Source organism: Opitutus sp. GAS368 (assembly GCF_900104925.1).
Classification (GTDB): domain Bacteria; phylum Verrucomicrobiota; class Verrucomicrobiia; order Opitutales; family Opitutaceae; genus Lacunisphaera.
This window is the reverse complement of the sequence record NZ_LT629735.1, coordinates 2,561,736-2,792,421: the sequence shown is the minus strand read 5'-3', so window position 1 is coordinate 2,792,421 and position 230,686 is coordinate 2,561,736. Positions and strand designations below refer to the sequence as shown.

Genomic DNA, 230,686 nt, shown 5'->3' with positions numbered 1-230,686 from the left:
CCGGTCCGGCCCGGTCTGGAACTGGTCGCCCACCTTGATATCGTCCACGGGCAGCCGCGCCTTGGGCACCTTTTGCACCAGCTCGGCCTCACGCACGCCGTAGGCGCGCTCCGGCGGCACCACGACGGTGCGCGTCTCGCCGGCAGTCATTGCCCGCAACGGCTCCTCCAGGCCCTCGATGATCTGGCCCGCGCCCTCCAGGAACGGCATCGGCTCGCCGCCACGGGAGGTATCGAGCACCCGGCCGCCCGCATCGCGCAGGGTGTAATGAAAGGTGAGCAGGCGGGGAGCGACCATTGGCCGCAAGTGACAAGTGACAGGTGACAAGTGACAAGTCCAAACACCGCAAGCGACTTCGATGCATGCACCTCGCGAGCTCTTGATACCTGTTACTTCCCCACTTTCCCGCCGATCAGGTCTCTTCGCGCAGGACGGCGAGCGGCGGATGATTGCTCACTCCGCGGTTGGCGAGCCAGCCCGTAATGATGGTCAGCGCCGTCACCGCCGCCACCGCGCCGGCCAGCAGGGGCAACGGTGGCACCGGGGAGACCTTGAAGAGAAACCTGGCCAGCAGGCCGTTCGCGGCCACCGCCAGCCCGCCGCCGGTCGCGGCGGCCAGCAGGCCGAGCACGGCGTATTCCGCCAACATGATCTGCCGCAGCTGGGTGCGCTGCGCCCCGAGGGTCCGCAGCAACACCGCCTCGCGCACCCGCTGGTGCCGGCCCATCAGCACCGCGCTGACGAGCACCACGAGGCCCGTGATGACTGTGAAACTGGCGAGGAACGAGATCGCCCACGCGATCTTCGTGAAAATCCCGTCGAGCAAACGCAGCACGAAGCCCAGGTCGATCGCCGACACGTTCGCCAGCTCCTTCGCCACCGCGCGCTGCAGGCGCGCCGTGTCCTCGGGACTGCTGGCCTTGGCCGCCGCGGCGAACGTCGCCGGGGCGCTGTCCAGCGGGCCCTGCGGGAACACGAAGAAGAAATTCGTCTGCATGCGCCGCCACTCGACCTGTCGGATGCTGCCGATGACCGCCTTGACCGTCACGCCCTGCACATTAAAGTCCAGTTCGTCGCCGAGCTTCAGCTGCAGGTCCTTCGCGATGCCCTGCTCGACGGAAACGGGCACGCGCGCCGGGCCGTCGGCCGGCACCTGCCCGACGAAGCTGCCTTCGAGCAACTTCTCGGCGTCGTCGAGCGCGGTGCGATAGGTCGAGCGGTATTCGCGGCGCAGCGCCCAATTCGGGAGGCTGCTGGTCTTGTCCGCGGCGATTTCCTCCGCCGTGCGGCCCTTCAGGGCGCTCAGCCGCATCGTGATGATGGGCGAGGTTTTCGTCAGCGGCACGCCCTCGCGCTTGGCGATCGCCACCAGCTGGTCGATCTGGTCGGCCTGCACGTCGAAGAACATCAGGTTCGGCCGGTCCCCGCTGCCCATGCCCTGCAGCTGCTCCAGCAGGCCCGCCCGCACGAGCAGGAGCGTGAGCAGCATGAAGGTGCCGAGGCCGAGCGACATCATGAGCAGCAGCGTCCGGTTGTTGGGCCGGTGCACATTGGCGACCCCCTGCCGCCAGGTATAGGGCAGCCAGCCGGTCCGCAGCCGCCGCGCCAGCCAGATGAGGCCGTGCGCCGCACCGGCGAGGACGGCAAAGCTCACCCCCATCGCCGCGCTGAAGGCGAGTCCGGCCTGCCAGTAACCGGTCTGCAGCGTGGCAAAGCCGAACACCGAACAACCGATCGCCACATAAATCAGCCAGCGCAGCGGGTCGGGGCGACTGTCATCCTCATACCCCGAGCGCAGCACGTGCAACGGCGACACGCGCCGCACCTCGAGCAACGGCAGCAGCGTGAACAACGCGCTCACCCCCACCCCGGCACTCACGCCCTTCAGGACCGCCGACCAGGAAATGGCGAACTCCAGATGGTAGGGCAGGAATTTCTGCAGCAGGAACGGCAGCACGAATTGCAGGCTCAGGCCCAGCCCCGTCCCGAGCGCACTGCCGACCAGGCCCAACCCGAGGCCCTGCACGAGGTAGATCGAGAAACTCGTCCGGGCGCTCGTGCCGAGGCAGCGCAGGATCGCCACGGTCGCCAGCCGCTGGCGGATGAACACGTGCATGGCGCTCGCCACGCCGACCGCGCCGAGGAACAGCGCGAGGAAACCCACGAGGCTCGTGAACGAAAAGACGTTCTGCAACGCGTCGCCGATCTGCTCCTTGCGTTCCTCCGCCGTGGCAAAATTCAGGCGTTCCCCGCGCAGGTCTGCGCGGAGCTTCTTTTCCAGCTCCTTCGCGTCGGTCGCCGGCGGGAGCTTCAGGTAGACGGTGTGTTGCGAGAAACTGCCCTTGCGGAGCAGGTTCGTGGCCTCCAGCGCCGCCTTGGACACCTGCACCCGCGGGGCGAACATCGAGGCGAACGGCGACTGGCCCGGGTATTTCTTCAGTGCACCGACCACCGTGAAGGTGATGCCGCCGAGCTTGATCTCCCCGCCGACCGCGGCCCCGGCCTGGGCCAGGGCCGTCTCCTCGACAATGGCGCTGTGGCCGTCGGCCAGCAGCGCAAAGGCATCCGCGGGCGCCGTCTCCACCTCGCCGTAGAATGGAAACCCGCCTTCCACTGCGGTCAGCTGGACGAGCCGGGGCGAGCCGTTGCCAAAAGTCGCCATGGTGGTGGTGGCGACGCCGGTCGCCAGCTCCCCGCCGGCGGCGCGGAACCGGGCGAGCGCCTTGGCGGAAAAATCCTGCCGAGCCGTGGCCGACAGGTCGGCCCCGAGCAGGCCCTTGGCCTGCGAGTCCACCGCGGCGCGCAGGCTGTCGCCGAGCGAGCTGATGCCGATGAGCGCCGCCACCCCGAGCACGATGGACAGGGAATAAAGCAGCAGGCGGCGCCGGCTCGCCCGCGTGTCCCGCCAGGCCATCTGGAGGATGAAATTCATGCGACAGGATTGCCCACGAAACACACGAAAAGACACGAAGGGCTTTTCATAGCACCATTCGCTCCCATTCCAACTTCGGGTGGTGGCCAAAGTTGATCAACAGACCAAGTCGAAGACCGGTGGCGTTCAGATAATTCAACAGCTGCGCCCGATGTTCGTCGGCCAGTTTCTCAACCGCCTTCAGTTCGACTATGATTTTGTCGTAACAAACAAAATCTGCGACGTAAGACTGGCGGAGGGCATGCCCTTTGTAGCTAAGAGCCAGTGGCCGCTGCGCCGCATAGGCGATCTGTTGTAACCCGAACTCCAGTTCCAGACATTCCTGGAATACCGCTTCCAAAAAACCACTGCCCTTGTCTTTATAAACCTCAAACCCGGCTCCAATTATTCTATAACATTCTTCAGCATAGATCAGGTCTTTCATCTTCGTGTCCTTTCGTGTGTTTCGTGGGCCCTGATTGGTTTTGTCCGTGGTGACACAAGTTAAGTCTTTTCGTCGGAGATCACCGCCCCGCTGCGCAGGCGCATGATGCGCTGGGTCCGGCCGGCCAGCTCGAGGTCATGCGTCACCAGCACCAGCGTCGTGCCGCGCTCGCGGTTGAGGCCGAAGATCAGGTCCACCATCGCGTGCGCCGTGTCGCCGTCGAGGTTGCCGGTCGGCTCGTCGCAGAAGAGGATGCGCGGGCGGTTGATGAAGGCCCGGGCCAGCGCCACGCGCTGCTGCTCGCCGCCGGAAAGCTTCACCGGATAGTGGTCCAGCCGCGCACCCAGACCCACCCGCACCAGCAGGGCCCGCGCCTCGGCCTCGCCGCCGGCCTCGCCGCGCAGCTCGAGCGGCACCAGCACGTTCTCGAGCGCGGTCAGGGTCGGGATGAGCTGGAAATTCTGGAACACGAAACCGACGCACTCGTTGCGGACGCGCGCCCGGCCGTCCTCGTCCAGCCCCCCGATCTCGCGGCCATCGAGGTGCACGCGTCCGCCCGAGGGCTGGTCGAGACCCGCACACAGGCCCAGCAGCGTGGTCTTGCCGCTGCCCGACGGGCCGACAATGGCGCAGCTGCCCCCGGTCGTGAGCTCGAACGACACTTCATGAAGGACCGTCAGCGGGCCGGCCGCGGTCGCGTAGGTCTTGGTCAGGCGCTCGACTTTTAGGATAGTTTGGGCACTCATGAATCCTGCAAATGGGCCTGAACAAGAGTGAATTTCCCCCAAAGGGCAAAAGCCAAACATGGCGGGCGGTCTTTCTTGCCCTGGGGCTGGTCGCGGGCCTGGGGGCGGCGGAAACCAAGACCGTGGTATTTTTTGGCGACAGCCTGACGGCCGGCCTCGGACTGGAATCGCCCGACGAGGCCTTTCCCGCCCTGATCCAGCAGCGCTTGAAGGCAACCGGGCAGTCGTGGCGGGTCGTCAACGCCGGCCTGAGTGGTGAGACGACCGCGGGCGGCCTGCGCCGCTTGGACTGGATTTTGAAGCAGCCGGTGGACATCTTCGTGCTCGAGCTCGGCGGCAACGACGGGCTGCGCGGCATATCCCCGGAATCCTCGCGGGCCAACCTCCAGGCCATGATCACACGCATCCGGGAGCGCCAGCCAAACGTAAAGCTGGTCCTGGCGGGAATGCAGATGCCTGCGAACATGGGTCCTGACTACACCCGCCAGTTCGCCGCCATGTATCCCGATCTCGCCCGCGAGAACCACCTCACCCTCATTCCTTTTCTACTGGAAGGCATCGGCGGCGTGGCCAGCCTGAATCAGGCCGATGGCATCCATCCGACCGCCGCCGGCCACAAAATCGTCGCCGATACCGTCTGGCGCGCCTTGCAGCCGCTGCTATGAACCGAGGCGATCATGTATCAGAATGTAGGGTCGGCGCTTGTCGCCGGACCATGTATTCGCCCGCAGAACGGTCCGCCGACAAGCGGCGACCCTACATTTCAATCCATCAGATCCGTTACGCTATTATCGGATTCATTCTCCTGACCGGCGAAGCCTTCGCCCAAGACCGTGCTCCTGCCGCGAGCTGGCTCGACAATCTGGCGGTGACCGCGACCGGCGCGGCGAACTGGGTGGAAAATCTCAGCCGCACCTCGTTTGCTCCGACGCGCAAGAATGCCGCCACCTACGAACTCGACCTCAGCGCCACCCGGCACCAGCAGCTCGCGCCCGACTGGCTGTTGCACGGCGGCGCCGATGCCAGCTTCTTCACCGCCCCCGACTACGATCTCACTAATAACCTCAAACTCGGTCCGCGGCTGGGGCTGCAGCGCAAGTTCGGTCTCGGCCCGCTCGCGCCCGTGCTCCAGCTCGACACTGCGTTCAGCTACAAGGCGGCGCGGCTGGACGCGGACCGCGGTTGGAGCGCCGAGGCCAGCCTGCGCCTGGCCAAGCGTTTCACGCCCTCGCTCAAGGCCGGCCTCACCGGCCAATGGCTCAAGCATGACGCCCGCAGCGCGACCTTCGATCTCGATCAATACTCCTACTCGGTCGATGCCACGTGGGATATCACCGAGCACTGGAGCCTCAGCGGGAGCGCCGGCCGGCTGAGCGGGAACATCGTCGCCAACGCCGCCTGGTCCGTGTGGGGCCAGGCCATTTACGGCGGCTTTGGGCCGGTGGTGTCGACTTACTACAACTCCCGTCCCTGGGAAGTCACCAACCTCTACGGCAGCGGCTGGGTCTCCTACAACGTGGAGGCGGATGTCGATCTCTGGTCGCTGGCGACCACCTATGCGATTTCCGACCACACGACGGCCGAGTTCCGCTACAGCAGCGCGTTTGTCGTCAATAAAATCGGCATCCGCTACCCGACGGAATCTTGGGGACTTGGCGTGGTTCATCGGTTCTAATCCGCCCATGAGTCTCCGGCTCCTTTTTGCCCTGTCTGCCCTCGCCGTCGCACCGCTGGCCCTGGCCGCTCCGGCGGAGCTCGCGGTGACCGTCAAGGGAACCAAAGGCGAGCCGGTGGCCGATGCCGTCGTATCGTTGATCCCGCTGGACGGCGCGGCGATCCCCCCGCCCGTGACCGCCGGCGAAATCGCCCAGCAGGACCAGGAATTTTCGACCTTCGTGACCGTCGTGCAGGCGGGCGCCAAGATCGTCTTCCCCAACCGCGACAAGGTGCAGCACCATGTCTACTCCCTGTCCAAGGCCAAGAAATTCGAGCTGCCGCTCTACAATCCCGGCCAGGCCGAATCGATCGTCTTCGAGACCGCCGGCCTGGTGACGCTCGGCTGCAACATCCACGACTGGATGCTCGCTTACATCGTCGTGGTGCCGACGCCCTGGTTCGCGAAAACCAATGCCCTGGGCCTGGCCACCGTGGCCGCCCCCGCCGGCCGCTACCGCCTTGAGCTCTGGCATCCGCGTCTCGCCGGCAGCGTCACACAGGAGCTCACCCTGGCCGAGGCGGATGCCACCAAGCGCGAGTTCACGCTGACCCTGAAACCCGACCGCCGCATCCGGCGCGCCGGCGTCACCAAGTCGGGCGGCTACTGATCCCGTGGCTTTCCGCGTCTTCCGCTTCCGCAGCTTCAGCCGGCAGTTGATGCTGCTTCTGGCCGGGTTGATCGCCGTGGTGCAGGTCGCCGTCTACCTGCTCGTGACGCGCGCCAACGAGAGCAACGCCCGCAAGCACATCGAGCAGAACCTGCAGATCGGCGCGAATATCTTCCGGCAAAACCTGAGCGAGCGCATCGATTACCTCGCCGGCAGCGCCAAGATCATGAGCGGCGACTATGCCATCAAACCGCTGCTGATGCAGAGCTCGGTCGACAAGAGCACGCTGCGCTCGGTCCTGCTCAGCTACATCGACCGGGTTAAGGCGCCGGTCATCACCATCTTTTCCCCCGAAGGCGACCTGCTGGCCGGGACCGATGAGGTGCTGGGCACGGAGAACGTCGGGCCCTTCCGCTACCTCATCCGCCAGGCCACCACCGGCGACATGGAGCAGGCCAGCGGTTACTCCTACCTCGGCGGCAAACTGCACGTGCTGGTCGTCGTGCCCCTCTACGCACCCTACCCCAATGTCGGCGCTTGGTTCGGCCTCGCCTACCCGATCGACACCGCCTTCGCCAACGCCATCAAGAAAACAACCCTGCTGGACGTGACCTTCACCTCCAATCCCGACGAGCCGAACCCGCGGGTGCTGTCCACCACGCTCAATCGCGCCATGGCGGAGGCCATCGCCCGGCACGCCACGACCAAGCAGGAGGCCGCCGCCGACAGCGAGATGCTCACCCTGGGCGGCGAGCCCTATGTCACGCTGTTCCAGTCCTGGGATCTGCTCGGCGAAGCCCCTGTTCGTATCGCGTTGCAACGTTCGTTGAACGCCGAGCTGGCCCCGGCCCGCGAACTCGAGAACATCGTGCTGCTCATCTCGCTGGCCGCGCTGGCCGCCGCCACCATCGCCGCGCTGTGGATCGCCCGCGGCGTCAGCCAGCCGCTCCAGCAGCTGGCCGGCCACACCAAGCTGGTCGCCGCCGGCGACTACACCCGGCGCATCGAGCTCCCGCGCGAGGACGAGATCGGCCAGCTGGCCACGGCCTTCAACCACATGACCGCCGGTCTCGCCGAGCGCGACAAGGTGCGCGACCTGCTCGGCAAGGTCGTGTCCCCCGAGATCGCCGCCCAGCTCCTCCAGTCGGACCTCCAACTCGGCGGCGAGGAACGCGAGGTCACCATCCTGTTTTGCGACCTGCGCGACTTCACCACCCTGAGCGAGAAACTGCCGCCCACGGACGTGCTGGCCCTGCTCAACCGCTACCTCGACCGCATGAGCACGATCATCGAACAGCACGGCGGCGTGATCGACAAATACATCGGCGATGCGATCATGGCTCTCTTCGGCGCACCCGTGGCCACGCCTGAGGCGCCCGAGCGGGCGATCGCCGCCGCGCGTGACATGGCCCGGGCCCTGGACCTCCTCAATTGCGAGCTGGACGCGGAAGGCAAGCCCACCCTCGCCTTCGGCATCGGCATCAACACCGCGCGCGTCGTCGCCGGCAACATGGGCTCCAAGACCCGCCTCAACTACACGGTCCTTGGCGACGGCGTGAACCTCGCCTCCCGGTTGGAGGGCCTGACCAAGGACCCGGCTTACGCCACCCCGATCATCGTCAGCGAAGCCACCCTCGCCGCCATGAAGGTGCGGCTGCCGGCCCGCGAACTCGGCGAGGTCAAGGTGAAGGGCAAGGCCCAGGCCGTGAAAATCTTCGCCCTGTCGGCCAAGGGCGAATCGATGCCGCCTTACGGGACTGCTTAATGTAGGATCGGCGCTTGTCGCCGGATCTCCTCTGCGGCTTCCCAATCTGGTCCGCCGACCAGCGGCGACCCTGCATCAAGACCACGCCGCTTCCGAAGCTTCCTGCAACTGCGCCCGGACGTCAGCCGGGATCGGCTGGGCCACCATCCCGCTCCCGGCGTCGCCGGTCACGCACACCGCCGTCACCTCGCCGGTGGCGCACAGCGCCCCGTCCTTCCGAAACTGGAAGACATAGGTCACGGAGCGCGTGGTGAGCTTCTTCACGAAGAGCTTCACGACCACGGTGTCGTTGAAGCGCAGCGGGGCCCGGTAGGCGCAGCTGACATTCACCCGCGGCCAGCCGACCACCTTGCCCGGCACAAAGGAGATCAGCGGCAGGCCCAGTGAGCGGTAGAAGGCGGTCTCGCAGGTTTCCATCCAGCGGAAGAAATTGGCGAAGTGCATGATGCCGGCCATGTCGGTTTCATGAAACTCGACCTGGCGGGTAAGGCTGAACTCGGAGGGCATGGGTAAATGCTCCCTGAAACCACCCCGCCGTGGCAACGCCGTTCAACCGTGACTTGAACCAGGGCAGCGGGCTGTCAGGCTGCGGCCCATGAAACTCCTATCCCGACTTCTCGCCGTGGGCGCGCTGCTCAGCGCCGTCCAGATGTTCGCCGCCGATACCTTCGAGGGCAAGGTCAGCCTCGCGATCACCGCCGACCAGGGCCGCGCCATGAACCTGGACTACTCGCTCAAGGGCCAGAAGATCCGCATGGATATGAACGCCGAGGGCCATGAGGTCGCGACGATCATGGACCTGGGCAAGATGGAGATGCTCATGCTCATGGCGGAGCAGCACATGTATATGGTCATGCCGATGAAGAAACCCATCGAGCAGGCCCTGGAGAAGCAGGGCGCGGGCTCCGCGGACGTCGAGGTCACCGGCAAAACCGAGACCATCCTCGGCTACAAGTGCAACCAGATCCTCGTGAAGGACAAGGGCGCGGTCACCGAGGTGTGGGCCGCGGAAGGCCTCGGCGCCTTCATGGGCCTCGGCGGCGGTGGCGGCGGTATGTTTGGCGGTGGCCGGCGCGGTGGCGGCGCCAATGCCGCCAAGTGGGAGGAGGCCCTCAAGGGCAAGGGCGGCTTTCCGCTGCGGGTGATCTCGCGCGACGCCGCGGGCAAACAGACCTTCAAGATGGAGGCCACCAAGATCGAACCCGGCTCCCTGGGCGATTCGCTATTCAGCCCGCCCGCCGGCTATCAGAAATTCTCGATGCCGGACATGGGCGGCATGTTCAAGCCGGGCGGAGAGTAAGCGTGGCTTGGTGTAGGAGCCTGTTTACAGGCGAGTGTTCCGCATCGCTTGCAAGCAAGCTCCTACAAAATACGGCGGTCATAGACCGCCGCTACAGATTCTCCGCCAAACAAAAGCCGGGCTTTCGCCCGGCTTTTTGTTGTGTTCGTAGTCCTGAAAGAAACTCAGTTGCCGATCTTCTGCAGTTCGGCGGCGGTCCAGTAGCCGCTGCGGCTGGCGGTGTCGGCGCGGACCTTGGCGACGGTCTCGGGCTGCACCTCGGGGGCCTTGTTGCCCCAGGAGGAGCGCACATAGGAAAGCGCGTTGGCAATCTGCTCGTCCTTCAAGGCCGCCCCGAGCGGGGCCATGACGTTGTTGAATTCCTTGCCCTCGACCGTGATCGGGCCGTTGAGGCCGTGGAGCACGATGCGGATGACGCGTTCCTCGTTGCCCTGGGCCCACTCGGAGCCCGCCAGCGGCGGATACTGGCCGGGAACCCCGAGGCCGTTGGCCTGGTGGCAGGTGATGCAGGTGGCGTCGAAGACCTTCTTGCCCAGCTGGGCGCGGGTGAGCGGAACGATCTTGACGGCACCCGGCTTCTCGCGGCTGGCGTGCTCGCTGTAGACGAGCGGGTCGAAGCGGAGCGAATAGTGCGCGAGGTAGATCGAGCCGAAGAAAATGGCCGAGCACATCAGGCCGAGCAGCACGAGCGGCAGCTTGGAATAACCGTCGGTCTTCTCGGGCTTGGTCGTCTGCAGCCGGGCGTGGACCTGCTGGATGCTCTCGTCGCTGGCGCCGGCCTGCTCCGCGCGGAAATTGGAATCGTTCGCGCTCATCTTAGTGGCCGCCCTCCTTGGCGGGTTCATTCCGGCTGCGCTCGGTGGGATAGTCGTAGGTGTCCTTCAAGCTTTGCAGATAGGCCACCAGCGCGACGGCGCGCGACGTGGGCACCACTTCGAGGCCGGGGCCGGGCGAGAACTTGGACGGCAGCGCCAGGGCGTGGGCCGAGGGCTGGCGGCCGGCCAACGGGTGGACGTCGAACAGGAAGGTGTGGGCCGGCATGTTGGTGCCGGCGGCGACCGATTGCGGGGCGTAGAGCAGCTTGTAGAACCACTCGGCGTATTCCTGGGGCGTGGCGTCACCGAGCCGGGCGCCCACATTGCGGAGGTCGGGCCCGAGGCGGTTCTGGCCGATCAGGACGGTGGCGTCGCGGATGTAGTCGCGGGCGTAGCTGCCGCGCTCGCCCCACTTGCGGCCGCCCTCATTGAGATCGTTGCCGAAACCGTGCTGGCGGACCTGCTGGGTGTGGCAGGTGACGCAACCGAGGTCCTGGTAAACGAGGAGGCCCTGGTGGGCCAGACCGGACATCGCCGCCGGATGCAGCGAGTCATCCGCCGGGTCCTTGAACTGGCCGAGGCCGCCGATCTGCCGGTGGGCGGTCAGCAACAGGCCGGTCCAGGAAAGCGCGAGGGTGGCGAAGACGCCGAGGAAAAGGGCCAGTCCGTTTTTCATGCGTGGCCCTCCTTGGCGAGCCCCAGCTCGGGCGGAGGGCGGAACGTGGCGGCCGCGGTGCCCTGCGAATTGAGCGGGCACGCGATCCAGATGAAGTTGAGGAGGAAGGCCACGTGGCCGAGGAGCAACAGGCCCAGCACACCGGTGCGGAAGGCGAACCAGAAGGACATGGCCTTCGTGATCTCGGCAAACGGCACGGCGGCGTCATTGAGCAGCCGGCCCTGGTGCCAGCCGGCGTAGGTCATGCCCACGACCATCAGAATCACGCCGAGCGCGGTGGCGCCGAGGTGCAGCTTGATCAGCGCGGCGGAGCGCCACTCCTTGCCCGTCAGGCGCGGCAGGAGGAAATACGCGGCGCCGAACATCGCGGTGGAGAAGCAGGCGTAGAAGGTCAGCCAGTCGCGCAGGCCGTCCAGCAGGGTGAACTGGACCACCGCGGCGAAGTCGCGCATCGAGAGCGCGAGGTTCATGACCGCGGCGAGCACGAAGCTCACGATGCTGATCAGGATAAAGCGGAGCGTCAGGCTGGCCCGGGCGGCCGCGAAGCGGCCGGACACCGTGCCGAAGAGGTTGATCGCCACGATGACCACGCCGACGACGACCAGCATGTTGGCGACGATGCCCAAGGTCGGGATCCACACCGGCACCGGCGCGCCGATCAGGCGGCTGCCGCCGGCGAAAGCCGAGGTGATGGACAACCACCAGAAGGCCAGCGAGGCCAGGTAGTAGTTGGAGACGGGCTTGCCGAGGATCTTGGGCAGGAAGTAATACGCGGCGGCCAGGGCCATCGGCACGAACCAGAGGTTGTAGAGGCCGTGGGCATACCAGGCATTGACGACGGGCTGGAGCACGCCGCGCACGGGGGCCTGGAAGAGCATCACCTGCGCGATGGCGTAGAGCCAGGGGAACCAGAACGCTGCGCCGAAGAGATACCACTGCGAGGCGTAGACGTTCTCGGTGTTGCGGATGCTGAAGGTGGTGACCGCCCAGACTCCGACGAGCGCGTAGGCCGCGAGCAGGAGGAAACAGACGAAGCGCGGCATCTCGAGCAGCTCGAAGGAGGTCGAGTAGCCGCCAAGGATGCCCAGCACGCCGAGGGTGACGCCGAGGTTCCAGAACTTGGCGGCGATGAAAAGCCAGCCGCCGTGGCGGAGGGTGGTCGCGGACAGGCGGGCCATCAGCCAGAGGCCGAAGGCAAAGGCGGCGTTCATGCCCCAGCCGTAGACCAGGGCGTTCTGCGCGGCGGGCGCGAGCCGGCCGTGGGTGAACCACGCACAGTCGGCCAGGAAGCCCGGCTGATACAGCTGCATGTTCGCGGCCAGCTGCAGCACGCCGCCGAGAATGAGCCAGACCATGGCCGAGGCGAGGAAGACCAGCACCGGCCACTTGGCGGAAGCATCGATCTCGATCTGCTCGGTGCGGTTGTTAGCGGGAGGATTCATCACAAGGCTTACTTCTGGGCGTGGTCACGGACGGTGAGTTCGATGGCGCGCTCGATGGGCAGGCGGACGGTGCCAGCCTTCTGGTCGATCCAGGCGTAGCCCGTGGCGGCGGTGTGCTCCGCCTCCAGCTTGTCGGTGAGCAGCTTCTTGCGCTCGGCCGGGGTCTTGACGCCCTCGACCTTGTCCACGGCGTAGGCGTGCGGGGCGTAGACCTTGCGCGCCAGCCAGCCGAACAGGGCGAAGCAGAGCAGCACGATGACCGTGGTGAACACCGGCGTGCGGTGCGGGAAGGAGAAATTGGAGGAATCGCTCATGGCTTAGTGGGCCGAGGCGGCGCCCGGCTCCGGGGCGGTGGCGTCGTGATGCGTGAGGGACTCGACGATGCGCGGGTCGCGGATCGGGATGAGCTTCGCCGTGGGCAGGCTCCGCAGGTAGGACCAGACGCAGACGCCGCCGACGCCGATGACGGAGGTCAGCACCCACAGCAGGTTGATCGAGAGGAACGGCAGCGGCTCGTCGTGCGCATCCTTCAGGGCGGGCAGCACGTTGTAGCAGAGGTCCACCAGAATGATGAAAGCGACCCAGCCGCTGATGATGGCCGCCGGCTTGCGGTTGGACTTGAAGGGATAATACAGCCACGCCAGGAACGGCACGAAGAAGTGGCCGAACAGGATCAGCATGCCGACATACCACCAGTCGCCGGACTCGCGGATGTTATACCAGAAGGTCTCCTCGGGGACGTTGGCGTTCCAGATCAGGAAGTATTGGGAGAAGGTGACGTAGCCCCAGAACACCACGAAGGCGAAGGCCAGCGCGACGAGCGCGTGGAAGTGGCCGGTGTTGAAGATGCCCTTGTAGTCGCCGCGGGCGTAGAGCCAGCAGGTGATGAACACGGCGAAGGCCAGGCCGCCGCGCACGCAGTTGGCGAAGAACCACACGCCATACATCGTCGAGAACCAGTGATACTCGAGGCTCTTCATCCAGTAGATGGCGGCGAAGGTCAGCGAGAGCGCGGTCAGCACGATGCCGCCGGCCGCGGTGCGCCGGTTCATGAAGGTCCACTTGGCGTCGCCGTCCTGGTCCTGGCTGAACGAGGCCTTGCGCAGGAGCCAGGCGAGCCCGGTCCAGACGGCGAAGAAGCCGAGCGTCATGCCCGTGAACATGTTCAGGTTCAGGAAGCCTGCCTTCTTCAGGTAAAGCGGGTCGGCGCCGACGGTGTGACCGCCGTGGATCGTGTGGCCCAGGTCCATCCACGGCCAGACGAGGCCGGGCTTCACCCACGCGCTGATGAGCAGCGGCAGAAACAGGACGAAGAGCCACTTGAAGGCGGAGATGCCGTGCTCGTATTGGCGGCGGATGACCGTGGACCAGCCGGCGTCGGTCAGGTGATGGATCAGGATCAGGAGCAGCATGCCCACCGAGATGGCGACCCAGTAGGCGACGCCGACGAGGTAGGACAGCGCCACGTGCTGGGCCGGGGAGACGAACAGGCCGAGCGCGGTGACGGCCAGGCCGGCGAGGCCGGCGCCGAGGAATTTGTTCGCCAGGGAGGCGGTGGAAGCGGGGGCGCTCATGTTATTTCAGCCCTCCGCGTTGCTCGAGGGGGACATCATTGATGGAGCCGTGCGCGGCGCGCTGGAGGGCGCGCACATAGGCGACCACGGCCCAGCGGTCGTCGGGCGCCAGCTTGTCGGCGTAGGACATCATCGTGTTCTTGCCGTGGGTGATGGTGTTGAAGATCTCGCCCTCGGGCATGTTGCGGATGCGGTCGTCGTGATAGCTGGGCGTCGTCAGCATGCCGTAGGACTTGGTGATGCCGTTGCCGTCGCCGAGCTGGCCGTGGCAGGGGGCGCAGTAGATCATGAAGCGGCCCTGGCCGCGGAGGACGAAGTCGCGCGTGACCTCGATCCCGGCGGGGAAACCGCGACCGAAGGTGCCGTCCGGCAGCTTGCCGTCATAGTGGAAATCGTCGGCGCGAAGGAAGGCCGGGTCGTCAAAATGAACCCTGCCGTCCTTGTCGTGTTTTTCGATGACATCGCGGCCAAAGGGCACGGTGCCGGCGGGAATCGGGCGGTCGGCGCGGCCGTCGGCGAAGAACTTGGACTCGGCCTGCGGCTTGTATTTGGCCTGGTGGTCCATGTCGGGGAAAACCTCGATCGGCGGCTCCGTCGAGCGCATGCCCCGGAAGCCCATGACGGACAGCAGGAGGACGACCACGAAGGCGAGAGTGTAGTAGGCGTAGCGCATCTTATGATTCCAGCTCCGCGATGTCCTTGCCGCCGGCCTTCACGAGCAGGTCACGGGTGGCCGTGGTGTTGAATTTCGGGTCGTTCGCCTCGATCACGATGTAGAAGCGGTCGTCCATGGCGCGGACGAACTGCGGCGCCTTCATCACCGGGTGGTAATGCATGGGCAGCTTGTTCAGGAAGAACATGCCGAAGATGGTCGCGAAGGCGGTGAAGAGGATGGTGAGTTCGTAGGAGATCGGGAAGGCGAACATCGGGCTGAACAGGGGCTTGCCGCCGACGATCAGCGGGTATTCATAGGCGCCGGTCCACCAGATGAGCGACATGCCGGTGCAGAAGCCGGTGATGCCGCCGGCGAGGGAGAAGCGCGGCACCTTGGAGCGGGGCATGCCCATGGCGGCGTCGAGGCCGTGGATGGGGAACGGCGTGAGCGCGTCCCACTGCGAATAGCCGGCGTCCCGCACCTGCTCGCAGGCATGGTAGAGCTCCGGCGTGGTGTCGAAGGCGGCGATGATGCCGTAGTTCTTGTTCATGGCGGCGCCTCAGTGTTTCGACGATCCGTGGGGATCGGCCGCGGGGATGACCATCTTGATTTCCGACATCGGCATGATGGGCACGAAGCGGATGAACAGCAGGAACAGGAAGGAGAACACGCCGAAGGTGCCGAAGAACGTGAAGATCTCGACGATGGACGGCGAATAGTAGCCCCAGCTCGACGGCAGGAAGTCGCGGGCCAGCGAGGTGACGATGATCACGAAGCGCTCGAACCACATGCCGACGTTGACGAAGATGCAGAGGATCCAGACCAGGGTGGTGTTCTCGCGGACGGACTTGAACCAGAAGAACTGCGGGGTGACCACGTTGCAGGTGATCATGATCCAGTAGGCCCAGGCGTAGTGGCCGAACGCGCGGTTGACGAACGCGAAGCCCTCATACGGGTTCGCGCCATACCACGCGATGAAGAACTCCATCGAGTAGGCGTAGCCCACCATGGTGCCCGTCGCCAGGGTGATCTTGCACATGCAGTCGATGTGATACTGCGTGATCACGTCCTCGAGGCGGTAGATGGCCCGCAGCGGCAGCATGAGCGTGAGCACCATGCCGAAGCCGGAGAAGATGGCGCCCGCGACGAAATACGGCGGGAAGATGGTCGTATGCCAGCCGGGAATCAGCGAGACGGCGAAGTCGAACGACACGATGGTGTGCACGGAGAGCACCAGCGGGGTCGCGATGCCGGCCAGGATGAGGTAGGCCATCTCGTAGTTGCTCCACGCGCGGTTGGAACCGCGCCAGCCCATGGCGAAAAAGCCGTAGATGCGCGCCTTGAAAACGTTGCCGGCGCGGGTAAAGCGGTCGCGCATCGTGCCGAGGTCGGGGATGAGGCCGATATACCAGAAGAGCACGGACACGGTGCCGTAGGTCGAGACCGCGAACACGTCCCACTCCAGCGGCGAGCGGAAGTTCTGCCAGATGCCGTTCGCGTTCGGGAACGGGAACAGGTAGCCTGGCAGCACGGCGAACCAGATGCGGCCGACGTGGAAGACCGGGAAGATCGCGGCGCAGACGACCGCGAAGATCGTCATGGCCTCGGCCGGGCGGTTGATGGACGTGCGCCACTTCTGGCGCAGCAGGCAGAGGATGGCCGAGATGAGCGTGCCGGCGTGGCCGATGCCGATCCAGAACACGAAGTTGACGATGTCCCACGCCCAGTTGACCGGGGTGCGGTGACCCCAGACGCCGACCCCGGTGGCGACCAGGTAGGTCAGACCGGCGACGGTGAACGAGGCGACGAAGGCGGCGACGCCCAGGCACCACCACCACCAGACGGGGGGTTTGCCCTCGACGATGCCGCAGATCTTCTCGGTGATCCAGTGGAAGTCGCGGTGGTGCTCCACCAGCTCGCGGCGCGGAACGAGCGCGGGCTTGACCTCGGCCAGGATCGCCGGGGCGGGTTGATCGGAAGCGGGCGCGCCCATTAGCCGTGCCCTCCGTTCTTGGCCTCGTGCTTCTCAGCTTCGTGGCCCTCGCCGTGCACGGCCCCGTGGGTGCCGCCGTGGCCGTTCTTCGTGTTATACTCGACCCGGCTGAGCGGGAGCGCGGAGTAATCGGGCATGTGCGGGTTCGGATTGCGGAGCTTGCCGAGATAGGTCGTGCGCGGGCGGATGTTCAGATAACCGAGGACGGCGTAGGTCCGGTCCTGCAGCTTGGCGCGCGAGACGGCGCTGTGCTCGTCCTTGATGTTGCCGAAGACAATGGCCTCGACCGGGCACACCTGCTGGCAGGCGGTCTTGATCGTGCCGTCCGGGATCTCGATGTCGCCGCTGGCGCCGGCCTTCCGCTTCTGGGCGATCTTGGCCTGCTGCACGCGCTGGACGCAATAGGTGCACTTTTCCATGACGCCGCGCATGCGCACGGTCACGTCGGGATTCTTCACCATCTTGACCAGCTCCGGCATGTCGCTCTGGTGGCCGAGCGGGCCCATGTAGAGGGCGTCGGTGGCGCGCTTGTTGTAGTCGAAGAAATTGAACCGGCGCACCTTGTAGGGACAGTTGTTCGCGCAGTAGCGGGTGCCGATGCAGCGGTTGTAGGCCATGACGTTGATGCCCTCCTCGTCGTGGACGGTGGCGTTGACCGGACACACGGTCTCGCAGGGCGCGAGTTCGCAATGCTGGCAGGTCATGGGCTGCATCGAGACCTGGGGGTCCTCGGGAAGCCGCTTGTTGCCTTCGGCCCCGAAGGCCTCCGCGTCGATGTGGCCATCGGAGTAGTAGCGGTCGAGGCGGATCCAGTGCATCTCGCGGCCGCGCAGCACCTGGTCCTTGCCGACGATCGGGATGTTGTTCTCCGCCTGGCAGGCCACGACGCAGGCGTTGCAGCCGATGCAGGTGTTGAGATCGATCGACATGCCCCACTGGTGGGTGCCGGTCAGGTCGGGCGTCTCGTAGAGGGAATTGCCGCGCGGGGTCTCGGTGGCCCGGGCGATGGCGAGCCTCTGGCGTTCCTCGGCCGGGAGCTTGGCGAACTGCTCCGGCGTGTAGTCGCCGTAGATGGCGGGCGAGTGCCCCTCCATACCGATGCCGGCGACGAAAGCGGGGTTCTCCTTGAACTCGTCGAGGTTGGCCTCGCGAACGATGTCGCGGCCCTCCATCGACCAGTGTTCCTGCATGTTGGCCAGCAGCATGCGCTCGCCGGTGTCGCGGAGCGTGGCGCCGGTGGCAAAGGCCAGGGCGTCGCTGGTGCGCAACACGTAGGCGCTGAAGCCGGTGTTCGTGCCGATGTGGCCGGAAGCCTTGCGGCCGTAGCCGAGCGGGAGGACGACCGTGTAGTTCGACAGGCCGGGCTGGATGTGCACCGGGCCCCGGATCGTGCGGCCGTTCAGGGTGAGCTCGAAAATGCGGGCGTTTTCCTTGCCCTGGTAGAACTCGGCTTCCTCCTTGCGCGCGACCTGCAGGAGGCTGCCGGCCGGCACGATGCCGAGCTCACTGGCGAGGCGCGGGCTGACGAGGATGGCGTTGTCCCACGAGATCTTCGTCATGGGATCCGGACATTCCTGCAGCCAGCCGTTGTTGGCGAAGCGCCCGTCGTCCATCTTGTGGTCGGTGACGAAGCGGACCTCGAGATTGTCTTTCGACAGGGCGGCAAAGGCGGGGAGCTTGGCGAACGCGGCGCCGGAGCGCTGCACGTCGAAGGCGACGGGAACGACCGGGTAGGCCGAACCCTCGACCAGGCCGTCGTGCAGGAATTTCTCAAAGGCCTTCTGGTCGCCGCCGCGAGTGGCGTGGACCTGCTCGTAGGCCTCGGGCTTGGCTTCGCCGGCGAGGCGGGCGAGCAGCTCGACCTCCATCAGGCCGTTGAAGAGCGGCATGATCATCGGCTGCACCGGCACGATGGTGCCGTCGGCCGTGCGGGCGTCGCCCCACGACTCGAGGTAGTGCGTCGCGGCGAGGTGCGTGCCGGCGAGCGCGGAGGTCTCGTCGTTATAATAACCGAAGCGGATGACGTCCGGCACGGATTTCAGCAGCGCGCCAAAATCGAGGTCGGCGGGCGCGTTGTAGGCCGGGTTGCCGTTGAGGATGAAGAGGGTCTTGACCGAGCCGGCCTTGATGGCCGTGGCGAGCGCCGAGATGGTCGAGGCCGCGGCGGGCTCGATCTCCACGAAATCGATCGTCTGGCCGAGGTTGCCGAGCTTGGCGTTCATCGCGTAGGCGATGACGTGCACCGCCACCGGCTGGTCGGCGCCGGCGACGACGAGCGACTCGCCGCGATGCTCCATGAGATCCTTGGCGCACTGCTCGACCCAGTCGGCGTTGACCTCGAGGCCCTTGGTCAGCGGCTCGAGCATGTTCGACTCCAGCACCTTGCCGCCGATGGCGGCGGCCAGGGCGAGGATGTGGTTGCTCGCGAGGCGCAGGCGGTGGTCCGCCATGCTGCCGGTGAGGGAGAAGCTGCTCTCCGCCACATAGAGGCGGTTCATCGGGTCGGTCGGCTTCGTGACGCGGCGGCCCTTGGCGAACTCGCGGGCGTAGTAGAGCGAACCGGACTCGGCGTGGAAAAAATCGGCGTCGAGCGAGAGGATGCGCCTGGCCTTGGCGAAGCGGTAGAGCGGCTTGACGCTCTTGCCGAACGCGACCTGCGCGGCGGCGACCGGCGGCTCGTCCTGCACGGGCTCGTATTCGGCCCAGATGGCCTTCGGGAACTGTGCCTTCAGCTTCGCCACGAGGCGGGCGCGCGTCGGCGAGGCGGACTCGTCGGCGAGGAACGCCAGGCCCTCGCCGCTGCCGGCGTAGGCCTTGTTGATGCTGGCGAGCAGGTCGTTGACCTGGGTCGGGGAAAGCGTGTCGCCCTTCTTCGTGTGCGCCGTGGCGCGCTCCGGGTCGTAGAGGTCGAGCACCGAGGCCTGCGCGAGGAGCGAGCTGGCGCCGCCATGCGGCAGGTAGCTCGGGTTGCCCTCGAGCTTGGTCGGGCGGCCCTGGTGGGTCTCGGCCAGCAGCGGGAGGGCCGACTTGCGCAGCGGCATCGCGGTGGCGAAATAAAGCGGGAGGCCCGGGACGGTGTATTCGACGGACTTGCCGTAGGGCAGGATGTGCGCCTCGGGGCGGCGGCAGCCGGCGAGGCCGAGGCCGCCGAGCGCGAACGACGCCGCCATCAGCTTCATGAACTGTCGGCGGTCGACCCCCTCGATGGAGGACGCGCCCTCGGGGAATTCGCGGGCCAGGTGCTCCTTGAAGCCGGGCGTCTCGGCCAGCTCGTCGAGGCTGCGCCAGTATTTCGGGCCGGTCGGGGCGGGGCCGGCGGGGGCGGAATGATCAAATTTGCGTTTCATCAGCGGTGGCAGCCGGAGCAGCTCGTCGGCGGTTTAACCTTCCAGTCGTGGACGAACTTCTGGGCGTCCGCCAGTTTGCCCTGAGCGGCGAGCGTTTGGGAATCGAGATTGAAGACATCCTGCGGGTTGCGGATGCGCCCGGCGGGATTGCGGTGGCAGTCGAGGCACCAGCTCATGCTGTGCGACTTGTCCTGGTGGACGACCCGCATCTCGTTGATCTTGCCGTGGCACTCGACGCAGCTGACGCCGCGGTTCACGTGGACCGAGTGGTTGAAATAGACGTAGTCGGGGTTCTGGTGGATCCGGACCCACGGCACGGGCTCGCCGGTCGCATAACTCTGCCGCACGACCTCGAGCAGCGGGCTCGTGGTCTTGATGATGCTGTGGCAGTTCATGCAGGTCTGCGCGGCCGGGAGGCTCGAGGTGGCCGATTTCTCGACGGCCGCGTGGCAGTAGCGGCAGTCGATGCCGAGCTGGCCTGCATGCAGGCTGTGCTCAAACGGGACGGGCTGGACCGGCTGGTAGCCGACGCGCAGGTAGGCCGGCGTGGCGTAATAGGTGATGCCGGCCGCCGCGACGCCGCCAAGGACGCCCAAGAAAATGATGATCTGCAGCGGCAGGGCGTTGGCGGATTTCGGAAAAATCTTCGACATGACGGAAGCCGGTTAGCAGCTGCCTTCCTTGCGCGGCACGGCGCGGATTTCGGGGCGCAGGGCCACGGATGCGGGTTTGGCGGCCATGGCCATGGCGGACCGCGTCAAAAACGCCGGAACCAGACCGGCGGCGGCGACCAAGCCCCCCAGTTTGGCCAAGAATGATTTACGCGAACAAGGCGAACTCACGGTGTGTGTGCGGTTCAAAATCCCCTGTAGGAGAAGAAGCCCTTTCTCCAATGTAAAACAAAATTTCCACCCAACCCGCCCGTCAGGCGCTTATTAGCCACGTCGACGTCGGAAATTTTCCCGCTAATTGCGCAAACTCCATGGCTTGGGATTCGGAGACGGAGGGCGAAGTGGGAGGAGGCAAGTGGTAAAGGCCAAGGGCGAAGCGCCGGGACACGATTTGCCCGGGCTCTTAGCCGCGCCCTTGGTGCCATCCTTCTTTGCCTTCACCGTTTTGCGCTTAGCTGCTGGCGTATGTCCTCAGGTTTCAGGTCTCAGATTTCCTTCTGCCTTCTTCATTCTCCCTTCCCCTTTCTCCCACCTCTGGTCAACCAAAGCGCTTCCAACAGAATTTCATCAATTCAAGCTGCAGCTCCTCCACCGTATGCCGGTCGGTTTGCATGCGCAATTCCGGCCGGACCGGTTTCTCGAAAATCGAATCCACACCGGTAAAGAATGGAACCATTCCTGCCGCAGATCGCTGGTAAAGGCCCTTCGGATCGCGCCGGCGGCAGACTTCCAATGGCGCATCGACCCAGATCATATCGAGCCGGTCTACGCCGATAATGCTTCTGACGAGCCGGCGCAGGTTCTCCCGGGGCGTGATGAATGCCGCCAGGACCACCTGACCCTGCTCCTTCGCGAGCTTGGCCAGTTCCGCCGCGCGCCGGATGTTCTCGGCGCGGGCGTCGTCCGAAAATCCCAGGTCGTGGCACAAACCCGCCCGCAGTTCGTCGCCATCGAGCAGGAGAACGGTTCTTCCCTCCGCGCGCAACCCCTCCGCCAGGCCCGTGGCCAGCGTGGTCTTGCCGGCGCCGCTCAGGCCGAAAAACCAGAACACATGGCCCCGCCCTGTCCGTTCAACCGATGAATTCGCTGTCGCTGGGGATGCAGGAGCCGGGGTGGTTTTCATCCGACAAACCGCAGGGCGACCTTGCGCCGGGCCGTGAACTGATCATGGCACTCGGAGTAGATTCCCGCATCGATCTCGTTCCAGGCCAGGATGCGGGCCCGCACTTCCGGCCCGAGGGCATAACCGGTGTGCTCGCGCGCCGGATTGATATTGTCCCGCCTGACCGGTTGCCGCGGCAGGCCGAATTCCTGGCAATAGCGTTCCATGGCTTCCTCATAATACTCCGTGATGCCGATGAAGGCGAAATCCGCCGGCTGCTTGCGGCCCATGAACACCGCCATCTCGTTCCTGGCCTCGGGCAATTCCGCAAATTCGAGCAAGCCGAGCCCCTGCTCGTGAATCATCCGGCTGACGTAGTTCCGCGGGTCGGGATCGCGCAGCCGGTGGTAATAGGATGAAACCACCCGCTCGACGGGATTGCGCACCCAGGTGATCAGGTTGGCCGAGGGAAAGCGCTCCGCCAGCTCGTGCGCCACGAAGTGCCCGTGGACGCAGGTGGCACTCTTCGGGATTTCGGGGAGAACCCGGCCCCAAGCATCGGTGATATCCCAATAGCTGAGAACAAAGCCCGGACCATAGAATTCCTTGAGCATGTTCCGGAAGCTGACGCCTCCGGTCTTTGGAATGTGAACGCTGAGCAGCATATAACGTATATTTTTATACTATATATGATCAATGCATCGGCCCATGCATCCACCACAATCATTTTGAGTTGAATAGATTGCAGACCGCTTGCAACCCGGCAAGTCCCAATCGGGACATTGTTCCTCGCCAACATGGGACCGATAAGAGGAACTGATTCGCTCCCGTTCATCGCGGGAAAAATCCAGTGTGCCCTATTTTAAACCAACGATTTGGCCATATCACGCCGGAACCGCCCACACTGTCATTCGATTTCTCCCCCGCATGCAGCGGGGCAGTTTAGCAAAATTCCCCGTCGCGCATCGGCTTGATCTCGTCGCAGCGGTTCGCGATGTCGGGATTGTGCGTCACCAGCACCACGGCCTGGCCGTTTTCCTTGGCCAGCCGGGTCAGCAGGTCGAACACGAGGCCGGAATTCTTGACGTCCAGGTTGCCGGTCGGCTCGTCGGCCAGGATGATGGCCGGCTGGTTGGCCAGCGCGCGGGCGACGGCCACGCGCTGCTGCTCGCCACCCGAGAGCTGCGTCGCCAGCCGGTGACCCTTCTCCCCCAGCCCGACGTCCTGCAGGAGGGACTGCGCCCGCTCGATCATCTGCTCCTCCGGAAGGCGGCCGAGTTTGCGCATGGGCATCATCACGTTGTCCAGCGCGGAAAATTCCTGCATCAGGAAGTGGAACTGGAAGACGAAGCCGATGTGCTCGCAGCGCGCGGCCGTGCGCTCGAGATCGCTGCTGTTGGACATGAGCTGGTCACGGATCCAGATGGAGCCGCCGTCCGGCTGGTCCAGCAGGCCGAGAAGATAGAGCGTCGTGCTTTTGCCGCAGCCGGATGGGCCGACGATGGCCGTCACGTGGCCGCGGCGGGCCTCGAAGGAGACCCCGCGCAGGACGTGCACCCGTCCCTCCCCCTGTCCCAGGTAGCGGTGGAGATTCTCGCAGCGCAGGGCGATCTCGGAGCCGGTCTTGATCGGGGCGCTCATTGGGAAGTGCCGCGGATGATGTCGCCCGGCTCCAGGCGGGCGGCCCGGCGGGCGGGAATGACGGCGGCGGTCATCACGACCACGGCGGCGGTTACGGTGGCCACCACGTAATGCCAGATATTCCAGGAGACCTGGAAGCTGTCGGCCGAAAAGATACCGCGGATCTTGATCGGATATTTCGAGACGCCATAGGTCACGGCGGCGCCCAGCCCCCAGCCGCCAACGGTGCCGATCACCAACACGATCGCGCCAAGCCAGATGAAGATCCGTGAAATATCGCTCCGGGTGTAGCCCATGGAACGGAGGATCGCGATCTCCTTGGTCTTCTCGATGACGATCATCGCGAGGGTGTTGAACATGCCCAGGCCGGAAATGAGAATGATGGTTGAGACGGTCAGGGCCGCCGAGATCTGCAGCGCCTTGAAGGCCGAGAGCCAGCTCTCCTCCCGCTCCTGCCAGCTCTTGGAGCTGTGCCGGAGCACTTCCTCCATTTGCACCGCATCCTGCGGGGCCCGGTCGCGGTCAAACAGCGCCACCTGGATGAAGGAGGCCCCGCTGGTTTTTTTCAGCAGTGAGCGCGCCTCGCCAAGGTGCAGGTAGATGCGCACCCGGTCGATGTCGCTGACGCCGGTCGAATAGATGGCCGACACCCGGTAACGGCGTTGCTCGGTGCCGGCCTGCAGGATCAGGGAGTCGCCCACCACGACCTGCAGGCGGTCCGCCAGCACCTTCCCCATGATGATGCCCTGCGGGCTGCTGCGAAAATCGTCCAGGCTGCCGCTGCCCCGCAACACCTGCGCGGCCAGGTCGGAGACGGCGAGGTGGTCGTCGAGCTTGATGCCGTAGATCTTGGCGGAGTCATTCTTGAAGGAGCTGTCGGCGATGACCGAGCCCTCGACCACGATGGAGACGCCGGCGACGTTGCGGAACTCGCGCAGGGCCTTGGTCAGGAGCTCCGGATCCTCCACGCCCTCGATGTATTTGCGCGCCGCGCGGTCGGCCCCGACCTCGAACTTGCTGCCGCCGATGTCGTGGCCGGCCGCGGCCATCGCGAAGATCGTGTCCTGCATCTTGTCCTCGATGCGGATGGCGCCGTTGGTGCCCAGGATCGTCCGGATGAAGAACTGCTCGAACCCGCTGGTCTGCGCCTGGGTGACGATGAAGAAGCCCACGCCAAAGATGATGCCGGCCAGGCTCATGAGCATGGAGCGCTTGCGGGCCGTCAGGAAGCGGAGGGCGATGCGGAGATTGTTGGACACGGCGCGCTGGCCCGGCGGTTAGTTCGACAGAACCTGGGTGCGCACGCGTTCGCCCTCGCGGAAACGATCCTGCTGCTCGACCACCACCAATTCGCCCGCGGCCAGGCCGCTGAGAATCTCGACCGAGTTGAGGCCCTCGTAGCCCTTCGTGATCTTGCGGCGCTCGAGCTGGCCGCCGGCGACCACATAGATGTAATCCCCGACCAGCGCGCGACGCGGGATGGTCACCGCGTTGGCGCGCTCCGCGATGATGATGCTCACCTCGCCGGTCAGGCCGGGCAGCAGCACGCGGCCCTCCGGCAGGGCGATGTCGAGGAAGAGGGTATAGCGCTGGGTGGCCGCGTCGGCGGACGGCAGGATCTTGGAAATCTTCGCGTTGTATTGGTCGGCCCCGAAGGTGAGGAAGCGCACGGAGGCCTTCTGCCCGAGCTTGATGGCCGCGAAATTCTCTTCGCTGATCTTCGCCTCGACGGTGCGGCCGACGGCGATGATGGTGGCGATGGGCGAGTTGCTTCCGATCAGGTCGCCCACGCGCGTGGTGACGCTCGTGACCACGCCGTCCGAGGGGGCGATCACGGTCATTTTGGCCTTTTCCCGCTCCTTGGCGCGGAGGCTGTTCTCCCAATTCTCCAGCGCCAGGCGGTTGTTCACCTCGTCGAGCTCCATTTTCTGCTCGAGCTGCTGGTGGAGCCGGCGCTGCTTCTCGAACTCGGCGGCCGGATAGGCGCCGGCCTTCGTCTGGCGCTCCAGGTTGTCGAGGGTGTCCTTGGAATTGAGCACCTCGGGCCGGAGGGTCGAGCCGAGTTCCACCTTCCGCTTGGCCGCGGTGATCTCGTTCTTGATGCGCTCGATGTCCAGGTCGACGTCGCCGGTGTCAATCTGGACCAGGGTGTCGTTCTTGTAGACCCGCTTGCCCACATCCAGCGAACTCGCGCTGACGCGGCCGCCCACCTCGCTCTTGAGCTCGATGGCGAACTCGGCCTTCACCTCGACGGTGCCGGGCACGGTGCGCACCGCGATGGCCGTGACCGCCGGCGCAACCAGCGCCACCGGGCGCAGGGTGTAGGAAACGCCATACGCGATGCCGGCCACCACGACGGCCGCCACCGCCAGCCGGAGGAACCAGTTCGGAGATGCTGATTTGACCTGGCTCATTTGTTCGCCGCGACGTTCGCCACCACCGGATCGGCCATGACCGTGCCGAGGAAGTCGCCGATCCGGTAAAGATAATCACTGCGCCCGTTGTATGCGTTGATCTGGGCATCCATCAGGGCGATCCGAGCCCAGCTCACATCGTCCTCGGAGCAGACACCCCGGGCAAACTCATCTTGCTTGGTCTTGAGATTGCCCTCGCTTGCGACCATCGCGCGGTCGGTGATGACCATGCTGCGGGCCGAAAAATTGAGCTGCTTGACCTGCGTCTGGGCCTGCTGGGCCAGCCGCTCGGTCAGGTCCTTGTAATCGTTTTCCATCTGCCGCTTCCGGGCGATCTCGGAGCGCACGGCGGCCTGCGAGGAGAAGCCGTCAAAGATCGTCCAGCTGGCGGAGACGCCGCCAAAGAGCGAGTTGACCCGGTATTTCTGCGCCACGTTGAGGGTATAGCTCTGCTGGTCCTGGCTGGCCCCCAGCACCGCGTTGAATTTGGGCTTTAGCCGGGTGGTCTGGTTTAAATAATTCAGTTTTTCATTTTCCAGCTGCTTGCGCATGATAACCGCCTCCATCGTGGGCGGTTCCTTCTGGCCAAGATAGTCCGCCAGCTGGCGGTCGTAGACGGCCGCCTCGTAGGCGGCCACCGGGATCGTATCTGGAATCGCATCGTCCAGGAGCGGCTGGCCGGACAGCCGGGCGAATGAGACCTTCGCCATCTCGAAGTCGAATTGCGCCCGTTCGCTGGCGATCTGCGCCTGTTCCGCCGCCAGCCGGATCGGAAAGATCTGAAACTCGGAAATCACCTTCTGGGCCAGGCGGGTCTCTTCTTTCTGCAGCTGGTCCTTGGTGTATTCCTGGTAGGCCACCGCCCGCTTCACGGAAAGTTTCTGCACGATCAGCCGCATGTAGTCCCCGCGCAGGGTCTGGGCCAAGGCGCGGTAGCCGTCCTGAAATTGCCCCTTGGCGATGCTCGCCTGGATCTCACCCATCTTGGCGTTATTACGACGCTCGCCCCAATAGAACACGGGCTGGTTGACGGAGAGATTGTAGGCGATCTTGATGACATTCAGGGGCCCGGTAAGATCGGCCCGGGTGTCGCGGGAGTCGTAGTAGCTGGCCCAGCCGCCGACGCTGGGCAGCACGTTGGCCCGGGCCTGGATCCGGTTGTTCTCGGCGATCTCGAGATCCAGCACCCGGTTGAGCATGCGCGGGGATTGCTGCACCGCCGCCGCCAGGATCGGCTCCAGTTGCGGGATGATTTTCTCCGGCAGAACGGGTCCGCCCGCCGCGGTCTCTCCAGCCAGGATTTCACCGGCCAGCAGCGGCAGCACGAGGAACAATCTGAGGGTTTTCATAGTGAGGTGCAGAATGGACAGGGCGCCGCAAAGGCAGTGCCTTGGCAATCAGGAAATTTGTCGCCTGCCCTCTGAATTCGATGGTGGATTGACCCTGCCGGCCTGTCATGTCGGGTCCGGGCGGATGGGCCATGGCGGGGACCGGCCGGCTCCCGACCACGCCGGTGTTTTTTCTTTTCTCGCGCTCCCGCTCCCACCCTATAACTGCTTTTGCATCAATCGATGCTTCGCCGCCTCCTGCCCTTTGCCGCCGACCTCTGGACGCACCGCGAGCTGCTCTGGCAGTTCACGCTGCGCAACGTGGAATTGCGCCACAAGGGCAGCCATCTCGGGCTCATCTGGTCGATCCTCAACCCGCTGCTAATGCTGGGCCTCTACGTGCTCGTCTTCGGCTTCATCTTCGGCGGGAAATATGGTGTAAGCCCCAACGAGACCCGTCTGGATTACGCCCTGGGCATCTTCCTCGGCTTGACGCTGTTTCATTTCGTCGCAGAGGTGCTGGGCGTCTCCTCCAGCATCATCGTGGGCAACCCCAATTTCGTGAAGAAGGTGGTGTTTCCTCTCGAGATTCTGCCTGCGGCGAACGTCGGCGGGGCGCTGTTCCACTTGCTGATCAGCCTCGGGCTCGCGTTGCTGAGTCTGCTGCTCTTTGGCCATGGCATCCCCGCGGGCATCCTGTGGCTCCCGGTCATTATTTTTCCGCTCGTCCTGTTAGGACTGGGGCTAGCATGGCTGATCTCGGCCTTGGGGGTGTTCTTCCGTGACATCGGCCAGGTTATGCAATTCCTCTCCACGGCGCTGATGTGGGCGAGCGCCGTGTTCTTCACGGCCCAGAAATACCCGACCGCCTGGACCTACCTGCGCTTCAATCCACTGCTGCTCGCCATCGACCTCACCCGCGACGCCGCGCTCTGGGCGCGCCCCCTCAATTACCACCACCTCGGTTATCTCTACCTGACCGGGTTCGCTGCCTGTTACCTTGGCCATCTCGCTTTCAAGCGGATAAAACCGGCTTTCGCCGATGTTCTCTGACAGATCAACCCCAATCCACGGATGCTATCTTCTGGACTTTCGAGCTCTCCTGGGGAAGCAATGCCACTCTGGCCAAGCCGCTCATTCAATCCCTCCACTTGAGGCTTCACGACGCTACAACATGTAGCCGCTTCCGGTGCAGTTAAATGCTTTGTGCGCCACAAGGTAGAGGTTGCCAGCCTGCATCGCAGCGCCAACCTTTCCTCCTTGCAAATGAACGACCTCGCCTGCGCCACCCCTTGACGCCACAATACCTGTTTCCCGAAACACTTACGGAATGAATCGTTTGACCGGCTCTGTGTTTCTCGTTTTTGAAATTACGAACGCCCCCCAAACTGCAGGGATAATCCATTGAACGACATGACCCCACAACCAGTCATTTCCGTTCAAGGCGTCAGCAAAATATACCAAATCTGGGAGTCGCCCGGCGCACGCCTGATGGCGCCTTTGCTTGAAACTCTGGCCACTATTTTTCCTGGAAAGGCCAGACAGTGGTTACAAAAGATAGCAGCTGGTTACTATCGCGACTTCTGGGCCCTCAAGGACATTTCCTTTGCAGTCAAGAAAGGTGAAAGTGTCGGCATCATCGGCCGTAATGGATCGGGCAAGTCCACGCTGCTGCAAATCATATCCGGAACCCTCCAACCAACCTCAGGAACGGTGCAAGTAAACGGAAGAGTCGCGGCCTTGTTGGAACTCGGAAGTGGCTTTAATCCGGAATTTACTGGGAGAGAAAACGTCATGCTGAATGGCGCGATCCTCGGATTTTCCAGAACTCAAATGGAAGCGAAGTTTGCTGAGATCGCAACATTTGCCGATATTGGAGATTTCATCGATCAGCCCGTCAAGATCTACTCAAGTGGCATGATGCTTCGTCTTGCCTTTGCCGTCCAGACTGCGGTTGAACCTGACGTATTGATCATCGATGAAGCCTTGTCGGTTGGCGATGCTCCATTTCAAGCCAAATGTTTTGCGCGCATCCGCCTGCTGCAAAGCACAGGATGCTCGATCCTTATCGTCTCCCACGACCCCGGCACCGTTCAAACCTTTTGCCAGCAAGCTGTCTGGCTGGCCCACGGCATTGCCCAGTCCCAAGGTGCCGCCCAAGAGGTATGCGGAGCTTACAATCGCGACTGCGCCCGAGCCATGGGGATGGACCACGCGGAGCCGCTAAAGACCAGCCAGGTTGCTCCAAAGCTCATGACCGCTGATCAATCTGTCTGGTTGACGGAAGACCGTGCCGAGTTCGATAAGAATGCGCGTATCAAGCGAAGCGGTAACGGCCGCGTGCAACTGCTGAATTTTTTCTTCGTCGGAGAAACCGGCAAACGCACGACTGTCATGCGCTGGGACGAGGAACTAACCGCTGTCTATGTCCTAGGCAGCGCAGGAGGCTACTCCGGATTCTTCCGCCTCGGCCTAACTTGCGTAACTCTCCATGGCGTGGAACTGCTTTCGTTCTCAGACCGCACCCATCAGTATCGCTTAGACCTGCCCGCTGGCGGCAGTCAAATTGTCACGATGCCGGTGCGCCTGCCCTTGAGGGCAGGACAGTATTCAATCTATTCGGGTGTCTTCTTATTTCCGGATGAGGCCCTATTCCCCAATGGCACGCTCGATTTCACGCGGGCCATTGTGGCCGATAGCATTTCCTACAGCGCGTTCATCACCATCTTGCCGCAGTTCAATCTCGGCATCTATGGGCCCGTTCATATCGATACGGATATAATCATGCAACAGAGCTGAACGCTGGATGCGACGCGGACCGCGGCACCCCGATTTCCGCGAACAATCCTTAACAAGGCTGAGTAGTACGAGCGACCACTGCGCGGCCAAGGGCATCAACCCTTCGAGCAAAGAAGAAATATGCTAGCGCAAAGATCAGGATATTGCATGCCCAGGTTATAGCAGCCCTCCAAATATCCCGGGGACACTATCTTGTTCTTTATCACAGCATCCAACTGGAAGTTGGCGAGCGCCTTGAAGAAGATCCCAGAACGCACCACAATCTTAAGCCCGGCCTCCCTGGCATCGCGTTCCAAAGTATCAAACGAATAGGTCACGCGGTGCCCGTGCCTGCCTTCCGATTCGGTCACGGCGGCATTGTGGGATACCACAGCCATTTTTGCCGCGATCTGCCGGGAAGCCGCATGGGCATTGGGACAGACAAGAAACAGCTGGCCGGTATCGGCGAGCCACTCGTCATTCACCCGCCGGAGAACGGCCACCGGGTCATCCACGTGCTCAAGCACGTGCGTCATGAAGACTGCGTCGTATTTCCGCTCCAAGGCAACCTGCTCGAAGGTGCCATGGATGAATTTGGCCCGGCGCCCGACTTTTTTCTTTGCCACCGCAATGGCCGCGGCCGAAGCCTCCACGCAGTCCACCCTTTTGAAGCGGGCCAGCAGGCGTTCGGTGAACAGCCCTTGATAGCTGCCCAGTTCGAGCGCGTTCCCTTGGCGCAAGTGCGGCTCAAACGTCCGCATCATGTAATGATGCATGACCTCGAGATCAAAATCATACGCGTATTTGTGGGTCCGCGTATTCTTGAGTTCGGAATTATAGTTTCTTTTCACGCAGAGATAAGACCATGCTCGCCGGTTCGTCCTCGCCATCAGCTAAGACAACGAAGCCAAATTTGGAATAAAACTTTTGGGCGGCAAGATTTTGAGGACTCACTTCGAGGCGGATACTGCCGCAGTGGCGCAACCGGGCATCGGCAATCAACCTGGCCAGGAGGCTGGTCCCAATCCCGCGTCCGGTCAGGCTGGGATCCACGCTGACGTTACTCACAAATATTTCCGGCTCATTGCCGGCCCCGAAATAGGCGGCCACCAAGCCGATCAGCCTTTCGTCCTGCCAGGCTTCATACCTGGTGGCGAGCTGATGCAGCTTGCTGGCGTAGTGATCGAGGTCCACACGATCGCTGAGACGGGGAACGTAGGCTTCATCGCAGGCTATTAGATGCCCCTTGATCAGGGCGTCGCCCGACTCGTTGATGGTATATCTGATCATTCCAATACGGCCAAGCCAAAGCCAGTTTTGCCAAATGCATTGCCATTGTACAGCAAGTGAACCTGTCCGTTTAGCTCAAACAGGTGCGGGTAGCACATCATTTCTGAATCCCAGCCGGACGCAGATCGTTCCAGCCCCAAGGATTGGTCGTCCCGGCTCCAATTGTATCCGTCGGCCGAAACCGCATAGCCAAGCCTGTATCCGTTTTCCCGGTTGTGCCGGAAGTCAAAGGACGCGCGGTAACAAAACACCATGTGGAACAGACCATCCCGGAAAATCACCGTGGGCAGGGCCTGCGCTTCCGTCTCCCCGAGCCGGTCGCTGACGATCGGCTCGCCCTCGGTGGGTTTTATCCAGTACTTCAGGTCATGGGAGATCGCATGACCAATCTTATAGGTCCGTTCAGGCGCGGGGTGCCCGGGACGACGGTGCCATGCAACCCCAAAGATATACCACATATGATAGTGGTCGCGGCCTGCGCAAACGAAAGGGTCGCCGACCAGGAAAGGCTCCTTGGGTGAACTCGCTAGCACGGGGCCATCGCCGAGGCGCACGAAGGTTTCGCCGCCGTCCTCGCTCATGGACAGGCCGATGGCCGTCTCGACGGGCACTGATTTTCGCCGGCTCCAACCTGAAATGAAGCCATAGAGCGAGGTCCGATCACGGAAGACATGAAACGGAAAAATGCCATGTTCATCGTAGGCACCAACAACCCCGCGGCGGATAATCGGCCGGTCGCTAGGGCGCAATATCGCTGAGAACTGGCGGTCGAACTCCACGAAAGCCACGTGGCTGATATATTTCATGGTTCCGGCATCAATCGTCCGGGTAGAATAATAGATCCTCACGCGGTCAGCCAAGACCAGGGCCTGGGGCGACTGGGCGTAAAGCAATGGCCCGGCCGGATGACTGTGAGCCGGGTCGAATATCCTGCCGAGTTTTCGCCACTTCATCAAAGCGAGCCGTCCTCCAAAACGGCGAAGCCGAAGCCCTCGCGCCCAACCTGATTTCCCAGATAGAGCATATAAATACTGTCGTTCAATTCGAACACGTGCGGGTAACTCACCATTTCCGAATCCCATCCATCCGCCGAGACGCCAATCCCCGCGTTCTCATCGCAGCGAACCCAGTTCAACGCGTCCGCCGATTTCGCGTAGCCTATGCGATACCCCTTCTCTTTGCCCCGGTAGTCGACACTGTAGCGGTAACAGAAGAACATGTGCCACAGACCGTCTTTGAAGAAAACGTCGGGGCTCGCCTGGGCCTCGTCTTCTTCGAGCACATTGGTGATCAAATCCCGGTTTTCCCGCCGCCAGGTCACGCCATCGGACGAACGCGCCATACGTATTTTATAAACAGGCTCCATCCGATCATTGTGTTTGAGCCATTTCCGGCCGGCAATGTACCATAAGAACCACTCATTGTGATACCTTCTGATCTTTGGACCACTTAGAATGAAAGGCTCGTGCAACGATGGGCCGAGCACGGGGCCGCGATCTAATTTGGTAAAGGTGACTCCATTGTCCCGGCTGACTGCCTTGCCGATGGCGACATCAAAGGGGACCGACTCGCAGCGGGTCCAACCGCCATAATAGGCATGGAATTCATGATCCACCCTGATGACCGAAACCGGATAAGTCCCGAATTCGTCAAACTCGCCGACTCCGCCCAGTGGCATGATGGGGGTTTCCGCCAGACCGATGATCCTGGTAAGGTCCTGTCGGTCGAAATCCACGTAGGCAGTATAGCTGACGTAGCTGCCGTCGGCCTCAGGACTTGGTCTGCAAGAGAAATACACGCGGAGGCGATCCTCCATGAGGACGGTGGACGGCGCCTGGGCAAAGGCATGCATCCACGGGCGACCGAGATGGTCCTGCGGCTTGAAGATCCGGCCTAGTTTTCTCCAGATGGCCATGTTAGCCGTCTCTATTGTCATCGTCCTTGCTGCTGATCAATTCGTGCTTTTTCACCTCGTTGGCCACCGTCTCCCGGGAAAGGAACATGAGCACATCAATAATGGAGAGGCGCGGTGCGAATGGCTCTTGGAACTGCGAATAAGTCGCTATGTTTGGGCTGAGGAACACCAAGTCTATGCCATTTTTCCTGAACTCCGGTCCAGAATACAGCTCTTCTCCTCCCATCGAGTTGATATAGGTTGTAGCCTTTAAGTCCTTGCAGAGAGAGATCACCCGGTCCTGCCCATGCTTCGCGGGATGGCTCTCCACCTCGGAGGATATGACTATCTTCGTCGCGATGTTGAGATAATCGCAAACCGCCCTGATCGACTCGTTCAAGTAGCGGAAGAGATTCTTCTCGTCCTGGGCCAGGCATTTTTTGGCGAGGCTGAACCCTTCCTTGAAATGCGGCGCCCTCGAATAAGCCGCTTCCAGCTGTCGCAACACGGACTGGCCGTCGTAGTCCGGCACGATTCTTTTTTCGTTAATCGTGGCGGAATCAGAGCCCTTGACCAAAGGAACGGTGAAAACCTCCGCCTTTCCGTTCAGGAGAAACCTGTTTCTGTTAATCCATCCTTTTTTCGTGTACTTCACCTCGTCGTATAAAACAAAAACATCAACAGAAGATATGAGCTGAAAGTAGCCGATGTACGGAAGGATGTACGGCTGCATAATTGCAATTCTCATAACTGGTATGGTGATCTGCGTCAGTGATTCGAAGGTTACAGCTACACTGCAAAGCGTTTTGACTAAATGTGTGGTTCGTCTCTGTAACTGCAAGGGATGTGTTAATCTACCGCAAAAGGCCTCATACAGGTCCTCGATGATTTCGCGGGAACCCTAGTTGATGCCAGGCAATCGGGCGAGGGAGGAGAAAGTGGTCGTTGAGTTCTCGATGACGCCGTTCCCGGAGGAACGGCAGGCGACCTGAAGCCATGCCCCAAAGCCGGACAAGCAAGCTGGAGTTCGTGGAGGGTAATCATACCCACCGGGGCGACTTCGGGAAGCCGGTGATTCTGCTTATCCGCCTTCTTCGCAATCCGCGCCCTCCGCGCGCTTGATCTCCTTGCCTTCCAGGCCAATCTAAATCCAGATTTGCCTCGATGTGCCTTCGCCAAAAACTGATCCTGGTTCCCGAACGGTGCTAAAACCATAACCACCATGAACGAGACCCTTGGCGGTGGAATTATGGTAACCCGCAGCATGCTACCGCCGTTAGAGGAGTATGTAGACTACCTGAAGCTGATTTGGCAGAGTCACCATCTAACCAACAGTGGCCCCCTTTCTCTTGAACTTGAAAAGCGGCTTAAGGAATTTCTGGGCTGCGATGAACTTTCGTTCGTAAGCAATGGAACCATTGCGCTCCAACTTGCCCTAAAAGCCCTCGACGTTCGCGGCGAGGTTATCACCAGCCCGTTCAGTTATGTAGCGACGACCAGCGCCATATTGTGGGAAAATTGTTCGCCCGTCTTCGTCGATGTCCGACCCCAAGACCTCACCATCGATCCCAAGCAAATTGCCGCCGCGATCACTCCGCGTACCTCGGCTATCCTGGCGACCCATGTCTACGGCTTCCCTTGCGAGCTGGAGGCGATCGCCAGGCTCGCCCGCCAGTACAAACTAAAGGTGATTTACGATGCGGCGCACACTTTCGGCTGTCGCGTGGATGGCCGCCACCTTGCGACGTACGGTGACATCAGCTGCCTGAGTTTCCACGCGACCAAAGTCTTCCACACTGCTGAGGGCGGAGCCGTGGTGATCAATGGCGATCCCCCGGTGGCCGAGCGCGTCCGGTTGATGCGCAGCTTCGGCCACAGTTCCGACGACCACCGTTGCGTGGGCATCAATGGAAAGAACTCTGAACTTCACGCCGCTATGGGCCTGTGCAATCTGCCGCGGGTACCCGCGGCCCTGGCCATGCGCCAGCGACTTCACGCCCACTATGTTCAACTGCTCGCCGGGTCGGCCGTTAAGGTCCTGCATTCGGCCCATCCGAACCTGGATTATAATTACGCCTATTTTCCAGTTTTGCTGCCAGACGGAGCCGCCGTGGCCCGAACCCTTGCCATCCTTGCCGCGAAGAACATTCACCCACGCAGGTATTTTTTTCCTTCAATCAACCAGATACCGTACATCCAGGGTGGAGCCTGTCCCGTCTCGGAGAGGGCCGCCCAGTCGGTTTTGTGCCTGCCCCTTTCAGACCTGGTTAGCGCGGAGGTCCAGGAAACCGTCGCGACCGCAATTCTCCAGGCGACCCGATACTGAGCCAGACGCGAACCGGAAAGCTCGTATACGGGCGCGCAATTTCCCTTTGCCCCGGACGTTCGCCCACATGCAAGCTCCATTGCCAATTTGGTGTCGCCACTCAATCTGAACCATATGACCCCCACCGTAAGTGTTTGCATCGTTACCTACCAGCACGCCGCATTCATCAAGCAGGCCATCGAGGGCGCATTGGCTCAAAGGGCGGATTTCCCCTTTGAAGTACTTATCGGAGAAGATGGCTCGACTGATGGCACCCGCGAAATCTGTCTTGAATACGCCCGGCGTCAGCCCAACCGGATCCGGGTTTCCTTGCGCGACCGGACCGAAGTCTTATCCGGCGGCAGCCCGGCATATATCGCGCGCAACTTCCTCATGACTCTGCGCGAGGCCCACGGCGATTTCATCGCCCTCTGCGAGGGCGATGACTATTGGACCGATCCAACCAAACTTCAGCGACAGGTCGACTACCTCCGTGCCAATCCTGACTGCGTTGGTTGCTTCCATGACGCCAAGCTCGTGGATGCAAAGGGACAAACTTTGCTCGAAAGCTATTTCCAGTCAGAACAAGAAGAATTCACACAACGCGATGCACTGGAATCTTTGCTCAGCCGTGAACCGACTTGTTCACTTGTTTTCCGCCGCACGGCCCTTGCCGAGCCCTTGCCTGAATGGTTTGTGAGCCTGCCCTGCGATCTCTACCTTGACATCCTCCTGACCAACCACGGTTCCCTCGGTTTCGTCCGGCGCAACATGGGCGCGTATCGGAAACATGTCGGTGGCATCTGGAGCGGGCAGAGGGAGGCCCCCCAGCTTATTGAGCTCATCATTCGCTATAAAGCGCTTCTGGCCGTCACTGCTTTCGAGAAGTATAAGGGTTTACTCCTTCAAAAAATCGCTGAATTCCAAGCCGCACTCTTTACCCGCAAAGACGCGGCGGCGGAGATCGGGCGTCTCGAGAAGATCGTCCAAGAGCAAACTCAAGCCGGCAAGTCCACGGAGGTGGAGTGCGCCAGGCTCACCGTCGAAGCCAAGGACGCACAGAAGCACATCGACGACTTGCTGCTTCAACTCAAGAACCTGGCCGCCACCTCAATCGAGCAGGCCAACCATATTGCCATCTTGGAAAAGGAACGCGACCGGCTTGACGCCCTATCGACCACCCGGGCCCAGGACTGTGAGCATTACCTAAAGACCATCGGCGAACAGACGGCCTACATCAAGGCCCTGGAAGCTCAGCGTGCGTTGACTACCCGGAAGTGACCTGTTCGGTTCCGCCTGCCCTCTCTGCCCATGGCCCACGAGTACCACGACCTCATTGTATCGGCGATCGAGATCAATCCGCACCATGGCGTAGGTATTCTGCTGCAGCGTCTCTTTCCCGACTCCACCAATTTGGTTACCTTGCGTTCCTTCAGTGTCTATGGAGGTGAGGAATCTTTCGGCATCGGTCATCACGAACTGAGATCAGTAAATCTCACCGTGGCTGAAACCGAGGTCCGGTTGAAAGCAATCCTGGCTCGCTATCGTATCCGGCGGATTCTGTGTGTCCCGTATTACCGGGAGGACTTCATCCATGGGCTGCTGGCGCACAAATTGACCCAGGCGCCGATCTGCACCTACCTCATGGATGATCAGAATGTCTTTTCCTCCCATGTTCCCGATCATTGGGTGGAGAGCCTGCTGCGCGTCTCGGATCTTTGCCTGGGCATATCCCCGGAAATGTGCGCCGCCTATCAGCACAAGTATGATTATGCGTTCCATCTCCTGCCTCCGCTGGTGGAACGCAGCGAGCCCTTGGTCCCCTGCTACTGGCCGCCAGATGCCTCCGCCCCCCTGAAGGTGGCCATGATCGGGAATGTGTGGACCGCCAACCGGTTTGAGCAGTTGCGCACGCTCCTTCGCACGGCAGACCTGCACGTTGATTGGTATGGCAACGGATCCGCCGCCAGTTGGCTGCCGGGTACGCCGGAGGATTGGGAAGCAGACAATATCCATTGCCTGGGCCATCTGCCGGAGGATGACCTGATCGCCTCGCTGGCGTCCTATCCCTGCATCCTCGTGCCCTCGGGCAGTCTCGACCAAGACGATGACAACCTGTCCTTCTCCCGGCTGAGCCTACCCTCCCGTTTGATCTTTCTCCACGCCCGTACCGATACTCCGGTGCTGCTGCTCGGGAGCGGGGATTCCGCGGCCGGCCACTTTATCCTGAATCTCGGCACCGGGCTGTGCTCCGCTTATCAAGCCCAGGACCTGCGTCGTCAACTGGCCCGACTCCAGGACCGGACCGAACACCTCAAGCTTCGCCAGGCCATTCGCCACTGGGCACCTCATCTTATCCTGCCCAATGGCGGCCAGTGGCTGTGGGAATCATTGGCCCGGCGTTTGCCCCTGCCAGCAACATTTGATGCGGCGTTCCAACGCAAAGCAGACGATACGGCCTGGCTGAGGAGCGTGCCTCCTGCCCAACCCAAACCGGACCGACCTGTGCCAGCCGCGTATGAGCGCCTGAGCGATGATGCCATGAAGGCGTTCGCATTTCTCCGCAGCACGCACCTGCCTTTGTTGGGCCCCAAAGGAGCGGCCCAACCGATTGCCGACGATGTGGAAATTACCCAATTTCTGGAGATGTTGACGGGGTATCTCCTGAAAAAACTGCTGCCCAGCGGCGGTGACTTGCTGGTGTTGGGTTCCCACATTCCGGGTTGGGTCAGTGAGTTGCCCGCCAATACCGCCGGCTGGCGTATTCGGGATATCGCAGAATGGCAGCAAAAGGGTTTCGCGCCCGAAGCCAGCCACTTGGTAAGTTTAACCGGCAACGAATCCTTTCCCCGGCCCGTGGCCAATTTCGATGCGATCATCAGCACGACCTGGCTGCATCAGGTAATGACGCCTGAAGCCCTGGCCCCTCTTTCCAGCTACCTGACCCGCCACACAAAGACGGGCGGATTCAATCTTCATGCCGTCACGGCAGTGCTTAATCCTGGTTATTTTTGGACGTACCCCGCCCATGCTCATCTCCGCGCCCATTGGGGCCTGAAGGACTGGCCAGGGATGGATGAAATCCTCACCGCCCCGGACCTTTTTTGCATGAACGAAGAAACCTATGCCAGATGCTGGCAGCCCAACACGGGGAAAACCTACCAGGACTTCGGCAAACCGCTTGGCCTGTTCATATTTTGGCGGAAGCCAGTGGCTTGACGCCCAACTGGCCAAGCTTTGCCTTGTGTCGGGGAACGGGGTGCGAATACAAATGATTTCCTGATTTCGCACACCCACCATGCCCGGCCTTAAGACCCCTGTTCTCTTCCTCGTTTTCAACCGGCCCACTGAGACCGCCCGGGTGTTCGCGGCCATCCGGGAACAGCGACCGCACAGGTTATATGTGGCCGCGGACGGGGCCCGGCCTGACCGACCAGGAGAGTTTAAGCTGGTGCAGGAAACTCGGGCTATCCTGTCCCAAGTGGATTGGCCCTGTGAATTGAAGACTCTGTTCCGCGACTCCAATCTGGGCTGCGGCCTAGCGGTCAGCGGCGCGATTTCATGGTTCTTCGAACAGGTCGAGGAAGGAATCATCCTGGAGGACGATTGCCTCCCCCATCCGGACTTCTTCCCCTACTGCGAGACCCTGCTCGAACGGTATCGCCATGAACCCCGGATCGCAACGATCGCCGGCACCCACTTTCTCCCCGCGACGCTGCCGCATGAGCACAGCCATTATGTCTCAAAATATTTCCAGATGTGGGGCTGGGCGACCTGGCGGCGCACTTGGGAGCTTTATGATTTCGATCTGAGCAAGCTCAGCCCCGAAGGCTGCAGCGAGCTGTTGCCAGCAATCCATCCGATTTCCGTCGAGTGCAAATACTGGATCCAGATTTACAACGCCCTCAAAGCCGGCGCAATCGATACGTGGGATTTCCAGATGTTTTTCAGTTCCTGGCGCACCGGGGCCAACCACATCATGTCTGGGCGCAATCTGATATCAAATATTGGTTATGGCCCAGAGGCGACCCATACCAACTTCGCCAGCTCAATGGCGGAACTCCCCACTCAACCTCTCACTGTGGGTCCTGAATCCGTAGCTCTGACGCCCGACCCCATCGTGGATAACCTCATTTTCTATCTACGTTTCATGGAATCGCTGACCCACACTTACTGGTTGGAGCAGGTGATTTCACCGGACCAACAATTGGGCGCCGTGCGCAATGAGTTGGCGAAGCGGAACCGCCTCTTCCGTCAGCTCGAGCTCGAGTTAAACGAAAAACGCCGCCAGTTGCTCTCCGCCACCCAAGCCCTGGTCCAACAGCACGCCACTAGCAACCAGATGTCTTGAATCATCCCATATGAATATTAATGCCGCCAGTCCGCGTTACCCCCAAATCAAAGCCGATGTTGACAGGGTTGAAGGTTTTCTGGCCGACACCAGTATCGCCGTCTGGGACTCCCTGTTGGAATATCAAAAGACCCGCTATATTACCGGTCACTTGGGAGAAATTGGCGTCTACAAAGGCAAGTCGGCCACGATATTGGCCCACCACCAGTGCTCGGGTGAGGAGCTCTGGCTGGTTGATTTCTCCAATTTCATTGATGAAGCCAAGATCAACCTCGCATCGATCACGCCGAACGAGATTCGCTACATTAAACAAAAATCCGTCGAGTTGTTTCGCAGCCCCGATTTGGCGACCCACCGACGCACATTCCGTTGGTTTCACATCGACGGGGAACACACTGGGCAGGCTGTCGCCACCGATCTCGCCATCGCCCACGAGCTGCTCGCGGATGATGGCATCATCTGCATCGATGATTTCCTCAATCCCGCCTATCCTCAGATCTCAGCGGCCACTTTCGCCTTTCTGCAAGCCCACAGGTTTGAACTTACTCTCTTTGCCTGCGGCTACAACAAGGGTTATATGGTCCGTCCGACTTATGCCCGGCATTATCTCCAGATGATCCGTGATACCTTGGCGAAGGAGCTACGGGCGCGTGGGCTGGATAACTTTACCCTCTGGAAAACATCACCGGGCGCGGATTTTGACTGCTGGGGAATCCACTTCCGCTACGGCGACCGGGATTACCGCGGCTTGGATTCCAATCCCAATGAATTCTGTTGATCCATCATCCACTCTTATACCGATGCATTCCCAATGGCCCTCGCCTGAAAATATCGCCGGCTTCAGTTATTCCAGACTGAGCCACTTCACCCTTTTCAACGATCTGCCGTTCAAATCTTACAATGTCGGCGATCCCAATCCCACCATCTGCGACCTGAAGGTATACCAGGATTACCTCACTTACTGCTTCATCCGGCGCAACGTGCGGCCCGGAGCCCGGATCCTTGAGGTGGGCGGGGGCGACAGTCGCATCCTGAAATTCTTCTCAAGTGAGTATGAATGCTGGAACGCCGACAAATGCGAGGGTCTGGGCAACGGTCCGACCAAGTTCACCTCCCCACACTATCGGATAGTCTACGATTATGTGGGTTCGTTCAATAAGGAGCTTCCTGATGACTATTTTGATTTCGTCTTCTCCATTTCCGCCCTGGAGCACACGCCTGAAGATCAGGCGATCAGGGTGAATGTGCTCAAGGACATGAACCGGGTGCTCAAGCCGGGCGGTTTCTCGTTCCACTGTTTTGACGCCATCCTGCGCCCGGCCGGCGCATCCTGGGTCAACGGGTTGATCCCATACATATATGCCAATGCTCCCTTGCTAACGAAGTTTGTGCCTCTCTCCGAAATCGATACCGACGCCGACACCTATGTCATGTCGCAGCACGCCTATGATGCAAATTGGAAGCCGATTACCAAGGACGACTATTCCATCTTCGGTCGACCCTTTTCGTTAAACCTGAGCTGGCGCAACAGCTAGGTGATTATCGCCCAGAGATCCAGTTATCCCGTCATGGCGTCCAGCAATCCACCGCGCTCACCGAGGACCGCAATCGCCCTGCTGCTGCTGGGCGGCCTGGTCTATGCCGGGCTCTATCTCCATTCGGCGAAGTTCGGCCTATATGAGGATGACTTTTGGCTGCCGCTGGAAGCAATCCTGACGCCGCCCGGCGGCATCATCTCCCGCGGCTGGTATTATCTCGTGCACCCGATCCAGGGCCGGCCGCTGCTGGCTTTGACTTACACACTCATAGCCGGCGCCAATGCCATCGGAGGATTATGGGGCGTGCACCTCGGCGCGTACTTGATCAAATTTGGCTGTGCTGCCGTCGCCTTTTCGATCCTGCGTCGGTTTGTCAGTGAATTCGCTGCGCTTTTGGGCGCCGCGCTGTTTATCCTAGAACCTTCCCATACGGCGGGCCAGCTCGTCATCCATTCTTATGGCGTGTTTCTCGCCTGCTTCTTCGCTCTTGGCGCCCTGCGCCTTTATCAGGCGCGGCACCCTTGGTGGGCAATGGCGGCCGCCGCGATTTCCATGCTCATGGTGGAAAGCTTCATTATTTACTATATCGTCGCCCCCCTGCTGCGCATCGAGCGCACGCGTGCCTGGGTGCGGCGCGCCATCATCCATGCAATGGGAGTCGCGCTCCTCATTCTGGCGGTTCTCTTGGGGCGGTGGTTCGCGGGAGAGCAACGCGTGGTGCAGTATGCCGGCTCACCCCGGGAAACTTTCCGCTTGGTTTCTGAAACGATCGTGAATGGGACCAAGACGCATGCCACGAACCTCTGGGTCAATGCCTCGTCGTCGGTCGCGGAATTATTTCACCAGTCTCCGGTGTTCGCGATTACCCTATTTTTCACCGCGCTGGTCTTCACGCGTGCTGCTTTGCTTTATTTTTCATCCCCTCGCCAGAGCGACCTCGAGGATTCAGACCTGCGTCTTGGCCTGTTTCTCTTCTGCTTGGTCGCCGTGCCGGCCGCCTATGCCACGGCTTTCAAGTATCATCCGGCCACTTGGACCGGCGGGCGGTTGTCATGGATCCATTTTCTCGGCGCGTTTCCCGTCGCGGCCGTGTGCGCCCTGCTCATCGATGCCGGTGTCCGGACCAATCGCGCCGTCCGGCTGATTTCCGTTGCGGGCTGCGCGTTGGTGAGCGTGGCCGTGGGGACCTTCCAGTTGCGCATTCAGAACATATATGTCCAGTGCTGGGCAAACCAGCGGCAGATGTTTGGCGAAGCGCTGAGCGGAACCCCCGACCTGGGTCCGCGCTCGCTTATTGTCGTGAACCTGCACGGTGCCCCGGCGACAACCGCCGTCATGAGCAGCTCATGGGCCGATACCCTGGTGTTGGATCAAGTTTTCCGCTGGCCACCCGATTGGTCCGGCCCGGCAAATTTCTTCGCCAGCAACGAACCCGATACACTCACCCTCGCCGCCTCACGTATGGTTAAAACCGGGGAGGAATGGAAGTTCTCATTGCGGCCCTGGCTTGGACCGGAGGGGCAATACGTCGCAGTCGATCCCAAGCGCATTGCCTACTTCGAATATCATGACGGACACTTTCTTCGCCAGGCTCGGACCTGGATGGTCCAGGGTGTCCCGCTTTCCCTGTCCCTCGCCCCCGCTGACTCCGTTATTTCCTCCCTCCGGCCGGACGGACCGTTAGCGGCCATATTACTCGGAACGCACTAATCCGCAGACGGCAGAGTCATGCTGTTGCAGCTTGCAAGAAACTTATCGTCGACCTCTACTGCCTAGAATTACATGACCGCTCGAATCTCGCTCTGTATCGTGGGCTATGGCTACTGGGGCCCGAAGCTAGTGCGCAATTTTCTCGGTCTCAAGGAATGCCGGAATATCGTGGTGTGCGATAGCATGGAAACCCGTCGCTTCCAAGCGGTAGCAGACTTTCCGAGCGTGCAGGTCACGGCAGATTTTGCCTCGGTCCTCGCCAACCCTGCCATCGCCGCCGTGGTGATCGCGACGCCCGTAACGACTCATTTTCCGCTGGCCAAAGCCGCGCTACTCGCCGGCAAACATGTGTTGGTTGAAAAGCCTCTCGCCACCACCGCAGAGCATGCAGAAGAACTTGTGGCTCTGGCCGCCCGCCAGGGGCTTTCGTTGATGGTTGATCACACGTTTGTCTACCACTCGGTCGTCGCCCGGATCAAGACGCTGCTCGACGAGAGCCATCTGGGCAAATTGCGCTATATCGATTCGACGCGCATCAATCTCGGTCTTTTCCAGCATGATGTGAACGTCATCTGGGATCTTGCGGTGCACGATGTTTCCATTGTGCATCACCTCGTGCCCGAACGACCGGTTTCGGTGCAGGCGATCGGTGCGTCGCACGTCGCCAATGGCCTGGAAAATATCGGCTTCCTCGTGTTGCGTTATGCCTCGGGTCTCATCGTGCACTCTAACTGCAGCTGGATCTCGCCGGTCAAGATTCGTCATATGTTGTTTGGCGGCGACAAACGCATGATTCTCTACAACGATCTCGATACCGAGGAGCCGATAAAAATCTACGACTCCGGATTTGAAGCCCGTTCCGACGACGAGCGCAGCCAGCTGCTGTTCGATTACCGCGTCGGCGACATCCATTCGCCCAAGATCGTTATCGCAGAGGCCTTGCAGTCGATGGCGCGTGATTTTGTCCGCTCGATTCACGCCCAGCGGCCCGCCATTTCGAACGGCGCATTTGGCCTGGAAATCGTGAAGGTGCTCGCCGCCGCCGAGCGGTCCATCCGCAGTAATGGCACGGAAATTCGTCTCGCATGAAAGTTCTCAATGAGCAAAGCCCGAGCCGCAGCCTCGTAAATGTGGAGGCCGGGGAGAACGTCCGCATCTTTAATTTCGTTAATGCCTACGGATGCAGCATTGGTGACAACACCAAGGTCGGATCCTTCGTCGAGATCCAGAAAGGCGCGAAGATCGGCCGGAACTGCAAGATCTCCAGTCACTCGTTCATCTGCGAGGGGGTGATCATTGAGGATGGAGTCTTCGTGGGCCACAATGTCACCTTCATCAATGATCGCTATCCGCGCGCAGTAAATGCGGACGGCTCGCAGCAGACTGAAGTCGATTGGACCGTTTCGCCTACGCTCGTTCGGCGCGGTGCTTCCATTGGCAGCTCGGCCACGATCCTGTGCGGTGTCACCGTCGGCGAAGGTGCCTTGGTTGGCGCGGGCAGTGTCGTCACGCGTGACGTGCCGCCCGGCGCGGTTGTCGCCGGAAATCCCGCCAACATTTTAAAGAAATCTTCCCCCCGATGAACCTCCGCGTCCCTTATTTCGATCTCACGGCCCAGACTCGCACGATCCGCCCCGAGCTCGACGTCGCCATCGGTCGCAATCTCGACCGCGGCAGCTTCTGCCTTGGCCCGGACGTGGTCGATTTCGAGCAGAGCTTTGCCCGGTATTGCGATTCCGCGCACGCCGTCGGCTTCAATAGCGGCACTTCAGCGCTGCATATTGCGCTCTTGCTCCTCAATGTCGGGCCAGGCGATGAGGTCATTACGACGCCAATGAGCTTTGTCGCCACCTGCTGGGCCATCACCTATGCCGGGGCCAAGCCGGTGTTTGTCGACGTCGACGATGCAACTTGTAACCTCGATCCGGCTCGGATCGAAGCGGCAATTACGCCCCGCACCAAGGCGGTCATGCCGGTCCATCTGTACGGACAGCCATTCGACTTGGGTGCGATTTCGGAAATCTGTGCCCGTCGTAATCTTGCGCTGGTGGAAGATGCCGCGCAGGCGCATGGCGCCACCTATGCCGGGCGGAAGGTCGGCAGCTTCGGGGCTGTAGCCGGGTTTAGTTTTTACCCCGGAAAGAATCTCGGGGCGTGCGGCGAGGCCGGAGCTCTAGTCACCCGCGACCCCGCATTGGCCGCGCGCGCCCGCGCGCTGCGCGAACATGGGTCGACGGTGCGGTATTACCATGATGAGATCGGTTTTAATTATCGCATGGAAGGCATTCAGGGCGCGGTGCTCGGCGTAAAGCTCAAGCATCTGGACGCCTGGACTGCGCGGCGGCGCGAGATTGCCGCACGTTACACCCAACTGCTGACAGGCACGCCGCTCAAGCTGCCGCGAGTGGTGCCGCGCGGCGAAGGGGTGTTCCACCTCTATGTTGTCCGGCACCCGCGGCGCGACGAACTGAAGAAATTCATGGAGGCGAATGGCGTTGGCACTGCGTTGCACTATCCCCTCCCGATCCATCTGCAAAAATGTTACGCGAGCCTCGGCTACCAGGCTGGGGATTTCCCCTTGGCCGAGGCCATTGGCCGCGACTGCCTCAGTCTCCCCATCTATCCCGAGATGACCGATGAGCAGGTCGATATTGCAGCCGGTGTGATCAGTCGGTTTTTCCAGTGAGCCATGACCATCGCATTTCCAATTCTAACCCAGGTCCAAAGGTCTGCCATTTCAGATGAAAATTGAAGGAATGCATATTCTCGTGACCGGTGGGGCCGGCCTGATCGGCTCACATACGATCGACCAGCTCCTGCTCCAGCGACCAGCCAAGATCACCATCGTGGATAACCTCACCCGCGGCCGGCTCGAGAACCTCTCCGCGGCGCTGCCGACCGGGAAGGTCGATCTGGTGCAGGGCGACGTTCGGGACGAGGCGCTGCTGGGCCGGCTGATGCCAGACGTCGACCTGGTATTCCACCTGGCGGCCATCCGGATTACCCACTGCGCCGCGGAACCGCGACTCGCGCATGACGTTCTCGGCACCGGCACTTTCAACGTCTTGGAGGCCGCGGTGAAAGCGGGCGTCAAGAAGGTAGTCGCCGCCTCAAGCGCATCCGTCTATGGTCTGGCCCAGCATTTCCCGACCCCGGAAACGGACAACCCCTACGACAACCGCACCCTCTACGGGGCGCTCAAGGTCTACAACGAAGGCCTGCTCCGCAGCTATCATGCGATGCATGGGCTCGATTATGTCGCCCTGCGCTACTTCAATGTCTACGGATCACGCATGGATATCCATGGGGCCTACACGGAAGTGCTCATCCGCTGGATGGACCGACTCATCGCGGGTCAGCCCCCCCTGATCCATGGCGACGGTGAACAGACCATGGACTTCATCTACGTCGAAGACATCGCCCGGGCCAACGTCCTCGCCATGCTCTCTTCCGCCACTGATACGGTGCTCAATATTGCCAGTGGCACCGAGACCAGCCTCAACCAGCTCGCCGCTGCTCTCGGTCAGGTCATGGGCAATCCACTGGCTCCCACCTACGGACCAGCCCGCGCTGTCAACCCGGTATCGCGCCGGCTCGCCGCCACCGTCGCCGCCCGTGAGCAAATCAACTTTACCGCAGAGATTCCCCTCCATGAAGGCCTGCGACGGCTTGCCGCGTGGTGGGCCGAGGAAAAGCGCAAATCGGTATGATTCCGATCATCAAGCCCGTTGTCGGCCAGGAAGAGGCGGACGCCGCCGCCCGCGTCATTCTTTCGGGATGGCTCACGCAAGGTCCGGAAGTCGCCGCATTTGAGGGCGAGCTTGCATCGTTCACCGGCGCAAAGCATGCTTGTGCTGTCTCGAATTGCACGACCGCCTTGCACCTTGCCCTTCGCGCCTGCGGCGTGGGGCCGGGCGACGACGTGCTCACGGTGAGTCACTCTTTTATCGCGACCGCCAACGCGGTTCGTTATCTCGGCGCCCGGCCGGTCTTCATCGATATTGACCCGCAAACCTATAATTTAGACCCGGAACTTTTGCCGCGCGTCATCACCCCGCGGACCAAGGCCATCCTTTGCGTGCATCAGATGGGCCTGCCTTGCCCTCTCCCGGCCATCGTGGCCTTCGCCCGTGAGCGGGGCTTGCCAGTCGTTGAGGATGCCGCGTGCGCGATCGGCAGCGAGGTTGCCCGTGACGGGGTCTGGGAGCGCATCGGCCGTCCCTATGGCGATGTGGCCGTCTTCTCCTTTCACCCTCGTAAACTGGTCATGACCGGCGACGGGGGAATGATCACGACGAACCACTCCGAGTGGGACCGGAAGTTCCGCCTGTGGCGTCAGCACAGCATGAGCGTCCCCGACACGGTGCGGCACCATTCCGCGAGCATCGTGTTCGAGAACTACACCGAACTCGGCTTCAACTACCGCTTGACGGATGTGCAAGCCGCGATCGGACGCGTTCAGCTTCGGCGTTTGCCGGCAATCGTCGCGCGCCGGCGGGAGCTGGCCGGCCATTACCTCAAACAGCTGGCTTCCATCCCGAGACTTGGTCTGCCCCATGAGCCGCCTTGGGCCCGGACCAATTGGCAGAGCTTCTGCGTCCGGCTACCCGACGGGATCGACCAGGTGGGCGTGATGCAGCAGATGCTGGATGCCGGGATCGCCACACGTCGGGGAATCATGTGCAGCCATCGCGAGCCGGCCTACCAGATTGAGCCGTGGGACGCCGGCGTCGGCCTTGGCCAGAGCGAACGCGCCACCGACCGGTGCATTTTATTGCCGCTCTACCATCAAATGACGGAAGCCGACCTGAACTTGGTCATCAACCGGCTGGCCGCCGTGCTTTCGGCGTAAAGCCCACCCCGCGATGAAATGGGACGCCACCCGCGGCCTGCCGCCCAACCCTTATAACGCGCAAGCCTGGATTACCGGCGAACCGCGGATCGGTCAGGGCACCTGGATTGGAGCGTTCACGCTCATCGATGGGAGCGGCGGACTGACGATCGGGTCGGGTTGCGACATCAGTTGCGGCGCCCAGATACTTACGCACTCGACGGTAAAGCGCTGCGTCACTGCGCGCAGGCATGCGACCATCGAGCACTGTGCCTCGGAAATCGGCGACTGCGTCTTTATCGGAGCCAACGCCGTGATCCTCATGGGCGCGAAGATCGGTCATCATTCGATTGTGGCGGCGGGTGCCATTGTGCTCGAGCATATGGAGGTGCCGCCCTACTCGTTGGTGGCCGGAGTGCCGGCACGGGTCGTTCGCTCCATCGAGAATGAGGCGCAGCACTGGGCTGCCGAATCCTCGCCGCCATGAAAATCTCCATCATCACTCCCGCTTACAACGAGGACCCGAACCTTCCCTTGCTTTACCAGCGCATCCTCGCGCTGGATTGGAAGGACCAGCAGCTCGACTGGGAATGGCTGGTGGTCGACGACCACTCGCATGACGGGACGGACGCGTATTTGCAGCACCTGGCGGAGATAAATCCTCGGGTGCATCACATCCGTTTTGCGCGAAATTTTGGCAGTCATGCCGCGTGCGCCGCCGGGCTGGAACTCTGCACGGGCAATGCCGCCGTTGTTCTCGCGGCCGACCTGCAGGACCCGCCCGAAACCATCTTCCCGCTCGTCAACGAATGGCGCGCGGGCAGCAAAGTCGTCTGGGCGGTGCGGGCGGACCGGCCCGGCGAATCACTGCTCTCCCTTGCCTTTGCCCGGATCTACTATGAGCTCATGCGCCGATACACTTCGGCCAAGCTTCCCCCTTCGGGCGCGGATTTCCTGCTCATGGATCGCCTGGTGATCGACGCGCTGAAGGCCGCCCCGGAAAAAAACACTTCGCTCTTCGCCCTCATTCAATGGATGGGCTTCGACCAGGCGCACATCGCTTATACCAAGGCCCAGCGCCATGGTGGGGTTTCTAAATGGAATTTCAAGACGCGCCTCAAGCTGGCAATCGATTCATTTGTCGGGTTCTCCTATGTTCCAATCCGCGCCACCATTGTGCTCGGGCTCTCGCTGGCGTTTCTCGGCTTTCTTTACGCGTTGTTCCTGATCGTCCGGCGATTTGGATTTGCCAATCCAGTCGAGGGCTGGACGTCTCTGATTTGCGTGGTGCTCATCACCTCGGGCATTCAGCTCCTCATGCTGGGCACGATGGGCGAATATTTGTGGCGGTGTCTCGATCAGACGCGCCCACGGCCGCGTTTCATCATCGAAAGCATAGACGGCCATGCTCCCGGATTGCCTCGATGATTTGTGAGCGGAAAATCCTCACACCTCATCATCGGCGCCGGCTTGGTCGGCCTGGCAACAGCATATCGCCTGTTACAACGGTTCCCGCAGGCCATCGTCACCGTGCTGGAAAAGGATCCACGCGTCGCCTCGCAGCAGTCCACACACAACAGCGGCGTGCTTCACGCCGGCCTTTACTACAAGCCAGGCTCCGAAAAGGCCCGCCTCAGCGTGGACGGCTTGCGGCAGATGGTCGAATTTTGCCGTGAACATGGTGTGCCGCATGAAATCTGCGGCAAAATCGTGGTGGCGACCAAACAGGCCGAACTACCCCACCTGGCCGACCTCGAAAATCGCGGACGGCTCAATGGCCTTGTGGGGCTCCGCCGCCTGGGACCAGAGCAGATCAGGGAACAGGAACCGCATGCGGCCGGCATCGCCGCGCTTCATGTGCCCCAGGAGGGCATCGTGGATTACCGTGCGGCCGCCGATCGGCTGGCCTTGGAGGTCCAGCGCCTCGGGGGGCGGATTGAAGTGGGCGCCCCGGTAATTGGTCTCAGCCGCCGCCAGGGAGAGTGGATCGTGAGAACGCCCTCCGGGGAGCATGCGAGCGCTTTCGTCGTAAATTGCGGCGGCCTGCACTCCGACCGTTTGGTGAAACTCGCGGGAGGAAGCCCGACCGTCCAGATCGTGCCGTTCCGGGGAGAGTATTTTGAATTGAAGCCGGAGCGCCGGCATCTCGTGCGAAATCTTATCTATCCCGTGCCGAATCCGACCTTCCCTTTTCTCGGTGTACATTTCACACGGATGATCGGGGGCGGCGTTGAAGCAGGCCCCAACGCCGTGCTGGCCTTCGCGCGGGAAGGCTATCGCAAGACCGATTTCAACTTTGCCGATTTCGTGGAAGCCGCCCTGTTCCCGGGCCTGTGGCGATTCATTGCCAATTATCCTTCCATCGCGGGCTATGAGTTTTATCGCTCGCTAAGCAAAGCGGCATTTTGTCGGTCTTTGCAACGACTCGTGCCCGAAATTACCGTTGCCGACCTACAGGCCGGCGGCGCGGGGGTGCGGGCTCAGGCGATGACGCGCGCCGGCCGGTTGGTCGACGACTTCCATTTCGAAACCGGGCCTGGCATTCTCCACGTCGTGAATGCACCCTCGCCCGCCGCCACCGCATCACTTGCCCTCGGGGCGAGAATTGCCGCCTTGGTGCCCCCTCCTGTGCTACAGCATTGAAGCCCGCTTCAATGTCTGATGCTGCTACCTTCCGATGACCAAATCCGCCGCTGAATTGAGCACCCTGTTGCCAGAGGCGGAAAAACGCGCAGCCGCGGCGGTCAGGCTGGCGATCGAAAACGGGCCATGGCGCGAAAGCGCGGGATTCTCCTCCCCTTGGCCGTTAAGCGTGAACCCGCAGGCTAGACTGCCCTAGACGAACAACCGCGTCGCCTCCCTCGAGAAACTCCGGCAGAATCACCGACAAGAATTTTCCTCCATGATCGAAATTTGCCTGTGCACGCACAATCCCCGCCGCGACGTGCTTGACGTGGTCCTGCGTAGTATCGCGGCACAAATCGTCCCCGAGGGTGGGGTTTTATTCCTCCTAGTCGACAACGCCTCGTCACCCGCGGTGCCCGAGACCGTGCTCGCGCCTTTGCGTAGTCGCGGCATCAGCAGCCGCCTCGTGCGGGAATCCCGGCCGGGCATTTTCCACGCACGCAACCGGGCCATGCGTGAATCCACACAACCGCTGATTCTCTGGGTCGACGACGACACCGAGTTCCCCCCCGACCACGTGTCGAAATGTCTGACCATCGCTCGTCAACATCCCGAGATTGGCTGCTTCGGCGGCAAACTGCGCCTTGGTCCCCAGTGCCGGTTCCCCGCCTGGACCGTCTCCCTTCACCCCTGGCTGGCCGTCGTTGATCGCGGGGAACAACCGATTACCAACAAGACCGATCAATGGGGCCACTGGGAACCTCCGACGGCCGGCGCGGTTGTGCGTCGCGAGGTGATCGCGTGCTACCTCGAGTTTGTGGACAAGCTGCCACCGGCATACAGCATTGGACAGGTTGGAAGCAGAAATCTGATGCGCGGAGAAGATTCCCTCCTGATGCGTATGGCCCACCGCGCAGGTTTCGCCTGCTCCTACCAGCCGAGCCTATGGGGCATTCATCACCTCGACAACCGCCGCTTCCGACTTCGCTTTCTCTTTCGCCTGTTATACGGCTACGGTCGTTCCTATGTCCGTTTGGAACGCGTCTTCGGCAATGAGCTGCCGCCGCTTACCCCCAAAAATGCCTGGGCATATTTCTGGGCCACGCAACCATACCAAAGGCATCCGGATTGGCGTATCATTCTTGTGATGAAGGCCTGGAACCTCGGCTATATTGTCGAAAGAACCGTTCGATTAAATGAAGCCTCCGTTCGTCAGCAGCAGCATCCCGCATTATAAGCCTCTTGCGCCCGGGCCGCTGGAGGTCACATCGCCACGACATGTCCTGACCGGAATTTCCATCGCCTCGGATCGATCGCTTACGTGGCGCAACCGGCCAGAATTGCTCGAGACTCGCCTCCCGTTGCGGGAGTCGAGAAAATCCCCGGCCACGTGAATCTTTACAATATGCCAAAGCTAGCCGTTTAATATCCAGATGTCAGTACCTGATAGCCTGCCGGTTCCCTATCTCTCCGTCGTCGCGGCTTCGCGCAATGATGATCACGGCGGCGACCCGCTGATTCGCACACAGATTTTCATCAATACCTTCGCCCGGCAATGCGAGAAATACCAGTTGCCGGCCGAGCTGATCTTGGTCAATTGGAATCCGGTGCCCAGCCGGCCCGGGTGGTGAATCCGTATCCTTGCGGCTGGTCCGGCTGACTGGGTTCCGGACCGCGTCGCTTCCCCCCTTTCCTGATGCGCCACTACTGCACCGTCCTGACCGCCGGGCACCTGCCCCGGGGCCTCGCCCTGCACCGGTCGCTGGTGACCCACGACGCGGATTTCAATCTCACCGTGCTTGCCTTGGACGAAGTCACAGTGACCACCTTGGAAAGCCGAAGCCCGGACCGAATGACGGTGCTGCCGGGCGCGGAACTGATTGCGCGGTATCCGGCGCTTGCCGCCGCGCAAGCCGACCGCACCCCGGAAGAGTTCGCTCTCACCTGCAAGGCCTGGCTGCTCCGGCATACCTTACCGCAGATCCCCGCCGGCGGGTTGCTCACCTATATCGACGCGGGCATGTATTTCTTCAGCTCGCCCCAGCCCATCTACGACGAGATCGGTGCCGCTTCCGTCGCGATCACTCCATTCCGCTATCCCGCCGTCCTCACCCACCTGGAGCGTTGCGGCAAATTCAATGCCGGCTGGGTTTCCCTGCGGCATGACGACACCGGCCTGGCCTGCGCCGCGACCTGGGCGGAACAGTGCGCCGCCTGGTGCTTCACCTTTCGGGAAGCCGGCCGCTATGCGGAACAAAAATACCTGGATGCCTGGCCCACCCAGTTTCCCGGCACCGTCAGTATCAGCCATCCCGGCGTCAACGCCGCCCCTTGGAACATCCAGGACTGCGTGATTGCCGCGACCCCGCTAGGACTGCGGATCAACCAGGCGCCGCTGATCTGCTATCATTTTCACGGCCTGGTGCATTTGGACCGTCAACTCTACGATCCCGGCCTGCACCGGTATGGCGTCACCCCGACGCGCGAACTGCGCGAGCAAATCTACCACCCTTACCTGCGGCTGCTCGCCGGCAACGACACCGCGAACGCGCCCGAGATTGTCCCGCCGGCCGCCGCCGACGACCCGCGTTGCGGCGCGGTGATCCCCCAGCTGCTGGATCGCGTGCGCACCGCCGAGGAGAATCGCGGCGCCTCCCTGGTGGCCCTGGAGAAAACCCGCGACGCAGCGCGCCAGTTCATCGAGGACGAGCACGCCGCCAAGGTCGAACGCGAACGCTACACGCGGGAAGTCGAGCTGGAGCGCGACCAGCAGCGGCAGTCCTTTTTCGACACGCGACAAAAACTGCTGGCCTTTCACGATGACCTGGTGCGCAACATCGCCTACATCAAAACGCTTCACGCGGAGGCGGACATGTTCAAGCAGGCCGCCATAGACCGCGAAGCCTACATCGCCAACCTCAACGAACAACTGGCCCGGCGGGAAACCGGCGGCGGCGGACCGGATCTCGGGGAGTTCGGCCGGGCCCTCGAGCCACACTCCCGCGATCTCCGCCGCATCCTGGTGCTCAAATACCACCCGCGCCTGCTGCCGGCCATCCTCTGGTGGTCCACCTGGGGAATCAGTGTGGAAGTACTGGCGAGCCCCCCCGAGCTGGCCGGTCCGCCGCGCGGCAACGTGCAGTTCTGGGCCGAATCGATGTGGGAGTGGCTGGGCGGACTCAACACGCTGTTCAATGAACAGGGTTATCTGCTCGCCAACCCGGACATCGACGCCGCCATCGGCCGGGGCGAGGTGCCGAGCGGCTGGGATCATTACCAGCGGTTCGGCCAGCGCGAGGGCCGGGCCACCGGCACGCCGCATTTCCGCGCGGGGCTCGCCGATGCCGATGCCCTCGCGTTCGACAGCGCAGATGCCGGGCCGCTCCTGCCCTGCCTGATCGGTCGCCTCCAGCCGCCACACCGGCTGTTTGTGAGCAGCTGCTTCAACCCCGCCACCCTCTGGCTGCCGCCCGAGACGGCCCGCACCATCGTGCTGGGCGACCTGTTGTGCTGTGCCCGGCCGCCCCGGACCTGGGTCGGGCCGCGGCTTCCGGCCGCCCTGCCGGTGGCGCACCGGCCGCCGCTCACGGCGGAGCAGATCTATCCGGCCACCCCGGCCCAGCAGGCCGTGTGGCCAAAAATTTCCGTGGTCACCACCAGTTTCAACCAAGGGGCCTATCTCGAGGAAACGATCCGTTCCGTGCTGGACCAGAATTATCCCAACCTGGAATACCTCGTCGTCGACGGCGGCTCGACCGACGGGTCCCTGGAAATCCTCCAGCGCTACTCCGATCGCCTGGCCTGGTGGGTGAGCGAAAAGGACCAGGGCCAGTCCCATGCCCTCAACAAGGGCTTCGCCAAAAGCACCGGTCGCATCCTGGCCTGGTTGAACAGCGACGACCGGCTCGCCCCGGGCAGTCTTTTCACGGTGGCGCAGCAATTCCTCCTGCATGCCACCGACCTGGTGGCCGGCCGCTGCGCCCGGGTGGCCGATCGGGCGCCGCAGCCTCGCCACGTCCATCGCAGCGTCCTGACCTTCGGCCAGATCCAGCCCCTGCCGCTCGCCGAGCTGCTCGACCTTGACCGCTGCTGGCTGCAAGGCTGGTTCTTCCACCAGCCGGAGGTTTTCTTCAGTCGCGATATCTTCGATCGCGCCGGGGGCCGCCTGCGCGAGGACCTCTACTACAGCATGGACTACGACCTCTGGGTGCGCATGGCCAGGGCCGGCGCGAAAATCCTGCCGCTGCCGGAAATCCTCGCGCTCTTCCGCGAGCATGCGAAACAGAAAACCGGCGGCCCCGACGTGCCCTATCTGCCCGAACTGCGCGCGGTCAACGCCGCCCACCGGGCTTCAACCTGAGGCGCCGCCCATGACTCCCGCATCCGCTTCCTTCCCCGCCTGGATCGCCAGCCTTCACAAGTGGCATGGCTGGTTGCAGCTCTCCGCCGAGCGGGCCTACATGCACGCGGAGGAGGAATACAACAGCCACTATGGCGTGGCCGCCGTCGAGCTGCGCGAGGGTGAAGGCTTCTGCAATCTGCTGCAAACCCACCGGGTGGACACCAGCGGCCCGGCGCTGGAAATCGGCTGCGGCACGGGTTACCTTTCGTATGGCCTGGCCCGGCATTATCCCGGCCCCGACTACCTGATCACGGATCCGTCGCCCACCTTCCTGCGGCTGACCCAGGGCCTGTTCGGCCCGGATTTCGCCGGCACCACCCGCCGGCACTACGCCGTGTTCAATGCCGATGACATCGCGCTCCTGCCCGCCGGGATGTTCTCGGTCATCGCGCTGCGGTCCACCCTGCACCACATCCTGAAGGTGGAGGATTTCATCGGCGCCTGCGCGCGAGCGCTTCGAACCGGCGGGGCCCTGGTCATGGGCTCCGAGCCGTGCGCCACCGGGTTCCTGCTCATGGCTGCCGTCGCCCAGTCCATCCCCAGTGCGCTGAAGGCGGCCGGCATCGAGATGCGCCCGGAGTGGACCTTCAAGCTCAACGATTTCACCAGCACCGTGCAGTTCTGCTGCAACCGGGACATCGACAAGACCCATGGCGAGGACAAGCACTTCTTCGACCCGATGGAGCTGGCCAAGCTGGGTGACGCCCACGGCTTGAAACTCGAATTCCTGCCCACGGGCTCCTTTCAGGATTTCGCCCCGCCCTATGGCTGCGCTTTTCACTGCTTCAGCAGTTTTTTCCTGATGTATATGCAATTCTGCATGCGCTTCGGCGACGAATTCATGGCGCAGATCCGCGAGCACCTGAAACCGCAGCTCAAGTTCATCGACGACTGCCACCGCAGCCACGCCGGCCCGGCGGTCAGCAGCATTTTCCTCCTGCAGAAACCCCGCGACCCGGTCCGTTGATGTCGCCGGCTGCGGTCCCGCCCCGCCCACGCTTTTTTGCTGGCCTGTCCCGGCACAACATCTTCCCTTGCCCTTGATGTTCGCCTCCTGCCGGGCCCGCCCCAGCGCGCTACCCATGCGACAATTTTCCCTCCTTTTTGACACCCACGACTTGATCCGGGGCCTTGCGCCGCACCGGTTCGTCCAAGCATGTCCATGAACGAACGTCCCCCCTATCTCTCTGTGGTCGCCGCTTCGCGGAATGATGACCACGGGGGCGATCCACTGAGCCGCACCCAGATCTTCATCAATAACTTTGCGCGCCAGTGTGAGAAACACCACCTGCCGGCCGAACTGATCCTGGTCGATTGGAATCCGGTCCCCGGCCGCCCCGGCTTGGCCGGCGTCCTGCAATTGCCCCCGGAGGCGACCTTCTGCCGGGCCCGCGTGATCACCGTCCCGGCCGTCCTGCACGCGCGATTCAAATACGCCGACCGGCTGCAGTTCTTCCAGATGATCGCCAAAAACGCCGGCATCCGGCGCGCGGCCGGCCAGTTCATCCTGGCGACGAACATCGACATCATCTTTTCCGACGAACTGATTCGCCATCTCAGCCGGCAGCAGCTCGACCCACGCAAAATACTCCGGGTGGACCGCTATGACATCCACGGCGGTCTCTCCGGCAAATTGCCGCTGGACGAAACCTTGGAATACGCTTGGAACCATCCCGTCCGCAGCTACCGCCGGCTCGGTCCCAAGGCGCTGGTGGAACATCTTTACGGAGAGGAGATGTTCAAACGCCACTGTCAGCCCGATCCCGAAGTCTGCCGGAAGATCAAGGGGATCAAGGTGGTCGCAGAAAACGGCGCCTGGTCGGTGCGCCCCAAAAAGGACAGTGGCCTGGAGGACCTGCACACCTACGCCTGCGGCGATTTTATGCTGCTCTCCCGCGAGGGCTGGGAGGCCATCGCCGGCTACGCCGAATTCGAGGCCTTCGCCTTCAATATTGACTCTTTTGGCCTGCTTGCCGCGCACCATGCTGGCTTCGAGGAAGTCGCCCTGTTGCCGCCCTGCGTGTGCTTCCACATCGAGCACAGCCTCGGCTCCGGCTGGACCCCGGAAGGGGAGGGAAAACTCTTCGCGCGGCTCGAGGAGAACAAAATCCTAAACCCCGACTGGGAGGTCCTGCACCCTTTGGTGGAGGCCATGAGGCAAGGGGAACTGCCGACTAAAGTAAATGGTTCGTCTTGGGGGTTGGCCGATTTTGATCTTCCCGAACAGCCGCTGCTGACCGGAAAAATCGTCCCGGGCCCCCTGCATCCCGTTCCTTACCAAGCCCCGGCGGACAGACCGGTCAGCGCCCTGCGGCCCGAGTTCGACCTGGATCTGCTCACCCTGTGGCACAAGCACCTTGCCGGGCGCTTGCACGAACAGCTCGCGGATTCCAAGGTCGCGTTGGCTCAGACCGTCGGTTTCCTCCAGCAAGTGGAAAAGGATTCCGCCGAACGCCTCGCGTCCATCGAGATTTATCAGGACAAGCTGAAAACCGCCTACGTGGATCTGGATCGTAACGTCACCTATTTGAAAAAACTCGAGGCCGAGATCGCGGCGCACGTCCGGGTCGCGAGCGAGCGGGACGCCCTGATCGCTGGCCTGAACCAACAGCTGGCCCGCCAGACGGTCACCGCCGCGCAATTCAACCACGAGGAGATCCGGGCGGCGCTGGACCCCTACGGCCGCCACCTGCGCAAACTGATCGTGACCAAATATCACCAGCACCTTCTGCCCCATATCCTCTGGCTTTCGGCCATGGGCACCACGGTGGACGTCTTCGACTGTCCGCCGGAGCTGGCTCTGGCCGCCCACGGCCCGGTGCACTTCCGGAAGGAAACCCTGTGGGAATGGCTCGGCCGGATCAACAGCCTGTTCAATGAAAAGGCCTACCTGCTGGCCAATCCGGATGTCAGTGACGCCGTCGCGCAGGGCCTGCTGCCCGGCGCCTGGGACCATTACCTGTTGTTCGGGGAGCGCGAGTGGCGCAAGTCCGGCATCAAGACTTACCGCACCGGCCTCGCGGAGGTCGACGCCATCGCTTTCGATAGCTCGGACGCCGCCGAGGTGCTGCCCTGCCTCGCCGGGCGCCTGCAACCGCACCACAAGCTGCTCATCGGCAGTTACGATCCGGCGGCCACCTGGCTCCCGCCCGACAACGCCCGGGTCACCGTGCTCGGCGACACCCTCATCTGCTTTCGGCCTCCGCAGGACTGGCTGGGACCGCGCGTGCCCGTCAACTCCGCCGCCTTCAGCTGGCCGCTCGTCCGGGCCCAGGATGTCTACCCCCCCCGGCCGGCGCAGGCGGCCGAGTGGCCGACCATCAGCGTGATCACCGTGAGCTACAACCAAGCCGCGTATCTCGAGGAGACCATCCGCTCCGTCTTGGACCAAAATTATCCCAACCTGGAATACATCGTTGTCGACGGCGGCTCGACCGACGGCTCGGTCCAGATCATCAAAAAATATGCGAGCCGCTTGAAATGGTGGGTCAGCGAAAAGGACCGCGGGCAGTCGCATGCCCTGAACAAGGGTTTTGCGCAAGCGACCGGCCGCATCCTCACCTGGCTGAACAGTGACGACCGGCTGGCTCCCGCCAGCCTGTTCACGGTCGGCCAGACCTTTCTCCTGCACGGCACGGACATGGTCGCCGGCCGGTGTGCGCGCGTCGCGGACCAGGCGATCGAGCCCCACCACATTCACCGCAGCACGATCCCGTTTGGCCGCATCGACCGCCTGCGCCTCGATCATCTGCTCGACTTGGAAGGCTGCTGGCAGAAGGGCTGGTTCTTCCACCAGCCGGAGGTCTTCTTCACCCGGGAAATTTTCGACCGGGCCGGCGGCCGGATGGACGAGGAACTCTACTACAGCATGGACTACGACCTGTGGGTACGCCTCGCCAAGGCGGGCGCGAAGATTTTCGCGCTGCCCGAAATCCTCGCCATTTTCCGCGAGCACGCCCAACAGAAAACCGGCGGCGCCCTCCTGCCCTTCCTGCCCGAACTGCGAAAGGTGAATGCCGCCCACCGGGCCTGACGCGATGAAATCCCCGCCCGACAAACGCCGCGCCTTGGAACTGCCGCAACGCGTTCTGTTTCTCAACGACGTAGGTTTTCAATATGGCGCGGGCGTGGCGCAGGCCCGCCAGGTTGAAACCCTGCTGGCCCTCGGCATCGAGGTCGGCGTCTTCGCGTGGGCGACCGGCAACATCGACCTCAAGGATGTCGCCACCCGGCCCATCGACCCGGACCTTTGGCGCGGCATCCGCGAAATCAACGCGCTGGAAGGCGGGAAAAAACTGTCCGATGCCAGCGTGATCGCCGGGATCCTCATGGAGGTGGCCCGCTTCAATCCCGCGATCATCATCATCGGCAATCTCCACGCGGCGAACTGGCCCTTCAGCCTGCTGCCCGCCCTGCGCGAAATCGGGTGCCGCGTGATCGCCTTCCTGCACGACGCCTATCTCTACACGGGCCGCTGCGCTTATCCGGGCGGCTGCGAACTCTACCTGACCGGCTGCAACGCGACCTGCCCTACCGCCGACCAGTATCCCAAGCTCGAGCCGGCCCGCATCGCCGGGGCCTGGCAAATCCGGCGGGACATCTTCGGCGGCCCGAACGGCGTCGAGGTGGTCGCCAACAGCGATTGGAGCAACCGGATGTTCCGGACGGCGCTGCCCGCCTGCCGCTCGGTGGAAACCATCCACTTGGGCGCCGACGAGTTGGTGTTCAAGCCGGGCGACAAGGCGGTTGCGCGCAAGATTCTCGGCCTGCCCGGCGACAAGCCGGTCGTGCTCTCCGCGGCCGTCAATTTCCAAGAACCCCGGAAGGGCGGCCGCCAGTTGCGCGAAATCGCCGCGGCGCTGCAGAACACCTGCACTTTCGCCGCCTTCGGGCACAACGCCCACGAGGTTCCCGGCCTCATCGGTCTGGGCTACCATCTGCAGGCGGACAAGATCGCGATGATTTATCAAGCCGCGGATATTTTTCTCGGCACCGCCACCGAGGAGGCCTTTGGCCAGACTCTCATGGAGGCGCAGCTCTGCGGCCTGCCGGTGGTTGCGTTCAAAACCGGTGGCGTCGATGAAATCGTGCGCCATGAAATCACCGGGTTGCTCGTGAGCAACGGCAACGCCGCGGAAGCGGTGGCTGCCATCCAACAGTTGCTGGGCGACGCCCTGTTTCTGGCCAACGCCTCGGCTTGGGCGCGGCAATATGCCGTCAGCCGCTTTTCCCAGTGGGCACATGAGCTGGGCTGGCATCATTTTCTCGTCGGCCTTGGGAAGACCGGCACCGGGTTTGTTCCGCCCCGCCATGTCTATCCGCTGAATGACCGCGGTGACAATGCCGCGCACTTCCCCTCCTGGCCGGTCCCCTCGGCGGCCGGGGTTTTCATCAACGTCGAGCACCGGGAAATCTACGAAAAAACCAAGCACCTCCCCGGATGGCAGTCGCCCGGCGACGCGTTCAAACTATATGAAATGGGCTACCATGCGGGCGATGTGATCCTGGAAATTGGCACCTACGGCGGCCGGTCCGCCACGGCGGAACTGCGCGGGGCCCTCGCCAATCCCGCCCGCACGGCCCGCCCGCAGTTTTACGGCATCGACATCGAGGCCAGCTCCATCGCCCGCACCCGCGGCACCCTGGCCGATGAATGCCTCAGCGACTATTGCCACCTCTTCCATGGCACGCTCCAGGATTTCGTGCAGCGCTGGGACATTGCCCCCACCATGGTGTTTCTGGACGGCGACCACAGCTACGAGGGCGTCATGGCCGATCTGGCAACCCTCAGCCGCTATCTCCGGCCCGGCACGCCGGTGCTGGTCCATGATTTTCTGAACCCCGACAATGCGACCGGCGCGATCGGCGTCCGCCGGGCCGTGGAGGAATGGGCCCGGGTCACCGGCAGCCGGTTCACGGGTTGCTTTGGCGACGCCGCCCTCTATTTAACGGCGGCGGATTCCGCGCCCCGGACATGACCCTACTGATTATCCATTTCGTGCTGCTGGCTTGGATCTCCCGCGCCATGGCCCAAAAACTGGTATCCGGCTGGCTCGACCGCATGCTGGCGGGGGCCATGCTTTTCTGGGGCAATATCGTACTCACCAGCCTCGCGCTGTCGCTCTTGGAAAAATTGGGCGAACCCAACTGGTTTTTCCGCACCTCGCTCCTTTTCGGCCTCCTCCTGCTATGGCTGGCCCGCAGGCTGCCGGCCGCCCCGCCCGTGCTGGCCGCCACCCTGGCGAAGCCGAGCCGGCTCCTGCTCTGTTTTGTGTTCGGCAGCCTGGGCCTGATGCTGCTGGCGAACCTCCGGATGGCGTCGGCCAATCCGCCCAACAACTACGACTCGCTCGCCTATCACCTGCCCCGGGTGATGTATTACCTCGGCCAGAATTCCCTCGCGCACTTCGAGACCGCGGACATCCGGCAGGTTTATTTTCCGTTCAACTACAACCTGCTCCAGTTGTTTTGCTTCATCTACGGTCCGCCGTGGGTGACGATCAACTTCATCAACGTCTTTTCATGGGTGATCGCGGGCGGCGCGGTCTACCGGCTCGCGCGCCTCTGCGGCTGCAGCACCGGTGGCTCGCTGGTCGGGATGTGGCTGGCCCTCACGGCCACCGGCGTGCTCGCCCAGGCCACCGCGACGACCCTCGACCTCACCACCGCCGCCGCGTTGCTCAGCGCCTTGGTCTTCGCCCTGCGCTGGCGGCAATCCGCGGCGCCGGCGGACGCCGTGCTGGGCGGCCTGGCCGCCGGCCTTGCGGCAGGCGCGAAGCTGACGGTGGTGTTCTTCGGCCCCGCCGTGGTGGTGTTGCTCCTCACCTTTTGGTATCAGCATCGGCGCGAGCAGCAGGCCCGGGCCTTTTCCGGCGGGGTGCGCGCGTGGAGTGTGCCCGCGATGCTCGCGATCGTTCTCAGCGTGCCGTTCATCCTCTATAATCTTTCCGCCACCGGCCATTGGATGACCAACCTCCTGGACTTCACGCTTAACAAACCGTTCAGCCTGGCCGGTGCCTGGCAGACCGGGAAGGCCTATCTGTTTCAGTTGTGCTGCGAACCCTTCGGCCGCTTTTCCTATGACCTGGAGTTCGTCGCCAGGTTGAACGGCTGGTTCGAACGCACTTTTTTTTCCGGCTGGAACAAAGCGTTTGCCTACTCCGATTTCTACGTCATTCCCCCGGACCTGAACGAGGACCACGTCTGGTATGGCTTCGCCGGCCCCCTGTTTCTCGCGTGCGCGGTGCTTTGTCTCTGGCGCGACCGCCGGCTGCGCGGCCCGCTGGCCTGGCTGGCGCTGCTCGGGCTCGGCTGGTTCGCGACGTATTTCGCGATGAACAAGTGGTCGCTCTACATCCAACGCTACTTCCTTCCCGCGCTGACGCTGCTGGCGCCCTGCGCCGCCGCGGTGTGGGACGGCGGCGGCTCGCGCATTCTTCACGGGATTAAGCGCGCGGTGTTTTTCCTGGTCATGGCCACCGCCCTCTGGTTCTCGGTCATCTATCTCAACGAAAACCGCAACCGGCCGTTCTGGCTCCCGTCCACCGAATACACCCCGCCGGTCATCCTCCCGGATGTGCCGCCGATGCTGCGCGACCGCCTCGCCGAACAGCCGCGCGTCAACGTCATCACGGACGGCACGAACGAGCGGGCCTTCCTCCTGATGAACCTGGGCCACAACCAGCGGTTCACCTCGAACCAGCCGGTCGACCCCGCCAGATACAACATTTTTTCCTTCTGGGGATTCACCCGCAATAACATCTACAGCAACATCGCGCATATCGCCTCCCACGCCGTCGTCGCTGTGCCGGACAAGAAGACCGCCGGCGTGGAATTCCTCGGCACCATCGGGAAAGGCGTCAACGCCTTTGATTACGCCGGCCTCATGCCGCACGCCAATGAGACGAAGGCCAGTCCAGCCAACGCCAACATCGTCGTCCTCGTGCGCTACGGCGCGGGGGAACCCGAACGCTTCCGGCATTGCAGCCTGCGGGTCAACGGCCTCAATCCACGCGACGACGCCCGCGTCGAGATCAATGCCGAGATGGAGGACGGCACCACTGTGCCGCTCATGGCGCAGGACCATTCGGGCGAGGTCAAATTCGGCCTGTCCAAGCCGTTCAAGCGCCTCGCCATCCAGGTGTTCGATCGCGCCACCGGCCGCAAGATCGGCTACGGCGACCTGCCCTACACGATCAAGCCCTCCGAGGTGGAGACCGAGCCGGCGTTCAATGCCACCACCCTATTCCGTTCGGAGTTGATTTCCATGAAGCCGGTGCGAAACCTTTCGATCAACGGTTTGGCGGACCTCGAAGGCCCCTACGTCCGGTGGGACCTGCCGCTGTTCCGCTGGGCCAGGCAGCCCACGGTGCGGATCGAAATTCCCGCCAATCCCCGCCTCCGGCGCCTCCGGCTCACCTTTGACGCGCGCCTGCAGGTGCGCGACGAAGGCCGTCTCAGCGTGCTCCACAACGGGCGGCTGGTGCAGGATTTCCTCCTCCGCGGTCGCACCGAATGGCAGCACGCCGTGCTCGAGTTTGCGGCGGACGCCGGCGAAAATGTCATCGAACTCCGCGACGCGCCGGACAACGAGACGCCCGACTGGCTCGGCTATCTCGAACAAAACCCCGACGTCAAGGACGCTGTGGTCGCCAGCGGCCAGCCGCTGGAGGCGGGTGCGCGCGAGCACTACGAAAAACACGGCGCGGCCGAACACCGCCGCCTGCCGATGAAATCCAATCCCCGCGAGGTTCCCGACTGGCTCGGCTATCTCGAGCAAAATCCCGACGTCAAAGCGTTCGTCGTGGGGCGAGGCCAGCCCCTGGAGGAAGGCGCGCGCGCGCACTATGAAGCCTACGGCCGGAACGAACACCGGACGCTGCCCCGCAAACCGGCGCCCGCCGCGATCACTCCGCCCGAGTCCGAGTATTTTGTTTACCGCCACCTGCAGGTGGAGGGACTAAGCAACCAATGAATCCCGCCGCCCATCCCGCCGCCGCCGCTGCGCCCCGCGCACGCAACGCCTACCTCGACACCCTTCGGGGGGCCGCGATCTTCGGGGTCGTGTGCATTCATTTTGGCGGCAGTTTCGTCACCGTGGAGAACGCTTGGACGCCTTCCTTCTACCTCGGGCTGGTGGTCGGACAGTTGTTCAACTTCGCGGTGCCGGTGTTCATTTTTATCTCGGGCGTGCTGGCGGGCTTCAGTTCGGCGCGACCCTCGGTGGGAGCCTACTACCGCAGCCGCCTGGTCCGCATCGGGCTGCCCTACCTCGCCGCCAGCGTCGCCTCGTTTTTCCTGCTCAACCACTATGTAACCTGGCAGGCCCTGCCCGGTTTCAACGCCAAGCTGGGTTGGCTGGCACAGCGGCTGTGCTATCTCGGCGTGGAACCCACCCTGTATTTCATCCCGCTGATCCTCCAGCTGTATCTCCTGCAACCGTTCCTGGCGGCACTGCCTCGCTGGATTGAGCGTGCGACCGGCGGGACCGTCAAACTGGAGCCGGCCATCCTGGGCCTGGCGCTGCTGTTCCTCGCGCTGCATGTCGTCCTCGGAGTGCTGTGCTATCGCGGCATCCTGAGCTATTATTATTGGTGCCGGCCCTGCGCGCTGTTCTGGCTGTGCTATTTCTTCAGCGGCCTGCACTTCAAGGCGCTCATCTCCTTTTTCTCGCGCCGGACCCTCCTGGTCCTGGCCGGCGCCGCCACGCTGGTGGCGCTCGGCGCGCTGGTCGCGGATTTCCGTTACCTGACCGATCGCAGCGCGGTGGGCGCCCACTTCGAATTGAACAACATGGACTGGGCCTACGCGCGCCCCCCGCTCCTGGTCTACGACCTCGCGATGGTGGCCATGCTGTCGGTGGGCATCGCGCTCGGCTGGAGCTGCCGCGCCAGCATCGTTTCGTTCCTCGGGCCCTACACCCTCGAGATTTATCTCTGGCATATTCTGTTGCTCTACGAAGGCGCGTGGCGGCACGCTGAGGCCCTCGAATCTTGCCGCCAGATGCCCGAAGTCATCCTGCTCATCGCCGCCTTCGCCTGCCTGCTGCTCGCCGGCGCCAAATACGGATGGACCGCCGGGGTGGCCCTCGTCCGGCAATATCGCCTCGTCTTGGTCCGCAACCCGTGGTGAAAACCCGTCCCCCCACCGCTGTCATGGAAATCGCGATCATCCTCCCCGCCTACAATGAGGCCAAAACCATCGGCTCGACGCTGCGCGATTTCCACCGCGCCCTGCCGGCGGCGCTGCTGTGTGTCGTGGACAACAATTCCACCGACGGCACGGCCGAGGCGGCGCGGGCGACGGCCGCCGCCCTGCCGTCCTGCCGGTTCCTCCTGCTCGCGGAAAAACGCCAGGGCAAGGCCTTCGCCATGCGCCGCGCCTTCACCCTCATCGAGGCCGACGCGTATGTGATGAGCGACGCCGACTCGACCTACAGCGCCAGCGACCTCGCCCCGCTTCTCGCGCCGGTGCTGGCCGACGAAGCCGACATGGTCGTGGGCGACCGCCACGCCCAGGGCCATTATCGCCGCGAGAACAAGCGCCCCCTGCATAACTTCGGCAACAGCCTGGTGAAGGCGCTCATCAACCGGCTGTTTGGCGTGACGCTTCACGACATCCTTTCCGGCTACCGCGTGTTTTCCCGGACGTTTGTGAAGTCCTTCCCCGTCCTCACCGCCGGCTTCGAGCTGGAAACGGAGATCACGCTGCACGCCGTCGACAAACGCTTCCGCATCGTCGAGCTGCCGATTTCCTACCAGGACCGGCCGGCCGGGAATTTTTCCAAGCTCTCCACGTTCCGCGACGGACGGAAGGTGCTCACCGCGCTCTTTTCCATCCTGCGCTACAACCGCCCGCTCCTCTTCTTCGGCGGCATCGCGGGCGTCTTCGCCGCCTTCGGCCTCGCGATCGGCTCGCTGCCGGTGGTGGAGTATTACCACACCGGTTTGATCCTGCACATTCCCTCCGCCATCCTCGCCTCCGGCCTGATGGTCTGCGCGGTCACCACCTCGGCCATCGCCCTCATCCTCGACAGCGTCGCGCACATGCAGCGGCACGATTCCGAGCTCCGCCTTATCGAGTTGGAAGCGGCGCGGCGCCGCCGGCCCTGAACGCACCATGCTGGAGCAGCTCAAGCCGACCCCAGCGGAAATCGAGGCGCTGGCGCTGGCCGAAACGGACCCGCACCGGCAGTCCCGCTTCGCCCCCGTGCGGCGGGGATTCCTCGGCAACCTGCTCCTCATCGCCTTCGCCGCCGGCGCGGGCTTCGTCCACGCCCTGTTCGCCACGCTTTGGCGGCAAACCTTCCGTTCGTCCCCCGATGACGCCCGATGATGTGTTGCTTGTCGGCTCCGGGCCGGCCGGGGCGATGGCTGCGGCCGAACTCGTGGCGCGGGGCGTGCGCGTCACGCTCGTGGACTATGGCGACGACGATCCCGCGATGCGCGCCCGCGTGCCCGACGCACCGTTCAGCCAGCTTCACGCCGGGGATCCGGCGCAGCGCGGTTACCTGCTCGGGGACAACCTCGAGGGCGTGCCGCGCACCGGTGTCCGCGTCGGCGCGCAGCTGACCCCGCCGCGCCAGTTCGCCAGCCGCGCCGCCGAAAGCCTGCTGCCTGTGCACAGCCCGGATTTTCATCCCATGCAATCGCTCGCGCTCGGTGGCCTCGGCGCAGCGTGGGGCACCGCGTGCTTCACCTATACCGCCGCGGAGTGCGCGCGCATCGGCCTCGATCCCGCCGCGCTTGCAACCCAGTATGCCCGCGTCGTCGCCGAGGCGGGCATCAGCGGACCGCCGCGCGCCGACTGGTGGGAGGAGGTGTCCGGCCACCAGCCGCCGCTCGAACTCGACACCAACGGCGCCAGCATCCTCGCCGGCTACGAACGCCATGCCGCAGACTGGCAACGCAGGGGCTTCGTGCTGGGCCGCGTGCCGCTGGCGATCAATTCCCGGCCGCACGGCGACCGCGGCGCCAATCCCTATTTCGATACGGACTTCTACGGCGACGTGCGGCGCTCCGCCTACCGGCCGCGCTACACGGTCGAACGGCTGCAACGGGAGCCGAATTTCCGCTACGAACGGGGATGCCTCGCGCTCAGTTTCCAGGAGGACGCCGACGGCGTCGCGCTCACTTGCGCGCGCGACGGCGGACGCGTGACCTTCCGCGGGCGGCGGTTGTTGCTCTGTGCGGGGGCGATCAACTCGGCGCGACTCGCCCTCGCATCGCTGCCGCTGGAGGCGCGCGTCACCACCATCCTGTCCAGCGCCTATGTCTACTACCCGACCCTGAACCTGCGCATGCTGGGCCGCGCAGCCGCCGACCGCCGCCACAGCATGGCGCAGCTCACGGCGCTCTTCGGCGACCTCGCGCAGCCGGAGCGCACCTGCAGCCTGCAGATGTATTCCTATCGCTCCCTGCTGCTCTTCAAGCTGGTCAAGGAAATCCCCCTTGCCCCGTGGGCCGGGCTGCTCGTGTCGCGCGCCATCGTGGACGCGCTTGCGGTCTTCGGAGTCTTTTTTCCCGACGACGCCGGCCCGGCCAAAACCATGCGGCTCGGCGCCAGCACCACCTCGGCCGCCCCCGATCTCCACATCGCCTATGCGCGTCCCGCCGCGCAACAGGCGCTCCAGGCCGGCCTCGAGGCCCGGCTGCGGCGTTGCTTCTGGCGGCTGGGTTGCGTGCCGCTCACGCGGGTGGATCCCGGCCAGGCCGCGAGCATCCACTATGCCGGCACCATCCCGCAGCGGAATCCGGTCAACCCGCGCTTCCATTCGCAGCCTGACGGCCGGCTCGGCGACAGCCGGCGCGTGTTTGTGGGCGATAGCTCCACTTGGAACTGGCTGCCCTGCAAAGGGCCGACCTTCACCGCCATGGCTGGCGCGCGGGTGGTCGCCGGCCACGTGGTGGCCAGCCTGGGGGCGGGCAAGTGAAACTGCGTGTCGCCATCACCGGAGCCAACGGGATGCTCGGCGCCGCCCTCGCCCGCCGCCTGCTCGCCGCAGGCGCGGGTGTGCAGGCGCTCGCCCGCCGCGCGCCGAACCTGGCGGGGGCGGAATGGAAGACCTACGACCTGGCCGGACCCGGGACCGCCAACTTGGAAAATATCGACGTCGTGGTGCACGCCGCCTTCGCCCAGGGCGCGGCCGGGCCGGCGCTCCAGGAACTGAATCGCTCCGCCGCGCAGCGGCTGCTCGCCGCCGCCCGGAAGCAGGGTGCGCATTTTATTTTCATTTCCTCCATGTCGGCGCACGCCGACGCCGCCTCCTCCTATGGCCGCGCCAAGTGGGCGATCGAACAAATGCTCGACCCGGCCGGGGACACGATCGTGCGGCCCGGCTTGATCGTCGGTCCCGGCGGCACCTACGCGCGGATGCTCGCCGCGCTGCGACGCGCGCCGGTCGTGCCGGTGTTCTACGGCGGCACGCAGCCCGTGCAACCCGCCGGCCTGGATGACGTGGTCCGGGGACTCGAGCGCCTCGCGACCGGACGCCTCGCCGGCGTTTTCAATCTCGGCGCGCCCGAGCCCATCACGGTCCGCGAACTCTATGCGCGGATGCTGGCCGCCACCGGCTTGCGCCGGGCCATTGTGCCGCTCCCGGGCGATTTCACCGTGGCGCTGCTGCGCGTGGGCGAACGCCTGGGCCTGCATCTGCCCGTGACGGTCGAGAATCTCCTTGGCCAGAAATGCCTGCGCGCCTTCGATACGTCCGCCTCGTTCATCCGGCTCGGCCTGACGCCCGCGCCGCTGGATGACCTGAACTGGAGCATCCCCTCGCCGCCTCCATGAGTTTTCTCCACGAACCACGCCTTGACGGCATCGCCGTCGGATCCCCGGAGTTTTTCCAGATCCAAAACGAGCTGATCGCGACCCGGCCCGCGCTCCGGCATTGTTATGACGTGTGGTATCGCACCCTGCTGGATGATCCCGCGGTGCGGGATGCGCCGCCGGACGCCCGGTTCCTGGAACTCGGCAGCGGCGGCAGCCGGCTCAAGGAGTTCGATCCGCGCATCATCACTTCCGATGTGTCCCCCGGCATAGCGGAAATGGTGGTGGATGCGCGCGAACTCCCGTTTCCCGACGCCAGCCTGCACGCGATCTTCCTGACGCACGTGTTCCACCACATCCCCGACGTCAGCCGGTTCCTGCGCGAGGCCCAGCGCGTGCTCGTGCCCGGCGGGGTGATCGGCATGATCGAGGTCGCGGCGACGCCGTTCGCGCGGTTTTTCTTCAACCACTTTCACCCCGAGCCGTTTTCCCCGGAACTCGACTGGAACTTCGCCCAGAGCCACTCGATGATGGATTCAAACCAGGCGCTGAGCTGGATCGTCTTCGAGCGCGACCATGCTCGCTTCCAACGCGAGCATTCCGGCCTGATGCTCGAGGAAAAGCGCTGGCTCCCATGGCTGCCCTATCTCCTGAGCGGCGGTGTCACGCGCCGTGACGTGCTGCCCCGGGCCATCGTACCCGCCATCATAAGCACCGATCGGATCCTGCGCGGCCTCTATCCACTCTTTGCCCTGCATTGGTTTATTCGGTTGCGCAAAGCCGCCAGTCACTAGGAATGGCTGGTCCTGAGCGCATCCGGTTGGATTCATGGACCTCTTTCTCCTCCATTCTCTCATCCTGATCTGGACATCGATCGGGGCTGCGCGGTGTCTGACTCCGCGCGTGCCGGAACAACTCTTGGCGGCCGCTCTGCTGGCTTGGGGCAACATTGTCGCCACCAGCCTGTTTCTCTCCATGCTTCACTGGTTGGGCGAGCCTGTATGGTTTTTCAGCACCTCGTCACTTCTCGCCGTGGTGACCTGTCTGGTGTCGATGTTGCTCGCGCCGGAGGGCCAAGCCGATTTCTCTTCGCCAGAAACCAGACCCCATCGCTGGCTGCTTGGCGCCTTCATCCTGACAACCGGACCGCTGGCTTTCGCCAGTCTGGCGGTGGCTTACACTTATGAGCCCAACAATTCCGACTCCCTCATCTATCATCTGCCCCGGGCCATGTATTATCTCGGCCAGGGCAATCTGGCCCATTTTACCGCGGCTGATCCCCGGCAAATCTATCTGCCTTTCAACTACAATCTGCTCCAGCTCTTCGGGTTGATTTACGGCGCCCCGCTGCAGTGCCTCAACTTTTTCAATATCGCCGCATGGGTTGTCAGTGGCATCGCCGCTTACCGCCTCTGCCGCCTGGGAACCTTCGGAGCCGACGCTTCCTTGATTGCCTGCTGGCTGGTGCTCACAGCCACCCCGGTGCTTGCCCAGGCCGCCACCACCACGCCCGACCTGCCGGTCGGCGCCGCCATGCTTTGCGCCCTCGTCTTTGCCTTGCGCTGGAAGCAAACCAGGCAAATGCGCTATGCCACCCTGACGGGCCTTGCGGTAGGCTTGTCAGCGGGCAGCGACCTGGGTGCCCTGCTTTTTTTGCTCACCGCCGGACTGCTTCTGTCGGCTTGGCTATATTGGCGCTGGCGGACCAACGAGGGCGACGGTCTCCGGGCTTGGATCATTCCGGCCTCGCTGGCTTGCGCCTTTACCCTTCCTTTCGTTCTCATCAATCTGGTCGAGAAAGGTGACGCGGTAAGGCAGATTCTTGATTATGCGTTTCCCGGGCAAAAAGCGGAGTCGGCCCCCGGCAATTCGCTCGGATTCATGCAGTTCCTGCGCCCCCACCCACCCCTCCTCGTTCTGAACGAAGACAGTGTGGGATTCGGCCTTGCTGGCCTGCTGTTTCTCCTTGGTGCGGCCTTCTGCCTGATAACTTACCGGAAACTCAGCGCGGGCGCCACATGGTCAGTATGCTTGGGCCTCGGCTGGATCGCCGCCAGCCTTCTCCTGCCGACAGGGTTTTCTTCCGATCCGCGGAATTTCGTGCCCGCCCTGGCGCTGCTGAGTCCGGGGGTTGCCGGGGTCATTGACGCCGGCCGCGAGCGGCGGACCGTCGCACGGTATGCCTGTTATTTGGCACTGCTTCTGGTTGCGCTCGTGGCGGGCTGGTCCGGCGGGATTTATCTACTCAGGAACACCAGCCGGCCGCTTGACCCATTGCTGCATGCCGCCTTCGTGCCGCCCGGTTTGCCCAGTCTGCCCTTGCTACTGGAATACCACTTGTCCCGCCAAACCCGGATCAACATCGACACGGATGGCGCCAACGAGCGCATCTTCCCGCTCATGACCCTGAGGCGGGACCAGCGGTTTACCTCCCGAAGCGAAGGCGATCCCGACGCCTACCGTATTCTGTCCCGCTCGTCCCAATCGCGCAACTCGGACTACCAAAATCTCTCGCGGCTTTCCATCTACACCTTGGTGCCCATTCCGACCAAGCGAACGGCCGGGGTGGAATTTCTCGCGACCATCGGAAGAGACGCGTCGACCCGTGATTATTTCGGCATCGAGCCCCATGCCGGCCGCACCGCCCCGGTCGACAGCAATCGGTTTCTGTTGATCACGCTCTCGGCCGCGCCCCGGCAACCGGAAGACCCGGCGCAAACGCATATCATGCTGGAGGGGCTGAATCCCGAGGATCAGGCGCGCCTTGTGGTCGTCCAAGAAAACGATGACGGCACCACCGTTCCCCTGGCTGCTTTCACCGCCGATGACGAAACCACCATTGCGACCACCCGGCCATTTCATCGCCTGGTATTTAGAGCACTGGATGAGAAATCAGGAGCGGAAATCGGCGTCGGCGCCATCCCCTACCTGCCGCAAATGTCCGCGGCCTACAAACCGATTGACTTCAGCCGGCCTTCCAACGGCCGCTCGATTTTTGTGACTGAAATGGTGCTGTCCCGGGATACAAAGGTGATCGCGGGGGAGGGGCTGCTGCCCACCGAAGGGCCCTTCCCCCAATGGGACCTTCCCTATATCCGCTGGGCGAGACGGCCCTCCATTTCGCTTACCATCCCCCCCACACCCGAATTGGCCGTCTTGCAGTTGTCATTCAGCCTCCGCCTGCATGTGCGGGCCAAAGCCGCCGTGGAAGTGCTTTTCAATGGCGAACCCGTGCAACACTACCGGATCGAGGACCGGACCACCTGGCTGGACCAGACTTTGAAACTGATTCCGCGCAAGGGGGAAAATATCGTGGAGTTCAGGGATGTATCTCTCAAGAATGAACCGGACTGGCTGGACTATCTCAAACGCTACCCGGATGTGATGAAACACCTCGTCACCCATAACATCCCGCTGGAACAAGGCGCCCGGGAGCACTATGAAATGCACGGCCGGGCCGAGGGACGGACATTGCAAACGATGGAAATGCCCGCGCTGGCCCCCGACTCCTACTATTTCGTGTTTCGCAATATCCGACTGGAGGGATTCAGGTCCCCATGAACCGATCGTCACGCGACCCGACCGAGGACAACTTTGCGGCGGAAGCAGGTTCCGGCCGCCATCAGGATTTATCCTCTCCGACCGGGCCGGGCAGGTCGTTCCGCGTTTCCCAATTTAACCTGCACCGTCTGATTGTTGTTTCACTGGCTCTGGTCTCCCTGATTCTCGCCGGGGTTTGGATGACCGTTATTTCCCGGACTGATCCGTGGTATCGCAACACGGATATGAACGCCCACAACATGGTCGACGCCCTGTCGATCAATTCGAATGTGTCGCCCCATGGCATCGACCAGCCCGGCCTGCCGTTGAAATACCTCCTGGCCCTCGACTACCGCGTCAGGCATTATGCCGGGCTGCTGCCGGTATGGAATCTCAAGAAGTTTGGCGCGAGCGAGGATCCCTTGCAGGAGATACCAGCCTTGATCCGCGTTGGCCGGGTCCACAGCCGCGTGCTGGTTTTCCTCGTCATCCTTTCCGCCGCGTGGCTGACCGGCTCGGTTGCCCGCAATCTCGAATCCCCCTGTCTGACCGTGATTTTATTGTGCGGGAGCGCCGGGCTGCTTTTCCACGGTCTGCTCACGCGGCCCGAACTTCTCTGTGTGGGATTTGGCAATGTGCTCGCGCTGGCCTGCGTGTGGCGGGCCACCGCCACACCCCATCAAACCAGGAAGTATTTCTGGCTTTTTCTGTCTGGATTGTTTGTTGGACTGGCCGCCCTGACCAAATTGCCCGGCATGTGCTACCTCGCTGTCTGTTACGGATGGTGCTGGCTGGCTGCCCTGACTCCCGGCACTGGTGTGCCGCCATCCGTTCCGCGCTCCGGCCAAACGGATTTTTGGTGGGGTCTGTTGCCCGCCGCCAGCGGAGCGTCCGTCCTCTTGCTGCTGCTCCAGGTTGCGAAATACCATGCGGAACTCGACCCGGTTGTGATTCTCCGGCTGCGAATCGCGGCCGTCCTTGTAGCTGTCCTGCCCTCGCTGACGCTTTGGACCCGTCGCCATCGTCTCTGGTCGTTTCTCCTCGAGCGAAGTCGCGAACTGGCCTTGCTGGGAGCCGGCGCGCTGGTGGCGCTTTCCATCAGCTATTTGTCGCTGCGGACGGTAATGACGGAATCGAGTGCCGCGGATTACCTCGCGGGCGTCCTGCACGTCCTGGTCAATCCCCGCCCTCTTATGCACGATTTACTGGCCAGCAAGCCGGACGTGTCCCGGGAATTCCTGCAGTTTTTCAAGGAAACTCCCGCCCTTTTCATCAGTGCCACGGTGGCGGCCCTCGCAGTATGTTCGTTGCGCTCGGTTCCACTGCGAATCAAGGCGTTCATTTTGCTCCTGCTGGCCACCGGACTGGGCATGACCTTGCTGATGAGTGAGCGGTATTTCACCGCCCAATATAGCATCTTTCCCCAAGTGCCGTTGTTATTGGTGTGGTCGCTCAGCCTTTCCGCGTTTTTTGCCGCATGGCGGCGGGAACCGCTCCGGTCGGAAGACACCCATTGGGCGCTCCCGGTTTCTTTCACCGCAATCTTTGTCCTGATGCTGACCGGTTATTTCCGCCTGCAACCCAAATACACCATGTATCAGAGTGATGCCGGCCTACCGGTGAACGGGCTCACGTTGACTTTCCTTTTTGATCATGATGTCCACACCGAGGCGTATTTAAAAATAATGAAGGACCATTACCGCGACCGGGAAAACTTCGCCAAGGTGCTTGACCAATACCTCGCCGACCCGGCCAACCGTTACTGATTTCCCGTTGGCGACAGTCCGGCCAACCCACGTCTCTCCCAACGACATGACACTCCAGCCTAAAACAATAGATGCACGCCTGGCTCTCACACTGGCGTGTATGGTGGTCATTGCGACCTATGTAATGATGATCGATTTGAAAGGCATCAGCACGGATGAGGGAATCCGCCTGGCCATCATCAACGGCGGACGGCCGTTCACTCTGGACACTCCGGCGACTCCTCCCACCTGGGCGATGGTGCTCGATACCGGCAACCCCTATGCCTACCAGCCGCTCTACTATCTGATGCAGAACACCCTCATGCGGGTGGCCCAAACGCATGATGTGCTCTTTTTCCGGCTGGTTAACATCTTCTTTCTTTGGGTTTCGCTGCAAGGGCTGATCGCGCTTTCGCAGGGCTGGCGGCTGGTTTCCCGGCTATTCTTGATCGGCATTTTTTCGTTCAACGCCTACTTGTTCATGCATGTCCTGCAAATCCGGGAATACATCGTCGGTGTGGCCTTCTATGTCTGGTCGACCTGGCTGGTGCTGCGCCTGGACACAAGGTCTCTCGGGCGCGCCTGGGCGGATGTGGCTTGGTTCGCCGCGTATGGTGTGCTGTTGAGCGCCGGGTTTTATCTGCAAAGCTGGGTTGTATTTCCGGCCATCGGGCAGTTTTTGTTCCTGACCTTCCGGCGCAGGGCTGCCCCGCTTCGCTATCTTTCTCACTTGGCACTCAGTTATATTATCGTGCTGATCGCCACTTGGCCCTATCTGGAGTCGCACCGGCAGCGAGCCGATGTCGGTCGCTGGGGACAGGAAGGGACCCGACTGTGGCCCCAGCTCTCCGATGGTTTTCACCTTGTGTTGTCAGGGCACATGACGGGCCGGGACGGCTTCACTGAGTTTCTCTTCTGGTTCTGGCCGGCAGTCATCGCAGGTGCGACCGCGCTGCTTTTCAGCAGAAAATTCGACCTCGTCGCAACCGTGGTGCCCGAGGAGTTCAAACGTCGGGGGCTCCTGATGGCCCTGTGCATCGGGATTTCGCTGGCATTTCAGGTCGGATATTTCTTCAAAGTGGAAAATCTCTCCGTCTGGCCCCGCTACTTCGTCATCCATTATTTCTTTGTCACCTTTCTGACCGCCCTGGGGTTCAAGTATCTGGACGATCTCCGCTGCGCCGGGACCGGGTCAAACTGGACTCGCAGGGGGCTGACGACCGCCGTTGGCACGATTGCCGTGGTGGCGGTGGCCTCGGCGATTTTTCAGACCCACAGCTACCACCAGGACCCCACGTTCGATACCGGATTCTCGCGTTCCTCGAACTGGCGCACACTGTGCGCCGAGCTGTCGAGTGTGATCAAACCGGGCGATATGGTGATCGCCCACGATTTCGTCATCCGCTCGACACTTAGCTTCACCCGGCCGATCCCAAACCCGTTCATCGTGCTGCCCGAACTGGAAACCACGGCCACCACGGCCGTCAACCGCCTGGTGTATCTGGAGTCGGTTTCAGTCATGGCGCAACGGCCCGACCTCGCCGCCCGCATGAGTTCCCTCGGTTTCACACACATGGAGGAGATCAGGATTCCGGCCAGCGACGGAAAGAACGTCCTGCCCGACTGGCGGGTCTTGGCTTTCAGCCACTGATAGCAAGTCGGGCAGCCTGCCGCGTTCGTCTCCCTTCACTGCGCCGGGAGGCAAATTCTACTCGACGCAAAAGGCAAAAAGCGGCTGCCTTCAGTCTCGTTTTTCATTTGCCAAATCCGTCCGACCACCGATGCCCTCTCCAGAAACCGTAAGTTCCGAAAGGGCATGCCGCCGCCGGGACGCCTGGCTGGTCGAACCGTTCCTGCCATGAAAGTCATTGGCGCACTCCCACTCGCACAGCACAACACGGAAATTCAGCGCAATCAAAAGGCTTGGGCGCGCAAACCCATGCTCCGGAAGGTTTATCATGATTTCTACGGACGGATCGCCAGCCGGATAGATCCCACGATCCCCGGTCCCGTGGTTGAACTCGGCTCCGGCATGGGGCGCATCAAGGATGTCATCCCGCAGTGCATGACTACCGACCTCTTCCCCAATCCGTGGCTGGATCGACAGGAAAACTGCTACCAATTGAGCTTTGCCGACGGCTCAGTTTCTCACCTCATCCTATTCGATGTGTGGCATCACCTGCGCTACCCCGGCACCGCCCTGCGGGAATTCCGGCGCGCGCTGGCGCCCGGCGGCCGGCTCATCTTGTTTGAACCTGCGGCCAGCTGGGTCGGACGGTTTGTCTATCACTTCTTCCATCATGAACCGGTCGCAGTGCGCGACCCGATCACATGGGAGGCTCCCGAGGGCTTCTCGGCCGCCGACGCGGACTACTATGCCGCCCAAGGCTCCGCCACCCGCCTGTTCTGGTGGGGAGAGGGTCGCGCCCGCCTTAACGGCTGGCACCTGCGCGAGGTGCGCCCGCTCGCTTCGTTCGACTACTTTGCCTCCGGTGGGTTTTCCGGCCCGCAGCTCGGCGGCCGCTTCCTGCACGGGCTCGTGCGTTCCCTGGATTTTCTCACCGCGCCCTTCCCGCGCATTTTCGCCGCCCGGTTGCTCATTGTCCTCGAAAAGGAGAACCTCTGACATGCCCGCCTCCTCCGCCCTCACCCGGCAGCACCTGGAAAAGATCCGGGGCTTCTTCAACGCCGCGCCGCCCGCGGTCAGCGAGGACGGCCGTTACTACCGCATGTGGCTGGCGCATTACTACAATCTTCTCATCCCGGCCGGCGCCTCGGTGCTGGAAATCGGCTGCGGCTCAGGCGAACTGCTCCGGGGACTGCGCGCCGGCCGCAAAGTCGGCGTCGACCTTTCCACCACCCAGGTCGCCGCGGCCCGCGCGCGCGTGCCCGATGCGGAGTTCCATGTGTCGGCCGGCGAGGACCTGGCGCTCACGGAGAAATTCGACTGCATCATCATCTCCGACACGCTGAACCTCGCGGCGGACGTGCAGCTGCTGCTCGAGCAGCTGCACCGGGTCACGCACGCCGACACCCGGCTCATCATCAATTACTACTCGGCGCTCTGGCGCCCGCTGTTCGCGTTCGCATCGCTCACCGGCCTGCGGGCCCCGCAGCCGCAATACAGCTGGCTGAGCCCGGCGGACGCCCGCAACCTGCTCCAGCTCGCCGACTGGAGCCCGCTGACGATCCAGCCACGCCTGCTGATGCCGGTGCGTTGCCTCGGCCTGGAACATCCCGTCAACCGCTGGCTGGCGCCGGTCTTAAGCTGGTTCTGCCTCACGAATTTTTGCGTGGCCCGGCCCGCACGACCCCGCGCTGCGCCGCCGCGCACGGTCTCGGTCATCATCCCCGCCCGCAACGAGGCCGGCAACATCGAGGCCGCCGTCCGGCGCACGCCTGACATGGGCGCCGGCACCGAACTGATTTTTGTCGAGGGCCACTCCAAGGACGACACCTGGGCTGAGATCCAGCGCGTGCAGCACGAATTTCCACAGCGGAAAATCAAGATCATGCAGCAGACCGGCAAGGGCAAGGGCGACGCCGTGCGGATGGGCTTTGCCGCCGCGACCGGCGACATCCTCATGATCCTCGATGCCGACCTCACCATGCCGCCGGAGGAACTGCCGAAATTCTACGACGTGCTCGCGAGCGGCCGGGCCGAGTTCGCCAACGGCGTGCGGCTCGTCTACCCGATGGACGAGGAGGCCATGCAGTTCCTGAACCTCTGCGCGAACAAGGCCTTCGGGATCATCTTCACCTGGCTGCTCGGCCAGCCGGTGAAGGACACGCTCTGCGGCACCAAGGTGCTCAGCCGCGCCCACTACGAGCGGATTGCCGCCAACCGCGCCTACTTCGGGGACTTCGACCCCTTCGGGGACTTCGACCTGCTCTTCGGCGCCGCCAAGCTGAACCTCAAGATCGCCGATGTGCCCATCCGCTACAAGGAGCGCACCTACGGCACCACTAACATCCAGCGCTGGAGCCACGGCTGGCTGTTGCTGCGCATGGTGCTCTTCGCCGCCCGCAAGCTGAAGTTCGTCTGAGCGCCGCGGCCACTGTGTCTCTCCAGGCCTACATCGATCAGCCCGCCGACTGGGACCACCCGTCACGCTGCGTGATCATCCGCGGCTGGTGCTTTGCGGACGATGCGCGCGCGGTTACGGGCGTCCGTCTGCGCACCACCGACCGGACGCTGCATGGCGTCGTCGGGCTGCCGCGGCCCGACGTGAAAGCCGCCCTGCCGGCCGCGCCCGATGACCACACCGGCTTTGAGATCCGCGGCACCCTGCCCGCGGGCCGCCAAGAGCTGCGCATCGAGGTGCAGCTGGCAAACAACACTTGGATGCCGATCATGGAACGCACCGTGCACATCAAGCGCCAGCTGCTGCCGCTCTGGCTCGGCGGCGGGGAGTGGACGGAGCTGATGTTCTTCCAAATGCCGGCGCACATGGCCTACCCGCCCCGCGCGATCCGGCCCGAGACGTTTCCCGCTCCCGGCCCGGTTGCCGCTCGCCCCAGGTTCTCCCTCGTCACACCCTCCTACCAGCAGGCCCGCTACCTCGAGCAGACCATGCGCAGCGTCCTCGACGAGCAGCCGGGCGTGAGTTGCCAGTATGTCGTGCTGGACGGCGGATCGACCGACGGCAGCGCCGAACTCATCCGCCAACAGGCCCCGCGCCTCCACGCCTGGGCCAGCCAGCGCGACGCCGGCCAGGCCGACGCCATCGCCAAGGGTTTCGCCCGCACCAGCGGCGGGCCGGGCGACGTGATGGCGTGGATCAATTCCGACGACTATTACATGCCGGGCGCGCTGGCCTTCGTCGCCGACTATTTTGCCCGGCATCCCGAGGTGGACGTGCTCTATGGCCACCGCATCGTGGTCGACGAGGAGTCGCGGGAAATCGCCCGCTGGTTCCTGCCCGCCCACGACGACGAGGTGCTCCGGCTGAACGACTTTGTGCCGCAGGAAACCCTGTTCTGGCGGCGCCGGGTCTGGGACCGGGCCGGCGGGCTGGACACCTCCTTCCATTTCGCGATCGACTGGGACCTGCTGCTGCGCTTCTCGGCCGCCGGGGCGAAGATCGTGCGCGTGCCGTATTTCCTGGCCTGCTTCCGCTCCCATGTCGCGCAGAAGACCGCCGCCTTCATGCACAGCACCGGCCAGAGCGAGATCACCCGCCTGCGCGAGCGCACCCACGGCCGCCGCTTTCCCGCCAGCGAAATCGAGAACCATCCCCGCCTCATGCGCTACCTGCGCAAAAGCGCGTTCATCGAATTCGCGTGGAAACTCGGTTTCCGGCTGGATTGACCGGTGGTGTCCTAATTTGAATCCCCCTCTAAACCAATCCCGTTTGCCAGTTACCCCAGGTCGGGGAAGATAGGTTAATAAACTTCAAATAGCCAAGGTGCCGGGCAGACGGTCGGTCCCGGGGTGCTGACTGGCTGGCTGCCGGCTCAACCTGGTCTCCCTTCGAACTGCCTTCGTGCTGCCTTACTAGGTCCTTACTTCATCCTTGCGCTATCTTGGCGCTGTCCTTGTGCTGTCCTTTGGAGTTAGCGGTAAAGCTCATTCCTACTGGCGGCCGGAGCAAACCATCGCGCGCCAGCGCGGGGATTGTTTGGCGATCAGTCAATCCAAGCCTCGGCTTCGACTCGTCGCTTGCCACCCGGTTCCATCATTTTAGCAACACGCCTTAAGGAACTGGGCCGATTTTCCAGATTGGGGCATGACCGCCTGACCCCGGGGCGCACCAAGGGTTGATTTTATCGGCCCGCTCCGTGATGAATAGGGCCGATGCTGCTCTCGATCATCGTCCCCGTCTATAAGGAGGAGAAAAACATCCTGGAATTCCTGCGGCGCGTGCAGGCCATCCTCGCCCCGATCACCGGCGACTATGAGATCATTTTCTCGATGGACCCGTCCCCCGATCGCACCGAGGGGGTCATCCGGGAGCACCGGGCCGGCGACGAACGCATCAAGCTCCTGAAGTTTTCCCGCCGCGTGGGCCAGCCCATGGCCACGCTGGCCGGCCTCGAATACTCCCGCGGCGAGGCCGTCATTGTCATGGACGTCGACCTGCAGGATCCTCCTGAGCTGATCCAAGAGATGATGGCGCAGTGGCGCGCCGGCTTCGACATCGTGCTGCCGCAGCGCCGGCAGCGCACTGGCGAGCCCTGGATCAAGCAGCTTGTCTCCGCCGTCGGCTACAAGGTCATCAACAAGATCGCCGACGTGTCGATCCCGCCCAACACCGGCGATTTCCGCCTGATGTCGCGCCGCGTGGTCGGCGAGCTGGTCAAGCTCAAGGAGTCGCACGGCTTCCTGCGCGGCATGGTGGCGGTGGTCGGCTTCCGGCAGACCCTGCTCCCCTTCGACCGGCCGCCGCGACACGCCGGCGAGACCCACTACAATCGCTTCCTCGGTTCGCTGCGCATCGGCTTCAACGGCATCTTCTGTTTCTCCACCTACGCGCTGCAGCTCAGCACCATGCTGGGCTTCGCGATCGCCGGCTTCTCCTTCTTGTTGATGGGCATCTACCTTTTCTACAAATTAATGGGGTGGACGATCCTCTGGGGCAATCCGACCCTGGTCATCCTCATCTCCTTCCTCGGCGGTATCCAGCTTATCAGCGTGGGCATCCTCGGCGAATACATCGGGCGGATCTACGAGGAGGTGCGCGGGCGCCCCCGGTTCATCGTCGACCAGTCCGTCGGTTTCGAGCCGCGCCACTGACCCCCACCATGCCGACCGCCAAGTGGCCGAAAATCCTGCCGCCGCTCACGCCCGAGCAGCAGGCGCGCAACAACCAGTTCATGAAGCTCTGGCACGAGGAACTCGCGGGCCGCTCCCGCTACGGACTCGTCGAACGCTTCAACCACACCTGGCCCGTGCGGCATTCGCCCGCCGGCTTCCGCACCACGCTCGAGATCGGCGCCGGCCTCGGCGAGCACCTCGACTACGAAAAACTGACCCCGGAGCAGGAACGGGCTTACTACTGCAACGAATACCGCGAGAACATGGCCGCGGACATCCGCCGGCGCCACCCCGCCGTCCAGACCGTCGTCGGCGACTGCCAGCGGCGCATGGATTTCGCCGACGGCTTCTTCGACCGCATCCTCGCCATCCACGTGCTCGAACACCTGCCCGACCTGCCCGCCTGCCTGCACGAGCTGCACCGGCTCGTGAACAAGGAGACCGGCCGACTGCTTATCGTCATCCCCACCGAGGGCAGTCCGGCCTACGGCCTGGCGCGCCGCCTCTCCGCCCAGCGCGTCTGGTATCGACATTTCACCGCCCCTTACGTCGAGTTCTACGGCCGTGAACATATCAACCTCGTGCCCGAGATCCTGGCGGAACTGCACCCTTTCTTCACCATCGAGCGCCGCGCCCATTTTCCCCTGCCCTTCCTGCCCTTCGTCTTCTGCAATCTCGTTATCGGCTACGTCCTGAAGCCGCGCGCGCAACGCCTCCCCGGCTGATTCCCTCCATGCAACACGCTTTTGTCACCGGCGCCGCCGGCTTCATCGGCTCCTCCCTCGTCGACCGTCTCCTGGCGGACGGCGTCACGGTCACCGGCTGGGACAATTTCTCGACCGGCCAGGAACGCTTCCTGGCGGCTACGCGCCAGCACCCGCGCTTCCGGCTCGTGCGCGGCGACAACCTCGACCTGCCCGCGCTGACCGCCGCGATGGCGGGCGCCGACTTCGTCTTCCACCTCGCCGCCAACGCCGACATCAAGGACGGCTGGGCCCATCCCAAGAAGGATCTCGAGCAGAACACCGTCGCCACCTTCAACGTCCTCGAGGCCCTGCGCGCCCATGGCGTCCGCCGCATCGCGTTCTCCTCGACCGGCTCCACCTACGGCGAAGCCACGCTGATCCCGACGCCCGAGGATGCGCCGTTCCCGGTGCAGACCTCCCTCTACGCCGCCAGCAAGGTCGCCGGCGAGACCCTCCTCTCCGCCTACGCCGAGGGCGGCCAGCTGGACGAGGCCTATATCTTCCGCTTCGTCTCCATCCTCGGCGAACGCTACACCCACGGCCACGTCTTTGATTTCTACCGGCAGCTGGTCGAACATCCCGACCGGCTCCGCATCCTCGGCGACGGGCAGCAGCGCAAGAGCTATCTCTACGTGCAGGACTGCATCGATGCCCTGCTCCATGTGACCCGCGCCCGCACCGCGCGCGACGCGAAGCACCGCACGCAGGTCTACAACCTCGGCACGGCGGAATACGTGCGCGTCAACGACAGCGTGGGCCACATCTGCGCCGCACTCGGCCTGAAGCCGAAGCTCGAATACACCGGCGGCGACCGCGGCTGGATCGGCGACAGTCCGTTCATCTTTCTCGACACGAAGAAAATCCTGGCGACCGGCTGGAAGCCCAGGCTCACGATCGAGCAGGGCATCGTGCGGACCTTGCGCTGGCTCGAGGCCAACCGCTGGGTCTACACCGCCCGCCCCTGATGATGACCGCCCCGCGCAACACCCTCCCGATCCGGATGTGGCTGCTCGCCGGCGTGCTGATGCTGGCCGAGTTTCTGCTGTTCGACCGCATGGCCTCCCGGGATCACGCGTCGCTCTACCCGCGCTGGAACGACCAGATCCAGTATCTCACCGAATCCTACTACGCCTATGATCACATGCAGGCCCACGGCTTGGCCGCCGGCCTGAAGTTTGCCTGGGACACGCCCGCCGTGCAGGGCAAGCTGCACAATACCTGCGCCGTGCTGATCTTCTGGGTCGCGGGTTCCGCTTCCCGGAGCGCCGCGCTCAGCCTGAACCTGCTCGTCTTCCTCGCCTGGCAGGCCGCGCTGCTGTTCACCATTCCGCGGGTGACGGGCTCACGGGTTCTTGCGTGGATGGGCTTCGGCCTGGTGTTGTGCGCGGCGCGGTCCTGGTCCGGGGAGGCCGGCTCGGCGGTCGATTTCCGGCTCGACCATGGGGCGATGTGCCTGTTCGGCGTGACCTCTTGCGTCGCCCTGCTGACCGACGGCTTTCGTTCGAAAGGCTGGTCGCTCGCCCTGGGGGTGGCCGTGGGCGCGACCCTGTTGGAGCGATTCCTTGCCGGTGCCTATTTCGCCCCGATTTTCGTTCTCCTCGTCATCTGGCTGCTTTGCACCAAGGACCGCTGGCCCCGTCTGCTCAATTTGTTGCTGGCGGGCGGAGTGGCCGCCGCGCTGGCGCTCCCCGTCTTCTGGGTCAACCGGGAGGGCATCCTGGGCTATTATTGGGTTGGTCATGTGACCGGCGCCGAGAGTGCCGCCCGGTTGCTGGGTTTCGATCTGGGGCAGTCGGCGAAATTTGTCATCGGGCACCTGGGTGACCTGTATCTCGGCGCTTGGTTTGGCTGGACGGTGGCGGGCCTCACCGGCCTGCTGCTATTGCTCCTCGCGTGCCACCCGCGGAAACCGGCCGCCGGTTTCGCCCCCGGCATCTTTTTTTTCGGTCTGGTCTTCCTGCTCGTGCCCGCGGTGATCCTCACCCTTCACCAGCAAAAATCGGAGGCGGTCCTCGGGGTCCTCGTGCCGGGCGTGGTGCTGCTGGTTCTGTGGCTCTGGCAGGTCTTGTGGAGCCGGATTGAGTTTTGCCCCGACCCGGCCTGGCGCCGCTGGTTGCCGGCCTTGCCCGCTCTCGCCGCCCTTTCGGCCGGCGGCAGCTACTTCGTCCTCCACGAGCTCCAGCCGTCCTACTCCCCGGAATTCCGGCAGAGCGCCGTCCGCGTCAGCCAGATATCCGATTATATTTATGCCAGGGTCCGCGCGGGGAACCTCGCCGCGCCGAGTGTCGGCGTGGATCAGATCGTCGACTTCATTGACGGGCGGATCCTCCGGCTGGTCTGCTACGAACGGCACAAAGTCTGGATTCCTTTCGGCGTTCACCTGCCCGACAGCATCCTCGCCGGGCCGGACGAAGCGGTGTTCTTCAAACTGCAGGCGACCGACTTCATGATCCTCACCGACCAGATGCCCGGCCACGGTCACTGGCCCTACGATCAGCAGATGTGGCGCCTCTATCCGCAGCTCAAGGCTTGGTGCGACGGGCACCTGCGGCTGGTTGAAACCTTCTCGGTATTCGGACGTGATATGTCGCTTTACCAGCGAAAGGATCTTCCTTGAGACTGGCGCCCGCGCATTCATGAAACTCACTGTCCTCGGCCTCTGGCACCTCGGCTCGGTCACGGCCGCCTGCGTGGCGCGGCATCGCCGTGTGACCGGCCTCGACTTCGACGAGGCCGTCGTGGCCGGACTGCGCGCCGGCCGCGCGCCGCTGCACGAGCCGGGACTGGAAGCGCTGCTCGCTGCCGGGCTGGCTGGCGGCAATCTCGCGTTTTCCACCGATGCCGGCTCCGCCGCCTCCGCCGACGTGCTCTGGGTTTGCTACGATACGCCGGTTGACGCCGATGATCGCTCCGACCTCGATTGGGTGCACACCCGCCTCGCCCGTGTGCTGCCGGGATTGCGGCCTGGCACCGTCGTGCTCATCTCCTCCCAACTACCCGTCGGCACCTGCGCGCAGCTGGCGAAAAAATACCCGGCGCTGCATTTCGCCTGCTCGCCGGAGAATCTGCGGCTCGGCAAGGCCATCGAGGCCTTCGAGAAACCCGCGCGCATCATCGTCGGCGCCTCCGCGCCGGCCCGGCCGGTGCTGGAGCAGCTGCTCGCCCCGCTCGGCGCCCCGCTGGTGTGGATGCGCCCCGAGTCGGCCGAGATGGTGAAGCATGCGCTCAATTCCTTCCTCGCCCTCTCCGTCGCCTACATCAACGAGATCGCCGCCTTGTCCGAGAACGTCGGCGCCGACGCCCAGGAGGTCGCCGCCGGCCTGAAGAGCGAACCGCGCATCGGCCCGCGCGCCTACCTCAGCCCCGGCGGCCCGTTCGCCGGCGGTACCCTCGCCCGGGATGTCGTGACACTGACCAGACTCGGCGAGGCAAAGCACCTCCCGCTTGCACTCATCCCCGCCATCAAGGAGAGCAACGATCGGCACCGCGACTGGGCCTTCCGCAAGCTCCAACCCGTCCTCGCCGGCGTGAAGCTGCCCGTCGTCGCCGTGCTCGGCCTGGCCTACACGCCCAACACCAGCACGCTCCGCCGCAGCTCGGCCGTTGAGCTCTGCCGCCAGCTGCTCGCTGCGGGCGTCACGGTCCGGGCCTTTGACCCGCTCATCCGCACGACCGACGCGGACCACCGCGACTTGCCGCTGGCTGCCTCGGCGGCCGACGCCCTGCGCGGCGCGCACGCCGCTGTCATCTGCACCGAGTGGCCCGAGTTCCGCGACCTCCCCTGGCCCGCCCTGCTGGGCGCGATGGCCCGGCCGGTGGTCGTCGATGCCAACCGCCTGGTGGAAAAAGCGGTGGCTCCCGTCGCCGGCGCTGTCTACCTCACTGTCGGACGCCCATGAAACTTTCCGGACACAACACCCTCATCACCGGCGGCAGCCAGGGCTTTGGCCGCCATATCGTCGAAGCCTTCCTCGCCGAGGGCGCCAATGTGGCCTTCTGCGCCCGCACCGCCCAGGACGTCGCCCAGGCCCAGGCGGCGCTCGCACCGAGCCTCAAGCCCGGCCAACAGCTCGTCGGCCTCGCCTGCGATGTCGCCGATCCCGCGAGTGTCGCGGCGCTCTTTGCCCGCGCCACGCAGCTCGGGCCGCTCCACGCGGTCGTCAACAACGCCGGCATCTACGGCCCCATCGGACCGACCGAGGAGGTCACCCTCGCTGACTGGACGCAGGCCTGGCAGATCAACGTCACCGGCACGCTGCTGGTCTGCCAGCACGCCATCCGCGCGATGAAGCCGCACGGCATCGGCAAGATCATCAATATTTCCGGGGGCGGCGCCACCAACCCCATGCCGCGTTTCGTCGCCTACGCCGCCACCAAGGCCGCCGTCGTCCGCCTGACCGAGACGCTCGCCGAGGAATGCCGCGCCAACCGTATCGACGTGAACGCCGTCGCGCCCGGCGCGCTGCGCACGCGACTGACCCAGCAGGTCCTCGCCGCCGGCCCGGACAAGGCCGGGGCCGACTTCTACGCCAAGAACAAGAAGTGGTCCGACGAAGGCGCGGCCGACCCGAAGCTCGGCGCGGGACTCTGCGTCTGGCTGGCCAGCGCGGAAAGCGACGGCATCACCGGCAAGCTCATCAGCGCCCAGTGGGACCCGTGGAAGGACCCGGCCAAATTCCGCGCCCTGGCCACGGGCGACGTCTACACGCTCCGCCGGATCGTGCCCGAGGACCGCGTCAAGAAACCCACGCCCTGATGGCTGCCCCGCTGCAGTTCGCCATCGCCGGGTGCGGCCTCATCGGCCGCAAGCGCGCCGCGGCCCTTGCGCCCGGCCAACTGCGCCATGCCTGCGATCTCGACGCCGCCCGCGCCGCCGAGCTGGCCCAGACCCACGCCGGCGCGATGGCCACGACGGATTTCAAGCAGGTCCTGGCCGACCCCGCCGTCCACGCCGTCATCATCGCCACCCTCAACGGTTCGCTCGCGCCGCTCACTCTGGCGGCGGTGCGCGCTGGTAAGCACGTGCTCGTGGAGAAACCCGGCGCCCTCAACGCCGCGCAGCTGCGCACCGTGCAGGCCGCCGCCGAGTCGGCCGGCGTCAGGGTGCGCCTCGGCTACAACCACCGCTTTCATCCGGCGCTGCAGAAGGCCCGCGAGCTCTTCGAGTCCCGCGTCCTCGGTCCGATGATGTTCCTGCGCGGCCGCTACGGCCACGGCGGTCGCACGGGCTACGACCGCGAGTGGCGCGCCGACCCCAAGCTCTCCGGCGGCGGCGAACTCATCGACCAAGGCGTGCATCTGATCGACCTCGCCGGCTGGTTCCTGGGCGACTTCCCGAGCGTCGCCGGCCACGCCGCGACCTATTTCTGGGACATGAAGGTGGATGACAACGCCTTCCTCTCGCTGCGCACGGCCGGCGGCCAGACCGCGTGGCTGCACGTGAGTTGCACCGAGTGGAAGAATCTCTTCTCCCTCGAGCTCTATGGCCGCGACGCCAAGATTTCCATCGACGGCCTCGGCGGCAGCTACGGGCCGGAGAAATGCACTTACTACAAGATGCTGCCGCAGATGGGCCCGCCGGAAACGACCGTGTGGGACTATCCGGCCGGCGACAATTCCTGGCAGCTCGAGCTCGCCGCCTTCGAGGCGGACATCCGCACCGGCCGCGCGCCCAATCCCGGCTTGCGCGAAGGCATCCGCACCCTCGAAATCGTCGAGCACATCTACCGCTCAAGCGGCTACCCCGTCGCCGACGCGCCGCTTTCCCCATGATCATCACCCGTTCCCCCCTGCGCATCTCCCTCGGCGGCGGCGGCACCGACCTGCCCTCCTATTACCGCGAGCACGGTGGCTTTCTCGTGGCGGGGGCGCTCGACAAATACGTCTACCTCACCCTGCACCGCACCTTCGTGCCCGACCTGATCGTAAAGTATTCCAAGCTGGAGCGCGTCCCCACTGCCGCGCAGCTGGAACACCCGATCATCCGCGAAGCCTTCGCGCTGCTCGGCATGGACGGCCGCTCGCTCGAGCTGACGTCGATGGCCGACATTCCGGGCGGCACCGGGCTCGGCTCGTCGGGCAGCTTCACCACCGCGCTGCTGAAGGTTCTCCACGCGGCCAACAAGCACCTGATCTCCCCCGCCGAGCTCGCGGAGCAGGCCTGCCACATCGAGATCGACAAACTCGGCGAGCCCATCGGCAAGCAGGACCAGTATATCGCCGCGATCGGCGGCATCACGGCCTTCACCTTCCACCAGGACGGCCGCGTCGAATACCGGCCCGTCAAGATCACCGAGGAGACGCTCTTCAACCTCGAGGACAACCTGCTGCTCTTCTTCACGGGCTACTCGCGCTCCGCCTCGGCGATTCTCAAGGACCAGAACGACAAGTCGAAGCAGAACAACCAGGCGATGCTCGACCACCTGCATTTCACCAAGGATCTCGGCCATCAGTCCCTCGCCGCGCTCGAAAGCAGCAACCTCGACGAGTTCGCCCGGCTCATGGACGTCCACTGGCAGCGCAAGAAATCGCGCAGCACCGGCATGAGCAACGCCCGCATCAACGAGTGGTATGACTACGCTAGGGCGCACGGCGCCCTCGGCGGGAAGCTGATCGGCGCCGGCGGCGGCGGCTTTCTCATGTTCTACGCCGCGGACAAGACCAGGCTCCGGCACGCCATGCGCGAGAAGGGCCTGCAGGAGGTCCGTTTCCGCTTCGACTTCGAGGGCACAAAAGTGGTGACCCAGAACTGACCGCCGTTGACCGGCAGGTGGCATGATCTTCAATACCTACTGGTTCTTCTGCTTCAGCGCCGCGTTCTTTCCCGTCTATTGGCTTCTCCGCCACCCGTTGGCGCGCCGGGCCTGGCTGCTGGCCGGTTGCGCGTTCTTTCACCTGCACTTCGCCGGTCCCGCCGGCGTGCTGCCGATCGTGGTACTCGGCCTGGTCACCTACCTGGCGGCCCTCACGCGGCTTCGCGCGGCTTGCGTGGCGGCGATCGTGCTGTGCGTGGCGGCCCTGTGTTTCTATAAATATGCCCTGTTTTTCAGCCAGGGGCTGCTGGGCCGGATCAGTCCCGTGGCGGCGGAGCATTTTGAACGCCAGGCTCGGGCTTGGCTGCCGGCGGCGGCCCCGCTGGCCATCAGCTTCTTTGCCTTCGAGTTCGTGCACTACCTCGTGGAGGTATTCCGCGGCAAACCGCCGATCCGGCGGCCCGACGACTTCGCGCTCTTTGCGATCCATTTTCCCTCGCTCGTCGCCGGCCCCATCAAGCGCTTCCAGGAATACCTTCCGAGCCTCCACGCCGGCCTCGCCGGGGTCAATGTGGACGACGTGGCCGCGGGCGCCCGGCGCCTGGCCCTGGGCCTGGTGAAGAAGATCATCCTCGCGGACAACCTCACGCTGGTGATCAATTTCTACGGCGACAACTTCGCCGCGCTGCCGCTCGGCCGGGCCTGGCTCCTGCTCGCCGCGATCACCGCGCGCATCCTGCTCGATTTCAGCGGCTATACCGACATGGCGATCGGCCTGTCGCGGATGCTCGGGGTGCGCCTGCCCGAGAATTTCCAGTATCCCTACCTAGCCACGAGCCTGGGGGATTTCTGGCAGCGCTGGCACATGTCCCTGACCTCGTGGATCCGCGACTACGTCTACATTCCGCTCGGGGGCAATCGGCACGGGCTGGCCCGCCAGCTTCTGAACGGCCTGGTGGTCTTCGCCCTTTGCGGACTATGGCACGGAGCCGCCTGGCATTTCGTGCTGTGGGGCCTCTGGCATGGCCTCGGGCTCGCGGTGAGCCTGTCCTACTCCCGCGTGCTCGGCGCGACGGGCCGGTGGCTGGCCGGCGGGTTTGCCCGCCTGCCGGTGCTGGGCTGGGCGCTCACCCTGCTCCACGTCGCACTGGGCTGGCTGCTCTTCTTCTACGAACCTTTGCCTGCCCTGCGGATGGCGGCCAAACTCTTCGCCTTGGATCAATCATGAACTCCCCGCGTCGCTCCAGCTGGATCCTGCTAGCCGGAATCCTCCTCGGATTCCTCGGCGCGACTTGGCAGGGACACCTGGCCGCCGGCTACAGCAAGCCCGACAACTTCAAACGCTTTCACCAGCGGATCAGCCCGGACACCATTTATTTTCCACCCTATGCGATGCTGGAAACCCTCGCTCTCGCGCGCTGGCAACCCGGCAAGACGCTGGTCATCATCGGGGGCAATTCCATCCTGAACGGCGTGGGCCAGCCGGCGGACGAGTTGTGGAGCACGCGGCTGCAGGAATTGCTGGGCGACTCCTACGTGGTGGTGAACCTGGCGTTTCGGGGCGCCGCACCCACCCAAGGCGCCGCCCTCGTGGCCGAGTCCCTGCTGCGCCGTGGCCTGCCGGTCCTCTACGTGGCGAACACCAACCCAGCGGCCGCCGCGGGCCGCGCACCCGGCGGCGCCAGCGGCTACTTCTATTGGCAGGCCCTCGAGCAGGACCGGCTCGCGTCCTTCGTCGCGCGGGACCAGGGCATACGCCTCTGGCTGGGTGCGCTGTCGCCCGCGGAAAAACAGCAGCAGGCGGAGGAACACCTCGGCGCCCGGCTGGAACCGTGGTTCCGGCACCAATCATTGTGGCACCATGTGGGCTACCGTCACTTCTTCACGGTCTGGAACTTCGTCCTGGCCGGCGACTCCTGGCAGCCGCGAGCCAGCTTCCCCGACAACGAGCCGCACGCCCAGCCGCCCGACCTGCGCTTCCGGCAGTTCCTACCCGAGGAAATGGCCATCGTGCGCAGCTTCTCGGCCTCCTTGGCCGTGCCGGATGCGGCGGGTGGCTGGCTCCTGGAGGCCGGCAACCGGCAACGACTGGCCGATGACATCGAAGCCTCGTTCCTCCCCGCGCTACGGCCGCGCTCCCTCATTCTGCTCAGCCAGAATGCTCCCTACTACCGGGCCCGGTTGACCCCCGCCGAACAGGCGCGCGATGCCTGCGTCTATGCCGCCTGCGCCCAAATCTGGCGCGATCATGGCATCGCCTGCGACATCGTCGGCATCGATTTCGCGCCGGAGGACTTCATTGATCGCGCCCATCTTTCCGGCGACGGCGGGCAAAAAGTCGCCCAAATCGTCGCCCGCCGGATCACCGAAATCAACCACCCCTGACCATGCTGACCCGTCTGCTCGACCGGCTTCCCTTCGCGCCTCAGCTGCGCCTGCTCGGCCATTTTTTGCTCGGGCTCGCCATCGGCGTGTTGTTGCACTACCTGCTCTACCGGATTTCCCTGCCCGTGCAGCCCTTCATCTACGTCGCTTTCTGAAAACCCCAGACCCAGACCTCCCCGTCGCCATCCTCGCGGGCGGCCTCGCCACCCGGCTCCGGCCCGTCACGGAGAAAATCCCCAAGCTGCTCGTCGAGGTCGCGGGCGAGCCGTTCTTCTCCCACCAGCTGCGCCTGCTCAAAAAGTCCGGCCTCACGCATGTCGTGCTCTGTGTCGGCCATCTCGGCGAGATGATTGCCGACCGTTACGGCGACGGCGCGAAATGGGGCGTGCAGATCGACTACTCGTTCGACGGCCCGAACCTCCTCGGCACCGGCGGCGCGCTCATCCGCGCCCTGCCCAAACTCGGCGACGCCTTCTACGTCCTCTACGGCGATTCCTACCTGCCCATCGATTACCGGGACGTCGGGCGCGCCTTTCTGGTGTCCGGCAAGCTCGGCCTGATGACCGTGTTCGAGAACCGAGAGGCCTACGACGCCAGCAACGTGTGGTTCGAGGACGGCCGTATCAGGCTTTACTCGAAGAAGGAGAAGCCCCTGCAGATGCGGCACATCGACTATGGCCTAGGCCTGTTCCGCGCCGCCGCCTTCGCCGGCTGCCCGCGCAACACTGTCGTTGACCTGACTGCGGTGCAGGCCGATCTCTGCGCCCGGGGCGAACTGGCGGGCTACGAGGTGAAGGAGCGTTTCTACGAGATCGGCTCGCCCGCCGGCCTGAACGAACTCGACCAACTCCTCCGAAAACGTTCTGCTGGCGCCTAATCCCCATGTCCTACGCCGCCCAACACCTCAAGGAAACCGCCGAGATTGTCGCGAAGCTCAACCCCGCCGACTGCGAGAAGTGCGTCGCCGAGCTGCGTGCCACGCGCGAACGCGGCGGCCGGCTCTTCATCCTCGGCGTCGGCGGCAGCGCGGCCAACGCATCGCATGCGGTGAACGATTTCCGGAAGATCGCCGGGCTCGAGTGCTACGCCCCGACTGACAACGTCTCCGAGCTCACCGCCCGCACCAACGACGAGGGCTGGGCCAGCGTGTTCGTCGAGTGGCTGCGCGGCTCGCGGCTCACGTTGAAGGACACGCTCCTCATCCTCTCCGTCGGCGGCGGCAACCTCGAGAAGAACGTCTCGCCCAACCTCGTCCTGGCGCTCCAGTTCGCCAAGCAGGTCGGCGCCCGCGTCATCGGCATCGTCGGCAAGGACGGCGGCTACACCGCCACGGTCGCCGACGCCTGCGTCATCGTGCCGACCGTTAACCCGAACAACGTCACACCGCACTCCGAGGCCTTCCAGGCTGTCGTCTGGCACCTCTTCGTCTCCCACCCGGACCTCAAGGTGAATCAGACGAAATGGGAGAGCACGCGCTGAGCCGCGTTCCGCCATGACGAAGCGGCGTGCCGTGTTTCTGGACCGCGACGGAACGCTGAACGCGCCGCTCGTGCGCGAAGGCCGGCCCTACCCGCCCGCGACGGTGGTGGAGTTCCAGTTGCTGCCCGGCGTCGCGGAAGGCTGCAGGCAACTCCACGCCGCCGGCTATGTGCTCGTCGTCGCCACCAACCAGCCTGATGTCGGCCGCGGGACGCAGCCTCAGGCGGTGGTCGAGGCCATGCACGCCCACCTGCGGCAGCTCATCCCAGAGATCGCCCGCATCGAGGTTTGCTACGCCCCCGGCCGGGGCGTGGGGCACCCGGATGACCGGCGCCGCAAGCCCGAGCCGGGCATGCTCACCGACGCCGCGCAGGCGCTTGGCCTTGACCTCGCCGGCAGCTGGATGATCGGCGACCGCTGGCGCGACGTCGACTGCGGCGCCCGCGCCGCTTGCCGCACCGTCTTCATCGACCGGGGTTACGACGAGCCGCTGCGACAAAAGCCCGACTTTACGGCCCGCACCTTCACCGAGGCGGCCGGCATTGTTCTTGCCCAGTCCAAGGCGATTAGCTGACTGGCTGCATGCTGACCCTGAATACTCTCAAGATCCACATCTACGCCGACGGAGCGGACAAGGCCGGGATTCTCGACCTCTACGCCAAGCCCTATATCAAGGGCCTGACCACCAATCCGACCCTGATGAAAAAGGCGGGCATCACCGACTACGAGGCCTTTGCCAGGGACATCCTGCAGACCGTCACGGCCAAGCCGATCTCGCTCGAGGTTTTCGCCGACGATTTCCCGGAGATGAAGCGCCAGGCGTTGAAAATCACCGGCTGGGGCAAGAACGTCTATGTCAAGATCCCCATCACCAACACCCGCGCCGAGTCGGCCATCCCGCTCATCCGGGAGCTGGCCGCCCAGGGTGTGCAGCTCAACATCACCGCCATCCTCACCCTGGAGCAGGTGCGGGCTGTCGCGGCGGCGTTGAATCCCCAGGTGCCGTCCGTCGTTTCGATTTTCGCCGGCCGCATCGCCGACACCGGCGTCGATCCGATGCCGATCATGCGCGAAAGCCGGCAGATCCTCGCCGGCCAGCCCAAGGCCGAGCTGCTGTGGGCCAGCGTGCGCGAGGTGCTGAACATCGTGCAGGCCGAGCAGAGCGGCTGCCACATCGTCACCGTGCAGCACGACATCCTCGCCAAGGCCGCCAAGCTTCTCGGCCTGGACCTCGCCGCGCTGTCGCTCGACACCGTGAAGATGTTCGCCAACGACGCCGCCTCCGCCGGCTACCGGCTCTGAGCCGCGACCCGAAATAGGCTTCACTTCCCGAGGCCCCGCGGGTTGAGTGCAGCACCCATGACGCCCGCCCCTTCGGAGACGGCTGAACTTATCATCCGGCTGCGCCAGCAACTCATCCTGGCCCAGGTGCGCATCATGGAATTGGAGGATGAGCACGACCGCCTTGCGCCACGCCTGGCCGAAATCGAGGGCCTGCTGGCGGCCGCCCAGAGACTCGCTGATGGCAAGATCGGCGAGGCCGCACACCTCGGCGGAGTCCTCGCCGACACCCAGGCCCATGCCGCGGGCCTGCAGCAGCAGCTGGCCGGCGCCGGCACCGATCTCTCCACCGCCCGCGCCCGGCTGGCCCAGGCCGAAACCGCTGTGGCTGCAGCCGAAAAGGCGCTGGACGAACTCCGCACCGAAATCGCCGCGATGAAATCCTCCCGCCGCTGGCGCTGGACCGCCTGGCTGGGCTGAACACGGCCGAATGATGAACGCGTCCACGCTCATCGGCGAAATCGAGTCGCCCCGTCCGTTGCGCGCCGCGGGCGGGCGGCTGTCGGTCGTCGGCTGGTGCGTCGCCCGCGGCGAATCGTTCCCGCCGCCGGTCCGTCTTGTCGCCGGCCCCGCCGTCATCCCCCTGGGCGGGCGCCACGAGCGCGCCGACGTCGCGACCCTTCTGCCCGGCGAAAAAGCCGCCGGCCGCGCCGGCTTCACCCTGGAGGGCAGTCTTCCCGCGGGGATCCACCTGGGCCGCTTCGAGGCGCAACTGCCCGATGGCCGCTGGCGGGTTTTTAAGGAGCTCACCATCGCCGCCGAGGCCGCTCCCTTTGTCGTCGTCCTAGACGAGCCGATCAGCGAGGGCACGCTCCGCGACCGTGTGAAGGTCGGTGGCTGGGCCCTCGATCCCGTTCAGCCGGTCGCCGAACTTTCCCTGCACTACGGTCACCGCCGGATCGCCTGCGTCATCGGCCGGACGCGCACCGATGTGCCGGCGGCTTTCCCCGAGGTGGCGCACGCCGGCCGCGCCGGGTTCATGAGCGAGGACTTCCTCGTCGCCGGCCACGGTCCGGTCCGCGCGCGGGCGCTGCTGGCGGACGGCCGCGCGGTCGTCGCCGCGACCAAGGTCAGTTTCAGCGTGGCCACGGATGAAAACCATGAGCCGGAACTGGATCTCACGGCGGCCCGCATCGGCTTGGAGCACACCCGCGCGCCCCGCGCGGCCGATCCGGCCGTTCGCGTCGCACACCCACTCAACGTCCTCTTCATCCTGCCCGGCAGTTTTGCCTCCAACAACGCACTCCATGTCGCCGCGCTGGCCAACGAGCTTGCGGCCGCCGGTCACGCGTGCGCCGTGGCGGTCGCCCACGACAAGGCGACGTTGCAGCACCTCGACCGGCCGGCGTTCCGCGGCCTCACCCATGCCGACGCGCGGAACGACCCGGACTTTCCCGACCGACGCGGTCCCGACATCATCCATGCCTGGACCACCCGCGAGAATGTCCGCCTGCTGGCCGAGCAGCTCCGCTCGCGCCATGCCTCGCGCCTGATCGTCCATCTGGAGGACAACGAACAGCAGGTCCTCGCCCTGTCGCTCGGCCGTTCGGTGGCGGAGATTGCGCAACTGGACGACGCCGAGCTCGCCCGGCTGGTGCCCGCCGATCTTTCTCACCCGCGGCTCAGCCGTGGCTTCCTCGCCAAGTGCGACGCCGTCACGGTCATCCTGGACCGCCTCCGCGAGTTCGTGCCGCCGGGCAAGTCCTGTCTCACGCTCCCGCCGGCGGCGGACGGGCGTCATTACTACCCGCGGCCAGTGCCGGCCGCCTTCCGCGCCGCCCTGCGACTCGCCCCGGACACCACCGTGCTGTTCTATCACGGCAATGTCCATGCGTCGAACGCCGCCGAGATGCGCGAGCTCTACGCCGCCGTGCTTGAGCTCAACCGCACCGGCACACCCGTCACCCTCATCCGCACCGGCCTGGATCGCGTGGACTTCCTCGGCGGCCTCGCCACCGCCGTCGCCCCGCACGTGCTCGCGCTCGGCCAGGTCACGCACCACCACCACCTGCCGCCGCTGATGGCGCTGGCCGATGTCTTCGTGCAGCCGGGCGGGCCCGATGCGTTCAACGATTACCGTTTCCCCTCCAAGCTGCCGGAATTTTTCTCGCTCGGCCGGCCGGTTGTGCTGCCGCGCACCAACCTCGGCATCGCGCTGCGGCACGGCGTCGACGCCTGGGTGCTCGACCGGGCCGATGCGGCCGGCATCGCCGGCGCCGTGCGCGTGCTGCGGGCCGACCCGGCGCTGCGCGAAAAACTCGGCCAGGGTGCCGCGGCCTACGCCACGGCGCACTTCAGCTGGCGACGCAGCGCGGAGGCGCTTGCCAAGTTCTACCGCACGCTGGCAGTTTCGTAGCCCATGTCCCGCGCCACCCCATCGCCCTTGCGCCTGGCTGTGACCGGCGGCCGCGGCCGGCTGGCCGCCCTGCTCGCCGACTATCTGCGCGTGCACGAGGTGACGCTGTTTTCGCGCGGTGGCGGCGCCGGTTTCCAGGATCTGGCCGGGCTCGAGGCCGCCCTTCCCGGCCACCAGGCCCTGTTGCACCTCGCCTGGAGCACGCTGCCGGCCACATCGGAGCAAGGCGGCGGCCCGGAATGGCAGGACGACCTGCCGGCCCTGGAAAAAATCCTAGGCGCCATCGCCGCGCTGCCGGAGAAATCGCGGCCGCACTTTGTGTTCTTCTCCACCGGCGGCGCCGTCTACGGCAACGCCCCAGGCCGGCCCAATCTCGAGACCGACGTCTGCCGGCCCATCGGCCAATACGGCCGGGCCAAGCGCGCCGCCGAGGAGATCATCGAGCGCCATGCCGCGCAGCACGGGCTCTCCTGCACCATCCTGCGCATCTCCAATCCCTACGGTTACCCGGTGCCGAAAAGCCGGCTGCAAGGCATCATCCCGCACGCCCTGCGGTGTGCCGCGGAAGGCCAGCCGCTCACGCTCTGGGGTGACGGCCACGCGCAAAAGGATTTTCTCTATTACACCGATTTCCTCTCCGCCGTGGAGTCGGTCGTCGCCCGGCGCCTGACCGGCACGTTCAACCTCAGCGCCGGGGAATCGCATACGGTGCGCGAGGTGATCGCGCTGGTGGAAAAGCACACCGGCCGAAAAATCACGCTGAATTTCCAGCCCGCGCCCGCCTGGGACGTGCGGGACAGCCGGCTGGACAACCGCCGGCTGACCGCCGCCGCCGGCTGGCGGCCGCTGGTCTCGCTGGACGAGGGCGTCCGGCGCGCGGCGGCCGGTTACTCCGGGCATTGATTCACCATGGCTGATCCCGCCCCCACCGCGCCCGCCAAGCCGCTCGTCTGGCTCTTCGCATTCATGCTGGTGCTGACGCTCTGGCTCACCACCCGGGGCTGGCACAACAGCATCCTCGACCGGCACGAGTTCCGCCAGCTCCAGACCGCGACCTCGACCTACTGGCTCAAAACCGGGGGCTACAAGCTCGACTACGAGCTGCCGCTGTTTGGCCCGCCCTGGTCCATCCCGATGGAGTTTCCCGTCTACCAGTGGATCGTCGCCACGCTGTGCAACACGCTCAGCACGCCGCTGGAGGAGACCGCGCGCGGCGTCAGCGTGTTCTTCCTCTTCGCGCTGCTGCCGGCCGTCTACGGCCTGGCCGGGTTTTTCGGCCTGGCGCCGTCGCGCCGGCTGCTCGTCGCCGCCGCCGTCCTGGCCTCTCCGACCTACCTCTTCTACTCGCGCACCTTCATGATCGAGACCACCGCGCTGTGTTTCTCGACGTGGTTCCTCTATGCCCTCGGCCGCGCGGTGCGCGACAACTGCCTCCGGTGCGCCGTGGGGGCGACGGTCTTCGCCGTGCTGGCCGCGCTGGCCAAGGCGACGACCTTCCTCGTCTTCCTGCCGCCGGCCGCGGTGTTCGCGTTCTGGCTGTGGCGGCCCCGCTGGCAGACGCGGACGCAACCCGGCGCCCGGCCCTGGCTCGGCGCCGTGCTGGCCGCGGTGCCCGTGCTGGCCGCGGTCGGCATCGCCGAGTGGTGGGTGAAGCGCTCCGACCACATCAAGCACTCGAACCCCTTCTCGGGCTTCCTGGCCTCGACGGAGCTGGTGAAATGGAACTGGGGCACGTGGGCGCAGCGCACCTCCGCGGAATTCTGGGCCGTGGCCTGGGAGAACATCCGCACCTGCGTGCTCGGCGAGGTGCCGCTGGCGGTGATGCTGCTGGCCTTCGCCCTGGTCGAGGCTCCGGCCCGGCGCACGGCCGCCTGGTGCGCGGCCTTCTTCCTCGGCGGGATGCTGCTCTTCTCGAACCTGTTTTTCTACCACGACTATTACTACAGCGCCAACGCCCTGTTTCTCCTGCTCGCCGGCGGCTTCCTGCTCGCCGGGGTCTGGGACAACGCCCGCCTGCCCCTCGCCGCGCGCGGCCTCGTGGTGGCGCTGTTCTTCGGCGGCCAGCTGCTGACGTATTACCGCGGCTACGCCGGACACCTGCGCCACCCGCCGCCGCCGCCGCCGGGCATCGCCACCATCATCCGCGAGAGTGTCCCGCCCGAGGGCGTGGTGCTCATCTACGGCTGGGACTGGAACTCGGAGATCCCCTACTACGCCCAGCGCCGCGCCATCTCCGTGCCCGGCGGCCGCGAGGAGGAATTCAAGGTGCTCGGCGACATCCTCCAGAAACTCCCGCCGCGCAAGATCGCGGCCATGCTCATACGCCACGACCCGCGCCGGGTCAACCGCCTCGAGTTCGTCCATGTGCGCACCACCCGCTTCAACCTCGCCGCGGCGCCCTTCGCAACCAGCGAGGAGGGCGAACTCTACCTGCCGGAGGACGCCATTCCCGCCGCGGCCGCCCGGCTGCAGGGCCGAACGTTCGAGGGCGTGACGCTCAACACCCAACCGCCGGCCGATCCCAATGCGGGCAAACTGCAGCCCAACGACCTCACCGGCCTCGACTTCCCGATGACGAGCCCGCGGCCCGCCGGCGCCCGCAGCATGTTCGGCATCGCGATCGGCGAGGTCGGCCTCGGCCGCAAGGTCATCCTCGCGCACCCCGAGTCCGAGATCAGCTTCACCCCTCCGCCCGGCGCCACCCGCATCACCGCGGAGGCCGGCATCAACGCCGCCGCCTACGCGCCCGACGCCACCGCGGTGACCGACGGCGTCAGCATCACAATCTTCGAGCTCCGCGCCGACGGCCTGCGCCGCGTATTGTATAAACGCGACCTCGACCCCGTCAGGGTGCCGGGCGACCGCGGCCCGCAGGCCATCATGATCGACGGCGCCGGCCCCTTCACCGGCAGCGTGGTCTTCAAGATTTCCCCCGGCGAGAAGAACAACTTCGTCAACGACTGGGCCTATTGGGGCCGCATCGAGATCCGCTAGGAATTCCCCCCGCTGCCGCCGCGTCAGGAACAGGCTTTACTGCCGGCGGGCCCGACCGCTTAATTCCGGCCCTTTGATGAGCAGCCCGGCCGCGCCCAAGTTCCACCTCGACAGTCCCGCCTCGTGGCGGCCGGAGGTGGCTGGCATCGAAGTGGTCGGCTGGCTTTACCCCGGCGAAACCGAGCGCTGCGTGGACATCCGCGCGCGGGTCGACCAGCGCGCCTACCTGGGCCTCTACGGCCTCGAACGGCCGGATACCCAGCAGGTCTTCGGCGGCACGCTGGCCGCGCGCCGCACGGGCTTTATCCAGCGCGTGCAGGTGTGGCGCGGCGCCCGGGAACTCGCGCTCGACTGGCACGACGGCACGCAGTGGCGCGAGTTCTTCCGTACCCCGCTCGACACCTCCGCCCTGCCCGCCGACGCCGTGAAGCCGCCGCGCCTCCTGCGCGCGGCGCTGGTCTACCAGACGCTCCATTACCTCTACCGCCATTTCCACCGCGCCTCCTGGGGCGAACTCTGCCGCGAGACCGACGCCGTGCTGCGCGACGTCCTCACGCCGACGAGCGACGTCGTCATTGGCGACCGCTTCATCGGGCACATCGAGAACCCCGGCCACTGGATCAACGCCGGCTACGACAAATTCCGCATCACGGGCTGGATCTTCGGCGTCGGCCGGCATATCTCCCAGCTCAGCGCCACCACGGGCGTGCTGACCGAGAACCGCCTCGTCTACCCGAAGGACCGGCCCGACGTCGCCGCCCACCGCACCGACCACGCCAATGCGCTCAAGTCGGGCTATTACGGCCTGGTCGATATCCGCAAGGACGCGCCGAATCCCGCCAACCTGAAGATCTTCGCCGAGACCGGCGACGGCACGCGCCCCCTCGCCTTTGCCCGCCGCATGTATCTCGATCGGCGCGACGAGCATTCCGGCCCGATCCCGGTCTACCGGACCGCGCTGTTTGTGAAGGTCGTCCTCGCCTTCCTGCGGGGCGTCCCGCTGGGGCGCTACAGGTTCGACAGCTGGGCGCAGTCGCACGCCGAGATCAAGCGTCTGCAGGACCACCTCGCCGCCACCCTCAGCCGCGGCGAGCCAAGGAAGCCCGCCGCCGAACTCGTGCGCCGGCGCGACCAGGATCCCTATACCCGCTGGTGCTGGCACAACCGCCTGACCCCGCGCCTCCGCGCCGTGCTGGCGCAGGACGCGGCCGCGCTGGTGCAATCCAGCGGGCCGCTGATCAGCGTCGTCGTGCCGGCTTACAACACACCGGAAGAATATCTCCGCGAACTGCTCGGCTGCCTGCAACAGCAGCTCTACCCGCGCTGGGAACTCTGCATCGCCGACGACGCCTCGCCGCAACCGCACGTGCGCCGCATCCTCGAGGAGGCCGCCCGGGCCGATGTTCGCATCAAGCCCGTCTTCCGGACCGAAAACGGGCACATCGCCCGGGCCACCAATTCCGCGCTGGAGGTCGCAACGGGGGACTTCGTCGCCCTGCTCGACCACGACGACCTGCTGCCGCCCGACGCGCTGCTGCACGTGGCCCAAGCCATCGCCCGCCACCCGACCGCGGGTTACCTCTACACCGACGAGGACAAGATCGACGACACCGGCCGCCGCTTCGACCCGCAGTTTAAGGGCGGCTGGAGCCCGGAGATGGCACTCACCCACAATTACACGCACCATCTCACGGTCATCCGCCGCGCCGTCGTCCAAAAAGCCGGCGGGCTGCGCCCCGAGTTCAACGGCGCGCAGGACATCGACCTCTTCCTCCGTTGCTGGGAGCTGATCGACGCGAAGGACGTGCTGCACGTGCCCTTCATCGGCTACCACTGGCGCGCCCACGCCGAGAGCACCGCCACCCGCGGCGACCAGAAGGGCTACCTGTTCGAGGCGGCCCGCAAGGGCATCGCCGAGGCCGTCGCCCGCCGCGGCCTGCGCGCAGAGCCGGTGCTGCCGGAGTTCGCGAAAAACTACGCGCTCTGCCTTCACCAGCTGAAGTGGAGCCCGGACATCCTGCGCGAGAATCCCGTCACTGTCGTCATTCCGACGAGGAACCGCGCCGACCTGCTCCGCACCTGCCTTGATTCGCTCGCCCGCACCACGCCGAAGGCATCCGTGCAGGTCGTCGTCGTGGACGACAACTCCACCGACGCCGACGCACTCGCCTATTTCGCCTCGCTCCCGGCGCGCACCGATCTCCGCATCGAGGTGATCCGGGCGCCGGCCACGACGGAGGGCTTCAACTACTCGCGCCTCGTCAACCTTGGCAGCGCGCGCGCCGACACCCCGCTCCTCCTCCACCTCAACAACGACGTCGAGGCGCTGGCGCCCGGCTGGCTCGAGGATCTGGCCGGCTGGCTCTCGGTGCCCGGCGTCGGTGTCGCGGGGGCCAAGCTGCTCTACCCCGACGGCACGCTCAATCACGCCGGCATCGGCCTGAGCCGCGGCGACGGCCTCGCCCACGTGCTGTTCGAGAAGGAACCGGCGGACGACCTCGGCTACCTCTTCCTGCCGCACGCCGCGCGCAACGTCGCGGCCGTCACCGGCGCCTGCCTGCTGACGCGCACCGACCTCTACCGCCGGCTCAACGGTTTCGACGAGGCGAAGCTCCCGGTCGCCTACAACGACGTGGACTACTGCCTGCGCGCCGCCGCGGCCGGCGGTCGCACCGTGTGGTCGCCGCAGGCCGTGCTGCGCCACGTCGGCAGCGCGTCGCGCGGCAACACCTACGCCGAGCGCGAACACGTCGAGTATATCGCCCGCCACGGCCACGACCGCGATCCGTTCATCAGCGAGGGGCTCGATTTCCCGCCGCGCAACCTGCCGCTCAATCCCTGGCACGACCGCTACGCGCAGACGGCGCGGCCGTTCCGTGCCACCTTCGTCACGCACAACCTCAACTTCGAAGGCGCGCCGATTTTCATCTTCGAGCTCGCCCGCTACCTCGCCGAGCAGCCGGGCGTGCAGGTCACGGTCGCCTCGCCGCAGGACGGGCCGTTGCGGAAACGCTTCGAGCAAGCCGGCCTCAAGGTCGAGATCTGGGACGTCTCCCCGCTCCTCGGCGCCAAGGACCCGGCCGGCTTCGCCACCGCGCTCAAGTCGTTCGCCGCCGCGCGGCCCTGGGACGGCACCGACGTGTTCGTCTGCAACACCATGCTGACGTTCTGGGCCGTGCACCTCGCCGCCCACCTCGGCAAAACCTCCGCGCTCTACATCCACGAGAGCAACGGCGTGAAGCGCTTCTTCCAGCCGCTGCTGCCGGCCCCGCTGTACGAGACCGTCGAGGAGGCCTTCCGCCTGGCCACGCGCGTCGTGTTCACGGCCAAGGCCACACGCGTCATCCATGAGGAGCTGAACATCAACGACAACTTCCGCACCCTGGCCAGCTGGGTGGACTTCGGCCGCATCGAGCAGTTCACCGCCACCCACGACAAGCGCGCCTTGCGCCTCCAGCACGGCCTCGACCCCGACGCCGTGCTCGTCGTCAACATCGGCTCCGTGTGCGAACGCAAGGGCCAGCACATTTACATCCGCGGCATCGACCTGCTTGCGAAGGAGCTGCCGGCCTTGTTCCCGGAAAAGAAAATCCAGTGGGTCATGGTCGGCGCGCGCGACGGCCTCTACATGGAAACCTTGCGCGAGGACATCCAGCTGATGGACCTGCACGACGTGAAGATCTTCGCCGAGACGCCCGACATCTACGATTTCTACCGGCTGGCGGATATCCTCGTGTGCACAAGCTTCGAAGAGTCCTTCCCGCGCGTGCTGCTCGAGGCGATGGTGTTCGGCACGCGCATCGTCAGCACGGACGTGAACGGCATCCCCGAGATGGTGACCAACACCGACGAAGCGCACCTCGTGCCCGCGGGCGACCCGTTCAAGCTCGCTGCGGCGCTCAAAATGGCGCTCGCCGACCACTTCGCCGGCAATCAGAAGATGCTCTCGATGGCCTACGCCCGTGCCGCCCGCAACTACCACCAGGCCCGCGCCCTGCCCGCCCACCTGCAGGCCGTCCGCGAGGCGTGGCTCGGCTGAGCATCATGCAGCGGAATCCCTTCTCTTCCTGTAGGAGCCTGCTTGCAGGCGATTCAGGATCTTCGTTGCGGGACAACCACTTTGATCGCCTGCAAGCAGGCTTCTACATCCAAAAGTGATGCACGAGACCGCCTTCAGCTTCAGCCACCTCGAGTCCCCCGCGCCCGGTGCGGCGCTGCCGCCCGGTGCGCATGTGCTCCGCGGCTGGGTCTGGCCCAAGCCCGGCGGACATTTTGCCAATGTCCGCGCCCGCGTCGCCGGCCGCGTGTTCGCCGGCATCCACGGCCGGCCGCGCGCCGACCTCGCCGCGCATTTCCAGACCGGCCGGCGCCCGGCGCTCGCGGAATTCTCCATCCCGGTCGAGTTGCCACCGGGCACCATCGAGGGGACGCTCGAGGCGCTGGAGATCGAGGGACGTTGGACGGTGTTCCAGGCCTTCACCTATCACGTCGCCGGGCGCACCGCCCCCGCCGTCGAGCCGCCGCCGCCGCGCCCGCTGCGCTGGCATGACTTCGGCCGCGGCCTGGACTTCCTGCTGCGCGCGCGTCGCACCCGGCCCGAAACATCTTGGGTGAAGCTGGCGGTGGAACTCGCCGCTGACCTGCCCGTCGGCCAGGACCAGCTTTACCCGCCCGACCCCTTCATCGGCCACGCCGACGAACCGGCGCTCGTGAATCGCAGCCGGTTCGGCTTGCTGCCGGTGGTGGGCTACCTCTTCCACAAGACCGAGCCGATCAAGCGGCTCTGGGGCACGGCCGACCTGCAGGCGCTGCAACCGCTCACGCTCGGCCGCGCGACCGCCAATATCGTCCCGCACTTTCCCCAATATCCGGCGGCCGGCACCTCGGGTTACGAAGGTTATGTGGACGTGCCGCCCCAGCTGCCCAATCCCGTGACCCTGCGGCTCTATGCGGAGATGGGCGACGGTTCGCTGCACCTCGTGCAAGTCCGCACCACCCGGCGGCACGACGCCGAGGAGGAAAAGCATCCTTATCCTCCGCTAACGGCGGAGGATTTTACCGCGGCGCTCACCGCCTGGCAGAGCGCGCTGCGCGTGCGCGGCTTCAGCGTGACGCAGGATGCGGAGCTGAAAACCGAGATCGAGCGCCTTCGCGCCGTCGCCACGCGCCCGGCGGCCACGCCGCGGACCCCGCCGCCCGCGCTGGTTCCCGCCCGATCAATGCAGCCGCTCAAGCGCGTCATCCTCGCCAGTCACAACCTCAACCTCGAGGGCGCCCCGCTCTTCCTGCTCGACCTCGCGTGCCATCTCGCGACCGATGGCGCCGCGCTGACGGTGGTGAGCGCGGCCGACGGCCCGTTGCGCGAACGCTTCGCCGCGTGCGGCGCGAAGATCGTGATCGTCGACGCCGGTCCGGTGTTCCGCGCCGGCAGCGCGACCGCCGCCGAGGCCGCGATCGCCGCGATCGGCCGCGTCTTCGATTTCACTGCGGCCGACCTGGTCATCACGAACACTTTCACGACGTTCTGGGCCGTGCAGGCCGCGAAAGCCGCGGGCCAGCGCGTCCTGTCTTACATCCACGAGAGCACCAGCCCCGCCGCCTTCTACGGCGGCAGCGTGCATCCCGCGGTCGTGGCCCTCGCGGACGAGGCTCTCGCGCTGGCCGATGCCGTCAGCTTCACCAGCGATGCGACACGGCGCTACCACGCCGGCCCCGGCCGGCCGGTAAAGACGGCCGTGCTCACTCCCGGGTGGGTCGATGTTCGTGCCATCGACGCCTGGCGCGCGGCGCATCCGCGCGAGGCATTGCAGGCCTCCTTTGGGCTCAAGCCCGGCGAACTGCTCGTCACCAACGTCGGCACCGTCTGCGACCGCAAGGCCCAGGTCAGTTTCGCGCGCTCCGTCGACCTCTTCAACCGCCGCCACCCCGACCTTGCCGCCCGCACGAAGTTCGTCCTGCTGGGCGGACGCCAGGCGCCGTTTGACGACTTCCTGCGCGAGATCCTCGCGAATCTCGCCCTGCCGAACCTTGTGGTGCACCCGGAATCGCCCGACTTCCTTGGCTATTACGCCGCGGCCGACCTGACCGCCTGCTCCAGCTATGAGGAATCCTCCCCGCGCGTCGTGTTCGAGGCGATGGCCTGCGGCACGCCGCTGCTGGCGTCGGACATCCCCGGCATCAGTGAGATCGCCCGCGACGGCGTCGAGGCAACTCTCGTCCCGCCCGGGCACACCACGGCCTGGGCGGATGCACTGGCAAAGTTGCTGGGCAATCCTGCGATCGGCCGCGAGCTGGCGGTGCACGCCCGCGCCCGCATCGAGTCGCACTTTGCCGCCGATCTCGTGCTGCCCCGGCACACCGCACTCGCCTGCGCCGTGGCCGCCGGCCAACCTGTGTCATGAGCGAAGCGGCCGGCTGGCAGTTCGACGTGGAGGTCCACCCCGCCGGCTGGCGTTTTCCCGCCGGGCCCTCGTGGCTGGCCGGCTGGATCTTCGCTGGCGAGAACCGCTTTGTCACTGACCTGCGCGCGTGGATCGACGGCCGGCCGTTTCTCGGCCTGCACGGCCTGCCCAAGCCGGGCCTCGACCTGAAATTCCTGGGCCGCCAGGGCCCGCCGTATTCCGGCTGGGTGATACAGGTCACCCCGCACCGCGGCGCGGCGCTGTTGCGCCTCGAGGCGCGCGACCCGGCCGGCCTCTGGACCGAGTTCTTCCGCGTCGCGATCTCCGTCGCCCCCGACGCACCCGAGTGCCCGCCGCCCCCGGCGCTGAGCTCCCGCCTCGCCGGCCTCGTGCCACCCCTGCTCCGGTTGCACGCGCAAAGGCCGCTGGCGCCGCTGGCCGGGCTGGCCGACGAGGTCGTATCCGCCGCGCTCGCCGTGCCGCTGAATTCGCTGCCCAACCCGCCTTTCCACGGCGCGCTCGAGGAGCCGCGCGACACCGGCTGGCTGCGCTACGGCCGTCTGTCCGTCACCGGCTGGCTCGCGCACCGCACGGCGAAGATCAGGCGCGTCACCGCCTTGGCCGACGCCGTGCAGGAATCCGCGCTGCTGCACGGCCTGGCCCGCGCCGACATCGGCAATGTGTTCGCCGACCTGCCCGGCCGCGAACATTCGCAATTCGTCGGCCACGTGGACCTGCCGGCCAACCAGGGCGCGCCGGCCCTGCTCAAGGTCTTTGCCGAGTTGGACAACGGCGAAAAGCACCTCGCCTTCGCCCAGCGGTTCGCTCCGCGCGTCATCGCCGGCGCCGACGCACCGCTGCCACCGCTTTCCCGGCGCACCTTTGCCCGGACGCTCTGGGCCCTGCGCGGCTCCGCCCGGCGCCACGGCCTGCCGCTCGGACCCGGCGCGGCGCTGCTGGCCGCCGCGAAAACCGCCTGGCACACCTACGAGGCCGAGGCACCCGCCCGGGTGCGGCACCATCGACCGCCCGCAGTGGTCGCCGCCGGCCCGGCGGACAATTCGCCGCTACGCGTGTTGGTCGCGACGCACAACCTCAACTTCGAGGGCGCACCTTGGTTCATCTTCGAGCTCGCCCGCCACCTGACCGCCCAGCCGGGGGTCAGCGTGTGTGTGCTCTCGCCACAGGAGGGCCCGATGCGCCGCGTGTTCGAGGCCGCCGGCATGCCCGTCGAGGTCGTCGACGTCTCGCCGGCGCTCGCCTCCGCCTCGCCCGCGGAATTCACAGCCTCCCTGCACGCGGCGGTGAAGACGGACTGGAGCCAGATCGACCTGCTCGTCGCGAACACCATGGTTTCATTCTGGGCCGTGCATCTCGCGACGGTCGTGCAAAAGCCCTCGCTGCTCTACGTGCACGAGAGCTCGGCCATCCGGCGCTTCTTCGAGCCGGTCATGGCGCCCGCGTTGTTTCCGCTCGTGGAGGAGGCGTTCCGTGCCGCGACACGCGTCGTGTTCACGGCCGACTCGTCGCGCACGGTGTTCGACTACCTCGACCACGACCATTTCCGCCTACTGCCTAGCTGGGTGGACGTGGCGCGGATCGATGCCTTTGCCGCCGCGCACGAAAAGGCCGCGTTGCGCCGCAAGCACGGGCTCGACCCGGCCGCGGTGCTGCTGATCAACATCGGCTCCATCTGCGAGCGCAAGGGCCAGCACATCTACCTGCGCGCCGCCGAGCTGCTGCGCGAGGAACTGCGCCACACTTATCCGGGGAAGAGGATCAAATGGGTCATGGTCGGCGCGCGCCCGGGCCTCTACCTCGACTCGCTCCGGCAGGAGGCGGAGCTGCACGGTCTCGACAACGTCGTGTTCCTGCCGGAGACGGGCGAGATCCACGACTTCTACCGTCTGGCCGATGTATTCGTCTGCACCAGCTTTGAGGAATCCTTCCCACGCGTGCTGCTCGAGTCGGCGGCCTTCCGCCTTCCGATCGTCAGCACCAACGTGAACGGCATCGCCGAGATGCTCGCGCCGGACGAGGCTTGGCTGGTGCCGCCCGGCGACCGCTACCAGCTGGCCGAGGCGGTGAAGGCGGCGCTCGCGGCGCATTTCACCGGCGACACCGGCCGCGTCGAACGGGCGCGCGCCACCATCGTGCGTCGCTTCCACGAGGCCAATTCGCTGCCCCTGCATCTCGCGCTGGCCCGCGAGGCCGCCCGCCGCTGAACGGCGTCGCCGGGCTTGCGCCCCGCCCGCCCCTCCGCCTTAGTTCAACGCTCCAACCGTGAACGAAAACGACGCCTATATCTTTGATGTCGAGGAGCCCCGCGAGTGGGTGTTCAACGGTGAACCCGTCTGGATCAGCGGCTGGTTTGTGTCGAAGACCGGCGCCGTTTTCTCCGACGTGCGCGCCGTCATCGACGGCCTCCCGCACCTCGGCATCCTCGGCATGCCACGCCCCGAGATCGAGGCGCGCCACCGCGGCTCGGCGGGCCGGCCGCACGCCGGCTTCCTGCTCCGCGTCTCACCCCCGGCCTCCGCCCGCACGCTGCGCATCGAGCTGCTCGACGCCGGGTATCATTGGGTCGAGATCTGGCGCACCTCCCTCAAGGTGTCGCGCGGCGGTCCCGCCGGCGGCCGCTACGATCCACGGCTCCTGCCCGACCATTTGCACCGCCTGCTGCAGGCGCGCCGCGCCGACCCGGCCGCCGACCCCGCCCCGCTCGCCGACCAGCTCGTCCTCGAGGGCGCCGCGGTCCCGCTCGACACGCTGCCCAACCCGCCCTTCTTCGGCGCGCTCGAGAAACCCGAGCTCGTCGGCGGCACACAATACGGCAAGATCCGCGTGGAGGGCTGGATCATCCACCAGGAACAGCGCATCGTCCGCCTGACCGGCAGCACCCACCCGCTCGCCGAAAACGAGTTCGCCTACGGGGACCTGGAACGCAAGGAAGCCGCCGCGCTGTTTCCCCGGCACCCGCACGCCGCGCGCTCGCAGTATTTCGGCATGCTGGACATTGACGAGAACGCGCCCGGCCCGGCGATCATCAAGCTCTTCGCCGAACTGGAGGACGGCACCCGGCACCTCGTGTTCGCGCGTCGCTTCCATCCCCGCGCCTGCCAGGTCTGGGAACGGCCGCTGCCGGCGTTCGACCGCCGCGAGTTCCTGCAATGCGTGCTGGCCCTGCGGGGTGCCGCCGGCCGGCTGGGCATCCAGCTCGGCGCGCCCGGGACGCAGTGGCGCGCCCTCAAGGCCGCCTACGCCCTCTACCGCCGCGAAGCGCCGGCCGTCATTCCGCCTGATGTCTCCCGGCAGGACCCCTACGCCGCGTGGCAGGCCGCGGGCCGGCTGACCCCGCGCCTCCGCGAGGCACTGGCCGCCGCCACCCGGAAGCTTGGCGCGGACGGCCCGAAGTTTTCCATCCTGGTCGACACCCGCGGCTGCACATCCGGCCAGCTCGCCGCGCTCGCGGCTTCGCTGTCGGCCCAGATTTACCCACAGTGGGAAGCCTGGTTCGTCGGCGAAGCGCCCCCGGATGGCGGCGACGCCCGCTGCCGTTTCGAAAAAAGCTCCGGCCCGAAGGCCTTCGTGCGCGCGCTCAACGCCGCGGCCCACCAGTCCGGCGGCACCCTGCTCACGCTGCTGCCCGGCCATTCGCGGCTGGCGCCCGACGCCCTGCTGGAAATCGCCGAGCGGTTCGCCGCGACGCCCGTGCTCGAGCTCGAGCTCGCCTACACCGACGAGGACCGGATGGACGACGCCGGCCGGCGCACCGACCCCGATTTCAAGCCGGAGTGGAGTCCCGCGCTCGCGCTGTCCGGGCTTTTCCCCGGCCACCTGAGCGTGGTCCGCCGCGCCCGTTTCCTTGAACTCGGCTCGTTCCGCGAGGACTTTGCCGCCGTGCCATGGCTCGACCTGCTGCTGCGCATCGGCGACCGACTTGATCCGGCGCACGTGGCGCACATCCCGCTGGTCTGCCACCACGCCTGGGCCGGCGCCCCGCGCGAACTCGACCCCGCCGACCCGTCCTATGAACAGGCCCGGCGCACCCTCGCCGACGCCGCCACGCGCCGCGGCTGGGCCGCCCAGCCCTTCCTGCCGGAGTGCGGCCACCAGCGCCGCGCGCGCTTCCACCAGCTGCGCTGGAGCCCGGCCCTGCTCGCGCAGCTGCCGGTGACCATCGTCATCCCCACCCGCGACCGCCTCCACCTGCTGCAGGAATGCGTGGAACGGCTGGAGGAAACGGTGGACTGGAGCCATGTGAAGCTCGTCATCGTGGACGACCATTCGCGCGACCCCGACGCCCTGCGCTACCTAGCGCAGATCCAGAAGCGCTCCGACCTGCGCTGCGCGGTGGTGCGGCTGCCCGACGCAGCCGCGCCGTTCAACTATTCCCGGCTCGTCAACGCCGCGCTGCCGCACCTCGACACGCCGCTGGTCCTGCACCTCAACAACGACGTCAACGCCCTCGAGCGCGGCTGGTTGGAGGAGATGGCAGGCTGGTTCACGCAGCCCGACGTGGGCGTGGTCGGTGCCAAGCTCATCTACCCTGACCGCACGCTCAACCACACCGGCATCGTCATCGGCCCGCACGGCGGGCTCGCCGACACGCCTTTCGCCCGGGTCGACGAGCGCAGCGTCGGTCTCGCCTGGCACGCGGCCGCCCGCGAGGTGTCGGCCGTCACGGGCGCCTGCCTGCTGACGCGCACCGAACTCTACCGCCGGCTCGGCGGCTTCGACGAAAACGACTTCGGCGTGGCCTACAACGACGTGGACTACTGCCTGCGCGCGCGCGCCGCCGGCGCGCGCGTCATCTACACGCCGCAGGCGAAGCTCATGCACTGGGGCAGCGCGACGCGCGGCGTGACCTTCGACGAGGCCGAGCATATCGCGTTCGTGCGGCGTTTCCCGGCGTATCGCGACCCGTATTTCAGCCCGCACTGGCGGCTGGACGGCGCGCACGTGCGCAGCCGCGACGGCGGCCCCGACCGCACCCGGCGCGCCGGCCCGCCCCGGCTGCTGCTGCTCACGCACAACCTCAACCTCGAGGGCGCCCCGCTCTTCCTCCTCGAATACGCCACGCACCTGGCCCGCACGGCCGGGAGCCGGCTCGAGGTGCTTGCGGCCCAGGACGGGCCGTTGCGCGCACCGTTCGAGGCGCTCGGCGCGCACGTCGCCATCGCCGACACCGGCCCGCTGCTGCACGCCGCGGATGACGACGCCTTCTCGCGCCAGCTCGCCGAGCTGTCCGGCCGCGTGGACTGGGACCAGGTCGACCTGGTCGTCTGCAACACGCTCTTCAGTTTCTGGGGCGTCCACCTCGCGCGCAGCGCCGACCGGCCCTCCCTGCTCTACATCCACGAGAGTTCCTCGGTGTTCCGCGCCTTCGAGACCCGGCTCGCGCTCGACCTGCATCACCTGGTGCACGACGCCCTGCGCACCGCGACCCGTGCGCTCTTCCTCTGCGCGGCGACCCGCGCCTACTACGCCGACGACGACCGCGGCAACTTCCGGATCGTGCCGAGCTGGATCCGGCTGGGCGACATCGACGAATTCCGCCGCACCCACGAACGCGCGGCGCTGCGCTGCCAGCACGGGTTTCGCGACGACGAGGTCGTGATCGCGAACATCGGCACGGTGTGCGAGCGCAAGGGCCAGCACATCTTCCTCCGCGCCGCCGACCATTTCAACCGCGAGCAACGCGGCGGCCCGCCCGTGCGCTTCCTCCTGGTCGGCGCCCGGCCGGGCATCTACCTCGACCTGCTCCAACGCGACATCGCCCGGCTCGGCCTGACGAACCTCACGCTCGTGCCGGAGACGCGGGAGGTCTTCGACTTCTTTGTCGCGGCGGACATGTTCGTCTGCACGAGCTACGAGGAGTCCTTCCCCCGCGTCGTGATGGAGGCGATGGCGTTCCGCACGCCGATCGTGAGCACCGACGTGCACGGCATCGCCGACATGATCGGCCAGCGCCAGGACGGCTACCTGGTGAAGCCCGGCGACGTCGCGGGCCTGGCCCTCATGATGCGGACCTGCCTCGCGAAGGAACGCAGCGGCAAGTCCCTCGCGCCGGCGGCCTACTCGAAGGCGCTGCGCCTCTACGATGCCACGCACGTGCTGCCGTGGCACGAACGTCTGGCCCGCGAGGCAGTGCTCGCCCACGAGTGACCTTCGCGTGAAGCCCGGGCGGATCATCTTCGCGGCCGTCCTGATCGCCACCACCTGGTTCCTCCGCGGACCGGGCCTGGACAAGAAGATCTGGAACGTGGACGAGGCGGTGACGTTCACCATGGCCCAGCAGATCCTCGCGGGCGACGTCCCCTACCGCGACGCGGTCGACCAGCGCAATCCGCTGGCACCCTACGTGCAGGCCGCGGTGTTTGCCGCCGCCGGCGACTGGAACTTGCGCGCCCAGCACCTCGTGCTCGCGGTGATGATCGGCCTCACGGCCGTCCTGCTCTGGCAGACCGCCCGGCGGCTGGGCGACGAAACCACGGGCGTGGCCGGGGCGCTGTGGTTCACCGTGCTGGCCCTCATGCTGCCCTCGGTGCGCGACACGATGCCCGCGCACACGGCCTGGTATCTGGTCTTTTTCTCCACCGCCGGATTCTGGGCGCTGGCCGCGGCCTGGGCTTCCGGGCGGCGGACGTGGGCCGCCGCCGCGGGCGCGGCCTTCGGCCTCTCGTTCCTCGCCAAGCAGCCCGGCGTGCTGGACTTCGGCGTGGCGCTCGTGCTGGGGGCGCTGGCCGCGTGGGCCCGGCCCGACCGCCGGAAGGAACTCGCCGGCCTGGGGCTCGCGCTGCTGGCGGGATTCGCCGCGCCGGTGTTCGCCACCGGCATTTATTTCGCCGCCAAGGGCGCGTGGGCCGACCTGGTTTACTACACCTGGACCTACAACAATACGCTGTATGTCCCGGAGATTTCCTGGCTGGAACGCTGGCAGACCATGCGGGTGCCGTTCGCTCTCGCTTGGGAATACCATCCCGCTGTCGTCGTGATCGGGGGGCTGGCTGCCATCGGGCTGCTGGTGCGCGCCCCGCGCCGCCTTTTCCGCCGGCCCGCGGAATTCGACCTGACGGGCTGGCTGATCCTTGGCTGGTGCGCCTCCGGACTGATTTCCACGACCCTGAGCGGTCGCGGCTTCACGCATTACTCCATCCAGCTGATCCCCGGCCTGAGTCTGGCCTGCGGGTGGGTGACCGCGCAGGCCTGGACCGCGGGACGCAACTGGGCCGGAACCCAATCGTTCCGGCGCGCGCTCGCGCTGGCCGTCGGCGCCGGGCTGGTCGTGTGGCTGCTCCGTCCCGTGCCCGCGCGTCTCCACGCCTTCGATCTGCCCGAGCCGGGCTCGGAAGCCATCGCCCGCCTCGTCCGCCGGCACACCGCCCCGACGGACCGGATTTTCGTCTGGGGCTACACGCCCGAGGTCTACGCCATCAGCGAACGGCTGCCGGCGACGCGGTTTCTCTACAACACCTTCGTCACCGGCCTGATCCCGTGGACCAATCTCGACCCGCTCAAGAACACGGATTACGCCATCGTGCCCGGTGCGCGGGGCAAATTCATCGCGGACTGGAAATCCCATCCGCCCGCGCTCGTCGCCGACGGGCGGTCGCAACGGGGGTTCATGAAATATCCGCTGGATAAACAGTCCTGGCTGTGGCCGTTGATCGAGCAGGATTACGCGGAGGTCGCGACGGATGAGACCGCGCCGCTCGGATTCTGGCTGTTCCGCCGGCTCGAGCCCGTCATGTCCCGCCCGCGGCCCGCGGCCCTGCCGACGGGAAATGCCGTGCAGGTCCGGGTGGACAAGGTGCAGGCAGGCCAGACGGCCCGGGTGGCGGTGCAGGCGCCGCCGGATGCCGTCGCGCTCGAACTGTATCTGGACGGCAGGCTTTACCGCCGCCTGGGCTGCCCGCCCGGCGCACCGGCGGCCGTCGTCTTTTTCATCCCTGCCGCCGACTGGTCGGGCGCGATGCACGCAGTGCAGGTGGTCGCGGTCGGTCCGCAGGCCACGTTGCTCGCCAGCACGGAATACGAGCTCAAGGCGACAGCGCCGAGCACGGTCATTGGCGGCCCGCCGCTCGACTTCGAGGGCCGGACCATCGTGGCGCTCGAGTCGAGCACCATCACCGGCGGGCCCCAGTTGCCCAAGAAAGACGCGCCCACGCACTGGGACGCGCACGCGCCGTCGCGCGTGGTTTATCCCTGGCTCCCGGGCATGAACTCCCTGGCCTTCGCCTATGGGATCGAGGAAGCGGCCCTCGCGCGGGAACCCCCCAACCACACGGACGGCGTGGAGGTGGTCGTGCAAACCGAGGACGCGGCCGGGCGCCTTACCCAAATCTATCGCTTCCATTTTGACCGAGAGATCGCCCGCCGTGCCGGCGGCCAGACGGTCGGTTACACCCCGCTGCCCAAGGGCGGACCGGGGCGGCTCATCCTGCTGATGACGCCGGGCCCGGCTTTCGACCCCGCCTACGACTGGAGCTACTGGCTCTGGATCCGGGCCGCCCGTTCGCCCATCACGCTGCTGGCCGGGGACCATCCGCGGTATCCCGTCCGGCTCGAGTCGCCCGCCGAGCCACGGCAGACCGAGTTCAACGGCAAGTTCATCACCGTGACCGAGGCCCCGGCCGCCATCGATTTCGCCACGTCCCCCGATCTCGATGAATTGTCCGGCGGTTTCGGGCTGCTCGACACCTCGTGGCTTGGCCAGGAAATGACGACGCCGGTTGATTTCGTCATTTCCGTGGTGAAGCCCGACGGCCGCGAGACGAAGGTGCTCGAGCGGACGCTGGATCCCGCCCACAAGCCCGACGACCGCGGCACCCAGCCGTTTCAATTCCGCCTGCCCCAGCCGCTGGCCGGCATGCTGCGCTTTTCCGCCCGGACCAAAGCCGGTGCGACCAACGTCCACGCCTTTTGGAGCGGATTGCACGTGACGCTGTTGCGCACAGCGCTGCAGACTCCCGACGGCCAAATCCCTGCCGATCCGGCCAGCGAGGGCCGCTTCGGTTTCCTCAACAGCGTGGAGGACGGCCGGAACTGCCTCGTGGCCCACGCCCCTGCCAGCCTGGTCTACCCGTGGCACGATGGCATGAACCGGCTGACCGGCGAATACGGCCTGATCAGCGCCGCCTACACCAAAAACGAGACGGAGGGCGTCGTGTTTGTCGTGGAAGTCCAGGAAGCGAACGGCACGCACCGGGAGCTTTTCCGGCGGCACCTCGCGCCCATGAGCCGGAAGGCGGACCAGGGCGCGCAGTCGCTGTCCGTCGCGATCCCCGCGGTGCCGGGCGGCCGGCTGATCCTGCGCACCCTGCCGCCTCAGCCGGACCACCTGAATGCGGCATGGAGTTATTGGCGCGATCTGCGGGTGGCGCCGTAATTCCGGGTGCCGCACCGGTGGATGGCGGGTTTGGCCGTCTGGTTTGTCCAGTGGTTATACCACCGTGCGCCGAGCCCCGTCTTCCCCACCCTTGCGCCCTTCCCCGCCAAGGTGCGGCACATCCTTGGCGGCACGGCATTTCGCCCGGCCAGTGCACACTTGCTTCCCGTGCATGCTCCCTGCAAACAACCGGTGCACCACGCAGTTACCGCAACGAGCATGACCCTCCCATCCACCCGCTTCAGTCCGGCCCGGCTGGCTTTTCTCGGCACTTTCCTGGTCGCACTGCTTTTCGCCGTTTATACCCGGCACGCGTGGGAGGACTACTACATCACCTTCCGCTCCAGCAAGAACCTGGCGACCGGTCATGGCCTCGTCTTCAACGTCGGCGACAAGCTCCACACCTTCACCTCGCCGCTCGGGGTGCTGCTGCCGGCCGTCTCCTACCTGCTGACCTTCAACAGCTCCGACGAGGGCGCCCTGTGGATTTTCCGGCTGATGTCCGCCGCCGCCCTAGGAGGCGCCGCCGGCCTGCTCATGCTGACCGCCCGGCGCCTGAACTACGGGTTGCCGGCCGGTTTCTTCCTTGTCGCCTGCCTGGCCCTCGATGCCAAGACGGTCGATTTCACCATCAACGGCATGGAGACGGGGTTCATGGTGCTGTTCCTGGCCTATGTCCTCTGGGCCCACCTGAGTCCCGGTCCGCGGCAGTGGCGCCACCTCGGCGCCGCCTGGGCGGGGCTCATGTGGACGCGGCCGGACAGCTTTGTCTACATCGGGCTCGTGGCCGCCGGCTTCTGGCTCTTCAACGACGCCCGGCAAAGCGGCACGACGCGGACGAAGCTGCTCGGGCTGTTCCTCAAGGCCGGCCTGCTGACGACGGCCCTCTACCTGCCGTGGCTGCTGTTCGCCCAGCTTTATTACGGCACGGCCGTGCCGCACACCATCACCGCGAAGAGCGGCATCGGCGACCCGCGCACGCTGGCCGGCCTGCTCCAGACGGCCCTGCAGCTGCCGTTCAATGCCTGGGCTGACACCGCGTCGCTCAAGGGCACCTTCCTGCCCGCCTATTACATGATCGGTGGCTGGCCCGATTTGCCCGCGCAGCTCGCCGGCGCGGTCGCGCTGGTTTGCGCGCTGCTCTGGCTTGTGCCGTTCTTGCGCGTCGAGACGCGCGTCGCCTCCTTCGCGTTCTTCTGGGCACACGCCTACCTCAGCTACTGCCCGTATTTCCCGTTCCCGTGGTATCTGCCGGCCCCGGCCCTGCTCGCGATCTTCACGCTCGGCAGCCTGCTGGCGCAGGCGCTGCAGGCCGCCGCCCAATGGCAGGTCGCGGAACCCGGCACAGACCGGCCGCGCCGGCTCGCCGCTTTCGCCCTCACCGTCGCGGCGTTGCTCGCCGTCGGCACGGGCTGGATTACTTGGCAGGCCGCCCGGCAGCTGGCCGCCCAGCAGCAATACGTCGAGAACGGCAACCGCCGTAAGATCGGCGAGTGGCTGCACGCTAACGCCAAGCCGGGCGACACCGTCTTCATGGAGCCGCTCGGCTACATCGGTTATTTCTCCGGACTGAAGACCTACGATTTTCCCGGCATGTCCTCGCGCGAGATGGTCAAGGCCCGGAAGGAGGTCGGCAACGACTGGGCCGCCCTCATCGACCACCTCCAGCCCAAGTGGCTCGTCCTGCGCCCGAACGAGATCAACCGGCTCAACAGCATCGCCCCCAACCTGCTGGCGAGCTACTATACGCCCGCGCAGGAATTCTCGGTGGCCGACGAGATCGGTTCGCTCGACGTCCTGGGCCGCCGCTACCTGGAGCACGACGCCCGCTTCACCGTCTTCCGCCTGGTCCGGCTCAGCCGTTTCAAGACGGAGCTTGTCGATATCACCAGCCGCTTCGAGGTCTCGCACCAGGTGCTGGACGGCGTGGGGGTCACCATGGTGCATGCTCCCGGCCAGATGGTCGTCAAGGTACCGCCCAAGGCGACCACCGTGAAGGTTGCCTACGGTTTTCCCGCCGCGGCCTACGCCGGCGAACCCGGCGACCGGACCGACGGCGCCACCTTCCAGATCGAATGGGAGGGCGACAGCCGGAAGGTGCTGCTGCTCGACATGACGCTCGACCCCGCCGCCAACCCCGCGCACCGCGGCCTCCAGCACTTCGAGGGCGCGCTGCCCGCGACCGAAGACACCAAGGCCCGCCTGATCTTCCGCACGCTGCCCGGCGCCACGATGACGAAGGACTGGACCTGCTGGAGCCTGCCGGAGTTTCCCTAAACCGCGATGATGACCCCCACCCGCATCCAACCTTGGCTGCCCTGGATGGTGGCGGTGGTCCTGGCCGCGGGTGTCTTCGCGCTACGCTGGCCGACTTTTGACTTCAAGGTCTGGAACGTCGACGAGGCCATCCACGCGGCGGTCGCGCGGACGCTGCTCGACGGCGGCGTGCTCTACCGCGATGCGGTCGACCAGCGCACGCCGCTCACCTACTACGCCGTCGCCGGGCTTTTTCGCATCGCGGGCGAGAACAACGTCCGGGCGATGCACGCGCTCGCGGCGGCGCTCATCGCCGCCACGGCGTTCGGGCTTTTTCTGCTCGGCCGTGCCTGGCGCGGCCCCGGCGCCGGCCTGTGGGCCGCGCTGCTCTTCGCTGTCCTTTCCAGCGCGCTGTTTTTCCCCGGGGACGCCTACGCGCTGGATACGGAATGGTTTGTCGCCGCGTTCACCACGTGGGCCGCGTGGTGCTTCTGGCGCGGCTCGCCTGCGGCCGCCGGCGGCCTGTTGGGCCTGGCCTTCCTCTCCAAGCAGCCGGCGTTGCTCGATCTCGGCGCCCCGCTGGCGGTGCTGGGCTACGGGGCGCTGCGCGAACGGATGCGATGGTCGCGTCCGGCCGCGCTGCTCGCCGGTTTCGCCGCGCCCGTCCTGCTGACCGTGCTTTATTTCGCGGCGCGCGGTGCCCTGGTCGACCTGTATTTCTACACCTGGCGCTACAACCTGCAGTATTACGGCCCGGAGATCGGCACCTCCGACCGCGTGCTATCCGCATTGAAGCCCTTCGCGCTGCTGGGCGCGCACTACCCGCTGGTGCTGGCGGCGCTGCTGGGCGCGGCGGGGTTCGCGCTTTTCCGCGTGCTGCAGCGGCGGCCCGAGCCCGCGGAACAGGCGGACAACCCGCGGCTGCTCTACCTGCTGGCCTGGGCCGCAACCTCGCTCGCCGGCGCCGCGTCGGGCGGCCGCGGTTACGACCATTACTTCATCCAGTTCCTGCCGGCCGTGTGCCTGGCGGCGGCCCTCGGCCTCGACGGGATCGGACAGTGGGCGCGGGCACACCGGGCGAAGCGCTGGCTGCTGCCCGCCGCGCTCGTCCTGTTTGCGCTGGTGCTCGCGCAGCTCGGCCGCGGGGTGATCTCGTTCCGCGCACAGGCGTCCCAACCGGTCGATCCCTCGATCCGGGTCGCAGAGTTCATCAAGAACCGCACGTCTGCAGACGAGCACATCTTCGTCTGGGGCTACCATCCCGACATCTACCTGTTTGCCGACCGCAAGCCGGCGTCGCGCTTTGTCTATGCCTCCTTCCTGAGCGGGCTCATCCCGTGGACCAACACGGCGCCGGACCGGGACACGGCCTACGCCATCGTGCCGGGCGCCCGTGAGACCCTGCTGCGCGAGCTCGCGGCGGTGCAGCCGGCGTTCATCGTGGATTGCAGCGCCGGCCCCAACCGTTCCTGGCAGAAATATCCGCTCGAGACTTTCCCCGCCCTGCGCGATTTCATCGCCGTCCGCTACCGCGTGGTGGAGGCGGGGCAGTTTGTGCCGCAGGGCTTCCGCCTTTATCAGCTCCGGCGGCCGGACGAGCCGCGTGAGACCGCGCCTGCGGCGCCGGATCTGCCGCCGGCCGTGCGCGCCACCCTGGCCATCGGGACGATCAGCCAGCCGCTGCCGCCCGTGCAGGCCAGCGCCGCCAATGGGGCCGGTTTCAGCATGGTCGATGGCCGGGCGGAATATTTCGCCCACGCCCCCTCCCGCCTCGTCTACCAGGTCCCGGCGGGCGTCACGAAGCTGCGTGGGGGGTTCGGCCTCCGGCCCGGCGCCTATGCCGCGACGAACCCGGCCCCCACTGACGGTGCCGAGTTCATCATCCGCTGGCGCCCCGCCGGCGGGAGCGAGCAGACCCTGCTCCGCCGGCTGCTGCGTCCGCGCGAGGCGGCGGCGGACCGGCCCGTGCAATCCTTCCGGGTGGACCTGCCCGGCGGCGCCGGCGGCGAACTCCTGCTGCTGATCGAGCCCGGTCCCGCCGGCAACCCCGCCAGCGACTGGACCTTTTGGACGGATTTGCTGTTGGAAACCGCCCCGTGATGACCTAACCACTGCGCCCCATCGCCAACCCATGACTGCATTGGAAAACACCCCATCCACGGCCTCGATCCGTCAAAAGGTGGAACGGGCCTTGCTGTTCCTCCTCCTGGTCACGATCATCTTCACGTTCCCCAACCGCCCGGGCTTCGACCTCGACGCTTCCTGGCGTATGGCGCTGGGCAAGTTCTTCCTCGAAAACCTGCAGTTCGGCCGGGATATCGTTTTCACCTACGGTCCGCTGGGCTTCCTCATGGGCAAGACCTACTCCGGGCTGCTTTTCTGGCCCCTGCTCGCCTGGCAGCTGTTCGCCGCCTGCGTCATCGCCCTCCTCCTCCAATATTGGGGTCAGCGTCTGGCCGCGGGCTGGCCCCGTTTCTTTTTCTACGCCTTTTTTCTGCTGTATGGCGTCACCTACGAGGATGCCATTCATATGCTGGTGATCGCCCTGATCGGCTTTGAACTGCTGCGGCGCATCGACCGGCCGTGGCACTGGAGTTCGAGCCTGATGCTGCTCATGCTGGCCACGCAGAGCGTGGCAAAATTCACCAACCTGATGCTGGCCGCCATCATGGTGGGAACCGTCGCCGGCTTGGCCCTCTGGCAGCGCCAGCGCGGCACGGCGGTCCGGTTGCTCGCGTGGTTTGGCGGTGGCTTTCTGGCCGGATGGGTTCTCTGCGGACAGAATCCGCTGAACCTGCCCGTCTATCTCGTAAATTCATGGTATGTCAGCCAAGGCTACCAGGAAGCAATGGGGATCGACACTCCCGACGCCCCCCTCTGGAAGGCGTTGGTCGTGTCCGGCATGCTGACGGCTTACATGCTGCTCAACCTCATCACGCAAAAAAACCGCCCGCGCAGTCTGGCGGGCAGCGTGATGCTGGGTGCGTTCATCTTCCTCAATTGGAAGCACGGTTTTGTGCGCTCGGACGGGCACATGGTGGGGTTTTTCTATTGCGCCCTGCTGCCCATCGTCGCCTTTCCCGTGCTGCTGGAAGACGCGGTCCCGTTCGGGCGGCTGAAACGCTGGGCGCTTGCCGCGGCCGGCGGGCTGTGCCTTCTCGGCATCCGGGATGCGATTCCGCCTCTGGTGGATTCAGCCCTGACCATTTTCCAAAACAAAATCTGGGGTAATGTCGATTTTGCGTCACGCCTTGCGACCCTGCGCAAGGACTATGACGATGCGCTGGGCCAGGAATTGCAGATGTATGGCATGCCCCGCATTCAGGCCGTCGTGGGCCAGCGATCCCTTGATGTCCTCGGCTACAATCAGGCTGTCGCGATCTACAACAAGTTCAACTACCGGCCGCGGCCGGTGTTCCAGAGTTATTCCGCCTACACGCCCGAACTGGCCCGGCTGAACCTCGATTACTACAATTCCGACCGCGCTCCGGATTTCGTGATGATCAAGATCAACTCCATTGATCAAAGGCTGCCCGCGATGGACGACTCCGCCCTCCTTTATCTGCTCACGCAGCGCTACAAATACGTGCTCTCGGAAAAATCTTTCCAGTTGTGGGAAAAAACCGCCGGGCCGATTGACGCCGCCGCGCAGCCCCAACTGCTGGAACGCAAAAACCTCTCGGTGGACGAGACATGGTCCCTCGAGAGTTACAACCCCCGGCCGCTTTGGGTGAAAATCGACCTCCACCCCTCCCTGCTCGGACGGGTGCGCACCTTCTTCTACAAACCCCCGATGCTGCGCCTCACGATTCAGGACTCTGCGGGCAAGACCGAAGCCTACCTGATGCCGGCGCCGATCGGTCGCGCGGGCTTTATCATCAGCCCGGTCATCGATGACATGATGGCCTTCGCCCGCTTCGCCAGCGGCAAATCCGAACGGCTATCCAGCCAGATCACGATCACGCTGGCCCCGGAGGACCGGAAATATTTCTCCCGGACCGCCCATGTCGAGCTATACGGCCTCAAGTCTTCCACCGCCGGCCAAAACTTCTTCAAGAATATCACGAAGGAACTCTTCTACATGTTCAAAACCACCCCCGTGGATTTTCAGGCCAGCAGCAAGCCCTCCAACGAGCAAATCAATGGCGAGCAGGTGATGGTTCTGCACACCCCGAGCGAGATGACTTTCGACGTCCCCCGGGGAATGACCGAGGCCAGCGGCCGGTTCGGCTTCCTCGCCGGGGCTTACACCCGCGGTGGCAGAACCGATGGGGCGGATTTTCTGATCGTGTGGTCCGATGGAAAAGAATCCGTGGAAGTCTTTCACCGATACCTTGATCCTTTGCGTAAGTTTGAGGATCGCGGCCTGATCTCATTCCATGTGGACCTGAGGAAATTCAAGGGGGGCCGGCTGTATTTCCGCACCCTGCCCGGCCCTTACAATGACCTGGGCTGGGACTGGACGGCCTGGACGGACATCGAGATCAAATAACTCCGGCGTCGAACCGCCGTCGCTCAACCACCGCATGGCTGCCCGGACCAAATTGCCGTCGTGGTGCTGGGCCCTCGGCGCCGCCGGGCTGGTCCTGGCGGCCCGGCTGCACGAGATCCACCTGCACACGGGCGACGTGCCGACCAACGACCAGTGGAAGATCGAGGCGACCGACATCCTCGCCCCGTGGCTCGACGGCACCCTGCGGCCGGCCGCCTTCTTCGCACCGCATTTCGAGCACGTCCCCGTCTGGACGCGCCTGCTTGCCTGGCTCGAGGTGGTATGCACAGGCCGCTGGGATCCGTTTCTCCAGACAACGGTCAACGCGCTGTGCTACGCGGGTTTCATCGCGCTGGTCGCGCAGTGGATCGCCCGCCACCTGCGTCCGGCCGCGGCTTGCGCCATCATCGCGCTGCTGGTCTTCAACGCCTGCCTGGCGCATGATTGGGAAAACATCACCTGGGGATTCCAGTCCCAGTTCCCCCTCGCCCTGATCTGCCTGTTCCTCCACGTCCAGGGTTCCCTGGGGCAGCCGTCCGGCAGCCGCGGCTGGTGGGCGGCGCAAGCCGCCGGACTGGCCGGGCTCTTCACGCTGGCCAGCATGTGGATCGCGCCTCTGGCCGTCGTGCTGGTATTACTGTGGACGGACCCGCGCGGCCCCCGACGCCGGCTGCTGCCGCTGGTCACCGCCGGCCTCGGGCTGGCCCTGATTGTCCTCATCCGCGCCCGCGCCGCACCCGGCCACATGCTGGACCTCACCGCCCGCACGCCCTGGCAGTTCCTCTTCGCGCTGCTGGACCAGCTCGGCTGGCCCGCCGGCTGGCCGGGCGCCCTCGCGCTGCTCAACCTGCCGCTGCTGGTGCTCGCGCTGCAGCTGCGCGACCGCCGGGAGACAACGGCCTTCGACCGCACCGTGCTGGCGCTCGGACTGTGGGCGGCCGGGCAGGCCCTGGCACTGGCCGTCGCCCGCAGCGCCGACTATTACGGCTATGTCTCCCGCTATGGCGAACTGCTCGGCGTGCAGGTGCTCGCGAATTCACTGGCGCTTGCACGGCTGGTGCCCGCCCTGCCGCGCTGGCGGTGGCCCGGCGGGCTCTTTGCCGCCGCGTGGGTCGCCGCCGTCGTGGCCGGCGTGTGGTCGCTTTCGACCGGCGGCCACGCCCGGCATTTCCACGAGCGCTCCGCCACCTACGCGAATCTCCGTCGCGACGCCGTGCAGGCCTACCTGGCACGGGGTGACCGCACGCTACTCGACGAGCCCGGCACCCGTGCAATCTTTTTTCAGCCGGTGGAACAGATCACCACGCTGCTCGACCGGCCGGGCTTCCGTGCTCTGCTGCCGCACTCCGTGTGGCCAGAAAATCCGCCCGACCGGGCCGGTGCCGCCGTGCGCTTCCTGCAGGCGCAGCCCTGGCTGATCGCAGCCCCCGCCGCACTGCTTCTGATCGCCGGCCTGGGCCTGCAATTACGTGAGCGCTCATCGCCGCCGGTGCCGCCGTCCTTCACGCTCCAGCCGGAACCGTTGCTGCCGTGGCTGGCGGGGCCCGTCGCCGTGGCCGCCGGCGCCCTGGTCTTCTGCTGGCCGGACCCGCTCACGCTGGACCAGGACGAGCGCTGGCGCCGCTTCTTCAACCCGCCCGGCAGCGTCGGCCCGCTTGAGCTGCACATCGTGAGCAGCTCGCAGCCGCTACCGGATGAGCACTTGTTCGGCGCGGTGCCGCTGTCGCCGCCCGCCGTGCGTTTCCAATTCAGCGGCACGAATCCGGGCACCACGGCCTTCACCTGCACGGCCTGGAGCAAGCCTTTCCCGGTCGCGTCGCCCTGGTTCATCGTGCCCTACACCGGCTGGCCCGTCGCGCATGGCAACGGCCTGCGCCTCCGCATCGAGGAACCGGACGGCCGGTTCATCACCGAGGTCGCCTGTCCGGGCCCGAACACGACGGAGATCGGCTATTGGGCGGCGGACGTCCGGCCCTACGCCGGCAAGCGGACGCGGCTCGTCCTCTACGACGGCCGCACCGACACCGACGCGTGGGTCGGGGCCGCCCCGCCCATCGCCGCCGCCTATCCCTCGGTCGCGGACCGGATGCGCGCCGCCTTTCCCTGGGAGCAGACCGCCCATGTACACCACGCCCTGGCCCGCCTAGCCGGCGTGTCCCTCGCCCTGCTGGCCGGCTGGCTGGCTGTGGGCCGGCCCAAGCCCGAAACCGGCCCGGCAGACTGATCGGGCGCGGTTGCATTTTCCGATGGCGGGTTTATGCGGTTGGCTTGTCCCATGGGTAGACAACCACATGCCGGATAACACCCCAAAATCCTCCGACTTTGCCAGCCTCTACCGGGGCACGATCGGGCCCTTGCGGCGCTACCTGGCGCGCCTGCTGGGCAACCCCAGCGACGCCCAGGATGTGGCGCACGACGCCTACCTCCGCGTCTACCCCAAGGTGCAGGACCGGTCCGCGCTCAAGCCCGAGGCCGTGCTCTACACCACCGCCCGCCGCCTTGCCATCAACCGGCTGAAGCGCCGGCAGATTTCCCCCGTCGCCACCAACAATGACCAGGTGGACGCCGCCACCACCGCCATTCCCGGCGTGGTCCAACAGGTCGTGGCCCGGCAGGAGCTGGCACAACTCGAGCAGGCCATCGCGCAGCTGCCCGAGGGTTGCCGCACCGTCCTTTTGCTCCGCAAGATCGAACTTCTCTCCCACCAGGAAATCGCCGACCGCCTCGATATCGCCGTCAGCACCGTGGAAAAACAACACGCCCGCGCCCTCCGGCTGCTGCGGGCGAGTCTCGCCCGCCAACCCGCCGCCGGTCCCTCCCTCACCTCGGAGGCCCGCCCATGAAACCCGCCCACCACCCTTCCGCCCTCGCCGAGGAACAGGCCTCGCTGTGGGCCGCCCGCCTCGACGGCTCGGCCCTCTCGGCCGCCGACCGCACCGCGCTCGACACCTGGCTCGCCACCGATCCCGTGCACCGCGCGCTGCTCTCCTCCTATTGCCAGTTTTCCGCCGACCTCGAACAGCAGTTGCCGTTGCTTGCAGGAATCAGGGACGAGTTGGCGGAATCCCAAACCGTCGCAAAGACCGAACGGGCGCTTCCCTGGTTGTCCCGGCCATTATGGGCCGGGGCGGCGCTAATGGCGGCCGCGGTCCTTGCGGCGGTTTTTCTGTGGCCGGCCCGGCCACAGAACCAATTCCAGAACCTGGCCACCCCCATCGCGCAGCGCCAGAGCGTCACCCTGATCGACGGCACCCGCGTCGAGCTCAACGCCCAGACCGCGCTCGTCGTGGAGCTGGGCGGCGAGGCGCGCCGCGTGCGCCTCGCCGCCGGCGAGGCCTTCTTCCATGTCAGCAAGGATCCCGCGCGACCCTTCTACGTCGAAACCCCGGCCGGCTCGGTCCGCGTGACCGGCACGCAATTCAACGTCCGCACCGATTCGCATTCCGCGCTCGAGGTCACCGTGCTCGAGGGTTCCGTGCAGGTCCGTCCCGGCGGCGGCACCCCGCGGGCGCTGGCGGCCGGCGACCAGCTCGTGCGCACGGCGGACCAGGTGGCCGTGATCCCGCTTTCGGCCGGCCAGCTCAACAACGCTCTCGCCTGGCGTCAGGGCCTGACGGTCTTCGCCGGCACGCCGCTGCGCGAAGCGCTCGGCCGTTTCGCCCGCTACCACGGGCGCAGCCTCAACGCCTCCGACGCCGCCGCCTCACACCACGTGGGCGGCACCTACAGCCTCGACGACCTGGACGGTTTCCTCGCGGGCCTGGAGGACACCATGTCCCTGCGGGTCACTCGCGGGCTCGACGGTTCCATCCAGGTGGATGTCCCCGACTCCTCCGCCCGCCCGTGATTTTCCGCCGCGCCCTGCCTCCCGGCCTGCTCCTCTTTGCCGGCGGCCTGCTCGCAGTCACGGCCCGGGCAACGCCAATGGAGTTCAACCTGCCCGCCCAGCCCGCGCCGGAGGCCCTGATCGCCTTCTCGCAACAGGCGCACGTCGAGGTACTCTTCTCCTACGACGACCTGCGCCCCGTGACCGCCGGGGCTGTTGTCGGCGTCTACGAGCCCGAGGCCGCGCTGACCCGCCTGCTGGAAAACACCGGTTTCGCCGCCCGCCGCAAGCTTCCCGGCAAATTCATCGTCATCGCCGCGGCCCGGCCGACCGGCACCATCCGCGGCCGGCTGCTCACGGCCGCCGGCTCGCCCGCCGCGGGCGTCACCGTCGCCATCTCCGGCACGCGCCTTTCCACCCGGTCGGATGCGTCGGGTGAATTCACCCTCGCGGGTGTGCCGCCGGGCCGGCACGAGCTCTTCGTCGCCGGCGAGGGCTACCAGCCGGTGCAGCTGCAAGACGTGGAGATCGAGGCGAGCCAGTTGTCGTGGCTGCCCGCCCAGCACCTGCAACCCGCCCGCGAACTCGAGCGCCTCGAGCCCTACATCGTGCAGGGACGCTCCGTCCGGATGCGGCCGCTGGACGACAGCGCGGCGCTCCTCGGCCCGCGCCGGGCCACCGGCAACCTCGACCTGCCGCGCACGGAAAACGACGCCCTGCCCTACGCGCTCTACACCCGCGAACAGATCACCCGCAGCGGCGTCGTCGCGCTCAACGAGTTCCTGCAACGGGTGATTCTCGAGGGCGACGCCGCCACGCAGCCGCCGGAGCAGAGCGGCTCGTTCAATTTTGCGGACAGTCTCGCCGGCAGCGCCAATCTCCGGCTCCGCGGCTACGACGAAAACGAGACCGTGATCCTGATCAACGGCCGGCGCCTGCCCGAGATCCAAACGAGTGTCACGCCGACGCTGCCGCCCGACGTGAACTTTGTCCCGCTCAGCCTCATCCAGCAGGTGGAGGTGCTGCCCGCGTCCGCGTCCGCCCTCTACAGCGGCAATCCCGTCGGCGGCGTCATCAACATCGTGCTGCGGCCCGACGTGACCGCGACCGAGATCACCACCACCTACACGAACGCCCTGCGCGGCTTCGACGCCCCCCAGTCCTCCGTCTCGTTCCAGCACGGCCAGTCGCTGCTCGACGGCCGGTTGCGGGTGCGCGTCAACGCGGTCTACACCACCGCCGTGCCGCCGACGGAGGCCGAGCTCGGCTTCCGCCGCGCCCATGCGGCGACGCTGCCCGTGCCGGCCGATCCCATTTTCCGGGCGACGCCCAACGTGCGCAGCACGGATGGCTCGCCCCTCTTCGGCGGCGGTTCCGCCAGCTTCACCTCGGTCGCCCCGGGCGCCGATGGCACGGCCGGCCTCGCGGCCTTCAGCGACCGGGCCGGACTCCGCAGTTTGGATTTCTACGATTCGCCCGGAGGCCTGTCGGCGTCGCCAACCAGCCTGGACTCCCCCTACGGCCGGCGGCAGCGCCGCACGGTCTACTTCGGCTCGGTCAGTTACGATCCGGTGGGCTGGCTGCAGCTCGGGGTGGATGTCACGCATTCCACCACCGTCATGAACCGCGGCCTCGACGTCCTTTCCGCCGAACTCACGCTGCCCGCCGCGGCCCCGCGCAACCCCTTCGGCCGGGATGTGCTCGTCGCGTTGAACGACACCGCGCCGCTCCTCGGCAATGATTACAGCGAGGCCCGCATCGAGTTCACCTCGGGCGTGGCCGGGTTGCTGCTGCGGCTGCCTTCCGACTGGCGGGTCTCGCTCGACGGCCAGTATGCGCGCAACGTGGTGAAATATCGCGGGCTCGCCGGCGCCGACTCCGCCCGGTGGCAGGAGCTCGTCGACGGGGGGCGCTACAACCCGCTGCGCGACACCCAGGTGTCCGGTCCGCCCCAGGAGTTCTATGACCGCGTGCTCATCTACCGCGGCGGCAAGGACCGTTTCGTCACGCTCGGCGATTACGACACCTTCGACGCCGCGTTCCGTGTCTCCAACCAGTCGCTCCGGCTGCCCACCGGTCGCGCGTCCGTCATCGCCGGCCTGGACTACCGCCTGCTCCGGCTGGCCGATTACCGCGAGGACGACGTCTACGCCGATGGCACCCCGGCCACCGACCCGACGGTGAAGACGGGTCGCACGCTCGCGCGCTACAGCGTGTTCGGCGAGCTCCAAGCCCCGTTGCTGCCCGCCCGCTGGCTGCCGCCTTGGCTGCATGCGCTCGAGGCCGATCTCGCGGTGCGCCACATCGCCTCCTCCCAGGCCAATGAAGTCAACACCGCGCCGACCCTCGGCCTGAAGGCCGATTTTGCCGGCGGCCTGACCTTCCGGGCCAGCCTCACGACCTCGAACCGCTTTCCGACGCCGCAGCTGAGCAAGACCGTGACCGCGCCGGCGGGCCCGGGCGGCGGGGTGAACCTGCAGGATGTCTACGACCCGTTGCGGAACGAGACCTACGCCATGCGGGTGGACGAGGCGGTCGACACCAGCCTGCCGCCCGAGGACGCGATCACGCAGACGGCCGGGCTCATCTTCACGCGCGGGGTTGAACACCGTTTCCGCGCCTCGCTCGACTTTGTCGACACGCGCAAGACCAATGAGATTCTCGCCCTCGACACGCCGGTGAAGGTGCTCAACGTCGAGGCGCTGTTCCCCGACCATGTCGTGCGCGCGTCCCCCGCGCCCGGCGACCCGCACAGCGTGGGCCGGGTGACCCGGCTGATCACCGGCAGCGTGAACGCCTCGTGGCGCCATTCGCAAAACTGGAACGCCGCGCTGGACTATGCCTGGACCGGCTGCCTCGGCGGCACGCTGGAGCTGCGCGGCCGGCTGTTCTACTACCAACGCTATGAACGGCAGATCTTCGCCAACTCGCCGGTGGTGGACCAGGTGAACCATCCCGACGGTACCACCCCGCTCCTGCGCTACCGGGCGAACTTCGGCGCCGGCTGGTCGAACCGCCGCTTCGGCTTCGGACTCGACGGGCAGTATTTCCACTCGCGCATCCTGCCGCTGCTGGAGCAGGCGGCGCAGGGCAGCGACCACATCAAGCCCTACTGGCAGCTCGATGCCTATGCCCAGGTTGACCTCAGCCGCTGGTTCCCGTGGAAGGGCGAGCATCGCGGACTGCGGGCCCAGGTGCGGGTCAACAATCTCTCCGGCTTCGACTACCCGAAATACGCCAACGAAGGCTCGGGCGCCGGCGTGCAGCCCTACGGCGACTGGCGCGGCCGCGTCTACTCTCTCTCGCTGACAGCGACATTCTGAGCGCGCGGAATCTTTCCCGGCGGATGGCGGATCCGCCGGGGTGGGTTGTCATTCCTGGCAACTTGCCATGACTGCCACACTCCGCTTGCTTTCCCTCGCCGCGCTGTGCGGTTGGTTGCTTTCGCCCGCCCATGCCCAGACCGCCGTGTGGATCGGCCAGGGCAATCTCGCCACGTTCGGCGACAACTGGATCATCGCGGCGAACTGGGACACCGGCGTGGTGCCCGACGGTCCGGCGGCCATCGCGGTCATCAACCAGGCGACGCCCGCCGTCCGGAATTTCCCGGACGGTCCCTATGTCAACGCCAGCGGGCTACCCGTGGCCTCGGTGCCCGGCGGCGCCCTCGCCGTCGTGACCGGACCCATCACCCTCGACACACTCCGCTTCGATCTGAACCGCCCCGATTTTCCCCCATATACCGCGGCCGTTTACGTCGGCAACCCAGGCTCGGGCGCAACCGGCTCCCTCCGGCTCGAGGGCGCAGGCTGGGACATCCGCATACCAGCCGCGGGTGGGATCCTGCCACAACTGAACGTCACTCCCGGCAGCAGCCTGACTTTCGCCAATCGCGCCAGCGTAAGCCAAACCGGCGTGAACGGGCCCGACATTTATTTCTCAGATTCCAGCGCCACACCGGCCAACCCCGCGCGGCTCGTTGTGCAGGACGACGCAGTCCTCGCCAGCACAGGCACTCGCGCGTCGCGGGTGCTCAGCCGGGGCGCAACAGATATCGTGTTCCAGGACCGCGCCCGGGCCGGTAATACGGTTTTCGTGCTGGGCGCACAGACTACCGTGGGATTTCACAACACGGCCAGCGCCGGCTCGGCGCAATTCAACCTCGGCGCCGACAACCTGCTGCTTTTCGACGGCGACAGTTCCGCCGGCTCGAGCAACATCTACTTCAACGGCAGCGGTAACGCCCCCAACTCCGCCATCGTCCGCTTCGCCGGTCGCAGCACCGCCGGCCAGAGCTTGATCATCGGTGTCAACGGCACCGGCGCCGTCGAGTTCGCCGATCAGGCCACCGGCGGATCAGTCTCTATCGGGGCCCGGCGGATCGACATCACCGGCGCCGCCACCGAGACCGGCTCCACGGGCCGGCTGCGCGCCACCACTTCCACGCTCGCCCCCGTCACGGTCGTCGCGAACGACACCCGCACTGTCTCCGTGGGCACGGTCAGCGTCCAGGACGTCCTGCTCGGTTCCAACACCCTCGAGGTCACCGGCGGCTTCATCTCCAATATCCGCGACACCGGCGGAGCGTATCTTTCCGCCGCCGGCGAAAATCTGGCGGGCGGCGGCCTCCTCAAGACCGGCGCCGGCGGCCTTACTCTCCTCGCCCCCTACGGTGATCCGACGAACGGCTTCCAACCTTCCTTCAACGTGTTCTCCGGTCAGACTATCGTGCGCGGCGGCACGCTCTACCTCTACAACCGCCTCGGCAGCGTCACGGTGGAAACCGGCGGCAGCTTATACGGCAGTGGCCTCGTGGTCGGGCGGCTCCTGAACCAGGGCCGGGTCTCCTCCGCGGCGTCCGTCATCGGCGATTTCGTACAGGTGGCCGGCGCCGTCTACCAGCTGGACAGCTACGCCATCTCCTTCAGCCCCATCATCTACGGCCTGAGCGTGACCGGCAACGCCAGCTTGGCCGGCCGGCTGGCCATCGCGGTCCATCCCAATCTCTTCGCCGGCTGGCAGCCCGGCATCTTCGACGCCACGATCCTCCGGGCCGGCTCGATTACCGGCCGTTTCGACACGTTCGACACCTCCGGCAATCCGGCGCGAATCCGCGCCACGGCCAGCTACGGTCCGACCACGGTGCAGGTGCGTTTGGAAATGCTGCCCTTCGCCGCGCTCGCCGTCACGCCCGCCGGTACCGCCTTCGGCGCCTACCTTGATCGCGTCTTCGTGCCCCTTTCGTTTTTCCCCAACAACTACAACTGGACCGGCAGCGCACTGACTTTCGCCACCGACCCGGTCAAAGTCGCCCAGACGATGACCGACCTCTCGCCCGACCGTTATGGCGTCGTGTTCGACCAGGCTGTCGCCGCCGCGCAAGCCCGCCGTTCCGCGCTCGACCGCGTCACCGGCGGCAACCAAGCCCTCCCCGCCGGGACCCCCGGCCGGTTCTTCGCCGAGGGCGCGCAACGCCGGCTCGATTTCGCCGCGATCGACGGACTGCCCGCCGCCCACAGCTCGACCAACGGCTGGCTGGCCGGCGGCGCGGGCCGCTGGGGCGACTGGACCGCGGGCGGCTACCTCGCCGCGGAACACAGCGACCTGGAGGATGAAGCCGGCACCGCCGCGAAGATCCGCAACGACGAGCTCGGCTTCTTCGCGCGGTTCGACCACGGTCCCTGGTTCGTGCACGCGGGCGCCGGCCGCGTGGCCAGCCGCCATGACTTGCGCCGCTTCGTGCACTTCACCGCCACCTCCGCCGTCGACGTGACCCACACCGCCGCGGCCAATGGCGACCGCACCGACTTTTCGCTGACTGCCGGGCGCACCTGGCGCGGCCGCGCCGGGAGCCTGAGCCCCTTTGTTGGCTTCCTCGCCAGCCGTTGGCGGATGGATGACTTCACCGAGACCACCAACCGCACCTTCCCGTATGACTCGCTGGCCATCAAAGGCTGGGCGCAAAACTCCCGCCGCGCCCGCGCCGGCTTCGAGGCGGCCGGCCGCACCCTCGGCGGCCGGTTGCAGCCCCGGCTCACCGTGGCCTGGTGGCATGAATTCGCGGAGGACCGCTCCATCCCCACGAGCCTCGTCGGCGCCCCCGCCGGTTATCTCGCGCCCGGCCGGCCGGCCGAGACCGACTTCGTTCAGGCGAACCTGGAGCTCGACTATCATCTCGGCCGCGGCTCGATCCTCTATTTCAGCGGCGGCGGCGGCCGCGGCTCGAAGACCTCGCTCATCTCCGACTTCTCCGCCGGCTTCCAGTGGTCGCTCTAGCTTTGGATTTTTGTAGGTCGGGAAAAATTCATCTCGCCAGAATCGGCTGGAAATGGGCTCGCCCGCCAGTATGGCTAGCCCTTCCCTTTTCCTTATGGCCAAGACGATTCTAGTCACCGGTTCCTCGGGCCTCATCGGCTCGGAGGTCTGCGTTTATTTCGCCTCCCTCGGCTACACCGTCCACGGCGTCGACAACAACCAGCGCGCCGTCTTCTTCGGGCCGCAGGGTGACACCCGCTGGAACCAGCAGCGCCTCGCCGCGGAGCTGAAGGGCTTCGTCCACCATGAGCTCGACATCCGCGACCGCGCCGGCGTCCTCGCGCTGGTCAAGTCGGTGAAGCCGTCGGTTCTCGTCCACACCGCCGCCCAGCCCTCGCACGACCGCGCCGCGGCGATCCCGTTCGATGACTTCGACACCAACGCCGTCGGCACGCTGAACTTCCTCGAAGCCGCGCGGCAGGTCTGCCCGGAATCGCCCTTCGTGCACATGAGCACAAACAAGGTCTACGGCGACGCCCCGAACGCCATCAAGCTGGTCGAGCAAGCCACACGCTGGGACTACGCGGATCCGGCGTATGCGCACGGCATCCCAGAAACGTTCACCATCGACCAGTCGAAGCACTCGCTGTTTGGCGCGTCGAAGGTCGCCGCCGACGTGATGGTGCAGGAATATGGCCGCTACTTCAACCTGCCGACATGCGCGCTGCGCGGCGGCTGCCTCACCGGCCCGAACCACAGCGGCGTCGAGCTGCACGGCTTTCTCTCCTACCTCGTGAAGTGCAACCTTGAGGGAAAGGAATACCGCGTCTTTGGCTACAAGGGGAAGCAGGTCCGCGACAACATCCACTCGCTCGACGTCGCGCGCTTCATGGCGGCCTTCGTCGATGCGCCGCGTGCGGGCGAGGTCTACAACCTCGGCGGCGGCAAGGCCAACAGCACGTCCATTCTCGAAGCCTTCAAGCTCACCGAGAAATTCACCGGCAAGGCGCAGGTGCACACCTACGTCGAGCAGAACCGCGCCGGCGACCACATCTGCTATTACTCCGACCTGCGGAAGATGCGCACCCATTATCCGAAATGGGACATCACGCAGTCGCTGGAGGAGACCATCCGCCAAATCGTCGAAGCCTGGCGCCGGCGGCCGGCCTCCGCCTGAGTTCAACATTCCGGCAGCTTACCGCGGCACGTAGATGATGGCGAACCTGGTCGGCGGGGTCCGCCATTTCTCCCAAGTATCGCTCCACTGGATCGCGTTGCCCTTGAAGTCCACGTCGCCCGCCTTGCCCCCTCGGAAGGCAACCCGGGCCCGGATCAGGGTTTTCACGCCCTTGGCGCCCACCGAAAAACTGACGGACCGGGACAGTTCGGCCCCCGACTTCTCCGCATAGCAGAATTGCGTCCAGGTCTTGCCCTCGTCGGTGGAATAGTCGGCATGCAGGAAGCCGATCTGCTCCCCGTCGGCGGCATCGGTGCTGGCGATGACGGTAATCGTGACGTTGCTACCGGCCGCCGCCTCGGCCGGGGCGGCGATGCGCACCACCCGGTTGACGGCGTAGGCGGGAACTGTCGCGGCGAGCAGGACGAAAAGGAGGATGCGGGGGAGAATATTTTTCATGGTTTGTCGCCCCCAATAAACTTCGGCCGCCACGCCATGTTCAACAAAGAAATACCCTCACCCCGGGGGCATTTCCCACTTCACCTGCCTGCCCGGGTCTGCTTCCTTGGGCGGCATGTTTATCCGTCTTGGTGCTCCAGATGAAATCATGGATTGACTGGCGGGCGACCGCGCTGGCCCTGGTCCTGGCGGTGGCCGCCGCCCTGCCGTTCATGACCACGAGCGTCGTCCGGCGTGACTACTACCTGTTTAACATCACGCTGACCTCCACCTCACCGGGCACGACCCAGTTGTTCTGGGACCTGGGCCGCGGTTACGGGGAGAACGATTCCTCCCGCCAGCCGCTGAAGATCGAGCCCAAGCCGGTCGTCTACCGCTACATGATGCCGATGGGCGACATCCAGGCCCTCCGTTTCGATCCCATCGACGGCGTGGGCACCTTCACTCTTTCGCACGCCGAGATCGTCAACTACCGCGGCAAGGTGGTGCGCTCCTTCAGCCCGGCCGACTTCAAGGCCTTCAACCAGATCGCCCGCCTGGAAGTCCACGGCGACACTGTCCTCGTGCAGACCACGCCCGACGCCCGCGACCCCATCCTGACGCTGACGTTGCACACGCCGCTTCACCTCCCGAGCAACCCGTATATCTGGTTCAAGCTGGGCCTGCCGGTCGCGGTGCCGGTGTTCCTCCTTGGCCTCCTCCTCGGCATCCCCGCCGTGGCGACCCGCCTGACGCACCTGGTGGCTCCGCTGGGCACGTGGCTCCGCGACCGCCCGCGCACCGCCATCGCCCTGACGGCCGTGGTCGCGGTCGCCGTGCAATGCCACCCCGTCCTGTTCCAGGGACGCAGCTTCGCCTCGCCCAATAACGGCGGACTCATGCTCTACGGCGGGCTGCCCACCCTGCCCGGCTCGGACGAATACATGTTCACCAACACGATGAGCTCCGACACCGGCGCGCTGCTCTTCCAGCATCTCTACTATCCGATGGCGCAGCGCGAAGCCCTGCTGGGCCACGGAGAACTGCCGCTGTGGAACCGCTGGTCGCTCGCCGGCGAGCCGCTGCTCGGCCAGGGCCAGTCAATGTTCGGCGATCCCTTCAATTTCCTCACCATCTTCGCCGACGGCGCCGCCTGGGCCTGGGACCTCCGCTTCCTCATCGCGCACTGGCTGCTCGCGGCCGGTCTCGGCGGCATCGTCTGGCTGCTGACACGCCACCTGGTTCCGTCGCTCGTGGTGACGATCGCCGGCGCCTTCGTCGCCTTCTTCACCTTCCGACTTGTCCATCCGGCCAACTTCAGCGTGTGCTACTCGCCGTGCATCCTCTGGGCGTGGGCCGGGCTGCTGGCGGCCGACACGCGCCGCCGCGAGGCGGGCTGGCTGCTGGCGCTCGTGACGGGCAACTGGCTCGTCATGACCAGCGGCACGATGAAGGAGGCCTACATGCTGATCGCCTGCCTCAATTTCGCGGGCGTGCTCCTGCTGTTCCTGCGACCCGAGACGGCGGGCCGCCGCGCGCGGCTTCTCACGCTGGCCACGGTGGCGGGGATCGGCTTCGCCCTGCTGGCCGCCCCGGGCTGGATGGCGTTCCTCGTGGCGTGGAAGCACTCGGTCACCGGCTACGACTCGCCGGGCGCCGTGACGCTGCCCCTCGCCCAGTTCGTCGGCTTCTTCGACGACATGTTCTACCGCCAGACGGTCGTGGACGAGATCATCGTCGCGCCGGCGCTCAACTTTGTGTTCCTGCTGGGGGCCCTGTGGTGGGTGGTGAGCCCGCGGCTGTGGCGGCGTGACCGCACCGGCCTCGCGCTGCTGCTCGCGGCCGTGCCGCCCCTGGCGTTCGCCTTCGGCCTGGTGCCGGTCGCGGTGGTCAAAAGGATCCCGTTCGTCGGCAACATCATTCACACCGGCAACACCTTCTCCTGCGTGCTCATGATCGTCGTCGCGGTGCTCGCGGGGTGCGGACTGCGCGATGCGCTGGAGCGTCGCCGGGAAACCGGCTGGGGCCGCCACCTCGCGTGGGTTTTTGCCGGGCTGGCCGCCTTGCTGGCGGTCTATTTCGCGGCCACGCGCGGCGGCGCCAAGAGTCCTTTTTTCACCGGTTATGCGACGGCGCTGGTGCTGGCCGCGGCGGCGCTGCCGCTTGCCCTCCGCTGGGCGGCACGGACGTCGCGACCCGGCGTGTTGTGGGTGGCGCTCGTGCTCGGCGGGCCGCTGTTGCTCTGGCGGCATTGCCAGTTCGGCGACACCTTCTTCAACGCCTACGCCTTTGTTCCCGGGCTGCGCACCGACCTCCACGGGGCGTCGGCGGGCGCGCAATTCCTCGACGCGCAGCGTAAGGAGCCCGGCCGCGTCGTCGGTTGGGGCAACACCCTCTTCCCTTCCTACAACACCGCGCTGCACTGGGAGAGCCTCTACGGCGTGGATGCCGTCCGAAATCCTTTCTACCAGGAACTCGCGATCGAGTTCGGCATGCGGCGCGTCTGGGTCTGGGACTGGTTCACCAAGGCCGAGGAGGCGCCGGACCTGTTGCCGGGGCATGATCTGATGAACGTCACGCACTACGTCGCCGACCACGCGGACCCGGCGCAGACGTTCGCCGGGGTGAAGCTGCTCAAGCAGCTCGACCTCGACGTCTACGCCAGTCCGACGGCGTGGCCGCGCGCGTTCTTCACCGACCGGCTCGGTTCCTACGCCACTCCGAAGGAATTCGCCGCGCAGGTCCGCGCCGGCGACCGCCGGCCTTTCGCCGCCACGCAGGTTGGCCAGACCGACGCGCCGAAGCTGCCGGCGGACCTCGCCAGTCGCACCGTGCGCGCCGCCACCGGTTATCGCCTGACGAGCAACAACACCTCGTTTGTCATCGATGCGCCCGCGCCCGGTATCGCCGTGCTGACCGAGGCTTATTATGTGGAAGACTTCCAAGTCACGGTGGACGGCAAACCCGCGCGTTACTTCCGCGTCAACCATAGCTTCAAGGGGGTAGCCATCGAGTCTCCCGGCCGGCACGAGATCACCTTCGCCTACTGGCCGCAGCATTTCACGCTGGCGCTCTGGCTGGGCGCCGCGGGCTTCCTCCTGTTGCTCTCGGGCTTTGTCTGGCTTTGGCGGAGCGCGCCGGTCACTAATTCCGGCCAGGCCCCCGCATGAGTCCCCCCCGCCCACCCGTCTTCGCCCCGCTGCCCGCGCACCCGAAGCTTTCCGTCGTCGTTCCGGTTTACAACGAGCGCGCCACGCTGAAGATCGCGCTTGATGCGCTCACCGCCAAGCGCATCGCCGGCTGGGAGCTCGAGATCATCATCATCGAGAGCAACTCGACCGACGGTTCGCGCGACATCGTGCTTGGCTACCAGGGCCATGCCGGCGTCAAAATCCTCCTCGAAGACCGGCCGCGCGGCAAGGGCCGCGCCGTCCGTACCGGGCTGGCGCAGGTGACCGGCGACGTGGTGCTGATCCAGGACGCCGACCTCGAATACGACCTCGCCGACTACGAGAAACTGCTGGTGCCGTTCACCGCCAACACACACACCTTCGTGCTGGGTTCGCGCCACGGCGACAGCCTGTTCATCCGCAAGTTCGACGAGCAGGCGCTGCACGCCTTCGTGCTGAACGCCGGCCACTGGTTCTTCACCGCGCTGCTCGACGTGTCGCTCGGTCTGACGCTGCGCGACCCGTTCACCATGTATAAGGTGTTCCGCCGCGAGTGCCTCGCGGGCCTCACCTTCCAGAGCAATCGCTTCGACTTCGACTGGGAGCTGCTCATCAAGCTCGTGCGCAAGGGCTACAAGCCGGTCGAGATCCCGGTCAAGTACACCTCGCGCTCCTTCAAGGAAGGCAAAAAGGTCTCCATGTTCCGCGACCCCCCGATGTGGATCTGGGCCTGGTTGAAATACCGCTTCCAGCGCCTTTGAGCGCGGCGAGGATCCTTCCCCACCCCATGTTGAAATCCCTTTTCCAGTGGCTGGATCTCCACCCGGGCAGCTACTGGATCCTGGTGGGAGCCGCCAGCATCATGCTGGTCGCGTGGCTGGGGTGCATAATCGGACGCGAGGCCCCGGGACCGGCGGATCCGACGTCACGGGCAACCTGGCGTGATGCCCTCGTGCTGTTCCTTTTCCTGCTCGCGTGGCGCTGGCCGTTTTTGCTCGTCGCCTATGAATACAACCCCGACGAAAGCCAGCTGATCGCCGGCGCTATGACGCTCGCGCACGACCCGGTATTCTGGCGGTCCGTGGATGGCGGCAGCTCGGGTCCGCTCAACTATTACCTGCTGGTGCCCTGGCACTGGGTCGGCGCGCCGCTGGATTATTTCACCGCGCGGCTGACCTGCGTTCTGCTGACCTGGGGCGCCTTGTTCGTCTGTCTCCGGGCCCTTGCGCGGGTCTTCGGGCGCACCGCCGCCTGGCTCGGCCTCCTGCCCGCGGCTACTTTTTTCGCCACGGTCACCCATCCCGAGCTGACCAACCTCTCGACGGAAAACCTGCCCCTGCTCCTGATCGCCGTGGTTTTTGGTCTGCTGGCCGGCCGCTTGCCCGCGGACCGGTTCCGGCTTTGGGCCGCCTGCTTCGTCGCCGGGGCCTTGCCCTGGACCAAATTGCAGTCCGCCCCCATCGGCCTTGCACTCATCAGCTGGGCTTGGGGGCAGGAGCTGAGCGAGCCCAGAGTCGCCACGTCGCTCCGCTGGCGCCGGTCGGCGGAGGTTTTGCTGGCGGCCGCCCTGCCCACCCTGCTCATCGCCGGCCTGGCCGCGGCCACCGGGCAGCTCGAGGCCGCGTGGCGGAGATACGTTCTGCAAAACATCCTCTACGTCGGCACCGGCGAGGTCGCACCCGTCGGCGAGGCCCTGCGCGCCCTGTGGCGCAATGCCCAGGACGACGGCCGCTTCCCCCTGCTCCTCGGCACCACCGGGGTTGGACTGCTGGCTGCCACCGCGTATTTTCTCTGGCGCCGGGTGCGCCTCTCCGCGCTGCTGGTGGCCGGGGGCGCCATCACGCTGGCGGCCTTCGTGGCGATCATCGCCCCCCGCCGCGAATACCTGCATTACGTCCTGCTGCTGCCGGTTCCCCTCGCCCTCTGGTTCGGCGCGGGGCTGGGCGGCTGGTGGCGGCAATTACCGGCCGGGCGCCCCCGCCTGGCGCTGGCCGGGGTGTTTCTGGCGGTGGGGCTGCTGCCTTTGGTCACGCGCAGCCTGCAATCGGGTCCGGCGCCCGTCTATGGCGGCTTTGTCCATCATTGGCGGTATCCCCGCTCCAGCGCCGCCATGGTGCTGCACGCGCTGGCCGGGCGCGACGACACCCTCGGCATCTGGGGCTGGGCCTGCCACCTTCATGTGGAAAGCGGCCTGCCCCAAGCCACGCGCGACGGCACCACCCTCTGGTCGATCCAGGACAATCCGCAACAAGCCTATCACCGGGCCGCCTATCTTGCCGACCTGCAGCGCAGCGCTCCCGCCGTGTTTGTGGACGCCGTCGGCCAGGGGGCCTTCATTTTCCTGGACCGGGCCCAGCAAGCGCACGAGAGCTGGCCGGCGCTGGCCGACTATATCCGCCAAAACTACACCCTCGTCGTCGACCTGATCGATGCGCGCATCTATGCCCGCAACGGACTCGCCAGCCTGCGCGATCTGAACTCCACGCGCCTGTGGCAGCTGGTCGGCCAGGGGCGGCCGTCGGCAAAATCAGCGCTATCCCCGCCGAGCAGCACGCTGGACAAGCTGCAACAGAGGGTCATCGGCGGACGCAAGGTCGTCATGCTCCTGCCTCCGGCGCAGGTGGAATGGCCGCTCGACGGCGAGGTCCGCGAGGTCTCGCTCGAGTTCGGCTTCGACCCCGAAGCCTACGAGCGGGGCCGGAGCAACGGGGCGGAACTTATCCTCGAGATCATCAGCCCCGAATCCACCCACCCGGTTTTCCAGCGCTTCCTCGATCCCGCCCGCCAGCCCGGAGACCGCGGCCTGCAAAGCGCCCGGGTGACGCTGCCGCCCTTCACCCCGGGCTCCATCCTGGTGCTCCAGACGGACCCGGGGCCATATGGGGACACCGCCTGGGACTGGGTGTATCTCGCGAGTCTCCGGCTCCACCGCGAGTCCGACCCCGGGCCCAAGTAGGCCGGCGGCGGTTTTCCCGCTTCACCTGACGGAATCCGTCTGTTTCCCTCAACCCATGCGCATCCTGATCACCGGCATCTGCGGTTTTGTCGGCAGCACCCTCGCCCGGTCGCTGCACGCCGCCGGCCACGCGGTCGCCGGTTTCGACAATTTCATCCGCCCCGGCAGCGAGTCCAACCGCGCGCCGCTGGAACGGCTCGGCATCAAGGTCCTCACCGCCGACCTGCGCGACGCCCCCGCCATGGACGCGCTGCCGGCCGCCGACTTCGTGGTCGATGCCGCCGCCAACCCGAGCGTGCTGGCCGGCGTGGACGGCAAGACGAGTTCGCGCGAACTCGTGGACCACAACCTCACCGGCACGATCAACGTGCTCGAATACTGCAAGGCGCACAAAGCAGGCTTCATCCTGCTTTCCACCAGCCGGGTCTACTCGATCGCGCCACTGACCGCCTTGCCAGTCGTCGTGAAGAACGACGCGCTGGCGCCGGACGCCGCCAAATCCCTGCCGGCCGGGCTGACGGTCGCGGGCCTAGCCGAGGATTTCACCACGACCGCGCCCATCTCGCTCTACGGCGCCACCAAGCTGGCCTCCGAGGCCATGGCGCTGGAATACGGCGAGACGTTCGGCTTCCCCGTCTTCATCAACCGCTGTGGCGTGCTGGCGGGCGCCGGGCAGTTCGGCCGGGCCGACCAGGGCATCTTCGCCTACTGGATCAACGCCTGGCGGCGGCGGCGCCCGCTCAAGTATCTCGGCTTCGGCGGACACGGCCACCAGGTGCGCGACTGCCTGCACCCGCGCGACCTCGTGCCGGTACTGGAAAAGCAGTTCCTGGCGCCCAAGCTCGCCGTGGGTGACCGGCTCGCGAATTTCTCCGGCGGCGCGACCTCGGCCATGTCACTGAAGCAGCTTAGCGACTGGTGCGCCGGCCGCTTCGGCCCGCACACCGTGGTGCAGGACGGCACGCCGCGGCCTTTCGACATTCCGTGGATTGTGCTCGACCCGACCAAGGCGAAGACCATCTGGGGCTGGAAACCCGCCATGCCCACCCCGGCGATTCTCGAGGAAATCGCGGTCCATGCGGAACAGAACGCCGCCTGGCTGGAACTGTCGGCCCCGCGCTAGCTAGCGCAGGCTTGCCGCGTGGGGTTTTGTCGCAAACATCAGGGCGATGCTTGCATCGCGCTCCCGGCCCCCCCTCCAGGCACCACTTCACCTTTACTCCGTCGTGATCCCCGCCCGGGACGAGCAGGATTCGCTGCCGTCCACGGTGAAAGACATTTACGAGGCGTTCCAGCGCGAGGGCGTGCCGCATGAGATTGTCGTGGTGGACGACGGCAGCCGGGACCGGACCTGGGCGGTGCTGACGGAACTGAAACAGACCGTGCCCACGCTGGCGCCCGTGCAGAATCCCGGCCAGAATGGCTTTGGACGCGCGGTCCTTTACGGCCTCGGCCAGATGAAGGGCGACGCGTGCGTCATCATGATGGCCGATGCCTCCGATTCGCCCGCGCACGCCGTGCGCTACTGGCGCCTGCTCAACGAAGGCTGGGACTGCGTCTTCGGCAGCCGCTTCATCAAGGGCGGCGAGGTCGTCGATTACCCGCGCGTCAAGCTCTGGGTCAACCGCCTGGCCAATTTCCTGGTGCGGATCGGCTTCAACATCGCGCTCAACGACACCACCAACGCCTTCAAGGCCTACCGGCGCACGGTCATCGAGGGCGGCCGGCCCTACCTGGCGCCGCACTTCAACCTCACGGTGGAGATCCCGCTCAAGGCCATCGTTCGCGGCTACACGTGGACCGTCATCCCCATCTCCTGGCAGAACCGCAAACACGGCGAGGCCAAGCTCAAGATCAAGGAAATGGGCAGCCGCTACTTCTTCATCTGCGCCTATGTGTGGCTGGAGAAGTATTTCAGCCGCGGGGATTACCGGAAAAAATGACCCTTTTGGCCCGTGCAACGGTCGTGTTGACCTCCGGGCCTTCATTATTCCTAGTAACTCCTCCATGATTTATCTGCTCGGTGGCTCAGGTTATGTCGGCGCGGCCTATCAGGCACTGCTCACGCGCAAAGGCCTGCCCTTCCGCAATGTGCGGCGGGCCGACTTCGACTATACCGACCGCGCCGCCCTGACGGATTTGCTCCGCCGGGAGAAGCCGCAGTTCCTCATCAACGCCGCCGGCTACACCGGCAAGCCCAACGTCGATGCCTGCGAGCTGCACAAGTCAGAGTGCCTCATGGGCAATGCCGTCCTGCCGGGCTCCATCGCCCAGGCCTGTGCCGACGCCGGCGTGCCGTGGGGCCACGTCTCCTCCGGCTGCATCTACAGCGGCAAGAATCCCGACGGCTCCGGGTTCAGGGAAACCGATACGCCCAACTTCACCTTCCGCACCAACCACTGCAGCTTCTACTCCGGCACCAAGGCCCTCGGCGAGGAGGTGCTGGCCGGGGCGCCCAACGTCTTCATCTGGCGCCTGCGCATCCCGTTCAACGAGGTGGACAGCGCCCGCAATTACCTGAGCAAGCTCATGCGCTACGCGACCCTGCTCGAGGCCGAGAACTCCATCTCGCAGCTCGACGAGTTCGTCGCCGCCACGTTCGCGTGCTGGGAGCAGCGCGTGCCCTTCGGCACCTACAACGTCACCAACCCCGGCCACGTCACCACCCGCGAGGTAGTCGAGCTGATCAAGAAAACCGGTGTCTCGCGCAAGGACTTCGCTTTCTTCAAGGACGAGGCGGACTTCATGACCAAGGCCGCCAAGACCCCGCGTTCCAACTGCGTGATGGATTCCCGCAAGCTCGCCGCCGCCGGCATCAAGCTCACCGAGGTGCACGCGGCCGTCGAGCGCGACCTCCGCCGCTGGGTCAAAGCCACCTGACTCGCCCCATGAATCTCCTCGTCACCGGCGGCTGCGGTTTTATCGGCTCCAACTTCATCCGCCAGCGCCTCACGGAAAAGGGCTCGGCCCTGACGAAGCTTGTCAACCTTGACGCCCTTACCTACGCGGGCAACGCAGCCAACCTCGCCGACCTTGCGGGTGACCCGCGCTACGTTTTCACCCACGGCGATATCGGCGACACCGCCCTCGTCGCGCAGCTGCTGACCGGGCATGCCATCGACGCCGTGGCGAACTTCGCCGCCGAGTCGCACGTCGACCGCTCCATCGATTCGCCCGAGCCCTTCATCCAGACCAATGTCACCGGCACGCTCCGCCTGCTCAACGCCGCCAAGCAATACTGGACGAAGCTGCCCGAGCCGAAGAAGGCCGCGTTCCGTTTCCTGCACGTCTCGACCGACGAGGTCTACGGTTCGCTCGCGCCCGGCGCGCCGGCGTTCACGGAAAATCACAACTTCGAGCCCAACTCGCCCTACGCCGCCTCCAAGGCCGCCAGCGACCACCTCGTCCGCGCCTACCGGCACACCTACGGCCTGCCGACGCTGACCACCAACTGCTCGAACAACTACGGCCCGTATCACTTCCCGGAGAAGCTTATCCCGTTGATGATCCTCAACGCCCTCGAGGGCAAGCCACTGCCGGTCTACGGCGACGGCATGCAGATCCGCGACTGGCTCTATGTCGAGGACCACGCCCGCGCCATCTGGCTCGTGCTCCAGCAGGGCCGCGCCGGCGAGACCTACAACATCGGCGGTCTGAACGAAAAACCGAACATCGAGATCGTGAAGACGATCTGCGCCCTGCTCGGTCAGAAGGCTCCGCGCGCCGACGGGAAGCCCTACGAGTCCCAGATATCCTACGTCACCGACCGCCCCGGCCACGACCGCCGCTACGCCATTGACGCCGCCAAGATCAACCGCGAGCTCGGCTGGAAGCCGCTCGAGACCTTCGCCACCGGCATCGAAAAGACCGTGGATTGGTATTTGAAGAACCGGGCTTGGGCCGCTGATATCACCAGCAAGAAATACTCCCGCGAACGCCTCGGGACCAAGGTCTGATTTTGTCACAGAGTGCCCAGGGCATGCACGGAGGTCACTGAGTGCTGAACCAACCTATCCTGAATTTCCCTGTGGCCTCTGTGTCTTTCTCCGTGTTCTCTGTGTCCCGCTCTAATCTTTTTTCATGAATCGCAAAGGAATTATTCTGGCCGGTGGATCGGGAACCCGCCTCTACCCGCTGACCATCGCCGTGAGCAAGCAGCTCATGCCGGTCTACGACAAGCCGATGGTCTATTACCCGCTGTCGGTGCTGATGCTCGCGGGCATCCGCGAGGTGCTCATCATCTCGACGCCAACCGACCTGCCGAATTTCAAGAAGCTCCTCGGCGACGGTCGCAACCTCGGTCTCAAGTTCAGCTATGCCGAGCAGCCCAGTCCCGACGGCCTGGCGCAGGCCTTCCACATCGCCGGCGACACGGGATTCCTCAAGGGCGAACCCTCGGCTCTTGTGCTCGGCGACAATCTTTTCTACGGCGCGGAGTTCGTGCACTCCCTCGCCGAGGCCTCCGCTCGCACCGGCGGCTCCACCATCTTCGGCTACCACGTCGCCAATCCCTCGGATTACGGCGTGGTCGAGTTCGCCCAAGACGGCCGCGTGCTCTCCCTCGAGGAAAAGCCGAAGCATCCGAAGTCCCACTACGCCGTGCCGGGCCTGTATTTCTACGACGCCGATGCCGTGAAGCTCGCCAAGAGCCTCCAGCCCTCCGCCCGCGGCGAGCTGGAGATCACCGACCTCAACCGCCTTTATCTCGAACAGGGCAAGCTGCACGTCGAGCTTTTCGGCCGCGGCACGGCCTGGCTCGACACCGGCACGCATGACTCGCTCATCGAGGCCGCCCAGTTTGTTCATGTGCTCGAGAACCGCACCGGCCTGAAGATCGCCTGCATCGAGGAGATCGCCTACAAGCAGGGCTGGATCGACCGCGCCGGCCTCGAGGCCAATATCAAACAGCTCGGCAAGTCCGCCTACGGCCAATACCTGAAGCGGCTGCTCGGTTAAGATTCGGCGTGCGGCGCACCGGCCGGCTGCTACACGTTGATGTGCCCGGCATGAAGGTCTCGTTCATCATCCCGCTCTACAACTGCCTGCCGCTGACGCAGGCCATGCTGGCGAGCCTGCGGGAGACCCTGCCGCCCGGCCTGGATGGCGAGATCATCCTCGTGGACGACGGCAGCACCGACGGCACACGGGCGTGGCTCAAGAACCTGCCGGCCCCCTGTCGCACGATTCTCAACGAAAGGAATCTCGGCTTCGCCGGCGCCTGCAACCGCGGTGCGGCCGCGGCAACGGGCGAAATCATCTTCTTCCTCAACAACGACCTCGTGCTTCTGCCGCATTGGCTCGAGCCGATGCTCGCCGCCTTCGATCGCTGCCCGCACGCTGGCCTCATTGGCAACGTGCAGCTCAATGCCGCCACCGGCACCGTGGACCACGCGGGTATCTATTTCAACCACCAGGGCAAACCCGCCCACCGCACCGATCTGTCCATCTCCACGCGCTGGCTCGGCTGGCCGGCCTGCCGCGAGGTAGACGCGCTGACCGGCGCCTGTTTCGGCCTTCGCCGCACCACCTGGCAGCGGCTGGGCGGCTTCGATGAGGGTTTCATCAACGGCAGTGAGGACATCGACCTGGCGCTGCGTGCGACCGCGACGGGACTGCATCACTACGTCGCTCTGACGAGCGTGGTGCGGCATCACATCAGCGCCTCGGCCGGCCGCAACCTGCGCAACGAACATAACACCTGGCGGCTCGTGCAGCGCTGGACGCAGCCGATCGCCGCGCTCGCCGCCAAGGACTGGAGCCGGCACCAGGTCGTCACCCATGCCGACCAATCCGGAGTGTTCGACTATCACGCGGTTCAATCAGCGCTTGCCTATTTGTTGCTTTGGCCGGCGCCGCCGTTGGCGGTGCGCGAAGGTGTGGCGGCGGCGATGGCGCAGGAACGCCAGCGCTGGCGCGAATTGCTGGAAGGCGCCACTCCACCCCCGCCGCTTCCGCCTGTGCGGACCGACCAGATCTAGCTGCCGATTTTTTGGAGGCGGAGTGAGGGCACCCCGCCTCCAATTGCTAGCCCGCGCGCTCCACCGAACGCACGACCGACTGCGGCCGGCGGTTCACGGTCAGGAACATCCGGCCGATGTATTCGCCGATCAGGCCGAGCACCACCAGCTGCGTGCCGGAAAAAACCAGCAGCGCGCCCATCAGCGAGCCCCAGCCGTAGTCGGGGCCCTTGTTGGTGTAGCGCAGGTAGAAGACAAACAGCAGGCCGCACAGGCCGGCCGCCGCCATGATCAGGCCCAGCAGCGTCGCCAGGCGCAGCGGCATCACGGAGAAATTGACGAAGGTGCTGAGCCAGAGCCGCAGCAGCCGGCGAAGGGTGTAGCCGCTTTCGCCGGCCGTCCGTTCCGCATGGTGCACCTCCAGCGCCCCGATGTTCTGCGTCACCTGCAGGATGAGTCCGTCAATGTAGGGATAGGGTCCGTCGTGCGCGGCGACCTCCTTCGCCACGAACGCGCTGACGCAGCGGAAACTGGAGAGGTAAAACCCCTTCGGCTTGTCGAGCACCCAGTCCGTCATCCGGTTGGTCAGCCAGCTGCCAAGGTTCCGGAACACCGAGTGCTCCTTCTGCGCGTAGCGGCCGTAGACCGCGTCGAGTCCCTCGCGTTTCGCGTGCTGCCAGAGCTTCACCGCCTCGGCCGGGGGATTCTGGCCGTCGTCGTCGAGGTTGACGATGTAGGCGCCGCGCGCGTGCCGGTAGCCGGTGAGGACGGCGTTGTGCTCGCCGTAGTTGCGCGCGTGGTTGACGAAGATCATCGGGATGCGGGCGTCGCGCAGCAGCTCGCGGCACACGCCGGCCGTGGCGTCGCGGCTGCCATCGTTGACCAGCACCAGTTCGTGGCCGCCCTCGATCGACAGCGCCTCGATCTCTTTCACCAGCGGGGCGAGGGTGTCCGCGCTGTAGTAGAGCGGGATGACAAAACTCAGGGCGGGCGTCATGGGGTGTGCGGCCCGGACTGTTGGGATTTTTGCGCCACAGTCAGCACCGAATTCCCGACGGGCAGGCGACCGCCCGCCCCGAGCCAGGCATGCTCGACCGCCATCAGTGCGTTGAACCCCGCCTCGACCGGCGCCGGGAACAGCCGGACATCGCTGGCCGGGGCCGCCGGCGGCAGGAGTTTCCGGCGCACCACCGCGAGGGGAAACGGCAGCGTGTTCCAGTAAGTGTTGTGTCGGACGGCAAGGCCGGCGTCACCGAGCAGGGTGTTGACCTCGCCGCGCGAATAGCGGCGCAGGTTGCCGACCTCCCGGTCATGGTAGGAATACATCCATTGATAGGCCGGCATCGTCAGCACGACGAATCCTCCGGGCCTGAGGCACCGGTGGATCTCGCGCACGGCCTGCGTCGGGTCGGCCACTTGGCAGACCACATCGCAGGACACGATCGCGTCAAACTGCGCGTCGGCAAACGGCAGCGCGGCGATTGAGCCCTGCACGATCTCGCCGCCCGCGCGCCCGCGCGCCCGCCCGACGGCCAGCGGGGAAAGATCCAAGCCGGTGAGCACCCACTCCGGCCGGGTCGCGTGCAGCCGGCACAGCAAGCCCCCCGTGCCGCAGCCGGCGTCGAGCACCCGCGCGCCCCCGGCCGGCAGCACGGCCGTGAGGCTGCGCTCCACGTGCCGGTGCAGGGCGCGGTAATACCACATAGTGTCCTCCACCTCGGCCATCTTGCGGTATTCGTCAGGTTGCACGCGCTATAAAAACAGGCCGTTCAATTCGCCAGAGGAGGAGGAAGCGGCGATGTTGGCGGTGACGGTGGCGGCGGCAGTGCCCACAACGTCAGGCCATGCAGCGCAACCGACAGCAGGCGTTGGTCGCCCCCCCGGGCAGGAATTTCCGGCGCCATGGCGGAGTGCAGAGTCAGCACCGAATCGCCCGGCGGCACCACAATCTCCCGGTAATTCAGCCTCTGGATATTGCCGTCCAGCCGCCGGCCGCCAAGTTTGGTATCATCGAGCCGCAACTGCAGGTCACGCGGGCTGATGCCCAGCACTGTCATGGTCAGTCGCACCCGGACCGGCTCGGTCGCAGGGTTGTTCAGCCGCAACTGGGCGTCACCCGAGGACCAGCGCCAGCGGTTCCCCCCCGTCCCTTCGAGTTGATGCCAACCGGTGCCAAATGAGAGGCTGATGCGATCGGGTGCCGCGACCCGCGTGACATGAAACCGATCGTTGACGCTGATGAAATCCTCGGCGTTCAGCGGCACCATGCGCAGCAGACTGTCGCTCAGGTCCCATTCACCCTTGAGTGCGGTATTGAGGCGGCCCTCGTAGGTATGCACGGGAAAATACTGCGGTTTCTTGAGCAAAAAGGCATTCGCCCACAGTCGGGCCCAAAACTCGTCCAGCTTGATATTGAGGGACGTGACCTTGGGATTCTTTTCCAGCCGGCCCAGGTCGACCAGGAAACGGTCCACCCGCAGCGGCGGAAAGGACATGCGTTGGAAAAGATCCATGGCCACTGACGCGTTGGCCACCAGCACGGCCGCAAACAGCACGCCCGCTTCAAGCTGGGCGCGCCGCGAGGCGCGCTGGGCCGCCGCCAGCCAGCAGCAAAGCCCGACCAGCAGGCCCGGATAAAAAACGGAGAGTATCTTGTAGGCGTCGTAGCTGGCGTTGGCGCGCGTTGGCGTCTGCCACGCCAGCATACTCCAGCCCAAGGCCACCGGCAGCACCAACGCCAAGGCCGCCAGCGCGCGGCCCCGGTCCTTCCCGCGCCGCCAATAGGCCCGCACTCCGACCAGCCAGAGCGTGACGACGGCAAGCCCCAGGGCAACGCGGGGCAGCACCGGCCAGCCCTGCAAAGCGAACCCGCGCACCAGGCCCAGCCAGCCATCGGGGGTGAGCAACGGCACGGGCCAGCCGAAGTTGTATTGTTCGAACAGCTGGAAGCGCTCACGCAACCCGACGAAGCGGCCCCAGAAAAGCACCAGGCTCACCGCGAACATCGTGCCCAGCATCAGCAAGGTGCGCCCGAGTGCGCGGGTGTCCCGCCGCCACCACCAGTCGGCCAGCAGCCAGGCCGCGCCGGGGGCGAGCGCCACGATGAGGATGAAGTTGTAACTTCCCGCCAGCAGCCAGAACGCCGCCAGCGCGAGAGGCGCATAGCGCCACTCGCTTTCGGCGCCGCGCTGCGTCGCACGCGCCCCAAAAATCGCGAGGGTGAGCAGGCCGATCCCTTGGGCGGCATAAAGCTGGCCCAGCGCGCCGTGGTGGACGGCATACAACGTCAAAGGCGAAAGCGCATACAACGCCGCCAGCCCCAGCAGCCCCGCGCCGCGCAGGCCGAGCGCAACCCGGGCGAGCAACAGGACGACCGGCAGGTTGAGCAGCACCAGGACGGCGCCGGTCAGGCTCACCAATTGATACGGCTCCAGTCCGAAGATGGCGCCGTTGTGCGCAATGAGCGCCGACGGGGTGAAATGATTCAACCGCAGCCAGAAATCAAAAAAATAGTCCACCGAACTCACCCGGGTGACTTCGGGCAGGCCGAGAAAACCCGTGCGGTCATCCCGGGAGAATTCCTGGAAAACCCGCGCGCCCGCCGCGTAATCCGCCTGGTCACAGCTGCCCAACGAGGACGAGGTGAGCGTCCACGCTCCGCGCTGCGCCATCGGCGTGATCAAGAGCCAGCCCGCGGCGAGCAGCAGGAGCAGCAGCGGCACGTCCTCGCGCAGTTGGCGGGCCCGTCGCCAGCCCGCCCGCCAGGCGGCGAGCAACAGCAACCCCAGCGGCAGCAGTTCGCTCCACCACGCGTAAGCCTCGGTGCCCGGCAACGACGTATGCGCTCCGGCCCAGACCACGGCCGACTGCAACGCGAGCCCGAAGCCGGGGGCGAAAGCCCAGGCACAGCTGCGCCATGCACGCGGCAGGGTCAGCCACGCCAGGCCCAGGCCCCAGAAAAATGTGTGCACAATCAAACCGGCGGCGGTGAGGTAATACAGCATCTGGGTGACTTCTCACTATCGCGGGGCGTCTCCGGCTTGGGAAGCGAAAAGACGGCGCGGCAGTTCCAGATTTACAACCCCACCCGCCTCGGCGATAAACCGCGCGCCCTTTCCCCGCCGCATGTCGCTCCGCCGCCGCCCCAAGTTCACCGGACTCTTCCACGACGACGTCGTGACCGATTCCTACTGGATCCGCGAAGAGGGCAAGCTGGCCCTGCCGCCGTTGGCCGGCGTCAAACAACTCGCCCTCTTCGGCGAGGTGCTCCCGCCCGATCCCGCCAACCCGACCTCGGCCGGCGAACTCGGCCTGAGCGTGCGCCTCGACGGCCGCGAGGTCGCCGCGGCCGCCCTGCCCCCCGGGCCGTTCCGTCTTACCGCAACGCTGCCCGCCAGCGACCGCTCGGACGGGCAAATTCTCGCGCTCAAGCTCACCGGCGTGGCGGGGAGCAACCTGCTCGCCTGGCTGGGCCGCGTCACCGGCCTTGGCGCCCTGCAGCCGTGGCGCGCCCAGGCCCGCAATCGCCGGTTGCGCCTCGCGCGCCTCGAGGCCGACGGCGAGGTGCTGTTCGACTTCGGCAACCGCGCGTCACCCTGGAACGCCGCCTTCGCGCGCCGCTTCCTGAAGCTCGGCCTGAACCTCACCGGCTGGTTCCGCGCCGACCTCGGTCTCGGCGAATCCGTCCGCTGCATGGCCCGCGCCGCCGAAGCGGACCGGCTGCCGCTCGCGCTCGTCGACTTGAAACTGCCGTGCAAGAATTCGCTTTCCGACGGCACCTTCACCGCGCAGCTGCAAGCGGCCAATCCGCATCCCGTGAATGTGTTTCACCTCGATCCGCCCGGCATGCGCGACCTCGACCACCACCACGGCGCCGGCTTCCGCCGCGGCAAATATAACATCGGCTACTGGGCCTGGGAGCTGCCGGAGTTTCCCGACGCGTGGATCCACTTCTCCGACTATTGCGACGAGGTGTGGGCGCCCTCGCGCTTCGCCGCCGAGGCGATCGCGCAAAAGGTGCCGGTGCCGGTGCTGACCATGCCGCACGCGATCACCTTCGCCCGGCCCGCCGGCGATTTTCGGGCCAAATACGACCTGCCCGTGGATCAGTTCCTGTTCCTCATCCTCTACGACCTGAACTCCTACTCGGAACGGAAGAATCCCGCCGCCGTGCTGGAGGCCTTCCGCCGCTCCGGCCTGGCCGGCCGCGGCGCCGCGCTCGTCATCAAGGTCCACAACACCGCCGGCAACCCCGCGGACTTTGCGCGCCTGCAGGCCGCGGCCGCAGCGCTGCCCGGCACCGTGCTCATCACACAGACCCTGACGCGCGCCGGGATCTACGAGCTCGAGTCGGCCTGCGACTGCTTCGTCTCGCTGCACCGCTCCGAGGGCTTCGGCCTCGCGCTGGCCGAGAGCATGTATCTCGGCAAGCCCGTCATCAGCACGGACTGGTCCGCCACCGCGGAGTTCATCAACGCCGCCAACGGCTGCCCGGTGCGGGCGGACCTGGTCACCCTCGACCGCAACCACGGACCCTACGCCAAGGGCCAGACCTGGGCGGCGCCCGATGTCGACCACGCGGCCGGGTGGATGAACCGCCTTTTTTCCGATCGTGCCCTTGCGGCCCGGCTCGGGACCGCGGCCCGCGCGACCATCGAGCGCGATTTTTCCCCGGCCGCGATCGGGGCCCGCTACCGCCGCCGGCTCGAGGCGATTGCCGGCTGGTGACCCTGCCATGCGCCTGAGCCGGACCAAGAGGCATTGGGACAAGTTCGCCCGCACCGACCCGTTCTGGGCCGTGCTCACCGACGCGGGCAAGAAGGGCAACCAGTGGAGGGTCGACGAGTTTTTCCAGACCGGCGTGGACTCCGTGGACGCGGAGATCAAGGGCGTGCTGCTGCATTGCCCCGCCCTCCGCTTCGGCACCGCGCTCGACTTCGGCTGCGGGGTCGGCCGGCTCTCCCAGGCGCTGGCCCGGCACTTCACGCGGATCACGGGCATCGACATCTCGGCGGAGATGCTGGCGCTCGCCCGCCAATACAACCGGCACGGCGAACGCGTGGACTACGTCCTCAACACCCGGGACGACCTCAGCCAGCTCGCAGACGGAACCTTCGACTTCGTCTACAGCATCATCACCCTCCAGCACATGGAACCGGTTTACGCGCGCCGCTACATCGCGGAATTTGTGCGCGTCGCCGCCCCGGGCGGCGTGATCCTGTTCCAGGTTCCGGCCGTCAGCGAGCGCAGCGTCCCGCAGCCCCGGCCGTTCACTCTCTGGCCCGACACCCTGCTCAAGCGGCTGGTGCGCGACCTCCGGAATAAATTCGGCGCCGACCCGGTGATGGAGATGCACGCGTTGCCGCGGGCGGAGGTCGAGGCCATTCTCACCGGCGCCGGCGCGACGCTGATCAAGAGCTACCGTTACGACGCCGCGGGCGACCGGCTGCACAGCTGGGGCTATCTCGCCTGCAAGCGCTGAGCCCCCCGCCGGCCGGGTCAGGGCGTGGCGCCCGCCGGCCGCGGTTGTTGCACATTCACCCGCAGGTTCTGCAGCTTGAAGGCCAGCGGCCGCGGATCGCCTCCGAGGCGGCTGGACGGCGTGTCGGTGATGAACTCCAGCCGGCTTTCCCCCGGCGGCAGCACCACCTCGTTCAGCGTCACGTCGACACTGCTGTGCTGGCTCAGCTCGGAGGCCCAGAGGCCGAGACCGTTGACGCGCAGCCGCACCGTGCGCCATCCGTCCGCGCTGATCGTGAAGCGCAGGCGCACCAACAGCGGCCCCGCCTGTGGATTGTGCGCCACGATGTCCGCGCTGCCCGCCGACCAGCACCAGTAGTCGCTGTTGAGCCGCTCCACCGGATACCAGTCGTCCTCGAAATCGAGGGAGAATTTCTGCCGGCCCGCGCCGTAGATCAGCGCGTCGGGGCCGCGGACCACGTAGCCGTCACCGGCCGGGGATTCCAAGGCCGCCGGCGCGGCCAGCATCGTGAGGTTGCCCAGCACGAGCACCAGCCACCACGCCCGGCCGGTGGGCACCAGCACGTTGAAGGCGAGCTGCATCGGCAGCAGCACGCGGGAGGCGGCGCCGGGGTAACCCTCCCACACGGCGTCGCCGAGGAAGATCAGCAGCACGGCATACGTGATGCCGATGCGCCACCAGGCCTGCGCCCACTGCGGCCGTAACACCAGATAGAGGAACTGCACCGTCAGTGCCACCAACATGCAGAGGCTCCACAGCGGACCGGCATTGGCCGCGGACAAATCCGGCAGCGCGTCGAACACATCGCGCAGCTTGCGGCCGTAGGCGAAGAACGGCAGGTCGAAGTTCCGCGCCCCGGCATCGCCGGCCTTTCCCCCGATCACCAGCGCGATATAGATCACCCACAGCGCCAGCGGCAGCGCCGTCAGCAGGCCGCGCATCACCGCCAGGCCCCAGGCCCGGCGGCCATCGGTGAGGCGCGGCAGCAGCGCCGCCGAGCCCAGCAGGTTGGTCTCCTTGCCCAGCCCGCCCAGGGCGAACACTGCGGTGGACCACCACGGCCGGCCCTTGTCCAGCAGGTAGACGCCGAACGCGATGAGCAGGAGGCTCGGACCGTCGAACAGGGCGTTGCGGAAACTCAGGCAGACCCCAAACGACAGCATCACGCCGGCCCAGCGGATGAAATTGTCCCAACCCCGCGGCGGGAACCAGTGCAGCAGCAGCGCGGCGAGCAGGAACCAGGTCACCACGTTCTGCAGCGCGAAGACCTGCAGGATCCACGCCGGCTGGCCCAGGCCGAACGCGTAGGCGGTCGCGGCAAAGAGAATCCGGCGGCCCCGGTAGGGCAGGCTGTCCACCGCGCGCTTCAGCGCCTGGTTCTGCAGCGACGGGTCCATCGCGATCTGCACATAATATTGCGCATCGTAGCCGTCCGACCCCTTGGTCACATAATAGTCGAGCTTGCGGATCTTGCTCAGCCGCGCCTGTTCCTGCCGGGCGCCGAACGCGATCAGGTAGCTGAGGCCCTTGCCGGGGATGTAGAACTGCGCGAGCGTCCAGATGAACAGCGCCACCACCACGGCATAGCCCAGCGCCACCACCGGGTTGAGGCCCCGGTTTTTCAGGCTCTGTGACCACCGGCCGATCATGCGACCGCCCTTCTCTGGGCCGGGCCAGGCGGATGGCCCGAACGCGTGGCGGGGAGGTCTTTTTTAGTTTGAGCCATTTTTGCAAACAATGGCACCCTCGCACGTTCGACAACGCTAAATAATGGACCCCTCCCCGCCCGCCCGGCCAAAACCCTTGTTCGCACCCCACCGGTCGTTGGTGATGCTGGTGGCCGTGATGGTGATCGGTTACGCCCTGTTTCTCCGGCAGTATACGTCACCCTATGCGGGCGGGTCGGATTCTTCCGGCTACCTGAACAGCGCCGCGCTGCTGCTCACCGGCCGGCTGACCACGCCCAAGCCCGTCCTCCCCGGCCACACCGTCGCGGAGTTTGGCATCGGGGTTCATGTGCCACTGGGTTTTCTGACGCGGGTGGGCACGGACGAGATGGCGCCGACCTACCCCTTGGGGCTTCCCCTGCACCTGGCCGCGTTTTCCTGGCCGTTCGGGCTCGATTGGGCGACCATCCCGCTGAACATCTGCACCGCGCTGGCCGGCGGCGGCCTGCTCTATCTGTTCGCCCGCCGGGTCGGGCTGCCTCCGTCCTGGTCCCTGGCGGGGGCGGCGGTCCTGTTGCTGTGCCCGCTGTATCTGTTCGCCGCCACGCAACCGATGAGCGACCTGCTCGCGTCGGTCTGGTGCTTGGCGGCGCTCTATGCGGCGCTGCGCGCGCGGGAGAAATGGAGCTGGGGCCTGGCCTGCGGTTTCGCCGTGGCCTGGGCGGTGCTGGTCCGGCCGACGGACCTGCTGCTTGTCGTGCCCGTCGCGCTGGCCTTGGGCCTGGCCTGGCGGTCCTACCTGTGGGTCGGATTGGGCGGCCTGCCGGGCGCCGTGCTGCTGGCCGTCTACAACGACAAGATTTACGGCTCCCCCTTCATCACCGGGTATGGCGATGTCTGGTTGTCGTTCAGCCGGGAATTTGCCGCGCACAACCTACCGTTTTTTGCGCTCTGGATCCCGGGGCTGCTGACACCCCTGGTGGTGGCGGCGCTGACCGCCCCTTTCCGGCCGCCCGGCCGGCAAAGGGAACTCGGGGTGCTCGGGGCCTGGGCCGCGGTGCTGATCGGCTTCTATGCCTTCTATTACCATTCCGGGGAAACTTGGTGGTATTTGCGCTTCATCCTCCCCGTGTTTCCCGCGCTCATTCTCGCCGCGCTGGTCGCGTTGCATTCGTTCCTGGCCGCGGCGCCCCGACGGAAAATCATCGGCCCCCTCCTGCTGGCGGCCGGCCTGGCGTGGGAGATCGCGCAGGTCGACCGGCTCCAGTTGCTGCTCAACAAATCCGGGGAAGCCACCTACGCCGATGCCTCTTCGTGGGCCCGCGACCACCTGCCGGCCAATGCCGCCATCATCTGCATGCAAGTCAGCGGCGCGCTTCACTATTACACGGACTTTCTCGTGATCCGCTGGGAACAGGTCGCGGCCGGCGACCTTCTCCGGCTGGCCCAGGTCCTGCACGCCCAGCACCGGCCGACCTACGCGGTGCTTTATGATTTCGAGGAGGCCGACGCCCGGCAACGGACCGGGGGCCGCTGGACAAAGATCATCAAGATTCGCAATGCCACCGTCTGGCAGGTCGATCTGCCGATTGCCGCACCCTGAGCATGTTGCTGCTCGACGCCACGCACACCAGCCACACCCGCGCGCAGACGGGCATCCAGCGCGTGTGCCGGTCGCTGTATGCCGCGCTGCGGGCTCAGCAGCCGGTGGAGGCTATCTGCCACGATCCCTATCTCCGCGCGTGGCGTTCGCTGAACGACCGGGAGAAACGCCACCTCGCGCCCGGGCGCATCGCCGCCGGGCCACGCGGCGCCCGGTGGCCGCTGCACCAGCAAATCGCCGGGCACGCCCGCCGGCTCGCCGGCGCGCGCCCCGCCGTGCCGGCCGGCAGCGCCTTGGTTTGCCCCGAGTTGTTTTCGCCCGCCGTCGGGGCCCACCTGCCGGAGCTGCTCGCCGCCGTGCGCGGGCCGCGCGTGGCCGTGTTTCACGACGCGATCGGGCTGAAGCTGCCCGAACTCACGCCGCCGGGCACCGTGCGGCGCCTGCCCGTTTACCTGCGCGAGCTGCTGCTCTTCGACGGCATCGCGGCCAATTCCGAGGACTCCGCCGCCTGCCTGCGCGACTACTGGAAGTGGCTCGGCGTCGGTGATACCCCGGTGGTGCACGTCATGCCTTTGGGTTTGGACCCGGTTGCTCCCGACCCTCAACCCTCAACGCTCAACGCTCAACCGCGCATTCTTTGCGTCGGCACCATTGAGGGCCGGAAAAACCATCTGGCCTTGCTGGAAGCCTGCGCGGCGCTCTGGACGGAGGGCCTGACATTCGAGCTCCAGCTGCTCGGCCTGCCGCGCGCCGATACGGCCGGCCCGGCGCTCGCGAAAATCGCGGCGCTGCAGCAGGCCGGCCGGCCGCTGTTGTCCATGGGCGCGGTCGCCGATGACGAATTGCACGCTGCCTACCGGCAGTGCGCGTTCACTGTTTATCCTTCGCTGATCGAGGGCTTCGGGCTGCCGGTGCTGGAAAGCCTGCAGCACGGCAAACCCTGCGTTTGTTCCGCCGCCGGGGCGCTGGGCGAATCGGCCCGCGGCGGTGGCTGCGTGGCGCTGCCGTCCGTCAATGCCGCCAGCCTCGCGGCGGCGATCCGCCGGTTGCTGCGAAATCCGCCGGAGTTGGCGGCGCTGGCGGCCCAGGGCCGCGCGCGACCAGTCAAATCCTGGGTCGATTATGCCCGCGAGCTCGCGGAGTGGATGACCACCCTGCCGCGGCGCGGGTGAGCGGCCCTCGGCGCGTCGTAGCTCGCAGAGCGAGGACGGCTTTGCGGTTGCTAAGGTTCGGGTTCTGACCTCTAGTCGCCCCACCTTTTTTCATGGCCCTGTCCCTCTTCACCAAGACCAAGAAAGCCATCATCGAGCGCGCGCAGGATGACTATGCGACGAAGATGCGGCTGAAATACAAGCCCTACTACCACGCCATGGAGGCACAGTCGGGCACGCGCATCAAGCTGCAGGGGCGCGACATGGTCATGCTCTCGAGCAACGACTACCTCGGCCTGTCGTTCCACCCCAAGGTCATCGAGGCCTGCGGCCAGGGCCCGAAGATCTGGGGCACCAGCACCACCGGGGCGCGCATCTCCAACGGCTCGCGCGCCTACCATGTCGAGTTGGAGGAAAAGCTCGCCGCCTTCCTCGGCCGCGAGGCGTGCCACATCAGCGTGGCCGGTTACATCTCCTGCTGCTCCGCCGTCGCCACCTTCGCCCAGAAGGGCGACCTCATCCTCGCCGACAAGAACATCCATTCCTGCCTGTGGGACGGCATCCGGCTGTCGATGGCCACCGCCGAGCGCTTCAGTCACAACAACCCCGAGGACCTGCGCCAGGCGCTGAAGGGCGTGCCCCATTCCCAGCCAAAGATGCTGGTCATCGAGGGCGTCTACTCGATGGAAGGCCACATCTGCCGCCTGCCGGAGCTGGCCAGCATTGGTGAGGAAGCCGGCTGCTTCACCGTGCTCGACGACGCCCACGGCTTCGGGGTGCTCGGCCGTCAGGGTCGCGGCACCGTCGACCATTTCAAGCTCAACGACAAGGTCGACCTCCTCTGCGGCAGCATGTCGAAGTCCCTTGCCAGCACCGGCGGGTTCGTCGCCGGCTCGCGCGAGCTGATCGAATACCTCCGCACCAACTCGAAGCAGACCATCTTCAGTGCCGCCATCAGCCCGAGCATGGCCGCCGCCGCCTCGGCTTCGCTCGACATCCTCCAGACCGAGCCGCAGCATCTCGAGCGACTCTGGCGCAATACCAAGCGTTACCGCGAAATGCTCAAGGGCCTCGGCCTCGACACCTGGGGCAGCGAGACGCCCGCCGTGCCGATCGTGCTCGGCTCGAAGGAACTCGTCTACCGTTTCTGGAACGCCCTGCTCGACAAGGGCGTGTTCACCGTCATGTCCATCGCCCCGGCCGTGCCGCCGGGCAAGGACCTGATCCGCACCGCCGTCTCCGCCCTGCACAGCGACGAGGATCTCGAGAAGATCGCCGCCGCGATGGCCCACGCCGTCAAGCAGATGTAGGGTTGGAATGTAAGGTCGGCGCTAGTCGCCGGACCGGTCTGGATGGCCGCCAATCTCCATCTCGGCGGCCAGCGTTGTTGCCCGATCGGCTAAATCCGGATTCGCGATCCGGCTGCTGTCAACCATTAGTTGACATCAGTCAAAGGTGCGCGGAGCTCTTTCGACGCCGGACCACGCGGAGGCGGGGCGTCCTCAGGCCGAGGTGAGCCCGCGGCGCAGCGTCGCCGCCGTCTCCGCCCAGCGCGGCAGGCTGCGCGCCATCGCGGCCGCTTGCAGCCGCCGGCTCTCCGCCGCGTCGGTCAGCACCGTCCGCAGCCTCTCCGCCCAGTCCGCCGCGTCATTGACCCGCGCCATGAGACAGCCGCCGCCGGCCGCGTTCTCCCGCAGCACCGGCAGGTCGCTGCACACACAGGGCACTCCGCGCCAGAGCGCCTCCAGCAACGGCAGGCCGCAGCCTTCGGCGATCGTCGGGAATGCCACCGCGCGCGCCGTCGCGTAAAGCCGGCCGAGCGCAGCGTCCCCCGCCGCCGCATGAAACCGGAAGCGCGGCTCGCGCCGCTGCAGCTGCTTCATCCGGTCCGCGAGCGGGCCGCCGAAATGCGGGTTCACGCGGCCGACGACATGCAGCTCGAAGTTGATCCGGTCCCGCCAGAGCACCTCGGCCACATTGAGCAGGAATTCCTGGTTCTTGCGCGGTTCGATGATACCGACGCACAGCAGCGTCGGTGTGCCCTTGGCGATCATAGGATCGCGCTGCACGCGGTGCTCGCCGTCGAAATCCGCCCCGAGCTCGACCAGATCCATCTGCGCTCGCGGCGTCACGCCCTGCCAGCGCCAGAATCCGGTGAGATCCTGCCGGCTCGCCGCGGAGATCGCGAACACCCGGTCGAAGCCCGCGAGCATTTTCATGTATTCCGGATGCCGCTGCACGCTCTGCGGCCAGGTGATCTGCGGCCAGCGCAGCGGAATGGCATCATGAAACATTGCCGCCAGCTGGCACGGCGCATGATTGACGAAGTCCCAAAATCCCGGGCGCTCCGCCTCGCTGAACAGCTCCACGGTGAACAGCCAGTCTGTCGCCGCGAAAACCACCGGCGCCTTTCCCCTGTCGGTCACAAAGGCGCGCCGCGCCGCGTCCCACGCCACTTCGGTGACGGTGCCGCCGAATTCCTCGCGCAGCCGCGCGCTCACCCGGGTCAGGCCCGAGCGCTGCCTGGCCGCGCCCATCTTCGTGGTGTCGTAATAAATCATGCAGGGGGTTGGCCACGAAACGGCACGAAACGGCACGAAAACATACCATGTCTGTCATTCTGCGCGCAGCGAAGAACCCAATTGAATGTCTGCGCGCCGATGGATCCTTCGCCCCGCTCAGGATGACAACCGCTGACTGGTTTTCTGTTTTGGTGCATTCTTGTGCCTTTTTGTGGCCATCAATCCTTCATTGCTTTTTCAAAGCACTCGACCAGCTGCGCGGTGTTCTTGTGTGCGTCGTAATTCTCCTCCACCCAGCGCCGGGCGCCGGCCCGCAAGGCCTCAGCGAGGGCGTCGTCCTCGCTCAGCCGGCGCAGGGCCACCACCCACGCCAGCGGCAGGTCCACATCGGCCACGAGGCCCGTGCGTTCCTGACTGATCGCCTCTGTCGTGGCGGACACGGGCGACGTCACGACCAGCACGCCCGCGGCCATGGCCTCGGGGATGACATTCGGCAGGCCGTCGCGGTCGCCGCTCGGCGCCACGATGCCCGTATGCAGCAGCACGTCGGCCCAGGCGAGCTGTTCCCAGACCTCGGGCTGTGCCAGCTGGCCGGTGAATTTCACGTTGCCGGTGAGGCTCAATTGCGCCGTACGGCTTTCGAGCATCTCGCGCAACGGGCCGTCACCCACGATCCGCGCCTCGAAGGCGATCCCCGCCTCCTTCAGTGCGGCGTAGATGAGCAGTTGGTAATTGAGGCCTTTCTTCGGCACGAGCCGCGCAATGCAGAGCAGCCGCAACGGCCGGCGGTTCGCCCGCAGCGGCTTGAACGCCGGGAACGTCTCGAGCCCGCGGCGGATTACCCGGATCTTGTCGGCGGGCACGCCGCGCGCGACGAGCTCGTGCCTACCCATGTCAGTCGAAGTGTGGATGAAGCGCGCAGGCTGCAGTTTTTCCAACAACCACCAGTCGCCGCCATGTTCGTAAATGTCGTAGGCGTGCGCCCCGGCGCTGTAGCGCCAACCGTGCATGCGCCAGAGGATCCAACCGGCGGTCGCCGGCGCCCCACCCCAGGCCCCGTGCACCAGCGCCGGCGGATCGCGGCGCATTTCGCGGGCAAAGCTGCCGGCAAAGCCGGCGCCGAGCATGTTCTCCCAGAAATTCAGCCATGACGGCGGCCGCCGCGTGCACACGCCCTCGAACAGGTCGCGCATCAGCCGCGGCCGGCGGATGATCTGCCACGGGATGATCACCAAGAACACCTCTATGAGCCGCCACTTGTTGAACGCCTGCACCGTCAGGCCGTTGAAGGTGCCGCCTCCGCCCCACAGCGAATAGAGCTTCAGGTTCAGGCCCTTCGCCTGCAACGCCGCGACATCGCGCTGGAGGAAGGTCTCCGACGTCTTGGGAAAGGTCGTGAACAGGAGGGCGATGTGGAGCGAGGTTTTCAATTTCCGTAGCGTGTCATCCTGAGCGTAGCGAAGGATCCAGTCCGATACGGATGTCCTGCTGGATTCTTCGCTTCGCGCAGAATGACATGAAAAAGCAGACGCATGGAAGGTTCTATTGTATTTCGGGACGACACTTTTCTCATGCGGTTGCCGCTCCCGCCACGACGAGAAACGCCCCGAGCGCGGGATCCGGGGCCACGTCCTTGCGCCAGCCGAGCACGAGCCGGCTCTCGGGCGCCGGGCCGTCGAGCGGGCGGAACACGACTTCCCCCGGCAGCTGCTTCGCCTCAGAGGGGGCCATGAAGGTCGCGCCGAGCCCGGCGCGCACCAGGCCGATGGCGTTGGCCCGCGGCCAGACCTCGTCGGCGATGCGCGGCGTGACCCCGGCCTGCGTGAACGCCGCGAGCACGCGGTCGTAGAACCCGGGATTGTGTGCGCGGGGAAACATCACGAACGGCGTGGCGCCCAGGTCGCGCAGGCGGAGTTTCTTTGCCTTGGCCTGCGCGTGGTCGGCCGGCAGGAGCACGCCGTTTTTTTCCTGGAGCAGCAGCTTGGTCGCCAACCCCGGCATCGTGGCGGCCTCCGGGTGGAAAAACCCGCACGCGATCTCGCCGGTCTTGAGCGACTCGAGCTGGGCCGACGTGGGCGACTCGTTCAACTCGACCCGGATGCCCGGGTAGCGCCGGTTGAAATCGCGCAGGATGCCCGGCAGCACGGTCGCCATCGCGAGGCCCGTGAACGCCACCCGCACCTGCCCGGCCTGCCCGCCGGCCAGGGCCTGGATGTCACCCGGCACCGCCGCCAGCCCGCGCAACAGCGGTTCGATCCGCTCCAAGAACACCCGGCCGGGCGCCGTCAGCTCGACCTTGCGGCGCGTGCGGTTGAGCAGGTCCACCCCGAGCGCGGTCTCCAGCTGGGCGATGCTCCGCGACAGCGCCGGCTGGGCCACGGCGAGTGTCTCGGCCGCTTTCCTGAAATGCAGCTGCCGCGCCACCTCGCGGAAGTAGACGAGGTGCCGGAGCTCGAACGGATATTGATACTCTCTGGGCATCACAGAGCATGAAACAAGTATTTCTTGTTATGGCAAGATTCTGGTAATCTCTGGCCCATCAACTCTCCGCGGATCACGCGGATGAACGCGGATTACCAATCGGTTTTGGTCTTGATCCGCGCCCATCCGCGAAATCCGCGGGAAACGACTTTCCCATGTCTTCCCCTCAATCCCTCTTCGAAAAAGTCTGGGCCGCCCACGCGGTCAAGAAACTGGCCAACGGCCAGACCCAGCTCCTCATCGGCACGCACCTGATCCATGAGGTCACCTCGCCGCAGGCCTTCGGCATGCTGCGCGACCTCGGGCTCAAGGTCCTCATGCCGCACCGCACCTTCGCGACGGTGGACCACATCATTCCGACCAACGAACTCGTTGAGCCCTACAAGGACAGCCTCGCCCAGGCCATGATGGACGAAGTGCGGAAAAACTGCGCGGAGTTCGGCATCACCTTCTTTGACCGCGCCACCGGCAAGCAGGGCATCGTGCACATCGTCGGCCCCGAGCAGGGCATCACCCAGCCCGGCACCACGATCGCGTGCGGCGATTCCCACACTTCCACCCACGGCGCGTTCGGCGCCATCGCGTTCGGCATCGGCACCAGCCAGGTGCGCGATGTGCTCGCCACCCAGACCATGGCCCTCGGCCAGCTCAAGGTCCGCCGCATCGAGGTGAACGGCAAACTCCCGCCCGGTGTCTACGCCAAGGACGTCATCCTCCACATTATCCGCCAGCTCGGCGTCAACGGTGGCACCGGTTACGCCTACGAATACGCCGGATCCACCTTCGACGGCTTCACGATGGAAGAGCGCATGACCGTGTGCAACATGTCCATCGAAGGCGGCGCGCGCGTCGGCTACGTCAATCCCGACGAGACCACCTTCGCCTACCTCAAGGGCCGCCCCTACTCGCCCACCGGCGCCGCCTGGGATGCCGCTGTCGCCCGCTGGAAGTCCTTCGCCTCCGATCCGGGCTGCCGTTACGACGACGTCGTTAAGATCAACGCCGACGACGTCGCTCCGTCCGTCACCTGGGGCATCAATCCCGGCCAGGGCATAACCATCAACGAAAATGTCCCGAGCCCGGACACCGCCACCTCGGCCGACGACAAGGCCGGCATCATCGAGGCCCTCGCCTACATGAAGCTGCCCGCCGGCAAGCCGATCAAGGGCACCAAGATCGACGTCGCCTTCCTCGGCTCCTGCACCAACGGCCGCCTCTCGGATTTCCGCGAGGTCGCCAAATACCTCAAGGGCCGCAAGGTCGCCGCGGGCGTCAAGGCCATCGCCGTCCCGGGATCGCAGATTGTCGCGCTCCAGTGCGAGAAGGAAGGCATCGACAAGGTGCTCGCCGCGGCCGGCTTTGAGTGGCGCGCCGCCGGCTGCTCGATGTGCCTGGCGATGAATCCCGACAAGCTCATCGGCGACCAGCTCTGCGCCAGCTCCTCCAACCGCAACTTCAAGGGCCGCCAGGGCTCGACCACCGGCCGCACCGTGCTCATGAGTCCGGTGATGGTCGCCGCCGCCGCCGTCACCGGCGCCGTCGCCGACGCCCGCGAGGTCTTCGCGGTCAACTGACAAATCTGGTCACCACTAATCTCCACTAATTTCTCACTAATCCGAACCACTGAAACATTAGTGTCCCATTAGTGTGCATTAGTGGTGACAAAAATCCTCTTCCCATGGCTCTCGCTAAAATCACCTCTGTCACCGGCCGCGCCGTCAACGTCCCGGGCAACGACATCGACACCGACCGCATCATCCCCGCGCGCTTCATGAAGTGCGTGACCTTCGACGGCCTCGGTGAATTCCTCTTCTACGACGTCCGCAAGAACGCCGACGGCACCGACAAGCCGCACCCGCTGAATGACGCCCGCCTCAAGGGCGCGACAGTCCTCCTCTCCGGCGCCAACTTTGGCTGCGGCTCCTCCCGCGAGCACGCCCCGCAGGCCATTCAGAAATACGGTTTCAAGGCCGTCATCGCCGAGAGCTACGCCGAGATCTTCTTCGGCAACAGCACGACGCTCGGCATGCCCTGCGTCACCGCCGCCCGCGAGGACATCGCCAAGATCGCCGCCGCCATCGAGAAGAACCCGGCGGCCGAGGTCGTCATCGACCTGGTGAAGCTCGAGGCTCGCTTCGCCGGCCAGAGCGTGAAGATCGCTCAGCGCGAGTCCGCCCGCGACGCCCTCGTCAACGGCCGCTGGGACGCCATCGGCGAGCTCCTCGACGGCGTCCCGGCCGTGAAGGAAACCGCAAAGAAGCTCCCTTATCTCGCAGCCTGATCCGCAGGCTCATTCCGCCTTCCCAAGCGCGGCGCCAACCGCGCTTTTTATTTTCCGAAAGGCGTAGCCGTCCCGTCAACCTTCCGCGGCTTCGGCGGGAAGGGACCGGGCTGGAGATCCGTACCGGAAGCTTCCTGGGCGAGGTCGACCAGCTCGCGCACGACGAGCGTCGGGTCCTCCTCGTAGCGGAGCTTGAGGAAGTTGGCGCGCAGGCGGTCGTAGGTGCGCCGGTTCTCCATCCAGGCGCCGATCACGCGCTCGAAGTCCGCCGCGTTGGCGATGAGCTCGGCGCCGGCGCCGTTGCGGAAGAATTTCACCGTCAGCTCCTCCTGCGGCATGATGCCGCCGATGGCGTTGAAGATGATCGGGCAGCGGAAATGCAGCGCCTTGGCGCAGGTCGTCGTGCCACCGCGCGTGACGATGGCGTCGCTGACCTGCATGAGCAGGTGCACTTCCTCGGAGAAGCCGTCCACGAAGCAGTTGAACTCCGGGTGCTCGGCGCGCCAGTGCACGAGCTGGTTGTAGGCCTCGCGGTTCCTGCCGCAGATCACGATGGCCTGCACCCGGCCGGCATGGGGCAGCAGCTTCGGCAGCAGGTCGAGGTGGTTGTTGGCGCCGTTGCCGCCGGTGGCGAGGAACACGGTGAACAGGTCGGAGCGCAGCTCGAGCCGCTCCTCGATGAAGGCCGTGCGCGCCTCGGCCTTGAGAATCTCGGTGTGCTGGCGCGGCTGCATCAGGTGGCCGCGCACCCGGGTGCGGTCGCGGGCCATGCCGATCTTCACGGCGTAATCGCGGGCGGTGCCCGTGCGGGAGATATAGAGGTCGGCACTGGGCTCGACCCAGTTGACGCTGTAGCCGAAGCCGCCGGAGAACTCGCCGCAGTAGGTGGCGCACCGGACGTTCTCCGCGCCGAGGACCTTCCGCGCCAGCTGGAAATAGCCGCGGTTGAGGCAGTCGTGGACGCTGAAGACGAGGTGCGGCTTGTATTCGAGCAGCACGCGCTCGTAGTAGGCGCGGCCGAAGCTCACCGAGCTCTTGTTGAGGAAGCTCAGCAGCTCGACAAAGAGATAGAAGGCCTTGTGGAGCCACGGGGACTTTTTCTGAATCCAGTTGTAGAAATTCACCCCGGCACTGAAGAAGCCGGAGGACTTCTCAAGCATCTGTTCGATGCGCACGTCAACCTCGTGGCGGTAGAGCTCGAAGCACCACTCGGCGAAAGCCTGCGCGCGCGCGTCGTGGCCGGCGCCGGTGCTGGAGGTCAGGACGAGGATGCGGACGCGCGGCATTTTAGAGACCGAAATACTTCTCCTGGATCTTCCGTTTCAAATTGAGCGAACCGAATCGCGCGATGAACGGCGCCAGCACCGCCTGGAAGAACCGGCCGCTGCGCACCGTGCCGCTGCGACCGCGGAGCAAGGCGCGCTCCAAGTCGGCGGCGGCGCCCACGGGCGCGGGACCCGACTGCATCATGGCGGTAAACGCGGCCCAGGCCTTATCCTGCCCCGGCCCGGCGGCGCCCGGCGGGCGGCGGACGGAACCCTCGAAGTCGGTGCGGTAGTCGCCCGGACGGAAATCGATGACGATGACGCCGGTGCCCTTCACCTCATACATCAGGCTCTCATTGAGAGCGGAGAGGCCGGCTTTGGTCGTGTTGTAGGCGGCCTGATAGGGCATGCCGAACTCGCCGGCGATGGACGAGATATTGACCAGCGCGCCCTGCTTCCGCGCCAGCATGCCGCGCAGCGCGGCATGGCTCAGGCGGGCGGTATTGACGAGCATCACGCGAAACTGCTCCTCCCACACGGCGAAGTCGGTGTGGGCAAAGGCGCCGAACGCGCCGAACCCGGCATTGTTGATGACAATATCGAAGCCGCCCGCGACCTTCCCCGCCTCGAGGAACGCACGCTCCGCCGCCGGGCCGTCGCCCAGCTCGAGGGCGACCGGGTGGAACATCGCGTGGGCGAGCTTCAGCCGCGCCGGATCGCGGGCCGTGCCCCAGACCTCGACGCCCGCGGCCAGCAGCATCTGCGCAAAAGCGCCGCCGAGACCCGTGCTGGCGCCCGTGACAAAGGCGGTGCGGTAACGGGCGGAAAGCGGGGAGCTCATGCGGCCGGAGATCAGATCGCCTTGAAGATCAGGGCGACGTTGGCCCCGCCGAAGCCGCTGCTGTTGCTGAGCACGACCTGCGGCTGGTGCGGCAGCGTGGCGCGGATGATGTTCAAGCCCTCGCAGGCCGGGTCGAGCTTGGTGATGTGCGCCGAGCCCGGCATGAAGCCCGCCTTCATGGCCAGCGCGCAGAACCCCGCCTCCATCGCGCCGGCGAGCGACAGGCCGTGACCGGTGAGCGCCTTGGTGCTGCTGATGGCGGGCCGCGTCGGGGAATTCTTGAAGATGGCCTTGAGCGCCCGGACCTCGGAGATGTCGCCGATGGGCGTGGAGGTGGCGTGGGCGTTGACGTAGTCGACCTGCTCGGCGGTGGTGTCGGAATATTTCAAGGCGTTCTCGATCGCCATGCGCAGGCCGGTGCCCTCGGGATGCGAGATGGCGACGTTGTGGCCGTCGGAAGCCTGACCCCAGCCGGCGACCTCGCAATAGACCTTGGGCTTGCGGCGGGCGATCTCCTCCTCGCTCTCGAGCACGAGCACCGTCGCGCCGCCGGTGCCGACGAAGCCGTCGCGGGCGACATCAAACGGCCGCGACGCGATGGACGGGTCGGTCTGCAGCGAGAGGGCGCGCATGCCGGCGAAGGGCAGGATGCTCTCGACGTTGCCGTCCTCTGCGCCGATGACGAACATGCGCTTCTGCCGGCCGAGGGCGATCTCGTCGTAGGCGAAGCCCAGCGCGTGGGCCGACGAAGCGCAGGCGGAGGAGAAGCCGGTCGAGGCGCCCTTGATCTTGAACTGCGAGACCAGGTTGAAATTCACCGTGCCCGAGATGGAGGCGACGACGCCGAGCGGCGGGCAGCGCATGACGCCCTGCTTGCGCATCCGCTCCAGGTGGTGGCCGAGCAGGAAGGGCGAGCCGGCGGAGGCGGCGTAGAGACCGGTATGCGGGTTGGACCAGTCCGCCTCGGTCAGCTTGGCGTCCTCGACCGCCTGCTGCATGGCGCAGTAGGCGTAGATGCCGTGGGGCGCCATGCCGCGCAGGGTCTCCCGGCGGATGCTGTAGCGGGCTGGGAAGATCCAGTCCTCCTGGTCGGTCGTGTCGGTTTGGAAATCGCGGATCGGGGCGGCGACCTTCACCGGCACGTCCGGCTTCTGGAACGGCGGGTATTGCACCATGCCGTGGCGCAGCTCGCGCAGGCTTTCCGTCACCACCAGGGCATCGTTGCCAATGCTGGTGATGAAGCCGACGCCGGTGATGTAAACTTTCCGCATATGGGTGTTAGAACGCGAGCCGGGCTTCGGGCCCGGCTCGCAGGGTGCGGGCCATCAAAGCGCTTTTGCCCACCCGGTCAACTGCCGGAGCCGCGGGGCAACGGGCCGGACGGCCAAGGCGCACTCAGGCGTTGACCGCGGCCTTGGCGGCGGGAGCGACGGCGTCCACCGGCTGCGCCTGCGGCGCGGGCTGGACGACTTCCTCGGCAAACGCAAAGGTCAGCGTGATTTCCTCGGCGATGGCCGCCTTCTCCTGCCCCACGCGGATCTGGCCCTCGAACGTCGCCAGCGGCGACTTGAGGCGCTTGGGCTTGATGGAGAGGCTGAGCACGTCGCCCGGCTTGCACACGCGGTGGCAGCGGACGCCTTCGCAGGAGGTGAAGAAAATGGTGCGATGATCGACGACCCGGCCGGCCTCGCCCACCTGACCCTCGAGCAGGAAGAGGACGGCGAGCTGGCCGAGCGCCTCGAGCATGATGGACGCAGGCAGCACAGGATTGTCCTTGAAGTGACCTTGCAGGAAAAACTCCTGGCCGCTGATCTTGTATTTGGCGTTGGCGCCGTGCGCATTGATCGAGGCCTCGCCGAGGAACAGGAACGGCGGCTGGATCGGCATGATCGAGATGATCTGCTCGATCGGGATGAACTTGGTGGGCTTCGGGAGGGGCAGGCCGCGGACCTTGCACTCGATGAAGGTCTTCACGTCGCCCACGGTGCGGAGGTAACGCAACTCCTCGTTGTTGATGGTCATCTGCAGCACATCCTCCACGAGGATGACGATTTCCATCATGGTTAGGGAATCGATGCCAAGATCCTCGATAATCCGCAGATCATCATCCGCATCCTTCAGTTTCGCGCGCAGATCCGGCTCCACATAGCGCTCAATGATACCCAGCACAATGGCGGGTAGATGCTCGGTATTACCGGTTTTTCTGAACTGCGCTGCCGCCTCATAAGTCGCTGCCGAGCAGCGCTTAATAGCCTCGCGTAGGTTTGCATCGTCCTCGGGTGTAAACGGTTTGAGTGGGATGCCCGAAGGATTGGTTGCTGCCTGTGCCATTGGGAAATCAGGTAAGTTAAAGCTCGCGAATATGTAAACCCAAAAAAACCCGGGAAAAGCCGGAACTGTGCCTCCTCCATGGGATAATTTAGCCTGTTGACTTGCTGTTGCTTGCGCGGCCACATGCCCGCTTCCTTCAATCTGACTGACAATCGAGCGAAGGGTTTCCTCCATTTTAACCCCGGCAGATGCAGCCTCCCGCCTCAAGCAGTCCCACGGACCGACCCGGCCGGCACTTGGTTCTGGTGACCCATGAGTTTCATCCCCACCGGGGAGGCATTGCAGTCTATGCGGCCGAAATGGCCCGGGCCGCCCAGGAGCTGGGCTACAACGTCGAAGTCTGGGCCCCCGCCCTCCCGGCCGGAATCACTGATCCCGCCCGGCCCTTCACCGTGCGCCGCCTGCCGCTCGCCGGCGACCACAGCCTCCTGAGCCAGTGGCGCATGGCGCGCGAACTCATGGCCCATCGCGACCGCCTGCGCGCCGCGACCCTCTACATCCCCGAGCCGGGGCCGCTGCTGGCAATGCTGCTGCTGCAGTATTTCGACACCCTCCGGCCGGCGCAGCTGATGCTGACCTTCCACGGCTCCGAGATCCAGCGCCTCGCCTCGCGCCGGCTGCTGCGCTGGAGCACCTCGCACCTGCTGGCCAAGGCCACCCGCATCAGCGTCGTCAGCGCCTTCGCCCGGGATCTGCTGCAGCGGAGTTTCCCTGCGGCCGCCGGCAAGGTCGTCATCACGCCTGGCGCGCTGCGCACCGACCTGGCGGTGGAACCGGCGGATCCCAGGCCCCGCCGGAAGATCGTCATCCTCACCGTCGCCCGGATCAACCCGCGCAAGGGCCAGCTGGAGATCATCACCGCACTGCAGGCCCTCCCCGACTCCTTGCGCGACCGCATCGAATACTGGCTGGTCGGCGCGCACCACAAGGAGAACTACGGCGCCGCGCTGGCGGCCGCGGCCGCCCGCACCGACTTCCCCGTCAAGTTCCTTGGTGACATTCCCGATGAGCAGCTCGGCGCGATCTACGCCCAGGCGGACATCTTCGCCATGACCAGCATGCCGCACCGGCATAGCGTCGAGGGCTTCGGGCTCGTCTACCTCGAGGCCGGCGCTCACGGTCTGCCCGTCGTCGCCCACGCCATCGGCGGCGTGCCCGAGGCGGTCGTCGACGGCGAGACCGGCCTGCTCATCACGCCGGGCGACAACACGGCGCTCACCGCCGCCTTCGCCCGCCTGCTCGGCGACCCCGCGCTGCGCCGCCGCTTCGGCGACGCCGGCCGCGCCCGCGCCCGCGCGCACACCTGGCGCGACTCCGCCTCATCCTTGTTTGGACAACCGCCCGCCGAGGCCGCAAGCTGACCCCATGCTCGAATCGCGCACCGCCATCACCGTCCGCTACGCCGAGACCGATATGATGGGCATCGTCTACCATGGCAACTACCTGCCGTGGTTCGAGGTCGGCCGCACCACCCTGCTCAAGGAATGCGGGCTGCCCTACCGCGAGCTCGAGGCGCAGGGTTACCACCTGCCCGTGATCGAGCTCGGCACGAAGTTCTTCAAGCCCGCGCTCTACGACGACGTCGTGACCGTCATCACCCGGCTCAAGGAGCGCCCGGTGCTGCGCATCCACCTCGAATACGAGGTGCGGCGCGGCGACGAGCTGCTCGTCACCGGCTTCACGACCCACGCCTTCATCAACAAAAAGGGCGAGCCGGTCCGCCCGCCTGCCGATTTCGCGACGAAGATGCGCGCGGCGTTCAGCTCCAAGGCGTGATGCCTGGCCTGTAGCGGCCGGACGGCGGTCACAGACCGCCGCTACAGGAATACTCACTCAGCACCGTCGCGTCTGTCTCCGCCTGGCGCACAGACCGCAGCAATTCCTCGGCCCGCGCCCCCGCAATTTTCCGCACCGCCCACACGGCGTGCGCCCGGACCACGGCCGACTCGTGGGCCGCGAGTTTCACCAGCGCCGGCAACAGGTTCGCCCCGCCCGCGTTGCCCGCGACGACGCAGGCGTTGCGCAGCAGGCCGGTCAGCTTGAGGCGCTTGATGGCCGTGCGCCGGAAAACCTCCGCGAACCGCGCCGGCGTCAGCTCGAGCAACTCCGGCAGCGTCAGCTCCGCGAGGTCGTGCCGGGCCGCCAGCAACAGGTGCCGGCCGGCCTGGGCGAACCGGTTCCACGGGCACACCTCGAGGCAGATGTCGCAGCCATAGACATGCGTGCCGATGCCGGCGCGCAGTTCCGGCGGGATGATGCCCTTGTTCTCGATCGTCTGGTAGGAAATGCAGCGCCGCGCGTCCACCACGCCGGGCGCCGGGAAGGCGTCCGTCGGGCAGGCGTCGAGACAGCGCGTGCACTTGCCGCACAGCAGGCCGGCGGGCTCGGCCCCGTCCGCCGCCGGCTTTTTTCTCAGCGGCTCGTCGGGCGCGATCTCCAGCCGCGTGAGGATCGAGGCGAGGAACAGCCAGTTGCCGTGCTTTTTTGAAATGAGCATCGCGTTCTTGCCGCGAAAACCGAGGCCGCTGCGCGCCGCCCACCCGCGCTCCAGCACCGGCCCGGTGTCCACATAATAGCGGTAGTCGGCGGCGGTGATTCCGCCCATTTCCTCCAGCACGCGCCCGGCCGCCTCGAGCCCGGACTTCATCGTGTCGTGGTAATCCTCATGCTGCGCATAGCGCGCCCATACCGGTCGGTCCTCCGCTTGCCGCGCCGCAGCCCCAGGCGAAGGCGAAGGCGGGTCACTCCAGTAATTGACGCCGAGCAAAATCACCGAGCGCACGCCCGGCAGCACGAGGTTCGCCGCCGCGCGTTTTTCCGCCGTGCGCTCCATCCACGCCATGTCGCCGTGCATGCCGGCCGCCAGCCAGTCGCGCAGCCCGGCGCCGGCCTCCGCCCCGGCCGCGGCGAAGCGGACCTCGTCAAAACCGAGCGCGCGCAATTTTTCGCGCAGCGCCTCGCGCTCCGCCCCTCCAACCTGCAACCCGGCCCCGGCGGTCATTTTTTGAAGTGCGCCGCCTCGAGCCGGTAGACGCGCAACACGTGGCCGGTGATTTCCCGCAGCGGCCGGCTGTCGGTCAGCACCATCGTGCCGGTGCGGCGGTAGATCTCCTCCCGCTGGGCGTAGAGCTCGCGCAGGCGCTGCTCGGGGTTCTCCACCTGCAACAGCGGCCGGTGGTTGGTGTGCATGGTGCGCTTCAGGATGGTCTCGATCGGTGCATGCATGCAGATCACCACGCCCCGGGCATGCAGCAGTTCCAGCATGCCGGGCGGCACGACCAGCCCGCCGCCGCAGGCGACGATGCAGCGCTGCGCCGGATGGCCGTGCTCGATGAACTCGCGCTCCAGCGCGCGGAAGCGCGGCTCCCCCTCCTCGGCGAAGATTTTCGCCACCGGCTTGCCCTGGGCGCGCTCGATCTCGTGGTCGCTGTCGAGGAACTGGAAGCCCAGCTGCCGGGCGACCTGCCGGCCCACGGTGCTTTTGCCCGTGCCCATGAAGCCCACGAGGTAGAGGTTGGTGTCCGGCGGAGTCATTGGTCGGGATTCAACGAACACCGCGCGCCGGCCGGGTGCAAGTGCGCGTTCCGTCCTACTTCGCCCTGTTCAAACCCCTTGAAAACCCGCACGCTGGCCGCGTCATGTCCGTCACCCCCGATTACACCTTCGCCAGCGACAACACCGCCGGGCTGGCGCCCGAGGCGCTGGCCGCGCTCACCGCCGCCAACGCCGGCCAGGCGCCCTCCTACGGGGACGACCCGTGGACGGCCCGCGCCAAGCGACTGATCGCGGAATTCTTCGCCACGGAGTGTGAGGTGTTCTTCGTTTTCAACGGCACCGCCGCCAACGCGCTCGCGCTCGCGCAGTTCTGCCGCAGCCACCACAGCATCCTCTGCCACGCGGTCTCGCACCTCGACACGGACGAGTGCGGCGCGCCGGAATTCTTCACCGGCGGCAGCAAGATCATCACCCTCGGCGGGCCGGGCGGCAAGCTGCGCGCGGCGGACCTCGCGCCGGTCTTCGGCCGCGGCCATGGCATCCATTACCCCAAGCCCGGCGCGCTTTCGGTCACGCAGGCCACCGAACTCGGCACGATCTACACCCCCGATGAGGTGCGCGCGCTGGCCGCCGTGGCGAAGGCGCACGGGATGGCCGTGCACCTGGACGGCGCGCGCCTGGCCAACGCCGCCGCGGCGCTGGCAGCCCGCGGCGTGACGCCGGCGGACTTCACCTGGCGCGCCGGCGTGGACGTGGTCTGCCTGGGCGGCACGAAGGGCGGCATGAACACGACGGAGGCCGTCGTCTTTTTCAACCGGGAGCACGCGCGCGAGTTCGAGTATCGCGTCAAGCAGGCCGGCCAGCTCGCCTCGAAGATGCGCTTTGCCGCCGCGCAGTGGTGCGGGATGCTCGAGAGCGGCGCGTGGCTGCGTCATGCCGCGCACGCCAACGCCATGGCGCAAAAGCTCGCCGCCGCGCTGCGCGCCGCCGGGGCGAAGCTCATTGGCGAGCCGGAGGTGAACAGCGTGTTTGTCGAGCTGCCGCCCGCCACCGTGGCGGCCCTCGAGGCGCGCGGCTGGCATTTCTACAAATTCATCGGCGAACACGGCTACCGGCTGATGTGCTCGTGGGCCACGGCGCCGGCGACGATCGACCGTTTCGTCGCCGACCTGCGGGCCGCCCCGCGCTGAGCACGAACGCAAAAAAAACGCCTCCCGGGCGGGAGGCGTTGAAAGTGGCGCGAAACGCGGGGCTTACTTGGCGGCCGGAGCCGGCGCGTCCTTGGGGGCGTCCTTCACGCCGAGCACTTCGATCTCGAAGACCAGCGCGGCGCCCGGCGGGATGCCTTGGTTGCCTTCGTCGCCGTAAGCGAGCGAGGGCGGGATGTAGAGCTTGGCCTTGCCGCCGATTCCGATCTTCTGCAGGCCCTCGAACATGCCGGGGATGACGCCGCTGGGGGAGGTGGGGGTGGCCATGACGACGGGTAGATCGATGGGCTGGCCGCGCTCGACCGAGCTGTCAAACACCTGCCCGTTGATGAGCGTGCCGGTGTAGTGGATGGTGGCGAGCTGGCCGGGCTTCGGCACGGCACCGGTGGCGGGCTTGAGGATCTCATAGCGCAGGCCGCTGGGCAGTTCTACGATGTTCTTGTTTTCCTTCAGCTTGGTGAAGAAGGCCAGGTTGTCCGACAGGTTCTTCATCCGCAGCTTGGTCATGAAGGCCTCCTGCTTGTGCGCCATGAACTCCTGGAGCTGGCCCTGGATCTGCTTGGGGTCATAGGGCAGTTCCTTGCCGTTCAAGGCGAGGCTGATGCCGCGCACCATGGCCTCCTTGTCGGCGGGCGTGAACTCCAGGGCATCGACCTGGGCGCCCATGCGGGTCTGCAGCACATAAATATAGCCGAAAGCCTCGAGCAGCTGGGCCTCGGTGAATTTGACCGTGGCGGGCGCCGCCACCGGCGCGGCCGCCGGGGTCGTCGCGGGCGCGGCCGGAGCCGCCGGCGTGCTGGCCGGAGTCGAGACACCCGGGACGTTGAACTTGACCGCATCCTCAGCGGACGCGGCGGTGAGCAGGCCCAGGCTGATCAGGGCTGCACTGACTTGGGAGATGAATTTCATTGCGATTGAGGTAGCCCGGTTGGGAAACGGCCCGGGCGGTTTTGTGCCGTAAAAGGCGCGAAATTGCTCACGCCCCCGGCAAAAATCAATCCCTTTGGCGGCAATTCCCCGGGATTCCCGCGCCCAACCGCGGGCTTGTCAGGCCCGTCAACGTCCCCAAAGCTTGCCAATCCCATGAACGAAAACCAATTCTGGCACAGCACCGACGGCCAGATTCTCACCGTCCGGCCGAAAAAGGACGGCCCCGTGGCCCTCACCCTCGTCTTCTGGCCGCGCTCGCCCGCCGAGATGGATTTCCTCAAGGCGCACCTCGCCGAGCTCAAGTTCACCGAGCGCAGTTCGCTCGCGCGCATCGGCATCGAGATGATCACGAAGGGCGCGCCCGCCGTCGACGGCAACCGCCTGACGCTGGAGGCCGAGGCCTTCATGTATGACGAGAGCTTCCCGAACTTCGAATATTTCAAGAAGCTCCTCCGCCCCGGCACGCCCGTCGGGCGCCTGTTCCGCGCGCCCGCCGCCGCCAAGCTCACCTCGGACGAGATCTGGCAGGCCCTGAAGGAGAACCGCCTCAAGCTGCCCAACACCATCTCCATCGACCACGTCGGCCGCGTCTTCCTCACGCCCCACCAGGTCACCTACACCATCAACCCGCGCCTGCCGCGGCTGACCTTCGAGCGCATCGTCTCCGGCAACGCCGGCCGCGCCTTCCTCGACAAGGTGCAGCAGCGCCACGACGCCTCGCCGCTCATCATCCCGCCGCGCTCCGGCGTGCTCACCAGCTGCTCCATGTATTTGAAGGAGCACTTCGTCGTGCTCAACCAGGGCCCGGGCAACCTCGGCATCCACACCTCGGCCGTGCTGCTCGACCCGATCAAGACCTTCGGCACGAATATCATGCTCGAGATCTACAACACCGGCGACCAGCCGGTGGTCAACCCGATGGTCTCGGTCGACATCTTCCGCGCGCCCGAGGGCACCGATCCCGAGATGAAGGCGCTCGCCAAGAAACGCCAGCGCCTCCTCGCCACCGCCACCGACATGTTCCGCTGTCTCGACGACAGCCCGGCCGTCGCCACCGGCGAGGCGCACCCGAAGTCCAAGATCACCGTCCGCGGCCAGAGCGCCACGATGGAGAACCGCGCCATCTTCATCCGCGCCGGCGACGAGGACCTGAGGAAACTGCTCGCCGCCAAGGCCTGCCCGCTCGGTTACCGCACCATGATCCAGGCGCTCGACGCCGCGGCCCCCGACGCCGACACGCTCGTGGTGGACTTCTTCCCCGACCTGCTCGAGCACATGGAACTCATCACCCGCATCGGCGACGTGAAGCTCAAGCGCATCGTCTTCCGCAAGGCCTCGCGCACCCACGGCTACTTCCTCTCGAGCAACGCCCACGCCCGCCTCGACACCTTTGATGCCATCGGCGTCGGCGTCTACTGGTATGACGAGACGACGAAAGACGTCTACATGCACACCTACAAGAAGGACCACGGGTTCTTCGTGCGCGAGGAGAACGCCCAGAAATTCAAGGAGGCCACCGTGCTCGCCTTCTACGGCTCGGCCTACTCGCTCGAGCAGGCCGACACCGCTCGCATCAGCGGCCTCGTGGACAAGCTCACGGCCTTCATCGGCTCCAACCTCGGCGTGCTCACCGGCGGCGGCGGCGGCGTCATGCGCCTCGCCACCGAGACCGCGCGCAGCAAGGGCGCCCTGACCGGCGCCTGCTTCCTCGAACTCGAGGCCCAGCCGCCCGAGCTTGGCGTGGACTTCTTCAACACCTTCCAGGAATCGTCGCGCCACTTCCGCCAAAAATGGTTCGAGGCGGCGGATTTCTGCATCTTCAACGTCGGCGGCGTCGGCACGCTCGAGGAGATCGGTATCGAGATGTGCAACCTCAAGCTCGGCATCCGGCCGCGCACGCCCTACGTCTTCTACGGCGCCGGTTTCTGGAAGGACCTGCAGAAGCAGTTCTACGCGATGATCGACCAGAAGCGCGCCCCGGCCTGGATGAAGGACTACGTGCTCTTCACCGACGACGCCGACGAGGTCGTGCGCTTCTATCGCAAGACCCTGCAGGTGCTGTGAGCCGTGTTATGTCTTAGGTTTTAGGTATTAAGTGCTTGTTGCCTCACTCCTAAAACCTAACACGTAACACAATGCCTTTGCCTTCCTCCGTCCTTGTCGTCGGCTCCGGCGGGCGCGAACACGCGCTCGTCCGTGCGCTCGCCCTCTCGCCGGCGAAACCGCGCCTGCTCTGCGCCCCGGGCAACGCCGGCATCGCCGCGGACGCGACGTGCTGCCCGGTTCCGGTCGAGGACATCGCCGGGCTCGCCGCGCTGGCGCAACGGGAGAAGGTGGAGTTCGTCGTCGTCGGCCCCGAGGTGCCGCTGTCGCTCGGCCTCGTCGACACGCTGACCAAGGCCGGCATCCCCGCCTACGGCCCCAAGGCCGACGGTGCCCGGCTCGAGGCCTCGAAGGTCTTCACGAAGCAAATCCTGCTGAAGCACAAGATCCCGACGGCGGCCGCGGGCATCTTCCATGAGGTCGATCCCGCCATCGCCTATGTGCGCCGCCGCGGCGCGCCGATTGTCATCAAGGCCGACGGGCTCGCCGCCGGCAAGGGCGTCGTGGTCGCGCAGTCCTTGCGCGAGGCCGAGGAAGCCATCCGCGACATGCTGGCGGGAAACAAATTCGGTTCCGCCGGCAGCCAGATCCTCATCGAAGACTGTCTGCTCGGCGAGGAGACCTCGCTGCTCGTGGTCGTCTCGGGGCGCGACTACGTGATTCTGCCGACCTCGCAGGACCACAAGCGCATCGGTGACGGTGACACCGGCCCGAACACCGGCGGCATGGGCACCTACTCGCCCGCCGAGGTCGTCACGCCCGCGCTGCTCGCGCGCATCGAGCGCGAGATCGTCCAACCGTCGGTCGCCGCCATCGCGAGCGAGGGTATCGAGTTTCGCGGCACGCTGTTCATCGGCATCATGCTCACGGCGTCCGGCCCGAGCGTGCTGGAATACAACACCCGCTTCGGCGACCCGGAGACCCAGGTCGTGCTGCCGCGGCTCAAGACCGACCTGCTCGCGCTGCTCTGGGCGGCGGCCCACGGCGGGTTGCGCGGGATGAAACTCGAGGTGAAATCCGACTACGCGCTGTGCGTCGTCGTGGCCGCCAAGGGCTATCCCGACAGCTACGCCAAGGGCGACGTCATTACCCTCCCTGCTCCCGGCTCCTTGCTCCCCGCTGTCACCATCTACCACGCCGGCACCGCGCAGAATGCCGCCGGCCAACTCACGGCCAACGGCGGCCGCGTGCTCGGCGTGACCGCGCTGGCCCCGACCCTGAAGGAAGCGGCCCAGCGCGCCTACGCCGCCTGCGATCAGATCCAGTGGGCCCACAAATATTTCCGCCGCGACATCGGCGCCAAACAGCTCAATCGAAAATGAAAAACACACGACCTGTCATCCTGAACAAAGTGAAGGATCCAGCATCACTCTCGCCGGCGGTCATCCTGCTGGATTCTTCGGCTTCGCCTCAGAATGACAGGCATCGGGCATTGGCCCGGATATTCGTTCCAGTGCTTCTGGCTCTTTGCGTCCTGCTCTTTGCTCCCCTCTGCGCCAAAGCCACAGAGCTGACCGACCTCGGCTCGGGCCTCGCCTACCTGCGCATCCATTCGCTCGCCGAATCCGACGCCGCCCTTCACCAGGCCGTGCCCGGCGCCGGCGCGCTGGTGCTCGACCTGCGCTACGCGACGGCGCGCGACGATTCGGCGGCCGCCCTGCAGTCCGCCCTCGCCGGCCATGCGGCCGGCGCCCCGCTCTTCATCCTGGTCAGCCCGGCCACCCCGGCCGCCCTGGCCGCGGTCATCCGCACCTCGCCGGCGCTTACCCTCGGCGCCCCGGGATCCACGCCCGCGCCGAAGGTCGTCGTCCAGACCGATGCCGCCACCGACCGCCGTGCCTATGACGCCCTGGAGGCCGGCACGGCGCTGGACAAACTCATCACCGGCAAGATCGAAAAGGAACGCTTCGACGAGGCGACCCTCGTGCACGAGTTCAAGAACGGCAATCCCGACGCCGAGCCCCCGCCCCCGCCCGACCCCACCGCGCCGAAACCCGCCGGCGCGCCGGAAACACCCGCCCCGCTGATCGATCGCGTGCTGCAACGCGCCATCCACCTGCACCGGACGCTGCTGGCGCTGAAGCCCCGCTGACTGCGCTGTAGCGGGGCTCTATGAGCGCCGTCCGGCGGTCACAGACCGCCGCTACGGGGAATGGGAACTCAGCCTTTGCCTTTGAGATGAATTCGTGTCCTTTTCTGGCCCCATAATCGCATGCCATCACCCGGCCACATCCTCGTCGTCTGCACCGGCAACATCTGCCGCAGTCCGATGGCCGAGGGCCTGCTCAAGCACGCGCTCGCCGGCCAGCCCGAGCCGCTGAAGTCGCTCCCGGTCCTCTCCGCCGGCGTCGCCGCCCGCCCGGGCGAGCCCATCTCCGAAAACTCCGTCGTCGCGCTCAAGAAGGTCGGCATCGATATCTCGGGCCAGGTCAGCCAGCCGCTCACGCAGGACCTGCTGGACAACGCCGTGGCCGTGTTCGGCATGACCGAATCGCACCGCGCCATCATCCGGATGCGCGCCCGGCCCGCGCCGGCCCACCTGCACCTGTTCCGCGATTTCCTGCCGGCCCCCGCCGACCATGAGATCGGCGACCCTTATGGCGGCCCGCTGAAGGTCTACGAGGCCGCCCGCGACGAGATGGTCGAGGCCATCCCCAGCGTGGTGGCCTACCTTAAGACACTCCTGCCCGCAAAATAGTCTTCCCCTCACCGCCGGCTCCCGGCTCCTTTTTCCCCATGTCCCTCAACGCCACCCCCCTCAAGCAACTCGATCCCGAGGTCTACGCCGTCATCGCCGGCGAGCTCGCCCGCCAGCAGAGCCACATCGAGCTCATCGCTTCCGAGAATTTCACCAACCCGGCCGTCATCGAGGCCATGGGCTCGGTGCTCACCAACAAGTATGCCGAGGGCTACCCGGGCAAGCGCTGGTATGGCGGCTGCGAGCAGGTCGACAAGGTCGAGGTGCTCGCCATCGAGCGCGCCAGGCAGCTCTTCGGCGCCGAGCACGCCAACGTCCAGCCGCACTCCGGTTCGCAGGCCAACTTCGCGGTCTACACCGCCGTGCTCCAGCCGGGTGACAAGATCCTCGGCATGAACCTCAGCCACGGCGGCCACCTGACGCACGGCAACCCGGCCAACTTCTCCGGCAAGCTCTACCAGTTCGTCCAATACGGCGTCCGCGAGGACACCGGCCTGATCGACTACGACCTGCTCGCCGCCATCGCGGGGCGCGAGCAGCCCAAGATGATCACGGTCGGCGCCAGCGCCTACTCGCGCATTATCGACTTCGCCCGCATGGGCGAGATCGCCCGCTCGGTCGGCGCGTTCCTCTTCGCTGACATCGCGCACATCGCCGGTCTGGTCGTCACCGGCCACCACCCGTCGCCGTTCCCGCACGCCGACTTCGTCACGACCACGACGCACAAGACCCTGCGCGGCCCGCGCGGCGGCCTCACCATGTGCAAGGCGGCCCACGCGAAGGCCATCGACTCCGCCGTCTTCCCCGGCGGCCAGGGCGGCCCGCTCATGCACGTCATCGCCGCCAAGGCCGTGTGCTTCGGCGAGTGCCTCAAGCCCGGGTTCAAGGCCTACAGCGAGCAGGTCGTGCGCAACGCCCGCGCCCTCGCCGCCGCCATGGCCCAGCGCGGCTACAAGATCAACTCCGGCGGCACGGACAACCACCTCATGCTCGTCGATCTCCGCGCCAAGTTTCCCGAGCTCACGGGCAAGGTCGCGCAGGAAACACTCGATAAGGCCAACATCACCTGCAACAAGAACACCGTGCCCTTCGAGACCCGCTCGCCCTTCCAGGCCTCCGGCATCCGCCTGGGCTCGCCGGCCATGACGACCCGCGGCCTGAAGGAAGCCGAGATGGACGAGATCGCCGGCTTGATCGACGGCGTGCTCGGGGCCATCGGCAAACCCGAGGAGGCCGCCGTGCTGGCCGCGACCAAGCAGAAGGTCGTCGCGCTCACGTCCCGCTTCCCGCTGCCTTATCAACTCTAGGCCCCGGGCGGGATAGGCGTTGCCAAGCGGCGGCCCGCAAAACAGCGTCAAAGGCATGAACCCCGTCTGTTTCAGCCGTGTGCTGGCGGCCCGACGGGCCTTGGCTGCCGGGCACAGGCGTCCTGCGGCCGGCCGGTTTTGCCGGCGGAAAATCCATCCATGAGTCATCCCCGTCCGAAGTTGCGCGCCTGGCTGATCGCCCTGGGCATTTTTGCCTTGGGCGCCGGACTGAGCGGCATCGCCTTCTACGTTTCCAGCCAGGCGGAGGAGCTGCGCCTCAAGGAAGATTTCGCGCGCCGGGTGCAAAACCGCGTCGCCGCCCTGGATGCCGTCATGCAGCGCTACAATGTCGTGCTGGAATCGACCCGGCTGCTGTATCGCTTCTCGGAACGCCCCGAGCGGTCGGATCTTGTCGGCGTGTTCGCCCAGTTCCGGGAAAGCTACCCCGGGCTGATGGCCCTCGAATGGGCGCCACTGGTGACCCAGGCGGAGCGCGCCGGCGTGGAGGCGGCGGTGCGGGCCGAGGGATTTCCCGGCTTTGTCCTCAAGGACCTCGTCGATCCCGAGCGCGCGGAGTTCCAACCCGCGGCGGAGCACGCGCAATACCTGCCGATCATCCACTGCGAACCGCTGGCCGCGAACCTCCCGGCCCTGGGCTTCAACCTCCTGACCGGCCGCACCGTCCCGGAGATCGCCGTCGCGCGCGCCACCGACCGCACGATCATGACGCACCGGCTGCGGCTGTTTTCCCCGGAAAGCAACGTCCAAGGTTTCATCGTCTATCTGCCCGTGCGGGAGAAGGCGGGGCCCGCCGGCGCCGCCGGCCGGTTCCGTGGCATCGTGGCCGGGGTCTTCCGCCTGGACCGGCTGCTGGCCGACTTCGCCCACGACACCCGGGACGGCCGGGGCGTCCTCGACATGCTCATCGTGGACGACAGCGTCCGCAATGGCGGCGAAGTTCTCGGCCTCGTCGGACAGGATGGCCGCATTCAGGTGGACGATCCGCCGGCGGAAAAAGCCTTCGTCGCCTCCCATACCGTGTGGGCTCCTTTCCCGGTCTGGGGCCGGAATTGGGAGCTGCTTTTCCGCCCGACCCCGCAATGGCTGGCGGCCAGTCGCTCCGCCGAGCCCGTCAAGGCGCTCGGCCTGGGCCTGCTCGCCACCGGTGCGCTCGCCCTGTTTGTTTATGGCCGGGTGCGCCGTTCCCTCGTGATCGAATCGCAGGTCGCGGAAAGGACCGCCGAGCTGCGCCAGACACAGAAGCTGCTTGAGGAGGACATCCAGCAGCGCATCGCGGCCGAGCAGGCCCTCAAGGCCAGCGAAGGCCGCCTGCAGGGCATCCTCGACCACAGCCCCAGCGCGATTTTCGTGAAGGATGTGGCCGGCCGCTACGTGCTCGTCAACCGACAGCTGGCCCGCATGTGGCAGCGTTCGCCCGACGAATTCATCGGTCAGGACGACGCCAAACTGTTTGCGCCGGAGATCGCCACCAGTTTCCGGGACGGCGACCAGCGGATGCTGGCCACCAACACCCCCATCCAATATGAGTTGACGGTCCACCTGCCGGGGGCGGCCGGGGCGACCACGGCCATCGTGCAGAAATTTCCCCTGCGCGACGCGGAGGGCCGCGTCTACGGCCTCTGCGGCATCTCCACCGACATCACCGCCCGCAAGCAGGCCGAGGCCGAGCTGCAGGAGAACCGCCGCCAGCTCAGCAACCTCATCAGCCAGCTGCCCGGCGCGGCTTTCCGCTGCCGGTTCGACGAGAAGCTGACCATGCTCTTCGCCTCCGAGGGGCTGCTGGCCCTCACGGGCTACCCGGCCGAGGACTACGTGGCGGGCCGCATGCATCTCCCGCAGCTGACGGTGCCCGACGACCGGCCCATTATCCGCCGCGGGGTCGCCCAAGCCATCACCGACCGCCGGCCCTTCGAGATCGAATACCGCCTCACCCATCGCAACGGCCAGGAAAAGTGGGTGTTGGTGCGCGGCCGGCCGATCTACGACGAGACGGGCGGGCTGCGTTTCCTTGAGGGGCTGGCCATTGACGTCACGGCGCTGAAGCATGCCGAACAGCAGAAGCTGGCCATTGAGCGCAAGCTGCTCGCCGCGCAGAAACTCGAGAGCCTGGGCGTGCTCGCCGGCGGCATCGCCCACGATTTCAACAACATCCTCACCTCGGTGCTGGCCAACGCCTCCCTGGCCCGGCACGACGCCGGCGCCGGCCGGCCCGTTGACCGCAGCCTCGAGCAAATCGAGCACGCCGCACGCCGCGCCGCCGACCTCTGCCAGCAGATGCTCGCCTACGCCGGCAAGGGCAAGATCGTGACCGACCGCGTCAGCCTCAGCGAGCTGGTCCGCGGCACCGCCGCGCTCCTCGAGGTCACCATCAGCAAGAGCACCAGGCTCGACCTGCGGCTGGCCCCCGGCCTGCCCCCGGTGCTCGCGGACGTCACCCAGCTCCGCCAGATCGTGATGAACCTGGTGATCAACGCGTCCGACGCCATCATGAGCCAGACGGGGCTGATCACCGTCACCACCTTCACCCGCGAGGCGGATGCCGCCCTGCTGCACAGTGCGCTGGGCAACCCCGACCTGCCTCCGGGGACCTATGCGGGCCTCGAGGTGACCGACAACGGCAACGGCATGGCCCCGGAGACCATCGCCCGGATCTTCGAGCCCTTCTTCACCACGAAGTTTTCCGGCCGCGGCCTCGGCCTTTCCGCCGTGCTCGGCATCGTGCAGAGCCACCGGGGGGCCCTGTTCGTCGAGTCGCAGCTGGGCCGGGGCTCCACCTTCCGTCTGCTCCTGCCGGCCACGACGGGCCCGACCGTTTCCTCGGCGCCGCCGTTTTCCACCCCGGATGAACGGGTGCGGCTGCACGGCACCGCGCTGGTGGTCGACGACGAGGAGGCCGTCCGCAGCATCGCCACCACCGTGCTGGAAATCCACGGCGCCACCATTTTTCCGGCGGCCAGCGGCGAGGCCGCGCTCGAGCTCCTGCGCGCCAATCAGGAAAAAATCTCCCTCGTCCTGCTCGACATGACCATGCCCGGCCTCAGTGGCGAGGATACCCTCCGGCGGATGCGGATGCTCGGTGCCCGGCAGCCCGTCATCCTGATGAGCGGCTACAGCGAGAGCGAGGCCATGCAGCGCAGCGCCAACCTCGGGGTTGCCGGTTTCATGCAGAAGCCGTTTGAGGTCGATACGCTGCTGGCCAAGGTCAAGCCGTTCCTCACCTGAGCCCATGCGCCTCGACCGCCTCAAGGCCTTCGCCCTGGCGTTGCCGCAGACCACGGTGGTCAGGCAGTGGGGCGAGCACCTCGTGTTCAAGGTCGCCGGCAAGATGTTCCTGATCACCGGCGAGGATCCCGGCGTGCTCGACGGGCTCACGATCAAGTGCACGCCGGAGGAGTTCGACGAGCTGACGGAGATCGACGGCATCATGCAGGCGCCCTACTGCGCCAAGCGCCATTGGGTGCGCGTCGCCGACCCGACGGTCCTGCCCGAAACACAGCTGCTCGCCCGCATCCGCCGAAGTTACGACCTGGTCGTGGCCAGGCTCCCGCGGAAGGTGCAGGCCGTGATTAGCCCGGCTGTCCCGCCCCGCTAAATTTCGTTAATCCCGCCGGCGGGCGGAAAGAGGCTTTGCGCAGCGGCGTCTTTCGCTCAACCTTCGCCGCTTCTTGATCTCCGCCGCCGCCAGCCCCGTCTCCGCCGCGCCCTCCTCCGGGCCCAAGCCGCTTTCCCTCGGCGTCATCTTCCTGACGCTCTACATCGACCTGATCGGCTTCTCGATCATCTTCCCCCTCGGGCCGGATCTCATCAATTATTACCTCAACGTGGACGGCCACGGCGGCCTGCTCGGGTGGATGCTGGGGCAGTCCAACGCCATCGCGCACAGCCTGGGCCGCGACAACGCCTTCGCCGCCGTCCTCTTCGGTGGCGTGCTCAGCTCCTTCTTCTCCATCCTGCAGTTCATCTTTGCGCCGTTCTGGGGCGCCATCTCCGACAAGCGCGGCCGCCGCGGGGTGCTCTTGCTCACGGTCGCCGGCACCGCGCTGGGCTACCTGGTCTGGGTGCTCAGCGGCTCGTTCTGGCTGTTCTTGCTCTCGCGCATCGTGACCGGCGCCTTCAGCGGCAACCTTTCCGTCGCGACCGCCGCCGTGGCCGACGTCACCACACGCGCCGAGCGCGCCAAGGCGATGGGTCTCGTCGGCGCCGCTTTCGGCCTCGGTCTCGTCACCGGGCCGACCCTTGGCGCCCTGACGGCGTCCCTCAACCTGCTCGCCCGCCATCCGTCGCTCGCCCGTTTCGGCGTCAACCCGTTCTCCGTGCCCGCGCTCATCGCGCTCAGCCTCTGTCTCGTCAACCTCGGCTGGATCTACTGGCGGTTCCGGGAATCGCTCACGCCCGCCGCCCGCGCCGAGGCGCGCGATCCGCGCATCCGCAACCCGCTCGCGGCCATCCTCGGCCTGGCCAACCCCGCCGTGCGCCGCGCCAACCTCGTGGCGTTCACCTATTCGGTCGCCTTCGTGGCGATGGAGACCTCGCTGACCTTCCTCGCCGCCGAGCGTTTCGGCTACACCGCGCGGCAGAACGGCTTCCTCCTCGGCTTCCTCGGACTCTGCGCGATTGTCACGCAGGGCTACATCGTCCGCAAGCTGCTGGCGAAGATCGACGAGGTCCGCGTGCTCAACTCCGGCCTCGCCGCCTCCGCCGCCGGCCTGTTCGTCATCGGCTTCGCGGTGCAGCCCTGGATGCTCTACGCGGGCCTCGCCTGCCTCGCCCTCGGTTCGGGCCTCGTGAATCCCGCCACCAGCGGGCTCATCTCCCTCTACAGCGGCCCGGAGGAACAGGGCCGGGTGCTGGGCATCTTCCGTTCCCTCGGTTCGCTGTCCCGCGCGATTACGCCGCTGCTGGCCGGGGCCGGATTCTGGCTGTTTGGCTCGCGCTGTGTGTTCACCGCCGCCGCCGTCATCTCTGGCTTCGCCTTCGCCCTCGGCCTCGCCCTGCCCCAGCCGCATAAATGATCACAGGTCTCAGATTTCAGGTCTTAAATTGGCGGGGCCGCCCGGCTGTCCTCTGTCTTCTGTCCTCCGTCCTCTGCCTTCTGCTCGTGACCGGTTGCTCCACCGTGTCCCGCCGCGCGCCCGGCCGGACCGTGGTGGAGGTCAAGGCCACCGTCCTGCCGGCCCGCATCATCTCGAATTTCTTCGTGATCGAGAGCAAGCAGGAGGACGGCTCGGTCTACCGCTTCCTCGTGGATACGGGTTCGACGGTCAGCTATGTCTCGCCGGCGCTGGCCAGGCGGATCGCCGTGAAGCCCAGGAAGGATGCGACGCCCCAGCGGGTCCGCGTGCGCTCCGCCAGCGGCGGCGAGCTCGAGCTCGAGGCCACCATCCTGCGCAGGCTCTGGCTGGGTGAGTCGCTCTTCGAGCGCGTGCCGGCGCTCATCTTCGACTTTACCGAGCTGTCGGGCCACCTCGGCCTGCCGATCGACGGCATCATCGGCTTCCCCGTTTTCCGGAACACGCTCCTCACGCTCGACTATCCGGGGGCGCGGCTCGTCGTCGCGCCCTACCCCGCGGCGTTCGCCCCGCCGCCGAAGCAGACCCCGCGGGTCTCGACCATCGCCTTCAACAACCAGCAGGGCACGCCGCTCATCCCGATCCAGATGGGCAACGAGTCGTTCGTCGTGCTCGTCGATTCCGGCAGCGACGGCAGCCTGAGCCTCAATCCCGTCGGCCTGCACCCGCGCTTCGCCAACGGCCCGCGGATCGGCACCATCATCTCGTCGCTGTCGGGCGACCGCCGCCAGCTCACCGGCCGGCTCAACCAAAGCGTGCTGATCGGCGCCCACACCATCGATAAACCGATCGTGGACCTCACCGAGCAGCTTTCCTCCATCGGCGGCGAGTTCCTCCGGCATTTCGTCCTGACCTTCGACCAGCGCCGCAACCAGGTGACCTTCATCCACGACGCCGACGGCCCCGTGACGATGGAGCCGCGCCGCTCCACCGGCCTGTCTTTCACCCGCGGCCCGGTCTACTGGCGCGTGCTCACCGTCATCCCCGACACGCCGACCGCGGCGCTGCCAGTGCAGGCCGGCGACCTCTGCATCCGCATCAACGGCGAGCCGGTGGACAAATGGGGCTACGACCGTTACGCCGCGCTCGTGAAGACCACCCCGAAGATCACCTATACCTTCCTCACCGGCACGAAAGAGACCGACGTGGAGGTGCCGGTCTTCGAGCTGGTGCCGTGATTGGCGCCCAAGCCCGCTGGTCTCTCGTCCGGCGACGCTCCCAAAGCCTAAGTATACTATTAGTTGACATTAACCGAGGCGACCCGATGTCAACGAGGGAGTGTTTTCAAAGCCCGGAAGGGGGGACCACTAAAAGGATTCCGCCAAGGGCGGAATCTACTTTCACTGCTCCGGCTGATCGCCTCCGCCGCCAGGTTCAGGGGGCGGCTGATCGCCGCCCTCTCTGCCCGCGATTAGCGGGCCCCCGAAGCCCACCGCGCAGGCGATCAGCCGGAGCGGTTTCCGTGGATTTCATCATTGGTGAAATCTCATTAGTGGTCCTTTTCGGAAGTTTGAAGACACCCCCTAATAGTATACTTAGGCGGGAGGTTCAGGCGCCGCCTGCGTTCAATCGCCCTTCTTCAGCAGGAATGCCCCCGCCCCGTCGTGGCCGTCCTTCCACGGGTAGGCCTGCACGCCGGCCTCGAGCCTGAAGGGTCCGCCGGCGCGGCTGTCGAAGAAGCCCTTGATGACCTGCTCGTTTTCCTGCGCGTCGACCGAGCACGTGCTGTAGACGATGCGGCCGCCCGGTCGCACCAGCCGCGCCGCGGCGTGGAGCAGCTCGAGCTGCTGCTCGGCGTGGCGCGCGAAGTCGCCGTCCTGCAGCCGCCACTTCACGTCGATGCGGTGGCGCATGACGCCGGTGTTGGAGCAGGGGGCGTCGAGCAACACGCCGTCGTAGCTGAGCGGCAGGTTGAGATTCCGGTAGAAGTCGGTGTTCACCTTGCGCAGGTCGGCCTCGACCTGCGCCACCTCCACGCCGGCGGGCGCGCGGGAGAGATTTTCCTTCAGGCGCACCAGGCGGATGTCCACCTTGCCCGGCTCGCCGGGTTCGTCCAAGGCGACCACCTTGCCCGTTTTCATGGTGTCGGCGATGAACAGGCTCTTGCCGCCGGGTGCGGCGCAGGCGTCCAGGATGATCTCGCCCGGCTGCGGCGCGAGCAACCCGATGCACAACCGCGTGGACGGGTCCTGCAGGTAAAGCGCGCCCTCGTTCGCCAGCCGGCGGATCTCGTCCCACTTGCCCGGCTTCACTTCATAAAAGCCCGGCCACTTGGTCGGCGCGAGGAACTCGGGCACCGGGGCGTCGATGCGCCAGCGCGCATAGACCGGCGCGGGCTGCTGGTTCCATTCGAGCAGTTTTCTGGTCGTCGCGGCGCCGAACTGCTGCGTCCAGCGTGCGACCAGCCATTCGGGGTGGGCAAATTCGGTGGCGACGTCGGCGGGCGGCTCGGCCAGGCGCAGCGCCAGCTTGCGGGCGACGGCGTTGACCAGGCCGGCCTCCTTGGCGCTGCAAACGGTCTTCGCTTTTTCCACCGCGTGGTGGATGACCTTGGCGGTGAGGCCCGGGCCGCCCTCCAGCAGCTCGAAACCGGCGACCACGAGAACAGCCTTCACTTTGGTGCGCGGCGGACGGGCCATCAGGCCCGCCAAGGCGGCCTCGAGGCGGCTCGACCAGCGGACGACCCCGTAGAAAAGCTGCTGGGCCCGGGCCCGTTCCTGCCCGGCGAGGGCTGACGGAAGTCCTTCCAGCAGCGTGTCCACGCGTTCGGACCGGGCCAGCCAGCGCTCGGTAAGGCCGACCGCGGCTTCCCAGCCGCCGAAGGTGGGTTTCGACGCACCGGAGGCTTTTTCCAAACCCTGTTTGACATCTTCTGCCATTATCCACTCAACTAATCGGTTCACCGACTAGATACGCAATTATGAATTCCGAAGCCATCTCCGCGATCGTCAGCAAACACCCCGCCCTCAAGGCGTCCAAAGCCAAACTGGAGGCGATGGAAGCCGGCGCTTACGTCGTCCATCGGAGCTGGGGCTTCGGCCAGATCAAGTCGTTCGACGAGTCCGACCAGAAGCTGGTCATCGATTTCAAGGGCAAGAAGGCCCACCGCATGGACCCCGTGTTCTGCGTCACGAGCATGGAGGTCCTTCCGGCCAAGCACATTCTGGCCCGCAAGGAGACCGACGGCGCCAAGGTCAAGGAGCTCATCGAGGATGATCCGGTTCAGCTGGTCATCGACACCCTCTCCGCCTACCCGGGCAAGGCCGCCAGCGCCATCGAGCTCGAAATCGTCCTGACCCAGGTCGTCGGCGAGGAAAAGTTCAAGCGCTGGTTCTCCAACGTCAAAAAGCAGCTGGTCAAGGACCCGCGCGTCGGCGTCCCGGCCAAGAAGACCGAGGCCTACATCGTCCGCGACGAGCCCGTGTCCGCCGAGACAGAGATCCTGGAGGAGTTCGCAAACACCCGTTCCGCCCGCCGCCGCATCTCCCTCGCCGAGGACCTCCTCGCCGCCTCCATCAAGGAGGAGTCGAAGTCCTCCCTCGCCACCGTCCTCTCCGGCATCACCGAGGCCGTCCGTGACAGCAACCAGCTCGACGCCTCGGAGCGCCTCTACGGCGCCTTCGTCCGCGACGAGCTCGCCAAGATCCTCGGCCACGACAACGGCTCGACCAACCCCTCCCAGTCCGAACTCATCAAGGAGGTCCGCGGCCTCACCGCCATCGCCGAGAAGATCCCGGTCCATTTCCAGTCCCGCTTCCTCGACCTCGTCAAGGAGACGCACCCGCTCGAGTGGCGCGAGATCGTCTTCGCCCTCCTCAAGACCTCGCAGGGCAAGTTCACCACCGAGTGCATCAATTTCCTGATGGAAAACGGCCAGGCCGACGAGCTCGCCGCCGCCCTCAAGCGCTGGAAGACCGAGCAGAACCTCCGCGCCCCGGTCCTCCTCTGGATCATCAAGAACCGCCATTCGAAGAAGTTCTCCAAGCTCCTCAACGAGCTCATCACGCCCCGCCTCCTCGGCGCCATCTTCTTCGCCATCGACTACGAGGCCCTCCAGTCCGCCGGCACCCGCCGCATTCCGCTGGCCGAGGCCCTGAGCGACGACGCCGACCTCATCTCCGACCTCCTCGCCTCCGCCGACACCGAGACGGCCCGCGACCTCGGCAACAGCCTCCTGCTCAACCAGGGTTTCGAGGAGCTGACCAAGAAGTCCCTGCTCGCCCGCTTCATCAAGCTCTTCCCCTCCCTCCAGTCCCTCGTCTCCGGCGAGTCCGAGACCAAGGACGAGCAGTTCCTCGTCTCGCGCGAGAGCTACGAGAAGAAGCGCGTCGAATACGAGGAGATCGTCTCCAAGCGCATCCCCGAGAACTCCAAGGCCATCTCCGTCGCCCGCGAGCACGGCGACCTCAAGGAGAACTCCGAGTTCAAGATGGCCAAGCAGGACCAGGGCGTCCTCATGGGCCAGAAGGCGCAGCTCGAGCGCGATCTCGCCCGTGCCCGCATCACCGATTTCAGCGAGGCCAGCACCGACTCGATCAGCGTCGGCACGATCGTCGACCTGCGCGACGTCGCCACCGGCAAGGCCGTCCGCTACTCCGTGCTCGGCGCGTGGGACAGCGACCCGGACGCCCACCGCATCGCCTACAAGACCCCGCTCGGCCAGGCCCTCATGGGCAAGAAGGTCGGCGAGCACGTGAAGCTCAAGATCGGCAGCACCCACCAGGAATTCCAGATCGCCGGCATCACCCGGTTCATCGACGCCAAGTAATTCGAAAGGTGGAACCCGACCTCCGGGCGGGTTTCTCCGGCCGCGCCTCAAGCGCGGCCTTTTTACTTTTCCGCGGATGGCGCGGATAACCGCAGATAAATACCCACACCCTGTCATCCTGAGTGAAACGAAGGATCCAGCCGGATGTTGGCCGGGCTCACGTCGCTCTGGATGCTTCGTTTCACTCAGCATGACAGGATCGATGATTTGGCCCTTATTCGCGGTTATCCGCGCCATCCGCGGAAAATCAGCCACCCTCCCCGCGCTTGTAAACCACCGCCTTTCCCTTCAGTAGTTTTCCCGTCGTGAACTCCTCCTGGGACCACCTGAAGATCCTGTCCGATTCCACGCGGCTGCGCCTGCTGGCCTTGCTGCTCAAGGAGGAACTCTCGGTCGCCGAGCTGCAGGAAATCCTCGGCATGGCCCAGTCCCGCATCTCCTCCCAGCTCGCGCTGCTGCGCCAGGCCGGCTTCGTCAGCGACCGCCGCGAGGGCAAGAAGGCCTTCTACTCCCTCCGCGCCACCCTCGACCCCAAGCAGCTCACGCTGCTCCGCGCCGCCTGCGACTCCGTCGCCGGGCTGCCCGAGTCCGGCGAAGACCGCGACAGCCTCGACCGCGTCCTGCAGAAGCGCCGCCGCGTCTCCGAGCAGTATTTCAACCTCATCGCCGGCAAGCTCGGAAAGAACTATTGCCCCGGCCGTTCGTGGGAGGCCATCGGACATCTGGCGCTCCGCCTCGTGCCCGCCATCACCGTGGCCGACCTGGGCGCCGGCGAGGGCCTCATCTCGCAACTTATCGCCCATCGCGCCGAGCGCGTCTGGTGCATCGATAATTCCGAACGTATGGTCGAGGTCGGCACCGAGCTGGCGAAGAAGAATGGCTTGGCCAACCTCACCTACAAGCTCGGCGACATCGAGGCGGTGCCGCTGCCCGACAAGTCCGTCGACCTCGCCATCCTCTCCCAGGCGCTCCACCACGCGAATCACCCGCAGACCGCCGTCAACGAGGCCTTCCGTATCCTCAAGCCCGGCGGACAGGTGCTCATCCTCGACCTCAACGAGCACAACTACGAGAAGGCGCACGAACAGTTCGGCGACCTCTGGCTCGGCTTCAAGGAGAGCGCCCTGCACGGCTTCCTGAAAAAGGCCGGCTTCATCAAGGCCGAGGTCCAGGTCGTCTCCCGCGAAACCGTCGAGCCGCATTTCGAAACCCTGCTCGCCAGCGGCGTGAAGAGCGGAAAATAAGCACGAGAAGCTCGCGGGCTCAAGTCCCCGTCAATCCTTGGCCAACTGCTCGCTTAGTTGGCTTTCTTGCGGAGATAATCTGACTGTTTTTCCTGAACCGCGGCAGCCTTGCCGGGACGAAGCTTATGCGCGACCACCTTGCGTGGAACAGTCGTCGGCTTGATATCCTTGCGCAAGGCTGCGGGATCGAGATCGGCGCCGTTGGGCCAGGACGGTGCTCCGTGGTCGAGAAACACTTTGGCAAAATATTTTGGGTCCTTCAGCGGCTCGAACACCTCGCCCCACAGCTCATCCGCACAGTCAAAGACTCCCTCGGCCCCGTCGGAAAACCGCAGACGGAGCTTGAAGCCCGGGAGGGCCTTGACCTGCGTAACGGAGATCAGCGGATCAATCATGGATAGGGTATGGTTGCGGGGAGTCGGCGCGCTTGGCAATCATTCCATGCCTGCAGGAGCGCAACCCGATGCCGAGTCGCCCAACGCAGCAGGTCGGCCTGCCGGGCGGAAGGGAACGAACCGTGGGTGATTTGCAGTGATCGGAGATCCAGCACTGCTTTGCGACCGGCGTAGAATACATGGCAGTGGGGCGGCGGGTGTTCGCGGAAGTTCACTTTAACGGCAATCCCGTTGAAGGATGCGATGGTTGGCATGAAGGCGGCCCGGCAAAATGCAGAAGAATGCCCCACCCGCTGTCAATGCCTTGCAGCCACGCTTCTCCACCTGATCCCTGGGGATTCACCCGTCAGCGTCGCGTTGACAGAATCTCCATCCAAGACAGGCTCCTGGCCATGCGACAGGTCGTGATTTACCCGGGCGAAGACGACCAGTGGGTGGCCGTGTGTACCAGCCTGCCTGGCTGTATCTCACAGGGTCGCACCAAGGACGAAGCAGTGACTAACACCCGCGAGGCAGTGGTCGCCTTCATCGAGGCCTTGGTGGAGGACAAGCTTCCGGTTCCGCCCGAAAAATCCGAGACCCACGTCGTGGTGGTATGAGCTGATTGCCGCGGGATTCCACCAAATGATGCAGTCCATCCTGTCCGATTGGTCGCTCTTCGGCATCGTCGCCAAGTTCCTCTGGCTGATCCAGCTCGCGCTGGTTGTCCACGTGTTCAAGACCGGCCGCCCCTATTGGTGGTTCTGGATCCTGCTCGCCGCCCCGGTAATCGGTGGCCTCGCCTACATCCTCATCGAGCTCCTGCCCGCGACGTCGGTCGGCAGCGGCGACTTCACGCTCTGGAAGCCCCGCGCCTGGCGCATCCGCGACCTGCGGGCCGAGTTAGAGGAGTCCGACACCGTCAAGCTGCGCCTGCAACTCGCCACCGAGCTGCTCGCCGCCGGCGAAGCCGCCGAGGCCTGCGCCGTCGCCGAGGAGTGCCTGCGCGGTGCGTTCCGCGACGACCCGCACACGCTGGCCAACGTGGCCCGCTACCAGCTCGAGGCGGGCAAGTTCACCGAGGCGCTCGCCGCGCTCGACCAGGTCAAGGTCGAGGCGGACCGCATGCTCGGCAACGAGGTGACCTTCCTGCGCGGCTGGGCCCTCGTCCAGGCCGGCCGCCACGCCGAGGCCCAGCCCATCCTGCGGGGCATCGAGTCCGTCCTGCTGGGTGAACAGCCCCGTTACTTTCTTGCCGTGTCGTTGCAGCAGTCGGGCCAGACCGCCGAAGCCCGCACCCTCTGGGAGGATATCCGCAAACGCTTCCGCCGCGCTGGCCGCGGCTGGCGGCGCGCCGAGCAGCGCTGGTTCAAACTCTCCGGCGAGCGCCTGAAGGAAACCGCCAACTGATCCCCGCCATGCCCTACGCCAACCCCACGCCCCTCTTCCTCGACTTCGCACACAGCAACACGGCCGACGTCGTCCGCGTGAGCGAGCCCCACGGCCTGGACAAGCCGGGCGGGCTCATCCCGGGCTTCGAACTCGTCTGGGATTATTCCCTCTTCCCCGACGACCTGAGCGGCCGGTGCATCCTGCTGAAGCTCGGCCTGACCTTCCCGATGATCGAGTTCTCCGACGAGAAAGCACGCATCCGCTTCGTCATCACCAAGGAGATCACCGGCCCGCACGGCCAGGCCACGCAACGCGAGGCGCAGATCGTCCGCGGCGACGCCTGTGCCACGCCCAGCAAGTCGATCAGCTTCAGCTTCGCGCAGTTCTACGGCCCCATCGAGCCGCTGCTGCCGGGGCAGCTGATGACGCTGCGCGCGCGGGTGGCCACCCTTGCTGGCACGGCGGAGATCGCGGCCGGCGGGCTCGGCACGAGCGAATTCCGCGCCGAGGTCTTCCGGGTCGACTGACCGCGGAAATCAACCCGGGACCGCCCTGGACCGAACGCCGGCCTTTTATTCAAGCAAGCCCCGCTGCTCCGCGAGCACACGTGTGATTACGCAGAGGTCCGTAAATACATCCCGGCTAAAAAGACCATCGCCATGCCGCTGCCTCAGCATCGGCACGTATTTCCGCCAGATATATTCATAGAGGCGGTTGACCTCATCGGTTGATGGATTGCCCCTCGGTCTGCTGATAATGAGTAGCACAGCCCGAATCGCGGCTTTCGGCCGTCGATGGTGAACCTTAGGGTCAATTCCGTTAACATCGCTCAAGGTGTGTTGCAGGCGGTGCGCCTTGGCCTCTAGGACATGGAACTCATGCCCTCCCTTCTGCTGGCGCACGGCACAAGCCAAACCCAACTCAAAGGGCATGTTGAATCGTGCGGGCTGGCACGTGGCATAACTCAAATCGTGTATCGAGGTTTGGCATTCCTCGATAGCCTGCATGATCCGGCGCAACCGACCTTCGCCCACTTCGGAAATATCGAAGGTGAGCAAGGGTTCAGCTCCCACCGACACCAATGCAGTCGTCAGCGCCACCAACAGCCGCTCATAGGAAGGGCTGTAAGGAACATTCAGAAACACACGCCTGGCCCGGAGCGGTGACGGCTTGCGACGTCGCCTCCTTGGCATGTGTTAACTTGCTCGCTTGAGCATATCCGGCCGCTTGCCGATATATTGCCTGACAATCCTAGAGTAGTGACCAGCTGTAACGCCGTAATTGGCGAGAAACTCGCCCAACGGCGCCGGTGAAACCGTGTGGGGTTTCGCTCCGTGTCCCACTCCGCTCGAAGCAGCGGATTTGGTCCGTTTTGTGGTGGTGGTGTGGCTCATAGGGAGAATGGAACAGTAAGTCTCGGAGGGTGTTCCCTGTCAACCTGCCTGTATCGACCCACTGGACCAACGCTTTAGACGATAGAGGCCCCGCTTACTTCGAGCCGATCGGCCCGAGTTCGTAGCTGATCCGGCCCTCGATGATCTCGCGCAGGGCGACATCCTCGGGTGCGAGTTTCTCAAGCGATTCCACCAGCGGGCGGCTGCCCCGGCGAAGCTGCTTCACGCGGCGGGACACCACATTCACCAAAATGTAGGGATCGTTGATGACCTTGGCGGCCGCATACAGGTATTCGTCTCTCATGGATGGCGGAGCTTAAAAACCGCCGGCACCAAAGACGACGCCTATCGCGCCCGCCCGCCCCGCACGCGGCCAACTGGTTCGCCCGCGAACCGCTTCGACCGTTTATTTTATTCGCCGTGGGTCCAATATCTCGAAGCTAAGACCACGGCGAGGTCGCCGTGCCTCCAGAAGGCGAAGAGTTGGAGCGCGAGCAACCTCGCCAGCGTGGGATTGGGCCAATGCCTCGGGGTCTCGGTCGCCTTCGGCGCCGCCGCAGGCAGGTAAACTTGGTCCGGGGATCTTTACTTAAACCGGATCCGTCCGCACGACCCACGAGTTGTCGAGCCGTTTGCTGAAGTCCACCGGATCGCCGACGCCGACCGTGCCGCGCGCCACCTGATAGGCCCAGACCTCGAAGTAGGTCAGCGTAGCACCACCATAGATCGTCGAGAACGCCCCGTCCACGGCGTCCTGCCCGCACGACACCTTGATCCGGCCGATGCGTGGCACATGGAAGCGCGCGTCGGTCGTATGCCACTCGCCGCCGAGATACACCTCGGCGTAGGCGTGGAAATCCATGTGGTTCTCCGGGTCGGGAAACCCGATGTCCGGCAAGTGGCCGGTCACGTAGCGGGTTGGCAGGTTGAAACAGCGGTTGAGCGCGATCGCCAGGTGCGCGAAGTCCCGGCACACGCCGTGGCCGCGCTGCAGGATGTCCCACGCCGACAGGTCGGGCCGGCCGGACATATAGCGGTATTCGATGTTATCGTGCAGCCACTGACTGATGGCCTGCACGCGCGGCCAGCCGTGCTCGACCGGGCCGAATTTCTCCCAGGCGAAATTGCCGAGCTTGTCCGAGTCCGCATACCGGCTGGGCAACGTGTAGCGCAGCACCGCGGGGGGCAGGTCCGCGGGCAGATGCGGCGTGCGGTCGGTCAGGTCGTGGTTGTCGGGCTGCGACGAGACGCGGACGATGGCGTCGTGCCGGAAGAGGTTGCGGCCGGGCGCGAGCTTCACGCGCGTGACCCGGTTGCCATGGCTGTCGGCAAATTCCTCCACGGGAAGGTTGTCGCCGGTGGTGAACGCCTCGAAGACGATGGCGTGGTTGCGGTCCGGGGTCGGTCGCAGGTTCAGCAGCAACATCGCCGAGCCGGTCAACTCGTAGGCCAGGCTGCACCCCACCCGCACGGTCACATCAAACAGGGGCGAATCGGGGGGAGGCGTCGCCATGATGGTTCACAGGGCAGCACAAACCCGGCCGGCGCAACTGATTTTGCTGGCGCACCTCCACCCGCAGGCGAAGGCTGCCGGTTAGCCTCTCTCCTCCTTCAGGTATCGCGTTACCTTCTTCGGGTATCGCCTATCCCTCTTTGGGTGTGGCGTCTCCTTCTTCGGGTCGTGCGTTACCTCCCTTGGGTATCGCAATACCCGGCTCGGGTATCGTGTCTCCCTCTTTGGGTCGCGCGTCTCCCGCTTTGGGTATGGCGTGACCTTCTTCAAGTGTCGTGTGACTTTCTTTGGGAGACGCGTGTCCCGCTTTGGGTATGGTGTGTCCCTTTGAGGGTCGCACGTCTCCCGAAGGTCGGCCCGCGGGCTGGAAAGCCCGGAAAGGGATACCCAAGCCCTCCTAGGCGTAAAACAATCAATCTGCGGGCTGCGTAACGACCTTTTCTGCATCAAAATCATGTCGCGACATGTTGCTGCGACCCGAAATCGAGGGGAAATTTCCAAATCGCCTCTTTTCAGAGGGGCGTCCCTTGCGGGCGCCCGCGGGCGGCGTCAAGCGCCGCCCCTACATGGGAGGTTTTGAAACGGACTCCCGAGCGGGTTTTCAAACCCGGTTTGTCGTCCTGAGCGCAGCGAACGCCATATCGCGAGCGAAAGCATGGATCCTTGTATGTCTTGGGCGATGAAAGTTGAAAAGGGTTTGGCCCGAGCCGGGCTCCGAGAATGGGCCCGATGGCTCGTCGGAGGAGGCCGGCTTGGGCTGGGTTGCCAAGTCAGTCCGGGTGGATTGACTGGAGGCCGCCCACCAGGGCGTTCGCCGTGCAGGCCGCACGGTGGACGGCAAGACCGACAGATCGCTGGATCCTTGGGCCCTCGAGCCCGTAGTGAAGCCGGGTCGCGGTCTTGTGCCTGGTCAAACCTCGAACCGCTGAAAGAGTCATGAACTCGTATTACAAGGTAGAGTCGACCGAACCTGTGCGGTACGTCAGCTTGGATATCTCCAAGGCGCGCCTGGACTACACCATTGCCGGCCAGAAGTGCCGGCAGGTCCCGAACACGGCAGCGGGCATTGCCACGCTGATCACCCTCGTCCAGCCGCTGCCGGGAGTGCGCGTGGTATGCGAAGCGACGGGCGGGTATGAACGCCGGTTGCTGGAGCAGCTGCACCAAGCGAGCGTACCGGTCTGCCGCTTGCAGCCCGGGCGGGTGCGTAACTTCGCCCGGGCGGAGGGCACGCTGGCCAAAACCGACAAGATTGATGTGGGGCTGATCTATCGCTACGCTTGCGCGATGCATCCCCGCGTGGAGAAGCCGCCGCTGCCCGAGGTAACCGCGTTGCGCGAGCTGCTGGATTATCGCCGGCAGCTGGTAGATCAAGGCACGCAAACGGCCAACCGGCTGGAAACAGCAGGCCCGACCTTGCAGGCCTTGCTGCAGGCGCAACGCGAGCAACAAGCCGCCGCCCTGGCCAAGGCCGACGAGTTGGTGGCGCAGCAGGTGCGGGCGCATCCCGCCCTGCGGGCCAAGGCAGAGCGGATGCAGCAGTTGCAAGGGGTCGGTCCGGTGCTGGCGACGACGCTGTTGGCGTACCTGCCGGAACTGGGCGAAGAGGACGACAAGCGCATCGCCGCCTTGGTCGGAGTGGCCCCGCATGCCCACGACAGCGGCGAAACCTCCCGGCCGCGCCATGCCCGCGGTGGCCGCGTGGAGGTCCGCAACGTCCTGTACATGGCCGCAGTCAGTGCCTCCCAGCACAACCCGGTCCTGTCGCTGTTCTATCAGCGACTCCAGGCCGCCGGCAAACCCGCCAACGTCTGCCTGCTCGCCGTCATGCGCAAAATGATTGTCGTGCTCAACCGCATGCTCAAAGACCCACACTTTACCCTTGTCGGCTGACACCGCTGCTTCACTGCGTTCAGGATGACAGCAAACGGGTGTTGTTGGGTTTGAAGACACTCCTGGCGGCATCAAGCCGCAGGGTGAAAGCCAACCGGGCCGGGCCGCCCGGTTTTTTCATGTCCGGATGTGGGCGTCCACAAGGGACGCCCCTGCAATAAGCGCTTCAGAGGAAAAGATTGGTGAACGGGGCACGGGCGTCGCGTTTGAACGGGCTCGTGCCGGTCGACGCGTCCGTCAGCTCGACCCAGGTCTTCACGTAGTAATACGGGCTGGCGGCCGTCCCGCTGAGCTGGGTGTCGTAATGGAGCGTGGCGTTGCCGCTGAACTTGACGGAGTTCCCGACGACCGCGCCAGCGATCGTGGCATTGCCGGCCACGGTGATGTCGGCATTGGGGGCGTTGACGACCCCGGTGAAAGTGCCGTTGCCGCCCACGGAGACGGTGGACCCTGCGGCGCCCAGGCCGTAGAAGCTGGTGTTGCTGGGCACATTGGTGGCATTCGTCACGCCGTTGCCGCCGATCTGCAGGTTGCCGTAGCCATACACGTTCAACGAGGCGCTCGAGCCCACCGTGATGCCAGCTGTGCCGCCCATGGACATGTCCCCGGTGATGATCAGATCCACCGGCCCGTTGATGGTCACGGTATTGTGTCCGCTCAGGCTCACGCTGCTGGCGGTGTAAAGGTAGCGACCATTGGCCTGCGGCACATCCCCGCTCTGCGGGAGGGTGGCGCTGGTTAGCGCCCCGAGCGAGATAGCGGTGCCGGAAGGGGCGGTCGCGACCGGGATGTTCTGGTTGAAATTCGTGAGGACGCGGGACGGATCAACCTTCACCCCGTTGGGCGTGCTGGCTCCGGTGACACTGCCGCTGCTCCCGATGATCGGTGCCGCCCCGCCCGTCTCCAAATAGCCATAGACGGTGGCATTGCCGATGTTTGGGCTCACAGTCGTGGAATTCGAGGCCACCACGGCCTTGTCGGTGCGGTTGGTTGACGCGTTGGGCACTCCCGTCAGCGAACTGTAGGCGTCGATGGAGACGTTGCCGTTGAAATTGATCGCCCCCTTGGAGAGGATGGCCGCAGCCTGTGTGGCCCGTTTGACCACCTGCACGTAGATCTGCTTGGCAATCGGCGCCTGCTGGGGATTGGGGAATGTCACCAGGCCGGCCACGGTGACCGTCACCACGCTCAGGGTGTTGGCGGTCCATCCGTCTATGCGGATGTAGATATTCCCGGTGCCCTGGCCGAATTGGTAGGCCGCCTGGCCCGTCCCGTTGACGCGCTTGACCCAGGAGGCAGCGTTGTCGGGGGCGGCGCTGTAACCGGTGGCAACCCCGACGTTGGCATTGTTGATATCGAGCATGGCCAGATCGATGCCGGCTTCCGCCAGATTCATGGCGGTGCTCTGGTAGAACGAGCGCGTGGCGAGCCTGGCCTCCGTGTTGGCATGGGTCAGGAAATACGCCGCCAGCACCGCGAGAATGGAGGCAAAGAGCAGGACGGCAAGGATCGCCGACCCGCGCTCAGACGGTCGTGGATTTGCTGCGAAGCGTGAATTGGGCGGAGATGACATACTCGGAATTGGACGCGGCGTTCGATGTCGTCAGGTAGCGCTGCATGCTCATGGACAACTGCACCTGCTTCAGGTCGACGTCGCTGGAGGGCGCGACCCCGTTGTTGTTGTAATATTTGAAATTGAAGGTCGTGACGTTGGTCGCGTAGGTCACGGCCGGGCCGCCCGCGACCGTGCGCGTGAACGTCCCGGCATTGGCGTTGTAAGCCCAGGTCACGGTCTGCCAATTGGTCCCGGTGGTGTCCGAGGGGATCAGGATCTGCAGGGACGTGCTGGAGTAGCCGCCGGCGGGCACGTCCCCGGCGGAGCGCAGGTCCCGTCCCACCTGCTCCAGCATCTTGCGGGCCTTCTCGTTCATCTCGCTGTAATTCGCCAGCGAGCGTTCGCCCTGGAGCGTCAAGATGAACGAGGTGAGCCCGGCCAGGGTGAGCAGCGCGCAGAGGGTGACGGCGATCATCACCTCAACCAGGGTGAAACCGCCCCGCGGGCGGCCCTGGCGGTCAGAGTTTGCTCCAGCCGGCATAGATGTAGTCGGAAAGTCCCTTCTCCGTGAAGATGGACATGGTCTTGCGCGTGTAGGTGACGCCGTTCTCCGGCCAGGTGATCGTGATGACAACCTGCGACTCGCCCAGCGTGCCGGAACCGGAGGCCACGAGAATCGTGAAGGCTCCGTTCACCGTCAAGCCCGTGGTCATGTTGCTGGAGAAGTTATCGGCCGAGATGAAACTGTTGAGGGCCACCGGCTGGGCCCGCCCCGCATAGGTCGTGATGTTGGCGTAATTGTTGAGCCGGAGGTTCTCCATGACCGACTGCGTGATCTGCCCCGCCAGTGTCGTCATGCGGGCGTGGCGGACATAGGCCAGGCCGGCCGACAGGGCGCTGATGCTCGAGCCGATGACCAGCACCAACAGGACGGAGGCGATCATCACTTCCAGAATGGTCATGCCGTTCTGGCGGCGGCGGACAGCACGCGGAATTTTTGTTTCGTTCTGGTTCATCAGCCCGGTCGGATGGATCACTGTACCTGCAAGGACACCACTTCCTTACCGAGCTGGTGGAGCTTCCTCTGGAGCTTCGCTTCTTCCCTGGTCAAGCGCTCCAGATCGGCGCTGATTGCCGTCGCCTTCGCTTCATCCACCGTGAAGTCATGAAAGGCCGGGGACGACCTCAATTCCGCAATGTAGTTGGCCTGCACCTCGGCCCGCCGGTTCAGGGCCTCGACCTGCTGGTCCATTTCGGTGATCTTGCCGGTGAGCGTGCGAGATTCATACTGGACCATGGCGAGACGCCTGGCCCGGCCTTCGGCACTCCAGCTCCAGGAAGCGGACAGCCCGGAAATGAGCACGGCGGACAGGCCCGCCAAGGCGAGCCCGGCAAGGGCACGCAAGCACAGCTGCTTGCGCCTGAGGTAGGCCTCGTAGGAAATCGTCTTGTCCTTCCTGACCCGGAGCTTCGGGGCGACTTTGGTCTTCGTGGCCTTCGCCGTGAGGGAACTGACAAGCTTGTCCAGTTTCTCGCTGACCCGGCGCGCCTGTTCAGATTGGCTGTCGGGCCGGACCCGGAAAGCCGGCGCGGGGGAGACGGGGCGCGGGCGCGGTTTCTCCAATGTGTCGAAATTGATCGTGGGCCAAGCCATGGTGGGTCGGAGTGTTCGCCAGTGTCTGACCTAAAACTTGTCGCTCGCGCCGAAAAGCGCCGAGGAATCCAGAGATTCAGTGCCAACCTCCCCGACGGCGTGCCACGAAAACTCCTCGAGCGTGAGGCGATAGCGACCAAGAACCGACCGAGGGTTGTCGGGTGCAGCAACGGGAGGTGTAAGGATGGCGGGCATTGGCAGAGAGTGTCCTGGCCAGCGGTTCAGTCCGGTGGTCAGGCGTGCGAAGATACTCGTCCATCGCGCTTTCCGCTATCAGGGCATTCCCGTATTAACCTCTCAGGGTTCGGCCTAGGGGGTTTTCCGCGAACGGCCGCCGTGCAAGGCGATCTCCCTGTGGAAATGCCTCCCCTCAATCAACCTGACCACTGCGTCCACTAGGGAAATAAGGCCCTGATATCGCCTAACGGCGGCAGACCTGCGTAAAGGCCTATTTACTCGGCTTTAACACGTTCGTTGAAGAACGCTTCGACCAGCGCATAGGTCTTCCGCGCGTCGGTCTGCTGCAGCGCCTCGGTGGCGAGGGCCTTCGCATCGCTCATCTTCATGGCACGGATGATGAACTTCACGGACGGCAGCAGCGTGGGCGTCATGCTCAGCTCGTCGACGCCGAGGCCGAGCAGCAGCGGCACGTAGATCGAGTCGCCCGCCATCTCCCCGCAGACGCTGACCTTCAACTTGTGCGCGTGGCCGGTGTCGACGATCTGCTTGAGCGTGCGCAGCACCGCGGGGTGCGTCGGGTCGTAGAGGTGGGCGATGCGGCTGTTGCCGCGGTCGATCGCGAGCAGGTATTGGATCAGGTCGTTGGTGCCGATGCTGAAGAAGTCGCACCGGCCCGCCAGCAGATCGCCGGCGATGGCGGCGCTGGGGATCTCGATCATGGCGCCGACGCTCATCTGCCCGTCGAAGGCCTGGCCGCGTTCCGTGAGCTCGGCCTTCGCCTCGGCCAGCAGCGCGTTGGCCCGGTCAAGCTCCTCCGGGCCGCTGATCATGGGATACATCATCTCGACCTTGCCGTGCGCGCTGGCGCGCAGGATGGCGCGGAGCTGGTTCTTGAACATCGCGGGATTCTCCAGGCACATGCGGATCGCGCGGAAACCGAGGAAGGGGTTCGCCTCCGGCCCGATGAGGTGCGGGTCGCCGGGCAGCGGCTTGTCGCCGCCGACGTCGAGCGTGCGGATGGTCACCGGCGCCGGCGCCAGGCCGCCGACGATCTCCCGGTAGGCCGCATACTGCTGTTCCTCCGTCGGAATCCTCGGGGCGCTGAGGAAAAGGAACTCGGTGCGGTAGAGGCCGACGCCCGCCGCGCGGTATTGCTGCACGAGGGCGACCTCGTCGGGCTTCTCGATGTTGGCGCGGAGCGACACCGCCACGCCGTCGAGCGTCTCGGCCGCCAGCTCGTTGACGGACATCAGGCGCGTCTCGAACGACTGCTTGGCCTTCCGGATCTTGCCGTAGCGGAAAAGGGTCTGCTCGGTCGGGTTGATGATGACGCAGCCATCGTAGCCGTCGACCATCACCCAGTCGTCGTTCTTGAGCTTGGTCGTGAGGTCTTTGGTGCCGACCACCGCCGGGATTTTCATCGACCGGGCCACAATGACCGCGTGGCTGGTGCGGCTGCCGGCGTCGGTCACGATGCCGAGCGCGGCGCTGCGGTCGATGCCGGCGGCCTCGGAGGGCGAGATGTCCTGCGCCACGATGATACGCTTGTCCACCAGCTCCGTCAGGCTCATGGCCGACTGGCCGAGCAACACGTGGAGCACGCGCTTGGCCACGTCCTTGATGTCGGCGGCGCGCTCGCGCAGGTATTCGTCGTCGATCTCGGCGAACGCCTGGATGTAGCGCTGGGCGACGGCGTTGAAGCACGTCTCGATGTTCAGTCCGGTCTTCTGGAAATCGCGGATGGTCTCGCCGATGAGCGCCTGGTCCTCGAGCACCATCTGGTGGGCGTCGAAGATGAGGGCCTCCTCCTCGCCGAGGTTCTTGGTCACCTGGGCCTGGATCTGGGAGATCTGCTGTCGCGTGACCAGCAGCGCCTGCTCGAAGCGCGCGACCTCCGCCACGCGCTTGTCGGAATCCACCGTGTATTGCGGGATCTCCAGCTCGCTCTGCAGGTAGAGGAACACCTGGCCGTAGGCGATGCCCCGGGATGCGGCGATGCCCTGGATGGTGATTTCGCTTTTGGCGGTGGACTCCATGGGCGGAAGGGCTGCGCAGATTAACCAACCGCCCTGCCATGCGGTCAATGCGGAACTAGGCCGGCGCCAGACGAATAGCAGTTGCGACAACGCGGGGGCCGGCCGGGCCCATCCCGTAGCTGCCGGTTAAACGAGCCGCGCCTCCTGCACGAAACACCGCGGGCCCCAGGCCGCCCGGATCGCGGCGATCAGCGGGGCCGTTGCCGAATCGTCACGCAGCAGGGCGAAGCAGGCGCTGCCGCTGCCGCTCAGGCGCACCGCCACGCCGAAGTCACGCGTGAGTTTCGTCAGCAGCAACGGCAGGGCGATGAACTTCGCGAAGGCCACGCCCTCCATGTTGTTGGCCAGAAGTTCCTCCCCGGGGGCGTTGCCGCCCAGCCACGCCGCCAGCGCCGCCTCGGCCTCCGCGGCGGGCCGGTAGTGCGCGGGTGCCTCGGCGGCCATGCGGTCGTAGGCCCACGGCGTGCTGATGCCAAACGAGGGCTTGAACAACAGCACGCGACGACCGCGCAGTCGCGCCCCGGCCGCCGCCGGCAGGGTCGCGATGCGCTCGCCCCGGCCGCGCATGACGACCGGCGCGTCATATAGGAACAGCGGACAATCCGAACCGAGCGCTGCGGCGATCTCCACGAGCTTGGCGCCGGCCAGCGCGCCGCCCGACAATTGGTTCAGCGCGCGCAGCGCCGCGACGGCGTTGCTGCTGCCGCCGCCAAGGCCGGCGCCCAGGGGAATCCGCTTGGTCAGCGAGAAATCCGCCCCGCCCGGCCAGCCGGTCGCCGCGACAAACGCCTGCGCAGCCTTCAGGACCAGATTGCTCCCGTCCACCGGCACCGCCGGGTCGTCACAAGTCAGATGGAACTGTTCTCCGTCCTCTGTCCTCCGTTCTCTGGCTTTGGCGACCAGCTCGTCGCCAAAGCTGAGCGGCGCCACGACCGACACCAGGTCATGGAACCCGTCCGCCCGCCGCCCGGTGACGGCGAGGAAAAGATTCAGCTTCGCGGGACTAAAAACCGAGACATCCATGAATTTTTAACCACTAATGCACACTAATGCGCCCCAATCCTAGCCCAAACCCCGCGCGATTTCTCTCTTTGATTAGTGCCCATTAGTGTCCATTAGTGGTTCCTCCCAACATGCCTTGTGATCTGATCCTGGCCCTCGATGTCCCCACGCGCGAAGCCGCCGCGCCGATCCTCCGCCAGTTGCGCGGCCAGCTCCGCTGGGTGAAGATCGGCCTGCAGATGTTCACCGCCTACGGCCCCGACTATGTGCGCGAGGTCGCCGGCCTGGGTTTCAACATCTTCCTCGACCTGAAACTGCACGACATTCCCAACACCGTGGCCAAGGCCGTCGAGTCGCTGGGCCCGCTTCCAATCCAGATGCTGACCTTGCACACCGCCGGCGGCGGCGAGATGATGCGCGCCGCCAAGGCCGCCCAGCAGAAGACCAATCCCAACCTGCTCCTGCTTGGCGTCACCGTGCTCACCTCGATGGATTCCGCCGGGCTGAATGAGATCGGTGTCACCGCCCAGTCCGCCGACCAGGTCGCCCGCCTCGGGAAACTCGCCGCCGATTCCGGCCTGCGCGGGCTCGTCTGCTCGCCGCTTGAGGTCCGGTTGCTTCGCGCGAAGCTGCCCGCCGAGGTGCAACTCGTCACACCGGGCATCCGCCTCGCGAGCGAAGCGGGTAGCGACGACCAAAAGCGCGTCATGACGCCCGCCGACGCCGCGCGCGCCGGCTCCACCTACATTGTCGTCGGCCGGCCCATCCTGCAGGCCGCCGATCCCGCGGCCGCCGCCCGGATGATCCTCGCGGAGCTCGCATCATCAAAGGCTGAAGGACTGAAAGGCTGAAAGGCTGCGCAAAAAATTTCGCCCTCTCTCTTTTTCAGCCCTTCAGTCATTCAGCCCTTCAGCCCTTTCTCCCTATGAGCCGCACCGCCGCCATCCTTCTCGCCGCCGGCAGCAGCCGCCGCATGGACGGCGCCGTGCCGGACAAGATCCTCGCGCCGCTCGGGGGCAAGCCGGTCTTCGCCCACACCGCCGCCACCTTCTACCGCAGCGGCGTGGTCGACACGTTCATCGTCACCTACCGCGACCAGCAACAGATGGTCGAACTGTCCGCCTATGCGCCGACCCCGACCCTCTTCGTGCCCGGTGGCGACGAACGCCAGGATTCCGTCGCGGCCGCGCTCGCCGAGCTGCCCGACGACGTCGGCTATGTGTTCATCCACGACTGCGCCCGGCCGCTCGTCCGCGTCGAGCAACTGATCGCGCTCCACAAGATCGTCCGCCGCGAGGACGCCGTCGTGCTCGCCCACCGCGTGACCGACACCATCAAGGAGCACCGCGGCGAGGGCCGGCTGCGCACGCTCGACCGGAAGCATCTTTGGGCGATGGAGACCCCGCAGGTCTTCGCCCGGAAACTGATTTGCCGCGCCTACGCCGCCGTGGCCCAGCGGAAACTCACCATCACCGACGACGCCGCGGCGGTCGAGCTGCTCAAGCATCCCGTCGCCCTCCTCGAAAATCCGCATCCGAATCCGAAGCTCACCACGCCGGCCGACCTCGCCTACCTCGAATTCCTGCTGGCCGGCGCCGATCCCGCGGACCTGTTCCTGCCATGACCGCCCTGCGCATCGGCCACGGCTACGACATCCATCGCACGGCCGCGGGCCGGCCGCTCGTACTCGGCGGCGTGAAATTTGACGCGCCCTTCGGGCTCGACGGCCACTCCGACGCCGACGCCCTCACCCACGCCATCTGCGACGCCCTGCTCGGCGCCGCCGGCCTGCCGGACATCGGCCACCAGTTCCCGAACACCGACCCGCGGTGGAAAAACGCCGACTCGCAGATCCTGCTGCAGCGTGTCGTTGCCGCCCTGCGCGAGCGCGGCTGGGCGCCGGTCAATGTCGACGCCACGCTGATCGCCGAGCAGCCGAAGCTCGCCCCGCGCCTCGCCGAGATGAAGGCGGTCCTTGCGAGATCCACCGGCCTGCCCGTCGATGCCATCGGCCTGAAAGCTACGACCAACGAGGGCGCCGACGACATCGGCCGCGGCCTGGCCATCGCCGCCCACGCCGTGGCCTTGATCGGGAAATTGCCGGCATAACTCGCGCCCCCAACCAATGCGTCGTCCCGCTTTTATCTGTCTTCTGTTCTCTGTCCTCTGTCTTCTGATCACCGGCTGCGCGAAGCGCGAGACGCTCGTCGAGCGCGGCAACCGCGAGGGCATCTTCCATATCAGCGTCGGCTCGGAGCCCTCTGATCTCGACCCGCATACGGTCACCGGCCTGGGCGAGGCCAAGCTGGTCCAGGCGCTGTTCGACCCGCTGGTGAGCTTTGAACCCGGCACGCTCGCCCCGGTGCCCGCGCTGGCCGCGAGCTGGGATATCTCCCCCGACGGGATGACCTACACCTTCCACCTCCGCGTGGATGCGAAGTGGAGCGACGGTTCGCCCCTCACGGCCCAGGACTGCGTGGAATCGTGGAAGCGCATCCTCACCCCGACCCTGGCGGCCGACTACGCCTACTTCCTCTACCTCATCCGCGGCGCCGAGGCTTTCCACCAGGGAAAGACGACGGACTTCTCGACGGTCGCCGCCGTCGCGCGCGATCCCCACACGCTCGTCGTCACGCTCACGCACCCGGCCCCCTATTTCCTCCAGGCCCTCCTCAACTCCTGCTGGCGTCCGGTCAACGTCCGCGCCATCGCCGCCGTCGGCGATCCCTACCGGCGGGGCACCCCCTGGACGCGGCCCGGCAAGCTCGTGTCGAGCGGCGCCTTCGTGCTGAAGGAATGGACCACGCAGCAGCGCGTGGTTGTCGAGAAATCCCCGACCTACTACGACCGCGACCGCGTGCGCCTCAACGCGATCCATTTCTACCCCACCGACAGCATCGACGCCGAGGAACGCGCCTTCCGCTCCGGCCAGCTCCACGCCACCTATTCGCTCCCCCTCTCCAAGATCCAGCCCGCCCAGCGCGACCACAATCCCGCGCTCCGGATCGACCTTAACATGGAGACCTATTTCTTCCGCCTCAACGTCCGCAAGGCGCCCCTCGGCGATGCGCGCGTGCGGCGCGCGCTCGCGCTGGCCGTCGACCGCGACACCATCGCGAACAAAATCCTCCCGGGTGGCCGTCTGCCCGCGCCGACCTTTGTGCCCCCCCTGCTCAAGGGTTACACGCCGCCCGCCGGCCAGCGCTATGATCCGGCCGCCGCCCGCCAGCTCCTGGCGGAGGCCGGTCACGCCAACGGCGTAGGCCTGCCGCCCATTGAGATTCTCTACAACAACTCCGAGATTCTCCGCCTGGTCGCCGAGGCCATCCAGCAGATGTGGCACCGCGACCTCGGGATCGACGTGCGCCTCGTGAACCAGGAATACAAGAGCGTCTTCGCCAGCCGGCGCAATGGCGACTATCAGGTCCTCCTCGGCAGCTGGACCGCCGACTACCTCGACGCCACGACCTTCCTGGACCTGTGGCGCAGCGACTCCGGCAACAACCACACCGGCTGGTCCGATCCGACGTATGACGCCCTTTCCAACCGCGCCAACACCATGGCCGACCCGGTGGCCCGCGCCGCGGTCCTCGCGGAGGCCGAGGCCCTCGTCCTCGACGCCGCGCCCATCATTCCGATCTACTTCAACACCCACGTCTATTTCCTCTCCCCGGCCGTCAAGGGCTGGCAGCCCACCCCGACGGACCACTCCGATTTCCGCTATGTCTGGCTGGAGGCCGGCAAGTAATCCTGGTTTGTCATCCTGAGCGCAGCGAAGGATCCAGCATCATGCCCGCCGGCGCTCAACGTTCTGGATGTCAAACCAGCCCTGCTGGGCTAGACTTCGCTGCGCTCAGAATGACAGTTCTCGGGGATTGTTTTTTTTGCGCTTTTTTGTGCCTTTTTGCGGCCATTGAATCCGGTTGTTCCAAGCAGGCGATCGCGCCCGCGACCGGCGTGCTGCGCGTCAGCCAGCGCAACGAGCCGGCCACGCTCGACCCGCAGCTCGCCACGCTGCCCGACGAGTTCTTTGTCATCCGCGCCCTGAGCGAGGGGCTCGTCACGCCCAGTCCCGTGGGCGGCACGCCGCTGCCGGCTGTGGCCTCGCATTGGGAAGCCTCGGCCGACGGCCTGACGTGGACTTTCCATCTCAGCGGCGGCTCCTTCTGGTCGAACGGCGACGTGGTCACCGCGCAGGACTTTGTGTGGTCCATCAAGCGCGCCCTTACCCCGGCCACGGCGGTCCCCAAGGCCTCGCTCTTTTTTCCCATCAGGAATGCCGCGGCATTCCTGCGCGGCACCGTCACCGATTTCGCCGCGGTCGGGGTGACCGCCCCCGACCCGCGCACGCTGGTCATCACCCTGGCCCGGCCCACGGCCGATTTCCTGGCGATTGCCGCAAGTGGACCGTGGATCCCGGTGCACCCGGCCACGGTGGAAAAGTTCGGCGCGGATTGGGCCCGCCCGGAGCATTATGTCGGCAACGGCCGGTTCCTCCTCGCGGAATGGCGGCCCCACCAGCGCATCGTCGTGCGGAAAAACCCGCACCACCTGACTTCCCACCTCACGCAGCTCGCGGGCATCGAGTTCCTCGCGTTCGACAACGGCGACAGCGAGGAACGCGCCTTCCGCGCCGGGCAGCTCGATGTGACGATGGCGGTGCCGGTCACCAAGCTCGCGGGCTACCGCACCGCCGAGCCGCCCGTCCTGCACAGCGTGCCGCTGTTCGAGACGCGTTATCTCGTGCTGAACACGACGCGCCCGCCGCTCAATGACGTCCGCGTGCGCCAGGCGCTGGCGCTCGCCCTCGACCGCACGGCGCTCGTGGAGAAGGTGCTGCTCAGCGGCCAGCCCGCGTTCAATTTCGTGCCCGCCGGCCTCGGCGGCTACGCCCCGTCAGCGCAGATCAAGGAGGACGCCGCCAAAGCGCGGAGCCTGCTGGCCGCGGCCGGCTTTCCCGGAGGCGAGGGATTCCCCCGGCTCGAGCTGTCGTCCTGGCCCGTGAACCCCGCGCAGCTCGAGGCCATCCAGCAAATGTGGCGGCGCGAGCTGGGCATCGAGGTCGCCCTCGCCTCGCGCGAGGCGCGCACTCATCTCGTATCGCTCGCGAGCGGCGACTTCGCGATCGCCTTCATGACGGCCATTCCGGACTACGACGGCGCCTCGGACCTGTTCACCCAGCTGACCAGCGGCCACCCGCTCAACTACCCGCACTGGCGCAACGCGGAGTTCGACCATCAGGTGGCGACCGCCCGGAGCCTGACTGATCCTTCCGCCTACCAAGGGGCGGAGCGGATCCTCCTCAACGAGATGCCGGTCATCCCGTTGTATTTCAACGCCCAGAACTTCCTCGTGGCGCCGCGCGTGCACGGCTGGCAGGCCGACCGGCTCTGGACGCGGTTTTATGGCGGGTTGTCCGTCGAGTGATTTTCTTGCAGGAGCTTGCTTGCAAGCGATTCAGCGCGGTCCGCCGACGCAGGTTTTGGTCGCTTGCAAGCAAGCTCCTACATCTGCCCGGATCCGGTCACAGGCTTGTGGGTTTCCCCTCTTGCCAGCTGACCCGTGGCTGGCACATTCAAAGGTCCCCTATGAAAATCAAGCTGCTGTTGGTTTCCTTCTTCGGCGCCGCCGCGGTCGCGCTGGCGGCAGACCCGACGCCCGCCATCTCCTCCGCGAACATCCTCGCACACACCAAGGTCCTCTCGTCGGACGAGTTCGAGGGCCGCGCCCCCGGCACGCCGGGTGAGGAGAAGTCCGTCGCCTACCTGGTCGGCGAGTTCAAGAAGCTCGGCCTGCAGCCGGGCAACCCCGACGGCACCTACATTCAGAATGTGCCGCTGGTCGGCATCACCTCGACGCCCACCCTGTCGTTCAACATCGACGGCCACACCCTCGCGCTGGAGCACGTCAATGAGTTCATCGGCCCCTCCAGCCGCATCACGCCGCACGTGGAGGCGAAGGACACCGACGTCGTGTTCGTCGGCTACGGCGTGGTCGCGCCGGAGTTCGGCTGGGACGACTACAAGGGCGTCGACGTGAAGGGCAAGACGGTCATCATGCTCATCAACGACCCGCCGGTCATCGACCCCGCCACCGGCCAGCTCGACCCGAAGGTTTTCGGCGGCAAGGCCATGACCTACTACGGCCGCTGGACCTACAAATACGAGATTGCCGCCGCGAAGGGCGCGGCCGCCTGCCTCATCGTCCACGAAACCGGCCCCGCCGGCTATCCGTATGCCGTGCTCGTGGGCAGCAACACCCGGGAAAATTTCGAGATCAGCGCGCCGGATAAAAACGCCAGCCACGTCGCCATGCAGGGCTGGCTGACGCTCGACACGGCCCGCAAGGTCTTCGCCGCCGCCGGCCAGAACTATGACACGCTCAAGGCCGCCGCCGTGAGCCGTGATTTCCGCCCCGTGACCCTCGGCGCCAAGGCGTCGTTCGCCGTCGACAACGTCCTGCGCAACGTCGCCTCGCGCAATGTCGTCGCGCTGCTGCCCGGCTCCGACCCGAAGCTGCGCAACGAATACCTCATCTATACCGCGCACTGGGACCATCTGGGCCGGGACCCGCGGCTGAAGGGCGACCAGATCTACAACGGCGCGGCCGACAACGCCGCGGGGTGCGCCGTGCTGCTCGAGCTCGCCCGCGCCTTCAGCCAGTTGCCGCCCGACCAGCGCCCGAAGCGCAGCATCCTGTTCCTCTCCGTCACGGCCGAGGAGAAGGGCCTGCTCGGCTCGCGCTACTACGCGTCGGATCCCCTCTATCCGTTGAACAGGACGCTCGCGAACATCAACATGGACGGTGCCAACCAGTTCGGCCCGACCAGCGACATGGCCACGGTCGGCTTCGGCGCCTCGACCATCGACGACATCGGCATCGCCGTCGCCGCCGCCCAGGGCCGCGAGATGAAGCCCGAGGCCCACCCCGAGAACGGCTCCTATTACCGCAGCGACCACTTCGAGTTCGCGAAGGTCGGCGTGCCTTCCTACTACCCGAAGAACGGCCGCACCTACATCGGCATGCCGGCGGACTTCGCCGAGAAGCAGGTGCAGGACTACATCGCCAACCGCTACCACAAGGTCACCGACGAGGTGCAGCCCGACTGGACCTTCGAGGGCGCGGCGCAGGACACCCTGTTCCTGCTGCAGGTCGGCTGGCGCATCGCCAACGGCGACACCTGGCCGGAGTGGAAACCCGGCAACGAGTTCAAGGCCCGGCGCGATGCGATGATGAAGGCCGCCGGCAAATAAGCCGGTTTATTTGCGATTTGCCTAAAGGGTGGTCGCCGGTTTCCATACCGGCGACAAAAACGCGTGGGCCGGCGTTTACCGCTACCGATGGCCACTGATTCGACGCGACGGCTCTACCACGCGATGTCCGCCTGGGTGCAATCCGGGGCGGTATTCCATATTCGGGTGCGGATAGCATTGAAGAGTTGTCAGTCACTCGTGGAACCAACCATTGCCCCCGCATTGCTGGAATCCGTGAAGTTCTATCACCTGAGAGCCTCATGGTTCAGCCACCTGTTTCTGCTGATGCCCGATCACTTGCATGCGCTCATCAGCTTTCCGCGGGCCTCCGATATGCGGATCATCGTCGGCCGATGGAAAGCGTGGCACACCCGCCAGCTCGGCATTCAGTGGCAGGTTAACTTCTTTGATCATCGCATCCGCAGCGCCCACGAGTTGCAGTTCAAAGCGGAATACATCCGGCAAAACCCGGTCGTGAAAGGCCTCTGCAAGAACGCAGCTGACTGGCCGTGGGCGATCAATTCGCCAACACAGGAATAGGTGGTCGCCGGTTTTCCATCCCGGCGACTGGCGTCGATGTGGAAATCGACGCCCACCTACTTGTTTTTCCGTCTGGCCTCCGTCCTCGGTCCTCTGTCATCTGTGCTCCGCCACCCATGTTCCGCTTCGTCGTCCGCCGCCTGCTGCAGACCATCCCGGTCCTCTTCGTGATCATCACGGCGACGTTCTTCATGGTGCGCTTCGTTCCCGGCGGGCCGTTCACGGCCGAGCGGGCCATTCCGCCCGAGATCCTGAAAAACCTCGAGGCCCACTACGGCCTCGATCAGCCGCTCTGGCGCCAATACACCAACTACCTCGGCCGCATTGTGCGCGGCGATCTGGGCCCGTCGTTCAAGTATCCCAACCGTTCCGTCAATGAGATCATCGCGCAGACGCTGCCCGTGTCGCTCGAACTCGGCGGCTGGGCGCTCCTTGTCGCCCTGAGCTTGGGCCTGCCCCTGGGCATCTTTGCCGCCGCCCGGCACAATACCTGGCTGGACTATGTCTGCAGCGCGGTTGGCATGATCGGCATCTGCGTGCCGACTTTCGTGCTCGGTCCGCTGCTCGCCCTCTGTCTGGGCGTCTACCTGCAATGGTTTAACGTCTCGGGGTGGTATGGCCCCACCGACCGCATCCTGCCGGGCATCACCCTGGGTTTCGTCTACGCCGCCTATGTAATGCGCCTGACCCGCGGCGGCATGCTTGAGGTGCTCAATCAGGATTATATCCGCACTGCCCGCGCCAAGGGCGCGTCGGAGTTGCGCGTCATCTTCCGGCACGCCCTGCGCGGCGGCCTGCTGCCCGTCGTCGCCTTCCTCGGACCCGCGATCGCCGGCATCCTCACGGGCTCGTTCGTCATCGAGACGATCTTCCAGATCCCCGGCCTCGGCCGGCAGTTTGTCATCAGCGCCTTCAGCCGCGACTACACCCTCGTGCTCGGCACGGTCATCCTCTACGCGACGCTGATCGTGGTCTGCAACCTGGTGGTCGACGTCGTGCAGGTGTGGCTCAACCCGAAGCTGAAGTTCGAATGAGGAATTTTCACCACGGATTTCACGGATGATCACGGATAACCAATCCATTTCCTCTTTCTGTCATTCTGCGCATAGCGAAGAATCCAGCAGGATGTCCGCTTTCGTTTACCATACTGGATCCTTCGCTACGCTCAGGATGACAGGCATCACAAATTCATCCGTGTTAATCCGTGTCATCCGTGGTTAAAAGTTCTCCAGTCTTGTCTGCAGACCTCGAACAGGGCACCTCGCCCTGGCAGGATGCGTGGCATCGCTTGCAGAAGAACCGGCTGGCGGTGCTCGGTGGCGTCACGTTGCTCGTGCTGGCGGTGCTGTGCCTCGCCGGCCCGTGGTTCCTGCGCGCCACCTACCAGGAGCAAAACCTCGATCTCGGCGCCACGGCGCCGTCGGGGGCCCATTGGCTCGGCACCGACACGCTCGGCCGCGACCTGCTCGTGCGGCTGCTCTACGGCGGCCGCATCTCGCTCGGCGTCGGGCTCTGCGCCACGTTTGTCGCGCTGACCATCGGCGTCGTCTACGGCGCCGTCGCCGGCTATGTCGGCGGCAAGGCCGACGCCGTCATGATGCGCCTCGTGGACATCATCTACGCCCTGCCCTTCACCATCTTCGTCATCCTGCTGATGGTGTTCTTCGGCCGGAACATCGTGCTGCTCTTCGTCGCCATCGGCGCGGTGGAGTGGCTGACGATGGCGCGCATTGTCCGCAGCCAGATCATGGCGCTGAAGAAAATGGAGTTCATCGAGGCGGCCCGGGCGCTCGGCTTCGGCCACCGTCGCATCATTTTCCGCCACCTGCTGCCCAACGCCCTCGGCCCGATCATCGTCTACACCACGCTGACCATCCCGGGCGTGATGCTGCTCGAGGCGTTCCTGAGTTTCCTCGGCCTCGGCGTCCAGCCGCCCATGAGCTCGTGGGGCACGCTCATCAAGGACGGCGCCGAGAAGATGGAGGAGTTCTGGTGGCTGCTCGTCTTCCCCGGCGGCATCTTCTCCCTGGCGCTTTTCTCGCTCAATTTCCTCGGCGACGGGTTGCGGGACGCCTTGGATGTCCGGGCCGCCAAGGATTGAAATGTAGGGCGGGATCACCGTATCCCGCCATCCGCGCGTTAGGGCATGCGAACCAAGGCGGGATACGGTGATCCCGCCCTACAACTCCGAACTTTTCCGTCTGGCCTCTGTCCTCTGACCTCTGTCATCAGTGTAGGCCGCCTTCCGCCCCTCATGCTCCGCCGCTTCCGCCCCTATTTCCGCTACCTCAAGTCGAACCGCGGCACGCTGGTCGCCGCCATCTTCTACGGCCTGATCTTCGGTGTCTCCACCGGGCTCGGTTTTCCCACGCTGGTCAAATACGTCTTCCCACCGATCTTTGACCGCAGTGGGACGCCCCTGCCCATCAACACGATCCTGTTGATCGTCGGCACCGTGCCACTGGTCTTCCTCCTGCGGGCCGTCAGCGGCTACCTCAACAGTTATTATGTGCAGCTGACCGGCCAGCGCATCCTGGAGGGCGTCCGGCTCGAGTATTTCAGCAAGCTCCAGTGGCTGCCTCTCTCCTACCTGCAGCGGAAATCCAGTGGCGACCTGATTTCCCGGGGCACCTCCGATACCGCGCAATTGCAATTCACCCTCTCCCTGATCGCCGACGATGGCGTGAAACAGCCGATCCAGCTGCTGTTCGCCCTCGGTTTCCTCATCTGGCAGGCCTTCGCCACCGATGGCGCCGCGCTCGTGCTGGTCTGCCTCGCGGTCGTGCCACTCACCGTCCTGCCCGTGCATTACGTGGGCAAGAAAATCGTCGCCCGCGCCCTGCAGGTGCAGAACCAGATCGGCGACATCTCCTCGCATTTCGTGGAGAACCTCGCCGGCGCCCGGGAAGTCCGGGCCTTCGGCTTGGAACAGCGGGAGATCCAGCGCTTTGGCCGGGCCACCGGTGCGCTCGTCATCGCGCAGATGAAGACCGTGAAATATTCCAAGGCGCTGACACCCGCCATCGAGATCCTTTGTGGCGCCGGCATCGCCGCCACCCTGCTCTTCGCCTACAAGGCGGGCGTCAAATGGGAGACGTTCTTTGCCATCATCATGGCGCTCTACCTCTGCTACGAGCCGATCAAGAAGATCGGCTACCTCAACACGGAGCTGAACCGCGGCACCGCCTCGATGGAGCGGTTGGAGCAAGTGCTCAATGAGCCGCTGATCATCACGGACCCGGCCGCGCCCGTGCCGGTCACCAAGCTCCGCGGCCATGTGGAGTTCAAGGACGTCACCTTCGCCTATGGCGACAGCCCCGCGCTGAAAAAGGTCAACGCCAGCATCCCCGCCGGCACGGTCTGCGCGCTGGTCGGCCCGAGCGGCGCGGGCAAGAGCACCTTCGCCAACCTTGTGCCGCGCTTTTTCGAGGCCGGCGCCGGCGCGATCACCATCGACGGCATCGAGGTGCGCGCGATGAGGCTCGCCGATCTGCGCCGCAACATCGCGCTCGTCTCGCAGGAGCCCGTTCTTTTCAACGACACGATCTACAACAACCTCGCCCTCGGCACCGCCGTCACGTCGCGCGACGAGATCCTGGCCGCCGCCCGCCTGGCCCACGCCCACGAGTTCATCGAGAAGCTGCCGCAGGGCTACGACACGATGGTCGGCGAGCGCGGCGCCCTGCTCTCCGGCGGTCAGAAGCAGCGCATCGCCATCGCCCGCGCCTTCCTCCGCCACGCGCCCATCCTCATCCTCGACGAGGCCACCAGCGCGCTCGACTCCGACAGCGAGGCGGCGGTGCAGGACGCGCTCCGTCGGCTCGTCTCGGGCCGGACCGTGCTCATCATCGCCCACCGCTTCAGCACCATCCGCGACGCGTCGATGATCCTCGTGTTCGATCAGGGCGAGATCGTCGCGCAGGGCGACCACGCGTCGCTCTACGCCGGCAACGCGCTCTACAAGTCCCTTTACGACCGCCAGAACACCGGAGTTTAACCACTAATGAACACTAAAACCCCACTAATCATTAGTGCTCCATTAGTGTGGATTAGGGAGTGTTTTCAAACCCAACAAATACCCGTTTCCTGTCATTCTGAACGAAGTGAAGTTCCGAGCGCAGCGACATCCTAATCCATGCGTTCGCTCGCGATATGGCCTTCGTTGCCGTGGATCATTCGCTCCGCTCAGGATGACAAACCGGGTTTGAAAACACTCCCTAGCACTACTCCGTCAGGTTCCAACACACCCCGGCGCTCCGCGCCACCCCTCTCGAGAGGGGATTATCGCCGGCGTAGGTTTGGGTCCCCTCTGGAGAGGGGTGCCCGGCAGGGCGGGGTGTGTCGCCCGGGGCATTCTATACCTGACGGAGTAGTGCTAGTGGTGCCCATCCATCCGTGTTAATCCGTGCAATCCGTGGTTAAAAAAACTTCAGACGTCCCCCAGGAATTTTCCCGCGCGGTCGAGAACCTCATCGCCGACATCCGCGACCTGCCGCAGGACACCGGCCGCTCGAAAAAGCGCCGGCCGACCGAGCTGACCACCGTCATCGACGAGCTGATGGTCAAATACCGCATCAGCCACGACTCGGTGGAGCACAGCATCCGCGAGAAATGGTCCGAACTCGTCGGCGTGGCCAACGCCTCCTACTCGCATCCGCTCACCGTGGAGAAGAAACTGCTCGTCGTGCTCGTCTCCCACGCCGTCGTCCGCAACGAGCTGTTCATGCACCGCGACTCCATCGTGGAAAAACTCCGGAAACTGCCCGGCTGCGGCGAGATCAAGGGCCTGGCCCTGCGGTCGGGGTGAAGGGTATTATTTGTAGGGTCGCCGCTTGCCGGCGGACCGGGAATTACAGCCGCGATGGTCCGCCGGCAAGCGGCGACCCTACACTCGGAACCCTTGATTCCGCGCCACACTGGCACACTTCAGCTTCTGCAAAATTTCGCTTGCAGGAGGGGGCCTCGGTTTAGTTAATGGCTCCTTCGTTAGTGAGAGCCTGCTGGTCGCAGGCTCCCACCACGGTCAGTCCGGGCAACCGGACACTAACGGTGCCGCCGGCCCTCCAAAAGCGGGCGGCACGGAGCGAAAGCTCCAACAAAGACCGCGTCATCAACAACCTAAACCATGTCACAACCCGTTAAGTCAGAAGTCATCGCCCAGTATAAAATCCACGAGAAGGACACCGGCTCCAGCGACGTCCAGATCGCGCTGCTCACCGCCCGGATCAATCACTTGACCGAGCACCTGCGCACGCATCGCAAGGACTTCCACAGCCGCCGCGGCCTCCTCCAAATGGCCAGTCGTCGTCGCAAGCTCCTTGATTACGTCAAGAGCGAGGACCTCGCCAAATACAACGACCTGCTGCAGAAGCTGAGTCTCCGCAAGTAACCCGTTTTCACGAAAGGCGGCCCACCGACGGGCCGCCTTTTGTTCAAGCCCCCACGAACCAGAACCCAGGGACATTTCCGCTTACTTCTCCGATCAAGGTGGAACGCGCTGACCCCGGCGCGTTTTAAGAACCGGAAAGCGCGTTGAGGTCAACGCGCTCCACCCCAGGAGCCGTAATCCGAAATTTCCCGGGAGCTGATTCAAAGGGTCCAAGAAAACGGCCATCATCCGAACCCCGCGTGACGTTCCGGCAATCCGGCCGGCGCCACGCATCATCCGAACCGAATCCGAAAATGAATCAGAAACACAATGTCACCGTTCCCGGCCTGAACCTCACGTTCTCGACCGGCTCCATCGCCCAGCTCGCGGGCGGCGCCGTCAACGTCAACGTCGGCGAGACCAACGTCTTCGTCACCGCCTGCGTCGCCCAGACCATGCGCCCCGGCCAGGACTTCTTCCCGCTCACCTGCGACTACCGCGACAAGTATGCCGCGGCCGGCCGCTTCCCCGGCGGCTACTTCAAGCGCGAGGGCCGGCCCTCCGAGCGCGAGATCCTGATCTCCCGCCTCTGCGACCGCCCCTGCCGCCCGCTCTTCCCCGAGGGCTTCCTCAATGAGGTGCAGATCATCGGCCAGCTCATGTCGGCCGACCTCATCCACGACTCCGACATCGCCATGGTCAACGGCGCCAGCGCCGCCCTCGCCATCTCCGACATCCCGTGGAACGGGCCGATCGGCTGCGTGCGCGTCGCCCTGATCGACGACCAGTTCGTCGCCAACCCGACCATCGAGCAGATGTTCAGCTCGTCGCTCGACCTCATCTATGTCGGCAACGAGAAGGACATGCTGATGATCGAGGGTTCCGCCGACCAGATCGCCGAGGAGAAGTTCATCGAGGCGCTCGCGTTCGGCCATCAGGCCATCCAGCCCATCATCGCCGCGATCAAGGAACTCCAGAAGCTCGCCGGCAAGCCGAAGCAGACCTTCAAGCTCGTCGGCGCCACCCCCGAGGCCCGCGCCATCATCGAGCGTGTCGTCCCCGCCGAGCGCGTTTCCGCCGCCATCTTCGGCTTCGAGAAGAACGTCCGCTCCGCCAACGTGAAGCTCCTCAAGGAGGAGGCCAAGGCCGCCCTCACCAAGGAACTCGGCGAAGGCAAGTTCACCGACGTCGACCTGAACGTCGTGTTCGAGGACCTGCAATACAAGGCCTACCGCGCCACCGTGCTCGCCAAGGGCGTCCGCTCCGATCACCGCGACGCCAAGTCGCTCCGTCCGCTCAGCGCCCAGGTCGGCGTGCTGCCCCGCGTCCATGGTTCCGCCATGTTCCAGCGCGGCGACACCCAGAACATCGCCCTCGTCACCCTCGGGCCGACGAAGGAAGCCCAGGACATGGACGGCCTCACCGGCGGCGCGACCTCCAAGTCGTTCATCCTGCACTACAACTTCCCGCCGTTCTCCGTCGGCGAGGCCGGCCGCTTCATCGGCCCCGGCCGCCGCGAAATCGGCCACGGCGCCCTCGCCGAGCGCTCGCTCGTGCCGGTGCTCCCGCCCGAGGACGCCTTCCCCTACTCCATCCGCGTCGTCTCCGAGATCATGGCCTCCAACGGCTCGACCTCGATGGCCTCGATCTGCGGCGGCTGCCTCGCCCTCATGGACGCCGGCGTGCCGATCATCGCCCCCGTCGCCGGCATCTCCTGCGGTCTCATGACCGAGATGGCCGCCGACGGCTCCATCACGAAGTGGACGACCATCACCGACATCCTCGGGGAGGAAGATCACTTCGGCGACATGGACTTCAAGGTCGCCGGCACCACCAAGGGCATCACCGGTTTCCAGCTGGACCTCAAGATCAACGGCCTGCCCTTCGAGATCGCCAAGACCGCCATCATGCAATGCCGCGAGGCCCGCATCGAGATCCTCAAGGTCATGCTCGCCTCCCTTCCGGCGCCCCGCAAGGACCTCAGCCAATACGCCCCGCGCATCCAGACGATCCAGATCGATCCCGAGAAGATCGGCCTGCTCATCGGGCCCGGCGGCAAGACGATCCGCCGCATCACCGAGACGACCGGCGCGCAGATCGACATCGCCGACGACGACTCGGGCAAGGTCTTCATCTACTCGAACAATGCCGACGCCATGAACCGCGCCGTGCAGGAGATCGACGCCCTTTGCGGCGGCGGTTCCCAGATCGAGATCGGCAAGATCTACACCGGCCGCGTCACCGGCACCAAGGAGTTCGGCGCGTTCGTGGAGTGCATGCCGGGCAAGGAAGGCCTGGTGCACATCTCCGAGCTGGCCGACTTCCGCGTGCGCCGCACCGAGGACGTCGTCAAGGTCGGCGACTCCATCACAGTCAAGTGCGTCGGCATCGACGAGCGCTCCGGCAAGGTCCGTCTCAGCCGCAAGGCCGCGATGGCCGAGCTCGAGGCCCAGAAGCAGGCCGGCGGCGCCCCCGCCCCCGCCGAGGCCGCCCCGGTGCAGTCGTAACCCGGTAGGGGCGGTTGCCCTCAACCCCCCTTCGCCCACCTTCAAAGCCGCGACGCAAGTCGCGGCTTTTTTCATAGTTGGAGTTCGCTGACCCCAGTGCGCTTGCTTGAGCGTCTTGAGGTCAAGCCGCTCCACCCCCTAGCGGGCAACGATGCCCGGTAGGGCGCGGACTCCGTTCCGCGCCTTCGCGGCGGTGAAGGGACTCACCGCCCTACCCCAGTCGCGTTTTTTCTTTTCTGCTTGATTGCAGTCGCCGGCCCCGGGACTAATTTGCTCGCGTGTCCGTCCCCACCCACCGCAAAGGCCTCCAGGCTATCGCCGTCTTCGAAGCCGTCAAAGGCGCGGGCGGTCTCATTGCCGGTATCGTGGCCTTGGGCTTCATGGACCGCGACAACGAGGTCTTCGCCGAGCAGATCATCCGCCACCTGCACATCGATCCGACCTGGCGTTACGCCCAATGGTTTGTCAAACTCGTGGCGGAAGCCAGCGACTCGCAAATCATGGTCGCGGCGTCCTTTTTTGCGCTGTATGCCGGAGTGCGCTTCGCCGAGGCTTACGGGCTCTGGCGCGGTCGGCGCTGGGCCGAGTGGTTTGCGGCGCTCAGCGGCGCCATCTACATCCCGGTGGAGATCTACGAGCTCACGCACCGCGTCACCTGGCTGAAGGTCACGGCCCTGGTGGTGAACGTTGTCGTCGTCGGCTACATGGTCTGGCTGCTCACCGAGTCGCGCCGCCTGCGCGCCAAGCAAGCCGTCGCCGATACGCTGCCCTAGCCGGTCGGCCCGGGTTTTCTCGCTTCCCCTCCGCCGCCGCCCCGTATTCCGTGAAGGCCTGCTCGCCATGAAACTCCTCGTCACGAACGACGACGGCATCAACTCGGTCTTCTTCCACGCGCTCGTCCGCGCGCTCCAGGCCGCCGGGCACGAGCTTTATGTCGTGGCGCCCCTCACCGAGCAGAGCTGGACCGGCGCTTCCAAGACGCGCCACCGCGCCGTGCAGTCCGCCGTCGCCGACCACGGCTTCGGCTGCCCCACCTGGACCGTCGACGGCACGCCCTCCGACTGCGTCAACATCGCCATCGCCCACCTGCTGCCGGTCAAGGTCGACGCTGTCGTCAGCGGCATCAACGTCGGCTTCAACTGCACGCTCGGCTTCATCGTCGCCAGCGGCACCGTCTCCGCCGCGCTCGAGGGCACGCTGCACGGCCTGCCGGCCATGGCGCTCTCGCAGGACGTGTCCGAGGGCGTCTACTACGACCTCAAGGAGCACGGCGGCAAACCGGGCGCCGAGCTGACCGCCACGCTCCAGCACTCCGCCGCCCATGCCGCGCGCCTCGCCGGCGAGCTCCTGCCGAAGACCCCGCCGCGCAGCTTCACCGTCCACAACGTCAACTTTCCTTTCCCCTGCCGGCCGGATACCGTGATGAAGTCCACGGTGCCGGCGCATTTCTTCGTGCCCGGGCTGTTCACGCCGCCCGACGCCGACGGCCGCCACAAGCTCATCTGGTGCGAGGGCGAGGACGTTTCTCCGCCCGATCTGCTCACCGACCTCAAGTGCGTCGAGGCGGGCGAAATCAGCCACACCGTTCTCGACTACCGGAAGCTCGGGCACGCTTGAGGTGGAGCGCGTTGACCTCAACGCGCCTTACCTTCGACTCGTCATTGCCCCATGTCCCCGGCTCAACTCTCCCGAACCACCCTCTCCGTCTCGCCGCGCTCAAGACGACCAGTCAGTCCGGCCTGCCGACCTGATACCATTCCGCGGGCGAGGTCGCCCGCGCTCCAAGACCTGGAGCCACGGCGACCACGCCGTGGGATTGGGATTTCCGGCGAGTTGGTGTTTCACGGCCGTCCCTGCTTCAGGCGCTCCACTTCGGCGCGCAGCAGCCGTGCGAAGGTCTCGGCGTGCGGGTTGGGCCGCACCGCCGGCAGCCCCAGCTTGACCGAGCCTTCCGCCAGCGCCGGAGAAAACGGCCGCGTGACAAGGGTCCGGGGCATGATGCTCGCGATGCCGTCGGCGAGAATCGCCGCGGCGCGATTGGCCTCCAGGGCGGGGAACAGCGTGGAGACCCCGTCGTTGATGAGCGCGACGAACCGCGGGGTGACTCCGAACGGCTTGAGCAGGGCCCGCGCGAAACGCACATAGTCGGGATAATTCTCGCGGGCCAGGCCGATCAGCGGCAGGTCGCGCAACCGGGCCGGCGGAATCCGCTTCAACTTCGCCAGTGGATGCGTGGCGGGCATGACCAGCACCGGCGACACCCGCCGCAGTTCGGTCCATTGGAACCCGGGCACGGCTTCCGCCGCCGGTTCGGGCGTGATCAAAAGGTCCAGCCGCCCTGCCTTCGCAAGTTCGATCATCTCCCTCGAGGAAAGATCGGAGAGCTCGATCCGCACCCCGGGCGTCGCCGCCTGGAATTTTTCCAACGCCGCGGGCATGATGCCCGCGGTCACCGAGGGCGCATAGCCGACCCGCAGGATCTCGTTCCGCGCCTCGCCCCGCACCCGCTGGACCGCCTGGTCGGCGCGCGCCAGCAGGTCGCGCGCCTCCTCGTAGAACAGTTCCCCCGCCTCCGTCAGGGTCACGGCGTTCTTGCCGCGCACGAGGAGCGGCACGCCCAGTTCCTCCTCCAGGTCCTTCACCTGCCGGCTGAGCGCCGGCTGCGTGAGGTGCAGGGTGTCCGCCGCGCGGTTGAAACTCCCGTGGGCGGCAACGGCGGCGAAGTAGCGCAGGTGACGCAGTTCCATGGGCGGATTCCAGCTATTACCAAAAGTATGGGCGAGGCCAAAAACACGGCATTGGGCGGTTCGGCGGTTTTCGGATAATGTGGGTGCGTTCCCACCGCCGCCATGAAAACAACCACCACCGCCACCACCCTGCCTGCCGCCGTGACGCGCTATCTCGAGGCCGCCAACCGGTTCAATGTCCTCGTCGCCGCCGATTGCTTCAACGCCGATGCCTCGGTGCACGACGAGAACCAGGATTACGTGGGTCGGGATGCCATTCGCACCTGGATCGCCGCGACCAGCCGGAAATACCGCCCCGCGTTCACCGTGCTGCGCGCGACGGTGCAGGGCGACGAGGCCAGCCTTTCGGTCGCCGTGTCCGGCCAGTTTCCCGGCAGCCCCGTCACGCTCGCTTACCAGCTCCGGCTCCGCGACGGCAAAATCTCGACCCTCACCATCGAGTGAGCCCCACGCCCATGATCACCGTAACCATCATTCTCTTCAGCCTCGTCGCGGTCACCAGCATCGACAGCGCCGAATCCGACCACCGCGAATAAGCTTTTTGCAACCAAACCTCATCATATGAAAACACTCGTCCTCATCTCTCGGCTCCTCTTGGGGCTCCTGTTCTCCGTCTTCGGCCTCAATGGTTTCCTGCACTTCATCCCGGCGCCGATGCCCACGGGCATCGCCGGCCAGTATGTGGGTGCGCTGTTCGTCTCGCACTACCTGGCGGCGGTGTTCGCCCTGGAGCTGGTCGCCGGCGTCCTGCTGCTCGCCAACCGGTTCGTGCGGGCGGCACTGGTCATCCTCGCGCCCATCCTCGTCAACATCGTGCTCTTTCACGCCTGCATGGCGCCGGCGGGCTTCGCCCCGGCGGTGATCGCGGTCGCGCTCTGGGCCGTGCTGTTCTCCCACGAACGCGCCGCCTTCGCGCCGCTCTGGGCCGCGCGCGGCGCGGCCTGACCGGGCGCCCGCTTGCCCCATTCCAACACGTTAACTCAGGAGAAAATCGTCATGCTTAAAATTGCCATCATCATCGGAAGCACACGGCCCAATCGCAATGGCGAGGCGGTCGCGAACTGGGCCTACGAAATTGCGCGCCAGCGCCGCGACGCCGGGTTCGAACTCGTGGATCTCAAGGACTTCGACCTGCCGCTCTTCGACGAACCCATGTCGCCGATGATGGGCCGGTATGCCCAGGAGCATACGCGGCGCTGGTCGGCGAAAATCGCGACCTACGATGCCTACGTCTTCGTAACGCCCGAGTATAACCATGCGGTCCCGGGGGCGCTCAAGAACGCGATCGATTTCCTCTATCACGAATGGGGCAACAAGGCGGCCGGATTCATTGGCTACGGCGCGGCCGGCGGGATTCGCGCGGTGGAAAACCTGCGCCTGATCATGTCCGAGCTGCAGGTCGCCACGGTGCGCGCCCAGGTCGGGCTTTCCCTGCTCACCGACTTCGAGAATTACAGCGTGTTCAAGCCGGCCCCCCAGCACGAAAAATCCGTCAACGTCATGCTCGATCAGGTGATCGCCTGGGGCGGCGCGTTGCAAACGCTCCGGAACAAATAGCTGCGCCAGCTCTCGCCGGGCCGTCCCTCAAGTCTCAGGTTTTGCCACGCCTTCGCGGCCTCCACCAGCGCCCCTGCCGGGCCTTAGCTTCTTTGTTTCCTGGTGTTAACCAGCGCGGTTTTTTCCGCCGCCGTCAGAAACGCGATCTCCAGCGCGTTGCGCTGCGCCTGCGCGATCTCGGCCGGCGTCAGCCCGGCGGCCGGCGCGGCGACCTCGAATTCATGCCGCAGGTCGATGGCGCTGATCACCGGGTCGTCCGTGTTGATCGTCGCGAGCAGGCCGCGGGCAAGGAACTGCTTCATGGGATGCGCCGCGAAGCCCGGCACCGTATTCGTCTGCACATTGCTCGTCAGGTTGATCTCGAGGCCGATCCGGTGTGCGCCCAGATGGTCGAGCAGCTTCGGGTCGTCGATGGCGCGGATGCCGTGGCCGATGCGCGTGGCGCCGAGCTTCTCCAGCGCGGCCCAGACACTCGCCGCACCACCGGCCTCGCCGGCGTGCACCGTGATGGCCCAGCCGGCGTCGCGCCCGCGCTTGAAATGTTCCGTGAACAGCTCGGCCGGGTAGTTCCTCTCGTCCCCGGCGAGATCGAGCGCGACGAGGTGCGCGCGCTGCGTCAACAGCGCCTCCAATTCGATCCTGCACGCCGCCGCGCCGAAGGTGCGGCTGAGGATGCCGATGAGTTGCACCTTGAGCCCGGTTTGGACGCGGCCTTCCTCGACGCCGGCCACGACCGCCTCGACGACCTTCGCCGGGTCCAGCCGGTTCGGTCCGGCCATGAAATACGGGCTGAAGCGCAGCTCGAGGTAGTCGATGCCCTCGGCCTTGGCGTCTTCGACGTTCTCCCGGGCGATCCGCCGGCAGGCGTCGTAATCACCGAGCACGGCGATCATCCAGTGGAGCTTGTTCAACCACGTGATCAAGTCGGGCATCACCTCGGTCACCTGCACGTGCGGCCGCAGCGTCTCGAGGGTGGCGCCGGGCAGCCTGATGTTATGCTGCCGGCCCAGGTCGAGGATGGTCTGCAGCCGGACGTTGCCGTCGAGGTGGCGGTGCAGATCGATGAAGGGGAGCGAAGGGTCCATAAACTGCAGGAGGGGCTTTATGCCTCGATTTTCCCGAAACGGGCTGTCATCCATCGGGGCGTAAAGCCCCTCCTACAGTCCTTCGGGATTTTTGGCGTGAATCTCATGACAGCGCCGCGTGGATCTGCCGGGCGCGGGCGTGATGTTGCGCGATGAGCCCGGCCAGATCGAGATCGGTGAACCGCCCCTGCGCGATCCGCACCCGGCCGCCGATGATCAGGCTGTCCACCTGCCGGGCGTGGCAGAGCAGGAGCGCGTCCACCGCATTCTCGCAGCCGCTGGAGAAAAGGTCCACCGCCGGCCAGATCGCCAGGTCCGCGCATTTGCCCGGCTCGAGCGAACCGAGGTCCGGCCGCCGCAGGATGGCCGCGCCGCCAGTCGTGCCGATCGTCAGCGCGTCCATCACGCTCATCGCCGCGGCGCCGTATTGCACGCGGCAGAGCATGAGCGCCTGCCGCAACTCGCCGAGCACGTGGCCGGAGTCGTTCGAGGCACTGCCGTCGACCCCGATGCCGACCTTCGCGCCGGCGGCGCGCAGGTCGTTCACCCGGCAGATGCCGGACCCGAGCCGCATGTTGGCGTAGGGGCAGTGGCTGACGCCGATCTTCCGCGCCCCGAGCCAGGCGATCTCGGCGTCGGTGAAGTGGATGCCGTGCGCATACCACACGCCCTCGAAGTCCCAGCCGCAGTCGGCGAAATACTCGAGCGGCCGCCGCCCGAATTTTTCCTGCGAGAACTGGTCCTCATCCACGGTCTCTGCGCAGTGGCTGTGCAAGCCAAGCCCGTGCTCGCGCGCATAGGCGGCCGACAGGGTCAGCAGTTCGTGGCTCGCCGACGTCGCCGCGCAGGGCGCGAGGAACACCTGCCGGAAGCTGCCCGGCGCCGGGTCGTGGTATTCCCGGTGCAGCCGCCCGACGTCCGCCATGATCTCGTCGGCGGTCTGGATCGCCCAGTCGCCGATCAGCTTCGACGGCACATCCATGCTGCCGCGCGCGCCGTGGAACCGGATGCCGAGTTCGGCCGCCGCCCGGAACTGTGCGGCGAAGTTGTCGCCGCTGCCGCGCGGCACCACGTAATGGTGGTCGGATGTCGTCGTGCAACCGGTCAGCATCATCTCCGCCAGCGCCAGCTTCGAGGCCAGGTGCAGGTCGGCCGCGGTGAACGGCCGCCACAGCTTGTTCATGTGCGCGAGCCACGGCAGCAGCGGCAGGTTGTTCCCCGGCGTGTAGGCGCGCGCCATCGTCTGGTAGAAATGATGGTGCGTGTTGACCAGCCCGGGCGTGGCAATCCCGCCACGGGCGTCGTGCACCTCCGTTCCCGCGGTCGCCGGCGGGGGCGCGCCCGTGCCAGCCGTCCGGATGAACCCGCCCTCGGCCAGCAGCCACGCATCGCGCAACACGGCGCGGGTGGCGTCCATGGTGACGAGGTGACCGATGTTTTTGACGAGCAGCCGGGGCATGATGATCAGGCGACTTCGTCCTCAGCCCGGGGCACAGTGATGAACTTGGCCAGCAGAAAAACCAGCGCGGCCAGTGTGTAGCCAAGCGCGGCGCCGCCCGCCGGGAACAACGCCCGCCCGGGCGTCCAGGTGCCGCTCGCCCAGGCCAGCAGGGGCAGGTCGATGACCGTGTCGCGCCCGGTCAGGGCGTAGGAGTGCATGAGACCCGACAGGGCCAGCACCGCCCCCACCCCGCACCACGCGGCCGCCCGGAGCCACCGCCGGTCGATGATGCACACCACCACGGCCGACCAGATCATCGCGGAATACAGGAAGCCCTGCTCGAGGGCGAAGCCGCCGCCGAGGTAGGCGCCGGCCCGGGACGCGCCGGACACCAGCGCGGCATTCAGGGTGGCGCCGCCCGCGCCCACCGACGTCTTGACGATCAGCATGGCCCAAGCGGCCAGTGCGGGCAGCAGGCCCACCACGACCGCCGGGTAGTATTTCTTTTCCGTCACCTCGAAGGCCTGTGCCGCGATGATGATGCCGATCCACAGGATGATCGCGATGCCCGCCTCCGCCGGAATCAGCCACGTCAGGGCGCCCATGGCGCCCGTGAGGCAGACGAGCGTGATGCCCAGGCCGTTCAGCACCGAATAACCGGCCCGCGCCCCGAGTTTCTTCCAGGCCGGGTGCCCGATGTAGATCGACGACGGGAACGGCGAGCCGAAGCACGCCGCGGCGATGGTGCCGAGGCCGTTGATGACCAGGCTGGGGCGCACCGGGTAATTGTCGCCCGCGGCCGCCGCCGACTCGATGTTCTGGAGCGAGGCCAGCACCCCGAGCAGGCCGATCGGGATCACCACCGACAGATACGCAACGATGTGCCCGCCGAACAGGGCCGTCCACAGCTCGCCGAGCACGGGCACCGGGAAGTAGAGCTTGAAATGCGCCAGCGGCTGCGCCGCCGGTCCGCCGACCGGCGCCAGGCCCGTCGCCCAGGCCAGCGCCGTGCCCACGGCCAGCAGCACCACGGTCGCCGGCAGGCCCCCGCGGAATTTCACCCGGCCAAAGAAGACCAGGAAGACCAGGACCAGCATCACCAGCCCGATGACCGGCGCCGCGAAGGCCTGGAAGAGAAACGACAGGCCGAGGAAACCCAGCCCGACGCCCGCGAGGGTCGCCAGCATCGCGGCCGGCGGCGTGTGCCGGCGGATTTTCTCCGCAAAAAAAGCGCACCCGAACTCGATCAGCCCGCCGGCGAAGCAGGCCACCAGTCCCGCGTGCCACGCAAAGCGCTCCGGGTCGGCCAGCCCCTGCGCGAGGGCCAGCTGCTTGGCCGGCAGCATCACGAGGAAGACGTGCGCGAACAGCCCGGGCGTGCTGATGCCGTAGGGCAGCGCCGTGACGTCCGTGCGGCCCTCGCGCCGCGCCAGCTGCACCGCCTGCCAGGCGTAGAAGAGGTTGCCGACGAGGAACGAGATCGCGACGCCCGGCAGGATGCGCCCGTAGATCAGCTCCGGGGAGAACCCGAGCACGCCGCGGCACAGCGGCGCTAGGATGAGCAGCTGCACCAGGTTGTTCACGAAGGCCACCACGAAGCCCTCGCCATCGCCGCGGGAGAACCACTTCATGCGCCGGGCTTCCGGTTGTTTGCTGGAGAGCCCGCGTCTCTGCGGGCCGTGGCTCGCAGGGACGCGAGCTCTCCACTAAGACATAGGCCGATCATTGTTTTGCGGCCGCCGCGAGGCAGCCGGTGAAATAAACGGTCCAGCGCGCCGCGGCGGCCGCGGCCTTCTGGCCGAGCAGGCGGTAGGCGCTGCCGGGATTGGACTGTGTGCGGTTGCTGCCGGCGCGGAACACGATGTGCGGCACGCCGAGCTGCGTGCAGACTTGGGCGATGGCGGCGCTCTCCATTTCCATGATGTCCGGCTTCAGTTTTTTCCTCATGTCGGCGATCTTGGCGTCCGACACGCCAAACATGTCGCTCGCCGTCACCACGCCCGTGAGCACCCGCGGCACATAGGTCCCGCCGTCGACCGTGACCGGTTCGGCCGCGTAGCCGGCGACCGCGGCGCGGGCGATTTTCAGCAGGCGCCGGTCCGGCCGGTAATACCAGTGTGTCATCTGCCCGGCGAGCGGGCCGCGCACCTTGCGGTAGATCATGCCCCGGTCGGTCAGATTGCCGGCGGCGTGGTGGATCGTCTTCGTCGAGATGACCGTGTCGCCGGTGGCGATGCGCGGGTTGAACCGCGAACCGGTGCCCGACACGAGCACCTCGGCCGGCCGGAACGCCTGGATGAACAGCGCCGCGACCATCGCGCCGTTGGTCACGCCCACGCCGGTGACGGCCGTGACGACCCGCCGGCCGCGCAAGCTTCCCGTGACGTAGGGAAACCCGGTCAGCCGCCCCGATTTCGGTCCGCTGATCTGCGCCTGAATCAACCGGATCTCGGAAGGCATGGCGCTCAGGATCAGGGTGGGTGCGACCGCGGGCTTGGACATAGTCTGTAGGCCTACAGCAAAAGCCTTACCATTACAGGACTAAATGCAGGGTGCGGCCGGCCCGGTGAAGGCGGGTTGCCTTTCCCTTTTTTCCGTGTTCAGTCGGCGGCTCTCATGATTGAAGTCGAGAACCTCACCCGGGTCTTCCGCACCTACAAGAAGCAACCCGGTTTCTGGGGTGGCGTGAAGGGGCTGTTCCACCGCGAATTCGAGGAGACCCGCGCGGCCGACAACGTCAGCTTCACCATCGCCGAGGGCGAACTGGTCGGCTTCCTCGGACCCAACGGCGCCGGCAAGACCACCACGCTCAAGATGCTTTCCGGCCTCATCTACCCGACCAGCGGCACGGCGCGGGTGGCAGGGTTCGATCCGACCAAGCGCGAGAACGCCTACCGCCGGCTTTTCGCCCTCGTGCTCGGCCAGAAGAACCAGCTCTGGTGGGACCTGCCCGCCATCGAGTCGTTCCACCTGCTCCGCGCCATCTACGGCCTGCCGCCGGACCAGTTCAAGGCCACGCTCGACGAGCTGGTGGCGCTGCTCGACGTCGGGTCGAAGCTCAATATCATGGTCCGCGAACTTTCCCTTGGCGAGCGCATGAAGATGGAGCTCATCGCCGCCCTGCTCCACCGGCCACGCGTGCTCTTCCTCGACGAACCCACCATCGGCCTCGACGTCGTGTCGCAGAAGAAGGTCCGCGAGTTCCTGCGCGACTACAACCGGCGCACGAAGACGACCATCCTGCTGACGAGCCATTACATGGCCGACATCTCGTCGCTCTGTGCGCGCGTGATCGTCATCGACCACGGCAAGAAGATCTACGACGGCGACCTCGACCGGATCACCGGGGCCGGGGCGCGGCAGCGTATCATCAAGTTCAAGCCCCGGAGCGAGGCGTTCCCGGCGGACTGGAAGCCCGCCCACGGCACGGCCGCGGTCGGCGAGGACGGCGAGATCCTCCTGCACGTGCCCAGCGAGAAGGTCACAGAGGTCTGTCAGCAGATCCTGAGCCTGGGCGCGGTGGACGACATCACCATCCAGGACGTGCCCCTTGAGGACGTCATCACCGAGCTGTTCTCCCGCGGCGTCGCCGCAAAATAACATTTATTTAGCAAGCCGGCTGCACCACCGAGGCGGCTGATGACAAGCTTCGGATTGCCAAACTGGGGGGGCCACTCCAGCCTGCCCCCGCAGTTTCACCCATGCTCGACACCACGCCAACCCCCCCTGCCACGATCCCGGGCCGCCCGAAGGTTCTCGTCATTGACGACGAACTCGGCCCGCGCGAGAGCATGAGCTACCTGCTGCAGGACGAGTTCTCGGTGCAGACGGCGGATCGCGTGGATCGCGGCCTCGACCTCATCCGCAAGGAGTCGTTCGCCGTCGTGGTCATGGACATCCGCATGCCACAGAAGAACGGCATCCAAGGTCTGGAAGAGCTGCGACGCATCGACAGCGATGTGGCCGTGATCATGATGACCGGCTACGGCGCCCTCGCCTCGGCCCAGGCCGCGATCAGCCTCGGGGCCAACGAATATCTCAAGAAACCGTTTGACGTGGACGTGCTGCAGGCCGCCGTGCGCCGCCATGCCGCCCAGGCGCTGGAGCGCAAGAAGCGCGCTTCGCTCTTCCGTCAGCTCGAGGGCATGTATGAGTCGGTGAAGACCGAGCAGAAGAAGAACCAGATGCAGGTCGGTTACGGCCAGGCCGCCGCGGAGATGGTGCATGACATCTGCAACCCGCTCGTCGTGACCATCGGCTACACGAACATGCTGCTCGACGAGGCGCAGAGCCTGCCCGGCAGTTCCGCGTCGGTCGACCGCATCGTCCACTACGCCCAGCGGCTCGAGCACTGTTCCTCCTTCTGCCTCCACCTGGCCGAGTCGTGGCGCCAAAGCGCGAAGCACGTCGCCAAGAGCGACACCTTCGCGTTGCGCGACGCCGCCGAGGAGACCCGGGCCGTGCTGTTTTTCGATTCCCCGCGCATCGAGATCGAGGGCGACGCCGACGTCGCCATCACCGGCGTCCGCTACGAGATAATGCGCGTGCTCCAGAATCTCATCAAAAATGCCCTCGAAGCCGGCGCGACCCGCGTGATGCTCTCCGTCCGGAAAAACCCCGGCCGGGCCGTGCTCGCGATCGCGGACAACGGCAGCGGGCTGCCGCCCGACGTCAT

Annotated in this window: 187 protein-coding genes (2 of these 187 only partly in view); 128 read left to right on the top strand and 59 right to left on the bottom strand. The window is 65.6% G+C overall.

Going from position 1 to position 230,686, the window contains the following annotated elements; genetic code table 11:
* The 4 genes from BLU29_RS11890 to BLU29_RS11875 form a co-directional block, all read right to left on the bottom strand.
* Positions 1-297: the 5' portion of a peptidylprolyl isomerase gene (locus BLU29_RS11890; RefSeq protein ID WP_091058157.1), read on the bottom strand. 159 nt of this gene lie to the left of the window's left edge; only the first 297 of its 456 coding nucleotides appear in the window; it begins with the start codon at positions 295-297; its stop codon lies off the left edge, out of view.
* A gap of 115 nt (positions 298-412) precedes the next feature.
* A complete protein-coding gene (locus BLU29_RS11885; protein WP_091058156.1) occupies positions 413-2,932 on the bottom strand; it encodes an ABC transporter permease in 2,520 nt (839 codons plus the stop codon).
* Between the two features lie 46 nt (positions 2,933-2,978).
* On the bottom strand, positions 2,979-3,356 hold the full coding sequence (locus BLU29_RS11880; protein ID WP_091058153.1) for a GxxExxY protein: 378 nt from the start codon (positions 3,354-3,356) through the stop codon (positions 2,979-2,981).
* A 59-nt stretch (positions 3,357-3,415) separates the two neighbouring features.
* The gene (locus tag BLU29_RS11875) at positions 3,416-4,102 is read right to left on the bottom strand and encodes an ABC transporter ATP-binding protein (protein WP_091058150.1); all 687 of its coding nucleotides are present in this window, start codon (positions 4,100-4,102) and stop codon (positions 3,416-3,418) included.
* An 11-nt stretch (positions 4,103-4,113) separates the two neighbouring features.
* Between BLU29_RS11875 and BLU29_RS11870 the strand changes: the two genes are divergently transcribed.
* Genes BLU29_RS11870 through BLU29_RS11855 form a run of 4 tightly spaced genes read left to right on the top strand, consistent with a single transcriptional unit; the run spans position 4,114 to position 8,191 of the window.
* The gene (locus BLU29_RS11870; RefSeq protein ID WP_091058147.1) at positions 4,114-4,767 is read left to right on the top strand and encodes an arylesterase; all 654 of its coding nucleotides are present in this window, start codon (positions 4,114-4,116) and stop codon (positions 4,765-4,767) included.
* A gap of 50 nt (positions 4,768-4,817) precedes the next feature.
* Positions 4,818-5,777 carry a hypothetical protein gene (locus BLU29_RS11865; protein WP_091058144.1) on the top strand — a complete coding sequence of 320 codons (960 nt, stop codon included), beginning with the start codon at positions 4,818-4,820 and terminating at the stop codon, positions 5,775-5,777.
* Positions 5,778-5,784: 7 nt separating this feature from the next.
* On the top strand, positions 5,785-6,426 hold the full coding sequence (locus BLU29_RS11860) for a methylamine utilization protein (RefSeq protein WP_091058142.1): 642 nt from the start codon (positions 5,785-5,787) through the stop codon (positions 6,424-6,426).
* A 4-nt stretch (positions 6,427-6,430) separates the two neighbouring features.
* A complete protein-coding gene (locus BLU29_RS11855) occupies positions 6,431-8,191 on the top strand; it encodes an adenylate/guanylate cyclase domain-containing protein (RefSeq protein WP_091058139.1) in 1,761 nt (586 codons plus the stop codon).
* A 75-nt stretch (positions 8,192-8,266) separates the two neighbouring features.
* Here the strand turns inward: BLU29_RS11855 and BLU29_RS11850 are convergent, their stop codons facing one another.
* Positions 8,267-8,698 (bottom strand): thioesterase family protein, encoded by a 432-nt coding sequence (locus BLU29_RS11850; protein WP_091058136.1) that lies wholly within the window; start codon positions 8,696-8,698, stop codon positions 8,267-8,269.
* An 88-nt stretch (positions 8,699-8,786) separates the two neighbouring features.
* Here BLU29_RS11850 and BLU29_RS11845 point away from each other — a divergent pair, with 88 nt between their 5' ends.
* Entirely contained in the window at positions 8,787-9,491 is a 705-nt protein-coding gene (locus tag BLU29_RS11845; RefSeq protein WP_091058135.1) for a DUF4412 domain-containing protein, read from the top strand.
* Positions 9,492-9,655: 164 nt separating this feature from the next.
* Here BLU29_RS11845 and BLU29_RS11840 read toward each other — a convergent pair whose 3' ends face one another.
* From BLU29_RS11840 to BLU29_RS11765, 17 genes are all read right to left on the bottom strand, one after another.
* Positions 9,656-10,306, bottom strand: a complete 651-nt coding sequence (locus tag BLU29_RS11840) for a cytochrome c (protein ID WP_091058132.1) — start codon at positions 10,304-10,306, stop codon at positions 9,656-9,658.
* A gap of 1 nt (position 10,307) precedes the next feature.
* Positions 10,308-10,982 (bottom strand): cbb3-type cytochrome c oxidase subunit II, encoded by a 675-nt coding sequence (locus BLU29_RS11835; RefSeq protein ID WP_091058129.1) that lies wholly within the window; start codon positions 10,980-10,982, stop codon positions 10,308-10,310.
* Entirely contained in the window at positions 10,979-12,424 is a 1,446-nt protein-coding gene (locus BLU29_RS11830) for a cbb3-type cytochrome c oxidase subunit I (protein WP_091058128.1), read from the bottom strand. Before BLU29_RS11830 ends, BLU29_RS11835 begins: the two co-directional genes overlap by 4 nt.
* 8 nt (positions 12,425-12,432) lie before the next feature.
* Positions 12,433-12,738 (bottom strand): hypothetical protein, encoded by a 306-nt coding sequence (locus tag BLU29_RS11825; protein WP_091058125.1) that lies wholly within the window; start codon positions 12,736-12,738, stop codon positions 12,433-12,435.
* Between the two features lie 3 nt (positions 12,739-12,741).
* Positions 12,742-13,998 carry a hypothetical protein gene (locus BLU29_RS11820; protein ID WP_091058122.1) on the bottom strand — a complete coding sequence of 419 codons (1,257 nt, stop codon included), beginning with the start codon at positions 13,996-13,998 and terminating at the stop codon, positions 12,742-12,744.
* Position 13,999: 1 nt separating this feature from the next.
* The gene (locus BLU29_RS11815; protein ID WP_091058120.1) at positions 14,000-14,671 is read right to left on the bottom strand and encodes a cytochrome c; all 672 of its coding nucleotides are present in this window, start codon (positions 14,669-14,671) and stop codon (positions 14,000-14,002) included.
* 1 nt (position 14,672) lies between these two features.
* Positions 14,673-15,203: a DUF3341 domain-containing protein gene (locus tag BLU29_RS11810; protein WP_091058117.1), complete on the bottom strand. Its 531-nt coding sequence runs from the start codon at positions 15,201-15,203 to the stop codon at positions 14,673-14,675.
* A 9-nt stretch (positions 15,204-15,212) separates the two neighbouring features.
* Entirely contained in the window at positions 15,213-16,646 is a 1,434-nt protein-coding gene (gene nrfD, locus BLU29_RS11805) for an NrfD/PsrC family molybdoenzyme membrane anchor subunit (RefSeq protein WP_091058115.1), read from the bottom strand.
* Positions 16,646-19,993, bottom strand: a complete 3,348-nt coding sequence (locus tag BLU29_RS11800; RefSeq protein WP_091058112.1) for a TAT-variant-translocated molybdopterin oxidoreductase — start codon at positions 19,991-19,993, stop codon at positions 16,646-16,648. The genes nrfD and BLU29_RS11800 overlap by 1 nt, the downstream gene beginning before the upstream one ends.
* Positions 19,993-20,646: a cytochrome c3 family protein gene (locus BLU29_RS11795; RefSeq protein WP_091058109.1), complete on the bottom strand. Its 654-nt coding sequence runs from the start codon at positions 20,644-20,646 to the stop codon at positions 19,993-19,995. Before BLU29_RS11795 ends, BLU29_RS11800 begins: the two co-directional genes overlap by 1 nt.
* Before the next feature lie 12 nt (positions 20,647-20,658).
* On the bottom strand, positions 20,659-20,787 hold the full coding sequence (locus tag BLU29_RS18695; protein ID WP_255401040.1) for a hypothetical protein: 129 nt from the start codon (positions 20,785-20,787) through the stop codon (positions 20,659-20,661).
* A gap of 415 nt (positions 20,788-21,202) precedes the next feature.
* Positions 21,203-21,787 (bottom strand): adenylyl-sulfate kinase, encoded by a 585-nt coding sequence (gene cysC / locus BLU29_RS11790; RefSeq protein ID WP_091058106.1) that lies wholly within the window; start codon positions 21,785-21,787, stop codon positions 21,203-21,205.
* Positions 21,784-22,431: a sulfotransferase family 2 domain-containing protein gene (locus BLU29_RS11785; protein ID WP_091058103.1), complete on the bottom strand. Its 648-nt coding sequence runs from the start codon at positions 22,429-22,431 to the stop codon at positions 21,784-21,786. Before BLU29_RS11785 ends, cysC begins: the two co-directional genes overlap by 4 nt.
* A 277-nt stretch (positions 22,432-22,708) precedes the next feature.
* Positions 22,709-23,407, bottom strand: a complete 699-nt coding sequence (locus BLU29_RS11780; RefSeq protein ID WP_091058101.1) for an ABC transporter ATP-binding protein — start codon at positions 23,405-23,407, stop codon at positions 22,709-22,711.
* On the bottom strand, positions 23,404-24,666 hold the full coding sequence (locus BLU29_RS11775; RefSeq protein ID WP_091058098.1) for an FtsX-like permease family protein: 1,263 nt from the start codon (positions 24,664-24,666) through the stop codon (positions 23,404-23,406). Before BLU29_RS11775 ends, BLU29_RS11780 begins: the two co-directional genes overlap by 4 nt.
* 18 nt (positions 24,667-24,684) lie before the next feature.
* Positions 24,685-25,821: an efflux RND transporter periplasmic adaptor subunit gene (locus BLU29_RS11770; protein ID WP_091058097.1), complete on the bottom strand. Its 1,137-nt coding sequence runs from the start codon at positions 25,819-25,821 to the stop codon at positions 24,685-24,687.
* Complete coding sequence (locus tag BLU29_RS11765) at positions 25,818-27,170, bottom strand: TolC family protein (protein WP_091058094.1); 1,353 nt, start codon at positions 27,168-27,170, stop codon at positions 25,818-25,820. Before BLU29_RS11765 ends, BLU29_RS11770 begins: the two co-directional genes overlap by 4 nt.
* 222 nt (positions 27,171-27,392) lie before the next feature.
* On the opposite strand from BLU29_RS11765, the gene BLU29_RS11760 reads away from it, so the two are divergent.
* Positions 27,393-28,202: an ABC transporter permease gene (locus tag BLU29_RS11760; RefSeq protein ID WP_091058092.1), complete on the top strand. Its 810-nt coding sequence runs from the start codon at positions 27,393-27,395 to the stop codon at positions 28,200-28,202.
* A gap of 360 nt (positions 28,203-28,562) precedes the next feature.
* Positions 28,563-29,948 (top strand): polysaccharide ABC transporter ATP-binding protein, encoded by a 1,386-nt coding sequence (locus BLU29_RS18760; protein WP_091061116.1) that lies wholly within the window; start codon positions 28,563-28,565, stop codon positions 29,946-29,948.
* A gap of 95 nt (positions 29,949-30,043) precedes the next feature.
* Here BLU29_RS18760 and BLU29_RS11750 read toward each other — a convergent pair whose 3' ends face one another.
* From BLU29_RS11750 to BLU29_RS11730, 5 genes are all read right to left on the bottom strand, one after another.
* Positions 30,044-30,817: a class I SAM-dependent methyltransferase gene (locus tag BLU29_RS11750; RefSeq protein ID WP_091058090.1), complete on the bottom strand. Its 774-nt coding sequence runs from the start codon at positions 30,815-30,817 to the stop codon at positions 30,044-30,046.
* Positions 30,762-31,217 (bottom strand): GNAT family N-acetyltransferase, encoded by a 456-nt coding sequence (locus BLU29_RS11745; protein ID WP_091058088.1) that lies wholly within the window; start codon positions 31,215-31,217, stop codon positions 30,762-30,764. The genes BLU29_RS11750 and BLU29_RS11745 overlap by 56 nt, the downstream gene beginning before the upstream one ends.
* On the bottom strand, positions 31,214-32,023 hold the full coding sequence (locus BLU29_RS11740; protein ID WP_197677701.1) for a hypothetical protein: 810 nt from the start codon (positions 32,021-32,023) through the stop codon (positions 31,214-31,216). The genes BLU29_RS11745 and BLU29_RS11740 overlap by 4 nt, the downstream gene beginning before the upstream one ends.
* A gap of 146 nt (positions 32,024-32,169) precedes the next feature.
* Complete coding sequence (locus BLU29_RS11735; protein ID WP_091058083.1) at positions 32,170-33,132, bottom strand: glycosylase; 963 nt, start codon at positions 33,130-33,132, stop codon at positions 32,170-32,172.
* A gap of 1 nt (position 33,133) precedes the next feature.
* The gene (locus BLU29_RS11730; protein WP_197677700.1) at positions 33,134-33,844 is read right to left on the bottom strand and encodes a WbqC family protein; all 711 of its coding nucleotides are present in this window, start codon (positions 33,842-33,844) and stop codon (positions 33,134-33,136) included.
* 489 nt (positions 33,845-34,333) lie between these two features.
* On the opposite strand from BLU29_RS11730, the gene BLU29_RS11725 reads away from it, so the two are divergent.
* The 45 genes from BLU29_RS11725 to BLU29_RS18570 all read left to right on the top strand — a co-directional run bounded on the left by BLU29_RS11725 (position 34,334) and on the right by BLU29_RS18570 (position 90,720).
* Positions 34,334-35,437, top strand: a complete 1,104-nt coding sequence (locus tag BLU29_RS11725) for a DegT/DnrJ/EryC1/StrS family aminotransferase (RefSeq protein WP_091058079.1) — start codon at positions 34,334-34,336, stop codon at positions 35,435-35,437.
* A 114-nt stretch (positions 35,438-35,551) separates the two neighbouring features.
* Positions 35,552-36,697 (top strand): glycosyltransferase, encoded by a 1,146-nt coding sequence (locus tag BLU29_RS11720; RefSeq protein WP_091058077.1) that lies wholly within the window; start codon positions 35,552-35,554, stop codon positions 36,695-36,697.
* 30 nt (positions 36,698-36,727) lie between these two features.
* On the top strand, positions 36,728-38,635 hold the full coding sequence (locus BLU29_RS11715) for a hypothetical protein (protein WP_091058075.1): 1,908 nt from the start codon (positions 36,728-36,730) through the stop codon (positions 38,633-38,635).
* Between the two features lie 79 nt (positions 38,636-38,714).
* On the top strand, positions 38,715-39,767 hold the full coding sequence (locus tag BLU29_RS11710) for a glycosyltransferase family A protein (RefSeq protein ID WP_091058073.1): 1,053 nt from the start codon (positions 38,715-38,717) through the stop codon (positions 39,765-39,767).
* 10 nt (positions 39,768-39,777) lie between these two features.
* Positions 39,778-40,545: a class I SAM-dependent methyltransferase gene (locus BLU29_RS11705; RefSeq protein ID WP_091058070.1), complete on the top strand. Its 768-nt coding sequence runs from the start codon at positions 39,778-39,780 to the stop codon at positions 40,543-40,545.
* Positions 40,532-41,302, top strand: coding sequence for a class I SAM-dependent methyltransferase (locus tag BLU29_RS11700; RefSeq protein ID WP_091058067.1), 771 nt, complete (start codon positions 40,532-40,534; stop codon positions 41,300-41,302). The genes BLU29_RS11705 and BLU29_RS11700 overlap by 14 nt, the downstream gene beginning before the upstream one ends.
* A 33-nt stretch (positions 41,303-41,335) precedes the next feature.
* Positions 41,336-43,015, top strand: a complete 1,680-nt coding sequence (locus BLU29_RS11695) for a hypothetical protein (RefSeq protein ID WP_157693816.1) — start codon at positions 41,336-41,338, stop codon at positions 43,013-43,015.
* A 72-nt stretch (positions 43,016-43,087) separates the two neighbouring features.
* A complete protein-coding gene (locus tag BLU29_RS11690; RefSeq protein ID WP_091058063.1) occupies positions 43,088-44,104 on the top strand; it encodes a Gfo/Idh/MocA family oxidoreductase in 1,017 nt (338 codons plus the stop codon).
* Entirely contained in the window at positions 44,101-44,598 is a 498-nt protein-coding gene (locus tag BLU29_RS18755) for an acyltransferase (protein ID WP_091058060.1), read from the top strand. Before BLU29_RS11690 ends, BLU29_RS18755 begins: the two co-directional genes overlap by 4 nt.
* Positions 44,595-45,701 carry a DegT/DnrJ/EryC1/StrS family aminotransferase gene (locus tag BLU29_RS11680; protein ID WP_091058058.1) on the top strand — a complete coding sequence of 369 codons (1,107 nt, stop codon included), beginning with the start codon at positions 44,595-44,597 and terminating at the stop codon, positions 45,699-45,701. The genes BLU29_RS18755 and BLU29_RS11680 overlap by 4 nt, the downstream gene beginning before the upstream one ends.
* 61 nt (positions 45,702-45,762) lie before the next feature.
* A complete protein-coding gene (locus tag BLU29_RS11675; protein WP_091061114.1) occupies positions 45,763-46,725 on the top strand; it encodes an NAD-dependent epimerase/dehydratase family protein in 963 nt (320 codons plus the stop codon).
* Positions 46,722-47,867, top strand: coding sequence for a DegT/DnrJ/EryC1/StrS family aminotransferase (locus BLU29_RS11670; RefSeq protein WP_091058055.1), 1,146 nt, complete (start codon positions 46,722-46,724; stop codon positions 47,865-47,867). The genes BLU29_RS11675 and BLU29_RS11670 overlap by 4 nt, the downstream gene beginning before the upstream one ends.
* 13 nt (positions 47,868-47,880) lie before the next feature.
* On the top strand, positions 47,881-48,333 hold the full coding sequence (locus BLU29_RS11665) for an acyltransferase (RefSeq protein WP_091058053.1): 453 nt from the start codon (positions 47,881-47,883) through the stop codon (positions 48,331-48,333).
* The gene (locus BLU29_RS11660; RefSeq protein ID WP_091058052.1) at positions 48,330-49,274 is read left to right on the top strand and encodes a glycosyltransferase family 2 protein; all 945 of its coding nucleotides are present in this window, start codon (positions 48,330-48,332) and stop codon (positions 49,272-49,274) included. The genes BLU29_RS11665 and BLU29_RS11660 overlap by 4 nt, the downstream gene beginning before the upstream one ends.
* 3 nt (positions 49,275-49,277) lie before the next feature.
* On the top strand, positions 49,278-50,489 hold the full coding sequence (lhgO, locus tag BLU29_RS11655; RefSeq protein WP_091058049.1) for an L-2-hydroxyglutarate oxidase: 1,212 nt from the start codon (positions 49,278-49,280) through the stop codon (positions 50,487-50,489).
* A 259-nt stretch (positions 50,490-50,748) separates the two neighbouring features.
* Positions 50,749-51,708, top strand: a complete 960-nt coding sequence (locus BLU29_RS11650) for a glycosyltransferase family A protein (protein ID WP_091058046.1) — start codon at positions 50,749-50,751, stop codon at positions 51,706-51,708.
* 196 nt (positions 51,709-51,904) lie between these two features.
* Positions 51,905-52,102, top strand: a complete 198-nt coding sequence (locus BLU29_RS11645) for a hypothetical protein (protein WP_091058044.1) — start codon at positions 51,905-51,907, stop codon at positions 52,100-52,102.
* Between the two features lie 65 nt (positions 52,103-52,167).
* The gene (locus BLU29_RS11640) at positions 52,168-54,831 is read left to right on the top strand and encodes a glycosyltransferase family 2 protein (RefSeq protein WP_091058042.1); all 2,664 of its coding nucleotides are present in this window, start codon (positions 52,168-52,170) and stop codon (positions 54,829-54,831) included.
* A 10-nt stretch (positions 54,832-54,841) separates the two neighbouring features.
* A complete protein-coding gene (locus BLU29_RS11635; protein ID WP_157693815.1) occupies positions 54,842-55,840 on the top strand; it encodes a class I SAM-dependent methyltransferase in 999 nt (332 codons plus the stop codon).
* 195 nt (positions 55,841-56,035) lie between these two features.
* The gene (locus tag BLU29_RS18405; protein ID WP_197677698.1) at positions 56,036-58,906 is read left to right on the top strand and encodes a glycosyltransferase family 2 protein; all 2,871 of its coding nucleotides are present in this window, start codon (positions 56,036-56,038) and stop codon (positions 58,904-58,906) included.
* 4 nt (positions 58,907-58,910) lie between these two features.
* Positions 58,911-60,851 carry a glycosyltransferase gene (locus BLU29_RS11625; protein WP_172830256.1) on the top strand — a complete coding sequence of 647 codons (1,941 nt, stop codon included), beginning with the start codon at positions 58,911-58,913 and terminating at the stop codon, positions 60,849-60,851.
* On the top strand, positions 60,848-63,847 hold the full coding sequence (locus BLU29_RS11620; RefSeq protein WP_091058035.1) for a hypothetical protein: 3,000 nt from the start codon (positions 60,848-60,850) through the stop codon (positions 63,845-63,847). The genes BLU29_RS11625 and BLU29_RS11620 overlap by 4 nt, the downstream gene beginning before the upstream one ends.
* Positions 63,844-65,004, top strand: a complete 1,161-nt coding sequence (locus BLU29_RS11615; RefSeq protein WP_091058032.1) for an acyltransferase — start codon at positions 63,844-63,846, stop codon at positions 65,002-65,004. Before BLU29_RS11620 ends, BLU29_RS11615 begins: the two co-directional genes overlap by 4 nt.
* Positions 65,001-65,984, top strand: coding sequence for a glycosyltransferase family 2 protein (locus BLU29_RS11610; RefSeq protein WP_197677697.1), 984 nt, complete (start codon positions 65,001-65,003; stop codon positions 65,982-65,984). Before BLU29_RS11615 ends, BLU29_RS11610 begins: the two co-directional genes overlap by 4 nt.
* A gap of 7 nt (positions 65,985-65,991) precedes the next feature.
* Positions 65,992-66,207 carry a hypothetical protein gene (locus BLU29_RS11605; RefSeq protein WP_091058025.1) on the top strand — a complete coding sequence of 72 codons (216 nt, stop codon included), beginning with the start codon at positions 65,992-65,994 and terminating at the stop codon, positions 66,205-66,207.
* Positions 66,194-67,804 carry an FAD-dependent monooxygenase gene (locus BLU29_RS11600; RefSeq protein WP_091058022.1) on the top strand — a complete coding sequence of 537 codons (1,611 nt, stop codon included), beginning with the start codon at positions 66,194-66,196 and terminating at the stop codon, positions 67,802-67,804. The genes BLU29_RS11605 and BLU29_RS11600 overlap by 14 nt, the downstream gene beginning before the upstream one ends.
* Entirely contained in the window at positions 67,801-68,661 is an 861-nt protein-coding gene (locus tag BLU29_RS11595) for an NAD-dependent epimerase/dehydratase family protein (RefSeq protein ID WP_157693814.1), read from the top strand. Before BLU29_RS11600 ends, BLU29_RS11595 begins: the two co-directional genes overlap by 4 nt.
* Positions 68,658-69,434: a class I SAM-dependent methyltransferase gene (locus BLU29_RS11590; RefSeq protein WP_091058018.1), complete on the top strand. Its 777-nt coding sequence runs from the start codon at positions 68,658-68,660 to the stop codon at positions 69,432-69,434. The genes BLU29_RS11595 and BLU29_RS11590 overlap by 4 nt, the downstream gene beginning before the upstream one ends.
* Before the next feature lie 34 nt (positions 69,435-69,468).
* The gene (locus BLU29_RS11585) at positions 69,469-72,201 is read left to right on the top strand and encodes a hypothetical protein (protein ID WP_091058016.1); all 2,733 of its coding nucleotides are present in this window, start codon (positions 69,469-69,471) and stop codon (positions 72,199-72,201) included.
* Positions 72,198-73,946, top strand: a complete 1,749-nt coding sequence (locus BLU29_RS11580) for a phospholipid carrier-dependent glycosyltransferase (protein WP_157693813.1) — start codon at positions 72,198-72,200, stop codon at positions 73,944-73,946. Before BLU29_RS11585 ends, BLU29_RS11580 begins: the two co-directional genes overlap by 4 nt.
* A 46-nt stretch (positions 73,947-73,992) precedes the next feature.
* Positions 73,993-75,576 carry a hypothetical protein gene (locus BLU29_RS11575; protein ID WP_157693812.1) on the top strand — a complete coding sequence of 528 codons (1,584 nt, stop codon included), beginning with the start codon at positions 73,993-73,995 and terminating at the stop codon, positions 75,574-75,576.
* Positions 75,577-75,783: 207 nt separating this feature from the next.
* Positions 75,784-76,551 (top strand): class I SAM-dependent methyltransferase, encoded by a 768-nt coding sequence (locus BLU29_RS11570; protein ID WP_091058010.1) that lies wholly within the window; start codon positions 75,784-75,786, stop codon positions 76,549-76,551.
* A gap of 1 nt (position 76,552) precedes the next feature.
* Positions 76,553-77,971 carry a bifunctional class I SAM-dependent methyltransferase/glycosyltransferase family 2 protein gene (locus BLU29_RS11565; protein ID WP_197677696.1) on the top strand — a complete coding sequence of 473 codons (1,419 nt, stop codon included), beginning with the start codon at positions 76,553-76,555 and terminating at the stop codon, positions 77,969-77,971.
* Between the two features lie 14 nt (positions 77,972-77,985).
* Positions 77,986-79,236 (top strand): glycosyltransferase family 2 protein, encoded by a 1,251-nt coding sequence (locus BLU29_RS11560; RefSeq protein ID WP_091058007.1) that lies wholly within the window; start codon positions 77,986-77,988, stop codon positions 79,234-79,236.
* Between the two features lie 486 nt (positions 79,237-79,722).
* The gene (locus tag BLU29_RS11555) at positions 79,723-80,661 is read left to right on the top strand and encodes a glycosyltransferase family 2 protein (RefSeq protein WP_091058004.1); all 939 of its coding nucleotides are present in this window, start codon (positions 79,723-79,725) and stop codon (positions 80,659-80,661) included.
* A gap of 8 nt (positions 80,662-80,669) precedes the next feature.
* Positions 80,670-81,407, top strand: coding sequence for a class I SAM-dependent methyltransferase (locus BLU29_RS11550; protein WP_091058001.1), 738 nt, complete (start codon positions 80,670-80,672; stop codon positions 81,405-81,407).
* 8 nt (positions 81,408-81,415) lie between these two features.
* Entirely contained in the window at positions 81,416-82,393 is a 978-nt protein-coding gene (locus BLU29_RS11545) for an NAD-dependent epimerase/dehydratase family protein (RefSeq protein ID WP_091057999.1), read from the top strand.
* Positions 82,393-84,045 (top strand): hypothetical protein, encoded by a 1,653-nt coding sequence (locus BLU29_RS11540; protein ID WP_091057996.1) that lies wholly within the window; start codon positions 82,393-82,395, stop codon positions 84,043-84,045. The genes BLU29_RS11545 and BLU29_RS11540 overlap by 1 nt, the downstream gene beginning before the upstream one ends.
* A gap of 19 nt (positions 84,046-84,064) precedes the next feature.
* On the top strand, positions 84,065-85,327 hold the full coding sequence (locus tag BLU29_RS11535; protein WP_091057993.1) for a nucleotide sugar dehydrogenase: 1,263 nt from the start codon (positions 84,065-84,067) through the stop codon (positions 85,325-85,327).
* Positions 85,324-86,184, top strand: coding sequence for an SDR family oxidoreductase (locus BLU29_RS11530; RefSeq protein ID WP_091057992.1), 861 nt, complete (start codon positions 85,324-85,326; stop codon positions 86,182-86,184). The genes BLU29_RS11535 and BLU29_RS11530 overlap by 4 nt, the downstream gene beginning before the upstream one ends.
* Positions 86,184-87,200: a Gfo/Idh/MocA family oxidoreductase gene (locus BLU29_RS11525; RefSeq protein ID WP_091057989.1), complete on the top strand. Its 1,017-nt coding sequence runs from the start codon at positions 86,184-86,186 to the stop codon at positions 87,198-87,200. The genes BLU29_RS11530 and BLU29_RS11525 overlap by 1 nt, the downstream gene beginning before the upstream one ends.
* A complete protein-coding gene (locus tag BLU29_RS11520; RefSeq protein WP_091057988.1) occupies positions 87,197-88,180 on the top strand; it encodes a galactokinase in 984 nt (327 codons plus the stop codon). The genes BLU29_RS11525 and BLU29_RS11520 overlap by 4 nt, the downstream gene beginning before the upstream one ends.
* Positions 88,181-88,202: 22 nt before the next feature.
* On the top strand, positions 88,203-89,408 hold the full coding sequence (locus BLU29_RS11515) for an MBOAT family O-acyltransferase (RefSeq protein ID WP_091057985.1): 1,206 nt from the start codon (positions 88,203-88,205) through the stop codon (positions 89,406-89,408).
* Positions 89,405-90,565: a hypothetical protein gene (locus tag BLU29_RS18575; RefSeq protein WP_231962223.1), complete on the top strand. Its 1,161-nt coding sequence runs from the start codon at positions 89,405-89,407 to the stop codon at positions 90,563-90,565. Before BLU29_RS11515 ends, BLU29_RS18575 begins: the two co-directional genes overlap by 4 nt.
* A gap of 2 nt (positions 90,566-90,567) precedes the next feature.
* On the top strand, positions 90,568-90,720 hold the full coding sequence (locus BLU29_RS18570; RefSeq protein ID WP_231962355.1) for a hypothetical protein: 153 nt from the start codon (positions 90,568-90,570) through the stop codon (positions 90,718-90,720).
* Here the strand turns inward: BLU29_RS18570 and BLU29_RS18565 are convergent.
* Positions 90,705-90,902 (bottom strand): hypothetical protein, encoded by a 198-nt coding sequence (locus BLU29_RS18565; RefSeq protein WP_231962354.1) that lies wholly within the window; start codon positions 90,900-90,902, stop codon positions 90,705-90,707. The two genes, BLU29_RS18570 and BLU29_RS18565, sit on opposite strands and share 16 nt — an antisense overlap.
* Here BLU29_RS18565 and BLU29_RS18560 point away from each other — a divergent pair.
* From BLU29_RS18560 to BLU29_RS11405, 22 genes are all read left to right on the top strand, one after another.
* Positions 90,807-91,442 (top strand): sugar phosphate nucleotidyltransferase, encoded by a 636-nt coding sequence (locus tag BLU29_RS18560; RefSeq protein WP_231962348.1) that lies wholly within the window; start codon positions 90,807-90,809, stop codon positions 91,440-91,442. The genes BLU29_RS18565 and BLU29_RS18560 overlap by 96 nt on opposite strands.
* A 5-nt stretch (positions 91,443-91,447) precedes the next feature.
* The gene (locus tag BLU29_RS11505; protein ID WP_091057980.1) at positions 91,448-92,044 is read left to right on the top strand and encodes an SIS domain-containing protein; all 597 of its coding nucleotides are present in this window, start codon (positions 91,448-91,450) and stop codon (positions 92,042-92,044) included.
* A 13-nt stretch (positions 92,045-92,057) separates the two neighbouring features.
* Positions 92,058-92,618 (top strand): HAD-IIIA family hydrolase, encoded by a 561-nt coding sequence (locus BLU29_RS11500; RefSeq protein ID WP_091057978.1) that lies wholly within the window; start codon positions 92,058-92,060, stop codon positions 92,616-92,618.
* An 8-nt stretch (positions 92,619-92,626) separates the two neighbouring features.
* Positions 92,627-93,346, top strand: coding sequence for a transaldolase (locus BLU29_RS11495; RefSeq protein ID WP_091057976.1), 720 nt, complete (start codon positions 92,627-92,629; stop codon positions 93,344-93,346).
* A 57-nt stretch (positions 93,347-93,403) separates the two neighbouring features.
* Positions 93,404-93,805 (top strand): hypothetical protein, encoded by a 402-nt coding sequence (locus BLU29_RS11490; protein ID WP_091057974.1) that lies wholly within the window; start codon positions 93,404-93,406, stop codon positions 93,803-93,805.
* A gap of 10 nt (positions 93,806-93,815) precedes the next feature.
* On the top strand, positions 93,816-95,741 hold the full coding sequence (locus tag BLU29_RS11485) for a hypothetical protein (protein ID WP_091057971.1): 1,926 nt from the start codon (positions 93,816-93,818) through the stop codon (positions 95,739-95,741).
* 3 nt (positions 95,742-95,744) lie between these two features.
* Positions 95,745-96,644, top strand: a complete 900-nt coding sequence (locus BLU29_RS11480) for an NAD-dependent epimerase/dehydratase family protein (protein ID WP_091057969.1) — start codon at positions 95,745-95,747, stop codon at positions 96,642-96,644.
* A gap of 6 nt (positions 96,645-96,650) precedes the next feature.
* Positions 96,651-98,735: a glycosyltransferase family 39 protein gene (locus tag BLU29_RS11475; protein ID WP_091057966.1), complete on the top strand. Its 2,085-nt coding sequence runs from the start codon at positions 96,651-96,653 to the stop codon at positions 98,733-98,735.
* Positions 98,736-98,811: 76 nt separating this feature from the next.
* Positions 98,812-102,774: a glycosyltransferase gene (locus BLU29_RS11470; RefSeq protein WP_091057964.1), complete on the top strand. Its 3,963-nt coding sequence runs from the start codon at positions 98,812-98,814 to the stop codon at positions 102,772-102,774.
* A gap of 118 nt (positions 102,775-102,892) precedes the next feature.
* Entirely contained in the window at positions 102,893-105,136 is a 2,244-nt protein-coding gene (locus BLU29_RS11465) for a glycosyltransferase family 4 protein (RefSeq protein WP_091057961.1), read from the top strand.
* On the top strand, positions 105,133-107,361 hold the full coding sequence (locus BLU29_RS11460) for a glycosyltransferase family 4 protein (protein WP_091057960.1): 2,229 nt from the start codon (positions 105,133-105,135) through the stop codon (positions 107,359-107,361). Before BLU29_RS11465 ends, BLU29_RS11460 begins: the two co-directional genes overlap by 4 nt.
* Before the next feature lie 58 nt (positions 107,362-107,419).
* Complete coding sequence (locus tag BLU29_RS11455; RefSeq protein WP_091057957.1) at positions 107,420-111,304, top strand: glycosyltransferase; 3,885 nt, start codon at positions 107,420-107,422, stop codon at positions 111,302-111,304.
* Positions 111,305-111,311: 7 nt separating this feature from the next.
* The gene (locus tag BLU29_RS11450) at positions 111,312-114,527 is read left to right on the top strand and encodes a glycosyltransferase family 39 protein (protein ID WP_157693811.1); all 3,216 of its coding nucleotides are present in this window, start codon (positions 111,312-111,314) and stop codon (positions 114,525-114,527) included.
* A gap of 219 nt (positions 114,528-114,746) precedes the next feature.
* Complete coding sequence (locus tag BLU29_RS11445; protein WP_091057953.1) at positions 114,747-116,804, top strand: hypothetical protein; 2,058 nt, start codon at positions 114,747-114,749, stop codon at positions 116,802-116,804.
* A 6-nt stretch (positions 116,805-116,810) separates the two neighbouring features.
* Positions 116,811-118,883, top strand: a complete 2,073-nt coding sequence (locus BLU29_RS11440) for a hypothetical protein (protein WP_091057951.1) — start codon at positions 116,811-116,813, stop codon at positions 118,881-118,883.
* 31 nt (positions 118,884-118,914) lie between these two features.
* The gene (locus tag BLU29_RS11435; RefSeq protein ID WP_157693810.1) at positions 118,915-121,275 is read left to right on the top strand and encodes a hypothetical protein; all 2,361 of its coding nucleotides are present in this window, start codon (positions 118,915-118,917) and stop codon (positions 121,273-121,275) included.
* A 34-nt stretch (positions 121,276-121,309) separates the two neighbouring features.
* The gene (locus tag BLU29_RS11430; RefSeq protein WP_091057946.1) at positions 121,310-123,499 is read left to right on the top strand and encodes a hypothetical protein; all 2,190 of its coding nucleotides are present in this window, start codon (positions 121,310-121,312) and stop codon (positions 123,497-123,499) included.
* Between the two features lie 67 nt (positions 123,500-123,566).
* Positions 123,567-124,118, top strand: a complete 552-nt coding sequence (locus tag BLU29_RS11425; RefSeq protein ID WP_157693809.1) for a sigma-70 family RNA polymerase sigma factor — start codon at positions 123,567-123,569, stop codon at positions 124,116-124,118.
* On the top strand, positions 124,115-125,122 hold the full coding sequence (locus tag BLU29_RS11420; protein WP_091057942.1) for a FecR domain-containing protein: 1,008 nt from the start codon (positions 124,115-124,117) through the stop codon (positions 125,120-125,122). The genes BLU29_RS11425 and BLU29_RS11420 overlap by 4 nt, the downstream gene beginning before the upstream one ends.
* On the top strand, positions 125,119-128,424 hold the full coding sequence (locus BLU29_RS11415; protein ID WP_091057940.1) for a carboxypeptidase regulatory-like domain-containing protein: 3,306 nt from the start codon (positions 125,119-125,121) through the stop codon (positions 128,422-128,424). The genes BLU29_RS11420 and BLU29_RS11415 overlap by 4 nt, the downstream gene beginning before the upstream one ends.
* A gap of 67 nt (positions 128,425-128,491) precedes the next feature.
* A complete protein-coding gene (locus BLU29_RS11410; RefSeq protein ID WP_091057937.1) occupies positions 128,492-131,377 on the top strand; it encodes an autotransporter outer membrane beta-barrel domain-containing protein in 2,886 nt (961 codons plus the stop codon).
* 94 nt (positions 131,378-131,471) lie between these two features.
* The gene (locus BLU29_RS11405; RefSeq protein WP_091057935.1) at positions 131,472-132,533 is read left to right on the top strand and encodes an NAD-dependent epimerase/dehydratase family protein; all 1,062 of its coding nucleotides are present in this window, start codon (positions 131,472-131,474) and stop codon (positions 132,531-132,533) included.
* Between the two features lie 18 nt (positions 132,534-132,551).
* Here the strand turns inward: BLU29_RS11405 and BLU29_RS11400 are convergent, their stop codons facing one another.
* Positions 132,552-132,992: a hypothetical protein gene (locus tag BLU29_RS11400; protein WP_091057933.1), complete on the bottom strand. Its 441-nt coding sequence runs from the start codon at positions 132,990-132,992 to the stop codon at positions 132,552-132,554.
* A gap of 140 nt (positions 132,993-133,132) precedes the next feature.
* Between BLU29_RS11400 and BLU29_RS11395 the strand changes: the two genes are divergently transcribed.
* The 9 genes from BLU29_RS11395 (at position 133,133) to BLU29_RS11355 (ending at position 145,075) form a co-directional block, all read left to right on the top strand.
* A complete protein-coding gene (locus BLU29_RS11395) occupies positions 133,133-136,141 on the top strand; it encodes a hypothetical protein (RefSeq protein ID WP_157693808.1) in 3,009 nt (1,002 codons plus the stop codon).
* Entirely contained in the window at positions 136,138-136,902 is a 765-nt protein-coding gene (locus BLU29_RS11390) for a glycosyltransferase family 2 protein (protein ID WP_091057929.1), read from the top strand. Before BLU29_RS11395 ends, BLU29_RS11390 begins: the two co-directional genes overlap by 4 nt.
* Before the next feature lie 26 nt (positions 136,903-136,928).
* Positions 136,929-139,097, top strand: coding sequence for a hypothetical protein (locus BLU29_RS11385; protein WP_091057926.1), 2,169 nt, complete (start codon positions 136,929-136,931; stop codon positions 139,095-139,097).
* A 55-nt stretch (positions 139,098-139,152) separates the two neighbouring features.
* Positions 139,153-140,220: an NAD-dependent epimerase/dehydratase family protein gene (locus BLU29_RS11380; RefSeq protein WP_091057924.1), complete on the top strand. Its 1,068-nt coding sequence runs from the start codon at positions 139,153-139,155 to the stop codon at positions 140,218-140,220.
* Positions 140,221-140,266: 46 nt separating this feature from the next.
* Entirely contained in the window at positions 140,267-141,040 is a 774-nt protein-coding gene (locus tag BLU29_RS11375) for a glycosyltransferase family 2 protein (RefSeq protein ID WP_091057921.1), read from the top strand.
* 64 nt (positions 141,041-141,104) lie between these two features.
* The gene (locus tag BLU29_RS11370; RefSeq protein WP_091057918.1) at positions 141,105-141,977 is read left to right on the top strand and encodes a sugar nucleotide-binding protein; all 873 of its coding nucleotides are present in this window, start codon (positions 141,105-141,107) and stop codon (positions 141,975-141,977) included.
* An 8-nt stretch (positions 141,978-141,985) separates the two neighbouring features.
* Positions 141,986-143,053, top strand: coding sequence for a dTDP-glucose 4,6-dehydratase (gene rfbB / locus BLU29_RS11365; protein ID WP_091057916.1), 1,068 nt, complete (start codon positions 141,986-141,988; stop codon positions 143,051-143,053).
* A 124-nt stretch (positions 143,054-143,177) separates the two neighbouring features.
* Positions 143,178-144,053, top strand: a complete 876-nt coding sequence (gene rfbA, locus BLU29_RS11360) for a glucose-1-phosphate thymidylyltransferase RfbA (RefSeq protein ID WP_091057914.1) — start codon at positions 143,178-143,180, stop codon at positions 144,051-144,053.
* 50 nt (positions 144,054-144,103) lie between these two features.
* Positions 144,104-145,075, top strand: coding sequence for a glycosyltransferase family 2 protein (locus tag BLU29_RS11355; RefSeq protein ID WP_091057911.1), 972 nt, complete (start codon positions 144,104-144,106; stop codon positions 145,073-145,075).
* 46 nt (positions 145,076-145,121) lie between these two features.
* On the opposite strand, the gene BLU29_RS11350 is transcribed toward BLU29_RS11355, so the two are convergent.
* From BLU29_RS11350 to BLU29_RS11340, 3 genes are read right to left on the bottom strand one after another with little or no spacing between them, the layout of a single operon-like run.
* The gene (locus tag BLU29_RS11350) at positions 145,122-146,051 is read right to left on the bottom strand and encodes a glycosyltransferase family 2 protein (RefSeq protein WP_091057910.1); all 930 of its coding nucleotides are present in this window, start codon (positions 146,049-146,051) and stop codon (positions 145,122-145,124) included.
* The gene (locus tag BLU29_RS11345) at positions 146,048-146,803 is read right to left on the bottom strand and encodes a class I SAM-dependent methyltransferase (RefSeq protein ID WP_157693807.1); all 756 of its coding nucleotides are present in this window, start codon (positions 146,801-146,803) and stop codon (positions 146,048-146,050) included. Before BLU29_RS11345 ends, BLU29_RS11350 begins: the two co-directional genes overlap by 4 nt.
* A gap of 20 nt (positions 146,804-146,823) precedes the next feature.
* Positions 146,824-149,058 (bottom strand): hypothetical protein, encoded by a 2,235-nt coding sequence (locus BLU29_RS11340; protein ID WP_091057906.1) that lies wholly within the window; start codon positions 149,056-149,058, stop codon positions 146,824-146,826.
* 121 nt (positions 149,059-149,179) lie between these two features.
* Between BLU29_RS11340 and BLU29_RS11335 the strand changes: the two genes are divergently transcribed.
* Complete coding sequence (locus tag BLU29_RS11335; protein WP_091057904.1) at positions 149,180-150,781, top strand: glycosyltransferase family 4 protein; 1,602 nt, start codon at positions 149,180-149,182, stop codon at positions 150,779-150,781.
* 7 nt (positions 150,782-150,788) lie between these two features.
* A complete protein-coding gene (locus BLU29_RS11330) occupies positions 150,789-151,535 on the top strand; it encodes a class I SAM-dependent methyltransferase (protein ID WP_091057902.1) in 747 nt (248 codons plus the stop codon).
* Between the two features lie 17 nt (positions 151,536-151,552).
* Here the strand turns inward: BLU29_RS11330 and BLU29_RS11325 are convergent, their stop codons facing one another.
* On the bottom strand, positions 151,553-153,184 hold the full coding sequence (locus BLU29_RS11325; protein ID WP_091057899.1) for a DUF2029 domain-containing protein: 1,632 nt from the start codon (positions 153,182-153,184) through the stop codon (positions 151,553-151,555).
* A gap of 154 nt (positions 153,185-153,338) precedes the next feature.
* Between BLU29_RS11325 and BLU29_RS11320 the strand changes: the two genes are divergently transcribed.
* The 3 genes from BLU29_RS11320 to BLU29_RS11310 all read left to right on the top strand — a co-directional run bounded on the left by BLU29_RS11320 (position 153,339) and on the right by BLU29_RS11310 (position 157,266).
* Complete coding sequence (locus BLU29_RS11320; RefSeq protein WP_157693806.1) at positions 153,339-154,805, top strand: glycosyltransferase family 39 protein; 1,467 nt, start codon at positions 153,339-153,341, stop codon at positions 154,803-154,805.
* 2 nt (positions 154,806-154,807) lie between these two features.
* On the top strand, positions 154,808-155,977 hold the full coding sequence (locus tag BLU29_RS11315; RefSeq protein ID WP_091057895.1) for a glycosyltransferase family 1 protein: 1,170 nt from the start codon (positions 154,808-154,810) through the stop codon (positions 155,975-155,977).
* 92 nt (positions 155,978-156,069) lie between these two features.
* Positions 156,070-157,266 (top strand): aminotransferase class I/II-fold pyridoxal phosphate-dependent enzyme, encoded by a 1,197-nt coding sequence (locus BLU29_RS11310; protein WP_091057893.1) that lies wholly within the window; start codon positions 156,070-156,072, stop codon positions 157,264-157,266.
* Between the two features lie 192 nt (positions 157,267-157,458).
* On the opposite strand, the gene BLU29_RS11305 is transcribed toward BLU29_RS11310, so the two are convergent.
* From BLU29_RS11305 to BLU29_RS11295, 3 genes are all read right to left on the bottom strand, one after another.
* Positions 157,459-158,517 (bottom strand): glycosyltransferase, encoded by a 1,059-nt coding sequence (locus tag BLU29_RS11305; protein ID WP_091057891.1) that lies wholly within the window; start codon positions 158,515-158,517, stop codon positions 157,459-157,461.
* Between the two features lie 179 nt (positions 158,518-158,696).
* A complete protein-coding gene (locus BLU29_RS11300; RefSeq protein ID WP_091057889.1) occupies positions 158,697-159,908 on the bottom strand; it encodes a glycosyltransferase in 1,212 nt (403 codons plus the stop codon).
* A gap of 139 nt (positions 159,909-160,047) precedes the next feature.
* Entirely contained in the window at positions 160,048-160,959 is a 912-nt protein-coding gene (locus BLU29_RS11295) for a LysR family transcriptional regulator (RefSeq protein WP_091057887.1), read from the bottom strand.
* 155 nt (positions 160,960-161,114) lie between these two features.
* Between BLU29_RS11295 and leuC the strand changes: the two genes are divergently transcribed.
* Together leuC and leuD are read left to right on the top strand one after the other, a co-directional pair.
* Positions 161,115-162,533 (top strand): 3-isopropylmalate dehydratase large subunit, encoded by a 1,419-nt coding sequence (gene leuC, locus BLU29_RS11290; protein ID WP_091057885.1) that lies wholly within the window; start codon positions 161,115-161,117, stop codon positions 162,531-162,533.
* A gap of 104 nt (positions 162,534-162,637) precedes the next feature.
* Positions 162,638-163,240 (top strand): 3-isopropylmalate dehydratase small subunit, encoded by a 603-nt coding sequence (gene leuD, locus BLU29_RS11285; RefSeq protein ID WP_091057883.1) that lies wholly within the window; start codon positions 162,638-162,640, stop codon positions 163,238-163,240.
* Between the two features lie 47 nt (positions 163,241-163,287).
* Here the strand turns inward: leuD and BLU29_RS11280 are convergent, their stop codons facing one another.
* The 4 genes from BLU29_RS11280 to BLU29_RS11265 all read right to left on the bottom strand — a co-directional run bounded on the left by BLU29_RS11280 (position 163,288) and on the right by BLU29_RS11265 (position 167,515).
* Positions 163,288-164,526, bottom strand: coding sequence for a glycosyltransferase (locus BLU29_RS11280; RefSeq protein ID WP_157693805.1), 1,239 nt, complete (start codon positions 164,524-164,526; stop codon positions 163,288-163,290).
* Between the two features lies 1 nt (position 164,527).
* Positions 164,528-165,346, bottom strand: coding sequence for an SDR family NAD(P)-dependent oxidoreductase (locus BLU29_RS11275; protein ID WP_091057881.1), 819 nt, complete (start codon positions 165,344-165,346; stop codon positions 164,528-164,530).
* 11 nt (positions 165,347-165,357) lie between these two features.
* A complete protein-coding gene (locus BLU29_RS11270; RefSeq protein WP_091057878.1) occupies positions 165,358-166,617 on the bottom strand; it encodes a beta-ketoacyl-[acyl-carrier-protein] synthase family protein in 1,260 nt (419 codons plus the stop codon).
* 124 nt (positions 166,618-166,741) lie between these two features.
* Positions 166,742-167,515, bottom strand: coding sequence for a phosphopantetheine-binding protein (locus tag BLU29_RS11265; RefSeq protein WP_231962221.1), 774 nt, complete (start codon positions 167,513-167,515; stop codon positions 166,742-166,744).
* Positions 167,516-167,865: 350 nt separating this feature from the next.
* On the opposite strand from BLU29_RS11265, the gene BLU29_RS11260 reads away from it, so the two are divergent.
* Together BLU29_RS11260 and BLU29_RS11255 are read left to right on the top strand one after the other, a co-directional pair.
* A complete protein-coding gene (locus BLU29_RS11260; protein ID WP_091057874.1) occupies positions 167,866-169,038 on the top strand; it encodes a glycosyltransferase family 4 protein in 1,173 nt (390 codons plus the stop codon).
* Positions 169,039-169,042: 4 nt separating this feature from the next.
* On the top strand, positions 169,043-169,453 hold the full coding sequence (locus BLU29_RS11255) for a thioesterase family protein (protein WP_091057871.1): 411 nt from the start codon (positions 169,043-169,045) through the stop codon (positions 169,451-169,453).
* Between the two features lie 28 nt (positions 169,454-169,481).
* Here BLU29_RS11255 and queG read toward each other — a convergent pair whose 3' ends face one another.
* Together queG and BLU29_RS11245 are read right to left on the bottom strand one after the other, a co-directional pair.
* Entirely contained in the window at positions 169,482-170,678 is a 1,197-nt protein-coding gene (gene queG / locus BLU29_RS11250; RefSeq protein WP_091057869.1) for a tRNA epoxyqueuosine(34) reductase QueG, read from the bottom strand.
* Positions 170,675-171,211, bottom strand: coding sequence for a shikimate kinase (locus tag BLU29_RS11245; protein WP_091057867.1), 537 nt, complete (start codon positions 171,209-171,211; stop codon positions 170,675-170,677). The genes queG and BLU29_RS11245 overlap by 4 nt, the downstream gene beginning before the upstream one ends.
* Before the next feature lie 104 nt (positions 171,212-171,315).
* Between BLU29_RS11245 and BLU29_RS11240 the strand changes: the two genes are divergently transcribed.
* Positions 171,316-172,362, top strand: a complete 1,047-nt coding sequence (locus BLU29_RS11240; RefSeq protein WP_091061106.1) for a beta-eliminating lyase-related protein — start codon at positions 171,316-171,318, stop codon at positions 172,360-172,362.
* A gap of 63 nt (positions 172,363-172,425) precedes the next feature.
* Here BLU29_RS11240 and BLU29_RS11235 read toward each other — a convergent pair whose 3' ends face one another.
* Positions 172,426-173,289 carry an FKBP-type peptidyl-prolyl cis-trans isomerase gene (locus BLU29_RS11235; protein ID WP_091057864.1) on the bottom strand — a complete coding sequence of 288 codons (864 nt, stop codon included), beginning with the start codon at positions 173,287-173,289 and terminating at the stop codon, positions 172,426-172,428.
* A 174-nt stretch (positions 173,290-173,463) separates the two neighbouring features.
* On the opposite strand from BLU29_RS11235, the gene BLU29_RS11230 reads away from it, so the two are divergent.
* The 9 genes from BLU29_RS11230 to BLU29_RS11190 all read left to right on the top strand — a co-directional run bounded on the left by BLU29_RS11230 (position 173,464) and on the right by BLU29_RS11190 (position 185,686).
* The gene (locus tag BLU29_RS11230) at positions 173,464-175,374 is read left to right on the top strand and encodes an LOG family protein (RefSeq protein WP_091057861.1); all 1,911 of its coding nucleotides are present in this window, start codon (positions 173,464-173,466) and stop codon (positions 175,372-175,374) included.
* A 71-nt stretch (positions 175,375-175,445) separates the two neighbouring features.
* Complete coding sequence (gene purD / locus BLU29_RS11225) at positions 175,446-176,735, top strand: phosphoribosylamine--glycine ligase (protein ID WP_091057859.1); 1,290 nt, start codon at positions 175,446-175,448, stop codon at positions 176,733-176,735.
* Positions 176,736-176,866: 131 nt separating this feature from the next.
* Complete coding sequence (locus tag BLU29_RS11220; RefSeq protein WP_091057856.1) at positions 176,867-177,505, top strand: hypothetical protein; 639 nt, start codon at positions 176,867-176,869, stop codon at positions 177,503-177,505.
* 120 nt (positions 177,506-177,625) lie between these two features.
* A complete protein-coding gene (locus tag BLU29_RS11215; RefSeq protein ID WP_091057855.1) occupies positions 177,626-178,111 on the top strand; it encodes a protein tyrosine phosphatase in 486 nt (161 codons plus the stop codon).
* 38 nt (positions 178,112-178,149) lie between these two features.
* Entirely contained in the window at positions 178,150-179,418 is a 1,269-nt protein-coding gene (glyA, locus tag BLU29_RS11210) for a serine hydroxymethyltransferase (protein WP_091057852.1), read from the top strand.
* A gap of 159 nt (positions 179,419-179,577) precedes the next feature.
* Positions 179,578-182,661: a PAS domain-containing protein gene (locus tag BLU29_RS11205; RefSeq protein ID WP_091057850.1), complete on the top strand. Its 3,084-nt coding sequence runs from the start codon at positions 179,578-179,580 to the stop codon at positions 182,659-182,661.
* Between the two features lie 4 nt (positions 182,662-182,665).
* Positions 182,666-183,031: an MmcQ/YjbR family DNA-binding protein gene (locus BLU29_RS11200; protein ID WP_091057847.1), complete on the top strand. Its 366-nt coding sequence runs from the start codon at positions 182,666-182,668 to the stop codon at positions 183,029-183,031.
* Between the two features lie 73 nt (positions 183,032-183,104).
* Positions 183,105-184,451, top strand: a complete 1,347-nt coding sequence (locus BLU29_RS11195; RefSeq protein WP_231962219.1) for an MFS transporter — start codon at positions 183,105-183,107, stop codon at positions 184,449-184,451.
* Positions 184,452-184,537: 86 nt separating this feature from the next.
* Positions 184,538-185,686: an aspartyl protease family protein gene (locus BLU29_RS11190; protein ID WP_157693804.1), complete on the top strand. Its 1,149-nt coding sequence runs from the start codon at positions 184,538-184,540 to the stop codon at positions 185,684-185,686.
* A gap of 387 nt (positions 185,687-186,073) precedes the next feature.
* Here BLU29_RS11190 and BLU29_RS11185 read toward each other — a convergent pair whose 3' ends face one another.
* Positions 186,074-187,387 (bottom strand): RsmB/NOP family class I SAM-dependent RNA methyltransferase, encoded by a 1,314-nt coding sequence (locus BLU29_RS11185; protein WP_091057842.1) that lies wholly within the window; start codon positions 187,385-187,387, stop codon positions 186,074-186,076.
* Positions 187,388-187,428: 41 nt separating this feature from the next.
* Here BLU29_RS11185 and BLU29_RS11180 point away from each other — a divergent pair, with 41 nt between their 5' ends.
* Together BLU29_RS11180 and BLU29_RS11175 are read left to right on the top strand one after the other, a co-directional pair.
* Positions 187,429-189,276, top strand: a complete 1,848-nt coding sequence (locus BLU29_RS11180; protein WP_091057839.1) for a GreA/GreB family elongation factor — start codon at positions 187,429-187,431, stop codon at positions 189,274-189,276.
* Positions 189,277-189,581: 305 nt separating this feature from the next.
* Positions 189,582-190,520: a metalloregulator ArsR/SmtB family transcription factor gene (locus BLU29_RS11175; protein ID WP_091057836.1), complete on the top strand. Its 939-nt coding sequence runs from the start codon at positions 189,582-189,584 to the stop codon at positions 190,518-190,520.
* A 53-nt stretch (positions 190,521-190,573) separates the two neighbouring features.
* On the opposite strand, the gene BLU29_RS11170 is transcribed toward BLU29_RS11175, so the two are convergent.
* Positions 190,574-190,915, bottom strand: coding sequence for a DUF2442 domain-containing protein (locus BLU29_RS11170; RefSeq protein ID WP_197677695.1), 342 nt, complete (start codon positions 190,913-190,915; stop codon positions 190,574-190,576).
* A 179-nt stretch (positions 190,916-191,094) separates the two neighbouring features.
* Between BLU29_RS11170 and BLU29_RS18820 the strand changes: the two genes are divergently transcribed.
* From BLU29_RS18820 to BLU29_RS11150, 3 genes are read left to right on the top strand one after another with little or no spacing between them, the layout of a single operon-like run.
* Entirely contained in the window at positions 191,095-191,514 is a 420-nt protein-coding gene (locus BLU29_RS18820) for a type II toxin-antitoxin system HicB family antitoxin (RefSeq protein WP_343125153.1), read from the top strand.
* A 25-nt stretch (positions 191,515-191,539) separates the two neighbouring features.
* Entirely contained in the window at positions 191,540-192,304 is a 765-nt protein-coding gene (locus tag BLU29_RS11155; RefSeq protein WP_091057830.1) for a tetratricopeptide repeat protein, read from the top strand.
* 8 nt (positions 192,305-192,312) lie between these two features.
* A complete protein-coding gene (locus BLU29_RS11150) occupies positions 192,313-192,813 on the top strand; it encodes a hypothetical protein (RefSeq protein ID WP_091057827.1) in 501 nt (166 codons plus the stop codon).
* A 45-nt stretch (positions 192,814-192,858) separates the two neighbouring features.
* On the opposite strand, the gene BLU29_RS11145 is transcribed toward BLU29_RS11150, so the two are convergent.
* From BLU29_RS11145 to BLU29_RS11135, 3 genes are all read right to left on the bottom strand, one after another.
* Positions 192,859-193,431 carry a hypothetical protein gene (locus BLU29_RS11145; protein WP_157693803.1) on the bottom strand — a complete coding sequence of 191 codons (573 nt, stop codon included), beginning with the start codon at positions 193,429-193,431 and terminating at the stop codon, positions 192,859-192,861.
* Positions 193,432-193,774: 343 nt separating this feature from the next.
* Positions 193,775-193,984, bottom strand: a complete 210-nt coding sequence (locus BLU29_RS11140; protein ID WP_091057823.1) for a DNA-directed RNA polymerase subunit omega — start codon at positions 193,982-193,984, stop codon at positions 193,775-193,777.
* Between the two features lie 285 nt (positions 193,985-194,269).
* The gene (locus BLU29_RS11135) at positions 194,270-195,193 is read right to left on the bottom strand and encodes a transglutaminase family protein (protein WP_091057820.1); all 924 of its coding nucleotides are present in this window, start codon (positions 195,191-195,193) and stop codon (positions 194,270-194,272) included.
* A gap of 936 nt (positions 195,194-196,129) precedes the next feature.
* On the opposite strand from BLU29_RS11135, the gene BLU29_RS11130 reads away from it, so the two are divergent.
* Positions 196,130-197,086 carry an IS110 family transposase gene (locus BLU29_RS11130; protein ID WP_091054872.1) on the top strand — a complete coding sequence of 319 codons (957 nt, stop codon included), beginning with the start codon at positions 196,130-196,132 and terminating at the stop codon, positions 197,084-197,086.
* A gap of 166 nt (positions 197,087-197,252) precedes the next feature.
* Here BLU29_RS11130 and BLU29_RS11125 read toward each other — a convergent pair whose 3' ends face one another.
* The 6 genes from BLU29_RS11125 to ispE form a co-directional block, all read right to left on the bottom strand.
* The gene (locus BLU29_RS11125; protein WP_157693802.1) at positions 197,253-198,659 is read right to left on the bottom strand and encodes a hypothetical protein; all 1,407 of its coding nucleotides are present in this window, start codon (positions 198,657-198,659) and stop codon (positions 197,253-197,255) included.
* A complete protein-coding gene (locus BLU29_RS11120; RefSeq protein ID WP_091057815.1) occupies positions 198,610-199,182 on the bottom strand; it encodes a prepilin-type N-terminal cleavage/methylation domain-containing protein in 573 nt (190 codons plus the stop codon). Before BLU29_RS11120 ends, BLU29_RS11125 begins: the two co-directional genes overlap by 50 nt.
* On the bottom strand, positions 199,160-199,657 hold the full coding sequence (locus BLU29_RS11115) for a prepilin-type N-terminal cleavage/methylation domain-containing protein (RefSeq protein ID WP_091057814.1): 498 nt from the start codon (positions 199,655-199,657) through the stop codon (positions 199,160-199,162). Before BLU29_RS11115 ends, BLU29_RS11120 begins: the two co-directional genes overlap by 23 nt.
* Positions 199,658-199,674: 17 nt before the next feature.
* Positions 199,675-200,295, bottom strand: coding sequence for a hypothetical protein (locus tag BLU29_RS11110; protein ID WP_091057811.1), 621 nt, complete (start codon positions 200,293-200,295; stop codon positions 199,675-199,677).
* A gap of 452 nt (positions 200,296-200,747) precedes the next feature.
* Positions 200,748-202,511: a phosphoenolpyruvate--protein phosphotransferase gene (gene ptsP, locus BLU29_RS11105; RefSeq protein ID WP_091057808.1), complete on the bottom strand. Its 1,764-nt coding sequence runs from the start codon at positions 202,509-202,511 to the stop codon at positions 200,748-200,750.
* A gap of 126 nt (positions 202,512-202,637) precedes the next feature.
* Positions 202,638-203,534 (bottom strand): 4-(cytidine 5'-diphospho)-2-C-methyl-D-erythritol kinase, encoded by an 897-nt coding sequence (ispE, locus tag BLU29_RS11100; protein WP_091057806.1) that lies wholly within the window; start codon positions 203,532-203,534, stop codon positions 202,638-202,640.
* Positions 203,535-203,644: 110 nt separating this feature from the next.
* Here ispE and pyrF point away from each other — a divergent pair, with 110 nt between their 5' ends.
* The 15 genes from pyrF (at position 203,645) to surE (ending at position 220,798) form a co-directional block, all read left to right on the top strand.
* Positions 203,645-204,364 (top strand): orotidine-5'-phosphate decarboxylase, encoded by a 720-nt coding sequence (gene pyrF, locus BLU29_RS11095; RefSeq protein WP_091057804.1) that lies wholly within the window; start codon positions 203,645-203,647, stop codon positions 204,362-204,364.
* Between the two features lie 74 nt (positions 204,365-204,438).
* Complete coding sequence (gene ispD / locus BLU29_RS11090) at positions 204,439-205,137, top strand: 2-C-methyl-D-erythritol 4-phosphate cytidylyltransferase (RefSeq protein ID WP_091057801.1); 699 nt, start codon at positions 204,439-204,441, stop codon at positions 205,135-205,137.
* Entirely contained in the window at positions 205,134-205,622 is a 489-nt protein-coding gene (gene ispF, locus BLU29_RS11085; protein ID WP_091057798.1) for a 2-C-methyl-D-erythritol 2,4-cyclodiphosphate synthase, read from the top strand. Before ispD ends, ispF begins: the two co-directional genes overlap by 4 nt.
* 16 nt (positions 205,623-205,638) lie before the next feature.
* A complete protein-coding gene (locus BLU29_RS11080) occupies positions 205,639-207,261 on the top strand; it encodes a peptide ABC transporter substrate-binding protein (RefSeq protein WP_091057796.1) in 1,623 nt (540 codons plus the stop codon).
* A 146-nt stretch (positions 207,262-207,407) separates the two neighbouring features.
* Entirely contained in the window at positions 207,408-208,940 is a 1,533-nt protein-coding gene (locus BLU29_RS11075; protein WP_157693800.1) for a peptide ABC transporter substrate-binding protein, read from the top strand.
* A gap of 161 nt (positions 208,941-209,101) precedes the next feature.
* A complete protein-coding gene (locus BLU29_RS11070) occupies positions 209,102-210,766 on the top strand; it encodes a M28 family metallopeptidase (RefSeq protein WP_091057792.1) in 1,665 nt (554 codons plus the stop codon).
* A gap of 87 nt (positions 210,767-210,853) precedes the next feature.
* Positions 210,854-211,306, top strand: a complete 453-nt coding sequence (locus tag BLU29_RS11065; RefSeq protein WP_157693799.1) for a hypothetical protein — start codon at positions 210,854-210,856, stop codon at positions 211,304-211,306.
* A 116-nt stretch (positions 211,307-211,422) separates the two neighbouring features.
* Entirely contained in the window at positions 211,423-212,340 is a 918-nt protein-coding gene (locus tag BLU29_RS11060) for an ABC transporter permease subunit (RefSeq protein ID WP_091057787.1), read from the top strand.
* Positions 212,341-212,540: 200 nt separating this feature from the next.
* Positions 212,541-213,407: an ABC transporter permease gene (locus tag BLU29_RS11055; RefSeq protein WP_231962218.1), complete on the top strand. Its 867-nt coding sequence runs from the start codon at positions 212,541-212,543 to the stop codon at positions 213,405-213,407.
* A gap of 153 nt (positions 213,408-213,560) precedes the next feature.
* Positions 213,561-215,303: an ABC transporter ATP-binding protein gene (locus BLU29_RS11050; RefSeq protein WP_091057783.1), complete on the top strand. Its 1,743-nt coding sequence runs from the start codon at positions 213,561-213,563 to the stop codon at positions 215,301-215,303.
* 417 nt (positions 215,304-215,720) lie between these two features.
* A complete protein-coding gene (locus BLU29_RS11045; protein WP_091057781.1) occupies positions 215,721-216,113 on the top strand; it encodes a DUF721 domain-containing protein in 393 nt (130 codons plus the stop codon).
* Between the two features lie 318 nt (positions 216,114-216,431).
* Positions 216,432-216,695: a 30S ribosomal protein S15 gene (gene rpsO / locus BLU29_RS11040; protein ID WP_091057779.1), complete on the top strand. Its 264-nt coding sequence runs from the start codon at positions 216,432-216,434 to the stop codon at positions 216,693-216,695.
* Positions 216,696-216,988: 293 nt separating this feature from the next.
* On the top strand, positions 216,989-219,181 hold the full coding sequence (pnp, locus tag BLU29_RS11035; RefSeq protein ID WP_091057776.1) for a polyribonucleotide nucleotidyltransferase: 2,193 nt from the start codon (positions 216,989-216,991) through the stop codon (positions 219,179-219,181).
* A 278-nt stretch (positions 219,182-219,459) separates the two neighbouring features.
* Positions 219,460-219,954, top strand: a complete 495-nt coding sequence (locus BLU29_RS11030; protein ID WP_091057774.1) for a DUF2127 domain-containing protein — start codon at positions 219,460-219,462, stop codon at positions 219,952-219,954.
* A gap of 67 nt (positions 219,955-220,021) precedes the next feature.
* Positions 220,022-220,798, top strand: a complete 777-nt coding sequence (surE, locus tag BLU29_RS11025) for a 5'/3'-nucleotidase SurE (RefSeq protein WP_091057772.1) — start codon at positions 220,022-220,024, stop codon at positions 220,796-220,798.
* 224 nt (positions 220,799-221,022) lie between these two features.
* Here surE and BLU29_RS11020 read toward each other — a convergent pair whose 3' ends face one another.
* Entirely contained in the window at positions 221,023-221,928 is a 906-nt protein-coding gene (locus BLU29_RS11020) for a LysR substrate-binding domain-containing protein (protein WP_091057769.1), read from the bottom strand.
* Between the two features lie 102 nt (positions 221,929-222,030).
* On the opposite strand from BLU29_RS11020, the gene BLU29_RS11015 reads away from it, so the two are divergent.
* From BLU29_RS11015 to BLU29_RS11005, 3 genes are all read left to right on the top strand, one after another.
* Positions 222,031-222,372 carry a nuclear transport factor 2 family protein gene (locus BLU29_RS11015; protein WP_091057766.1) on the top strand — a complete coding sequence of 114 codons (342 nt, stop codon included), beginning with the start codon at positions 222,031-222,033 and terminating at the stop codon, positions 222,370-222,372.
* Between the two features lie 117 nt (positions 222,373-222,489).
* A complete protein-coding gene (locus BLU29_RS11010) occupies positions 222,490-222,873 on the top strand; it encodes a hypothetical protein (protein ID WP_091057763.1) in 384 nt (127 codons plus the stop codon).
* Positions 222,874-222,924: 51 nt separating this feature from the next.
* The gene (locus BLU29_RS11005) at positions 222,925-223,485 is read left to right on the top strand and encodes an NAD(P)H-dependent oxidoreductase (RefSeq protein ID WP_091057762.1); all 561 of its coding nucleotides are present in this window, start codon (positions 222,925-222,927) and stop codon (positions 223,483-223,485) included.
* 83 nt (positions 223,486-223,568) lie between these two features.
* Here BLU29_RS11005 and add read toward each other — a convergent pair whose 3' ends face one another.
* From add to mtnN, 4 genes are all read right to left on the bottom strand, one after another.
* Positions 223,569-224,570 (bottom strand): adenosine deaminase, encoded by a 1,002-nt coding sequence (add, locus tag BLU29_RS11000; protein WP_091057759.1) that lies wholly within the window; start codon positions 224,568-224,570, stop codon positions 223,569-223,571.
* A gap of 103 nt (positions 224,571-224,673) precedes the next feature.
* Entirely contained in the window at positions 224,674-226,029 is a 1,356-nt protein-coding gene (locus tag BLU29_RS10995) for an amidohydrolase family protein (RefSeq protein ID WP_091057757.1), read from the bottom strand.
* Positions 226,030-226,034: 5 nt separating this feature from the next.
* Positions 226,035-227,642 carry a permease gene (locus tag BLU29_RS10990; RefSeq protein ID WP_091057755.1) on the bottom strand — a complete coding sequence of 536 codons (1,608 nt, stop codon included), beginning with the start codon at positions 227,640-227,642 and terminating at the stop codon, positions 226,035-226,037.
* Positions 227,643-227,733: 91 nt separating this feature from the next.
* Positions 227,734-228,513, bottom strand: a complete 780-nt coding sequence (mtnN, locus tag BLU29_RS10985; RefSeq protein WP_091057753.1) for a 5'-methylthioadenosine/S-adenosylhomocysteine nucleosidase — start codon at positions 228,511-228,513, stop codon at positions 227,734-227,736.
* A 114-nt stretch (positions 228,514-228,627) separates the two neighbouring features.
* Here mtnN and BLU29_RS10980 point away from each other — a divergent pair, with 114 nt between their 5' ends.
* Positions 228,628-229,611, top strand: a complete 984-nt coding sequence (locus BLU29_RS10980) for an ABC transporter ATP-binding protein (RefSeq protein WP_091057751.1) — start codon at positions 228,628-228,630, stop codon at positions 229,609-229,611.
* A 101-nt stretch (positions 229,612-229,712) separates the two neighbouring features.
* A protein-coding gene (locus BLU29_RS10975; RefSeq protein ID WP_091057748.1) for a response regulator crosses the window boundary here: on the top strand, positions 229,713-230,686 show its 5' portion. Its footprint extends 169 nt past the window's final position; only the first 974 of its 1,143 coding nucleotides appear in the window; its start codon is at positions 229,713-229,715; its stop codon lies beyond the right edge, outside the window.

Excerpts from the sequence above, each read along its gene's own strand:
- BLU29_RS11885 (WP_091058156.1), bottom strand. The coding sequence starts at position 2,932 with ATGAATTTCATCCTCCAGATGGCCTGGCGGGACACGCGGGCGAGCCGG.
- BLU29_RS11880 (WP_091058153.1), bottom strand. The coding sequence starts at position 3,356 with ATGAAAGACCTGATCTATGCTGAAGAATGTTATAGAATAATTGGAGCC.
- BLU29_RS11875 (WP_091058150.1), bottom strand. The coding sequence starts at position 4,102 with ATGAGTGCCCAAACTATCCTAAAAGTCGAGCGCCTGACCAAGACCTAC.
- BLU29_RS11870 (WP_091058147.1), top strand. The coding sequence starts at position 4,114 with ATGGGCCTGAACAAGAGTGAATTTCCCCCAAAGGGCAAAAGCCAAACA.
- BLU29_RS11865 (WP_091058144.1), top strand. The coding sequence starts at position 4,818 with ATGTATTCGCCCGCAGAACGGTCCGCCGACAAGCGGCGACCCTACATT.
- BLU29_RS11860 (WP_091058142.1), top strand. The coding sequence starts at position 5,785 with ATGAGTCTCCGGCTCCTTTTTGCCCTGTCTGCCCTCGCCGTCGCACCG.
- BLU29_RS11850 (WP_091058136.1), bottom strand. The coding sequence starts at position 8,698 with ATGCCCTCCGAGTTCAGCCTTACCCGCCAGGTCGAGTTTCATGAAACC.
- BLU29_RS11845 (WP_091058135.1), top strand. The coding sequence starts at position 8,787 with ATGAAACTCCTATCCCGACTTCTCGCCGTGGGCGCGCTGCTCAGCGCC.
- BLU29_RS11840 (WP_091058132.1), bottom strand. The coding sequence starts at position 10,306 with ATGAGCGCGAACGATTCCAATTTCCGCGCGGAGCAGGCCGGCGCCAGC.
- BLU29_RS11835 (WP_091058129.1), bottom strand. The coding sequence starts at position 10,982 with ATGAAAAACGGACTGGCCCTTTTCCTCGGCGTCTTCGCCACCCTCGCG.
- BLU29_RS11830 (WP_091058128.1), bottom strand. The coding sequence starts at position 12,424 with ATGAATCCTCCCGCTAACAACCGCACCGAGCAGATCGAGATCGATGCT.
- BLU29_RS11825 (WP_091058125.1), bottom strand. The coding sequence starts at position 12,738 with ATGAGCGATTCCTCCAATTTCTCCTTCCCGCACCGCACGCCGGTGTTC.
- BLU29_RS11820 (WP_091058122.1), bottom strand. The coding sequence starts at position 13,998 with ATGAGCGCCCCCGCTTCCACCGCCTCCCTGGCGAACAAATTCCTCGGC.
- BLU29_RS11815 (WP_091058120.1), bottom strand. The coding sequence starts at position 14,671 with ATGCGCTACGCCTACTACACTCTCGCCTTCGTGGTCGTCCTCCTGCTG.
- BLU29_RS11810 (WP_091058117.1), bottom strand. The coding sequence starts at position 15,203 with ATGAACAAGAACTACGGCATCATCGCCGCCTTCGACACCACGCCGGAG.
- nrfD (WP_091058115.1), bottom strand. The coding sequence starts at position 16,646 with ATGGGCGCGCCCGCTTCCGATCAACCCGCCCCGGCGATCCTGGCCGAG.
- BLU29_RS11800 (WP_091058112.1), bottom strand. The coding sequence starts at position 19,993 with ATGAAACGCAAATTTGATCATTCCGCCCCCGCCGGCCCCGCCCCGACC.
- BLU29_RS11795 (WP_091058109.1), bottom strand. The coding sequence starts at position 20,646 with ATGTCGAAGATTTTTCCGAAATCCGCCAACGCCCTGCCGCTGCAGATC.
- cysC (WP_091058106.1), bottom strand. The coding sequence starts at position 21,787 with ATGAAAACCACCCCGGCTCCTGCATCCCCAGCGACAGCGAATTCATCG.
- BLU29_RS11785 (WP_091058103.1), bottom strand. The coding sequence starts at position 22,431 with ATGCTGCTCAGCGTTCACATTCCAAAGACCGGAGGCGTCAGCTTCCGG.
- BLU29_RS11780 (WP_091058101.1), bottom strand. The coding sequence starts at position 23,407 with ATGAGCGCCCCGATCAAGACCGGCTCCGAGATCGCCCTGCGCTGCGAG.
- BLU29_RS11770 (WP_091058097.1), bottom strand. The coding sequence starts at position 25,821 with ATGAGCCAGGTCAAATCAGCATCTCCGAACTGGTTCCTCCGGCTGGCG.
- BLU29_RS11765 (WP_091058094.1), bottom strand. The coding sequence starts at position 27,170 with ATGAAAACCCTCAGATTGTTCCTCGTGCTGCCGCTGCTGGCCGGTGAA.
- BLU29_RS11760 (WP_091058092.1), top strand. The coding sequence starts at position 27,393 with ATGCTTCGCCGCCTCCTGCCCTTTGCCGCCGACCTCTGGACGCACCGC.
- BLU29_RS18760 (WP_091061116.1), top strand. The coding sequence starts at position 28,563 with ATGACCCCACAACCAGTCATTTCCGTTCAAGGCGTCAGCAAAATATAC.
- BLU29_RS11750 (WP_091058090.1), bottom strand. The coding sequence starts at position 30,817 with ATGGCGAGGACGAACCGGCGAGCATGGTCTTATCTCTGCGTGAAAAGA.
- BLU29_RS11745 (WP_091058088.1), bottom strand. The coding sequence starts at position 31,217 with ATGATCAGATATACCATCAACGAGTCGGGCGACGCCCTGATCAAGGGG.
- BLU29_RS11740 (WP_197677701.1), bottom strand. The coding sequence starts at position 32,023 with ATGAAATATATCAGCCACGTGGCTTTCGTGGAGTTCGACCGCCAGTTC.
- BLU29_RS11735 (WP_091058083.1), bottom strand. The coding sequence starts at position 33,132 with ATGGCCATCTGGAGAAAACTAGGCCGGATCTTCAAGCCGCAGGACCAT.
- BLU29_RS11730 (WP_197677700.1), bottom strand. The coding sequence starts at position 33,844 with ATGCAGCCGTACATCCTTCCGTACATCGGCTACTTTCAGCTCATATCT.
- BLU29_RS11725 (WP_091058079.1), top strand. The coding sequence starts at position 34,334 with ATGAACGAGACCCTTGGCGGTGGAATTATGGTAACCCGCAGCATGCTA.
- BLU29_RS11720 (WP_091058077.1), top strand. The coding sequence starts at position 35,552 with ATGACCCCCACCGTAAGTGTTTGCATCGTTACCTACCAGCACGCCGCA.
- BLU29_RS11715 (WP_091058075.1), top strand. The coding sequence starts at position 36,728 with ATGGCCCACGAGTACCACGACCTCATTGTATCGGCGATCGAGATCAAT.
- BLU29_RS11710 (WP_091058073.1), top strand. The coding sequence starts at position 38,715 with ATGCCCGGCCTTAAGACCCCTGTTCTCTTCCTCGTTTTCAACCGGCCC.
- BLU29_RS11705 (WP_091058070.1), top strand. The coding sequence starts at position 39,778 with ATGAATATTAATGCCGCCAGTCCGCGTTACCCCCAAATCAAAGCCGAT.
- BLU29_RS11700 (WP_091058067.1), top strand. The coding sequence starts at position 40,532 with ATGAATTCTGTTGATCCATCATCCACTCTTATACCGATGCATTCCCAA.
- BLU29_RS11695 (WP_157693816.1), top strand. The coding sequence starts at position 41,336 with ATGGCGTCCAGCAATCCACCGCGCTCACCGAGGACCGCAATCGCCCTG.
- BLU29_RS11690 (WP_091058063.1), top strand. The coding sequence starts at position 43,088 with ATGACCGCTCGAATCTCGCTCTGTATCGTGGGCTATGGCTACTGGGGC.
- BLU29_RS18755 (WP_091058060.1), top strand. The coding sequence starts at position 44,101 with ATGAAAGTTCTCAATGAGCAAAGCCCGAGCCGCAGCCTCGTAAATGTG.
- BLU29_RS11680 (WP_091058058.1), top strand. The coding sequence starts at position 44,595 with ATGAACCTCCGCGTCCCTTATTTCGATCTCACGGCCCAGACTCGCACG.
- BLU29_RS11670 (WP_091058055.1), top strand. The coding sequence starts at position 46,722 with ATGATTCCGATCATCAAGCCCGTTGTCGGCCAGGAAGAGGCGGACGCC.
- BLU29_RS11665 (WP_091058053.1), top strand. The coding sequence starts at position 47,881 with ATGAAATGGGACGCCACCCGCGGCCTGCCGCCCAACCCTTATAACGCG.
- BLU29_RS11660 (WP_091058052.1), top strand. The coding sequence starts at position 48,330 with ATGAAAATCTCCATCATCACTCCCGCTTACAACGAGGACCCGAACCTT.
- BLU29_RS11650 (WP_091058046.1), top strand. The coding sequence starts at position 50,749 with ATGATCGAAATTTGCCTGTGCACGCACAATCCCCGCCGCGACGTGCTT.
- BLU29_RS11645 (WP_091058044.1), top strand. The coding sequence starts at position 51,905 with ATGTCAGTACCTGATAGCCTGCCGGTTCCCTATCTCTCCGTCGTCGCG.
- BLU29_RS11640 (WP_091058042.1), top strand. The coding sequence starts at position 52,168 with ATGCGCCACTACTGCACCGTCCTGACCGCCGGGCACCTGCCCCGGGGC.
- BLU29_RS11635 (WP_157693815.1), top strand. The coding sequence starts at position 54,842 with ATGACTCCCGCATCCGCTTCCTTCCCCGCCTGGATCGCCAGCCTTCAC.
- BLU29_RS18405 (WP_197677698.1), top strand. The coding sequence starts at position 56,036 with ATGAACGAACGTCCCCCCTATCTCTCTGTGGTCGCCGCTTCGCGGAAT.
- BLU29_RS11625 (WP_172830256.1), top strand. The coding sequence starts at position 58,911 with ATGAAATCCCCGCCCGACAAACGCCGCGCCTTGGAACTGCCGCAACGC.
- BLU29_RS11620 (WP_091058035.1), top strand. The coding sequence starts at position 60,848 with ATGACCCTACTGATTATCCATTTCGTGCTGCTGGCTTGGATCTCCCGC.
- BLU29_RS11615 (WP_091058032.1), top strand. The coding sequence starts at position 63,844 with ATGAATCCCGCCGCCCATCCCGCCGCCGCCGCTGCGCCCCGCGCACGC.
- BLU29_RS11605 (WP_091058025.1), top strand. The coding sequence starts at position 65,992 with ATGCTGGAGCAGCTCAAGCCGACCCCAGCGGAAATCGAGGCGCTGGCG.
- BLU29_RS11600 (WP_091058022.1), top strand. The coding sequence starts at position 66,194 with ATGACGCCCGATGATGTGTTGCTTGTCGGCTCCGGGCCGGCCGGGGCG.
- BLU29_RS11590 (WP_091058018.1), top strand. The coding sequence starts at position 68,658 with ATGAGTTTTCTCCACGAACCACGCCTTGACGGCATCGCCGTCGGATCC.
- BLU29_RS11585 (WP_091058016.1), top strand. The coding sequence starts at position 69,469 with ATGGACCTCTTTCTCCTCCATTCTCTCATCCTGATCTGGACATCGATC.
- BLU29_RS11580 (WP_157693813.1), top strand. The coding sequence starts at position 72,198 with ATGAACCGATCGTCACGCGACCCGACCGAGGACAACTTTGCGGCGGAA.
- BLU29_RS11575 (WP_157693812.1), top strand. The coding sequence starts at position 73,993 with ATGACACTCCAGCCTAAAACAATAGATGCACGCCTGGCTCTCACACTG.
- BLU29_RS11570 (WP_091058010.1), top strand. The coding sequence starts at position 75,784 with ATGAAAGTCATTGGCGCACTCCCACTCGCACAGCACAACACGGAAATT.
- BLU29_RS11565 (WP_197677696.1), top strand. The coding sequence starts at position 76,553 with ATGCCCGCCTCCTCCGCCCTCACCCGGCAGCACCTGGAAAAGATCCGG.
- BLU29_RS11555 (WP_091058004.1), top strand. The coding sequence starts at position 79,723 with ATGCTGCTCTCGATCATCGTCCCCGTCTATAAGGAGGAGAAAAACATC.
- BLU29_RS11550 (WP_091058001.1), top strand. The coding sequence starts at position 80,670 with ATGCCGACCGCCAAGTGGCCGAAAATCCTGCCGCCGCTCACGCCCGAG.
- BLU29_RS11545 (WP_091057999.1), top strand. The coding sequence starts at position 81,416 with ATGCAACACGCTTTTGTCACCGGCGCCGCCGGCTTCATCGGCTCCTCC.
- BLU29_RS11540 (WP_091057996.1), top strand. The coding sequence starts at position 82,393 with ATGATGACCGCCCCGCGCAACACCCTCCCGATCCGGATGTGGCTGCTC.
- BLU29_RS11535 (WP_091057993.1), top strand. The coding sequence starts at position 84,065 with ATGAAACTCACTGTCCTCGGCCTCTGGCACCTCGGCTCGGTCACGGCC.
- BLU29_RS11530 (WP_091057992.1), top strand. The coding sequence starts at position 85,324 with ATGAAACTTTCCGGACACAACACCCTCATCACCGGCGGCAGCCAGGGC.
- BLU29_RS11525 (WP_091057989.1), top strand. The coding sequence starts at position 86,184 with ATGGCTGCCCCGCTGCAGTTCGCCATCGCCGGGTGCGGCCTCATCGGC.
- BLU29_RS11520 (WP_091057988.1), top strand. The coding sequence starts at position 87,197 with ATGATCATCACCCGTTCCCCCCTGCGCATCTCCCTCGGCGGCGGCGGC.
- BLU29_RS11515 (WP_091057985.1), top strand. The coding sequence starts at position 88,203 with ATGATCTTCAATACCTACTGGTTCTTCTGCTTCAGCGCCGCGTTCTTT.
- BLU29_RS18575 (WP_231962223.1), top strand. The coding sequence starts at position 89,405 with ATGAACTCCCCGCGTCGCTCCAGCTGGATCCTGCTAGCCGGAATCCTC.
- BLU29_RS18570 (WP_231962355.1), top strand. The coding sequence starts at position 90,568 with ATGCTGACCCGTCTGCTCGACCGGCTTCCCTTCGCGCCTCAGCTGCGC.
- BLU29_RS18565 (WP_231962354.1), bottom strand. The coding sequence starts at position 90,902 with ATGGCCGACACAGAGCACGACATGCGTGAGGCCGGACTTTTTGAGCAG.
- BLU29_RS11505 (WP_091057980.1), top strand. The coding sequence starts at position 91,448 with ATGTCCTACGCCGCCCAACACCTCAAGGAAACCGCCGAGATTGTCGCG.
- BLU29_RS11500 (WP_091057978.1), top strand. The coding sequence starts at position 92,058 with ATGACGAAGCGGCGTGCCGTGTTTCTGGACCGCGACGGAACGCTGAAC.
- BLU29_RS11495 (WP_091057976.1), top strand. The coding sequence starts at position 92,627 with ATGCTGACCCTGAATACTCTCAAGATCCACATCTACGCCGACGGAGCG.
- BLU29_RS11490 (WP_091057974.1), top strand. The coding sequence starts at position 93,404 with ATGACGCCCGCCCCTTCGGAGACGGCTGAACTTATCATCCGGCTGCGC.
- BLU29_RS11485 (WP_091057971.1), top strand. The coding sequence starts at position 93,816 with ATGATGAACGCGTCCACGCTCATCGGCGAAATCGAGTCGCCCCGTCCG.
- BLU29_RS11480 (WP_091057969.1), top strand. The coding sequence starts at position 95,745 with ATGTCCCGCGCCACCCCATCGCCCTTGCGCCTGGCTGTGACCGGCGGC.
- BLU29_RS11475 (WP_091057966.1), top strand. The coding sequence starts at position 96,651 with ATGGCTGATCCCGCCCCCACCGCGCCCGCCAAGCCGCTCGTCTGGCTC.
- BLU29_RS11470 (WP_091057964.1), top strand. The coding sequence starts at position 98,812 with ATGAGCAGCCCGGCCGCGCCCAAGTTCCACCTCGACAGTCCCGCCTCG.
- BLU29_RS11465 (WP_091057961.1), top strand. The coding sequence starts at position 102,893 with ATGCACGAGACCGCCTTCAGCTTCAGCCACCTCGAGTCCCCCGCGCCC.
- BLU29_RS11460 (WP_091057960.1), top strand. The coding sequence starts at position 105,133 with ATGAGCGAAGCGGCCGGCTGGCAGTTCGACGTGGAGGTCCACCCCGCC.
- BLU29_RS11445 (WP_091057953.1), top strand. The coding sequence starts at position 114,747 with ATGACCCTCCCATCCACCCGCTTCAGTCCGGCCCGGCTGGCTTTTCTC.
- BLU29_RS11440 (WP_091057951.1), top strand. The coding sequence starts at position 116,811 with ATGATGACCCCCACCCGCATCCAACCTTGGCTGCCCTGGATGGTGGCG.
- BLU29_RS11435 (WP_157693810.1), top strand. The coding sequence starts at position 118,915 with ATGACTGCATTGGAAAACACCCCATCCACGGCCTCGATCCGTCAAAAG.
- BLU29_RS11430 (WP_091057946.1), top strand. The coding sequence starts at position 121,310 with ATGGCTGCCCGGACCAAATTGCCGTCGTGGTGCTGGGCCCTCGGCGCC.
- BLU29_RS11425 (WP_157693809.1), top strand. The coding sequence starts at position 123,567 with ATGCCGGATAACACCCCAAAATCCTCCGACTTTGCCAGCCTCTACCGG.
- BLU29_RS11420 (WP_091057942.1), top strand. The coding sequence starts at position 124,115 with ATGAAACCCGCCCACCACCCTTCCGCCCTCGCCGAGGAACAGGCCTCG.
- BLU29_RS11410 (WP_091057937.1), top strand. The coding sequence starts at position 128,492 with ATGACTGCCACACTCCGCTTGCTTTCCCTCGCCGCGCTGTGCGGTTGG.
- BLU29_RS11405 (WP_091057935.1), top strand. The coding sequence starts at position 131,472 with ATGGCCAAGACGATTCTAGTCACCGGTTCCTCGGGCCTCATCGGCTCG.
- BLU29_RS11400 (WP_091057933.1), bottom strand. The coding sequence starts at position 132,992 with ATGAAAAATATTCTCCCCCGCATCCTCCTTTTCGTCCTGCTCGCCGCG.
- BLU29_RS11395 (WP_157693808.1), top strand. The coding sequence starts at position 133,133 with ATGAAATCATGGATTGACTGGCGGGCGACCGCGCTGGCCCTGGTCCTG.
- BLU29_RS11390 (WP_091057929.1), top strand. The coding sequence starts at position 136,138 with ATGAGTCCCCCCCGCCCACCCGTCTTCGCCCCGCTGCCCGCGCACCCG.
- BLU29_RS11385 (WP_091057926.1), top strand. The coding sequence starts at position 136,929 with ATGTTGAAATCCCTTTTCCAGTGGCTGGATCTCCACCCGGGCAGCTAC.
- BLU29_RS11380 (WP_091057924.1), top strand. The coding sequence starts at position 139,153 with ATGCGCATCCTGATCACCGGCATCTGCGGTTTTGTCGGCAGCACCCTC.
- BLU29_RS11375 (WP_091057921.1), top strand. The coding sequence starts at position 140,267 with ATGCTTGCATCGCGCTCCCGGCCCCCCCTCCAGGCACCACTTCACCTT.
- BLU29_RS11370 (WP_091057918.1), top strand. The coding sequence starts at position 141,105 with ATGATTTATCTGCTCGGTGGCTCAGGTTATGTCGGCGCGGCCTATCAG.
- rfbB (WP_091057916.1), top strand. The coding sequence starts at position 141,986 with ATGAATCTCCTCGTCACCGGCGGCTGCGGTTTTATCGGCTCCAACTTC.
- rfbA (WP_091057914.1), top strand. The coding sequence starts at position 143,178 with ATGAATCGCAAAGGAATTATTCTGGCCGGTGGATCGGGAACCCGCCTC.
- BLU29_RS11355 (WP_091057911.1), top strand. The coding sequence starts at position 144,104 with ATGAAGGTCTCGTTCATCATCCCGCTCTACAACTGCCTGCCGCTGACG.
- BLU29_RS11350 (WP_091057910.1), bottom strand. The coding sequence starts at position 146,051 with ATGACGCCCGCCCTGAGTTTTGTCATCCCGCTCTACTACAGCGCGGAC.
- BLU29_RS11340 (WP_091057906.1), bottom strand. The coding sequence starts at position 149,058 with ATGCTGTATTACCTCACCGCCGCCGGTTTGATTGTGCACACATTTTTC.
- BLU29_RS11335 (WP_091057904.1), top strand. The coding sequence starts at position 149,180 with ATGTCGCTCCGCCGCCGCCCCAAGTTCACCGGACTCTTCCACGACGAC.
- BLU29_RS11330 (WP_091057902.1), top strand. The coding sequence starts at position 150,789 with ATGCGCCTGAGCCGGACCAAGAGGCATTGGGACAAGTTCGCCCGCACC.
- BLU29_RS11325 (WP_091057899.1), bottom strand. The coding sequence starts at position 153,184 with ATGATCGGCCGGTGGTCACAGAGCCTGAAAAACCGGGGCCTCAACCCG.
- BLU29_RS11315 (WP_091057895.1), top strand. The coding sequence starts at position 154,808 with ATGTTGCTGCTCGACGCCACGCACACCAGCCACACCCGCGCGCAGACG.
- BLU29_RS11310 (WP_091057893.1), top strand. The coding sequence starts at position 156,070 with ATGGCCCTGTCCCTCTTCACCAAGACCAAGAAAGCCATCATCGAGCGC.
- BLU29_RS11305 (WP_091057891.1), bottom strand. The coding sequence starts at position 158,517 with ATGATTTATTACGACACCACGAAGATGGGCGCGGCCAGGCAGCGCTCG.
- BLU29_RS11295 (WP_091057887.1), bottom strand. The coding sequence starts at position 160,959 with ATGCCCAGAGAGTATCAATATCCGTTCGAGCTCCGGCACCTCGTCTAC.
- leuC (WP_091057885.1), top strand. The coding sequence starts at position 161,115 with ATGTCTTCCCCTCAATCCCTCTTCGAAAAAGTCTGGGCCGCCCACGCG.
- leuD (WP_091057883.1), top strand. The coding sequence starts at position 162,638 with ATGGCTCTCGCTAAAATCACCTCTGTCACCGGCCGCGCCGTCAACGTC.
- BLU29_RS11280 (WP_157693805.1), bottom strand. The coding sequence starts at position 164,526 with ATGCCGCGCGTCCGCATCCTCGTCCTGACCTCCAGCACCGGCGCCGGC.
- BLU29_RS11275 (WP_091057881.1), bottom strand. The coding sequence starts at position 165,346 with ATGAGCTCCCCGCTTTCCGCCCGTTACCGCACCGCCTTTGTCACGGGC.
- BLU29_RS11270 (WP_091057878.1), bottom strand. The coding sequence starts at position 166,617 with ATGCGGAAAGTTTACATCACCGGCGTCGGCTTCATCACCAGCATTGGC.
- BLU29_RS11260 (WP_091057874.1), top strand. The coding sequence starts at position 167,866 with ATGCAGCCTCCCGCCTCAAGCAGTCCCACGGACCGACCCGGCCGGCAC.
- BLU29_RS11255 (WP_091057871.1), top strand. The coding sequence starts at position 169,043 with ATGCTCGAATCGCGCACCGCCATCACCGTCCGCTACGCCGAGACCGAT.
- queG (WP_091057869.1), bottom strand. The coding sequence starts at position 170,678 with ATGACCGCCGGGGCCGGGTTGCAGGTTGGAGGGGCGGAGCGCGAGGCG.
- BLU29_RS11245 (WP_091057867.1), bottom strand. The coding sequence starts at position 171,211 with ATGACTCCGCCGGACACCAACCTCTACCTCGTGGGCTTCATGGGCACG.
- BLU29_RS11240 (WP_091061106.1), top strand. The coding sequence starts at position 171,316 with ATGTCCGTCACCCCCGATTACACCTTCGCCAGCGACAACACCGCCGGG.
- BLU29_RS11235 (WP_091057864.1), bottom strand. The coding sequence starts at position 173,289 with ATGAAATTCATCTCCCAAGTCAGTGCAGCCCTGATCAGCCTGGGCCTG.
- BLU29_RS11230 (WP_091057861.1), top strand. The coding sequence starts at position 173,464 with ATGAACGAAAACCAATTCTGGCACAGCACCGACGGCCAGATTCTCACC.
- purD (WP_091057859.1), top strand. The coding sequence starts at position 175,446 with ATGCCTTTGCCTTCCTCCGTCCTTGTCGTCGGCTCCGGCGGGCGCGAA.
- BLU29_RS11215 (WP_091057855.1), top strand. The coding sequence starts at position 177,626 with ATGCCATCACCCGGCCACATCCTCGTCGTCTGCACCGGCAACATCTGC.
- glyA (WP_091057852.1), top strand. The coding sequence starts at position 178,150 with ATGTCCCTCAACGCCACCCCCCTCAAGCAACTCGATCCCGAGGTCTAC.
- BLU29_RS11205 (WP_091057850.1), top strand. The coding sequence starts at position 179,578 with ATGAGTCATCCCCGTCCGAAGTTGCGCGCCTGGCTGATCGCCCTGGGC.
- BLU29_RS11200 (WP_091057847.1), top strand. The coding sequence starts at position 182,666 with ATGCGCCTCGACCGCCTCAAGGCCTTCGCCCTGGCGTTGCCGCAGACC.
- BLU29_RS11185 (WP_091057842.1), bottom strand. The coding sequence starts at position 187,387 with ATGGCAGAAGATGTCAAACAGGGTTTGGAAAAAGCCTCCGGTGCGTCG.
- BLU29_RS11180 (WP_091057839.1), top strand. The coding sequence starts at position 187,429 with ATGAATTCCGAAGCCATCTCCGCGATCGTCAGCAAACACCCCGCCCTC.
- BLU29_RS11170 (WP_197677695.1), bottom strand. The coding sequence starts at position 190,915 with ATGATTGATCCGCTGATCTCCGTTACGCAGGTCAAGGCCCTCCCGGGC.
- BLU29_RS18820 (WP_343125153.1), top strand. The coding sequence starts at position 191,095 with ATGGCAGTGGGGCGGCGGGTGTTCGCGGAAGTTCACTTTAACGGCAAT.
- BLU29_RS11155 (WP_091057830.1), top strand. The coding sequence starts at position 191,540 with ATGATGCAGTCCATCCTGTCCGATTGGTCGCTCTTCGGCATCGTCGCC.
- BLU29_RS11150 (WP_091057827.1), top strand. The coding sequence starts at position 192,313 with ATGCCCTACGCCAACCCCACGCCCCTCTTCCTCGACTTCGCACACAGC.
- BLU29_RS11140 (WP_091057823.1), bottom strand. The coding sequence starts at position 193,984 with ATGAGAGACGAATACCTGTATGCGGCCGCCAAGGTCATCAACGATCCC.
- BLU29_RS11135 (WP_091057820.1), bottom strand. The coding sequence starts at position 195,193 with ATGGCGACGCCTCCCCCCGATTCGCCCCTGTTTGATGTGACCGTGCGG.
- BLU29_RS11130 (WP_091054872.1), top strand. The coding sequence starts at position 196,130 with ATGAACTCGTATTACAAGGTAGAGTCGACCGAACCTGTGCGGTACGTC.
- BLU29_RS11125 (WP_157693802.1), bottom strand. The coding sequence starts at position 198,659 with ATGTCATCTCCGCCCAATTCACGCTTCGCAGCAAATCCACGACCGTCT.
- BLU29_RS11120 (WP_091057815.1), bottom strand. The coding sequence starts at position 199,182 with ATGCCGGCTGGAGCAAACTCTGACCGCCAGGGCCGCCCGCGGGGCGGT.
- BLU29_RS11115 (WP_091057814.1), bottom strand. The coding sequence starts at position 199,657 with ATGAACCAGAACGAAACAAAAATTCCGCGTGCTGTCCGCCGCCGCCAG.
- BLU29_RS11110 (WP_091057811.1), bottom strand. The coding sequence starts at position 200,295 with ATGGCTTGGCCCACGATCAATTTCGACACATTGGAGAAACCGCGCCCG.
- ptsP (WP_091057808.1), bottom strand. The coding sequence starts at position 202,511 with ATGGAGTCCACCGCCAAAAGCGAAATCACCATCCAGGGCATCGCCGCA.
- ispE (WP_091057806.1), bottom strand. The coding sequence starts at position 203,534 with ATGGATGTCTCGGTTTTTAGTCCCGCGAAGCTGAATCTTTTCCTCGCC.
- pyrF (WP_091057804.1), top strand. The coding sequence starts at position 203,645 with ATGCCTTGTGATCTGATCCTGGCCCTCGATGTCCCCACGCGCGAAGCC.
- ispD (WP_091057801.1), top strand. The coding sequence starts at position 204,439 with ATGAGCCGCACCGCCGCCATCCTTCTCGCCGCCGGCAGCAGCCGCCGC.
- ispF (WP_091057798.1), top strand. The coding sequence starts at position 205,134 with ATGACCGCCCTGCGCATCGGCCACGGCTACGACATCCATCGCACGGCC.
- BLU29_RS11080 (WP_091057796.1), top strand. The coding sequence starts at position 205,639 with ATGCGTCGTCCCGCTTTTATCTGTCTTCTGTTCTCTGTCCTCTGTCTT.
- BLU29_RS11070 (WP_091057792.1), top strand. The coding sequence starts at position 209,102 with ATGAAAATCAAGCTGCTGTTGGTTTCCTTCTTCGGCGCCGCCGCGGTC.
- BLU29_RS11065 (WP_157693799.1), top strand. The coding sequence starts at position 210,854 with ATGGCCACTGATTCGACGCGACGGCTCTACCACGCGATGTCCGCCTGG.
- BLU29_RS11060 (WP_091057787.1), top strand. The coding sequence starts at position 211,423 with ATGTTCCGCTTCGTCGTCCGCCGCCTGCTGCAGACCATCCCGGTCCTC.
- BLU29_RS11050 (WP_091057783.1), top strand. The coding sequence starts at position 213,561 with ATGCTCCGCCGCTTCCGCCCCTATTTCCGCTACCTCAAGTCGAACCGC.
- rpsO (WP_091057779.1), top strand. The coding sequence starts at position 216,432 with ATGTCACAACCCGTTAAGTCAGAAGTCATCGCCCAGTATAAAATCCAC.
- pnp (WP_091057776.1), top strand. The coding sequence starts at position 216,989 with ATGAATCAGAAACACAATGTCACCGTTCCCGGCCTGAACCTCACGTTC.
- surE (WP_091057772.1), top strand. The coding sequence starts at position 220,022 with ATGAAACTCCTCGTCACGAACGACGACGGCATCAACTCGGTCTTCTTC.
- BLU29_RS11020 (WP_091057769.1), bottom strand. The coding sequence starts at position 221,928 with ATGGAACTGCGTCACCTGCGCTACTTCGCCGCCGTTGCCGCCCACGGG.
- BLU29_RS11015 (WP_091057766.1), top strand. The coding sequence starts at position 222,031 with ATGAAAACAACCACCACCGCCACCACCCTGCCTGCCGCCGTGACGCGC.
- BLU29_RS11010 (WP_091057763.1), top strand. The coding sequence starts at position 222,490 with ATGAAAACACTCGTCCTCATCTCTCGGCTCCTCTTGGGGCTCCTGTTC.
- BLU29_RS11005 (WP_091057762.1), top strand. The coding sequence starts at position 222,925 with ATGCTTAAAATTGCCATCATCATCGGAAGCACACGGCCCAATCGCAAT.
- add (WP_091057759.1), bottom strand. The coding sequence starts at position 224,570 with ATGGACCCTTCGCTCCCCTTCATCGATCTGCACCGCCACCTCGACGGC.
- BLU29_RS10995 (WP_091057757.1), bottom strand. The coding sequence starts at position 226,029 with ATGCCCCGGCTGCTCGTCAAAAACATCGGTCACCTCGTCACCATGGAC.
- BLU29_RS10990 (WP_091057755.1), bottom strand. The coding sequence starts at position 227,642 with ATGAAGTGGTTCTCCCGCGGCGATGGCGAGGGCTTCGTGGTGGCCTTC.
- mtnN (WP_091057753.1), bottom strand. The coding sequence starts at position 228,513 with ATGTCCAAGCCCGCGGTCGCACCCACCCTGATCCTGAGCGCCATGCCT.
- BLU29_RS10980 (WP_091057751.1), top strand. The coding sequence starts at position 228,628 with ATGATTGAAGTCGAGAACCTCACCCGGGTCTTCCGCACCTACAAGAAG.